This is a genomic window from Streptomyces sp. NRRL F-525, from assembly GCF_000716605.1.
Classification (GTDB): Bacteria; Actinomycetota; Actinomycetes; order Streptomycetales; family Streptomycetaceae; genus Streptomyces.
In genome coordinates this window covers 1-221,291 of sequence record NZ_JNXE01000009.1, presented here as the reverse complement: position 1 = coordinate 221,291, position 221,291 = coordinate 1, and the positions used below count along the sequence as shown (strand labels likewise).

Sequence of the window (221,291 nt, the reverse complement as noted above, 5' to 3'; positions counted from 1 at the left end):
GTCGAGCGTGTTGAGGAACTGCTCGACCAGGACGAGATCTACGACGCCATCACTCACGACACCACCGTACCGCGAAGCCGGTGTTGACGACATGTGACACCGGCTATACGTTTCAGAGGTGTCGAAAACATGGACGACCTCAACGACGGACACCACCCCCAGCCCCTTGCTGGAGGTCCCGGAAGCGGCCCTCGGCGACCTACGGGCCCGCCTGCGCGGCACGAGGTGGGCGGAACCGTGGCCCGTAACCGAGTGGCAGGCGGGCACGGACAGCAAAGAGCTGAGGCGACTGACGGAGTACTGGTCCGACGGCTACGACTGGCGCGCCCACGAGACGGAGATCAACGCCCTGCCGTCCCACTTCGCCGAGATCGAGGGCATGACGGTCCACTACCTACGCTTCGACGCCGAACGAGTCGGAACCCTGCCGCCCCTCGTCCTGACCAACGGCTGGCCGAGCACGTTCTACGAACTGGTGGAATTGGCCCGAAGGCTCTCGACACCGTCGAGCTACGGCGGCGACCCGCAGCACGCCTTCACGGTGATCGTGCCGTCCCTCCCGGGCTTCACGTTCTCGTCCCCGCCCCCGAGCCTGACGGCCCAGTCACCACCCACCCACGAACTGTGGCACCGCCTGATGCGCGACGAGTTGGGCTTCGAGCACTACGGCGCACACGGCGGCGACCTGGGTTCGGGAATCACGGCACGCCTCGGCCAGGCCCACCCCGAGAGCGTGGTCGGCATCCACCTGCTGGACATCCTGAGCACGCCCCCGGACCCCACCGCCGCCCAACTGACCGACGAGGAACGGGAGTACCTGACCACCTTCGGCGCCTGGTCCCAGGAAGAAGGCGCCTACGCCCACCAACAACGCACCCGCCCAATGACCTTGGCCCAGGGCCTGAGCGACTCCCCATCGGGCCTGCTGGGTTGGATGCTGGAGAAGTACCGTTCCTGGAGCGACTGCGAAGGGAACCTCTCGACCCGCTTCACGGACGACTTCCTTCTCACCCAGGCGTCGCTGTACTGGTTCACGAACACGATCGGGACGTCGTTCATCCCCTACTACGCGTCCGGCCAGGGCCTCATCCCAAAGCTGGACCGGGTGGAGGTACCAACCGCCCTGGCCCTGTTCCCCGCCAACCTCGGCGCCCCCGCCCCTCGCGGCTTCGTGGAACGCAAGTACCACCTCACCCGGTACACCACGATGCCGCGCGGTGGTCATTTCCCGGCCCACGAGGAACCGGAGTTGCTGGCCGGGGACATCACCGAGTTCTTCAGGTCGGTGAGTTGAGCTGATGTCGTACGGCTAGAGCGGGGGCTGCTCCCGGAAGCCGCGTCCAGGGGGCGGGACTTGGGACTCCCAGCGCCAGTGCAGGAGAGCGGCGAACAGGGCGAAGGCGCCGAGAGGAACGCAGACGAGCAGTAGCAGCGGCTCGGCGTCCCGGCCGGTCGCTATCCGCCACAGCGTGACCAGGAACATGGCCAGCAGGACGAACAGGGCGCCGCTGGTGGCCCGTTCCCAGGCCTTACGGTGACCGGCCTGCCGCCGGATCCGCTCCTCGACCTCGGGCCGCAGCTCACAGGCCATGCCGCGCTGCCGGGCGGCCGTCTCGCGCAGACCATCGATCTCGGCGCCGAATTCCGGGAGTTGACCGTCGTCGACGTGTGGGAGAAGCAGGCGCCGGCCGTCGTTGTCGTAGAGGAAGGTGAGCCACTGGGAGTCGCCGCTGCGCTGGTTGCGGCGGGGCTCGACACGGATGTCGTAGATGTCGTGCCAGGTCCGGCGCCGGATCCGTACGGCTCCGCGCACGGCGATCCCGTCCGCCGTGACGAAGGTGCGCTGGCGCCAACTGGTGAGCAGAGCCCAGACGAACAACCACAGCAGCAGGACGTCGGCGACCAGCCGGGCCCGCTCGCCGACGATATTGGGGTCCCGATTCATCTGGTAGACGGAGTTAGCGACGGCAACCCCCATCAAGGCGAACCACCCGAGGCGGATCCGTCTCCGTCGCCCGTACTCCCGCTCGATGCCGCGCTCGTGCACGTCCTGGCCCATGCCGACTCCCCCGTGTAGGACGGGTAGATGGTAGATCGGCAAACTGTGCTTGTCAGGAGGCGGCGGGGGCCGGTGCGCAGGGACGATGAAGGGCCCCGAGGTCAGCGGACGGGACCGGTCCGGGGTCACCGTTCGCACCCCGGGACGCGTTCGCCTCGGCTGACGGCGATGCGGAGTACGTCGCCGAGGGATTCCGACGCCCTGGTGAGCGCGAACCGTACGGCCCGTTCACCGGCCTTCGGGTCCGCGAGCACGGCCTTGGCTCCGGCCAACACCTGTTCCCCGGAGTCGAGTTGGGCCGCCTCGATGTCGTCGGCGAGGAGCGAGAGACGGCTGTCGTGGCTGTCGGCGCTGAGGTAGCAGGGCTTGCCGTCGGGGGTGGTCCAGGGGAGCAACCGGAGTTCGTTGCGGGTGGTGTTGGGAACGCTCATGCGCGTACCACCACTCGTTGGGCAAGCAGTAACTCCCGGATTCCTACGACGCGTTCACTCATTCCGCTGCGCTCCTCTCTCCTGCCGGGGTCCTGACGAGCGGTGATTACCGTTCGTGCCTCGATGGTCACCGGTGCGGCGTACGCTGCGGAAGAGGGTTGGCGTTGTCTGCGGGCCCAGGCAACGGGGAGGGGTGACGTGACCGAACAGGTTGACGCCGAGGGTGAGTCGGGGCGCGCGGTACTGGGCCGGACACTCCGGTATCTGCGGGAGAAGGCGGGGAAGTCACTCGGGCAGTTGGCGGAGGACACCGGCTACGACAAGAGCTACCTGAGCCGACTGGAGTCGGGGGAGCGGTTGTCCAAGGTGACGGTGATGGAGGACTTGGACGTCTATTACGAGGCCGGTGAGCTGCTCGTCAGTCACTGGAAGGCGGCTCGGCTGGACGCGTTCAAGGACCAGTACAAGCGGTTCATGGGGCTGGAGGCGACAGCGCGGGTCATGTGGAAGTTCGCGCTGGGTGTACCTGGACTGGTGCAGACCGAGGATTTCGCTCGGGAGGTGTTGTCCGGGGCCCAGACAACACCTGATCGTGCGGAACTGGTCGAGGAACAGGTGGCGCTACGGCTGGGCAGGCAGTACCTGTTGCAGCAGAATCCGGAGCCCAACGTGCGCATCATCATGGACGAGTTCGCGTTCCGGCGCCCTGCCGCGAGTGGGAAGACCTGGGCCGATCAGTTGCTGCGTCTTGAGGCTGTTGCGATGTGGCCCAACGTGGCGCTTCAAGTGCTGCCGTTCAGCGCCGGGGTACACCACCACATGAACGGCACCGTGACGCTGTTGTGGCAGCAGGACGGAAGTGCCGTTGCCTACACGGAGGGCAACAGCCGAGGCGAACTGATCGAGGAACCGGACGACGTTCTGCGACACCGACTGTCCTACGATCGGCTCAGGGATCTTGCGTTGTCCCCGTCGGACTCGCTCGCGTTCATCAGGGACGTACTGGAGGAACACAGATCATGAAGTCCACCCCCGACCTCAGCACAGCCGCCTGGCGCAAGTCGAGCTACAGCGACGGGGGAGACAACAACTGCGTCGAGGTCGCCGACGGCTACACCGGCCTGGTCCCCGTGCGGGACAGCAAGGCCCCGTCGGGCAGTCCGCTGATCTTCGGCTGGTCGCCCTGGGGATCATTCGTCGAGGCGGTCAAGAGTTCCTCGACTCTGTGAGCGCAGGGCGGATCTGCTGCCACCGGCCGGTGTCGGAACAGATCCGCCCACCACCTCAAGGTTGTGGTCCTTGATCCGTGATGGGTACGGCGGACCGGACACCTGTCACGCCCTGTACTGCGCCCTGCCGCAGGCCGAGTTCACTGGCACTGAGGGCGAATACGACGGGCAGATGCCGACACCCCCCCCACCCTCCCCTCCGCGAAGTGTGACACTTCCTGCCGAAGTGTCACACTTTTTCAACTTGCTTACTGAGGGGTGGAGCTTTCGGGCGGTGCAGTCGGTGTCCCCGGGATCCGTACCGTCGCCACCGTCCCGCCACCCGGCGCGTGTGCCAACGTCACCTCGCCGCCGGCCTGTTCGACCGTGCGGGCGACGATGGACAGGCCCAGGCCCGAGCCGGGGAGGGCGCGCGCCGACGGTGAGCGCCAGAAACGGTCGAAGACGTGGGGGAGTTCGTCGGCCGGGATGCCGGGGCCGTGGTCGCGGACGGTGAGGACGCCGCGGGTGAGCTGGACCTCGATCGTGCCGCCCTCGGGGCTGAACTTCACCGCGTTGTCGAGGATGTTGACGATCGCGCGTTCCAGGGCGGACGGCTCCGACTGCACGAACCACGGCTGTACGTCGGCCGTGATCGTCAACTCCGGGCCGCGCAGGCGGGCTCGGCGGAGCGCGGCCTCGACGGTGTCCTGGAGCGAGACCACCTGGACGCGCTCACCCCGCTGGCCCTCCGAGCGGGACAGCTCCTGCAAGTCGCCGATCAGAGACGCCAGTTCGGTCATCTGCGCCTTCACCGAGGCGAGGAGCGCCTTGCGGTCGGCCGGGGGGATCGGTCGGCCGGTCTCCTCGCTGCGGGTGAGGAGTTCGACGTTCGTACGGAGGGAGGTGAGGGGGGTACGGAGTTCGTGACCGGCATCCGCGATGAGTTGCTGTTGCAGCTCGCGGGAGTTGGCCAGGGAGGTCGTCATCGAGTTGAACGAGCGGGAGAGGCGGGCGATCTCGTCGTCGCTGTCCTCGTCCACGGGGATACGGATCGCCAAGTCCTCGGTACGGGCCACGTGTTCGACGGCCTCGGTGAGCTTGTCGACGGGACGGAGACCTGCACGTGCGACCGCGAGGCCTGCAGCGCCGGCGCCAACGACTCCGATGCCGGAGACGAGGAGGAGGATCAGGGCCAGTTCGTTGAGCGTGTTCTGGGTGCCGTTGAGGGGTACCGCGACCACGAGCCCGACGTTGGGCCCGACAGCCCCGGAGGTCGTGGTGGTGGGGGACACGAAGCGCGTCATCACGCGTACCTCGTTGCCGTTCGTGTCTGTGCCGTTGCGGTAGTAGACCCGGTTCTCGTCCCCCCTCTTGATCACGTCCTTGTCGGACTGGGTGACCTTGACCACTCCCGTGGAGTCGCCCTGGACGCAGACCTTGCCTTTCTCCGTGACCACTTGGGAGTAGGCGTTCCGGACGAAACTGTTGCCGCCCTGCGGAGTCGCCGAGCAGTTGAAGAGGGCGATCTGGACCGCCTGTCGGTTCTGGTCGGGTCCCCTCATCGCCGACCTCGCCAGGTCGTTGTTCAACTGCTCGTACAACTTCCCCTGCACGATGAACCAACAGGTCACCGAAACCGCCGCAACCCCGAACGCCACCGCCGCAGCGACCAGCATCGCCAGCCGGGACCGGATCGGCAGGGTCCGGAACCGGTGCAGGAACCGGTTGAGGACGTTCTTCACTCCGCTCCGCCCTGTCGCAGCACGTACCCCACGCCCCGCACCGTGTGCACAAGCCGAGGCTCGCCCCCGGCCTCCGTCTTGCGGCGCAGGTACATCACGTACACATCAAGGGAGTTGGAGGACGGCTCGAAGTCGAAGCCCCAGACCGCCTTCAGGATCTGCTCGCGGGTGAGGACCTGGCGGGGATGCGCCAGGAACATCTCCAGGAGGGTGAACTCCGTGCGGGTCAGCTCGACTTGGCGGCCGTTGCGGGTGACCTCACGCGTCGCGAGGTCCATGCGGAGGTCGGCGAAGGTGAGGGAGTCGTCCTCGGGGGCGGTCCCGGCCGCCGCGGCCGCCGCGTAGGAGCTGCGGCGGAGCAACGCCCGTACGCGGGCGAAGAGTTCGTCGAGTTCGAAGGGCTTGACCAGGTAGTCGTCGGCGCCCGCGTCCAGTCCCGTCACCCGGTCGCCGACCGTGTCGCGGGCCGTGAGCATCAGGATCGGGGTCGTCGTACCGGCACCCCGCATCCGGCGGGCCGCCGTCAGGCCGTCCATGCGCGGCATCTGGATGTCGAGGACGACCAGGTCGGGCTGGTACGCGGTCGCCTTCTCCAGCGCGTCCGCGCCGTCGACGGCGACCTCGGTGTCGTACCCCTCGAACGCGAGGCTGCGCTGGAGTGCTTCGCGCACAGCCGGCTCGTCGTCCACGATCAGGATGCGCTGGGTGTCACGGTCGCCTTCGGCGGGGCTCATGGGCTGGATTCCTCGGGTGCGGTGGGACGGGGAGACAACGATCGGCTGGTCGCAATCAGCCTCGCATGTTTCCCGGCCGGTGCGTGAAGAGGGGAGGAAGTGAGAAAAAGCGTGAGATCGCCTTCCCTCGGTCCCCGACTCAGCCTCGCATCGTCTGGAGGCGGTTCAGCGGCACCTTGCGGTGGTGCGGGCGGGCCGCGCTGGTGCGCAGGCCCATCAGCTCCGGGACGGGCGCCACTTCCGGTGCCCGCGCGGCCGGCGCGTGCAGTTCGTACGCCACCCCGAGGGCCAGGCCGAGACCGGCCGCTCCGGTGTCGGTCACCGTGTGCGAAACCTGCTTGATCATGACGTACTCCCTACTGATCGCTGGACTACGGACCTAGTTGTCGGAACCGCCCGCCCGCAGCGAAGCCAGGTCCGCCTTGACGGTGTTGATCGGGATGGCGAAGCCGATGCCGATGCTTCCGGCCTCGGAGGACGAGGACGAGGAGTCCGAACTGGACGAGTACATCGCGGAGTTGATGCCGATGATGTTGCCGTTCGCGTCGATCAGGGCACCGCCGGAGTTGCCGGGGTTGAGGGACGCGTCGGTCTGGATCGCCTTGTACGTCGTCGTGGACGAACCGGTGTCGCCGTTGAACTGCTGGCCGCCGAACTGGAACGGCCACTGGCCGCTGCCGCCCGAGCCCGAACCCTGGCTCTGACTCTGGCTCTCGTCGGTCGAGACGGTCACGTCACGGTTCAGGGCGGAGACGATGCCGCTGGTGACGGTGCCGGTCAGGCCCTCCGGGGAGCCGATCGCGACGACCGTGTCGCCGATCTGGACGCCGGCGGAGTTGCCGAGGGTGGCCGCCTTCAGGCCGGAGGCGCCCGACAGCTTGAGGAGCGCGAGGTCCTTCTTGCTGTCCGTGCCGACGACCGTCGCGGTGTACGTCTTGCCGTTGCTCGTCTTGACCTTGACGGACGTGGCGCCGGAGATGACGTGGTTGTTGGTGACGACCTCGCCGCCGGCGGTGATGATCACGCCGGCGCCGGTCGACGAACCGTTGCTCAGGGTGGCCTCGACCTCGACCACGCTCGGGCTGACGGTCGCGGCGATGGTGGCGACGTCGCCCCTCTTGCTGGAGGGCACGACGGCCGTAGTGGTGCTGGAGGTGGCGACGGTGTCCTTGCCGGTCAGCTCCTGGAAGGCGTACGCCGTACCGCCGCCGACGGCCGCGGCGACGATCGCCACGGCGGCGAGCAGCGCGAGCGGACCCCGGGTGCGCTTCTTCGGCTTGGGCGCCTCGCCCTGGACGTGGGTGAGGAGAGCGGTGTCACCGCCGCCACCGTGAGCGCCGCCGTCACCGCCGCCGTACGCTCCGCCGTCGGCGCCGAAGGCGGCCTGCGGGGCGGGCGAGGGGGCGGGAGCCTGGGCCGGCCACTCGGGCGCGGCCGGCTGCTGCGTCTGCTGCACGGGCTGAGGCTGCTGCACCGGAGGCTGGTAGGCCGGCGGGGGCGGCCACTCCGGGTTCACGGGAGAAGAGGCGTGCTGCTGCTGGGGGTACGCCTGCGGCTGGTCGCCCTGGGGGGTCTCGTACTCGCCGCTGCGGCGGAAGCTCTCGGTCATGGAACAGAGCCTGTCGCGCGATCATGAGAGGTACCTGAGTCCCCGCTGAGAAGCCCGACAGAACCTCGTATGCCCGATATAAAGACGCCGGAGCCCCGGAAACTCGGGGATTCCAGCGAACCCTGTGACCGCCGATACGAGTGGGCTCAGCCCTCGCACCCGCACGACTGCCGTATCACCAGCCGCGACGGAAACACCTTCAGCCGCTCACGCCGAGACCCCGCCACCCGAAGCCCGTCGTCGAGGACGAGGTCGACGGCCGCGCGGGCCATCGCCGGGCGGTCCGATGCGATCGTTGTCAGCTTCGGGTCGGCCAGAGCCGCTTCCTTGATGTCGTCGAAGCCGATGACACCCAGCTCGCGCGGCACGTCGATGCGCAGCTCGCGCGCGGCCCGCAGCAGGCCGATCGCCTGGTCGTCGGTGGAGCAGAAGATCGCGGGCGGACGGCGCGGGCCGGAGAGGATGCCGAGGGCGACCTGGTACGCGTCGTAGCGGTTGTACGGGGCTTCGAAGAGGCGCCCCTCGGTCGGCAGGCCGGCCTCGGTCATCGCGCGCCGCCAGCCCTCGACGTGGTCGGAGACCGGGTCACCGACGGACGGCGTCTCCGCCGTACCGCCCATACAGGCGACGTAGTCGTAGCCGTGCTCCAGGAGGTGGCGGACGGCGAGCTGGGCGCCGCCGAGGTCGTCGGTGACGACCGCCACGTCGTCGATCGCCTCGGGGCGTTCGTGGAGGAGGACGACGCGGGCGTCCCACGCCTCGATCTCCGCCGCCGCGTTGTCGTTCAGCGCGTGGCTGACGAGGATCAGGCCGGAGACCCGCATCCCCAGGAACGCGCGCAGGTAGTGGACCTCGCGCTCGCCCACGTAGTCGGAGTTGCCGACCAGCACCATCTTTCCGCGCTCGGACGCGGCCTGTTCGACCGCGTGCGCCATCTCCCCGAAGAAGGGCTGGCGCGCGTCCGGCACGATCAGGCCTATGAGGTCCGTACGCCGCGACGCCATGGCCTGGGCCACCCGGTCGGGTCGGTACCCCAGTTCCTTGATCGCGGCGAGGACACGCTCGCGCGTGGCCGGGGCAACCGGCCGGGGTCCGTTGTTGATGACATAGCTGACAACGGCGGTCGAAGTACCCGCCAGCCGCGCCACATCATCCCGAGTCACCTTGGCCACGCGCGGAGTCTACGCGGATGGACCGGCTCTGGGCAGGGCGTTTCGAAGCTTCTCTCAGCTTCCGCGCACCATCTCCGCGCGGAGGCGACACCGACAAGCGACGCCCTGCCCGGAACGGTTACGCCTCGGCCGGGATCTCGGCGGCGTCCAGCGCGGCCGAATCGGCCGTACCGTCCGCATCCTCCGGCTTTGCGTCGGCGATGGCAGCGCTTGCCTTGAGCTTGGCCTCCTCGCCGCCCCGGTCACCCTTCTCCGGGGTAACGAATCGATAACCGACGTTCCGGACGGTCCCGATCAGCGACTCGTGCTCGACTCCGAGCTTCGCGCGCAGCCGCCGTACGTGGACGTCGACCGTCCGCGTACCGCCGAAGTAGTCGTAGCCCCAGACCTCCTGCAGCAGCTGGGCGCGCGTGAAGACGCGGCCCGGGTGCTGGGCGAGGTACTTGAGGAGCTCGAACTCCTTGAAGGTCAGGTCGAGGACCCGGCCCTTGAGCTTGGCGGAGTACGTCGCCTCGTCGACCGACAGGTCGCCGTTGCGGATCTCCATGGGGGAGTCGTCGTTGACGATCTGCTGGCGGCCCATGGCCAGGCGCAGTCGCGCCTCGACCTCGGCGGGGCCCGCCGTGTCGAGCAGGACGTCGTCGATGCCCCAGTCGGCGGTGACGGCCGCGAGGCCGCCCTCGGTGACGACGAGGATGAGCGGGCACCCCGGGCCGGTGGACCGGAGGAGCTGACACAGGCTGCGCACCTGGGGCAGGTCACGGCGGCCGTCGATCAGGATGACGTCGGCACCGGGGGTGTCGACGAGTGCGGGGCCTTCCGCCGGTGCCACGCGCACGTTGTGCAGCAGCAGGCCAAGGGCCGGAAGCACCTCCGTCGACGGCTGGAGGGCATTGGTCAGGAGCAGCAGAGAACTCATATGTCTGGTTCCTCCTCGGTCCCTGCGAGGACGTATGCGGCACTGCGGCATTGCGGCGATGCTCTGTGCTGACGGGGGCCTTGTATCTCCGGCGGCCACCTGGGGTTTCCCGAGGTTTCCCGCTTCGTATACAACGCTCCCGAAAGCACAAAAGGACCCGGGGGCTTCGCTGCCCGAGTCCTCTGTCCAGCAGAATAGCCCACATGAGCGCTGGTACGGCAGGTCATGTGGCACGATCCACCGTTCGTCCGAACTCTGAGACGATCAGACGTACACCTTTGCGGACGTTTCTGCACACCGACGACGGGGTGACGATCGATTCCGTATACGAACCGGGGGTGCCCGTATACGACGCCTCCCGGTCACCTTCCGGTGATCCCGTGTTCGTCGTGGCGCACGGTTTCACGGGCGATGTGGACAAGCCCCATGTACGCCGGGTCGCCGAGGCGTTCCTCCAGTACGGGGCCGTGGTCACCTTCTCCTTCCGGGGCCACGGCGCCTCCGGCGGACGCTCCACCGTCGGCGACCGCGAGGTCCTCGATCTGGCCGCGGCGGTCGCCTGGGCGCGCGAACAGGGACACACGCGCGTGGTCACCGTCGGCTTCTCGATGGGCGGTTCGGTGGTGCTGCGGCACGCGGCGCTCTACGGCTCTCAGGCGCACGCCGACGGCCAGAGGCGCGAGGGGCGCACAGAAGCGCACACGGACGCGGTGGTTTCCGTGAGTGCGCCGGCCCGTTGGTACTACCGAGGCACGGCCCCCATGCGCAAGCTGCACTGGCTGGTGACCCGCCCCGAGGGCCGCCTGGTCGGCCGCTACGGCCTCAACACCCGTATCGAGCACAGGGGTTGGAACCCGGTCCCGCTCTCCCCGGTCGAGGCGGTCCCGCGCATCGCGCCCACCCCGCTCCTCATCGTGCACGGCGACCGCGACGGCTACTTCCCCGTCGACCACCCCCGCATGCTGGCCGACGCCGCCGGTGACCAGGCCGAACTCTGGCTGGAGCCCGGCATGGGCCACGCCGAGCACGCGGCCGCCGACGACCTGCTGGACCGCATCGGGCGCTGGGGCGGTTCACAGGGCGGTTAGCCTGACGGGTGTTGACGCCGAGTCCGTCGACACCGGTCTACCGAGGAAGCAAGCACATGCCAAAGGTCACGGTGCGCTACTGGGCCGCCGCGAAGGCAGCGGCCGGCATCGCTGAGGAGCCGTACGACGCGGTCACCCTCGCCGACGCCCTCGCCGCCGTCCGCGAGCGACACCCCGGGGAACTCGCCCGCGTACTGCTGCGATGCTCGTTCCTCGTCGACGGTGACCCCGTGGGCACCCGCGGACATGAGACGGTACGGCTGGCCGAGGGCGGCACGGTCGAGGTGCTCCCGCCGTTCGCAGGAGGATGAGCGAAGCGATGAGCAACCAGCCGTACGAGGGATATGGCGAGGGCTACGACCCCTACGCCCAGCAACAACAGCACCAGCAACAGCAGCCCCAGCAGGCACAGGCGCAGGCCTGGCCCGGGCAGCAGCAGGCGTACGACGACGCGCAGGCCGACCAGCAGTACACCCAGCAGTGGCAGGGCCAGACCTGGGACACCCAGGTCCAGCAGACCAGGCCCGCCGCGTCCGACCTGGCGTACTTCCCGCCGCAGAACTACCAGGCGGCACCGCAGAGTTACGACCCCTACGCGCAGGCCCAGCCCCCCAGACCCGAGGTCCCCGAGGTACAGACACCCGCCGGAGAGGGCTACGGCCCGCCCTCCCTCGCGGGCAACGCCCGGATCACCGACGCCCAGCGGGCCCGCCTCGAAGGCCGTTCGCCGATCATCGAACCCGGGATGCAGCCCGCCGGCCTCACCGCCGTCCTGGCGGTCCTGCTCTCCGTCACCGCGCAGGTCGGGTCGTACGCCCTCGTCGTACCGCTCGTGATCCTTCAGGCCGTGACGGCGGCGGGCTGGTTCCGGCTGAACGGGATGTGGCCGGCCCGGCAGGGCATCGCGCTCGCCTTCGCGGGCGCGCTCGTCGCGGACGTGGCGCTGCTCGCGGCCGGGCGGGAGAACGGCCCCGCCGCGATCCTCGGCACCCTGGGTGTCTGGGTTCTGCTCTCCCTCGTCATGCAGCTGCGCTCGCACGCCGACCCGGACACCCGGATCACCGGCCTGATGGCCACGGTCGCCTCGGCGGCGCTGGCCATCGTCGCGACCGGGCACCTCGCGGCCGACCCGGACGCGGTGACGGTCGGCGCGGCCGCGGTCGCCGTCGCGATCCTGGCCCGCGCGCTGCCGCTGCCGACCGTGGCGTCGGTCGTCGTCTCGCTGCTGGCGGCCGCCGGTGCGGGCATCGCCGTAGGAGGGATGACGGGCATGGGCGCGAAGGGCGCGCTGCTCGGCGCGGGCGCGGCGGTCTGCGCGCTGATCGGCCACCGGGTCGCGAGCTACGACTACCCGTCCCGCTTCGTCCACTTCACGGCCGGTGTGGTCCTCCCGCTCACCGCGGCGGCCCCGGTGGTGTACGTGCTGGGACGCGCGCTGGTGTAGCCCGGCGCCTGCCAAGTTCCGTGCCGTAGGCGGTAGTTGGTCGCGTAAGTGGTGTGTAGGCCGAAGTTAAGAGCACTGTCACAGGTGATCGACAATTTCCCGGTACACGCGTCTCGCAGGACTAACCTCGCGATCAGCGGCCACCCGGTCGTCGTACCGCTGTCGTCGATGACCGCCTAGGTGGGGAACACCGCATGCGCGCGCTGCGAATACTTCTGATCGTCGTCGTGATTCTGGGAGGGCTCTTCGTCGTCGCCGACCGGGTGGCGGTGCACTTCGCCGAGCAGGAGGTCGCGGACCGGGTGAAGTCGTCGGAGAACCTGGCCTCCACCCCCGACGTCTCCATCAAGGGCTTTCCCTTCCTCACCCAGGTCGCCTTCGGGGACCTGGACGACGTCGAGATCGGCATCCAGAGCTACGAGGCGCCCACGGGCAACACGACCGGCGGCGCCACCACGATCCGGATCGACGACCTCAAGGCCCGGATGAAGGGCGTCAAGCTCTCGCTCACCGGCAACACCGCGACCTCGGCGACCGCGACCAGCGCGACGGGCACCGCGAGCATCTCCTACGACCAGCTCCTCAAGGCCGCCAAGTCGCAGCCGACGGAGGTCTTCACCGGCGTCACGGCCCAGCTCGTCAGCCTCTCGGACGGCGGCGACGGCAAGATCAAGGCCGACATGAAGGTCACCGTCACCGGGATCGGGACGACGACGTATCCGGTGCTCAGCACGGTCACCGTCGAGGGCAACACGGTGAAGGTGCACGCGGACAACCTGCCCAAGCTGGTGGTCAACCTCGCCGACTCCCGCGTCCGCTCGATCACCGACTTCCAGCAGACGATCAATGAACTGCCGGGCGGGGTGAAGCTGGACAGTGTGCAGGCCGCGAAGGGCGGTGTGGACATCAAGGTGAAGGGTTCGAACGTCAACCTGGCCGGGTAGGACGGGTCGGGGCGCCGGTTGCGGACGGGCGGTGCGTGTCCGAGGGGCGAGACGGCGGTGTCCGTGCGGAGGCGGGGTTAACGGCCGCGAGGCCCTGGATTCCCCGCCGTAGGGCTGTCGGTGACCGTCTCGTCTCACATCGCGGACGATCGCGTCTCAAAATACGACACACCGGTGACATGTCCGGCGATCCGTCCCTACGATCGTCGTTATGAAGCGCCAGGCGGACGACCTCACGAAGCGGCGGGCAGTAGACCTGTGCCGCGTCGCCGCCATGCTCTGTCGCACTTTCTGAGCGGAAGCGCAGGCTTCCGTCTTTCCCCCCCGTGTCCCTGATCAGGACACCCGCGCGAGCGCGCACCCTTTCTCTCACGCACCGCACCGCCGTAACTGCCCCGGAGGAGAAAAGCATGAGCCGCAGTGACGTCCTGGTCGACGCCGACTGGGTCGAGGCCAACCTCGACAACCCGAGCGTGGCGATCGTCGAGGTCGACGAGGACACGTCCGCGTACGAGAAGAACCACATCAAGAACGCGATCCGGATCGACTGGACGAAGGACCTCCAGGACCCGGTACGCCGTGACTTCGTCGACCAGGAGGGCTTCGAGAAGCTCCTGTCCGGCAAGGGCATCGGCAACGACACGCTGGTGATCCTCTACGGCGGCAACAACAATTGGTTCGCGTCGTACGCCTACTGGTACTTCAAGCTCTACGGCCACGACAACGTCAAGCTCCTCGACGGTGGCCGCAAGAAGTGGGAGCTGGACGCCCGCGAGCTGGTGGAAGAGGTCCCCGCGCGTCCCGCCACGGACTACAAGGCGAAGCCGCAGAACAAGGCGATCCGCGCCTTCCGCGACGACGTCGTGGCGGCGATCGGTTCGCAGAACCTGGTCGACGTCCGTTCGCCCGACGAGTTCAGCGGCAAGCTGCTCGCGCCGGCGCACCTTCCGCAGGAGCAGTCGCAGCGTCCGGGCCACGTCCCGTCCGCACGCAACATCCCGTGGTCGAAGAACGCCAACGACGACGGCACGTTCAAGTCGGACGACGAGCTCAAGGAGCTCTACGCCGACGAGCAGGTCGACCTGGCCAAGGACACGATCGCGTACTGCCGTATCGGCGAGCGCTCGGCCCTGACCTGGTTCGTGCTGCACGAGCTGCTCGGTGTCGAGAACGTCAAGAACTACGACGGTTCCTGGACCGAGTACGGCTCCCTGGTCGGCGTTCCGATCGAGCTCGGCGCCAACAAGTAAGCAACCGCACCACCGCTGCGACCTGAAGGAAACAAGACATGTGTGGAGCGAAGGCCGGCGGCCCCGACGCCTCGACGATCAAGCCCGGTGAGACCACGATCCAGGGCCAGGTGACCCGCAACGGCGAGCCGGTCACGGGCTACGTCCGGCTCCTGGACTCGACCGGCGAGTTCACCGCGGAGGTCCCGACCTCCGCCACGGGCCAGTTCCGCTTCTACGCGGCCGAGGGCACCTGGACCGTCCGCGCCCTCGTCCCGGGCGCCACCGCCGACCGCACGGTGGTCGCCCAGACGGGCGGCCTGGCGGAGGTGGCGATCGCCGTCTGATCGCCGTACTGCTGGTCGAAGGGCCGCACCTGTTTCCGGGTGCGGCCCTTTGGCGTGCCCAGGCCTACCCTGGAAACATGCTGGCTCGCCGCCGTCGCACGTACTTCGTCATGATGGGCATCTGCATCGGGCTGTTCGTCCTGGCCTGGGGTGTGGTGCGGATCTGGTCGGTGCCCGTGGCCGTCGGGATGTGTGTGGTCGCGATGCTGATCCCGCCGGTCGCCGCGATGGTCGCGAACCGGCGCGGCCCCGACGACCGCTGGTGGGACGACCCGTCCGGCGATCCCAAGTCCGACGAGTGGTGGGACGAGCTGGACGGCAAGAAGCGCCGCCCGTAAGGCGCGCGGCGAGCGGGTAGAGGGCGGACATGTCGCCTACGAGACTCTCCACCGTGGTGCTGGACGCGCGGGACGCGCACGAACTGGCCGGCTTCTACGCCCGCCTGCTCGGTTACGTGATCCGGGCCGAGGAACCCGACTGGGTGCTGATCGGCCCGCCCGACGGCGGCACCGGCCTGTCCTTCCAGACCGAGCCGGAGTACGTCCCGCCGGTGTGGCCGACCCGCAACCCCGGCGAGCAGCAGATGATGCTGCACCTCGACATTGAGGTTGACGACCTGGAGACCGAGACGGCGAGGGCGGTGGCGGAGGGGGCCACGCTCGCCGATCACCAGCCCCAGGACCACGTACGGGTCTTCTTCGACCCGGCGGGACACCCGTTCTGCTTGTGGCGACGGGAGTAGCCGGGAGTAGGGGGTCGGTCAGAGTTCGTCCTTGGGGTTGGGGTTGGTGCCGTCGTTGAGGGCGATGGCCAGCAGGGAGGCCGCCTGGCGGGCGTCGGAGATGTCGGCCCCGGCGACGCTCGTGCTGGCGCCGTCGTCCGTGCCGTTGACGTGGCCGACGTAGACGTGGCTGACGTTGGCCCAGTTCCGGATCAGGGCGATCTGCTGGGAGCTGTAGGTGACCGAGTCCCCGCTGTCGAAGGAGGGCGCGACCCGGTCGGCCAGGGTACGGAAGCGGGCCGCCTCCGAGATGCCGAAGATGACGGTGAGCAGACCGCGGGCCTGGTTGAGTCGGGACGAGCTCGTGTTGGACAGGTCGAACAGGGCCTGCGAGAGGGGGCCGGGGCCGACGGTGACACTGGTCAGGGCCTGGTTGGCGACCCGGGAGAGGGCGTCGTAGCCCTCCCGGCCGACGAAGAAGTTGTCGTCGGTGCCCGACTCGTTGGGGACGTTCCGGATGAGGTTGAGGACGCGGTTGCTGGACCCGCCCACCGCGTAGACCCGCACCACGTACAGGTCGCTGAGGCGTACCACGGCGTGCACGGTGGGCGCGGAGTGTCCCGGGGAGCTGATGACGACGTCGGCGAAGTTGTTCGTCCTGCGGTTGTCCAGGACGGTGACGGTGACCCGGTTGCCCCGCGTGTTGACCACCGGACCGGTCAGCCGCGCGTTGGCCGTGCTGCGGGCCAGCGCGTCCAGGGCGCTGAGCATGGCGCGGTAGCCGTCGGCGCCGTCGTCGACGTTCCAGTGAACCTGCGGGAAGTTGGTCTGCGCCACCTCCTGCGCGTCGATCTTCACACTGTGGGGCGCGGGGGCGGTGGCGGCCGCCCCGAGGGAGGACATGCCGGAGGTGCCGGACACCACGACCGCTCCCGCGAGGACGCACGGAAGGGCTGCCGAGAGGCTGACACGTCGGACGAGGCTGGCACGCATGGGGGGCTCCGATCGGGAGGAGGAGGGGGAGGAAACAGAGCCATATGTCCGGCTCGGTCCCACCGAGACTCACATCGACGGAGTTGATTCACACCCCCTCCCACCAGGGAAATCAATCCTGCGGCCACAGCCACAGCCACAGCCACGGCCATGGCCATGAGCTGGGCCGCATCTCCTCGTCCGTCGGAGGTGCCTTCAGAGGCGACCGAGGGGCGTCACGCGGCCGGGTCGTCGTCGATCCGGAGTTCGTTCACCCACTGCTGCGCCGAGGCCAAGTCGTCGGCGGTGCCGACCGCTTGGTAGGTGAAGCCGTCCCACTCCTCCAGGACGCGCGGCTCGTCCGGCCGGAGGTGACCGGCGCCGCCGGGCACGGGCCGGTGGCGCCGGAAGACGTCCATCGGCGGTCGGCGCCGCTTGTCGTACGGCGCGAGCGGGTCGCCTGCGTCGACGCGCGGGACAGCGCGCGACGGCTGGTTCGGCGGGCCGGGTCGACTGTGCTTGCCCATGCGGTCGATGGTCTCAGGCCGCGATCGGCGTCGGTCTGGCGGCGGCGAGTTCCCTCGCCCGGGTCCGTACGTCGTCGACTGTGGTGGTCCCGTACGGGCGGGCGGCGTCCAGCAGTGTGTTGAGACGGGACGCGACGAGGGTGGAGTCGATGCGGGCGGCGGCGTCGAGTGCCTCGTGGGCCGCGGCTGCGCCCCGCTCGGCCTCGCCCTCGTCGAACAGCGCGGCGGCGAGGCCGACGCGGTCCATGACCTTCACGCGGTCGAAGCCGGACCTGCGCAGTCGTAGCGCGTCCTCGAAGTGGGTGCTCGCGGACAAGAAGCGCCGCGCGGCCGCCCCACGCCGCAGGTCAACCGGACGCGGGCCGCAGGTTGTTCATGAGCAGGCCGAGGGTGAACTCGAAGCGGTCGGGGCCGGTGCCGGAGATCAGTTCGGCGGCGTGGGCTCGGGTCTGTGGGAACTGCTCGGCCGGCAGGGCCGTGAAGCGGGCCAGCAACTCCTCCTGGCTGAGCACCCATTCCGGATCCTCGTGCCGCTGCCGTTGCCGGACCAGGGACTGTTCCAGGGCGTACGCGCTGACGTAGAGGGACAGCGCGTCGCGGGCCCAGCCGGCCGTTCTCGGTTCGATGCCGCCCGCGAGCAGGATCGCCAGGATTCCCTCGCCGACCCGCAGCGTCTCCAGGCTGGTCGGCACCATGGCCAGTGCGGCGCGTGAGACGCCGGGGTATTTCAGGTACAGGTCGCGGATCTGCGTGTACACCCCGAGCAGTTGCTCGCGCCAGGCGGCCGGGTCCGGTTCGGGGAGCGTGACCTCGGCGTAGAGCCTGCCGATCAGCAGGTCGTCGATGTCGTCCTTGTTGACGATGTGCGCGTACAGCGACGACGGGCCGGTGCCGAGCACGGCGGCGACCCGGCGGATGGTCAGCGCGTCGTACCCCTCGGTGGCTACGACTTCCAGGGCGGCGTCGGTGATCCGCTCGACGGTGATCGGCTTCTTGCGGGCCGCGCGGCGTTGGCGGGGATCACGGGGATCACTGGGATCACGGGGATCAGCGGGCATGCCGACCACCTTACCTTGACACGAACTAAGTTCGTTAAGTAGAACTTAGTTCGTCAGAACGAACTTAGTTCGTGCCGAGGCGCCGAAGCACCGAGGTGTCGAGGTACCGAGGTATCGAAATCCCGGAGGTACGTCATGCGCGTTTCCGTAGTCGGAGCCGGTCTGGGAGGCCTCGCTCTCGCCCAAGGCCTGCGCGGTGCCGGCATCGAGGCCGACGTGTTCGAGCGCGACCCGGGGATCGTCGCCCGGTTCCAGGGCTACCGGCTCGTGCTGAACCCGACCGGGTTCCAGGCGGTGCGCGACTGCCTGCCGACGCGCTGGCACCCGCTGCTGGACGAGATCGTCATGGACGCCTCCGCCGAGCAGCTCATCCTGGACCCCCAGCTGAACGAGATCGGCAGGCTCGGCGCGGGCCGCACCGGCATCGTGGTCGACCGCCAGGTGCTACGACACCTGCTCCTGACCGGCCTCACCGTGCACACCGACGCCGCGCTGACCGGCTACGAGGTGCAGCCCGACGGCACCGTCCAGGCCCGGTTCGCCCACCGCGCCCCGGCCACCGCCGACCTGCTCGTCGGCGCGGACGGCGTCACCTCGGCGGTTCGCGGGGTGCTGTCGCCGCGGACCACCCCGACCGACACCGGCGTCCGCTTCGTCATCGGCCGCACCCCGCTGACCGACGAGTTCGCCGGCCTGTCCAAGGCGTACGGCTCGAAGATCGCGGGCGACGGTGTCAGCCTGCTGCTCGGCGCGATGCGCTTCCGCACCCCGCCGAAGCAGGCCGCCGAGCAGCTGGCCCCCGACGTCACCCTGCCCGACATCGGCGACTACGTGCGCTGGGCCATGATCCTGCCCTCCAACGGCGGCTCGCTGGAGAACCTGACCGCGCAGGATGCCGTGCTGTCCAGGATGGACGGCTGGCACCCGGAGCTGCGCGCGCTGATCGAGCAGGCCGACCCGGACAACAGCACCCTGCTGTCCATCCGGGTGGTCAAGCCCGGTGAGCGCTGGGCGCCCGGCCCGGTCACACTGCTCGGCGACGCGATCCACGCCACCTCCCCGACCGGGGGCAACGGCGCGAACACCGCGCTGCGCGACGCGGACCTGCTGCGCCGCTGCCTGATCGAGGCGGACGGCGGCCGCCGGGATCTGCTCGACGCGGTCGGCGACTACGAGCGGCAGATGTTCGACTACGGCGCCGAGGCCGTGCGCAGCAGCCTCGAGAAGCTGCCCGCGTTCGCGCCCGAGGCGAAGCTGTCCTGAGGCCGGGATGCACCGTGCATGGTGGCGCGGTTGTGGGAGCGGATCGAGCGGGTCCTGGACGCCTACGGCGAAGCCGATCGCCTACGGCACCGGCGGCTGCCGAGCCTGTCGCTGTCCCGGCCCTGACCTACGAGACGGTCCAGACCGCAGGCCGGCGTTCGTCGCCGCTCCGGGTGGCACCGTCACCTTCACCAAGGCGGGCAGCCCCCAGGTGTGGAAGGTGCCGAACGGCGTCCACGGCATCGCCGTCGACCTGTGGGGTGCGGGCGGGGGCGGAGGCGCCGTGGGCATGCCCATCACCTGCAAGCTCGCGGTCCACCCCGGCCTGCCGGTGCAGATCATCGTCGGCAAGGGCGGCGAGTACGGCCTGGTCGTCGGTACCGGCGGCGGGGGCAAGCACACGGCACGGCCGGCAGGAACGGCAGGAACGGCAGCAACGGCGCGGTGATCATCAAGTACTGACCGCTACGGCTAGCCCGCTAGCCCGATAACTAGCTAGCTATCCCGCCCGCCCGGATACGGAAGTCTTCGGGCGGGCATCGTCATGTCCGGTGCGGGGAGCGGCAGTTACGCCGTCGTCGCGATGATCGCCATCAGCAGACCGCCGATGCACATCGCCGTGAGCGCGCCCATCCAGAACGCGTCCTCGCGCAGCGCCCGGGGTGCGCGGAACCGGCGTCGACGCCGGGCGGGTGGGGGTGTGGGGGCGGGTACGGGTACGGCGGGTGGTGGTGCCGGGGGCTCCGCCTGTCGTACGACGGGCAACGGCGCCGTCGGCATGAGCGGGGGCGGTAGCGTCCAGGCCGGGGGGACCTGGATCAGCTGGTGAGGGCGGGGACGGTTCATACGGGGTGGGCCTCGCTGCGGTGTTTGCGGAGCAGGACGTTCGCGTCGGTCTCGGCGCTGTAGTCGCGCGCGGTGCGGGCGGCGGCCCGGACCTCGGCCAGTTCCGCGCAGCCCGCGCAACCGGGGGCGGGTTGCGGCGGTACGGCGACCAGGAACGGGGCGTCGGTGCGTGCGCGGTGGTTCGCCGCGCGGACCCCGGCGCTGATGCGTTCCTGGTCCGTCGCCGGCCGCAACGACCCCGGGTCGGCCTGCCATTCGCGCCCGCCGCCGACCGGGCGCAACAGGGCGTAGGGGCCTGCCTTGTCCTGGTACTCGCCGACCGTGTCGGTTGCCGGGTCGTAGAGCAGCGTTCCGGGTTCCATCGGCGCATCCTCCTCTTCCTTTTTATGCAACTTCCGTACAGAATGCGACAGTTGCACTACTCTGTGCATTCCTGGGTGTGTTACGAGGATGGCCCAGGGCGGAGGCGAATGCAGCGCCAAAGGGCTCAACTTCCGCGCCTGGCGCGCCAAATTCCACAAATTCCACAGGAGGTTGTGATGCCGCAACGGGTTGCTGTGACGGCGCTGAGCCATGAACCCAGGAAGCGGTTTGCCGAAGAGGTGAAGAGGCTGAGGACTGAACGGGGCCTGAGTCTGCGGGACTTGTCGAAGGTGGTGGGCTGGGATCCGTCGCTGTTCGGCAAGATGGAGCGCGGGGGCACGTTGGGTGGGCCCGAGGTCGTGCAGGCGCTGGATCACTACTACGGCACGGGTCGGATGCTGCTCATCCTGTGGGAGTTGGCAGTTGGTGACCCGACTCAGTTCAAGGAGCAGTACCGGCGCTACATGATGTTGGAGGCCGAGGCGGTCAGCCTGTGGCACTACGCGGTGAGCGCTCCGCCGGGTTTGCTTCAGACGGACGGCTACGTGCGCGAAGCACTCGCGGTCGGCTGGATCAGCAGCCAGGAGTTGGACCAGCAGGTCGAAGCACGCGCAGGGCGACGGAAGTTGCTGGAAGGCGAGGACGCGCCCTCGTTCCGAACCGTCCTCTCCGAGGCGGTACTGCGCACGCCCCTCCGTGATGTGCTGGCGTGGCGGGAACAGTTGGAGCACCTGGCGGAGATGGCGCAGCGCCCGAACATCACCATCCAGGTGCTGCCGTTAAGCGTTGGCCCGCACGGCCTGATGAACACCGCCGTGAAGTTCCTGCGGCTGCTGGACGGTCGCACCATCGCCTACACCGAGAACGACCTGCGCGGTGAACTGATCCAAGAAAACGCCTCAGTTGAAGAGCTTCAACGTAGGTACGATTCGGTGCGTGACCTGGCGCTGTCTCCGACCGAGTCGCGAACGTTCATCTTGAGGATGTTGGAGGAAGTCCCTTGCGAGCCATCGACCTAAACGGTGTGACGTGGCGGAAAAGCAGCTACAGCAACACGAGTGGCGGCGACTGCATCGAGGTGTCCGACGACTTGCTGAGCGCCGCCGACTGGCACACGAGCAGCTATAGCAACACGGACGGCGGCGATTGCGTCGAGGTCGCCTCCAACCTCCCCCTCGTCCCCGTCCGGGACAGCAAGAACCCCACCCACGGCACCCTGTTCTTCGGTGTCGACGCGTGGGCGGAGTTCATCCAAGCTCAGTAGACGAGCGCCTGCGTACCGTCGGCCATAACCTCCTGCACGAACACCTGCGCCCCGGCGATCCGAACCCCCTCGATGACATCCTTCTCGGAGATGTCCCGGCGGGCCGCGCACTGTGTGCACAGGGTGACGCGGCCCGCGGCGAGGATCGAGTCGATCAGGTCGGGCAGTGGGGCCGCGTGCGGGAGTTCGAACTCGGCCGCGCGGCCCGGCAGGGCGAACCAGGCGGACTCGCCGGTCAGCCACAGGGAGACGTCCACTCCGCTGGCGACGGCGACCGCGGCCACCGTAAAGGCCTGTGAGCAGCGTTCGGGGGCGTCGGCCCCTGCGGTCACCTTGATCACGAGCTTCTTCGACATGGCCGAATCGTAATCAACTCCCTTACAACTCCTTGCGTTGGCCATGGGTCTCCTGTGCGCGCATATGGAATGCGCACGTCATGTTCCGTGGGGGACGTTTTGGAAGTACCGGAAGAATCCATCGAAGAAGTGCCCGAGCCTGAGCCGGAGTCGGGGCCCGCGCCCCGCCCGCGCCGCCGGGGTCGTACCACCCTCCTGATCGCCGTCGCCGCCGTACTCGGTGTCGTGGCCGGTACCTGTACGGGATTCCTCGTACAGGCGAACCGCGCACCCGACAAGCTGCCCTCGCTCGCGCAGAGCACCCTCACGCAGGCGAAGGGGCCGGCGCCCGAGCCGTTGTCCGCCGCGCAGGACCGCCAGGTCAAGGTCGACGGCGACCTGCGCAAGCTGCTGCTCAAGAAGCCGAGCGGGGCGAAGGACGCCGTCCTGCCCGACGGCATCGACGGCTGGCTGGACCTGGCCGACTATTCCGAGCGGTTCAACGGTCCGGACGAGGAGTTCGGCTACGAGGTCGACCAGGAGTTCCGGCGCGCCGCCATCGCCCAGTGGCGCGACGGCACGCGCGACGTCGACATCGTCCTGGCGCAGTACCGCCAGGTGGTCGGCCTCGGCGCCTCCCAGAACACCACCGACTCCTTCTACTGGGCCGAACGCGGGCCCCACACCAGCAGCTGGCCCATCCCCGGCACGGGCGACGGACGGGCGTACGTCCACGGTGCCGAGGACGGCGTGTACAGCGCCGAGGCCCTCGCCTGGCGCGGCGACGTCTTCGTGGACATCTGGATCTACGACGCGAAGCCGATCCCGAAGAAGAAGATCATGGATCTTGCCGAGCGGCAGATGGAGCGGTTGTGACCGAGAACCAGGTCGGCGAGGTGGGCCCGGTGGAGCCCGTGGAGTCAACTCCCTTGCCCAACGCCGAAGTTGCTCCAGGAGCTGAGGTCACTGCGAAGCCCGTGCGCCGGGGTCGTATCGCCGCGGTCGTCGGCTGTGCGGTGCTCGCCCTCGCCGTCGTCGGCGGGGTCGGCTACACCGTCGTGACCGTGAACGGTGCCGACCGGGACGCGGGCGCCCCCGTGTGGAAGTTCCCCAAGGCCGCGGCGGAGCGGAAGGCTGCGGCGGCCAAGGGGCTGAGCGCCGTGCTCCAGCCGTACACCGCCCACGGGTACGTCCGCGGGCCGGACATCGAGGAGTTCGGGTCCGAGGCCGAGCTCACCGGGCGCGAGGCCACCGCCCTGCGCAAGGAGGACTTCAGCGGCCTGCCGCGCATGCAGCGGCTCCTGGTGGAGAAGCAGATCGACCAGGAGCAGATCAAGGGCCTGGCCATGCGCAGCTACCTCTATCCCGCCGCGCAGGAGACCAACGCGTACACGGTCAAGGTCCAGCTGGTCCAGATGGACGCGAAGGCCGCGCGCAGCCTCGTGACGTACGAGAACGGACTCCTGGGCACGGTGAGCGCGTTCCGCGAAGGGCCCGCCGTCCCGGGCCACAAGGACGCGAAGTGCTTCCTGTCGAAGAAGGTGGCCGGGGAGAAGCTCACCGAGATGCTCTGCTTCGCGGCCGAGGCCGACGCCATGATCACGCTCAGCGCGTCCGGGACCAAGGCGATGGACACGAAGGAGATCGTGTCGTTCCTGAGCGGTCAGCTCGACCGGGTCAAGACAACGGGGGAAGCGGTATGACCGAGCAACAGCAGTCCGTGACCCCGGAGACCCCGGAGACCCCGGAGACCCCGGAGACCTTGGAGGTGACTCCGGAGGTGACCCCGGACGTGGTTCCGGCTGTGATTCCGCCCATGCCGGAAGCGCCCCCGCTGGTACCCCGGGTGCGCAAGGACCGCCGGGTGCTGCGCGCGGCCCTGCGCTGGACGGCCGCCGTCGTCGTGTTCGCGGCGGCCGGTGCGGGAACGGCGTACGGCGTCACGCAGATGAAGCGGACCGACGTACCCGGACTCGCGACCGCGTCCGACGGGCGCTGGGACTACCCGGAGATCACCCGGCCGCCCCTGCCCTCCGGCAGCCCGGGCCCCTTCGCCGTGGGCAACCTCACGAACGCCCACTACGCCGACCAGCGCGCACTGCTCCTCCCGGCGCCGAAGGGCGCGAAGGCCGACGCGTCGCTGCGCGGCACGGACGGCTGGCTGCCGACGAAGACGTTCCTCGCGCAGTACGCCGACACGGCCGAGCGCAAGGAACTCGCCCAGAAACTGACCGACGCCGGCCTCCGCCACATCGCCGCCCGCGGCTGGACCGCGCCGGACGGCACGCACACCCGGATCTACCTGCTCCAGTTCGGCACCGGGGTCGCCGCCGATGAACTGTTCTCCCCGGGCCTCATCTCGTACGACAGCCCGGTCTACGCCCTGGACGGCGCCCCGGCGACCTCCTACGACGACGCGGTCAAGTCCGAGATCCTCGACGATCACGTCAAGGCGTCGGCGTACGTCGAGGACAAGCCGGTCGGCCCGGAGGACGTCCGCCAGGCCTATCTCTCGGCCGGTGACACCCTCGGCCTGATCGTCCAGTCCCGCAAGGGCGTCGCGAAGGCGGTCCCGTTCCGGCAGACGGTGACCCTCCAGAGCCAGCTGCTGGGCTGATGCCCGCGTAGCCGTACCTCACCGTGAGCGCCGGGTCCCAGCCGCGTAAGCTGGGGCCCGGCCTGTGTACGTACCGCTCAAGGAGCACCCGTGTTGGAGATCTTCTTCGAAACCCTGCTGGTCCTGGTCTGCGTCGGCGTCCTCGCCTTCGCCGGACTGAGCGTGAAGAAGCTGTACCAGGGCCAGCGCTGACCCCCACCGAGGAACTGCTGACGTCATGATCGAGATCCCGTCCGACCTCCACAAGGACCTGGTCCCCCTCGTCTTCCTGCTCGGCGAGTGGGCCGGCGCGGGTGTGCACGACTTCCCCGGCTCCGAGAAGTGCAACTTCGGCCAGGAGGTCTCCTTCACGCACGACGGCCGCGACTTCCTGGAGTACCGCTCCCACACCTGGGTCCTGGACAACGACGGCAACAAGGTCCGCCCCCTGGAGACCGAGTCCGGCTTCTGGCGCATCGACGCGGACCGCAAGGTCGAGGTCACGATGACCCGCGACGACGGAGTCGTCGAGATCTGGTACGGCGAGCTGGCCAAGCAGAAGCCCCAGATCGACCTGGTCACGGACGCCGTCGCCCGCACGGCCGCCTCCGGCCCGTACACCGGCGGCAAGCGTCTCTACGGCTACGTCAAGAGCGACCTCATGTGGGTCGGCGAGAAGCAGACCCCCGAGGTCGAACTCCGCCCCTACATGTCCGCCCACCTGAAGAAGATCGTCACCCCGGACGACGTCGAACGCTGGGCGAAGGCCCTCCCGGACGACATGCCGGACGACGGGATCGCTTTCTTCAAGTAGTTCTAGACTCTGAGGTGTGGTGAGCACCCAAGGCACGGACCCAGGCACCGACTGGAAGACCGATCTGCGGCAGCGCGGCTACCGGCTGACCCCGCAGCGGCAGCTCGTGCTCGAAGCCGTGGACACCCTGGAGCACGCGACCCCCGACGACATCCTCATCGAGGTGAGGAAGACGGCGTCGGGGGTCAACATCTCCACCGTGTACAGAACCCTGGAGCTGCTCGAAGAGCTCCAGCTGGTCAGTCACGCGCATCTGGGGCACGGGGCGCCGACGTACCACCTCGCGGACCGGCACCATCACATCCATCTGGTCTGCCGGGACTGTGACAACGTCATCGAGACGGACGTGGCGGTGGCCGGCGAGTTCACGGCCAAGCTCCGCGAGACCTTCGGCTTCGAGACCGACATGAAGCATTTCGCCATCTTCGGCCGGTGCCGGGACTGCTCGCTCAAGACTTCAACTACCGAGTCGTAGGCTTACCGGTATGAAGAGCCCCCTGTTGTCCCTGCCCGGCGCCGTCCCCGCCGAAGGAGTGGACGAAGGCGTCGCCGCCCACTACGGCGACCTGTTCCGTGAGCAGCGCACCCTCGCCGACGGCACCGGTTTCGTCGACCTCTCGCACCGCGGCGTCGTCGCGGTCACCGGCGACGACCGCCTGAGCTGGCTGCACCTGCTGCTCACCCAGCACGTCAGCGACCTCCCCACCGGCGTCGCCACCGAGGCCCTGATCCTCTCCGCGCACGGCCACATCGAGCACGCCCTGTACCTCGTCGACGACGGCACGACGGTCTGGATGCACACCGAACCCGACACCCAGGAGGCGCTCATCGCCTACCTGGAGTCGATGAAGTTCTTCTACCGCGTCGAAGTCACCGACCGCACAAGCGAGTTCGCGGTCGTGTACGTCCCCGCCGGTTCCATCGCCGAGGTCCCGTCCGGTGCCGTCGTACGCGAGACGCCCTACGGCCGCGACCTCTTCCTCCCGCGCGAGGACCTGGAGTCGTACGCCGAGAAGTCGGGCCCCCCGGCCGGGATCCTGGCCTACGAGGCGTTGCGCGTCGAGCACCACCGCCCCCGCCTCGGCTTCGAGACCGACCACCGCACGATCCCGCACGAGCTGGGCTGGATCGGCACGGCGGTCCATCTCCAGAAGGGCTGCTACCGCGGCCAGGAGACGGTCGCCCGCGTCCAGAACCTGGGCAAGCCCCCGCGCCGCCTCGTCTTCCTCCACCTCGACGGCAGCGAGGTCCATCTCCCGGGCCACGGCACGGAGTTGAGGCTCGCGGAGGAGGGCGCGGAGGGCCGGAAGATCGGCTTCATCACGACGTCCGTACGGCACCACGAACTGGGCCCGATCGCCCTCGCACTGGTGAAGCGGAACGTGCCGTTGGACGCGCCGCTGCTGGCCGACAGTACGGCGGCCGCTCAGGAAGTGGTCGTAGAGCCCTAGGGCCGGCTTCCTAGAGGTCCACGACCACCGTGAACGGGCCGTCGTTCGTGAGGGAGACGCGCATCTGGGCGCCGAAGCGGCCCGTCGCCACGGTGGCGCCCAGCGAGCGGAGTTGGGCGACGACCTCGTCGACGAGGGGCTCCGCGACATCGCCGGGGGCGGCGGCGTTCCAGGTGGGCCGACGTCCCTTGCGGGCATCGCCGTACAGCGTGAACTGGCTGATGACGAGCAGCGGCGCATCGACATCGCTGCACGACTTCTCGTCGTGGAGCATGCGGATCGACCAGAGTTTGCGGGCCAGTTGGGCCGCCTTCTCCTTGGTGTCGTCGTGGGTGACGCCGACGAGGACGCACAGCCCCTCGCCGTCGATCGCCCCGACCGTCTCGCCTTCCACGACGACACTCGCGCCGTCCACCCTCTGCACCACAGCTCGCATGGACCCCATGATGCCGTGCGGGCGGGAAGGGCTCCGAGGCGGCCGTAGGAGGGCCTATTTTTGATCCTTAACCCCCCATCTGGGGCCGTTCGGGGGCACTCGGTCACATAGCGGCCAGTTGGGGTGGCACGATGCTGTCCACACGCCGGTCGAGGGGACGGGTAGAGGCACATGAGCACACCGAGTACCGGGCAGCCCCCTGGGCCTGTCTCGCTGATCCGCGCGGGAGGACCGGCCACGCGCCGCCCGCCCGTGCAGCGCGTGGACAGCCCGCTGCTGCCCGCCGAACCGCCCGCACCCGACCTGACCGCGCTACGGCTCCCGGAGCTGCGCGCGCTGCGCCGTGACGCCCAGCGCGACGAGGCGGACCTGAGTTACGTACGACGGCTGCTCCAGGGCCGGATCGACATCCTGCGCGCCGAACTGGCCCGGCGTTCCCCGGCAGGCGCGGCATCGGTGGTGGACCGTCTCTCGGAGATCCTCACCGACGCCCCCGCCCGCCACCGCTCCTCGGCCCGGCACGTCACGCTGGGCACCCCGCACAGCGAGGAGTACCGGCTGCTGGCCGCGGAGATGCTGGCCGAGGTCGAACTGTCCGACCTGGAGGCCCGCACCGACGTGGAACTGACCACGGCGATGGGCCGCCTGGTCCGGTACGAACAGCAGGTGTCCCGCCGCCGCCAGCTCCTCCAGCACACGGCCGACGGCTGTAGCGCGGAGATCGCCCGCAGGTACCGTGAGGGAGAGGCACAGGTGGACGACCTGCTGACGTGAGCGACGTGAGGGGCCCGATGTGACGGCTGAGGGTGCGGGGCATGCAGATGTGTCCCCTCCGGTGCTGGCGGAGGTGGTCCGCTCCGGCTTCGTCGAGAGCCGCCACCGGGGCAGCCTGGTGATCCTGGCGGCGGACGGTTCGGTGGAACTGGCCCTGGGTGACGTGACGACCCCCGTCTTCCCCCGCTCCTCCAACAAGCCGATGCAGGCGGCGGGCGTCCTGCGCGCGGGCCTCGACCTCACCGGCGAACGCCTCGCGATCGCCGCCGCGAGCCACTCCGGCGAACTCTTCCACCGCGATCTCGTACGCCGACTCCTCTCCGAACACGGCCTGGACGCGGGCCAGTTGCAGTGCCCGCCGGACCTCCCCCTCGACCCCGTCGAGCAGGAGACGTACCTGGCGTCGGGCGCCGTACGCGACCGCATCGCCATGAACTGCTCCGGCAAACACACGGCCATGCTGGCGGCGTCGGCACAACGGGGCTGGCCACTGGACTCCTACCTGGACCCCGAACACCCACTCCAGAAACTTATCCACAGGGTTGTGGAAGAAGTCTCGGGCGAGCGGGTGGCGGCCGTAGGCACAGACGGCTGCGGCGCCCCCCTCCTGGCCATCACCCTGACGGGCCTGGCCCGTGCGTACCGCACCTTCGTCCTGGCGGAGCCGGGTTCCCCGGAACGCCGAGTCGCCGACGCGATGCGAGCCCACCCCGAATACGTAGCCGGCACCCGCCGCCCGGACACCTGGCTGATGCGAGCGGTACCAGGCGCCCTGTCGAAGATGGGCGCGGAGGCGGTCCAGGCGCTAGCCCTCCCAGACGGCCGAGCCCTGGCGTTCAAGGTGGAGGACGGCGCGGGGCGAGCGCTGGGCCCGGTACTACGCCGAACACTGCACCTGATGGGCGTACCAACCGGGAAACTCGGAAAGGCGGCCGTACTGGGCGGTGGCCGTGAGGTGGGCGAGATCCGAGCGGTGTTCTAGAGGGCAGGGCTGGGCCACTCGCTTCTCAGCCAGCATCGGCCTCCGCCTTGCCGACCGGGTGTGGTGGGGCCGCACTCGCGCCTCGGGTGGTCCCCAGAAGCCGGGGTCTTTTCTAACTGCTCTCGCAAGCTCTGACTGGTTAGAAAAGACCCCAGCTTCTGCAGAGGGCAGGGTCGGGAGGCGACGGGGTGCGCTGGCGTCTCACCGTCCGCCCATTCCGCTACGTCGGCACCCCTCACCCCGTCCGCTCTTTCAGCTACGTCGGCATCACTCAGCCCGTCCGGCGTTTGAGGACGAGGCCGTTCAGGCCGATGGGGGGTCTGGGGGCGCAGCCCCCAGGGATGGGACGGGTAGGGGCGGCGGGGGCGAGGAAAATCCGCGAGACACCCGCCGGTCGTACACCTAGCGTGATCCCATGACCAGTCACCCCCAGGATCTCGCCGTCCGCCCCGTCACAGAGTCCGAGATCCCCGACTGGATCCGCGCCCTGAACACCGGTTTCCTGCGCACCCCGTACGTCCCGGACGACGAGATCGCCGACCGCAGCAGCTACATCGACCCGTCCCGCACCCTCGGCGCCTTCGACGGCACCCGCTGCGTGGCGACTTTCCGCTCGTTCCCGCAGGAGTTGACGGCGGTGGGTGGCAGAGCGGTCCCGGCCGACGCCATCTCCAACGTCACCGTCACGGTCACCCACCGCCGCCGAGGCCTCCTGACCCGCATGATGGCCCAGGACCTGGCGGCAGCGAAGGAGCGCGGCGACGTCGTGGCCACACTCATCGCCGCCGAGTACCGGATCTACGGCCGCTACGGCTTCGGCCCCGCCACCTCGGCGACCCAGTGGGAGATCGACGTAACGAGGGCAGGCCTGGCCCCCCGCTGGTCCGCCCCGGAGGACGGCGGCCGTATCGACCTGGTGGACGGCGAGGACGTACGCAAGCTCGGCCCCGAACTGCACGAGCGACTGCGCCGCGCGCAGCCCGGCGCGACCAACCGTGACGACCGCTGGTGGCAGATCACCACGGGTGCCGTGCGCCTCACCCGCTCGCCGTGGACCGAGCCCTTCTACGCCGTCTACCGCGCGGCCGACGGCGAGGTGGAGGGCCTGGCCGCGTACTCCTGCGACGACACCTGGACCGACGCCAAGCAGCCGTTCGACACGGCCACCGTGAGGGGGCTGATCGCCACCACCCCGGCCGCCGAACGCGCCCTGTGGCACCACCTCTGCTCGATCGACTGGGTGACGAAGGTGAAGTCGGGCTGGCGTGCCCCCGACGACCTGCTGCCCCTGCTGCTGCCGGACCCGCGCGCCGCCACGATCACGACACAGGCGGACTGGCTGTGGGTGCGGGTCCTGGACGTCGTACGGGCCATGGAGGCGCGGTCGTACGAGGGGGAGGGCACGTTGGTGTTCGAGGTCGTCGACGGGGCCGGACTGGCCGGTGGGCGCTACCGGTTGGAGGCTTCGGCGAAGGGCGCGTCCTGCACGCCTACGACGGAGAGCCCCGAACTCACCCTCGATGTGAGGGAGTTGGGGACGCTGTGGCTGGGGGACGAGTCGGCGGTGCGGCTGGCCGCGCTGGGGCGGGTCCGGGAAGAACGAGCGGGCGCCGCCCGTGTGGCCGACGCCCTGCTGCGTACGTCCAGGCGGCCATGGTGCCCGGACATCTTCTGAACCTGAACGACCTTTCCGCTGGTGCCTGTTGATGGACTGGACTCATCCGTAGCTGTTCAGTTGTGATGGTGGTGCTGTGATGGTGGTGCCGGCCGCCGGGCTCTCGGCTCCCCTCCAGGAGAGAGACCCAGGCGGCCAAGTTAGCCAAGTTGGTGACCAACTCTCTTCTAGTTATCTCCTCTTGGGTACGTCTCATAACCACCTTTCCTTGAACTGCCCAAAGATGGCGGGAAGTTGTAGTGTTTGGTCGTGGACCCGGAACACGCCACCGTCAATGGACGGACGAGGTCACCACGGCCACAGTGGTCACACCGCGAGCTGGCCGACGAGCTGCGCACCCGGATCAGGTCCGGTGTACTGCGGCCCGGCCAGCGCATGCCCACCCAGGCCAAGCTGGCGGACGAGTTCGGCGTCGAGCGCGGGGCCGTACGACAGGCGCTGCGCATCCTGCAGTCCGAGCGGCTGCTCACCAACGTGTCCAAGGGCAGCCCGGCGACCGTGGCCCCCGACCTCAACCTGGCGCTGACCGGCCCGGGAGCCCCGCCGCAGCCCACGATGGTGGGCCTGGGACCGCGCATATCGGAGGCCTTCGCGCAGCCGCACGTCGAGATCGAGGCGCTGTGCCTGACCGCCGTCTCGCTCACGCTGGCCATCGGCGAACCGCTGCGCCAGATCCACGCCGGACGTCTGAAACCGGCCAAGGTCGACGTCCGGGTGCTGCTGCCGAGCAGTGACATCGACCTCGCCTTCCCCTCCCGCGTGGACGCCCCGGCCGACAGCCGGCTGCAACGCCGCTGGCTGGCCCAACGCAACGCCCAGGGACAGGTGTTGAAGCACAACCTGCTCGCGTTACGCGCGACGCACGGCATCGACGTGCACATCACGTTCCGCGCGCTGCCCTTCACCCCGCCCGTGAAGCTGTACCTGCTCAACGGCTCGGAGGCGCTCTTCGCCTACTACACGCTGACCAAGGGCGAGGCGGAGATCGGCCACGAGCAGGTGGAGATGTACGACGCGGAGGGCACCCAGTCGATGCTGTTCGCCTTCGAGCAGGGCGCCGGCCTGCGGGACACGACGTTCGTGGAACAGTCGCACCTGTGGTTCAACGCACTGTGGGAGACGATCAGTTCGGAGCTCACACTGACACCCACGAGCTGATCGCCTCCCGCAGTGGCTGACCTGACGTGACCTTGGGGGCGGCCCTCGGGTCGTACGGTCACAGGGCCGGTCCGGTGACCAGCAGGGCCAGGACGACGGCCCCGATGGAACTGATGGCCGGGCTCTTGGCCTTGATGCCGATGGAGAGCAACAGCAGGCCGATGATCCCGGTGGCGCCGTACTTCCACTGGACGATCTGCTCGAAGCCGACGACGAAGACGGCGGAGAGGAGGGCTATGGCGGGCACGGTGGTTCCCCCTTCGGGCTGTGGAAGCAAAACTTCCACCAACTTGGAAAAGTTGGCAGCCAACTCTGCTTAAGTTGTTCCCGATTGGCACCTACTCACACCTACTTACAATCAGGTTCCAAACAACTCCCCTTAGATGGGGCAGAGTTATACCGTTTGGTCGTGACCCAGGAGAACGTGGCAGTGAACGGCAGCAGAAGCTTCTCGCCCCAGGAGATCGCCGACGCCCTACGCGACCGCATCCGCACCGGCGACCTCAAGGCGGGCGACCGCCTGCCCACCCAGGCCGACCTGGCGGAGGAGTTCGGGGTCGAACGGGGAGCCGTACGCCAGGCGCTGCGCCTCCTCCAGGAGGCGGGCCTCCTGACGAACGTGAGCAAGGGGAGCCCACCACGGATCGCGGAGCCGCCGACGTCGGCAGGAGGCGAGCCCCAGCCGACCATGGTCGGTCTGGCCCCGCGTCTGTCGGACGCGTTCGCGGCGTCGAACGTACGCATAGACGTCGTGTGCCACACGGCGGAGACGCTGATGCTGGCCCTGGGTGAACCCCTCCGCCAGATCCACGAGGGCCGCCTAAGCCCCCAGTCGATCGAGGTCCGCATCCTGGTTCCCTCCAAGGAGATCACCCTCGCGTTCCCCGTTCCGGCCGACGGCAGCGGCGAGGACGATTCGGTCCACCAGCGCTGGCTGTCGATGCGCAACGCCCAGGGCCAGGTGCTCCAGCACAACCTGCTGGCTCTGCGGGCCACCCACGGCATGGACGTCAAGGTCACGTTCCGGGCGCTCCCCTTCACCCCGCCGGTGAAGCTGTACCTCCTCAACGGGCAGGAGGCGCTGCTGGGTTACTACATGCTCACGAGACGCGAGGAGGAGTACGGGACCCAGACCCTGGACATGTACGACGTCCTCGGCTCGCAGTCCCTCCTCTTCTCCTTCCTCCGCCAGACCGGCGAGCGGGACGCGGCCTTCGTGGAGCAATCCCAGCTGTGGTTCAACGCCCTCTGGGAAACCATCACGACGGACCTGACACTCTCCTAGTGACTCCTGATACGGCGCAGACTGAACTGGTGGCAGCAGAGGCAGAGAAAGAGACCGAGAAGCTGCGGGAACTGATCATGCGTGCGCGCGTGGTGCTGTGGGACTTCGACGGGCCGATCTGTCGGCTCTTCGCGGGGCACAAGGCCGAGCTGGTGGCCCGCGAACTCGTGGAGTGGCTCGAGGGCCGCGGTCTCCACGGGCTGCTGACGGACACCGAACGGGAATCCCTGGACCCCCACATAGTGCTGCGCGCAGTGGACCGCCGGCGTTCCGGCAGCGACCTGGTGGCGGAGCTGGAGGAACGTCTCACCCAGGAAGAGATGAGAGCCACCGCCTCCGCGATGCCCACTGCCTACGCCGACCCGCTGATCCGCACCTGGAGAGCGGCGGGCTCCCGACTGGCGATCACCACGAACAACTCTCCCCGGGTGGTCCGCGAGTACCTTGTGAGCCGAGGTCTCGTCACCTGCTTCGCCCCGCACATCTACGGCCGCACCCAGGACCTCCACCGCCTCAAGCCCGACCCGCACTGCCTCAACCGGGCCCTGAGCGCCATGGGGGCCGCGCCGGCCGCCGCCTTGATGATCGGCGACTCCCCCACGGACTTCGACGCCGCGCGGGAGGCAGGGGTCCCGTTCCTCGGCTACGCGCGTAACGAACGTAAGGCGAAGCTTTTGAGGGCGGGCGGAGCAGAGCACGTTGTCGACTCCTTGGAGCCCTTGCTGCTGATGCTCCGAGGGTAGACCGGACGGTACGACTGTTCTGCTTGCCTGAGCGCTTGCCTCGCCTGCGGAGCCATGCCGCCAGGGAGGTGATCAGGCCTATGGTCCAGAACGTCAGCTGGGTCAGATCGTCGAACTGCACGGTGACCCCGAGCACTTGGATGCCGATGACACCCACCCCCTAGTGGCTCAACGAGGTAATCGGTCAAGTTGCCCTCTGGGACGGCAAGTTGACTGCTTGTAGCAGAAATGCCCGGTCAACTTGATCCAGTAACGTGTCAGTTGACTGACCTCTTGCCTGAATGAATGTGGTTTGTCGATCACCCGTCGACGGTACGTACCGTGTGTGACGGGGACAGGGAAGGACGAAGGCGGCGGCAAGGAGTTCCGTCGGGTCGCGGAGGAGCTCCGGGTCCGGATGGCGGACGGGGTGTATCCGCTGGGCTCCTATCTTCCGGCGCAGTCGGCGCTCGCGACGGAGTTCGGGGTCTCCCGGAACACGGTGCAGCGGGTCATCGAGGAGCTGCGCAACGAAGGCTGGATCGAGTCCCGGCAGGGCAAGGGTTCACGCGTCATCAAGAACCAGCGCATACAGTCCTGGTCACCCAGGGCCAGCCGGTCACGCCAGGCACTGACGCTCGGGCCCCTGATAGGAGAAGCCTTCGAACGGCCCGAAGTCACCCTGGACGTCTACACATTGACGTCCGAGTCCCTGGACGCGCACATCCGCATGCAGGCGGAGCGGATCCGCGCCAAGAACATCGCCCCTCGGCGCATCGCCCTGCGTGTGCTGCTGCCCACCGAGTCGATGACGCTGCCGTATCCGCGGGCCAAGGACGACAAGGACGATCCGCGGCTGCAGGACCGCCTGCACCACATCACCAAGCGGCACACGGAGTCCCTGCGTGAAGTGCTGATGGCTCTGGAGGCCGAAAACCTGGTCTCGTCCGTCGAGTTGGAGATCCGGCATACGCCCCTGACGCCGACCTTCAAGCTGTATGTGATCAATGGCGTGGAGGTGCTGCACGGCGTCTACACGCTCATCGAGCGTGCGGTGGTTCTGGACGACGGGAACAAGATCACGGCACTTGACGTGCTGGGGTATGGCGCCACCCTCACGCACCACGTGAAGGACGCCGACCCGACCTCGCCGGGGTCCGTCTTCGTGGAGGGCATGATGACCTGGTTCGAGTCCGTCTGGAAGCACCTGGCCGATTAGCGCTTACGGACATGCGTCGATACCATGCGCCAATCGTGTGAGCAACCGCTCCCGTTCGTGCGTAAGGGATGGCATACAGGCCAACCTTGGGCGACCTGGCACGGATGTCTGGCAAACCACACGTTTCAGCCAGTCGACCGTGAATCTAGTCATGTCGTGTATCGCTCGTGACTGGTGATCCGTGTCTCCCGTACCTGTTTTCCTGTCCCTGTATCTTCCGCGCGAGTACTCCGGAGCGGCCAGTGGGCGCACCGCCTGTCCCCAGGTTTGTGGCTGGGAGACGCCCCACCAGTGTTCGGTCCGACGCCGTCTACGAGGCGTTCAGGTGGCTTGCTGCGGAAGTAGGTCAGGCGAGCAGCGGTTTCCACAACCAGAACTATGTTCTGCCACTGACGGAACCCATGGCCGGTCTGGTGGGCCGAGAGGCCGGAACCTCGGTGACCGTGCGGATCAGACGCCGCGAGGCGCTGCCCGTGGTGATCAGGACCTGGGAGAACGAGGCGGAGATTCTCCGGGCCATCAAGGGCGTGCTGCCCAATGTGCCGGAGTGCTTGGTCGAAGGGGACGGCTTCGCTGTCCACAGCTATGTGGACGGTGTACCGCTTTCCAGCGTCTGTGGAAACGGAAAGCCGGTCGACACGCTGCTGATGAAGGCGCTGGCGGGTCTCCTCGCCCAGATGGCGCAAGTCCGCAGTGGGGCCCTGCCGGCCAGACCGTCGCTCTGGCCCAGCAATCACACGGACAGCCAAGGCTTTCTGCGGACGTTGGCCTCAATGGCGGACCGTCAGATCCGTAAGCCCAACTGGCCGTATTTCGGTGGGCTGTTCGCGGCCCTCGGTATCTCCGAGGACGCCCTGATCCGGTTGGCCGAGCGGGTACCCGCCATGGCGCGGCGACCGTACAGCCTGCTGCACGCGGATCTGCACCGCGACAACCTGATCATGTCGTACGCGGGTGATCCGCCCCTCATCTGCGTCGATTGGGAATTGGCGACCTACGGCGATCCCCTGCACGATCTCGCGACCCACCTCGTCCGCATGCAGTATCCGTCGTACCAGTGGGACGAGGTGGTCGACGCTTGGGCGGAAGCCATGCAGGTGGTCCGGCCCTCAGCGGTCAACGGTCTGGCGAGGGACCTGCGGCACTACGTGGCCTTCGAGCGTGCGCAGTCGGTCTATCCGGACGTCATGCGGGCCGCGAAGTCCCTGGAGGAATCGTTCGACCAGAAGAGCCTGGACGAGGCGACGGCATCCGTCCGCAGGGCTCTGGAGGCGGGAGCGGAGCCGCTCAGGCTCGGCAGTGTGCCGAGCGAGAGCGAGATCGAGCGGATCCTCTTCCGCTGGCGGGCATCCGCAGGGGCCGGCGGGACGGCACGGCGCGGTGCGGTCGGCAGAGCGATCGGCTGGCGGCCGGATCCGCGCGTACCGGAACACCTCGGCTTCCCCTACGACGCCGTCTGCGACGCGCTGTTCCTGGAGGGCGCGGCGCCCGCCAGCCGGGTGTTCAAAGGCACCGCGCACCTCAATACCGTGGTCCGCGTACCGGGCACCGCCTTCCCCGTCGTGGTGCGGCGCAAGGTCGCGAACGTCTGTCGGCGCGAGCGCAGCTTTCTCAGCGAGCACGCCGTGCTGCGGGCCATCGAGCTGTCGAATGCGCCGGTGGCGGCACCGAGGGTCCTGGCGTTGGGCGACAGCCACTCCCAAAGAGCCATCGACATCCAGACGTATTCCAAGGACCCCTTCGCCATCCACACCTACGAGGGTCCCGGCGACACCAGTCAGCAGCCGAATCATCCGGTCCATGGACTGCTGCCGCACGAGGCGGACGGGCTCGTTGCCCAGCTCGGCGCCTTGACGAAGGTGGATTACACCCAGGTCGACCCGCTGGCGGGAGGCGGTGGCTTCTTCAGCTGGCTGAGCGAACAACTCGTCATTCTGGTGCAGGATCTGCCGAAGGAGTCGCAGCAACTGGCCCGGTTCCTGGGACTCCCCGACGCTTCCAGACTCCGGGAGATCCTGTCCCGGTACAAGGTGAGCCACCGGACCTCCACCCTGCTGCACGGAGACCTCAACCCATGGAACCTGGTACGCCGTGAGGACAGCCTGGCACTGACGATCATCGACTGGGAGATGGCGGTGGTCGGCGATCCCCTCTACGACCTGGTCCGGCACATGCACCTCACGCCGACCCGGCCGGAGATCCGCGATCGGATGTTCCGCCGCTGGCAGCGTGACCTGCCCGCCGCGTACACCAAGGACTGGGAAAAGGACTGGCGTGTCTACCGGTGGATCGAGATCGTCCGATCCGCGTACGTGGATCTCGATCGTCTCGTCACCGGAGCGAGCCTGGACGCTCCCAACGTCCGGCGGGCCGTGGACTCGTACGCGATGACTCTGGCGGCGGCCACCGGTTCCCTCGGGCTCACCGTCCGCCGAAGGGCCAACCCCTATCTTGCCCGCGCATTGGCTTAGGGAGAGGATGGCCCGACCGGAGGTCGGTTTGGCCATGGGTCTGTGACGCCCTGTCGGACAACCGACCGGAGGAGGGCGGCATGTCCGAGCGGGGGAGCGGACCGGCCGATGCCGGTCCAGGGCGGAATCTGAAGCGGTATCAGGAACGTTTCGAGCCCATCGTGACACGCGTTCTCCTCCTCGGGATCTTCGTCACGGGACTGTCCGCCCAGTTCGTCAAACCGATCGGCGACGCCCTGGAGGGCAAGGCCTATCTGGGCGGCGCACTGCTCAGCCTGGTCGGCTACGTGCTGTACGACCAGGTGAAGGAGTTGGCCTCGTCGGTCAGGGCGCCGGTGCGCGCTCTCGTGAACTCCAGCCAGCTGGGCACCTTCGTGAGTGAGGCGTTCCAGGCCCGGAAAGTGGAGATCAGCTTCCTCGGCTACACGGGGGAAACCCTTTACAACACCCTGTACCACCGTCTCGAAGACCTCTTGGACAGCCCAGGACCGACCCGCCGCGTTTCGATTCGCATGCTGGTACCGGACTTCGGGCAGCCGATGACTGTGCCCTCCAGGGTGGGCGATGACGACGCGCCCATAGATGATTCCGACTTCCGCATGCGGGTGGAGCAGCGCTGCCGCGAGTACGACGGCATACTCTCGGACCTCGCGGAGCGGCTCACGGCCACCACCAGAGTGGCCGTGGAGTGTGAGTACCGCCTGTACCCGGGCATTCCACGCGACAAGATCTGCATCTTCAACCGAGAACGGGTGCTGCACGGCCTCTACGACCTGTCCGCGCGCATGCGCCTGAACCACCTGGGTCCTGAGTTCTACGACCCCAAGGGGTACCGGACCGACCTCATTGTCTGGTCCAAGGAGGGGACAGCGGCCGCGGAGGCGGCCATTTCCACGTGGAACAAGCACTTCGACGATCTGTGGCTGCTTGCACGACGGCCCCAGTGGCGGCAGGGAACAGCTGTCTGAGACAGCCGTTCTGCCCGCCGCACGCACGGCTTACCTCCACGGCATCGGCACGTGCGTGCAGTCTTCGGCCTGAGAGAGCGTCGAGGTCAGGCAGCGGCGTCGAACAGCGGCACCAACTCCTCCTCCTCGTACGTCAGATGGGCCTCCAGCGCCGCCGTCAACCGCTCCACCTCCGCCCGGACCACCGCCGGATCCGTGGTCGTCGCGAGCGTCCCGCGCAGCTCCTCCACCAGCACCGCGATCCGTTCGTGTTCCTCGCGAAGGCGGGTCAGGGCCGGGGTGGCGGTGGGGTGGTGTTCGGCGATGTGGGGGAACAGCATCGTGTCCTCGCCGGTGTGGTGGTTGTGGAGGCCGTGGCAGAACGTGAGGCAGTTGACGCGGAGTTGGGCGCCGAGGGTTGTTGTGCCTGCGGCCAACTCACCGCGTATCAGTGTCAGTTCGTGGCGGAACGCGTCGTGGACCACCTTGATGGCCTCGCCGAAGGATGTCGCGTTGATGGTTCCAGGGCCGCCCTGCGCCAGGCTGTGGAGGGCTACGACCGGGATGACCCGGGTGGTCTTCTCCTGGTACGTCGCCCAGCCCGCGTCCGCCTCCACCGCCCGGGCGAAGAGCCGGTCGCGTTCCTCGCCGGTGAGGAACGCGGCTCGGGCCTCGTAGGTGAACGTGCCGCTCTCGACGGTGACTTGGGGGCGGGCGACGAGGTTGCGGAACCAGTCCGGGTGGCGGTCGGAGCCGGCCGCCGAGGCGATGACGAGGACCCGGTCGCCGTCGGGGAGGTAGCCGACGGGGGTGGTGTGCGGGGTGCCGGTGCGGGCGCCGGTGGTGGTGAGGAGGAGCAGGCGGGCACCCTCGAAGTAGCCGGTCATCCGGCCCCGGTTGGCGCGGAACTCGTCGATGACCGGTTGGTTGAAGTCGTTGGGCATGAAGGGGTGGTCTCTTCTCTCTGTCGCTGCTGGTCCATGGATCGCGCTGTCGCGCTGAGGTGTTGACTCGACTTGGCTTGGACGCAGTGACAGACGGCGGGCCCCTGGCCCGCCTCGGCCTCACTCGGAGGCCGGGTACCCGACTCGCTCACGGCACAGGGCCGACCCGGCAGTCATGAGGGGGACGGTAGCGTCCGCCGTATGACTGATGCCACCGAATTCGAGGACATTCCTACGACCACCCTCGCCGATCTGCTCGGTCACGAGCAGGTGTTGGACCTCGGCGTCCGGGCGCTGTGGGGGCCGATGCCGCGGCTCGTCGGGCCGGCCTTCACCGTGCGGTGTCCGCCCGGCGACAACCTCATGCTGCACGCGGCCATCTACCGCGCCGAGCCCGGTTCGGTCGTCGTCGTGGAGTCGGGGGACCTGGAGTACGCGCTCGCCGGCGGGAACGTGTGTGCCGTCGCGCAGGGGCGTGGGATCGCCGGGTTCGTCGTCGACGGGGTGATCCGGGACGTGGGGGAGGTGCGGGCGGCCGGGTTCCCGGTGTTCGGGCGGGGGGTCGTGCCGATTCCGGGGGTCAAGAAGGCCGTACTGCCGTTGAACGAGCGGGTGCGGTGCGGGGGCGTCGCCGTCGACGCCGGGGATGTCGTGGTGGCGGATGAGGACGGGGTCGTGGTCGTGCCGGGTGCGCGGCGGGCCGAGGTGCTCGCGGGGGCGTTGGCTCGGTTGGTTCAGGAGGGCGACGAGAGCCTCGACGAGTGGGAGGCGGCGCATCGGGCCAAGGTCGACGAGTTGCTGCGCGCGGGCGGGTTCGAGGGGTGACGCGCGTGGCGTAGGGAGGGAGGAATGGCTGACAGGCGTGGCGTGGGAGAGGAATGTGTCCGATCCTGTTGGCGATGCTTCTTTTCCTCGATGTCGACGGGACGCTGCTGCCCTTCGGCGCGTCGCGGCCCTACCCGGTCTACGAACCGGGCTTCGCGCCGCCGGCCGCCGCCGCCCCTCCGCTCCTGACCCGGATCGACCCCTCGCTCGGGCCGCGGCTCGCCGCGTTGCGGTGCGAACTGGTGTGGGCGACGACCTGGATGGACGACGCGAACGTGTGCGTCGCGCCCTGGCTCGGGTTGCCCCAACTCCCCCTGGTTGACTGGCTCGACCCGGCGGAGGGGAATGAGAACACGACCGGCGGCCGCCTGCACTGGAAGACCCGTTCGCTCGTCGCCTGGGCCGCCGGCCGGCCTTTCGTCTGGGTCGACGACGAGATCCGGGACGCCGACCGCGACTGGGTCACCGCCCACCACCCCGAACGGGCCCTCCTCCAACGCGTCGACCATCGGTACGGGATCACGGGCGCGGACTTCGCCGCCATGGAGGCGTGGCTGGCCGCCAACCGGTAGGGGGGAGTGGGTAGTTGGGGTTCGTGTGGAGGCGGACCGTCAGAACGGCGGTTCTTCGTACGACAGTTGCCGCAGCCACCTCGCGCTCTCCGTCGCCCCCGCTGCCCGCGTCTCGTCGGACGCCCCGGGGAAGTGCCGGCCCCAGGAGACCGCGCGGCCGATGACACCGAGCCGTCCCGCGAGAGTCAGTGCTTGGCGAAGTTCCTTGCTGGTAAGGCCAGTTCCGGTCCAGGGCTCCAAGTAGGCGTCGCGCAGGCGGGGCAGCGCGTCAGGGCCGTAGCGTTCGGTGACACGGCCCGCCGGGACCAGGAAACTGCAGAAGGGGTGCGACACGGCCGCGTCGCCCCAGTCGAAGAAGGTGAAGCGGCCGGGCTCCGGGTTGAACAACTGGCCGTCGTGCAGATCGGAGTGGTCGAGGGTGTCGGGGATGCCCAAGTCGGCGAGTTCCTCGGACCAGTTGAGCAGGCGGGGGCGTAGGGCGTGCAGGGTGGCGGGGTCGGCGTCGGGGGCGGGTTGTCGTAGCGGCGCCGCTGTTCGCTCGGTGACCGAGCGGATGAACTCCACTGTCTCGTCGAAGACTTGGGGGAGGTCCGTCGTCCTTGCGCTGGGGACGCCGAGTTGTTCGAGGTCCTTGGCGTGGGGGACGAGGGCGCGCTGCATCGTGGCGTACTGGCGCAGGGGTTCTTCCCAGGCGCGGGGGTCGGCGGGGGTGCGGTCGAGGACCTGGTGGAAGAGTTCGCCGCCGTCGGGGAGCAGGGACCAGCCGCGGTCGGCGTCGACGGCGAGGGGGTCCAGGACGTGCTCCGGGACCCAGCGGGCGAGGGCGGCGGTGAGCGGGGCCTCGAAGGCGCTGGCCGGGGGATTGGCCTTCAGCCATACGGCGGCAGCGGTGCCGCTGCCCTCGACGGGGATGCGGACCAGGACGGACCAGGGGCGGAGGCGTACGCTCCGGCGGGCTGTGCCGCTCTCCCGCAGGCCCCTCGCCGCGAGTTCGCGGGCGGCCCAGGCGAGGATCTCGTTCCGCCAAGTCGGCTGATCCCAGGGCGTCTTGGCGTTCTCGTACTGGCCCCGGTCCGTGATCACGGGTGTGTCGTCGTGCATCGCGTCATTCCAGCAGCGGGGCCGCCCGGGTTCCATCGATTTCCGCGCGGTAGCGTGCTGATCATGGCGGACTGGGAGCTGCGGCCCGCGTCGGCGGCCGACGTCGAGGCGATCGCCGAGCTGCGTGCCGTCGTCTTGCGCGGTGATCTGGAACGGCTCGGGCGGTACGACGCGCGGCGGGTGCGGCAGCGGCTGCGGGACGGGTTCGAGCCGGGGTGCACCTGGGTGATCGAGGTGGGCGGGGCGTTCGCGGGGTGTGTGGCGCTACGGCCGGACGCGGACGGTCGTAGCCACTGGTTGGAGCATTTCTATGTGGGCGCGCAACACCAGGGGCGCGGGATCGGTTCCGGGGTGCTGGGGGAGCTGCTGGAGCGGTGCGACCGTGAGGGGGTCGGAGTCGGTGTCGGTGTCGTACGGCTGAATGTGCTGCGGGGGAGTCCGGCTCGGCGGTTGTACGAGCGGTACGGGTTCGTCGTCGAGGCCGAGGACGCGGTGGACGTTTTCATGGTGCGGGGGATGCCCACCTGACCTGCTGCTTTGCCCTACGCCGTGACATTCGTGGGGGCTGTGTCGTCGTATCGGTATGAACACAAGAATCCGGTACGTCAGTCTTGGTCTGCTGGCCGTGGTCAGTCTGTACACAGGGGTGTGGGCCTACTTCTCGCCCACGGGGTGGTACGCCGACTTCCCTGGGCTCGGGATGAGTTGGCTGCCCCAGCTGGGCCCCTACAACGAGCATCTCGTCAAGGACGCGGGGTCCATGTTCCTCGCGCTGGCCTGCCTGACGCTCATCGCGCTGCGGCAGGTGCGGAACACCCGGCTGGTGCAGACGACGGGTGCGGTGTGGCTGGTCTTCAACGTGCTGCACTTCAGCTATCACGTGCGGCACCTCGACATGTACGGGACGCGTGACCAGGTGCTGAATGTGGTGTCCCTGGGTGGGTTGCTGCTGTTGTCGGCGGTGCTGCTGGTGCCGGTGCCGGCGCGTTCCGAGCGGGAGGGTGACGAGCGATGAAGGTGGCGGTGGCGGGCGGTACCGGGCTGGTCGGGCGGTACGTGGTCGAGGAGTTGGCCGCGGCCGGGCACGAACCGGTGGTGCTGAGCCGGTCGCGGGGCGTCGACCTCGTCTCGGGCGGCGCGGGGCTCGATGCCGCGCTGGACGGGGTGGACACCGTCGTCGACGTGAGCAATGTGACGACCACCAGCGCGCGGAAGGCGGTCGCGTTCTTCGACGCGGTCGGGCGGAATCTGCTCGACGCGGGGGAGCGGGCCGGCGTACGGCATCACGTGGTGCTGTCGATCGTCGGCATCGACCGGGTCGGGCTCGGCTACTACCAGGGCAAGCTCCGCCAGGAGGACGTGGTGCGGGGCGGGCCGGTGCCGTGGACGGTGCTGCGCGCGACGCAGTTCCACGAGTTCGCGGAGCAGACCCTCGGACGGGTGCCGGGGCCGCTGGCGGTGGTGCCGCGGATGCGGACCCAGCCGATCGCCGCGCGCGAGGTCGCCCAGCACTTGGTGCGGCTTGTGGGCGGTTCCGCGCAGGGCATGGCGCCGGATCTCGCCGGGCCGCGTGTCGAGCAACTCGTCGACATGGTGCGGCAGTTGATGCGGGCCCGGGGGGAGCGGCGGGTGGTGGTGCCGGTGCGGATGCCGGGGGCGGTGGGGGCGGCGATGACGGGGGACGGGCAGTTGCCGCTCGACGACAGCGGGTCTCGGGGTGCGGAGACGTTCGACGAGTGGCTCACTCGGTGTGTGGTGCGGGGCGGTCCGTCGTCGGTACGGGGAGGCTGATCGCCGCTGTGTCCACGTCACCCGGATCGCCGCAGGACCAGAACCAGAATCCGGACCCGGACCCCACCCTCGGTTCCCTCATGGCCGAGCGGCGGCGGCTGCTCAATCTCGGTTACCGGATGCTCGGTTCGGTGCAGGACGCCGAGGACGTCGTACAGGAGACGTATGCCCGTTGGTACGCGCTGTCCGAGGACGCGCAGCGGGCGATCGACGCGCCGATGGCTTGGCTGACCCGGGTCGCCTCGCGGATCTGCCTCGACCAGTTGGGGTCGGCGCGGGCCCGGCGGGAGCGGTACACCGGGGAGTGGCTGCCGGAGCCGGTGCGGCACGGGGCCGGGTGGGCCAGTACGGGCGGTGGTGCGGGTGCCGACGATCCCGCCGACCGGATCACCCTGGACGAGTCGGTCAGCATGGGGATGCTGGTGCTGCTCGACTCGATGACTCCGGCGGAGCGCGTCGCCTTCGTCCTCCATGACGTCTTCGGGCTGCCGTTCACCGAGATCGCCGAGACGGTCGGCCGTACGCCGGCCGCCTGCCGCCAACTCGCCTCCTCCGCGCGCCGCCGCCTGGCCCACCGGCCGCCCGGCAGCGCCACGGCGGCGGAACACGGGCGCGTCGTCTCCGCGTTCCGCGAGGCCTGCGAGACCGGGGACCTCGACGCGCTGGTCGCGCTGCTCGACCCGGCGGTGGAGTCGCGCAGCGACGGGGGCGGCAAGGTGCGGGCGGCCCTGCGTCCGGTCGTCGGCCGCGACAAGGTGGCCCGCCTCTTCCTCGGGCTCATGCGGCGGGAGCCGGAGGTGGAGCTCGTCGAGGAGGACGTCAATGGGTTGCCGGGGGTGGCCGTGCGGATGGGCGGGACGACGATTGCCGTGCTCGCGGTGGGGGTGGGGGGCGGGCTGATCACCGATGTGTGGCTGGTCGTCAATCCGGACAAGTTGCGGGCTTGGAACGGGTACGGCGATGGCGACGGCGATGGGTGAAACGTCGGGGTTGATCAACTGCCCCGCACAACATGGTCGGTTCGCGGGGCGGCGCCCAGCAGCGCGGCGAACACGAGCGGGGCGGCCGTCTGGTAGCCGATCCACACCTCACCTCCGGCACCGCTGCCCTGCCGCGCCATCAGCAGGCCGGCGAGAGCCGTCAGTACCCAGCCGCTGTCGTAGGCGATCATGAGGCGGGTGTAGGTGCGCAGCGGTCGGCTGCGCACATAGCCGATCTCGATTCCGCCGCAGGTCAGCAGGGCCGCGCCGGAGGCGATCAGCAGCCAGGCCGGGGTGTCGAGCAACCGGCCGAGCGGGGCGGCGCCGGCGATGCAGACGGCGGCGAGCAGCAGCTTGAAGGCGCCGTCGGCGATGGGTCCGGCCGTCCGGCGGGACACCCGCGATGTCACAACTTCGGCCATGAGCAGCCTCCTTGGAGCTCGACCCGACTGGTTCCGTAATCAGATTACGGTAATAATAAAACTATGAGAATGACGAGGGCGGAGGCCCGGGAACGCAACCGCCGGGCCCTGCTGGACGCCGCGTTCCAGGTCGTGTCCCGGGACGGGTACCGGGCCCGGCTGGAGGAGATCGCGGAACGCGCCGACGTGACCACCGGCGCCATCTACTCGCTGTTCGGGAGCAAGAACGGCCTGGTGGTCGCCCTGGTCGCCGACTACCTGCGGCCGTACTACGAGGAGATCGAGCGGGTGGTGCCCGCCGGGCTCGATCTGCTCGAAGCGGTCGACGCCTTCGCCCGGCACTACCGGCGCGGCTGTGACGGTCCCGACGCGCTGCCGCGTCTGTCGCTCCAGATCACCCTGCTGGACATGGCTCTGCACGATCCGGACCTGGGGGCCCAACTCGCCACGTCCGTAAGGTCGCAGGAGAGCCATCTCATCGCGTTGTTCACCGGCAGGTCGCACAGCGGCGGCACCGTGACGGCACCTCAGGCCCAGCGCCTGACCACCGCGCTCAGGGCCCTGTTCGTCGGTCTCACCCAGGGCGTCACCCTCGGCCTCGCCCCCGACGCGGACGAGCAGTTCTTCGCCGACAGCGCGCGGGCTCTGGCGTCCGGTGTCGCGGGCGGGACGGACGTCGGCTGATCACCCGTTGCGGGAGCCGGGGGCGGGGGAGGGGCGTGCCGCCGGCCGGGGCGCGGTCATGTCGAGCAGGAGCATGGCGTCGTGGTCGGGGGTGCCGGGTTCGGCGGTGTAGACGACGATGCGCTGGCCGGGGGTGCCCTCCACGTGCAGGGACTGGGGGGTGAGGGTGAGCGTGCCGACCTGCGGGTGCTGGAACGTCTTCTGGGCCGGCTTGCGTCCCGTCACTTCGTAGCGCTCCCACAGGCCCGCGAAGTCCGGGCTCTTGAGGAGGAGTTCGCCGACGAGGTTGGTCAGGTCGGGGGCGTCCGGGGCCGTACCGGCGATGGCGCGCAGGCGGGCGACGCAGCCGGTGATCCGCCGCTCCCAGTCGGTGAAGAGGTCGCGGGCCGCGGGGTGCAGGAAGAGGTAGCGGGCGAGGTTGCGCTGCTTGACCGGCCAGTCGTCCAGGCCCGGGTAGAGGGCGAGGCCGCCGGGGTTGTAGGCGAGCATGTCCATGCTGCGGCTGATGACGTAGGCCGGGTTCGGGCGCAGCGAGTCGAGGAGCAGCTTCAGGTGCGGGCGCACCGTACGGCTGGGCGCGGGCGGTGGTTCGGAGACGTAACGGGCGGCGCGGGCGGCGAGTTCGCGCAGGTGCTGGTGCTCCTGGTCGTCCATGTGCAGGGCGCGGGCGAGCGCGTCGAGGACGGCGGGGCTGGGGCGGGTCTCCTTGCCGCGTTCCAGGCGTACGTAGTAGTCGATGCTGATGCCGGCGAGGGTGGCCAGCTCCTCGCGGCGCAGGCCGGGGGTGCGGCGGAGGCCGGTGCCGACGGCGAGGCCGACGTGCTGGGGGCTGGTCTGGGTGCGGCGGGCGCGGAGATAGCGGCCCAGCTCGGCGCCCTCGCTGTGCGCGCTCTCGGTTGCCATGACTCCAGTCTCACCCGTCCGGTCCGTACCGCGCGGGTGCGTGAGGGGCCCTGTCGTTACCCCTGAAGAGCCCGCCCTGCCACACCGGCGTGATCCGCGCGAAGGTGGGTGAGGAAGACGCCGGTACCCCCGGTCCCCGCGGGCACGATCCGCCGGGGAGATGCGTGTGGGTGCCCGGCGACGCCATGAATCGGAGAGGGCCCCATGCGCTACATCAAGCTGCGTGACGTGGAAGTTTCCCGGATCGGACTGGGCGCCATGGGCATGTCCCACGGCTACAGCGGCGCCGGCACCGACGACGCGGAGTCGGTCCGGACCGTGCACCGGGCGCTGGAGCTGGGCGTCACGCTCATCGACACCGCCGAGATCTACGGCCCTTACACCAACGAGGAGTTGGTGGGCCGGGCGCTGAAGGGGCGCCGGGACCAGGTGGTGCTGGCGACGAAGTTCGGCATGATCTCCCACGGCGGTGCGGGCACCTGGAACGCGGATTCCCGGCCGGCCAACATCCGTACCGCCGTCGAGGGCTCGCTGCGGCGGCTCGGTACCGATCACATCGACCTGTACTACCAGCACCGGGTGGACCCCAACACGCCGATCGAGGAGACCGCCGGCGCGGTCGCCGAGCTGATCGCCGAGGGCAAGGTGCGCGCCTTCGGGCTCTCCGAGGCCGGGCCGGACACGATCCGCCGCGCGCACGCCGTCCAGCCGGTCTCCGCGGTGCAGTCGGAGTACTCGCTGTGGACCCGGGGGATCGAGGAGCGCGTCCTGCCCGTGCTGCGGGAGCTGAACATCGGCCTGGTGCCGTTCTCCCCGCTCGGGCGCGGCTTCCTGACCGGCACCGTCCGCTCCACCGACCAGTTCGACGAGGACGACTTCCGGCGGGGCAACCCGCGCTTCTCCGGCGAGAACTTCCGGCGCAACCTCGCGATCGCCGACGAGGTGCAGGCCCTGGCCGCCGAGGTCGGCGCCACGCCTGCGCAGGTGGCCCTGGCCTGGCTGCTGGCCCAGGGCGACGACATCGCCCCGATCCCCGGCACCAAGCGCGTCGCCCGCGTCGAGGAGAACACCGCCGCCGACGCGCTCACGCTGACCCCCGGCCAACTCGCCCGGCTCGCCGCCCTGCCGCCGGCGTCCGGCGACACCCACAGCGAGGCCCAGGCCCGGCTGCTCGAACGCTGATCTCCCGGGCCGACCGGTACGGCCCCTCATCCCCGAACGACCCGCACGACCCCCTGTTTGGAGCAGACCCCTCATGCGCGCAGCAGTGATGTACGGAGCCGGAGACGTCCGCGTCGAGCACCGGCCCGACCCGAAGATCGTGCGGCCGGCCGACGCCGTCGTACGCACCCTCGCCGCGTGCGTGTGCGGCAGCGACCTGTGGCCCTACGCGTCGATGCCCGCCACCGACACCGGCCGCCCCATGGGCCACGAGTTCCTGGGCGTCGTGGAGGAGACCGGCGCGGACGTGACCGGGCTGACGGCGGGTGACCTGGTCGTCGCCCCGTTCACCTACAGCGACAACACCTGCGACTACTGCGCCAAGGGCCTGCACACCTCCTGCCGCAACGGCGGCCGCTACGGCTTCGACGGCGTCGACGGCGGGCAGGGCGAAGCCGTCCGCGTCCCGTACGCCGACGGCACCTTGGTCAAGCTGCCCGTGGCCGCCGACTCCGCGCTGCTGCCGTCGCTGCTGGCGCTGTCGGACGTGATGAGCACCGGCCACCACGGCGCGGTCACCGCCGGTGTCGGCCGGGGCGACGCGGTGCTGGTCGTCGGGGACGGCGCGGTCGGCCTGTGCGCGGTGATCGCCGCCAAGCGGTTCGGCGCCGAACGGATCGTGCTCGCCGGCCGCCACGAAGCGCGCACCGGCCTGGGCCGCGAGTTCGGCGCCACCGACGTCGTGGCCGAACGCGGCGCCGAAGGCATCGCCCGCATACGGGAGTTGACCGGCGGTGTGGACAAGGTGATCGAGGCGGTCGGCACCCGCCAGGCACTCGACACCGCCCTCGGCGCGGTCCTCGACGGCGGCACCATCAGCCGCCTGGGTGCCCCGCAGTACGAGCACGGACCGCTCGACCCGGCCGGGTTCAGGCGCAACCTCACCCTGACCGGCGGCATCAGTCCCGCCCGCGCCTACATCGAGCGGCTGCTGCCCGACGTCCTCGACGGCACGATCACCCCGGGCCGCGTCTTCGACCAGGAGTTCGCCCTCGACCGTACGCCGGACGCCTACCGGGCCATGGCCGACCGCCGGGTCCTCAAGGCCCTCGTCCGACCCTGATCCCCCACCCATAGACAGCGGCGAAGGGACGCCTGTGCTCGCGCCGGCTCCGGGGTGCCCGCGAACCGCGGCACGCTGTTGTCCGGCGCGTCGGTCCTCGTGGTCAGTCGGAGCTGGCGGCGGGCAGGAGCAGGAGTTTTCCGTGGGCGTGCCCGGTCAGGCTGATCTCCAGGGCCTCGCGCCAGTCCGTGAGGGGGAAGGTTCCGGCGACCGGGACGGTGAACCTGCCTTCCGCGGCCAGCCGCGCGAACTCGGGGAAGGCGCCGAAGCGGTCTTCGTCGGTCCGTATCGGGGGGTCTTCGTGAAAGCTGTCGCGGACCCCGAGTTCCGCCGCGGTGGCCAGGTCGGAGCAGGTCAGCACCCGCCGGGGGTCGCCGTCGACGATCTCGACGAGCTGGGGCAGGGCGCCGTTGGGCGGCGCGGTGTCGAAGGCGACGTCGACCCGGCCGACGCCGAGGGCCTCGACCCGTTCGGCCAGGCCGTCGCCGTAGCCGACCACCGTGGCGCCGAGGGCGCGCAACCGCTCGGCGTAGGTCTCTCCGGCGGTGGCTATCACCCGGGCTCCGCGGATGAGGGCGATCTGGACGGCCGCGTAGCCGACGGTGGTTCCGGCGCCGTTGACCAGGATCGTGGTGTCCTCGGTCAGGCCGAGTCGCGCGAGGTGCCAGGACGCGGTGCTCAGTGCCATCGGGAGCGTGGCGGCCCGGGTGAGGTCGAGCCCCTCGGGTACGGCGAACCAGCGGTCCAGCACGGCCCGGTCCGCCGCGCCCGCGCTCGGCTGGCCTGCGAAGTCGGCGGTGCCGAACACGCGGTCGCCGACGGCCACGTCCGTGACGCCCGCGCCGACGGCCTCGACGGTGCCCGAGACGTCGTAGCCGATGCCACGCGGCAGGGTCCTGGGGAAGAGTCCGCGGCACAGGGCCCAGTCGGCCGGGGCCAGTCCGCACGCGTGGACGGCGATGCGGATGCGGTCGGGCCCCGGCTCGGGCACGGGGGCGGTCTCCAGGCGGAGGACGTCGGCGGGCTCGCCGTTCTCGTGGAAGCGGACGGCGCGCATGGTGTCCGGCGTGGAAGCGGGTGTGGGCATGAGGTCTCCTTCGAGGCTAACCGGAACGTGTTCCGTTTGGCTCGGGGTCTAGGCTAACCCCATGACCGCCTCAAACGGAACGCGATCCGTTTAGAAATGACCGCCGACCCGACGGCAGCCGACCCGTCCCCGGCTGCCTCCCCCCAGCCGCGCGCCGACGCCGTACGCAACCGAGAGAGTGTGCTCGCGGCGGCCACCCGCGTCTTCGCCACCTCCGACACCGAGCCGTCGATGCGCGAGATCGCCCGGCAGGCGGGCGTCGGCGTCGCCACCGTCTACCGCCATTTCCCGACCCGGGAAGCGCTCGTCGACGCCGTCTACCAGGACCAGGTCGTCCGGCTGACGGCCGGGGCGCGGGAGTTGCTCGCCGGCCGTCAGCCCGCGCGGGCACTGCGGCTGTGGATGGACCTGTTCGGGGAGTGGCTGGCCACCAAGCACGGCATGACCGACACCCTGCTCGCCATGGTCGACACCGGCGCGATCTCCCTCGCGCACACCCGCCAGGAACTCCTCGCTGCCATCGCCACGATCCTCGAAGCCGGCGCCGCCGCCGGGGACATCCGCGCCGACGTCCGCCCCGAGGACGTCTCCGCCGGCGTCCTCGCCATGCTCGCCGTCGCCGCCAGGTCCGGAGACCCCGACCAGGCCCGCCGCCTGCTCGACCTCCTCATGGACGGCCTCAGGCCTCACCGGGGTGCCGCCGACGGACTCTCCCGCTGACACGGACTGCTGCCTGCGGAGACCCCGGTGGCGGGGGCGGCTGTCGCTATGCGACGCCCGACGCCTTGGTGAACCGGGTCACCAGGGAGACGAACCGGTCGGCGTCCTGGACGAGCATCGCGTGGCCGGCGTCGGGGAACATGACCCGCTCTGCGTGCCTGGCCCGGTGCGTGATGATGCTCGCGTTCCCGGGCTGGGTGATCTTGTCGAGGGAGCCGTTGGTGATCAGCATCGGGACGGTGCTGGCGGGGAGCTTGTCCCAGGTGCCCTCGAAGGACTCGTAGGCCTGACCGGCCTGGTACTGACGCAGCAGCGTCTCGTCGCCGACCTTCTCCGGCGGGATCAGACCGAGCTGCTCGATGTACGCGGCCCGCGCGGCGGTGGCGTCGGCGGGGAAGAGCAGGTCCATCAGCTGCGGGCCCGTGGTCCTGGGGCTGTTGAGCTCCTTGGCCACGGCGGCCGGCGTGTTGATGGCCTGGCTGCCGCCGAGGTCGCCGCCGGTGCTCACGAGCGCGCTGATCGCACCCGGGTGGAGCGCGGCGACCGTCAGGCCGATCTCGCCGCCCATCGACCAGCCGAGCAGCGCGGGGTGCCGTAGACCCAGTGCCTTGATCAGGCCGACGGTGTCGTCCGCCATGAGCGGGATGGTGTCGGGGACCGAGGTGTCGTCGGTCGTGTAGCCGACGCCGCGGTTGTCGAAGATCGTGACGTGGTAGTGCCGGCCGAGCCGGCTCAGCAGGTCGACCGTCCAGTCGCTCATGGTGCCGGTGTCGCCCATGACCATGACGAGGTCGGGGCCCGAGCCGAACTGGCGGTAGCCAATCTTGATGCCGTCGACCGGGATCTGACGCACCGGCCCGAGGAACGCGCCCTTCCCGCTCGGGGCGGAGTTCGGGACGGGGGCCGACGCTGCGGTGGTGGCGGTGGTGGTGGCGGTGGCGGTGGTGGCGGCGGTGGCGGTGATCGCCGTGGCCTGCGCGCTCGGCCTGCTGCTCGAAGCGCTCGAAGCGCCGGTCGCGTGCCCGCCGCCGGACGAACAGGCCACCGCCGCGAGGGCCACGGTGGCGGCGGTCACGGCCAGCCGGGGCAGGGTGCGGGCACGCGGCGTGCGGTGCGATGCGGGCATGAGGGACCTCCGGGCTGGTCAGGTGCGGGTGGGGTGTTGAGGGGGACGGGTGGGGTGCCGAGCGAGGTGAGTGGGGGTGTGGAGCGGGGCGCGCTGTGGGTGCGGTGCGTGGTGTGGGCGTCGTGCTGCGGGCTGTTGCGGGGGTTGGGCGGTGTGCCGCGGGTTGTTGCGCGGGTCGGGCGTCGTGGTGCGGGATGAGCGTCGTGCCAGGGGCTGTTGCGCGGGTCGGGCGGTGTGCCGCGGGTTGTCGCGGGGTCTGGCGTCGTGCCGCAGGCTGTTGCGGAGGCGGGCGTCGTGCTGCGGGACGACCGTCGTGCCAGGGGCTCTTCCGCGGGTCGGGCGGTGTGCTCGCGGTTGTTGCGCGGGGCGAGCGCCGTGCCGCGGGCCATTGCGAGGGTCGGGCGGAGCGCTGCGGGCCGTTCCCCGGGTCGAGCGGAGCGCTGCGGGCTGCCGCGCAGGATGAGCGTCGTACCCGGGCTGTCGCGCGGCCCAGGCTCAGGCGTAGGCGCCCGGCCGGGATGCCGTCCGCTTCGCCTCGCGGTCGACCCGTGCCTGCAGCAGCTGGCCGCGGACGATGATCGTGCCCAGGCGGACGACGACCTCGCCGACCGCCATCAGGAGCAGGGCTACGACCCAGGCCTGGCCGCTGGTGATGTCGTGCGCGGCGGAGAAGCTGGTCAGGTGCGCGGTGCCGGAGGCATGCGTGGACCACACCGCGAAGCCCAGGCGGAAACCCATGCTGATGATCCAGAGCGCGGCCGCGCTGCGGGTGGCCTTGATCAGCACGTGCCCGCCGGCGTGCCGGACGCGGGTGAGCAGACCGCCGGCGAGGCCGAGGACGACCCCGGTGACCGCGAAGATCACGGCCAGTAGTACGTCGTTGCCGGCGGTCGGGATGTCGGTCAGGTAGTTGCTCGCGGCCCAGGCGATCATGCCGAGCGGGAGCAGGATGGTGCGGGCGGTCAGCCGCTCCTCGCGCAGCTGGCGGAGGACGATGAGCAGGAGCGCGATGTCGATGAGCCAGTCGGTTGTCGTCATGTCCAAGAGCATTCGCCGACGCGCCCCGAACTCCTTCAACCCAGGGGTGTAACCCGGGTTGAGATCCCCGCCGTCACTGCTCGGTGTTGTCCACCAGGCCGAAGCGCCAGGCCCAGGCGATCAGCGCGCCGCGATCCTCCAGCGCCAGCTTGGCCAGGACGTGGTTGAGGTGCGTCTTCACCGTCGCCAGGCTGACGACCATCTCACGCGCCACCTGCCGGTTGTTCAGCCCCTTCGCGAGGAGCCGTACGACGTCGATCTCCCGCCTGGTCAGCCCCTCGGCCTCGGGAGGAAGCGCCGCCGGCGAGGACGCGGGCGCGGCGGCGGGCGCCTGCGGCTCCGTCACGACGAGCTGCACGAGCCGCCGCTGCACGGCCGGGTCGAGGACGGTCCGGCCGGCCGCCACCTCCCGGATCGCGGCCAGCACCGCCTCGCCGGTCGCGTCCTTGGTCAGGTAGCCGAGCGCGCCGGCCCGCAGCGCCGGCATCACCGCGTCGTCGTCGGCGAACGTCGTCAGGATCAGCACCCGTGTCCCGATGCCCGCCGCCAGTATCTCGGCCGTCACCTGCGCCCCGTCGAGCCCGGGCATCCGCAGGTCGACGAGGGCGACGTCGGGCCGCTCCGCCACGGCGAGCCGCACCGCCTCGTTCCCGTCACCGGCCTGCCCGACCACCTCGATGTCCGCCGCCGAGGTCAGCAGCAGCACGACCCCGTCCCGCACCACCGCCTGGTCGTCCGCGACCAGCACCCGAATCGTCACGCGCCCGCCTTCCCGTCTGTCGTCATGCCGCCGATGTCAGTGCTGCCTGCTACAGCGCCGCCTGCCGCGGCACCATCCTCGGAAGCGGTGACCACCCCGGCGCCGGAGCCCTCCTCCACGACCGGCACCCGCAGTGCGATCCGCCACCCCGGCCCCTCGGGCGCGGGTCCTGCGGTCACCGAGCCGCCGACGGCCTCGATCCGCTCGGCCATGCCGCGCAGCCCCGTGCCGCTGCCCTGCACTCCCGACGGGCCGCGACCGGCCGGCAGCCCATGGTCCCGTACGACGGCGCGCAGTTCGGCGCCCTCCCACACCAGGTCCACGTCGATGGCGCTGCCGGTCGCGTACCGCGCCGCGTTCGTCATGGCCTCCTGCACCGCCCGGTACACCGCGTGCCCGGCCTCCGGGGTGAGCCGACCGGCCCGGCCGCTGACGCGCAACCGCGCCTCGCCCGGGAAACCCCTGGTCAGGCCGTCGACATCGGCCACGCCCCGGAGCGGTACGGAACGCAGCGCACCCACCGCCGCGCGGGCCTCCTGCACTCCGTCGCGCGCGAGCTCGGCGGCGCTGTCCAGCGGCCCGGTCAGCGTCGCCGGAGCACCGTCACGCCGTGCGACCGCCCTGACCGCCTGCAGCTGCATGGACAGTCCGGCGAGGCTGTGCGCGAGCACGTCGTGCATCTCGTGGGCGATCCGCCTGCGCTCCTCGAGGGCCGCCGCCTCCTGCCGGGACGCGCGGGACGCCTCCACCTCGGCCAGCAGCGCGACCGCGCGGTCCCGCTCGGCCTGGAGCGCGGCGTGCTCGATCGAACGGTCGGCGAGCAGCCACACGCCGACGGCCGACAACAGGCCCGCCACGCTGCCGAAGATCACCATGACCGCGACGCCGAAGCCGGCCGCCAGCAGCGCGACACAGGCGTTGCGCACCGGCCCGGCCGGGACGCACATCGGCAGCACCGCGGCGGCGGCCAGCACGGGAACCTCGCCGAGCCCCTCGGGCACGAGAGCCATGATGGCGAAGCCGGTCCCGATGGTCAGCGCGACCCCGAACCAGGTCAGCGGCGTCGGCATGGCCCGGCCGCTGAGCACCATGCCCAGCTCCGCGCAGAGCCCGAGCACGGCGACGACGACCTTCAGCGCCACCCCGTCGGCCGCGATCACCGAGACCACCACACAGGCGACCAGCGCACTCGCGCCGATCACGTCACCACGCTCGAATACCCGGCGGCCGCGATCGGCCGCGGACCGGATCACGTCGGGCCCCATACCCACCATTCCCCGCGCTCCGTTCGCCCTCGGCCGACTCCCGCCGTCCGCGCACCGCGCGTCCCACACGCGCCTACGGCTGCGCCACGGCTGCGTCGAGCCCGACCGACGCGGCGCACGCACGGCCGGCGGCGCACGGCGGCGAGCTTATACGTGGCGTCGGCACGCGCCTCGCCGCGCTCGGAGCCCGGCCCGGCACGTGGCATGGCGCACTTTTGCAAGCAGGTGCTTGCAATAGTTAGCGGAGCTGGTGCAAGGTGGAGGCATGGCAACGCTCAACGTCGGCAATCTCGGGGAGTATCTGCGTGAGCAGCGGCGCAACGCGCAGCTGTCTCTGCGGCAGCTCGCCGATGCCGCCGGGGTGTCGAATCCGTATCTGAGCCAGATCGAGCGCGGGCTGCGCAAGCCGAGCGCGGAGGTGTTGCAGCAGGTCGCCAAGGCGCTGCGGATCTCCGCCGAGACGCTGTACGTGCGAGCCGGCATCCTCGACGCCGAGCGGGACCGGGACGAGGTCGAGACGCGTGCCGTCATCCTCGCCGATCCCACGCTCACCGAACGGCAGAAGCAGGTGCTGCTTCAGATCTACGAGTCCTTCCGCAAGGAGAACGGGTTCGAGATCGCCGACGGGGGCGAGGGCATCGACCCCGGTGTCGCCGACGGCGGCGACGGTGCCGCGCCGCACGAGACCGCCGGCTGACCCGCGGACGTACACAACACAAAACCCTCAGCTGATAGCAACCGGGAGGACCATCACCATGGCCATCACCGATGACCTGCGCAAGACCCTGAGCGACCCCACCCCCCTCTACTTCGCCGCCGGCACCGCCGACCTCGCGCTCCAGCAGGCCAAGAAGGTGCCCGGCCTGGTCGAGCAGCTGCGTGCCGAGGCGCCGGCCCGGATCGACGCCGTGCGCGGCACCGACCCGAAGGCCGTGCAGGAGAAGGCCGCCGCCCGTGCCAAGGAGGCCGGTGCCAAGGCCAAGGAGGCGCAGGAGACCTTCCAGACCAAGGTCAACGAGTTCATCACCAGCCTCGACGGTGACCTCAAGAAGCTCAGCAGCAACCTCGACGCCGACCTGAAGAAGTTCGGCGAGTCCGCCCAGGACTTCGCGCTGCGCGGTGTCGGCGTCGCCGCCGAGTACGCCGTCAAGGCCCGTGAGGCGTACGAGAAGGTCGCCGAGCACGGCGAGCAGGCCGTGAAGACCTGGCGCGGCGAGGCCGCCGACGAGATCGAGGAGCTGGCCGTCGCCGTCGAGCCCGACCCGACGCCGGCGCCCGTGGCCGAGCCCGTCGTGGTGAAGGCCGAGACCCCGGCCCCGGCCGCCCCGGCGAAGAAGCCCGCCGCCGCGAAGAAGGCCCCGGCCCGCAAGACCACCGCCGCGAAGAAGACCACCCCGCCCGCGAAGTGACACGTACGGGTGATCGGTGACGGGTCGGGCACTCCAGGAGTGCCCGACCCGTTGTCGGTGTAGCGGGTACGGTAATCGCGTAGGAACAAGCCGAGTCGGGTGGTGGACGTTGTGCTGATGCAGGGCTTCTCGAGTTTTCTGGGGCTGCTCTATCTCGCCATGCTGGTTCTGGCTGTGGTGGCGCTGGTCATGGCCCTGCTCTTCCGCGATGACGCGTACCGGGCGGCCAGTAAGCAGAACAAGGGCTTCTGGCTGATCATCCTCGGTATCGCGGTCGCGGTGAATCTGCTGATCCCGATGCTGTTCCTCCAGCTCGCGGGTCTGGTCGCCACCATCGTCTTCTTCGTCGACGTCCGCCCCGCCCTGCGCCAGGTCTCCGGTGGCGGCTTCGGCCGAAAGGGCGGCTCCAGCAGCGACGGCCCCTACGGCCCGTACAACGGCGGCCGCTGAAGCCCCGGCCGAGGCGTCGGAGCTACGGCGTCCGGTCCAGCATCAGTACCGCCACGTCGTCCGTGAGCTCGCCGCCGTTGAGGTCGCGGACCTCGTTGACCGCGGCCCGGAGCAGTTCCTCGCCCCGCAGGCCCTCGGCGAGCTGGCGGCGGACCATCGCCACCATGCCGTCCTGGCCGAGGCGTTCGCGGCGGCCTTCTCCGACCCGGCCCTCGATCAGGCCGTCGGTGTAGAGCATCAGGCTCCACTCGGCGCCCAGTTCGACCTGCATCCGGGGCCAGCGGGCGCCGGGGAGCAGGCCGAGGGCGGGGCCGTTGTTGTCGTAGGGGAGGAGTTCGGCCGGGCGGCCGGGGCGGGCCAGCAGCGGGGACGGGTGGCCGGCCAGGCAGAGGCCCGCGCGGCGGCCGTCGGGGGCGATGTCGACCGTGCAGAGCGTCGCGAAGATCTCGTCGTCGGCGCGCTCGTGCTCCAGGACCTGCTGCAGCGTGCCGAGCAACTGGTCGCCGCAGAGGCCCGCCAGGGTCAACGCGCGCCAGGCGATGCGGAGTTCCACGCCGAGCGCGGCCTCGTCGGGGCCGTGGCCGCAGACGTCGCCGATCATCGCGTGCACCGTGCCGTCGGGGGTGCGCACGGTGTCGTAGAAGTCGCCGCCGAGCAGCGCGCGGGAGCGGCCGGGGCGGTAGCGGGCGGCGAAGCGCAGCGGGGAGCCCTCCAGGAGGGGGGTGGGCAGCAGGCCGCGTTCGAGGCGGGCGTTCTCCTGGGCGCGCAGCTTGGACTCGGTGAGCTTGCGCTCGGCGCGGTCGGAGCGCTTCCGCTCCACGGCGTAGCGGATCGCGCGGCTCAGCAGCCGGCCGTCCAGCTCGTCGCGGAAGAGGTAGTCCTGGGCGCCCGCGAGGACCGCCTCGGCGCCGCGCCCGGTGTCGCCGGACGCGGTGAGGGCGAGGACGGCGTGGTGCGGGGCGAGACGTAGTACGTGCTTGAGTACGGCCAGCTCGTCGTCGGTGCCGTCCGCGGCCCGGGCGGGGGCGGGCAGCGCGAGGTCCAGCAGGATGCAGTGCACGTCGTCCGTGAGCAGCCGCTCGGCCTCGGTGAGGTTGCGGGCGGTGCGGACCCGGATCGGCTTGCCGGTCGGGTCGAGCAGCTCGGGTACGACGGGGGAGCCGCCGGGGTCGTCCTCGATCATCAGCAGGGTGAGGTGACCGGCGGGGGTGCCGTGGGCGTGGGCAGCGCGGGGCTCGGCGCCGGCCGGGCGGTCGTCCGCCTTGCCGTCGTCGGCCGTGTCCTGCGGGCGCGGAGCCTCCGTGGCTTCGGACACGGCTTCGGGCACGGCCGTGGAGGTGGCCGCGGAGCTGTCTCCGGTGCCGGCTCCGGAACTGTCTCCGGAGGGGCCGCCGATCGCGGGCCCGGTCTGCGCCTGACCACTTTCCGCGGCCGGGACCGCTCTCTGCCGCGGTATGGGTGCGGGCATCGTCCTGGTTCCTTCCCTCCCCCCGAGGGCACGGCGGGGCGAGGGACCTCGACCCACCGACGGGGACCATAGCGGTAGTGGGCGCCGTAAAGGAATGGTGTGAGACAGGTCGCCTGGCAGGCGGCCACTGTCATATGCCGTGATCCGTACGGCAGTTGGGCAGGGTGGCTCTTACCCGGGGATGACGAAGGTCACGCCGGGCGGGTGTTTGGCGCGGAGGGTGCGTGCGCCAGGTCACGTGGCCCGGGTCACCGGCTGCCCCCTGCTCATCAATCGGACGTATTACGCATCCGGTCGCACAACACCCAATATCGGCATCGAACCCGCCCCCGCGACCGTCACCGTCCGCCCCGGCCGCGGGGCGTGGATGATCGCGCCGTCGCCGATGTACATGGCGACATGGCTGGCGTCGTCGAAGTAGATGATGAGGTCGCCGGGGCGCATGTCCTTCACGGCGACGTGCGGGAGCTGCTTCCACTGCTCCTGCGAGGTGCGCGGGATCGGGTCGCCCGCGCTCGCCCAGGCCTGCGAGGTCAGCCCCGAGCAGTCGTACGTCGACGGGCCCTCGGCGCCCCACTCGTACGGCTTGCCGAGCTGGGCCGTCGCGTAGGCCACCGCGGCCTTGCCCGCCGCGGACGCCGTGCCGGTGGCGTCCTTGAGGGCGCCGGTGTCGAGCCAGGCGGTCTGCGCCTTCAGCGCGGCCTGCTGCTCCAGCTTGGCCAGCCGCTCCTTCTCCTGCTTCTCCAGCTGGGACTCGAGCTTCTCGGCCGCCGCGATCTGGGTCGTGACCTTCTTCTGGGCGGCGGCCTTGGCCTGGCGGTTCTTCTCCAACTGCTGCCACTGGGCGGAGGCGTCGGCGGTGTACTGCTTCAAGTCCTGCTGGGTGCGGGTCAGTTCGGCGATCAGGCCCTTGGTGGCGCGCTGGCCCTGGAGCACCCGGCCCGTACCGTCCAGGAACGCCTGCGGGTTGTCGCTCAGCAGCAGCTGCGCCTCGTCCGGGAGCCCGCCCGTACGGTACTGGGAGCGGGCCGCGGCACCGGCGCGGTCCTTCAACTCGTCCAGTTTCTCCTGGCCCTTGACGATCTTCTTGGCCAGCTCCACGATCTCCGCGGACTGCTTCTGGGACTTCTCCTCGGCCGCGTTGTACGCGTCCGTGGCGACGGCCGCGTCGTGGTAGAGCGCGTCCAGCTTCTCGCGTACGGCCTCAAGGTCCTTGTTGGTCACGGGGGTTGGGGACGCGGTCGTCGAAGGCGTCGCCGTCGGAGTCGGCGTCGGACTCGCGAACGCCGTGCCGGGTGCCGCGAGGACGGTGACCGCGCAGACGACCGTGATGGCCGTCGTGATCAGAGCTCGCCTGCCCGCTCCCATACCCCTGCCCCCAGATCTGATTGACCGTCAGTAACTTACGGATGCCTGGGGGATCGTGCCATGTCCCTACAGAAAACGACAGAGGTAGTACTTCCCGTACTTCTCTCCTTTCCTTCCAGGTCATGAGCTGTGACGAACGGCCGCCGGAGATCGTTCCCCGCAGGCCGAACCCGCAACCGGATTCACCCGCGCGGGGCCAACGCCCCCCAGGCCACGGTCACTTCGCCCTGCCGCCAGCGCGCCGGTCCGTCCGTCACCGGCCAGTCGGCGGTGAGATCCCGCACCGCGCGGATCCAGCGCTGGCGGGCGCCGTAGGAGGCGTAGGGCGCGGCGGCGGCCCACGCGCGGTCGAAGTCGCGGAGGAAGGCGTGCACCGGTTCGCCGGGGACGTTGCGGTGGATGAGGGCCTTCGGGAGCCGTTCGGCGAGGTCGGACGGCCGCTCCAGGGAGCCGAGCCGCGTCGCGAAGGTGACCGTGCGCGGTCCTTCCGGCCCGAGCGCGACCCACACGTGCCGCCGCCCGATCTCGTCACAGGTCCCCTCGACGAGCAGCCCGCCCCGGGAGCCCCCGCCGGCCGGCGCGAGCCGCCCGCACAGCCGCGCCCACACGTCGGCGACCTGCGCCTCGTCGTACTGCCGCAGCACGTTCGCCGCGCGGATCAGCAGCGGCCGTTGCGGCACCGGGATCTCGAACCCCCCGTGCCGGAACGCAAGCCCCTCCCGCTCGTACGGTTTCGCCGCCGCGACCCGCGCCGGTTCGATCTCGACACCGACCACGCGCGCGTGCGGGGCGACGGTACGGAGGCGTTCCAGCAGTTCTACGGCCGTCCAGGGCGCGGCGCCGTAGCCCAGGTCGACGGCGACGGGATCGGCGGCCCGCCGCAGCTCGGCGCCGTGCGTCGCCGCGATCCAGCGGTCCATGCGGCGCAGGCGGTTGGGGTTGGTGGTGCCGCGCGTCACCGTTCCTACGGGGCGGGTGGCTGCGCGGGCTGTCATGCCTACGAGGGTAGGCGGCGCGGGGCGAGGGGCGTCGGCCGCGGCTGTCCTCGGCCATGGCCCGGCCCGTTGTCAGTGCCGCCTGGCAGGATCGGAGATCAAGTCGATCGAGGGTGGGGCGGGACCGATGAAGGTGCTTGTCAGCGACGAAGTGCATGTCGACTACGGCCAGGTATTCGTGGCGAGCGGCGAGGCCGACTGCGACCTGCACGACGCCTTCGCCGGGCAGGAGGGCGTCGGGCTCTGCGGCGGCGGGACGGGCGGGGCGCTGTTGCTGCTGACCGGTCTGCGTATCGGCGGCGTCGACTTCACCGCCGAGCTGCACGACAGTCGGCCCGAGCCGGACGAGTCGTGGGAGGAGATCGTCGAGGTCCCGTTCCGGCCGGTGTCGCAGGAGACGGTGCTTCGGCAGTGGAACGGGAAGAAGCGGTGGGAGTTGGAGCTGGAGGAGCGCGACTACCGCGTGCGGTACTCCGCCGTCGGCATGGACGCGGGCCGGAGCAAGGACGTCCGGGAGGACGACGAGCCGCCGACCGACGAGCGGTACCTGCTCCAGATATGGCCCGCCGCGCCCGAACCGGCCCGGTTGCTCAAGCAGACCGGACGTGCGGCCGCGTACTGGCACGCCTTCGCGACGTCGCCGATGGGCTGACCGGCGGACGGGAGGCAACGCACGGAAGGGAGCCAACGCGTCGCACCCTCGAACGGTTGAGCGAAACCCGGCAATGGCTGGGTAAAATCCTCATGCGCCGGAATGAGAATCCGGCCCCCCGATGTTGGCCTCCTTGGAGGGAACCCCACACCCTCCCTCAGGCATGCCCGCAGCGAGGAGGAACGCCACGTGAGCCAGTACGGCAGCAGGCTCGGCCGGCGTTCTGCGGCCTCGTCCGCGCGGCTGCGGCTGCACCGCAAGCCCCGCCGGGTCGCCATGCTCTCCGTGCACACGTCACCGCTGCACCAGCCCGGCACGGGCGACGCCGGGGGCATGAACGTCTACATCGTGGAGCTCGCGCAGCGCCTCGCCGCGATCAACATCGAGGTGGAGATCTTCACGCGGGCCACCACGGCCGCCCTCCCCCCGACCGTCGAGCTGGCACCCGGCGTGCTCGTCCGGCACGTCGACGCGGGCCCGTACGAGGGCCTCGCCAAGGAGGAACTCCCCGCCCAGCTCTGCGCGTTCACGCACGGAGTGATGCAGGCGTGGGCCGGTCACCGCCCCGGGTACTACGACCTCGTCCACTCGCACTACTGGCTCTCCGGCCACGTCGGCTGGCTCGCCGCCCAGCGCTGGGGCGTCCCCCTCGTGCACGCCATGCACACCATGGCCAAGGTCAAGAACGCCAGCCTGGCCGACGGCGACACCCCCGAACCGGCCGCCCGCGTCATCGGCGAGACCCAGATCGTCGCCGCCGCCGACCGCCTCATCGCCAACACGGCGGAGGAGGCCGACGAACTCGTACGGCACTACGCGGCCGACCCCGCCAAGGTCGCCGTGGTCCACCCCGGCGTGAACCTCGAACGCTTCCGCCCGGCGGACGGCCGCGCCGCCGCCCGCGCCCGACTCGGCCTGCCCCAGGACGCGCTCATCCCGCTCTTCGCGGGCCGCATCCAGCCCCTGAAGGCGCCGGACGTGCTGCTTCGCGCGGTGGCGGTGCTGCTGGACGAGCGGCCCGAGCTGCGCTCGAACATCGTCGTGCCCGTCGTCGGCGGCCCCAGCGGCAGCGGCCTCGCCAAGCCGGAGGGCCTGCAGAAACTGGCCGCGCGGCTCGGCATCGCGGACGTCGTACGGTTCCGGCCGCCGGTCGGGCAGGAGCAGCTCGCGGACTGGTTCCGGGCCGCGTCCGTGCTGGTCATGCCGTCGTACAGCGAGTCGTTCGGGCTGGTCGCCATAGAGGCGCAGGCGGCCGGTACGCCGGTGCTCGCGGCCTCGGTCGGCGGCCTCCCGGTAGCCGTGCGCGACGGCGAGACCGGCTTCCTGGTCCAGGGCCACGACCCCGCCGCCTACGCGCGCGTGCTGCGCGATCTCGCCGACGACCCGCACCGCGCGACCCGCATGGGCGAGGCCGCCGCCCGGCACGCGCAGTGCTTCGGCTGGGACACCGCGGCCGCCGCCACGGCGGACGTCTACACGGCGGCGGCGCAGGCCCACCGCCGTCACGTACGCTCGCACCATGGGTGAGGCAGCAGCGGACCAGGAGCGGGCGGCGCAGGTCATCGAGGGTTTCCTCAAGGGCGCCGAACTCGCCTGGGAGCGCCCGGAGTCCGGCGCGTTCGTCGTCCAACTCCCCGGCACCCGCAAGCTGTCGACGACCCTCTCCCTCCTCGTCGGCCGTCACTCCCTCTCGCTCAACGCCTTCGTCATCCGCCACCCCGACGAGAACGAGACCGGCGTCCACCGCTGGCTCCTGGAGCGCAACCTCAAGCTGTACGGCGTGAGTTACGCCGTCGATCAGCTCGGCGACGTGTACGTCACCGGCCGGCTGCCGCTGGCCGCCGTCACCGAGGCCGAGATCGACCGCCTCCTCGGCCAGGTCCTGGAAGCCGCCGACGGCAGCTTCAACACCCTCCTGGAACTGGGCTTCGCCTCCGCGATCCGCAAGGAGTACGCGTGGCGGGTGTCGCGGGGCGAGTCGACGCGGAATCTGGACGCGTTCACGAATCTGACCCAGCGCCCGACCAACTGATCTCGTACTGACCCCTTTCGCTGCGCGAGGGCGTCGTGGCATGCTCACCGCCAGCACATTTCTGAACGTCGTTCACATCCATGAAGAGCCGCGTGGGAGGACGTACGTACATGAGCCGCACCCGTCTCACCAGACGAACCTTGCTCGGAAGCACGCTGGCCTTGGCGGTCCCCCTGCCGAAACGGGGGTCGAGCGGCCAAGTCCCCTCCCTCTGGCGGGAGTTCACCCGCACCCCCTTCACCCACCCGCAGATCCCGTACATCGGGAAGGCGGGCGCGCAGCGGCACCCCCGGCACCCGCGCGTGCTGGACGTCCGCGCGTACGGCGCCAGGGCGGACGGTATGACCGACTCCGCCCCCGCGATCAACCGTGCCATCGCTGCTGCCGGCCGGGCCGGCGGTGGCACGGTGCTCATCCCGCCCGGCACCTTCCGCGTCGACGACGTGATCCGCGTAGGCCACTCGAACGTGGTGGTCAGGGGTGCCGGCAGCGACCGTACGAAGCTCTACGCGACGAAGAACCTGACGGAACTGATCGGCGTCTACGGCTCCCGTTACGGCGGCGACAAGTCGTCCTGGTCCTGGGCGGGCGGCCTCATCTGGCTTGCCCCGACGGCCCGTTGGGACTCCCTGGTCGCCGCGATCAGGGCGAAGGCATGGCCCTTCGAGGGCTGGACCGGCAACAGGCGTGACGAATGGCGGCAGTTGACGACCGTCGAACCGGCCCGGCAGGGCGCGTGGACGGTGATGGTGGCGGACGCCTCCCAACTGCGGCCCGGCGAACTGGTGTTGCTCCGCCTCGCCGACGACCCCGCCCACACCCTCCTGGAGCACATGGCGGGCGGCGGCCCCGGCCCCGAGGCGTACTACTGGGACGACAAGACCAAGCTCCTGTCGTACGTCCCCTACGAATGGCCCGTCCGTATCGCGCACGTCCACGGCCGCAAGGTGATGCTCGAACGCCCGCTGCCCCTCGACCTCCGCCCCGAGTGGAACCCTCAACTCACCACCCACGTCGAGGAGTTGACGGGGTCCGGTGTCGAAGGCCTCACCCTGGAGGCGGTGGAGACCCCGCAGCAACCCCACCTCCTCGACAAGGGCTACAACGGCGTCGTCCTCCAGTGCGCCTACGGCTGCTGGCTCGACGACGTGACCGTCCGGCACGTCGACAACGGCTTCGGCCTGGTGGCGGCCTCGGCGTGCACGCTGCGCGGTACGACGGTGGCCGGCCGGGGCTCCCACCACCCCTACTTCTGCCGCGAGGGCTCGCACGACAACCTCATCGAGGACTTCACCATCGAGCAGCGCACGGTCCCGGCCCCGGCCAACACCCAGCTCCACGGCATCAACGTCGAGGGCCTGTCGTCGTACAACGTCTGGTCGCGCGGCGACATGCGCATGGGCACCTTCGACAGCCACCGCGGGCTGCCCTTCGCCAACGTCCGCACCGACATCACGGTGAACAACGACGGCCGCCACGGCGGCGACGCGAACGCCGGTCCGCTCTTCGGCGCCCGCTTCACCCACTGGAACATCCGCGTCACCAACGGCCGCGCCGGCCTGATGAAGATCGACCAACTCGCCCCGTACAGCGCCACGGTGGGCCTCAACACGGTCACCGAGTTCGACCAGATCGACGTCCCCGACTTCACCGGCGATCTGCACGCTCGGCTGGAGCTCTACGGCACGACGGGCGTCGTAAGGCCGCGGAACCTGTACGAGGCGCAGCGGAAGCTGTGACTCAGGCCTGTCGCAGGACGTCGTAGCCGATGAAGTCGAACATGCGGGTGGCGGTGGGGAGTTGGCGGGGTTCGCCGGTGAAGCGGTGGGCGCCGACGGACTGGGGGATCGAGGGGTCCGAGACCCACAGGCGTTCGAAGCCGCGCTCCTCCAGCCAGGCGCAGACCTGGGGGACGAGGTCGGGGAGCATGTCGCGGCTGCGCGTCCACACCAGCGTGCCGCCCGTCCGGCACAGGGCGGTGCAGTGGTCGAGGACGCGTTCGACGTCGGCGTCGGAGATGTTGCCGAGGAGGCCGCAGACCAGGACCAGGTCGGCGGGGGCGAGTTCGGCGTACTGGTCGGTCAACGCGGCGTCTCCGGCAATGACTTCGACGCCGGGGAGGTCGGCAGCGCGGGCCGCTCGTCTCGCTGCGTCCACGTTCCGTTCGTCCAACTCGACCAGCCGGGCGCGGACTTCGGGGCCGCGGGGGTGGTCGGCCAGGACGCCGATCAGGTCGCGGCCCTGTCCCGCGCAGAGGCTGATCGCGGTGAGCGGGCCCGGCGGGGCGGTGTCGAGGGCGGCGCGGATCCGTTCCTGGATGAGGGCCAGGCGGCGACTCAGGTAGGAGTCGGGGGAGTCGTAGGCGTCGTGCCACTCGTGCCAGTCCATGCGCGGAATCTAGCCGGGGTGCTAGTGCCTGTCGCGTGAATAACGTCCCGGCGTGACCCCCACCAACTTCCGGAAATGCCGGGTGAGATGGGACTGGTCGTAGAACCCGGTCACCGTCGCCACCTCGCCCGGCGGGCGGCCGTCGAGGAGGAGTCGGCGGGCGCGGTCGACGCGGCGGGACATCAGGTACTGGTGCGGTGCGATGCCGTACGCCCCGCTGAACGCCCGTACCAGATGGGCGGGATGGGCGTGCACGAGCCGGGCGGCCTCGTCGAGGGTGATGCCTTCGGTGACGTGCTCGTCGAGGAGTTCGCGGAGGTCGCGGGCGAGGGTGGGGGCGAAGGGGGTGAGTGCGGTGGACGGCCGTAGGTGCGCGTGCAGTCGTTCGGCGATGAGCGTGAGTCGGCTCTCCGCCTCCAGTTCGTCGCCGGGGTGGTCGAGGGCGGTGTGCAACTGGCCCACGCGCAGCCGGAGTTCGGGATCGCGGAGGTCCGGCCGGTCGACGGCGGAGCCGATCAGGTCGTCCGCGAGGTGCGTGCCGTCGAGATAGAGGACGCGCTTGCGGAAGCCGTGCGGGGTGGCGGGGGAGCCGTTGTGCGGGACGTGCGGCGGCAGCAGGGACACGGTGTCGTGCGGGGTGCCGTGCTCGTGCCGGTCGAGGTCGTACCGTACGGCTCCGTCGTCCACGATCAGCAGCGTCCACGCGTCGTGCACGTGCATCGGGTACGCGTACTCGGTGAAGTGCGCGTGGAAGACCTCGACGACACCGGGGATGCGGGGCCGCCACGCGGAGACTTCCTGTTCGGGGCGCTGCGGGGCCATGCAAAGAACGTACAAGACGGAGTCGTGGGGCGGTCGGCAGTCTCGACGTATGAGCACTGACACCACCGCCACGACTGCCATCACCGCCGAACCGGTCCGCTTCGACACCAAGATCGCCGTGCTGCTGCGGGAGGACCTGGAGCCCTGGCAGCGGCTGAATGTCACGTCGTTCCTGGTCAGCGGCCTGGGATCGCAGGTGCCCGAGGTGATCGGGGAGCCGTACGAGGACGCCGACGGGGTCGGCTACCTCCCGATGTTCCGGCAGCCGGTGATGGTCTTCGAGGCCACGAAGGAGGTCCTGGTGGCGGCGCACGGACGGGCGCTGTCCCGCGCCCTGCCGCGCGCCGTCTTCACGTCGGACCTCTTCACGACCGGCAACGACCGGGACAACCGGGCCGCGGTACGGGCCGTCGCCACGGCCGAGCTGGATGTGGTGGGGCTGGCCGTGTACGGGCCGCGGAACGGGGTGGACAAGGTGGTGAAGGGGGCGCGGATGCATCCGTGAGGTCGGCGAGGTGGGGGACCCTACTTCGCGAAAGCGTGACACTTCTGCGGAAAGTGACACACTTTCGCGCCCCACCCTCCCCCTCAGGCCGCGCTGGTCTCGGGTTCGGCCGCAGCCGGTGCTTCCACGGTCGCCGGTCCGCTCGTCGGCAGCCCCCGCATCAGCGCCCCGTACCCCACCGCCGCCCCCGTCCCCACGACCGCGCACAACCCCCACAGCCACTCCGCCCCGAACCGGTCGATGACGAAGCCCGACATCAGCGGGGCGACGAGCGCGGCGACCGCCCAGGACAGGGTGTACATGCCCTGGTAGCGGCCGCGGCCCTGGACCGGGGAGAGGCGGACGACCAGGCCCGTCTGGGTCGGGGCGTTGATCATCTCGCCGAGGGTCCACACGCACACCGTTAGGGCGAAGACGCCGACCGAACCGGCGAACGCGGTGAGCCCGAAGCCGTAGCCCGCGAGGATCGACGAGACCACCAACAGCCGCTTGGCGTCCCGGTGTTCGATGAGGCGGGTGACCGGGATCTGCAGGACGACGATGAGGAAACCGTTGACGGCGATCGCGGTGCCGTAGTCCGCGGGCGTGAACCCGGCCTCGCCCATCGCGACCGGCAGCCCGACCGAGCCCTGCTGGAAGACGAGCGCGACGAGGAAGGACAGCCCTACGACGCTCATGAACCGCCCGTCGCGCAGGACGGTCCCGAGGCCTACGGCGGGTTCCTTGCCGTCGGCACCGGTGGCCGCGACGGTGGGCCGGGACTCGGGCAGCCGTAGGAACACGACGACCGCGCAGACCGCAGTCATCCCCGCCTCCAGCAGGAACCCGGCGCGGTAGCTGACCTCGGCGATGAACCCGGCGGCCATCGAGGAGACGGCGAAACCGAGGTTGATGGCCCAGTAGTTGAGCGAGAACGCGCGGACCCGGTCCTCGGGGCGCACGATGTCGGCCATCATCGCCTGCACCGCCGGGCGGGACGCGTTGCTCGCCGCCCCGACGAGGCACGCCACGGCGGCGATGGCGACGGGGTCGTGCATGAAACCCAGCAGCGCCACGGACGCGGCGGTCGACGACTGCGCGATGAGGAGGGTGGGGCGGCGGCCGATCCGGTCGGTGAGCACGCCCGAGCCGATGGAGGAGGCGACGCCGCCGAGGCCGTAGAGGGAGGCGACGAGGCCGGCGTAGGTGGCGGAGTAGCCGCGGTCGAGGGTCAGGTACAGGGCCATGAACGTCGAGACGAACGCCCCGAGCCGGTTGACGAGGGTGCTGGTCCACAGCCACCAGAACTCGCGGGGCAGACCGGAGACGGTTTCCCGGGCGGCACGTCTCAGGGCGGCGAGTGACATGGATCGTTCCCCCACGGTCGGACAACTGTGTAAGTGGCTCATGCGCTGGGCACAACTTACGAACGGGACAACCCGGGGGACCACTCAATTAACAGAAGCCGTCAACTGTGGGGCTGGGAGGCGGGCGCCAGGCGGTGGCCCGAATGCGTGGATTACGCTCTGGGGCATGGCCGACGCACCGTACAAGCTGATCCTCCTCCGCCACGGCGAGAGCGAGTGGAACGCGAAGAACCTGTTCACCGGCTGGGTGGACGTCAACCTGAACGAGAAGGGCGAGAAGGAGGCGGTCCGCGGCGGTGAGCTGCTCAAGGACGCCGGCCTGCTCCCCGACGTGGTCCACACGTCCCTCCAGAAGCGCGCGATCCGTACGGCGCAGCTGTCGCTGGAGGCCGCGGACCGCCACTGGATCCCGGTCCACCGCAGCTGGCGCCTGAACGAGCGCCACTACGGCGCCCTCCAGGGCAAGGACAAGGCGCAGACCCTCGCGGAGTTCGGCGAGGAGCAGTTCATGCTGTGGCGCCGTTCCTACGACACCCCGCCGCCGCCCCTCGAGGACGGCACGGAGTTCTCCCAGTCGGACGACCCGCGCTACGCGACGATCCCGCCGGAGCTGCGCCCCCGCACGGAGTGCCTCAAGGACGTCGTCGTCCGCATGCTCCCGTACTGGTACGACGGCATCGTCCCCGACCTCCTCGCGGGCCGCACGGTCCTGGTCGCCGCCCACGGCAACTCCCTCCGCGCCCTGGTCAAGCACCTCGACGGCATCTCCGACGCCGACATCGCGGGCCTGAACATCCCGACGGGCATCCCGCTGGCATACGAGTTGGACGCGTCCTTCAAGCCGGTCAAGCCGGGGGGGACGTACCTCGACCCGGACGCGGCCGCGGCGGCGATCGAGGCGGTCAAGAACCAGGGCAAGAAGAAGTAACGCGACACCAGCAAGCCCCCGACCTGCGAGTTCTTCGCAGGTCGGGGGCTTTTTGGTAGGGCTGGGCCGTCCCTGGGCCGTCAGGTGCGGCGACGCCAGCGGCGGATGCGGATGTCGAGGACGATCAGTAGCGCCACGGGGACGGCGATCTCGGCTGGGGTGTCGGCCCAGAGGGCGAGTGCGCCGCCGGCCGTGCCGATGAGCGCGATGGGCACGTCGCGAGGACAGATGTCGACGGTGACACCTGTGCGTGGGAGCATGGATCTCCTCCTGATGGTCCGTTGCTAGATCGATGGAGACAGGGCCGTTCCCATGCCGGGGAACGGCCCTGAATTTTGCGTGAATCCTATTCAGGTGATTCGCCCTTCGGCAAATCTCCAGGTGAGGGCATTCAGGTATTGTGCGGGTGGTGCTTCTAACTCGACTCGCGAGCTCTCTTACGTGGACTCCGGGGCCCCAGCGTTCACCTAGTTGATCTTGGTTACATGTGCATGCGTGCACTTGAGTGTGCATGCGTGCACACCTGGCAAGTGATCGATGTATTGGGAGTGATTAAGCTTCCCTTCGCCTTGTAAGTCGCAAGGCAAGTCATTAAGAGACTCCCCTTGTTAAAGCGGACTACTAACGGTTGTATCTGATCTGGATGGCTAATGCCCTCCTCTAGTTACGTTCCTTGCCTTTATAGGAGTCGCTGCTTTATCTCTGTCTCTTGTCTGTGCTGAAGACTTGTGAGACAGCGTTTCGAGTGCGCTCCCGGCTGGACGGCATCAGGTGCGCGTACACCCGCAGCGTTAGCCCCGGGTCCGAGTGGCCCAGGTACTCGGCGAGGGCCTTGATGTTCTCTCCCGCGTCCAGCAGCACTGAGGCGTAGAAGTGCCGCAGCGCGTGCATGCCGTTCTCGCGCGACTCGACGTACGGCTTGCCCGGCTTCCGCTTGGGGATCACCCCGGCTGAGGCCAGCGCCCGCTTCCACACCTCCTCGTTGAGCGACGTTCGCCAGACGTGACCACCGCGCGGCCCGGTGAAGAGCAGCCGCTTGGTCACCGGAGGCCCGTCTGCCACCTTCCACGGCAACGTGATCTCGACCGGCGGGAACTGCTTCATGTGCGCCCGGAGTGCATCGGCGACCGGCCCGGGAAGCGGCACGTCCCGGAGCTTGCCGCCCTTGGGCGGGGCGAAGACGGCCTTGCTGCGGCTCAGTTTGAGCTGCTGGACCACGTGAAGCGTGTCCGAGGTGAAGTCGATCGCGTCGACAGCGACGCCGAGGATCTCGCCCTGACGAAGCCCGCAGCCGCCGCCCAGGTCGGCCATGGCCTGGAAGCGCTCGGGCATGCCGGCCCGGACGGCGAAGAGCCGTTCCGGCGTCCAGGGGACGATGCGCTTCGTGTCCACGGTCGGCGGCCGGACCGAGCGAGCCGCACACGGGTTGCGTGGAAGGTGCCCGTCATCCACGGCCGCGCTCAGAGCGGCACGAACGTTGGAGTAGATGGTCCGGGCGTACGAGCCTCGCACCCCGTTCTCCTGGAGCTTCTGTACCCAGTGACGGATATGGGCAGGCTGGAAGGAGCCCAGCGGACGCGATCCGAGGTACGGGAAGGCATGCAGCCGGAGTTGCGATTCCATCGAGGCCTGAGTGTTGGGGTCCGAGCCCTGCGTCGCCACCCAGGTTTCCGTGTACTGCTGGAAGGTGATCCGGGCCGCACGCGGGTCGATGTACTGGCCGCGCGCCATGTCCGCCTCGATGTGCGCGAGCCACTGTTCAGCCAGTCGCTTCTGTCTGCCGGCGAAGCTCTTGGACTTCTCCGTGCCGTCCGGACCGACGTAGCGGGCGCGGTATCGCATGCCTGAGCCGTAACGCTCGGTCTTGACCTTGCGCGTCTTACCGTCCGGGCCGAACTCGGTCTTGTACCAGCGGTCTTGGATGTGTCCGGCCATCAGGCAGCCACTCCCTTGCGCTGCGCTTCGACCCAGGTGCGCACGTCCTCAGGGTCGAAGCGCAGGTGCCGGCCGACTCGGAAGCCGCGCGGACCAGTGCGCTTCCGACGCCATTGGTAGACCGTCTCGACGCTGGGCAGCTCGAACATCTCCACCAGGTCCTCGGGCGTCAGATACCGCGCGGGCAGGGCACGCGGTTCGGTGGCCACGTCGGCCAGGGCGAGACGCCGGCTCAGCCACGGGTGGGTTCTCCTTCGGTGCCGGGGGCGGGTTCGAGGGATTCGGCGAGCCAGGCTTCGGTGGAGTAAGTGGCCGCAGAAGCCGAGCATGTGGGCCCAGGCGCGTAGGTGGAGGTGTTCGAGGTCCTTGCGGGCTGGTGCTTCCATCCCGACCACCGTCGACTCAGGCGGAGCCGAGCAGACGCGGCCCCTGGCGTCCAGGTCGTTCCTACAGTGGCGCGCTCCGCCTAGACGCCAGGAACCACGCCCGCTTCACGGTGTGTGGGGGCGACGGCGGACGGGATGGAAGCTGGGGCATGTGCGGGTGGCTACCAAGACTAGGGCGAAGTGCCGGCGGGAGGGTCCCCAGCGGGCGGATGGAGAGCCCTGTCGAAGCCTGCGACCGTCATAGCGAGAAGGAAGATCAAAAGAGTCCAGTACAGAACCCATGACCACCACTGGTCAACTTGATAGAGGAGCCACAGCAAAGGGGCGCCGATCAGATACAGGAAGGCGACCACGAGTAGGGCGCTCCATTCGCGCCTCCTGTCCAGCTCGGCCGCATCACCGACCTTGATCCGAGCGATCTGTCTCCGCAACAGTTGCTCAACATCGTGAGTCTCCTGTTGCCAGTCCGAGCCGCGCTCCCGTAGCTTGTCGACAAGATCAAAGTTTGCGGCGACCTGCGCCCGAAGGCGATCACCAGTACGCACCTGCATGATGCCGCTTACAAGCGGAGTAGCGACAGCCGCCGCGACGACGGAACCAGCAGTCAAGATTGGCACTAGGACGGCTGCCAAATTGCCCCCCTCCTCGTGTAACGCTGTCGAGCTGAGCGGATTCGTGGCGACTCGCCACGTGTGCCCGACACCCTGGACGCTCGCCTGAGGGCCGAGAGGCCCAGTGCTTGGGGGCCTACACCCGCTCCAAGGGCCACGGAGCGGCGGGGAAAAAACGCTACGGGGAACAGCGGGTAGTCACAGGGGCCAGACCAAGAGGGCGCAGGCCAGCCCATTGCCAGGTCAGACGGCTTCTGTATACGCGATCCTCCATACTGGCGACCCTGCGCGAATTTCAGGGCGGTCTGTCGCCCTCATGCAGCTCGGTAGGAGAAGCGGGAGGGGCTGTGGTCGGCGATATGTCGGGTGCATGATGATCCAATGACGTCTTGGCTGAGTACCCGGAGTACACGGTTGCTCGTTGCTCTTATGGGCGATCGCACTGACAGCCGCCCTGATCGGAACTACGTTCGACCGAGCCGTCCTTGAACATCATCCCCCTCTGAGGCCCTTCACCTCTTACCTCCCTATGACGCGATAGGCGGCACTTTCTTCGTCGCCGTAGCCAGTGCCGGGGGGTTGCGCCGCAGGCGACGGCAGTAGGACCGATGAGGTGGAGCCTGTTGCCGTACAGCGGCGAAGTTCAGCAACCGGTGCGACCGCAGCTGGCCATCACTGCACGTTCGCGTCTGGCTGCCCAGCCCAGTGAGGCTCAGCGACCGCCGCGCCCGTAGTTCGCATCCAGGAGCAGCTTTAGACGCAAGGGCTGCATGGGCGCCGTTCTCAACCGATGGACAGCGCCCTGCCTGCTTGACTCTGTCATTGAGGATTTGGCCGGACTACCCCTCATGTAACCCGCCGGTCCGGCAAACTACTCGTGTGCCATCACACCACTAACAAGCAGGAGAACCGATGTCGGACAGTCAGGAACGAGTCAAGATCAGCGTCCTCGAGTCCGACAACAACAAAAAGGGCGATCTATTCGGTCGGGCGATCCAGGACTTGTTTCACGCTCTCGGATATGAGGATTTCTCTTTGAACGTCCACAAGGCGGGAAGAGAAATCGACATTAGTGGAAAGCATAGAACCGAGCAGCGCACACTGATCGCAGAATGCAAGGCGACTAAAGGTGCCACAGGCGGGAGTGATGTCAATAAATTCGCCGGAGCGGTACAGGTTGAACGTTCCAGAAAAAGCGAACTGGAGCTGACTCCCTACTTTGTATCACTCGGAGGTTTTACAGCACCTGCGCGCGAACAGGAAGAGGATGCAGGGAAACGCCTCATCCTGATGGATGCCCCAAAGATTGTCGATGAGCTAGTTAGAGGTCGCGTAATTGTTAGCCGTGAGCAGGCCGCGATTGTCGCATCGACGTGCACGGACCTGCCGGAACGAGCAATGCTAGGACAGCGCTGCTCTCTTGTCATTCACGAAATCGGATGGGTTTGGGCCTTCTATTTTAAAACAGGAGGCCGGTACACGCTTTATACCCTGATTCACGCCGACGGATATGGACTGGATGATGGCCTGGTCGCCAACATCGTCGAGGCTGACGCAAACTCCGCGAGAAACTTCACCGGTCTAACGTATGTTGCGCCACGTGACGTTCCAGATTCATCGCCGAGACAGGATCAGGCAACAGTATCCTACTTTGCATACTTGGAGCGCGAATGTGGGGGAGTCACACTCGAGGGACTCCCTGCGGATCAAGAAGTTGGCGGCAAAAGAATCCGACTCGAATCCATATATGTGCCACTACATCTTTCGACTATCCCAAAGGGGGAAGCGGAGAAGAATAGCAATCCGTCATCGAGTAAGGCAAAAACATCCAGGATTACCGTAAGTGAGACGATTAAATCGCATAAGCATGTAGCAATCCTCGGCGCGCCCGGGGCGGGGAAAACTATGCTGCTCAAGCGATTGGCCGTGGCATACGCTGCAACAGAACGGCGCGATGAAGTGGGCGATGAGCTTCCAGAGACCGATTGGTTCCCGCTTTTTATTCGATGCCGACAACTGGGCGAACAGGTAAGAAAGCCGGTTACAGAGCTAATCCAAGATCTCCCTCGCTTTGCTGAGCTTCCCCATCTCAGGGAGGCTTTTTCCCGTCGTGTCTCAGACGCTCTAAAGCATGGGCAAGCACTCCTTTTGGTTGACGGCCTTGACGAGATCAGCGACCCTGGTGACCGAGCAGCATTCGCAGCACAACTACGAACCTTCATAGGGACTTATCCCGCTGTACGGGTAATTATCACATGCAGGGAAGCCGGTTTCAGGGCTGTTTCAGGGGCAATGTCCTCTGTCTGTTCCCTTTTCCGCATCGCAGATCTCTCGGTGGGAGATATCTTCACTCTTTGCCGGGCGTGGCAGCACGAAGTAGTCGGGGGAACGACGGAATCTGCTAACAAGATCGCTCAGTCGATTATTAGCCAGCCCAGAGTGCTTGACCTGGCTATCAACCCGCTCCTTCTGACCACCCTGCTTCTTGTGCAGAGATGGCTTGGTGAACTTCCGCCAAAGCGTAGTGTGCTGTATGACAAGGCGATCGAAGTGCTGCTGATGACCTGGAACACCGAAGGACATACGCCAATTGACCAAGACGAAGCGCTTCCTCAACTAGCGTACGCAGCCTTCTCCATGATGACTTCTAATCGGCAAAGCATCAGCGCCAAGGGGCTGAGAGACCTATTCGAAGAATCTCGTACCCAAATGCCGGAAGTTCTTGGGTATGCCCGGATGTCTGCCACGGAGCTGATCGAAAGGGTGGAGGACCGAAGTAGCCTGCTCGTGCAGAGCGGCCACATTATCGAGGATGGCCAACTACGCCCGTTGTACGAATTCAAGCACCTAACCTTCCAAGAGTACCTAGCAGCCCGCGCCTGCGTTGAGTCCTGGAACCCTCTGCGTGAAGAAAAGGACGATTACACTCAGATCCTCTTCCCCTATTTGGAGGATGAATCCTGGTCTGAGGTAATTCCGCTGGCCACCGTTCTTTCAGGCAGCCGCGGAGCCAAGCTGATGATTGACATGCTTATCGATTTTCTGGATTCCCCTGAAACGCGCGGCACAGTTGACTCCACTGACAGGGACGAAGAGGCAGAAACGCTGGTCGGTGAAACATTGCTGCAGTGCCTTGTTGATGAGGTGCAAATTTCTCCTCAGCAGGTGCGTAATGCGCTAGACTCCTTGATTCGTAACGTCAACCTGCATGAAATAAATGTAGTTGAGGGTATTATTCAGTCGAAGTTTGCAGCCGAGATTCCTGAGGTTATCTGGTCTGGGTACTTCGCGCACAATGAGCATGTTATGCAGTACGGGTCCGCAATTTCCAGCCTGGCCATTCTGACGGTGCTTAGCGGCGAGGGCTTCTCGCAAGAAGTAGTCTCCCTACTTCGATCCACTTCGCAGAAGGATGTGATCTCGGGTATTGCTTGTGTAATGATTCTCGCTTACTCGAACCAGCAACACGCTGACCGCCCTGAGGGACTGAACGCTGATGATCAGCCGGAGGTTGTTCCCGAAGAGAAGATGCCTTCAGCTGAAATGTTCGCTGAGTACAAGTCATTTGTGCTCGATGTACTGGAGAATAGCGGAGGCGACCCAAGTGTCGCAGCTATGTCTTTCTGGGCGCTTGCCTGGCTAGGCGAGCAAGTTCCGTGGACTGTCAGCGAGCTCCAGAAGGTACTGACTGCGTGCCTTTCGGTTTGGCGTAATAGCGAATATGAGGAGTTCAAGAGAACTGCCGCATGGTGCATCTGGCGGCTCCCCATTACCTTGCATAGGGAAGAAATCTCTGTGCCGCAAGACGGCGAGTTGAGAGAATTCTTGTCCGAGGAGGCCGCAAGATCCACAAAGCGCAACTTCGCAAAGGATTTTGCACGTGCGGCGCTGGTTATTTCATACTACGGAAACTGGGAATTTCCTTATGTTGAGAACACGCTATCTCTAGACGAGGGTGGGAAGTCATCGAAGCAGTGGTCCGAAAAACTGGAAAAGGCTGTTGACGCTGGCTTAAATCCATGATGGGTGGTATGACAAGAGCGCGTCCGTCAGTTTCCGTCTCATCGGACTCCTGCATGGCGACCCCGTGGAGGGCAGAACTCAAGCCCGGAGCAGCAAGAAGGCAGTTGGGGGGCGTTTCTGCGAGCAGCTTCAGAGCCGCCAAGCGACTTCTTTGTCTATGACGTGCACACCCGCTGAACGACGGCATCCATAGCCCATTTATCGAGCGAGACACCACACTGCGACCACAGAGTTATATGTCGTGCCAGAACCATGCCAGATACTGCGGGGAACTATGGGGAACAGCGGTCACCAACCCAGAGACACCCTCAGGTCATGGCGTCGCTCAGCAGCAGGTCGGCGGGACTGTTAACCCGTAGAACCCAAGATTCCCAAGCTGATGCTCTCGGCGCGGTCCTCGCCCTGGTGTCTCTGTCCTCACCGCTACGGGGAGATCGTTCAGGGTGGTGTTGTTCTGACGCGGCCCTGGGGAAGAACTCTGGCGCCCCATCAAAGGTCGGCTGAGGAGATAGGCCCGTGACAGAGCACGACCGAGCGCAGACATCAAAGCTGACAACCGGCTACGCCCAGAAGGCACTGAGTTCTCAGCGCCTTCTCGATGCCCCTCTACCTGAGCTTCTCGCAGAGTTGGACGTCATGTTGGATGAGTCTTCGATCACCGACCCAAGCTTCACGGGTGCCGCTGTCGTCACCCGAGACCGTGTGATCCTTTCGATGAGACCAGGCCAGCAGGACTCGGAGCGCGACGCGGTTGCGCGAGCACTGTTGGGTCACGTACTCGACGTGCCGTTGTCGCCGTTGCCTGAGCCGTACCGCATTAGCGAGGTCTGAAGCAGTCGGCCGTCTGGGCCGTCCCTGGGCCGTCCGAAGTCGCTCAACGTTGGCCAAGGACGACCACCAGGCGCACGAACCCACCGTCCCCGACCAGCAAAACCCAGCTCACCAAGATCCCCGACAACACCCAGGGCAAGAAGAAGTAGCCCCTCTTCTCCACAGAGTCACCCTTCCCGGCAAAGCCCCTCACCTGCGGATTCCCTCCGGTGGGGGGCTTTGTGCTGCGCGGGGGAGGGGACGGGAGGTGCCCCGGCGAAGCCCCCGGGACCCCCCGGAAGCGCATCGGAAGCGGATCGGTCCTGGTGGCGGAAGCGGAGGCGCTGGTGGCATGCAAGGGGTCAATCAGCCTTTTGTGCGGGTTTTCCCGCCGACCCCTTCCCACCGCCCACCTCGTCGGAGCGTCCCATGAACGACCTCGGACCACCACCACCGTCCACCCCCGCCGCACCCAGCCCCCCGGCGCCCTACCGGGCCGGCGGGCTGATACCGCCCGCCGGAGCCGCCCGGACCTGGGGGCTCACCGTGATCGGGGCGCCCCTGCTGGCCGTCCTGCTGCTGGGGCTGGTCGACGGTTCCTTCTCGAGCGGCGGCGGAGCGCAGGCCCAGCCCTGGACCCCGCCCACCGCGTCGTACGCGTACACCCAGTCCGCGACGCAGGACCCGTACAGCGCCTCCGACCCGGCCACCGAGCCCAGCACGACGACGACGGCTGAGGGAGCGAGCGGGTTCGGCGAACCGACGGACGGGACTGCGCCGACGGCCACCGCGTCGTCGGCCGCGGAGCCGGAAGCGGTCGTCACCGCCTACTTCGACGCGGTCAACAACCGTGACTACTCGACCGCTTGGGCCCTCGGCGGCAAGAACCTGGGCGACGCCGACTACGACGCGTTCGTGAAGGGCTACGCCGACACCCAGCGGGACGGCATCAGTCAGGTGTCCGTGCAGGGGACCTTCGTGCAGCTGGTCCTCAACGCCCTTCAGACGGACGGCAGTTCGCGCTCGTACAACGTCACCTACACCGTCGAGGACGGTGTGATCACCCATGGCACGGCAACCCCGATCGGCTGACATCCCCGCACGAGTGGAGCGCTGAACCATCGTGAGCACACAGGCACCGCACCGCTATCCGCCCGGCACTCCGCCCGGAGCGCCGCAGATCCCCCGCGTGTACGCGCGGACCAAGGCCACCCGCCTGCTGTCCGCGGGCACCTACCTCGATCCCGTCTACCGCCGGGCCGTCATCAGAGAGCTGCTCAAGAACCGCTTCAGAGTGGTCGCGCCCTCGTACGGCTACGACGCCGTCTCGGTCCTCGCCCACGCGCTCGCGGCCCGCCGACTGCGCCGTGTCCAATGGGGAGTTGTGGCCGGTTCGGCGGTCGCGCTCCTGCTGCTGGCGATCGGCCCGCTGAGCTTCTTCATCGCCGCCCAGCTCATGTTCTGGGTGCTGTGGGGCGCCGCCTACCTGCGCCGGGTCGTCACCCTGCACATCCTGATGACCCGCCTCAAGGAGACCGGCCCCGCCGGCGGCTTCGACGGCTCCTACCCCGTCGCAGGCAGACTCACCGACGCCCTGATCGGCAAGATAGACCGCGAACAGGCCGGCCAGACCGGCCTCGTCTTCTACGGCGGTTTCCGGCCCTTCGTCGGAGCCGGCGAGCCGCTGCGCGACTGGGCGAACGCCCAACTCCTGCTCGGCGCACCGAAGAACCGCCTCGCCGCCCGCAAGCAGTTCGAGGCCTCCGGGGGCGACCTCGACGAGGTGGAGCGCAAGCCCGTCCTGCCGTTCACCGTCCACGAGATCACCTCGTACGTCGCCGGGAGGATGGGCGCGGAACTGCGCGACGAGGCCCGCTGGGACGAACGGATCGAGGGGCTGACCGTCGAGCAGCGCCGCTACACGACGGCGATCCGCACCAACGACCGTACGGCGGGCACCGGTTGGTCCCAGCTGCCCGGCATGGACGATCTCCCGCCCATCCACTGGCGGGAGGACTACGACTCGGCCCGCGAGTACCTGTGCATCCGCGTCGGCTCCTGGAACGAGGAGCTGGTGACCTCGATCTTCGTCGGCTTCGACCTCAAGGGCGACACCCTGCACACCGAGTTCTACACCTACGTACTCGGGCCGCTGGTAAGGGAGTTCCACCTCGTCGACCGGCTGCCCGACGCGTTCGACGCACGGCTGGCGGTGCGGGTCGCGTGGGACATGGTCAAGGCCCTACCGCGCTGGTGCCTGGCGCTGGCGCTGTGGCCGCTGCGGCTGGTTCCCCGGCGCTTCCTGCCGGGCCGGGTACGACGGTTCGTACGGCCCGCGCGGGGCGGGTGGAGCACCGTCACGTTCACCGGAGGTAGCGCGGAGATCGACACCAGCGAGTTCCAACTCGCGCGCTACGCCAAGCAGTCGGTGGACTGCGGCGCGCTCACCAGCGTCCGGGAGATGGCCACCAGCGACACCTACCACCACTTCTTCCAGAAGACCGACGCCCTCAAGTACACCCAGATCGTCGAGCGCCGGCTGCTGCACACCATCCGCCAGTTCCTGAGCGACCACCACGTGGATCTCGCCGACCACGACCGCGCGCAGACCAACATCCTCGTCGGGGACAACTCCCAGGCGATCCTCGGCGGCCACAACGAGAACTTCGGGTACAACTACCAGCCGCCGGGCCCGAGTTCGCCCGACAACCAAGGAGTTTAGTAGTCATGAGCGAGGGCCATACGTTCGGGGACAACAACCAGATCATCACCGGCGGGAAGAACAGGGGCTTCGGCTACAACTACCATGCGGCGCCCGAGACTTCGGCCGCCGAGCCGGGGACCTCCGCGCAGGCGTCCGGGCAGCCGTCCGCACCGCCGCCCGCCGGGCACGACCGCAGCCGTAGCGTCTTCGTCGTGCACGGCCGGGACGAGGAGGTGCGCGCGGCGATGTTCGGACTGCTGCGCCGGCTCGACCTACGGCCCCTGGAATGGGAGGAGTTGGTGCGGGCCACCGGCAAGACCTCGCCCTTCCTCGGCGAGGTCGTCATGAACGCACCGGCGCAGGCACAGGCGGCCCTGGTGCTGCTCACCCCCGACGACGTCGCCAAGCTCCACCCGCACCTCCTCGGCAACCGCGAGCGGGACGACGAGACCCAACTCACCGGCCAGCCGCGGCAGAACGTCCTGATCGAGCTGGGCATGGTGCTGATGGCCTACCCCGAGCGGACCGTCATCGTCGAGGTCGGCCGGCTGCGGCACGTCGCCGACACCGCGGGCATCAACGTCATCCGGTTCGACGGCACGGAGGCCTCCCTCGCGAAGATCGCCGCCCGGCTGCGGCTGGCCGGCTGCCAACTCGACGACACCCGGCCGGAATGGCGCGAGACCCGGCACTTCCAGAATCTCTCCGCGTATCGCAGGCTCGCCTGAACCGCAAACGAACCGGAAGGGAACCGGGGAGAAAAGGGGACGGGCGCGGGAGCCGTCCCCTTTTTTCGCATGCCGACCGTCCCCCTTTTTTTTATACGCGGTCCAGTCCCGACTTCTATACGCGGTCCAGTCCCGACGCCAGAACCCTCAGGAACGCCCCCACCTCCCGCAGATCGATCCGCTCCAGATCGGCGGGCCGCACCACCACCCGCAACTCCCGGCAGACCGCGCCCTCCCGGGACCGCGCGACGAACGACATCAGGATCAGCCGCAGCAGACTGTCCTGGTCGAGATGGTCCAGCCGGGACAGCCCCGATCCGACCAACGGCATGGCCACCGCCTCCAGTTGGGCATGCCGGTGCAGCGCGTCCCACAGCCGGCCGAGCCCGAGCCAGAGGTCCTCCACACTGGACGCGGCCACGCAGTCGTTGCCGATACGGCTGTACGCGACGCCGAACACCAGCCTCGGCCGGGCGCCCAGGACCGCCACCGTGCCGAGCGGATACCGGTCCAGCTTGCCCAGCGGCTTGCGCTCCCGCTCCTCCCGCCCGACCGGCGCCACGCCGGCGAGCGCCGCGGCCAGTTCCGCGTCCAGCCGCCGTACGTCACCCTCGTACCGGCGGAGCAGCAACTGCCCTTGCACACTGGCCGCGTTGATGACCTCGCCGGCGGCCGACGCGGTGTCGAAGGTGTCGCAGAACCCGACGACGAGATGCGCCGGCTGGTCGAACACGTCGCCCGCCTCGACGACCACCGTGAGGTCGGGGCGCCGGAACACCTGCTCCACCCGCGGCACCGGACGCGCCTGGCCCAGCCCCCACAGCAGGCAGGCGGTCACGGACACCACCGTGACCGTGCCGGGATCGGGAAAGCTGCGGGGGAAGAACTGCCCGACGAACTGAAGGACCGCGGATATTCCGCCGAAAGCCACCATCGTGCTGCGCGCGAAAATCCTGCGTGCACGTCCGGTGCCGTAGAACCGCAGAAATCGAGAAAACACGGTTCCTCCAGGACATCATGATAATCTGCTGGTCACTTCTCGGTGACGCAGAGTGATGAAGCAGGGCGACACAGCGACACAGGAACGCGGCGGGGGCGACGCGGGTGGCCGATGGACGAGTGCGCATTCAGGTCAGAGTGCTGGGGCCGGTCCGGCTCGACGTCGACGGGATCCCGGTCCGGCTGACACCGCTGACCACCCGGCTGCTGGTCCGCCTGGTGGCCGCCGAGGGCGAGGCCGTGCCGGTGCGTCAACTGCGCCGGGACGTATGGGGGTTGGCGGACGGCCCGCGCCATCTGGACCAGCGCAATCGCAACGAGGTGCAGAAGCGCGTCCTGGAACTGCGGCGCGCGCTCGACCCCGTCCAGGACGGCACCGCCGCCCGCGTCCTGCGCACCGAGCAGCAGGTCACCGTGCACGGCCCGGAGACCGCCTACCGCCTGGTGCTGCGGCCCGAGGAGCTGGACAGCGCGCGGTTCACGGCGGTCGTCGGCAGCGCGCTGCTCGCCCCGCCCGCGACCGCCGCCCATGAGCTGGCCGAGGCGCTGGCCCTGGTCCGGGGCAGACCGCTGGCCGAGGTCAACGGCGAGAACTTCGCGGACCCCTTCATCCGCCGCCTCACCGCCCTGCTGGACTCCGCCCGGCGCGAACTGGTGCGCGTGCAGGCCGACTTGGGCCGCCCCGACCTCGCGCTGCCGGTCGCCGAGCTGATCGTCCGCGACCACCCCGACGACCTCGACGCCGCCCGCGTCCTGGACACCCTGCGCGCCGCGCTCCGCGCCCGCCACGGTGCCGAACTGCTGCGCCACAGAGTCCCGTTGGCCGGCCAGCGGGCCGATGTCGTCCTGGTCCGGGGCGACTTGTTCGAGCAGACGGACTGCAATCTGGTGGTCGGCTTCACCGACACGTTCGACACGGAGACCGACCAGGACATCGTCATCAGCCGCGACAGTGTGCAGAGCCAGCTGGTCGACCGGCTCTTCGGCGGCCGGCGCCGGCTGCTGGACGAGAAGCTGAAGGCCGGGCTGCGTACGGTGCGGGCCGTCGGCACGGAGAGCGCACGGGCCAAGCCCCGTGGCCGGCGGGTCCGTTACCCGGTGGGGACGACCGTCGCCGTACCCGTCGACGGCCGCCGGATCTTCGCGGTCGCCTACTCGCGGCTCGGCAACGACCTGGTGGCCAGGTCCGGGAACGAGGATCTGCGCGCGAGCCTGGACCAGCTCTGGGCCTCGGTGGCCGTGCACGGCCTGTTCAGACCGGTCGCCGTCCCGCTCGTCGGCTCCGGGCTGGCCCGGGTGACGGACCTCGACCGCGGCCAGCTCGTGGGCCTGATCGTCGACTCGTTCATCGCCGCGTGCCGGCTGCACCCCGCGCTCACACCCGAACTCCGCATAGTCATCCGCCCGGAGGACCTGGCCAGCACCGATCTCTCCCCGGTCGAACGGCGCTTCCACGAACTGGTCCCGGACCTGGACGACCGGGCGGAGTGACCAACTCCGAGGTGAGACCGGGCAGTTGTGGGCGTCCAGCCCCCGCGCCGACAGGTTCCTCCGCATCTCCGGCTCCCCCATGCGGCCTCGCCCACCGGTTCCTGGCCCGCCACCGCCACCCGGCCTCACCGGACCCCAGTGCACCGCTCCCGCCGCTTCCGCGGGTAGCCACCATCCGCTTCCGATCCGATTCCGACGCCACACGGACGCCGAGCGCCGAGGTGGCCGTCGGCCGCCGGTCCCGCCAACCCATGGCCAAGCCGGGATGAAGTGATGGGGTCGCCCGGTCGTCAAGGGCAACCTCCCCCGCACCTCCTCTGTCTGATGCGGATGAAGTCACCACTCGACGCATCACCCGTGGGGGGAAACCACACCATGCGCAGACGTACCGCTGTGACCGCCGTGACCGCCGCCGCACTCAGCGCGGGCCTGGCCGTCACCGCTCTCGCACTTCCGGCCGCCGGGGCCGCCCAGGACGAGTCGGCCACGACGTTCGTGAACATCGACGTCAACCACAACCTCGACTACACCGTCGGCGTCGAGGCCGCCAAGAAGCGGGTGTTCTCGGTCTCCGCGACGGTCAGTGACCCGTCCGGCGTCAAGAGTGTGTCGTTCGAGCTGTGGCACGGGGAGGAGCGGGCGAAGGCCGACGGGGTCATCGTCGGGTCCGCCCAGTGCCACGAGATCAACGAACTCACCTCCTACTGCGAGGCCCTCGTGACCGCCGACCCGAACGTCAACCTCCGCAGCAACGCCCTCGCCGGGCTCTGGTACATGACCCCCGTGGCCGTCGACGGCGCCGGAAACGTCACCCACGGGGAGGGCGCCTACTTCGCGCGCATCAAGCGCCAGACGTACCTGTCCCAGACCGTCGTCACGCCGGACCCGGTGAAGAAGGGCGCGAACATCACGGTCAAGGCCCGCGCGACGGTGGCCAGTTGGGAGCTGAGGAAGAACGCGCCCCTCATCGGGCACCAGGTACTGCTCCAGTACCGCAAGGGCACGACCGGCCCCTTCGTCACCCTGAAGAAGCTCAAGACCAACCGGAACGGCTGGGCCACGTCCACCGTGAGGGCGACGGCGGACGGCGCGTACCGCTACGACTTCGCGGGCACGAGCCTCACCCCGCCGACGACCGCCTCGGCCGACTACATCGACGTGAAGTGACCCCGGCCCGGTTATTTCTTGTCATTACGTAGATACGGGACGTGACCGGGCGGGAGGATGAACGTCCACACGCACTCTCGGGGGGAAGAGCACCCATGGCGAACCAGTACCCCGGCCCACCTCCGGAACAGCCGCCCGGAAAGCCCGGCCAGAACCCCTACTCCACCCCGGGTCCCGTCTACGGATACCCGCAGGCCGTGCCGCAGCCGTACGGGCAGCAGCCACAACCGGCCTTCGCCGCCCCGCTGTTGACCCTCGGCGACATCGCGGTCAACGGTGACACCATCGTGAGCCCGGCCGGGTCGATGCCGCTCAGGGGCGCGGTGTGGACGGCCACGGACATGTCCCGTACGGAGGAGCGGATTCCGCCGCACGCGATCGTGCTGGCGGTCGTGTTCTTCCTGCTCTGTTTCGTCGGGCTGCTGTTCCTCCTGATGAAGGAACGCGTCACCACCGGTTTCGTACAGGTCAGTGTCAACAGTGGCGGTCGGCACCACGCCACGATGATCCCGGTGCAGTCCCGCGACCAGGTCGTGTACGTCCTCAACCAGGTCGGCTACGCCCAGTCCATCAGCGTCTGAAGCAGCTGAAGCGTGTGAACAGGCGGACGGCCCAGGTGTGTTGCACCTGGGCCGTCTCACGATGGGATGGGATGGGTCAGCGTCGGCTCGCCCGCGCCAGCGCCGGGACGAAGCGCAGCGCGTCCACCGTGCCGACGCCCGTCGCCATGTCGTAGCCGTCGACCGCCGTGTAACCGGTCACGCCCGCGTACGTGTTGTTCGTGCCGTCGTTCACGTCGACGATGCCGTTGCCCTTGGCGCCGTGCTTCGCGAGCGCGTACAGCGCCGAGTTGATGTTGCCGACCCGGTGCCCCGCCGCCTGGTCCGCGAGGGCGATGATGCCCGAGAAGAGCGGGCTGGCCTCGCTCGTGCCGCCGTAGACGTCCCAGCCGACGGCCGTCGGGTCGTAGCTGGAGTAGACCCAGGCGCCGCCGTTGACCGCGGCGGCCATCGACACGTCGGGGGTGGCGCGCTGGGTGCCGACGATGCTCTTCACGCCGTTCTGGAAGGACGGGCGGGCGAACACGTGGGACTGGCCGCCGCCGCCCGCGCCGTAGTCGTTGTAGACGCTGTCCGGCGTGACGCGGTCGCCCTTGGCGTCCAGGTGCAGCTGCGTGCCGCCGATCGACGTGACCAACGGGTCCGAAGAGGGCCAGGAGTTGACGGGCTTGTCGTAGAAGGCCGAGCCGTCCGCGTTGTAGTCGGTGGCGCCGCCGTCGCCGGAGGAGGCGAGGACGGTCACGTGCTTGCGGTTGGCGGCCTCGAAGGCGTAGCGCAGCTTCTTGATGCTGGAGAAGTCGCCCTGGTCGAAGCCGGGGAAGGTGTTCTCGGTGGCGCCGAAGCTCTGCGTGATGACGTCGCCGACACCGTGGTCGATCAGGTACTTCTCGGCGTCCATCATCTCCGGCAGCCCGGTGACGCCCTCGGTCTCGGCCACCGCCGTCTCCACCAGCACGATCTTCGCGTCGGGCGCGACCGCGTGCGCCATCTCGACGTCCAGGGTCGTCTCACCGGCCCAGCCGGTCATGTCGGCGTTCGTCGGGTCGAAGACCGGGACCTTGCCCCACTTGACGACGTTCACCTTGGCGCTGTGGATGCCGAACTGCTTGCTGTACGTGTCGAGATCGTGCTGGATCGTCGGCGAACCGAACGAGTCCACGATGACGATCGTCCGTCCCTTGCCCGTAATGCCCTTCTTGTAAAGGGAGTTGAGGTTGTACGCGGTGCGGTACTGCAGCGGGTTGTAACAGGCGATCTGCCACTTGGCCTCGCACTCCGCGCTGGTGAGCGGGGTGGGCACGTCGCGCGCGAGGGTGTGTCCGGTGATCGCGGGGATCGCCTTCGTCTGCGGTACGGCGGCGGGCGCGGCGCCGGCGACACCGGCCACCGGCGCGGTCGCCAGCGCGGCGACGGCGAGGCCGGCGGAGGCGGCCGTGGCAGCGGCGATGTTCAGTCTCGTGCGGGCTATGCGCATGAATCCCCCCTGAGTGCTGCGGAGTTCGCCCGGCCGTCAGCCGGGCGAATAGGTCTCCGCGCATCTCATCGAGTGAGACATGCACAGGACAAGACTGTTGAACTGTCGATGCCGAACCCTTTGCCCAAACAGCACCAAGGACTCGGACGGTCCTGCCGGTTCAGATCGAGTACGGCACCGCGTGCACCTCGTCCGCCCGGTGCCCCGCGCGCTCGTGGACGCGCTGGACCGCTTCGGGCGACGGCGCCTCCGACAGGCAGTAGACGGTCCCGCTCTCCGGATCCGCCCAGGCCCGCTCGAAGTGGACACCCTCGTCCTTCTCCACGGCGAGGTCCGCCTTGTGGGCCTCCATCAACTGGTCGGCCGTGATGCCCTTCATCCCGTGGTGTACGTCCATGTACTGAGCCATGACCGCGCACCTCCTTCCGTTCCCTCCATGCTGCGCCCGTACGCCGCTCGCGGCACGACGAAGGGGCCCCGGCGCCGTAGCACCGGGGCCCCTCCTGGAATGGGCGGCGGTCAGCCGCACTGGCACGGATTGCCGGACTGGCACCCGCAGCCGCAGCCCGAACCGCAGCCGCAGGCGCCGAAGAGCGGGAGGCTCTTGATCTCGGCGGGCTGCTGCGTCTCGCGCTCCTGCGTCGGGTCCGGCGTCGTGGCGGGGGATTCGGCCATGGGTCCTCCTAGAGGCTGGTGCCTGTGCCCATTGGATGCCCGCTTCGCCGGGCGCATCAACGGCGCATTGAGGCTTCCCCCGCAAGCCCCCGGGTACCTTCCGCAGGCCGGGGTCATTTCTAACCAGTCTCAGACCGAGACAGTGGTTAGAAATGACCCCGGCTTCCGGAGACCCCCGGGCCTACGCGCCCTCGGCCCCCGTGACCGGCTGGATGTCCGGCTGCAGCTCGTCCGCGTGCTCGCCCGTCACCAGGAACACCACGCGCTTCGCGACCGACACCGCGTGGTCGGCGAAGCGCTCGTAGTAGCGGCCGAGCAGCGTCACGTCGACCGCGGTCTCGATGCCGTGCTTCCACTTGTCGTCCAGCAGGTGCTGGAAGAGCGTGCGGTGGAGGAGGTCCATCGCGTCGTCGTCCTGCTCCAGCTGGAGCGCGAGGTCGACGTCCTTCGTGATGATGACCTCGGCCGCCTTGGCCATCAGGCGCTGGGCGAGCTGGCCCATCTCCAGGATGGTCGCGTGCAGGTCGTGCGGTACGGCCCGGTCGGGGAAGCGCAGCCGGGCGAGCTTCGCCACGTGCTGGGCGAGGTCGCCGGAGCGCTCCAGGTCGGCCGACATGCGCAGCGACGTGACGACGATCCGCAGATCCGTCGCCACCGGCTGCTGCCGGGCCAGCAGGGCTATGGCCCGGGCTTCGAGGTCGTGCTGGAGATCGTCGACCTTCTTGTCGGCCTCGATGACGCTCTCGGCCAGCTTCAGGTCGGAGTCCAGGATGGCCGTCGTGGCGCGTCCGATCGCCGACCCGGTCAGCCGGGCCATCTCCACCAGACCGTCACCGATCGAGTCAAGTTCCTCGTGGTACGCGTCCCGCATCAGGGTTCCCTCTCCTACGTTGCTTCGGGGGCTCAGGGGCCCTGGGCCTGTCGGTGTGACTAAAAACCGGCCCTTCCACCCCACGCTCCCACGTTCCCGCTCCTACGCGACGGTTTACGCCACCCCAAATGAATCAATACTGGCTCCAAGGTGAACTCTGGGCGACGAGTGTTCGAGGTCGCACTCCGATGGCTGTGGCCAGGAGGTATCCCATGCCTAACCTGGGGGCATGGACGTGAACGCGGCGGTCGCCGCAGCGGCAGCGATCGCCGGGGTACTCACCGGTGTCATCGCCATGCTGGCGTTCCGCTGGAGCGAACGCGACCAGAAGCGACCGACCAGGACCTCCCTGCATACGGACCCGGTGCTTCCGCCGGGTGTGGACACCGTGCTCTCGGTGCTCCGCTCCTCTGCCGTCGTCCTCGACGAGGCGGACGCCGTGGTCAAGGCCAGCTCGGCGGCGTACGCCCTCGGACTGGTCCGCGGCGGGAAACTCTCCGTCGACCCCATGCTCCAGATGGCCCGGGACACCCGGCGCGACGGCGAGATACGCCAGGTCGAGCTGGATCTGCCCCGGCGCGGCACCGGCCGCGGGGAGGCCCTCGCGGTCTCCGCCCGGGTGGCGCCGCTCGGCTCCCGACTCGTCCTGCTCCTCGTGGAGGACCTCACCGAGGCCCGCCGTATCGAGGCCGTACGACGTGACTTCGTGGCGAATGTCAGCCACGAACTGAAGACCCCGGTCGGCGCGCTCTCCCTCCTCTCGGAGGCGGTCATGGACGCCTCCGACGATCCTGAGGCGGTGGAGCGTTTCGCCGGACGGATGCAGATCGAGGCCACGCGCCTGACCAACCTCGTGCAGGAGCTCATCGACCTGTCGCGGGTCCAGAACGACGACCCCCTCGAAGACGCCGAACCCGTCCGCGTCGACGAACTCGTCGCCGAGGCCATCGACCGCTGCCGGCACCAGGCCGGCACCAAGCAGATCACCATGGCCGCCGGCGGCACCGCCGACCTGCACGTCTACGGGAACCGGGGCCAGCTGGCCGCCGCCCTCGGAAACCTGGTCGAGAACGCCGTCAACTACTCGCCCGCCCGCACCCGCGTCGGCATAGCCGCACGCCGGGTCTCCGCGGGCGGCGGCGACCACATCGAGGTCGCCGTCACCGACCAGGGCATCGGCATCTCCGAGAAGGACAAGGAGCGCGTGTTCGAGCGCTTCTACCGTGTCGACCCGGCCCGCTCGCGGGCCACCGGCGGCACGGGTCTCGGACTGGCGATCGTCAAGCACGTGGCCGCCTCGCACGGCGGGGAGGTCACGGTGTGGAGCTCCGAGGGACAGGGCTCCACGTTCACCCTGAGGCTGCCGGAGGCGGGTGCGGCCCGCGACCGTGCCCACCAGCACCCCGACCTCGACGACGAGGTCGAGGGGTCCCCTGAACCATCCCCGTACGAACCGCTTCCCGCCCCGGAGGTCCTTCCGTGACCCGAGTGCTCGTCGTCGAGGACGAGGAGTCCTTCTCCGACGCCCTGTCCTACATGCTTCGCAAAGAGGGCTTCGAGGTCGCCATCGCGACCACCGGGCCCGACGGACTCGACGAGTTCGAGCGCAACGGCGCCGACCTCGTCCTGCTCGACCTGATGCTGCCGGGGCTCCCCGGCACGGAGGTCTGCCGCCAGCTGCGCGGCCGCTCCAACGTCCCCGTCATCATGGTGACGGCCAAGGACAGTGAGATCGACAAGGTCGTAGGCCTGGAAATAGGAGCCGATGACTACGTCACCAAGCCCTTCTCGTCCCGCGAACTGGTCGCCCGTATCCGGGCCGTCCTGCGCCGCCGCGGCGAGCCCGAGGAGGTCACCCCGGCCGCCCTCGAGGCAGGTCCGGTCCGCATGGACGTGGATCGCCACGTGGTCACGGTCTCCGGCTCCAAGGTCGACCTGCCCCTCAAGGAGTTCGACCTGCTGGAGATGCTCCTGCGCAACGCGGGCCGCGTACTGACCCGCATGCAGCTCATCGACCGCGTCTGGGGCGCCGACTACGTGGGCGACACCAAGACCCTCGACGTCCACGTCAAGCGCCTCCGCGCCAAGATCGAGCCGGACCCGGGCGCGCCGCGCTACCTGGTGACGGTCCGCGGCCTCGGCTACAAGTTTGAGCCGTAAACCGACTACCGGGCCTTAAGCACTGCCTGCGTACGACGAAGGGCGGGACCTCTGTGCGAGGTCCCGCCCTTCGTCGTGTCGTACTACGGCCGCTCAGCCGGTGGTCGTGGCCGACTCCGTGGCCGTCGCACTCGCGGAGGCCGCGTCGGTCGGGGTGGCCGACGTGCTCTTGCCCGGCTTCGGCGAGCCGGAGCCGGTCGCGGTGGCGCCCGCGGCCGGCGTCGAGGGGATGGAGCTGGGGCCCCACTTGGTGAAGTAGCTGTCGGCCGGGACGACGAACGCGCTCAGGCTCACGCCACCGGTCGTGCTGAAGGTGAAGGTGACCTTCTGGGCGTTGCCGTCCGTGATGCCCGAGGGGTCGGTCAGCGCCGCGGAGGCGTTGCCCTTGCCGCCCAGGACGAGCGAGCCGAAGGCCGGGACGACCAGCTTGCCCTTGCCCTTGGCGGGGGTCAGCGTGACCGCGCCGGCGCCGTCGACGCTGACGGAGTCCAGGGTCTGGGGGTCCTTGCTGGTGTTGAACACCGTCGCGGAGATCACCGCCGGGCCCGTGGCCTCGGTGCCGGACTCGGTGAGGGGCTGGGTGATGACGAGCGCGTTCTGCACCTTGATGACGCCCACGGAGACGGCCGCGTTGTCCGGCTTGACCTCCAGCGTCTGTGCGTCGTTGCCGGCACCGCACGCGGCGAGCGAGGCGATCGAGAACGCGATGGTGGCGGCGGCGAGGGCGCCGCGTCGAAGGCTGCTGCTCACGGCGGCGGCTACTCCTTGAACGTGGGCGGAGCAGGGCGGCTCCCGAATAAAGCCGCCCTAAGTGTCTGTCAGCGGCCTTAGGTTACCGAGCCGTTCCCGCACCACCGCACCCGACCCTCCCTCAACCGGGTACCCGTGTGCCTCAAGTGACTCGCGGGTCACTTGCGACCGACACTCGTCCGGCATTCACATAACCAGCTCAGACGTCTGCCGACGGATTTTCGGTGAAGAATGCACGGCACCCCGGATAATTGATCACCGGCAACTCGACGGCCTTCGGTGATCAATTCCGGATTCGTCTCGTACCGGGCTCCGGCCACCGAACGGAGTAGCGGAAGTCGAGCACTTGGAACCAGACATTTAGGGACGTTCGTCCGCTTGGAGGCGCCTCCGGATGTGTGTAACGTACGCGTTTCACCTCGCCCGGAGAGCCGCTCCGACCTGCGAATACCCTCTTCCGCTCGGCCTCCGCAGCACGTTCCTGTTGCTGTTGTCAAGCCCCGAGATGCGCTCTGACCTGCGAAAACGCCATTCAGAACCCGCAGTTTCCGTGTTACCCTGGATAGCCACGGAAGGGGTACCTGTCACATGACGTTCAAGGTTGGCGACACCGTGGTCTATCCCCATCACGGGGCCGCGCTGATCGAGGCTATCGAAACTCGCCAGATCAAAGGCGTGGACAAGACCTATTTGGTGCTGAAGGTCGCTCAGGGTGACCTGACGGTGCGTGTGCCAGCGGACAATGCGGAGTTCGTCGGCGTACGTGATGTGGTCGGTCAGGACGGGCTGGACCGGGTCTTCGAGGTGCTGCGCGCTCCGTATGCCGAGGAGCCCACGAACTGGTCGCGTCGTTACAAGGCAAATCTGGAGAAGCTCGCCTCCGGCGATGTCATCAAGGTCGCGGAAGTCGTCCGTGACCTGTGGCGTCGTGAGCGCGAGCGCGGACTCTCCGCAGGTGAGAAGCGCATGCTCGCCAAGGCTCGCCAGATCCTGGTGAGTGAGCTCGCGCTCGCGGAGAACACGAACGAGGACAAGGCCGAGGCCCTGCTCGACGAGGTTCTCGCGTCCTGACGCAGGCGACTGGTACGCCCTGCTCAGCACACTGAAATGCCGTGGTGCCCGATGACAGCTCCCTTGTCGCCGGGCGCTTCGGCATGTTCGGGGAAATTTTCCGACGCCGACTGCGAGCGACTCCGTCGAGGTCAGGGACTCCGACTCGCTGACTCTGTCGAACGCCGGAGAGACATCCCCCGATAATGGTGTGCCGGGCCCGGGCAGCAGGCTCGACCGGTGTCACGGAAGGGTCCGGTCAAGGCGTCGCGCCCGGCACTCCTGAGGCCATACCCACGTAGGTCGAGCACACAAACCTGACAGGAACCGATGTCTGACGATTCGCGCTCTTCGCAGGCGCAGTCCTCCGTCGCCGCCGTGATCCCGGCCGCCGGACGGGGCGTACGCCTAGGCCCGGGCGCCCCCAAAGCGCTCCGCGCGCTGAACGGCACCCCCATGCTGATCCACGCGATCCGCGCCCTGGCCGCGTCCCGCGCGGTCTCTCTGGTCGTCGTAGTGGCCCCGCCCGACGGCGCGGCCGAGGTCAAGACCCTCCTGGACGCACACGCCCTCCCGGACCGCACCGACTTCCTCGTCGTCCCCGGCGGCGAGACCCGCCAGGAGTCCGTGAAACTCGGCCTGGACGCCCTGCCCCCCGGTCACGACATCGTCCTGGTCCACGACGCGGCCCGCCCGCTCGTCCCGGTGGACACGGTCGACGCGGTCATCGAGGCCGTACGCGACGGAGCCCCCGCCGTGGTCCCGGCCCTGCCCCTCGCGGACACGGTCAAGGAAGTCGAGCCGGCCGCGCACCCCGGCGACCCGGAGCCCGTCGTAGCCACTCCGGAACGCGCCCGCCTCCGCGCCGTACAGACACCGCAGGGCTTCGACCGCGCGACCCTGGTCCACGCCCACGAAACGGTCACCGACAACGTCACCGACGACGCGAGCATGGTCGAGCAGCTCGGCCTCACGGTCGTGGTCGTCCCCGGCCACGAGGAGGCCTTCAAGGTGACCCGCCCCCTGGACCTGGTCCTCGCGGAGGCGGTCCTGACCCGCAGGAGGCTGAACGATGGCTTCTGAGACGTACCCCCTTCCGCAGGTGGGCATCGGCACCGACATCCACGCCTTCGAGGAGGGCCGCGACCTCTGGTGCGCCGGCCTGAAGTGGGAGAACGAGGGCCCGGGCCTGGCCGGCCACTCCGACGCGGACGTCGTGGCCCACGCGGCCTGCAACGCCCTCTTCTCGGCAGCGGGCCTGGGCGACCTGGGCCAACACTTCGGCACCGGCCGCCCCGAGTGGTCGGGCGCGTCCGGCGTCACCCTCCTGACAGAGGCGGCCCGCATCGTCCGCGAGGCCGGCTTCACGATCGGCAACGTGGCGGTACAGGTCGTAGGACCACGCCCGAAGATCGGCAAGAGGCGGGACGAGGCCCAGAAGCTGCTGTCGGAGGCGGCAGGGGCTCCCGTCTCGGTATCGGGAGCAACAACGGACGGTCTCGGCTTCCCGGGCAGGGGCGAGGGCCTCATGGCAGTGGCAACCGCCCTGGTGGTCAAACACGCTTAACCGGGCCGGCGTTTTTAGGGGCGCGGGGAACTGCGCGACCAGCCCCCACCGACCCGCAGCTAACAATCGACCCAACCGTCTGAGGCACAAGGAAACGCCCACTACCCTTGTACCGTGACCATTCGCCTGTACGACACCAGCGCCCGGCAGATTCGCGACTTCACCCCGCTCACAGCGGGCTGTGTCTCGATCTACCTCTGTGGCGCCACCGTGCAGGCCGCCCCCCACATCGGCCACATCCGCTCGGGCCTGAACTTCGACATCCTCCGCCGCTGGTTCGAACACCGCGGCTACGACGTCACGTTCATCCGCAACGTCACGGACATCGACGACAAGATCATCACCAAGTCCCGTGAACAGGGCCGCCCTTGGTGGGCGATCGGCTACGAGAACGAGCGCGCGTTCAACGACGGTTACACGGCACTCGGCTGCCTCCCCCCGACGTACGAACCACGCGCGACCGGCCACGTCCCCGAGATGATCGAGATGATGCGCGGCCTGATCGAGCGCGGTCACGCGTACGAGGCCGACGGCAGCGTCTACTTCGACGTGCGCTCGTACCCGGACTACCTGGAGCTGTCGAACCAGGACATCGACGACCTCCGCCAGCCCCCCGAGGACGGCATCACCGGCAAACGCGACCCGCGCGACTTCGCGATGTGGAAGGCGACCAAGCCGGGCGAGCCCGACTGGGAGACCCCGTGGGGCCGCGGCCGCCCCGGCTGGCACCTGGAGTGCTCGGCGATGGCGCACAAGTACCTGGGCCCCGCCTTCGACATCCACGGCGGCGGCCTCGACCTGATCTTCCCGCACCACGAGAACGAGATCGCCCAGGCCAAGGGCTACGGCGACGACTTCGCGCAGTACTGGGTGCACAACGCCTGGGTCACCATGAGCGGCGAGAAGATGTCGAAGTCGCTCGGGAACTCCGTCCTCGTGTCCGAGATGGTCAAGCGGTGGCGCCCCATCGTCCTGCGCTACTACCTCGGCACCCCGCACTACCGCTCGATGATCGAGTACAGCGAGGAGGCCCTGCGCGAGGCGGAGTCCGCGTTCGCGCGGATCGAGGGCTTCGTGCAGCGGGTCGTCGAGAAGGCCGGGGGAGTCGTCGAGCCCGCCGCCGAGGTGCCGCCGGCCTTCGCCGAGGCGATGGACGACGACCTGGGCGTCCCGCAGGCACTCGCTGTGGTCCACACCACGGTCCGGCAGGGCAACTCCGCCCTCGCCGCCGACGACAAGGAAGCCGCCGTAGCGCGTCTCGCCGAGGTGCGCGCCATGCTCGGCGTCCTCGGTCTCGACCCGCTGGACCCGCACTGGGTCGGCGAGGGCGGCGACCGCGGCGAAGACCTGCACGGGGTCGTCGACACCCTGGTCCGCATGGTCCTCGACCAGCGCGAGGCCGCCCGGGGCCGCAAGGACTGGGCCACCGCCGACGGCATCCGCGACCAGCTCAACCAGTCCGGACTCAACATCGAGGACGGCCCACAGGGCCCGCGCTGGACCCTCGGCCCCCGCTGAACCCACCCCGATCGCACCCGGTCAACGAAGATCGACTGTGCCGCCCGGCCTCCCGGGCGGCACACTGCATAGACGTACGTATTCACCGCACTCCACGACGGATCACACAGACAGGTAGGTCATGGCAGCCAACAACCGCCGCATGTCCGGCAAGAAGGGCGCGCAGGTCGGCAGTGGCGGCCAGCGGCGCAGGGGCCTCGAAGGCAAGGGCCCCACCCCGCCCGCCGAGGCGCGCAAGGGCCACAAGAAGAACCGCATCGCCAACTCCAAGGCCAAGCAGGTCCAGCGCCGTCCCGCGCCGCGCGGGCGTGGCGGCAAGGGCACGTCCGAGATGGTCGTCGGCCGCAACCCGGTCGTGGAGGCGCTGCGCGAGGGCGTCCCGGCGGTCACGCTCTACGTCCAGCAGTTCATCGACAACGACGAGCGGGTGCGCGAGGCGCTCCAGCTCGTCGCCGAGCGCGGTGGCGTCCACCTCATGGAGGCCCCGCGCCCCGAGCTCGACCGCATGACGAACGGCCTCAACCACCAGGGCATGGTCCTCCAGGTCCCGCCGTACGAGTACGCGCACGCCGAGGACCTCGCCAACGCGGCCTACGACAAGGGCGAGGACCCGCTGATCGTCGCCCTCGACGGGGTGACCGACCCGCGCAACCTCGGCGCGATCGTCCGCTCCGTCGCCGCGTTCGGCGGCCACGGCGTGCTCGTCCCCGAGCGGCGCGCGGCCGGCATGACCGCCGGTGCGTGGAAGACGTCCGCCGGTACGGCCGCCCGTACGCCCGTAGCCCGTGCCACGAACCTGACGCGCGCGCTGGAGGCGTACAAGAAGGCGGGTCTCGCGATCGTCGGTCTGGCGGCCGACGGTGACCACGAGGTCGGTGAACTCGCCGCGCTGCAGGGCCCGGTGGTCATCGTCGTCGGCAGCGAGGGCAAGGGCCTGTCCCGACTCGTGGGCGAGACCTGCGACTTCAGGGTCCGCATCCCGATGCCCGGTGGCGCGGAGTCCCTGAACGCCGGTGTGGCGGCCGGAGTTGTGCTCTACGAGGCGGCACGCAAGCGCTCCTGAACGGACGTTCGGCACCGTCCCCCACTCGGGGCAATCTGGGCGCCGGGCACACGCTTGACGCGGTCCGGACACTTCCGGCGAGTCAAAGCAGTGTCCTAAACACACGTCACTCGGTTAGATGAGTGTGGACACCAGAACACCCCGCACACCCACGGGGGACGGCCCGTCGGGCTTCGACGACGCTCCCGCGCTGAGCATGGTGAAGGTGCCGAGCGATCCGGCGCAGATCATCGTCAATCATGCGAGCTTCCGCGTGCAGTTGGGCGCCTCGTCGCGTCCCCCGTCGCCGCGGATCGCACGGCACCTGAGCGCCACCGAGGCCCCCGGCCGGATCCCCGCCGCCGGCGCGCGTCGCCGGCCCGTCGTCTGGAGCGGCAAGTCCGCCCCGGACGACACCGGCGCTCACCGGCTGCTCCAGGCCGTGCGCGGCACGGGCGTCCGCCACGGCGACGAACCGGCCGGCGACGCCGGAGCCACGCAGGTCATCCCCCGTATCGACAGCGGCGGTTACGACGACGACCTGACCGCGCGGACCATCGAGACCCCGGTCGTCGGCGCCCAGCGCGGCGGCGACCACGACACCGGCGAGAACCGACTCCTGCCGCCCATGCGGACGGTGGGCAGCGCCTACGACGAACCCGCCTACGGTGACGGGGAGTTCGAGGACTTCGACGGCACGGAACGCGAGCGTCGCACCCGCCGCAACCCCAACGAGCCCGTACGGCACGCCTATTACCCCGGCCGCCGGATGAACCTCGGGGTCGTCCTCCTCCCGCTGCGCATCTTCCTCGGCTTCATCACCATCTACGCCGGCATGGGCAAACTGTGCGACCCCGTCTACTTCGACGGCGGCAAGCGCGGCTCCATGGTGAAGTGGCTCAACACCCTCCACCCGTGGGAAGTCGCCGAGCCGCTACGGCAGTTCGCGCTCCAGCACCCGGTCGGCTCCGGGCTCGTCATCGCCTTCGCGCAGGTCATCGTGGGCGTCCTGACGATCCTCGGCCTGTGGCAGCGGGTCGCCGCGGTCTTCGGCGCGCTGCTCTCCGCGGCACTGATCGTCACGGTCAGCTGGAAGACCGTCCCGGCCTACGACGCCCCCGACATCATCTATCTCGCCGCCTGGTCCCCGCTGATCATCGCGGGCGCCCCCGTCTACTCCGTCGACGGCCGCCTCGCGGGCAGCGCCTGGCGCCGCCTCGGACCCCGCGCCGACATCTGGGAGTTGCGGCGCTACGTCCTGCGCCGCGGCGCCCTCGTCACGGCCGTCTCCATCGGCCTCACCCTGCTGGTGGGCTCCCTGCTCGGCGGCGCGGTCCGCGACTCCAGCCGCGTGGTCGTCCCCGGCCCCGGCGAGGCCCCGCGCAACGAACTGCCCGGCGCCCCGCTCCCCGGCGAACCGACCAAGAGCCACAGCAGCAGCCCCAGGGCGTCCAAGTCCCCGTCCCGGCCCGCGACTTCGGCCAAGCCGTCGGGCGCCGCGACGACCCCGGGCGCGACCCACTCCTCCTCCGGTACGGCCACCAGCGGCGCCCCCAGCCAGACCCAGGGCACCGCGGGCCGCACCCAGCCCCAGCAGTCCTCCCCGGCCGGCCAGGCCCCCAGCACCACCTCAGGACCCACGTCCACCGGTGGCACCAGCGGCGGCGGCACCGGCTCCAACGGCGGCTCCAACACCGGAGGTTCATCCTCCTCCGGCCAGCCGGGCCTGGTGGGCGGCCTGTTGGGGTAACTGGGCCGGTGGGGGGCTTGCTGACCCGGTCCCCTACCGGCTGACCACCAGTAATGTGAGAGGGCCCGCACTTTTCCAGTGCGGGCCCTCTGCGGTTTTGCTTTTAGGGGCGCGGGGAACTGCGCGACCAGCCACAGCGGACCGGCACTCAAAACACAACCTGACTGACCGTCAACGCCCTAGCGCAGCAAGCTCCTTGGCGGCTTCCCGGAGATCCTTCGCGGTATCGATGGCCCGCCAGTAAGCCCCCTGCGGAATCGGGAACCCGGCCAACCGCCGCTCACGCGCGAGGTGAGGGAACGTCGTCCGCTCGTGATCCCCCCGCTCCGGCAACAACCCGGCGAACTCGGGCGAGAAGACGTACACCCCCGCATTGATCGCGTACTGCGTAGGCGGCGACTCGATGAAGTCAGTGACCCGCCCGAACCCGTCGGTCTGTACGGCCCCCCAGGGAATCCGCGGCCGAGCCAACGCAATCGTGGCGACCGCATCCCGCTCGGTGTGGAAGTCGGCCATGTCGCGCAGCGAGAACCGGGTCCAGATGTCCCCGTTCGTGGCGTACCACGCGCTGTCAGGCCGCGGCAGATGCGCGGCGGCGTACTTGAGCCCACCTCCACGCCCCAGCGGCTCCGTCTCGACGACCGTGGTCACCTCGACCGGCAGATCGGCCGACTTCAGCCAGTCCTGCAGCACCTCGGCGAGATGCCCGCAGCTGACGACGACGTCGGTCACGCCCTCCTCGGCGAGCCAGACGAGCTGATGGCCGATGATCGGAGTCCCCGTGCCGGGGATCTCGACCATCGGCTTGGGCCGGTCGTCGGTGTACGGGCGCAGCCGGGATCCCTGGCCACCGGCCAGGATCACGGCTTGGGTGGGGCGCGACGCGGCGTTCGGATCGGTCATGACCCGAACTGTACGTGGCGGCCCCACCGCATCTTTCGGCTGCAACCGTTCCTTAATCAGCCGTTACCGACCTCCTACTCCGGGCACCGGCTCCGGTCAGCTGTGCGCGGCCATGACCCCGGAGGCGAACGAGGTGTCGCACACGGGGCGGGCGTAGGACTGGGCGCGGGCGGCGCCGTAGATACGGACCGCGGCGCGGCCCAGTGCGCGGGCGATGGAGGTGCAGTGCGTGGCGAGCGACGGGTGGCCGTTCACCGCCTCCTGGAGGTGCGTCAGGACGACGCCGGGGTTCTTGTCCTGGAGCTCGGTCATGAGCTGGTCGCGCAGGATGTCCTGCGGGGCGCGTGCGGCGGCCCGCGAGGAGGCTCCGGCCGCCGTGACGTCCGTCGCGGTGAGCATCGAGCTGGAGGGGCTCCCCGACCAGTTGACCCGGGTGACCGCGAGGGTCCCGGAGAGCACCATGACGACGGGCAGGACGAGGGCGAGCGTGCGGCCGACCCGGCGGGCGGGGCCCCGGCCGCGTCGCGGCTGTTGGTTATTGGAGTGCTTCACGCGTGTGAGGGTAGCGTCCGGTAATGATTTGGCGACATTTAGTCACCAATTCGGGGGATGGATTGGTGCCTCGGATTGGGTAGGGGGTTGACGAACGCTGCTCGAAATGACCGCTCTGCCGGGGTATTTGTCGACACGGTCGGGCGTCCGCGGGCAACGGGAAGGGCCCCGCGGCGATCCGCGGGGCCCTTCCTGGGAACGTTTGATCAGTCGGTGAGACCTGATCAGCCGGTGATGCCCGGTCAGTCGGTGAGGCGCTCGCCCGTGGAGGTCGAGAACACGTGGATCTCACCCGGACGCGGCACCACGTGGAGCGTGGCGCCCTTCTCCGGCACCGAGCGGCCGCTGACGCGGACGACGAGGTCCGTGAGGTTGTCGTCGACCTTGGCGCTGCCGTAGACGTAACCGTCGGCGCCCAGCTCCTCGACGACGTTCACGGAGACGGCGAGACCGGCCGGGGCGTCCTCGGTGTCCTTGGTGAGGGTCTTCGCGGCCTCGCCGTTGTGCTCGTCGATGTCGAAGTGCTCGGGGCGCACGCCGACGGTGACCGTGCGGTCACCCTTGTCGGTGGCGGCCTTGAGCGCCTCGCGGTTGACGGGGACGACCGAGTTGCCGAACTTCACGCCGCCGTCGGTGATCGGGACCTCGATCAGGTTCATGGCGGGGGAGCCGATGAAGCCGGCGACGAAGAGGTTCTTGGGGCGGTCGTACATGTTGCGCGGCGAGTCGACCTGCTGGAGCAGACCGTCCTTCAGTACGGCCACGCGGTCGCCCATCGTCATGGCCTCGACCTGGTCGTGGGTGACGTAGACGGTGGTGATGCCGAGGCGGCGCTGCAGCGAGGCGATCTGCGTACGGGTGGAGACGCGGAGCTTGGCGTCGAGGTTCGACAGCGGCTCGTCCATGAGGAAGACCTGGGGCTCACGCACGATGGCGCGGCCCATCGCGACGCGCTGGCGCTGACCGCCGGAGAGGGCCTTCGGCTTGCGGCCGAGGTAGTCCGTGAGGTCGAGGATCTTCGCCGCGTCCTCCACCTTCTGGCGGATCTCGGCCTTGTTGACGCCGGCGATCTTGAGCGCGAAGCCCATGTTGTCGGCGACGGTCATGTGCGGGTACAGCGCGTAGTTCTGGAACACCATGGCGATGTCCCGGTCCTTCGGCGGCAGGTGCGTGACGTCGCGGTCACCGATGCGGATGGCGCCGGCGTTGACGTCCTCGAGCCCCGCGAGCATGCGGAGCGAGGTGGACTTGCCACAGCCGGAGGGACCGACCAGAACGAGGAACTCCCCGTCCTCGATCTCGATCTCGAGTCCGTCTACGGCGGGCTTCTCGGAACCCGGGTAGATCCGGGTCGCCTTGTCGAACGAAACAGTGGCCATGGTGAAGGGCCCCCTTCTACCGGCAGGAACGTGCCGGACGATCCGTTGTAGGAAGGTGGTGGTGTAGTCCACGCGAGTGAACTGGGTCAGGACAGTACCTGGCGTTTGCCTGGTCTGTCAGTACCTGGACCCATGTGAACTTCGAGGAAATTTTCGACAGGGGGGTGCGGGGACCTGGGTACACTGCACGGGCACGTGATCGCGCGCGCCGCCGCGCACACGCAGGCCTCCTTAGCTCAGTTGGCCAGAGCAACGCACTTGTAATGCGTAGGTCGTCGGTTCGAATCCGACAGGGGGCTCAGTCAAGGTCCAGGTCGGACACCCATCTGACCTGGACCTTTTGCATGCCGTGACCTTGTTTCTGCTGGCGCGTCAGGCCAGAGGTTCTGCCGTGTGCCTGCCTTCCCCTGCGGCGTGAGAGCGCGTCACCCGGGCACGGTCGTCTGCTCGCCCGGGCCCCTTGTGTCACCCCCTTCGCCTGATCTATCGTTTATCGATAGCATCGAAAATCGATAACATCGACAAACGATAAGCGAGGTGCGTGACATGCCCGAGGACCGGAAGATGCTCGAACCCATGGCCACGGTCGTGTCCGTCGTCCTGCGTGTTCTGCTGGCGCTGCTGACGGCGGGGGTGGTCTTCAGTGTGGTTCGGGGCAGTTGGGGAGGCGTCAGTGTCTGTGTCACCGATGATTCCGGCAGCAGCTCGACCGTCCCCGGCGGCTTTCTTCCCGAGAGTGGTGTGCGGGTCGGCTCCGTGCCCCGCTACTGCGCCGAGAACCCGGACGCACAGCTCCGTCTCCTCGACGCGCTCGGGACGCTGCCCTCGACGCTGTTGCTGATCAGCGGTCTCTTCCTGCTGCACCGGCTGCTGCAGGGAGCGGCGCGGGACGGCATCCACACCGTTCGGACCGCGGCCCGGTTCCGTCGGCTGGGCTGGTGGCTGCTGCTGGGGAGCCTGGTCGTCGAGATCGTCGAGGCCAACGCCAGAGCGGCCCTGCTCGCGGAACTCGCCAAGTCCGCGGAGTTCACGGCCGGTGCCTGGCTGGGCCTGTGGTCGACCCCTTATCTGGCCGTACTGACCGGTCTCGGCCTGCTCACCTTCGCCCGGATCACCCTCGCGGGCGCGTCCATGCGCGAGGACCTCGAAGGGGTCGTCTGATGGCCGCGGACGACGATCACGAGGGCCACGAGGGGCACGACATCGAGGTGCACCTCGACCGGCTCCTCAGCGAGCGCGGTATGACCCTCACCGAACTCGCCCACCGCGTCGGCGTGACCAACGTCAACCTGTCCGTCCTCAAGAACGGACGCGCCAAGGCGATCCGGTTCACCACCCTCACCCGGATCTGCGAAGTCCTCCAGTGCCAGCCGGGGGACCTGCTCAGCCACCGCCCCGGACCGCCCTGATCACCCTGGTGACAGGGGCTTTCGTACGGCGTCCGGGAGTTCCCTCAGCGTCGGGTCCGTGATGCGGGACGTGAGGGCCTTGGTGAAGCGGTCGGCGTGGAGGACCCGGAAGGGTCTGGAGTGGTACGGGCGGGTGGTGGGGTCCACGCGGTCGGTCAGGTTCAGTTGGTTGTGGATGCCGGCCACCGCTTCGTAGGCGTAGGCGAGGTGTTTCTCCCTCGTGTGCCAGTCCGTCGCCGCGAGGGCGGCCGTCAGGACCGGGATCAGGCGGTGGCCGGCCGTCGTGCGGGCGAAGGCCGTGCCCAGCCATTTGTTGTACGGGGGGTAGCGGCGGTCCATCAGGAGGCACAGGCGCATCAGGGTCTGGGTCAGGCCCGCGGCGATTGTCGCCGAGCCGAGTTCGTCGCCGACCTCGCCGCAGCGGCCCACGAAGGCCTCCTCCTGGGAGATGTGGTTCCACTGGCGGGCCAGGACGTGGAGCCAGACGTCCCGGGGGTACCAGCCGAGGGTGTGGCGCAGGGGGCCCAGTTCGTGCAGGCCGTCGTGGAAGACCGCGCCGCCCGTGACCTCGGCCAGGAGCTGGGTGGGGGGCGTCAGCCAGTCCGCCGTGGTGATGTCGTGCGTCGGGTCGAAGCCGAGCGTCGCCTCGAACCACGCCGTGGTGTGGGTTACTTCGACCCTGTGGTGGACCGGGCCGGTGGTGGTGCGCATGACGCGGACTTCGCCGTCCGTCGTCGGGGCGAAGTTCGTCGGGTAGCCGTGGAAGGTCTTCGGGAGGTGCTCGGCGAGGTGGTGTCTGATGCGGCCCGCGTGGCGGGGGACGTCCCGGGGACGGAGGAAGAGCTGGAGACGCGGGCCCCATTCGTGGTCCGTCGAGCGGGGGGTGTCGTAGCCGAGGACCTCGGAGCCGCTGCCGATGCGGGCGGCGGAGTGCGGGATGTCGGGGGCCGCGTCCTCCAGGAGGGGGCGGACGGCTTCTGTGTAGAAACGGCGGGAGAGTTCGAGGCCCGGTAAAAAAGTTGGCATATTTGTGAAGCTCATGCCCCGACCCTGCCCAGTCTCCCCATGATCGTGCGCCCCAATTTTCGCCGTCGGCCCTCAACTCCCGGCCACAGACGCCCAGTCGGGCAGGTGGGCAGGTGGACCGCCGGTCACTCGCGCCCGCCCAGCTGTCTCAACGCCCCGTCCGTCAGCCGGTACACCGTCCACTCGTCCTGCGGGCGGGCGCCCAGCGCCTCGTAGAAGTCGATCGAGGGGCGGTTCCAGTCGAGGACGGACCACTCCAGGCGTTCGTAGCCGCGGGCGACGCAGATGCGGGCGAGTTCCGTGAGGAGGGCCTTGCCGTGGCCGGTGCCGCGGGCGGTGGGGCGGACGTAGAGGTCCTCCAGGTAGATGCCGTGGACGCCACGCCAGGTCGAGAAGTTGAGAAACCACAGCGCGAAGCCGATCGGTTCGCCGGTGGTGTCGTCGGTCGCGATGTGGGCGTAGGCGCCGGGGTGTTCGCCGAAGAGGGCCTCGTGCAGCTGTTCCGGGGTCGCCCTCGCCTCCTGGGGTTCCTTTTCGTAGGCGGCGAGTTCGCGGATCAGGGCGTGGATGACGGGGATGTCGGTGGGGGTCGCGGTGCGAATCATGCGGAGAGGGTAGACGGGCTCGGGTCCCTGCCCTGCTCGGCGTGTTCCCTGCGCGGCAGCAGCAGCGGGCTCGCCAGCAGCAGCACCCCCGCGATCGCGATCGCCGTACGGGGGCCGGTGGCCGCCGCCAGCACACCCCACGCCGCCGTCGTCGCCGCGATCGCCGTACTCGTGCTGATCGACCAGGCGGTCAGGGTGCGGGCGACCCGGTCGGGGGCCGTGTGTTCGAGGCGGGCGGTGGCCAGGAGGGGGTTGAAGACGCCGATGCAGGTCACCAGGCCGAGTTGGACGCCCGTGACGAGGAGCATCCCGGGGACTCCGGGGCGGACGAACGCCAGGCCGATCGGCCAGCACGCGCGCAGTGTCCCGGAGACCAGCATCACCCTGCGCTGCCCGAACCGGGCCGCCAGCGGGCGCGCGAGGCGGGAGCCGACGAAGCCCCCGGCGCCGGAGGAGGCCGCGAGCGCGAGGGCGTACTGCCACGGGGAGAAGCCGAGATGACCCAGCAGGAGTACGGCGAGCAGCGGCTCGGCGGCCATGATCAGGCCGTTGACCGTCATCGCGTTGAGGAGCAGCGGGCGCAGGGTGGGGTGGGCGAGGATGTAGCGCCAGCCGTCGAGCAGGTCGCCCGCGCGCAGCCGGGGCCCGCCGCTGCGCTCGGGGCGCGGTTCCGTCCCGCCGATGGCACGGATGCCGAGCGCCGAGAGCAGATGGCTGACCGCGTCGGCCACCACCGTCGTCACCGGGCCGAACAGTCCGATCGCGACCCCGCCGAGCGGCGGCCCGAGCATCGTCGACGTCCAAGTCGTCGACTCGAAGCGGGAGTTCGCGACCAGCAGGTCCTCCCGCGGCACCAGCGCCTTCAGGTACGAGCCGCTCGCCGCGTTGAACGCGATGTTCGCCGCGGCGACGACGACCGAGACCACGAGGAGCTGGGCGAAGGTGAGCAGCCCGAGCGCGAACGCGACGGGGACGGTCAGCAGCGCCCCGAACCGGGTCAGGTCCATCGCGATCATCACCGGCCGCTTGCGGCGGAACTCCACCCACGGCCCCAGCGGTACGGCGACCAGGGCGCCCACCGCCCGCCCCGACGCGGCGAGCACCGCGACCTGGGTCGGCCCGGAGTGCAGCACGAGGATCGCCATGAAGGAGAACGCGCCGAACCCGAGCCCGGTGCCGTACGAGCTGACCGCGAACGACGCCCACAGCCACCCGAACCGGCGCCCCAGCGCGCGTCTCCCCGCCATCCCCGCCCCACCCTCTCCGGAAAAGTGTGACACTTTCCGCGAAACTGACACACTTTTTCCGGGACACCTACCCGCCGGCCGCGGTCACGACGTCGGCCACCGGCATCCAAGCGAGTGCCGCACGCCGAGATCAAACAACCGACTCGCCGGGGAGCGACAACCCCTGGTTGTCCCCGCTGATGAACGGCGATTGTCAGTGGCCGCCAGTATCGTCGCCGACGTGGATCTCGACGCTGTGCGCACCTTCGTGGCCATCGCGGACGCGGGCCGTTTCCAGCATGCGGCCACGGAGTTGTCGGTCACCCAGCAGGCCGTCTCCAAGCGGGTCGCCGCGCTGGAGCGGTCCGTAGGCGTACGGCTCTTCGCGCGGACCCCGCGCGGGGCCGAACTGACCGTCGACGGGCGGGCGTTCCTGCCGTACGCCCGCGAGCTGCTGCGCGCCGAGGCGCGGGCCTTCGCCTCCGTCCGGCCCGGCCACCGCGCCCTGCGCGTCGACGTGATCGGCCGCGGACTCGCCCCGGCCGCGCTGCTACGGGACTTCCACCGCGCCCACCCCGAGGTCGAGCTGGACGTCGTGACCCTCTTCGACGCCGACGCGGCCGTGGACGCCATCCGCTCCGGCACGGTCGACGTGTCCTTCCGCGCCGTCATGGCGACCGGCGCACGGCTCCGCGACGACCTCGAGGTCAGCCGGGCCTTCGACGAACCCGTCCAGCTCCTCACCGGCCCGGCCCACCCGCTCGCCGCCGCCCGCACGGTCACCCCGGCCGACCTCGTCGGGCACCGGATCTGGATGCCCGGCCTCGTGCCCGGCACCGAGTGGGCCGCGTACTACGACGCGCTCGCGGCCGCGTTCGGGCTCACCATCGAGAGCAACGGCCCCGACTTCGGGGTGGAGCCGCTGCTGGACACCATCGCCGGTTCGGCTTCGCTGGCGACCCTCGTCGGCGAGCAGACCCGCCTGGTCTGGCCCGCCGGCCACGACCTGCGCCGTATCGCCGTACGGCATCCGACGCCCGTCTACCCGCACTCGCTGCTCCGGCACCGCGACAACCGGCACCCCGCGTTGGCCGCTCTCGGCGATCACCTCCGCGACGCCGGCGGGTCCGGTCACTCCGACGACACGGAGACCTGGACACCGGCCTGGGCGTAGGCGCCCCGGGTCAGTCGCGCAGGCGCCGCGCGATCTCCAGGTGATCCGGCGCGGGCGGGCTGCCGTCCTCGATCGCCCACAGCGCGTTCTGCAGCACCCGGCCGAGCGTCCAGGCCCGCGCCCGTGCCCGGTCGAGACCCATCACGTCCGTCATCGCGTCGAAGCGCCAACGGATTTCGTCGGCGTCGAAACGGTTGCCCAGCGCGGGGAAGAGCTCGAACCCGGGGTCGCCCGCCAGCGGCTTCGGGTCGATGGCCAGCCAGCGCTCACGGTCGGCGGCGAGGACGTTGTCGTAGTGCAGGTCCCAGTGCAGCAGCCGGTCGCCGGGCTCGGCCGCGACCTCGCGCACCGCCGTCGCGCAGTCCTCGATCAGACGTCGGTCGGCCGGGTCGGAGAGGCGGGGGAGGGCCGCGGGCACCCGTTCCAGCATGGCCGCAGCCAGTGTGCCGAGGTCCTGGCGCAGCTCCGGCGGTGCGGATACCGCCGTCAGGCGCGCGAGCAGGCGGGCGATCACGACGGCTGCGGCGCGGGAGTCCGGTTCGTGCGTGAGGGCGCGGGACGCGTCGAGGCGTTCCAGGAGCAGGGTGCCGGTCCCGTCGTCGTACTCCAGAAGTCGTACGGCACCGTCGCCGGACCAGGTGCGCAGGGCGATCGGCTCGCCCGCCGTCTCCTCGTCGAGGTACTGGAGTTTCAGCGCGGCCCGGGTGCCGTCGGTGCGCAGGACGGGCAGGACCAGGGCGCAATTGCCGTACATCGAGGGGCCGTCGAGCCGTAGTGACCAGCGGTCGAGGAAGCCGGCCGCCCGCTGCGGAAGTTCTGCGACGAAGGCGCGTCCGGCCGCCCCGTTGAACCTCGCCTGGGAGGCGGCCAGCGCGGCCGGGATGTCGATCACGCCTCCGACGATACTTGCGTGCGTGAATCGGCTCATGCGAATTACCCGGGGCCTCCACAGGGTGTGGGCGTATGTGCGTAGTGCCCCCGGCACGTATGTCTGGCTGGGGATCCTGTTCGTCACCACGGTCGCCATGCATCACATGTCACCGGAGTTCGAGCAGGAGTTCCTGCGGCAGCGGTCCACCAACATCCACGAGCTGTCGAACAACCCGGTGCGGGTGCTGTTCGCGAGCGCGATGTGGATGGACGGGGGGCGCTGGCTGCCGTACGCGGCGCTGTACACGGTGTTCCACGCGCAGGCGGAACGGTGGCTCGGGACGGCGCGGTGGCTGATGGTGGTTGTGGCCGCGCATGTGCTGGCCACGCTGATCAGCGAGGGCGCGCTGCTGGAGGCGATCAGGAGGGGCGTGGCACCGCAGTCCGCGGTCAACACCCTTGACATCGGGGTGAGTTACGCGCTGGCGGGGGTGGTGGGCGTGTTGGTGTACCGGATCGCGGTGCCGTGGCGGTACCCGTATCTGGTGGTCGTACTGGCCGTCTACGGGGTGCCGTTGGCGACCGGCCGGACCTTCACCGATCTCGGGCATTTCACCTCCGTGGTGATCGGTCTTGCGTGTTATCCGCTGGTCAGGGGCTGTGGAAAAGCATGGAATCCGAAGGAGACAGTGGCCGCGCTCAGGGGTTAGCGTCCGGATATGAGCAGCTCGGTGGGCGGTGGCATGAGCGGTGTCGTGAACGGCGGCATCTCCTTCTGGTACGCGGACGACGGCCTCCCGGCGCGACGGGAGCCCCTCGCGGGGGACGCCTCCGCCGATGTCGTGATCGTCGGCGGCGGGTACACGGGGCTGTGGACCGCGTACTACCTGAAGAAGGCGGCGCCCTTCCTCCGGGTCACCGTCCTGGAGCAGAAGTTCTGCGGGTACGGCGCCTCGGGGCGGAACGGCGGGTGGCTGTACAACGGGATCGCGGGGCGCGACCGGTACGCGAAACTCCATGGGCGGGAAGCCGCCGTACGTCTGCAGAAGGCCATGAACGACACCGTCGGCGAGGTCGTCAGGGTTGCGGAGGCGGAGGGGATCGAGGCCGACATCCATCGTGGGGGCGTGCTCGAAGTCGCTTGTACGCCCGCTCAGTTGGCGCGGCTGAAGGCTTTTCATGAGCACGAGCTGTCGTACGGCGAGACGGACCGTGAGCTGTACGGCGCGCGGGAGACCGGTGAGCGGATCCGGGTCGCGGACGCGGTCGGGTCCACGTGGACTCCGCATGGCGCTCGGCTGCATCCGGTGAAGCTGGTGAAGGGGCTCGCGGCGGTGGTGGAGGCGCTGGGCGTCACGATTCACGAGTCGACGCCGGTGACGGAGATTCGGCCCAAGCACGCGGTGACGCCGTACGGGACCGTTCGCGCACCCTATGTGCTGCGCTGTACCGAGGGGTTCACCGCGAATCTGAAGGGGCAGCGGCGGACCTGGCTGCCGATGAACTCCTCGATGATCGCTACCGAGCCGCTGACCGATGCGCAGTGGGAGTCGGTGGGGTGGGGCGGGCTCGAGACGCTCGGGGACATGGCGCACGCGTACATGTACGCGCAGCGGACCGGTGACGGGCGGATCGCGTTGGGCGGGCGGGGGGTGCCGTACCGGTTCGGGTCGCGGACCGACCACGACGGGCGGACGCAGGTGGCGACCGTCGAGGCGTTGCGGGAGATTCTTGTGCGGTTCTTTCCGTCGCTCGCGGGGGTGCGGGTCGAGCATGCGTGGTCGGGGGTTCTGGGGGTGCCGCGGGACTGGTGTGCGACGGTGACGCTGGATCGTTCTACGGGGCTGGGGTGGGCCGGGGGGTACGTCGGGTCGGGGGTGGCCACGACGAATCTCGCCGGGCGGACGTTGCGGGATCTGGTGCAGCTGGACTCTGGGCAGGCGGGGGCGACTGAACTGACCGGGCTGCCGTGGGTCGGGCACAAGGTGCGGAAGTGGGAGCCGGAGCCGTTTCGGTGGTTGGGGGTTCAGGGGATGTACGCGACGTATCGGGCGGCGGATCGGCGTGAACTGGGCGGGTTCAGTGGGGAGTCGTCGCGGTTGGCCCGGGTGGCGGATCGGGTGGCTGGGCGGCACTGAGGCCTGAGGCTTGGGCGGTTCGTTGTCGGGTGCGGGTCCCGCGCCCCTGGGTGGGTTGGGGTGCGGGTGCGTTGCGGGCTCAGGTCAGCGACTCGGATGCCGACTCCGGGGTGGGTGACTGTGCCGTCGCCCCGTGCTTGGGCGCCCGTGCCGTCACCATCAACCCCGCGACCAGTCCCGCCATCAGCATCACGGCTACGGCCCACCAGATGGCGACCGTGTAGCCGTGGACGATGCCCTTGCTGGTGATGAGGGCCTTCTGGGCCGGGTTGTGGAGGTGGGCGGCGATGTAGGCCGCGCTGCTGGTGGTGGCGATCGTGTTGAGAAGGGCCGTACCGATCGAACCGCCCACCTGCTGGGCGGTGTTGACGGTCGCGGAGGTCACGCCCGAGTCCTGCGGGGCGACTCCGGCCGTGGCGGTGGCGAAGACCGGCATGAAGATCAGGCCCATGCCGAGGCCCATCAGGATCAGGCCGGGGAGCAGTTCGGTGGTGTAGTCCGAGTTGACCGTCAGGCGGGTGAAGAAGGACATGCCCGCCGCGGCCAGTACCGCGCCCGGGACCATCAGGGTGCGCGGCGGGACGTGGTGCATCAGGCGGGCCGAGATCTGGGTCGAGCCGATGATGATCGCGACCGTGAGGGGGAGGAACGCCAGGCCGGTCTTCACGGGGGAGTAGTCGAGGATGACCTGGAGGTAGTAGGTCATGAACAGGAACATGCCGAACATGCCGATGACCGCGAGGCCCATGGTCAGGAAGCAGCCGGCGCGGTTGCGGTCCTTGACGATGTGGAGGGGGAGGAGGGGGCTGGGGGCCCTCGTCTGCCACCACACGAATGTCGTGAGGAGTACGACTCCTGCCGCGAACAGGCCCAGGACCAGGGAGTCCGTCCAGCCGCGCGGCTCCGCCTCGCTGAAGCCGTAGACGATCGCGACCAGGCCGCCGCAGCCGAGCAGTACGCCGGGTACGTCGAGGCGGGCGCCGCTGTGGCCCGGGCGGTCGTGGAGGAGGGCGAGGGCGCCGAAGACCGCGATGATCGCGATGGGGATGTTGACGTAGAGGCACCAGCGCCAGTTCAGGTACTCGGTGAGCAGGCCGCCCGCGATGAAGCCGATCGCCGAACCGCTGCCCGCGAGTGCGCCGTAGATCCCGAAGGCCTTTCCGCGTTCCTTCGGGTCGGTGAAGGTCGTGGTCAGGAGGGAGAGGGCGGAGGGGGCCAGTACGGCGGCGAAGACGCCCTGGAGGGCGCGGGCGCCGAAGAGCATGCCCGAGGTCGTGGCCGCGCCGCCGAGCGCGGAGGCGCCCGCGAAGCCGATCAGGCCGATGATGAACGTCCGTTTGCGGCCCACCAGGTCGGCGATCCGGCCGCCCAGCAGGAGCAGGCCGCCGAAGGCGAGTGTGTACGCGGTGATGACCCACTGCCGGTTGCCGTCGGACATGCCCAGGTCGCGCTGTGCGGAGGGGAGCGCGATGTTCACGATCGTCGCGTCGAGGACGACCATGAGCTGCGCGAGAGCGATGATCACCAGGCCCCACCAGCGGCGGGGATCGGGGCCGGCAGTCGTCGTTCCGGGTCCACCTGATTCACCTGATTGGGTGACGCTCATCTGCTCAGAAGACCATGAATCGGTAGGTATCGCATCCGCGGTCGTATTCGTGCGTGCGTTCGATGACGGGTTGGGCGATGTGTTCGGTGTGGTCATGGCTCCAGGACCACCTTTCCGGTTGTCCCGCGGTTCTCCAGCGCGCGGTGGGCGGCGGCCGCCCCGGCCAGGGGGAAGCGTTCTACGGCCGGTACGAGTCGGCCCGCGGTGGCCTCGGTGAGCGCGCGCAACTCCAGGGTTCGGATGGGGCTGGGGCCGTCGGCCTTTCGCGTCATCACGGGGCCGAGCACCTGTTCGGACAGGCCTGTGGCGGTGTACGGCTCGCCGCTCGACCAACCGAAGACGAGGTGCTGTCCGCCGTGCCCGAGCAGGCCGACGGTCTGCCGTGCTACGGCCCCGCCCACCCCGTCGAGCACGACCGTCGCGTGCCGCCCGTCCAGCCAGGTCCGTACCGTCCGCGGCCACTCCGGGTCCGTGTAGTCGACGGCTAGATCGGCGCCGTTCGCCTGCGCCAGGGCGACCTTCTCCGGGCCGCCCGCGAGGCCGATGACCGTGGCGCCGGCGTGCTTGGCGTACTGGACGAGCAGGGTGCCGAGACCTCCGGCGGCGGCCGGAACGACGACCAGGGAGTCGCCGTCCAGCTCGGTGAACTGCACGATCCCCATGGCCGTACGCCCTGTCCCGATCATCGCGACGGCCTGTGCGAAGTCCAGGTTCGCCGGGATCTCGTGCACCCGGTCGACATCGGTCACGGCCAGCTCGGCGTACCCGCCCGGCGCGAACCCGAGATGGGCGACCACCCGTTTCCCGAGCCACAGGCCGGCGACGCCGTCCCCGAGCGACTCGACGACTCCGGCGACCTCGCGGCCGGGGATGGTGGGCAGGGCGGGGAGTTCGGGGAGGGGGCCGCGCTCTCCCTTCCGTAGAACGGTGTCCAGGAGGTGGACTCCCGCCGCGGCTACGGCGATACGGACCTGGCCGGGGCCGGGGGAGGGGTCGTCGACGGGTTCGTGGGCGAGGTTTTCGGCGGGGCCGAAGGTGTGGAGTCGTATGGCGTGCATGCGCTCACTCTTCGACCTCAAGCGCGCTTGAGGTCAAGGGCGGGCCGTCCTCGATGTCAGTGGTGGGGTGCAGGATGGGGGGCATGGCGAGAAGAGCGGCGGGCGGGGTCAAGGGGGCGCGGCGGCCGGAGGTGCGGTTGCCGGCTCTGGAGGCTTACGGGGGTGGGGAGTTGGAGCCGGACGGGGACTACGACGGGCTGCAGTTCCGGGACGAGGACTTCGTCGGGCAGGACGGCGGGGGCGCCCGTTTCATGGACTGCGCGCTGACGGACTGCGCGCTGGACGAGACGCGGTTGCATCACGCGCGTGTGCTGGATTCCGTCCTCACCGGCATACGGGGTGTCGGCACGGATCTGGCCGAGTCGACCCTGCGTGACGTCGAGGTGGTCGACGCGCGGATGGGCGGGGTGCAGTTGCACGGCGCGGTTCTGGAGCGGGTGGTGATTCGCGGGGGCAAGATCGACTATCTGAACCTGCGCAAGGCGAAGCTCCGGGATGTCGTCTTTGAGGGCTGTGTCCTTGTCGAGCCGGATTTTCTGGATGCCCGGCTGGAGCGCGTCGAGTTCGTGGACTGCGCGCTGAAGGGGGCGGACTTCACGGGGGTGACGTTCACGGATGTCGATCTGCGGGGGGCCGTGCAGTTGGAGATCGCGCGGGGGGTGGAGCGGTTGTCCGGGGCGGTGATCAGCATGGGGCAACTGCTGGATCTGGCGCCGGTGTTGGCCGTGCAGATGGGGATTCGGGTGGAGGGGTGAGGGGCCCTTTTCAGAGGCAGGAAGCTCAGGGCAACCGGGTGGCTCAGGGCACCCGGGGGAATCTCGCCTGCAACGTCCAGATCGCCGGGTTCTCGCCGAGCGCATCGTGCAGATCGACCAGGTCGGCGATCAGATCGTGCAGGAAGTCCCGCGCCTCGCGCCGGAGTTCGGCGTGCGAGAAGGTCAACGCCTCCTCGTCCCGCCGCATCCAGTCCGCCTCGACCTCCACCCACCCGAACCGCCGTGAGAACAGCATCCGGTCGGTCGACTCCGTGAAGTCCAGTTCCGCCCGCTGCGGCTTGGACGCCCGCGACCCCGCCGGGTCCTGGTCGATCCGCTCCACGATGTCGCACAGTGCCCACGCGAAGTCGAGCACCGGCACCCACCCCCACGCCGTGGACACTTCCCGGTCCGCCTTGGTGTCGGCGAGATACACGTCACCGCAGAACAGGTCGTGCCGCAGCGCGTGGACGTCCGCGCGCCGGTAGTCGGTCTGCGGGGGGTCGGGGAAGCGGTTGGAGAGGGCGTAGCCGATGTCGAGCACGTAGGAGATGGTGTCACGGCTGGAGAGAGCGCTGACGGCGGCCGGAGCGACCATGTACAGCTGAGAAAGTGTGACACTTTCGCGAGAAGTGTCACGCTTTTTGGGAAGGGTGCCCCGGAGCTTCCCTTTCACAGGCCCCCGGTGTGCCCGGCGGCGGCCACCTCCAGCAGGGCCCAGCCGTCGACCTCCGCGGCCCGCGTCTCTCCCGGCCCCGGCACCCACCCACGGTCCGACGCCGCGTCGAGCAGGGCGCGGACGGCGCCGGGTTCGTGGAGATTGAGGGAGGCGCCGCGGACGTACCCCACATCCCCGGAACCGAAGGGGGCTCCGCCCGGGACGAACCGCCCCGGCCCCGCGACGAAGACGATCCGCAGTGCCCCACCAGTGCCGGCCGGCCGGGGATTCAGGGTGAGGGTGTGGACACAGCCCACGGAGCCACTGCCGCCGTGACGGTGACTGTGACGCAGCGACCACATGTACACGCGCCCATCGGCGACAAGCCGGCGGGATTTCTTGGCTGAGCGGGGCATGGAGGTGAGCGTACGAGGGTCGCCGTACTCCGGGGCGAGGAGCCCCGGACTCGTAGGATCGCGCACGTGTCCCGATCCGTACCGCTTGTTCCCACGGCCACCGCGTGCGCGCTGGCCCTCGTCCTGACGGCGTGCGGTGGAACGGGAGGCGTACACGGCACCCCCGGCGGCGCGGGCGTGGCCGACCCGTACTTCCCGAAGGCGGGCAACGGCGGCTACGACGTGACCCATTACGCGCTGACCTTGGCGTACACCCCGGACACTCACGACCTGACCGGCACCGCGGAGATCACCGCCCGGGCCACCCACAACCTCTCCGCCTACGACCTCGACCTCAAGGGCATGAAGGTCGACGCGCTGACGGTGGACGGCAAGACCGCCCCCTGGACCCGCACCGGCCAGGAACTGACGGTCCGCCCACCCTCGACTCTCCCCAAGGGCAAGACGTTCAGGACGACGGTCCGCTACTCCGGCACCCCCGAGACGATCACCGACCCCGACGGCTCGGAGGAGGGCTGGCTGCGCACGGCCGACGGCGCGCTGGCCCTCGGCGAACCGACCGGCGCGATGGCCTGGTTCCCAGCCGACGACCACCCCTCCGACAAGGCGACGTACGACATCACGATCACCGTCCCGAAGGGCCTGCAGGCGGTCTCCAACGGCGAGTTGAGGACGGAGCCGACGACACGGGCGGGCCGTACGACCTACAGCTGGCGCACCACCCACCCGATGGCGACCTACCTCGCCACGGTCGCGATCGGCCACTACGACATCACCCGCACCACCATGAAGAACGGCCTCCCCGTGTACGTGGCGGTCGACCCGCAGGAGGCCGCGGCGAGCCGCAAGGTGCTGGCGAGGATCCCCGAGATCATGGAGTGGGAGGAGTACAACTTCGGCCCGTACCCCTTCTCCTCCACCGGCGCGATCGTCGACCGCCGCGGCGACGCGGGCTACGCCCTGGAGACCCAGAACCGCCCGTTCTTCCCCGGCGCCCCCGACACCGCCACCCTCGTCCACGAACTCGCCCACCAGTGGTACGGCGACTCCGTCACCCCGAAGACCTGGCGCGACATGTGGCTCAACGAGGGCTTCGCGACCTACGCGGAATGGCTCTGGAGCGAGGACCACGACGGCGACACCGCCCAGCAGACCTTCGACGCGCTCTACGACGGCACCTACTACGACGACCCGTCCGACAACGAGGCGATCTGGGCCTTCCCGCCGGCCCGCCCCACCTCCGCCGCCCACATCTCCGACAGCCCCGTCTACGAACGCGGCGCGATGGTCCTCCACAAGATCCGCCGGGCGGTCGGCGACGCGCGCTTCTACGACATCATCCAGGGCTGGGCGGCCGCACACCGCTACGGCAACGCGAACACGGCGGACTTCACCGCGTACGTGGAGAAGATGGCACCGGGCAAGGACTTCAGCGGGATCTGGAAGGCATGGCTGTACGGCGACGGGAAGCCGGCCCGGCCCTGAGTTCCCGGAGGGCTCGTTCGCCCGGACGGGCGGTGGAGAGGCGGATCCGACCGGCCCCTATTCCGCCCTCTCCTCCAACTCGTCGAGCAGTCCGGCGAGTTCGGGCAGCCAGGCGCTGTCGGTCGCCCCGCGCAACTCCTCCCGCGTCCACCACCGCCAGGCGAGGATGCCGTCCTCGGCGTGGGCGGTGGCGAGGTCGGGGCCGGCGGGTTCGCGGTGGGGGCCGTGGACGGCGTAGACGTGCTCGTGCTGCCGGATGTGGTTGCCGACGCGGGTGAAGTCGCGTTCCCTGGTGCAGAGGAGGGGGCCCATGGTCAGGTCGGTCCAGCCGGTCTCCTCCCGCAACTCCCGCAGGGCGCCCTCGCGCGGGGTCTCGTCTCCCTCGATGCCACCGCCGGGCAGCTCCCAGAAGGTGCCGTTCGCGGAGTCGTCGTGCTGGAAGAGGAAGACGGCGCCGGAGGGGTCGAGTACGGCGACGCGCGCGGCACGGCGGAGTTTGCGGAGCTGCTTGCGCAACACGGCGCAGGGGCGGCCGAGTTGGCGGTCCTTGCGGTGGTCGACGACGTCGTATCCGAGGGCGGTCCAGAAGGCGAGGCCGTCGGGGTTGTTGTCAAGGACGGCCAGGCGTACGGCGGTTCGGCCGGACTCGCGGAGACGGTCCTCGACGAGGGTCGCCAACTGCCGCCCGTGCCCCTGCTGTTGCCGCGTGGCGTCGATCATCAGCAGCCCGATCCAGGGGTCTTCGTCGTCCGGGTCGGGATGCGTCCCGAGGGTGATCGCGATCCCGACCAGCCGCCCGGCACTGCGCGCGAGCAGGACTTCGGTGTCCGGGTCGGCCAGTTCGTCGGCCAGCGCGGTCGCCACCTGCTCCGGCCGGATGTCCTCCGGGTCCGGGAAGTCACCGCTCAGGGCGTGGAACGCGTGGTTCGAGGCGTAGAGGGCGGTCAGCTCGGTGAGCAGCTCGCCGGGGAGCGCGCCGGCCTCGGTCGGCGTGAGCGGTTCGAGGAACATGGGGGCACGCTAGCGGCTGGGGGTTCCGGTTCCGGCTCCGCCGAGACGGAAACCCCGGGACCGGTGAGACAGGCGAGGATCTCAGGCTCCGGGCCCCTGGATCCGGTCGAACCCCGCTCGATGGGCCTCGGACCACTCGACGGGGCGCATCGTCTCCCCGCTCAGATTCACGATGGTCCGCGTCCCATGGGCGTACGTGGTGCTGCCGTCAGGGCTGCACACGCGGAAGCCGGCCGTTGCCGATGTCCGGCCCACCCGCTCGGTCCAGAGGTGGACGGCGATCTCCCCGTTGCCCATCACCGGGAGGTCGAACACGATGGTGACCGCCTTAACGACGTAGTGGGTCGGCCTGGCCTCGTCGGAGGCGCCGAATCCCAGACTGATCGCGTAGGTGTTCCAAGCACGTTCGACCATCACGGTGTAACGGCTGTTGTGCAGCATTCCGTAGGGGTCGAGGTCGTCGAAATAGACGTCCAGGGGGATCAGGACGCCGTGGTCGACCGACTCGGACACGAGAAGGGGTGCAGTCCTGTCAGCCATCGTGATTCCTCTTTGCGTCGCTGCTGTTGATCAGGTTCGACTCCACCGTGCGACCTGATCGCCGGTCCCGTCCAATACCTGTTCCGCGCTCTGTGGTGCCCGCGGGGCATGAGCCGTCGCCGGCCCCGCTCCTCCTACCGGAACGGAATGTTCAGCCAGGGACTCCCCGCCTCCGACATGAGGATCCGGTGCGCCGAGACCATGTCCTGGTACCAGTCGCCGAACTCCTCCTCGTCGAAGTGCAGGCAGCGGCCGAGGATGTAGCCGGCGGAGAAGTCGGGCCAGGAGCGGTAGGCGAGGGACGCGGCGCGGCCGGTGCGGATGACGGCGGACTCTGTTTCCGGGAGGGTGGCGAAGCGGGCGCCCAGGCCCCAGCGGGCCATCTTCGAGGCGCGGCCCAGGTCCCAGGCCTCGACCGAGGTGACGTAGCGGTTCTCGTCGAGGATGCCGTCGGCCCGCATGCGGGCCTCGTAGCGGGTGATGCGGCCGATCAGGCGTTGGACGCCCGTGATGCGCGCCTCGGTCTCCGATTCGGGGCGCGGGTCCGTCTTTGTCACGCCGTCCTCCGTGATCACCGTGGCGCCCTCGGAGTTGGCGCGGATCACCGTGGCCACGGCCTGGCGCCAGTAGCCCGTGTCCACGTGGCCGCCGAAGTCGCGGGCGATCGTGCGGCGCAGGCTCAGCGCGAACTCCCATACGGAGCTGGACGCTTCGCAGGCGAGCAGGTTGCGCAGGTGGTGCTGCCACTCGGCGCGGGTGGTGATGCCCCACCACTCGCGCAGCCGCCGGCGCTCGCCGTCGTAGCCGCTGCCGTGCCAGGCCAGCGCGTTCCAGAGGGAGCCGTTGCTCACGCAGAGGAGGGCTCCGCAGGCCAGGCCGTGGGCCACCGGGCCGTGCAGCGGGCCGCCCACGTGGAGTGCGCGCAGGCGCATCGAGGTGTCGGGCGTGCCGACGCCTTCCGCCGCGCGTGACCAGTCCGTCGTGCCCGGGGGGCCGTAGGGGAGGGGCAGTTCGCAGGGGGTGCCGGGGTTGATGAGGATGGCCGGTGGGCAGCGCGGGTTCCAGGCGTCCGCTATCCAGTGCAGGGAGGCGCGGGAGTACACCAGGTCGGGGCGTGGTGCGGGCAGCATGCCCTCGGTGAAGAGTTCCCAGCGTTCCGCGCCGGTGCGGGGGTCGCGGGTGAACGTGCGGTGGACACGGTCGGGTTGGGCGTCGTAGGCCTCGCGCGACATCGCGTAGTAGAGGCGGACCCGGGCCAGTACGTCGTAGTACGCGGGCCAGTCGCCGCGCGCCCGCGCCTCGGCCAGTGCGCGCTCCGTCTCGGTCGGCGGGGTCCAGGCGGGAGGTGGGGGAGGCCCGAAACCGGTGGGGGACGGTCCGAACGACATAGGGCTCGCTGTCCTTCCAGGGGCCAACGGCTGTTGATCCCGGCGCATTCGCGTGCGGGGATCCCGGCACATTCTCATACGGGACTGAGATCCCCCTGTGGACCCCCCCCGCCTTGTTCCGCGGTCCGCACACGCCGAGGCCCCCGGCCGCAAACGCGGCCGGGGGCCTCACACACGGCACTGCACAACGGCACTACATGCGCGGCTTGCGTCAGACGTTGACGCCGAAGTCCTGCGCGATGCCGACCAGGCCCGAGGCGTAACCCTGGCCCACGGCGCGGAACTTCCACTCCGCACCGTTGCGGTAGAGCTCGCCGAAGACCATCGCCGTCTCCGTCGCCGCGTCCTCGGAGAGGTCGTAGCGGGCGATCTCGGCGCCGCCGGCCTGGTTCACGATGCGGATGTACGCGTTGCGGACCTGGCCGAAGTTCTGCGAGCGGGTCTCCGCGTCGTAGATCGAGACCGGGAAGACGATCTTCTCGACGTCGGCCGGGAGGCCGGCCAGGTTGACGTTGATCGCCTCGTCGTCGCCCGCGCCCTCGCCCGTGCGGTTGTCGCCGGTGTGGACGATCGTCTGGTCCGGGGTCGACTTGTTGTTGAAGAAGATGAAGTGACCGTCCGAGTAGACCTTGCCCTCGGGGTTGACCGCGATCGCCGAGGCGTCGAGGTCGAAGTCCGTGCCGGTGGTGGTGCGGACGTCCCAGCCGAGGCCTACGGTGACGGCGGTCAGGCCCGGGGCCTCCTTGGTGAGCGAGACGTTGCCACCCTTGGACAGGCTTACAGCCATTGTTGGGAGTCCTTCCCTCGTTGCGGTGCGGGCTTCGTACTGAGGACGAAGCTACCGGTACCTGTATGAACGCCAAGAGGGGTACCGAAGGTTCCAGGTGACTTTACTTTCTTTACCCGGAACCTCCGGAGTAAATGGCGTGACGTGGACCGGACAGACACGCGACCATGGGGACATGTCCGGTCCCTATCCCGTCCGCGGCTCCGTCTCCCTGCCCGAGGCCGAGCTCATGTGGCGTTTCTCGCGGTCGTCAGGGCCGGGTGGGCAGCACGTCAACACCAGCGACTCCCAGGTGGAGCTGCGGTTCGACCTGGCCAAGACCGAGGCGCTGCCCCCGGTGTGGAAGCAGCGCGCGCTGGAACGGCTGGCCTCGCGGCTCGTCGACGGCGTCGTCACCGTACGGTCCTCCGAGCACCGCTCCCAGTGGCGCAACCGGGAGACCGCCGCCGTGCGCCTCGCGGCGCTGCTCGCGGAGGCCACCGCGCCGCCGCCGAAGCCGCGCCGGGCGACCCGTATTCCGCGCGGTATCAATGAGCGCCGGTTGCGGGAGAAGAAGCAGCGGTCCGACACGAAGCGGGGGCGGAACGGGCGGGACTGGGGGTAGTTCCGGCACCGGCTTGTCACATCCTCGGCCCATGCGTCGTCGAACCAGTGAGGACGACGGATCGCGACGAGGAGCGTTTACCCATGGGCGACGTCGAATTCCCCCGACAAACGGACGGTGAATTCCTCGCCGCCCGTTTCGCATTCCACCGCCCGCGCCTCCGCGCCGTCGCCCACCGCATGCCCGGCTCCTCCGCCGAGGCCGCCGACGCCGCCGACGCCGTGCAGGAGGCCTGGTTCCGGCTGAGCCGAACCGACGCGTTCCTCGCCGGGTGACGGCCGGCGCGCACGCCAACTGCCTTCACCGGCCAGGGAAACCGTCCCCCACCTACCCCAACTGCCGATACCTCCCCCGGAAATACGACAACGGACCCCCCTCCGCACTCCCCACCTCCGCCGTAAGCACCCGCCCGATGACCAACGTGTGATCCCCCGCCAGCACCCGCTGCTCAGTCCGGCACTCCAACGTCGCCAGAGCCCCCCGCACCAACGGCGCCCCGGACGCCTCCCCATGGACGTACGGGATGTCGTCGAAGAGCAACCGGTCGCTGATCCGCCCCTTCATCGCGAAGCGGCCCGCGATGTGGCGCTGGCTCTCGGAGAGGACGGAGACGGCCCACAGGGGCTGTTCGTCGAGGAGGTCGTCCATGCGGGAGCCGTTGCGGAGGCTGACCAGGACCAGGGGCGGGTCCAGGGAGACGGACATGAAGGCGGTGGCCGTCATGCCCACGTCCTCGCCGACCGGGGCCTGGGGGTCGTCCGGGTCGTAGGGCTCCTCGTGCGCGGTCACCAGGACCACGCCCGCGGCCAGTCGCGCGAGGGCGGCGCGGAACTCGTCGTTGCTCACCCCCACAGCATGCCCGGAGGGAACGGTCTCGGTGATCGACGCGGTGTTCAGCACGCCCGAAACGCTAGCCTCGTAGGTCCGCGCACCACATCGGACCTGCGGCCCACCCGGGTCCTAGGACCAATGGCCGACGCGACGGAACATCGTCGTGCATCATGTCCACACACCCGCACAGTTTGCGTTCAGTTAACGCACAGGGAAAATGCAGAAACTCCACTCAATTGTTCATCTTCTGCTGTGACTTGAGTCACAAGGGGTAGTAATTGTTGACCCTGTGTACCGAGTGGGCAGCGCGCTGTGATTCAGTGGCGGGGAAGATGACCCTTGATTCACTGCGAGGTCTCGGGGGGAGGGCGAGTATGGAGACCGAGTCGGAACCCTACGTCCGTCTTGCGACCCTGCGGCAACTGCACACGGTCATGGCGGACATGAACACCGCCCGCAGCCTGGCGGACACCCTGCAGACCGTCGCCGACGGCGTCGTCAACGGTCTCGGGTACGAGCTGGCGTGCGTCAACCTCGTACGCCCCGACGGCGACCTCGTGGTCGCCGCCTTCGCGGGCAACTCCGCCGCCGAGGCCCTCATCACCGGCCGCGTCGGATCGCGCACCTCCTGGGAGCGCCGCCTCGGCATGGGCGAGTCCTGGGGCGACCTGCGGTTCATCCCGCACACCGAGGGCTGGGTCCTCGACGAGGACGACGTACCGCAGTGGTACACCGACGGCCCCGCACCCCGCTTCGAGGACGAGTGGCACCCGTCCGACCGGCTCTTCGCGCCCATGTACACCCCCGGCGTCTCCGGCGGCTCGTGCGGCGAGCTGATCGGCGTGCTGTCCGTGGACCGCCCGCGCAACGGCCGGCGGCCGGGCGCGTGGGGGCGCGAGGCGCTCCAGATGTACGCGTTCCAGGCGGCCATAGCGATCAGCAACGCCCGGCTGCGCGCCAACATGCAGCGCGCCCTGGTCCGCCTGGAGCGCGAGCAACAGGCCCTGCGGGCGAGCGAGGAGAGCTTCCGGCAGGCCTTCGAGTACGCCCCCTCCGGCATGGCGATAGCCGAGATGGGCGGCGACCAGCACGGCCGAATACTCCGCAGCAACGACGCCCTGTGCCGCCTGCTGGGCCGCCCGGCGTCCGCGATGCGCCGCTACTCCTTCTCGGACCTCGTCCACCCCGAGGACATAGGCACGCTCCTCAGAACCTCGGCGGAGGGCGGACGCGCGGAGCTCCGCCTGGGCCGCCGGGACGGCACGTACGTCTGGGTATCGCTCCGCAACTCCGTCGTCGCGGACGCCGCCGACGGACCGCGCTTCCTCCTCTCGCACGTCGAGGACATAGAGGACCGCAAGCGCCGCGAGCTGCAGCTCGCCCACCGCGCCGCGCACGACGCGCTGACCGGCCTGCCGAACTCGGCGGAGCTGCGCACCCGCCTCTCCGCCCGCCTCTGCCAGCGCCCGCAGGCCACCCACCCCGGCGAGATCGAGTCGATCGACGCCGCGTACGGACACGCCGCCTACGACGCGAACGGCCACGGCTTCGACTTCCGCCCCGGCGCCGACCTCCTCGACGCCTACGACCACCACGTCCACACCATCGCCCCCGAGGGCGAGCGGGACGACGGCACGAAGGGGCTCGCGGTCCTCTTCTGCGACCTCGACGGCTTCAAGTCGATCAACGACCGGTTCGGGCACAACGCGGGCGACGCGGTCCTCATCGAGGTCGCCCGGCGGCTCGGCCGGGCGGTGCGCGACGGCGACACGGTGGCCCGGCTCGGCGGCGACGAGTTCGTCGTCCTGGCCGACGGCCTCGGCAAGGCCGACGCCGCCGACCTCGCCGTACGCCTGCGGAACGAGATCATCCAGCCCATCCGGGTCGACGGCCGGGGCATGCGGGTCGGGGCCAGTTTCGGTATCGGGTGGGCCCACTGCGGCATGACGGCGGACGAGGTCCTGAAGTCCGCTGACGAACGGATGTACATCGAGAAACGATCTCGTCCCAAACAGCACAGACGCGCGGGATGATCTCCAGGTCAGCGGTGTGATGCGGTCCGAGTCACCCGTTTGGACGACGTGGAGCGGGTAGGCTCGCAGTTCTCCAGACGTGAACCAGACGTGTCTGAAGCTGACGTATCTGAACCCGCACCTGTTGAGGAGTACCTAGGGATGACGCCCGGCAACAACGGCGCGAGCACGCCCGAGGACGACGACCCGTTCGGCTACCTGTACGAGGACGGCCAGGCTGCCGGCGCCCAGCCGCCGTCCGGTGGTGGCTACGGCTACCCGGGTTCGGTCAACCGAGTGCGCCCGGTGGGCGAGCGCCAGTACGGCGGCCAGCAGGCCGCCGCCCCCACCGCCCAGTACCAGCAGCAGCCGTACGGCCAGACCGTCCCGCAACAGCAGCCCTACGGCGCCCAGCCGAACGCGCACTACCAGGCCCCGGAGACCTTCCCCGGCGGCCCCCCGGCCGGCCAGCAGCCCCCGTCCTACAACAACGGCGGCGGCAACGGCCGAGGCCGGGGCCCCAACACCAAGGGCCTCCTGATCGGCGCGATCGCGGTCGTCGCCGCGGTCGTCATAGGCATCAGCGTCGCCATGATGAACGGCAACGACGACAACAAGACGAACGACCAGGCGGGCTCGACCCCGTCGGCTTCGTCGAGCGCCTCGTCGAGCCCGTCGCCGAGCAGCAGCACGGGGGACGAGGCGGCACTGCCGAAGATCGACGCCAAGGCCCTTCTGCTGGGCGGCGGCGCCACCACGGCGTCCGACGTCGACGGCGCCGAAGCCGCCGGCGGCGTCTATGTGTCGGGGTTCAACGCGGTCGGCTCGTCCGTGACATGGAACATGAGCGGCCTCGCGAAGAGCGGCAACTACCGCCTGTACGTCAACTACGGCGTACCCGGCAAGGACGCCACCGCCACGCTCACGATCAACGGCACGGCCCAGTCCCGCCCTCTCAACCTGGGCAACTTCGCGAAGGCCTCCGAGGGCGACTACGAGAAGGGCTGGACGGAGACCTGGGCGTCCGTCCAGCTGAACAAGGGCTCCAACACCATCAAGATCTCCTGCGAGCAGGGCAACCAGTGCGACGTCAACTTCGACCAGCTGTACCTGGTGAAGGCCTGACCTAGGCCGCGGTGGCGTCCCCCGTCACCGCGACCCGCCCGACCAGTTCCTCGTACGCCGCCCGGTCGAACTCGCCCGCCACCGGAGCCAGTACGGTCGCCGCCGACAGTGCCACGGCCCGTGCCAGCCGGTCCGGCCAGGGCAGCCGCTCCACCAGTCCCGACAGCAGGCCCGCGACCGTCGAGTCGCCCGCGCCGGTCGGGTTGCCGTGGACGCGGGACGGGGGTGTCGCGTGCCAGGTGCCTTCCGGGGTCGCTGCCAGGAGGCCCTTCGCGCCGAGTGAGGCGACCACCGCTCGCGCACCCCGGCGGCGCGCGTCCTGGGTCGCGCGCGACGGGTCGTGGGAGCCGGTGAGTTCGGCCAGTTCGTCGGTGTTGGGCTTGAGGATGTCGGGGCGGGCGGCGACGCCCCGGCGCAGGGGTTCGCCGCTGGTGTCGAGGAGGACGGGGACGCCTGCGGTTCGCGCGGTGCGGATCAGGCCCGCGTACGCGCCCACCGGTAGTCCTGGCGGGAGGCTTCCGCACAGGGCCACCGCCGAGATCCCGTCGGCCAGCAGGGCCTCGTACGCCTCCTGGAAGGCCGTCCACTCCGCCGAAGTGACCGTCGGGCCGGGCTCGTTGAGTTGAGTCGTGTCACCGGTGCGGTCGTCCACCACCGCTATCGTGCGGCGGGTCGCGCCGGAGACCGGGACGAGTGCGTCCAACACGCCTGGGGTGCCCGCGAGTTGGTCCTGGACGATACGTCCGGTCGCGCTGCCCGTGAAGCCCGTCACCGTCACCTCGTGGCCCAGGGCGGCCAGGACCCGGGCCACGTTCAGGCCTTTGCCGCCGGGGCGTTCCGTCACCTCGGACACGCGGTGCGAAGCGTGCGGTCGCAACTCCCGTACCCGGTAAGTGATGTCGAGAGCGGTGTTCAGCGTGACCGTGAGGATCACCGGGCCGACCTCCCCCGAAGTGTGTGTGTCCGCCGTCCGGTTCGGGCTCGATCATGCCAAAGAGGCGGCTGTCGGCCCAGTGTCCCGGGACGATCGCCGCCTCAACAGCAGTACATTTCACCCCAGTTGGGGATCGACCACCCAAGTGCCGCGCCGCATCACGCCCTTGAGGTCGAACGCGGAGTCCAGCAGCACCAGGTCCGCGTACTTGCCCGGCTCCAGCGAGCCGATCTCGTCGTAACTCCCCAGCAGCCGCGCCGGGTTGGCCGAGATCGCGGCGACCACGTCCTCGACCGGCAGCCGGTCGACCGTCACCGCGCGCTTGAAGGCCCGGTCCAGGGTGAGGGTCGAGCCCGCGATCGAACCGCCCTCCACCAGCCGCGCCACGCCCTCGCTCACCTCGACCTCCAGCGGGCCGAGCATGTAACGGCCGTCACCGAAGCCCGCCGCGTCCATCGCGTCCGTGATGAACGCGACCCGGTCCGCCCGCGCGTGGTGGAACGCCAACTCCAGTGCCGCCGGGTGCAGATGCGTGCCGTCGTTGATCAACTCGACCGTGATGCGCTCGTCCTCCAGCAGCGCCGCGATCGGACCGGGGTCGCGGTGACCGAGCGGCGGCATCGCGTTGAACAGGTGCGTGGCGACCGTCGCGCCCGCGTCGATCGCCTCCACCGTCTGCTCGTACGACGCGTCGGTGTGGCCGATCGCCGCGATGACGCCGTGTTCGGCGAGGAGGCGTACGGAGTCGAGGCCGCCGGGGAGTTCGGTCGCGAGGGTGACCATCTTCGCGTGGCCGCGGGCCGCGTCGACCAGTTTGCGGACGTCCGCGGGGTCGGGGTCGCGGAGCAGCGCCTCGGAGTGGGCGCCCTTGCGGCACGGGGAGATGAACGGGCCCTCGAAGTGGATGCCGGCGAGGTCGCCCTGCTCGGCCAGCTCGGAGAGGAGGCCCGCGCGGTGGGCCAGGAAGTCCATGTCGCCGGTGACTGTCGAGGCTACGACCGTTGTGGTGCCGTGGAGGCGGTGGGTGTGGATGCCGTTGAGGACGTCCTCGGGGGTGCCGGAGGTGAACGAGGCGCCGCCGCCTCCGTGGTTGTGGATGTCTACGAATCCCGGTACCAGCCAGTGGCCGGTGACGTCGATGACCTGGGCGTTCTCGGGGGCGGCGCCGGTGATGCGGGTGCCGTCGATGATGAGGCGGCCGTCGCGCACGATTCCGGTCGGGAGGACCACGTTGGCGCCGGACAGGATGAGGGGCGCCTTGCCGGATGCGGAGTGCGCGTCGAGTGTGGCTGGTCGCGCAGTTCCCCGCGCCCCTGGGGGGGTTGCCATCAGCGTGCTACCTCCGTGCGGTCGGTTGAGTTGAGGAGATCCCAAGCCAGTAGGCCTGCGCCCAGGCATCCCGCTGTGTCGCCCAGGGCCGCCGGGACGATCGTCGGCAGCTTCTGGAAAGTGATCCGGTGTTGGACCGCGTCCCGCAGTGGTGTGAACAAGACTTCCCCCGCCTCTGCCAGGCCGCCACCGATGATGATGGTGCGGGGGTCCAGGAGGGTGAGGGCGGTGACGAGGCCGTCGGCCAGGGCGTCCACGGCTTCCTGCCAGACCTTTTCCGCGCGGGGGTCCCCGGAGGCGACCGCCTGCGCGCAGTCCGCCGCGTCGGCGTCCGGGGCGCCGGAGACGGTCGCCCACGCCTCCGTCACCGCCGCCGCCGAGGCGTAGCGCTCCAGACAGCCGACCTGGCCGCAGGGACACGGCGTGCCGCCCGGTCGTACGACGATGTGGCCGATCTCGCCCGCGAAGCCGTGCGCGCCCGCCTCCACCCGGCCGTCGATGCCGATCGCGCCCGCTATGCCGGTGCCGAGCGGGACGAACAGGAAGCGGTCGGCGCCCTTGCCCGCGCCGATGCGGCCCTCGGCGAGGCCGCCGGTGCGGACGTCGTGGCCGAGGGCTACCGGGGCACCCAGCTCCGCCGCCAGGAGGTCGCGCAGGGGTACGTCGCGCCAGCCGAGGTTGGCCGAGTAGGCGGCGATGCCGCGCTCGGCGTCGACGATGCCGGGGACGGCGACGCCGGCCGCCGACGCGGGCTCGCCGTAGTGCTCCTCGCCGTACGCGCGCAGCTCGGCGGCGAAGCCGAGGATGTGCTCGACGACCGCGTCCGGACCGCGCTCGCGGCCGGTCGCCCGGCGGGCCCGGTGGAGCAGCTCGCCCTCCGCCCCTACGAGGGCGGCCTTCATCCCGGTGCCGCCCACGTCGAGGGCGATGACATGTCTCACGGGGGACAGTGTGGCCCGTACACCCGCGAGAGGTCTAGTCCACTCACGTGGTGTAGACCTTATGGGTTCGCGGAGCGAACGTCACGACAGCAAAGGTTGGGGATTCAGCGGTGCAGCGGCGTAGGACAGGAATGATCGCGGTGGTGTCCGCACTGGGCATGACGGCGGTCCTCGGTGGCTGTGGCCTCGGCGGGGACTCGGGTGATGTCACCCTGCGACTCGTCGCGGCGGACTACGGCGACTCCGCGTCCAACAGTTCGCAGAAATACTGGGACGGGCTCGTCAAGGCGTACGAGGCGAAGCACGCGAACGTCAAGGTCGAGGTCAGCGTCTACTCCTGGAACGACGTCGACCGCAAGGTCAAGGAGATGGTCGCGGCCGGCAAGGCGCCCGACATGGCGCAGATCGGCGCGTACGCGGACTACGCGGCCGCGGGCAAGCTGTACTCCACCGCCGACCTGCTCTCCATCCCCGTGGAGGCCGATTTCATGGAGCCGCTGCTGGACGCGGGGCAGGTGAAGCACATCCAGTACGGCATACCGTTCGCCGCGTCCACGCGCGTCCTCTTCTACAACAAGACCCTCTTCACCAAGGCCGGCCTGACCCCGCCGAAGGACTGGAGTGAACTGGGCGCCGACGCCGAGGTGTTGAAGGAACACGGCGTGAAGTACCCGTTCGCGCTGCCGCTCGGGTCCGAGGAGGCGCAGGCCGAGACGATGCAGTGGCTGCTCGGCGGGGGCGGCGGCTACACCGACGACATCGGTACGTACACCCTCGACTCCACGGCGAACATCTCCACCTTCACCTGGCTGCGCGACAACCTGGTCGCCAAGGGCCTGACCGGTCCCGTCGCGCCCGCCAAGCTCAACCGCGCGGACGCGTTCGCGGCCTTCGCCAACGGTGACGTCGGCATGCTCAACGGGCACCCCACCCTCATGCAGCAGGCCGCCAAGAAGGGCGTCAAGTTCGGCACGGTCGCGATGCCCGGCCGTACCGGCAAGGCCAAGACCACGATGGGCGTCGCGGACTGGATGGCCGCGTTCAAGCAGAACGGCCACCGCGAGCAGATCGGCGACTTCCTCGACTTCGTCTACAGCGAGAAGAACGTCCTCGCCTTCTCCCGCGAGTACGACCTCCTCCCGGTGACCAACTCCGCGTCCGAGGCGATGCAGGCGTCGAAGCAGGACCAGGACCTGCGGCCCTTCCTGGAGGAGCTCCCGCTGTCCACGCTCTACCCGGTCGGCAACACCTCCTGGTCCGCGGTCAGCGCGGACATCAAGACGCGGATAGGGCAGGCGGTGGCGGCGAACGGCAGCCCGGGGGCGGTGCTGGGGCAGTTGCAGGCGGCGGCGACGCTGGCGGAGAGCGGGAAGTAGGAGCCGGGCGGCGTCCGAGGGCGTTGTCGGTGGCGGGGGCTACGGTGCAGGGCATGGACGACGACCGGCCCCCGCGGCTTTCCCCGCTGAACCGGAGGGAACAGGACATCCTCGCGCTGGAGCGCCGCGGCTTCCCCGGCCCCGGTGTGAAGGAGCGCGCGATCCGCGAGGAGCTGGGCCTGGCCCCCGTGCGCTACTACCAGCTGCTCAACGCCCTGCTGGACGACGAGCGGGCCCTGGCCCACGACCCGGTGACGGTGAACAGGCTGCGGCGGGTCCGCGAAACGAGGCGTACGGAGAGGTAGCAGCAGGTGTGGGTCCCGGCCCCGCCCGGATAGGGTCGTCGGCATGGGCAGCCCTCAGGACTCCACCGATCCCCTGCACGCACTGCCGACCCCCGTCACCCGCGCCGGACGCGAGGCGCTGGAGGCCATCCTCGCCAAACCGGCCGCCGCGGTGATCGGCCTCGACTTCGACGGCACACTCGCCCCGATCGTCCCGGACCCCGAGCAGGCCCGCGCCCACCCCGGCGCGGTACCGGCGCTCGCCGCACTCGCCCCGAAGGTCGCCTCCGTGGCCGTGATCACCGGCCGCCCGGCCGGCGTCGCGGTCCGCAACGGCGGCTTCGCGGGCGTCCCCGGCCTGGAACACCTGGTCGTGCTGGGCCACTACGGCACGGAGCGCTGGGACGCGGTGAGCAGCACGGTCAGCGCCCCCGCCCCGCACCCCGGGGTCGCGGCGGTCCGCGCCGAACTCCCTGGCTTCCTGGACGCGATCGGCGCCTGGCAGGGCACCTGGATCGAGGAGAAGGGCCGCGCCCTCGCGGTCCACACCCGCCGGGCGACCGACCCCCAGGCGGCCTTCGAAGCCCTCCGCGCCCCCCTCACCGACCTCGCCACCCGCAACGGCCTGATCGTCGAACCGGGCCGCATGGTCCTGGAGTTGAGGCCGCCCGGCATGGACAAGGGCGTCGCGCTCACCGAGTACCTCCGCGAGACCGGCGCCGAGTCCGTCCTCTACGCCGGCGACGACCTCGGAGACCTCCCCGCCTTCGCCGCCGTCGAGAAACTCCGCTCGGACGGCGTCCCCGGGCTGCTGGTGTGCAGCGGCAGCGACGAGGTCACGGAGCTGCGGGAACGCGCGGACCTGGTGGTGGACGGCGCGGCAGGGGTCGTAGAACTGCTGTCGGCGCTCGCGGCTCGACTGGGCTGAGGGGGACGGGGGCTGTTCTGAAAAAGTGTGACGCTTTCGCCGAAAGTGTCACACTTTTTCAGAGAAGGTCCCCCGGCGCTCAGCCCTGGAGCGCGTTCAGCTGTTCCAGGAACCACTGGGCCGGCGGGAGCGCCGTGGCCGCGGCGGTGAGTCGCTTCGTGCGCTCGGCCCGTTCACCGGCCGGCATGGTCAACGCCTCGTGCAGGGCCGCGGCCGTGCCGATCACGTCGTACGGGTTGACCGGGATCGCGTCCTCGCCCAACTCCTCGTAGGCGCCCGCCTCCCGGGACAGGACCAGCACGCAGCCCTCGTCGGAGACGACCGGGACCTCCTTGGCGACGAGGTTCATGCCGTCGCGGATGGGGTTCACCAGGGCTACGTCGGCCAGGCGGTACGCGGCGAGCGAGCGGGCGAAGTCGTCCTTGACGTGCAGGACCACCGGGGTCCAACCCGCCGTCCCGTACCGGGAGTTGATCTCGTCCGCGACCCGCTGCACCTCGGCCGTGTAGTCACGGTAGACGGCCAGGTCCTGCCGGGACGGGTAGGCGAACGCCACGTGGACGACCTTCTCCAGCAACTCCGGGTGGTCGTCGAGGAGTTGGCGGTACGCCAGCAGTCCGCGCACGATGTTCTTGGAGAGTTCGGTGCGGTCGACGCGGACGATGGTCCTGCGGCCCTCGCCGATCTCCTCCCGGAGCGCCACGATCCGCTCCTCCACGTCCGGCTCGTGCGAGCGGGCGCGCAGGAAGTCGGCGTCGGCGCCCAGGCCGTGGACGCCGATCCGGGTGTCACCCGGGCCGCCCGTGAACTCCGTACAACAGGCCGTGAAGGCGTCCGCCCAGCGGTGGGTGAGGAAGCCGAGGCGGTCCGCGCCGAGCATGCCTGTCAGCAGTTGCTCGCGGATGTCGTCCGGCAGCATGCGGAAGTAGTCCGCCGGTGCCCACGGGGTGTGCGAGAAGTGGCCGATGCGGAGGTCCGGGCGCAGCTCGCGCAGCATCCCGGGGACCAGGCACAGGTGGTAGTCCTGCACGATCGCGACGGCGCCCTCCGCCGCCTCCTCCGCCAGTGCCTGGGCGAACGCGCGGTTGTAGGCCTCGTACGACGCCCACTGGCGCCGGAACTCCGCGTCGAAGACCGGCTCCAGCGGGGTCTGGTACAGCATGTGGTGGACGAACCACAGCACGGAGTTGGCGATGCCGTTGTACGCGTCGGCGTGCACGTCGGCCGGGATGTCCAGCATCCGTACGCCGTCCTCGCCGACCCCGCGCCGTACGGCCTCGCGGTCGCCGTCGGACAGCGCCGAGCACACCCACAGCGCACCCGCGTCCGGGCCGATCGCCGACAGTCCGGACACCAGCCCGCCGCCACCTCGTTTGGCGCGCAGCGAACCGTCGTCGACCACCTCGTACGAGACCGGGCCGCGATTGGACGCGACGAGCACCTGAGCGGCACCGGACGCGGGCGAGGAGGACGACGTAGAAGCCATACGGCACAACCTAGCCCGGGCCGGAAACGCTCAAACGTACGGACGGCCGTCGGCGGACTGTACGAGTCCGTATACGACCGTCCGTGAGCGTCCGTAACCGTGCGGTTATGCGACCTTGCGTGACTGGTACTCGGTGATGTCCGCCATCGGCGGGCGTTCCTCCGTGTCCACGGAGTACGTGCGCGGCTCGAAACCGTCCGGGCCCCGCTCGAACTGGGTGAGCGACGGCCGGATCAGATGCCCGCGGGCCAGCCGCAGCTGGGCCGTGCGGTAGATCTGCGCGGCCATCCGGCCCAGGGCCTGGCCGTCCTGGTGGCGGTGCTTGCGCACGCCCACGTCGACCTGGGCGAGGGCGTCGAGGCCCACCAGGTGCAGCGCGTCGACCAGCATGCCCAGTTCGACGCCGTAGCCGACCGGGAACGGCAGCTGCTCCAGCAGCGAGCGGCGGGCCGCGTACTCGCCGCCGAGCGGCTGCACGAAACCGGCCAGCTGCGGCCAGTGCATGTTCAGCAGCGGGCGGGCCATCAGTTCGGTGACGCGTCCGCCCTGGCCGGCCGCGCCGCCGAGCGGGCGGTCGTACATCGCCTTGACGAGGTCGACCCCGGGGTCGGTGAGCAGCGGGCCCACGATCCCGGTGACGAAGTCCGAGGAGAACTCCTTCAGGTCCGCGTCGATGAACGCGACGATGTCACCGCTCGTCACCAGCAGCGAGCGCCACAGCACCTCGCCCTTGCCGGGCACGGCGGGGATGCGGGGCAGGATGTCGTCACGGTGCACGACCCGGGCGCCCGCCGCGGCGGCCACCTCGGAGGTGCGGTCGGTGGACCCGGAGTCGACGACGACGATCTCGTCGACGAGCGGGACCTGCTGCATGAGGTCGTGACGGATGATCGCGACGATCTCGCCGACCGTCGCTTCCTCGTTCAGCGCGGGCAGCACGACGGAGACCGACTGGCCCGTGCGGTGCTTCGCGGCCAGGATCTTGTGGAGCGGCCGGTCGGTCATGGACCAGGAGCGGGTGCTCAGCCAGTGCTCGACTTCCTTCAGCACGTTGCGCGGCTCCTCTGCGTTCTCTCGGCGAGTCGTGGTCACCGTGTGTAGGTGATCCATCTCGCGGTTCGGACGGCTCACTCAACTGTCCTGGCCTTCGGTTACAGTCTTGAACAACGCTGATGACCATCGCATGTCGGGGGTCGGCGGCGTACACAATCGAATACCGCTCATCCAGAGGGGCAGAGGGATACGGCCCGATGAAGCCCCGGCAACCCTCCAGCTGGTTCTTGTCACGTTGACGTGGTGAGGCTCCCGGCTCGGGAAGGTGCCAAATCCGTCTCACGGCGAGATGCGTCGTGAGGAAGATGAGGAGAAAGGGCCTCCCCTCCATGTCTGCGCAGACTGTCGCAAGCACCACGAACCCCGTCAACAGCGTCGATCTCGGCCCCGCCGTCGCGCTGTCCTGCCGCGAGTGCGGCCACCGCGTCCCGCTCGGTCCGGTCTTCGCCTGCGAGGAGTGTTTCGGCCCGCTGGAGATCGCCTACGACTTCTCGGCCTACGACACCGAAGAGCTCCGCAAGCAGATCGAAGCGGGCCCCGCGAACATCTGGCGGTACGCGCCCCTGCTGCCCGTCCCCGCCGACGTGGCCGACAAGCCGAACATCAACCCCGGCTGGACCAAGCTCGTCCAGGCCGACAACCTCGCCCGCGAACTGGGCGTCGACGCGGGCAAGTTGTTCGTCAAGGACGACTCCGGCAACCCGACGCACTCCTTCAAGGACCGGGTCGTGGCCCAGGCCATCGAGGCCGCCCGCGCGTTCGACTTCACCACCCTCTCCTGCTCCTCCACCGGCAACCTCGCGGGCGCGGTCGGCGCCGCCGCCGCGCGGGCCGGCTTCCGCTCCTGCGTGTTCATCCCGCACGACCTGGAGCAGGGCAAGGTCGTCATGGCCGCGATCTACGGCGGCGAGCTCGTCGGCATCGAGGGCAACTACGACGACGTGAACCGTTTCTGCTCCGAGCTGATCGGTGACCCGGCGGGCGAGGGCTGGGGGTTCGTCAACGTCAACCTCCGGCCGTACTACGCGGAGGGCTCCAAGACCCTCGCCTACGAGATCTGCGAGCAGCTGGGGTGGCAGCTGCCGGACCAGCTCGTGGTTCCCATCGCCTCGGGGTCGCAGCTCACGAAGATCGACAAGGGCTTGCAGGAGCTGATCAAGCTCGGGCTCGTCGAGGACAAGCCGTACAAGATCTTCGGGGCGCAGGCGGAAGGGTGTTCGCCGGTTTCCGTCGCCTACAAGGCGGGGCATGACGTCGTGCGACCGCAGAAGCCGAACACGATCGCGAAGTCGCTGGCCATCGGGAACCCGGCGGACGGGCCGTATGTCCTCGACATCGCTCGGCGGACCGGTGGGGCGGTGGAGGACGTCAACGATGAGCAGGTCGTCGACGCGATCAAGTTGCTGGCGCGGACCGAGGGGATCTTTGCGGAGACCGCCGGTGGGGTGACCGTCGGTGTCGCGAAGAAGCTGATCGAGAACGGATTGCTGGATCCGACGCTGACCACTGTCGTGTTGAACACCGGTGACGGCCTCAAGACGCTGGATGCGGTTGCCGGGACCGGGCTCACCGCGACGATTCGCCCGAGTCTTGAGTCGTTCAGGGAAGCTGGACTCGCGTCCTGAGCGTCGTTCTTTGACTGCGGGCCCGTGGGGGCTGGTCGCGCAGTTCCCCGCGGCCCTGAGGGCATCATCTGACCGGAGGTTTTATCGTGAGCGTTAGTGTCCGCATCCCTACCATTCTCCGCACCTACACCGGCGGGCAGGCCGAAGTCTCCGCCGAAGGTGCCACCCTCGCCGAGGTCATCAGCGACCTTGAGAAGAACCACGCCGGGATCTCCGCCCGGGTGCTCGACGATCAGGGGAAGCTGCGGCGGTTCGTCAACGTGTATGTGAACGATGACGACGTGCGGTTCGAGCAGGGGCTGGAGACGGCCACTCCGGACGGGGCCGGGGTGTCGATCATTCCCGCCGTCGCCGGCGGCTGATAATTACCCTCGGTAACGCCGATTACCAAGAGTTCATCGAATTGCCCCCTCCGTGAGAGAAGCGGAGGGGGCAATTCTGTAGGGTTGAGCGGGGTACAGTTGGGGAACCCGCTCCACTCCGCATGCCGGACGCATATGAGTACCCGCTCCGCGTGCGATGAGAAGTAGCCAAAGTGTGCAGACCTTTTGCGCGTTATGTTCCCTTTATCGGGCCCGACTTGCCCTGAAGTCGGACGAATTCTCCGTAAATTCCCGACCGGTCCTGCCCGGAATTCTCGTCGGATTGACCTGTTGCAGACGGCAGTTGGACGGATACATTCGGCCGCGGTCGACGCGTTCCGGCGCACGCCCCCAATCCTGTGGGGGGTGAGGTCTGACCCGGATCCGCGAAGTGCGGGTCCGTGCAAGGGCCAGTAATAGGGGAGTTAGGCATGGCTCAGGGCACCGTCAAATGGTTCAACGCGGAGAAGGGGTACGGCTTCATCGCGGTCGACGGTGGTGCGGATGTTTTCGTCCACTACAGCGCGATTCAGATGGACGGCTACCGCACCCTGGAAGAGGGTCAGCGGGTCGATTTCGAGATCTCGCAGGGTCAGAAGGGGCCGCAGGCGGACATGGTCCGGCTCGCGACCGGCTGAAGCACGCGCCGACGAACAGCAGCGACGTTCTTCGTTCCTCACCGAAGGGCTCGTACTCCTGGGGGGTCACCTCCTGGGGTACGGGCCCTTCGGCATGCCCGGGAGCGGGGCCGGGGTGAGGGCCGGGGTGAGGGCCGGGGTGAGGGCCGGAGTGGGTGCCAGAACCTGGGAGCCGCTTGCACTCGACCATGCCGAGTGCTAATCATTGGCGTTAGCACTCTGAAGGTGAGAGTGATAACGAAGGACCGGGTCGGTGAGGCCCGCAGGCCAGGTGGTGCAAGGAACCACGGGGCAGGCAGGCCGTCCGTCGCGGGCGCCAGCGCGGTCCGGAGCAATCCACCCCAGTCCGGGAGGACCACTTCACATGGCCAAGATCATCGCGTTCGACGAGGAGGCACGGCGCGGTCTCGAGCGCGGGATGAACCAGCTCGCCGACGCCGTCAAGGTCACCCTTGGCCCCAAGGGCCGCAACGTCGTCCTCGAGAAGAAGTGGGGCGCCCCCACGATCACCAACGATGGTGTTTCCATCGCCAAGGAGATCGAGCTCGAGGACCCGTACGAGAAGATCGGCGCCGAGCTGGTCAAGGAAGTCGCCAAGAAGACGGACGACGTCGCCGGTGACGGTACGACCACCGCGACCGTCCTCGCCCAGGCCCTCGTCAAGGAGGGTCTGCGCAACGTAGCCGCGGGCGCCAACCCGATGGCCCTCAAGCGCGGTATCGAGAAGGCCGTCGAGGCCGTCTCCGGTGCCCTGCTGGAGCAGGCCAAGGACGTGGAGACCAAGGAGCAGATCGCTTCGACGGCCTCCATCTCCGCCGCCGACACCCAGATCGGCGAGCTCATCGCCGAGGCGATGGACAAGGTCGGCAAGGAAGGCGTCATCACCGTCGAGGAGTCCCAGACCTTCGGGCTCGAGCTCGAGCTCACCGAGGGTATGCGCTTCGACAAGGGCTACATCTCGGCGTACTTCGCCACCGACATGGAGCGTATGGAGGCCGTCCTCGACGACCCGTACATCCTGATCGCCAACTCGAAGATCGCCAACGTCAAGGACCTGCTCCCGCTCCTGGAGAAGGTCATGCAGTCGGGCAAGCCGCTGCTGATCATCGCCGAGGACGTCGAGGGCGAGGCCCTGTCCACGCTGGTCGTCAACAAGATCCGCGGCACCTTCAAGTCCGTCGCCGTCAAGGCTCCGGGCTTCGGTGACCGCCGCAAGGCCATGCTCGGCGACATCGCCATCCTCACGGGCGGCGAGGTCATCTCCGAGGAGGTCGGCCTCAAGCTGGAGAACGCGACCGTGGATCTCCTCGGCCGCGCCCGCAAGGTCGTCATCACCAAGGACGAGACGACGATCGTCGACGGCTCGGGCTCGGCGGACCAGGTTGCCGGTCGCGTCAACCAGATCCGCGCCGAGATCGAGAACAGCGACTCGGACTACGACCGCGAGAAGCTCCAGGAGCGCCTCGCCAAGCTCGCCGGCGGCGTCGCCGTCATCAAGGCGGGCGCGGCCACCGAGGTCGAGCTCAAGGAGCGCAAGCACCGCATCGAGGACGCCGTTCGCAACGCGAAGGCGGCCGTCGAGGAGGGCATCGTCGCCGGTGGCGGCGTCGCGCTCATCCAGGCGGGCCACGTCTTCGAGAAGCTCGAGCTCGAGGGTGACGAGGCCACCGGTGCCGCGATCGTCAAGCTGGCGCTCGAGGCCCCGCTGAAGCAGATCGCCGTCAACGGTGGTCTCGAAGGCGGAGTCGTCGTCGAGAAGGTCCGCAACCTGCCCATCGGTCACGGCCTCAACGCCGCGTCCGGTGAGTACGTGGACATGATCGCCGAGGGCATCATCGACCCGGCGAAGGTCACGCGCTCTGCCCTGCAGAACGCCGCGTCCATCGCCGCGCTGTTCCTCACCACCGAGGCCGTCATCGCCGACAAGCCCGAGAAGGCCGGTGCCGGCGCGGGCGCCGGTGGCGGCATGCCGGGCGGTGACATGGACTTCTGATCGACCTCTGGTTGATCAACGGTCTTACCGAGGGCGGCACTTCCTGTTCCGGCAGGGGGTGCCGCCCTCGGGCGTGTTCGGGATCACAGGCCGAGGCGTGGTGCTCTCGGAATGAAGGTCTTGGCCGGAAGGTTGTCGTTGACGCATGATCGATGCATACGCACATACCATCCGGTACCCGAGGAGCCCCCACACGTGTCTACGACCGCCCCCGCCTCCCGAGCGGCCGACATCCTCGGCCGTCCGATCACCCTCAACGGCCTGACCGTCCCGAACCGGATCGTGATGGCGCCGATGACCCGGCAGTTCTCGCCGGGCGGCATCCCCGGTGAGGACGTGGTCGGCTACTACTCCCGCCGTGCCGCCGCGGGCGTGGGCCTCATCGTCACCGAGGGCACCTACGTCGGTCACGACTCGGCCGGCCAGAGCGACGACATCCCGCGCTTCCACGGCGCGGAGCAGCTCGCGGGCTGGGCGAAGGTCGCCGAGGGCGTGCACGCGGCGGGCGGCACGATCGTGCCGCAGCTGTGGCACATCGGCATGGTCCGCGAGCAGGGCCAGCCGCCGTACGCGGACGCGCCCGCCGTCGGCCCGTCCGGGCTGCGGATCGGCAGCGACGAGGTCACCGGTACGGCGATGACGCAGCGGGACCTGGACGACGTCATCGGCGCGTTCGCCGAGGCGGCGGCAGCGGCCGAGCGGATCGGCTTCGACGGCGTCGAGCTGCACGGCGCGCACGGCTACCTGCTCGACCAGTTCCTGTACGCGGGCACGAACCGTCGTACGGACGCCTACGGCGGTGACGCGGTCGCCCGTACGAAGTTCGCGGCGGAGATCGTGGCGGCGGTCCGGGAGACGGTGTCCCCGGAGTTCCCGATCATCTTCCGTTACTCGCAGTGGAAGCAGGACGTCTACGGCGCCCGTCTCGCCGAGACCCCGGAGGAGCTGGAGGCGATCCTGACCCCGCTCGCGGCGGCGGGAGTCGACGTCTTCCACGCGTCCACCCGCCGTTACTGGCTCCCGGAGTTCGAGGACACCGGCTCCGACCTCAACCTCGCGGGCTGGACCAAGAAGCTCACCGGCAAGCAGACCATCACCGTCGGCTCGGTCGGCCTCGACGGCGACTTCCTCAAGGGCTTCCGGGGCGAGGGCGCGCCGGTCAAGGGCATCGACGACCTCCTCGACAGCCTGGAGCGGGACGAGTTCGACATGGTGGCGGTGGGGCGGGCGCTGCTGCAGGACCCGGAGTGGGCTGCGAAGGTCCTTGCGGGGCGGGTGGAGGAGCTGGCTCCTTATGACGCGGCGGCGCTGCGCTCGCTGAGCTGACCTTTGGGTGCGGGTGGGTGGGGGTGGCCGTCCCTGGGGGCTGCGCCCCCAGACCCCCATCGGCCCTGAAGGGGCCTCGTCCTCAAACGCCGGACGGGCTGGATATAGCTGGCCTGCGCTGGAAGGCGGACGGGCTGGGTGGAGCGGGCCCGTGTTTCGAGTTGCGGGCGACGGGCTGGATGGTGTCGGCCGGGATTCGGTGACGCCGGAGTGGGCCGACCGGTGAGACCCGTCCCCCGTCCCCTGTTCGGCCACCCCAACTCGGGCTAGCGTTCCCGAACATGAGGATCCTGCACCTGTCCGACACCCACCTGGAACGCACCGACACCCCCAACCGGCACGGGTTCAGCGCGACCGACTCCCTCCGGATGATGCTCGCCGAACTGCGGCACCAGCGCGGGGTGGACGCGATCGTCGTCACCGGGGACCTCGCCAACGACGGGGCGGTGGAGGCGTATGCGGCCGTGCGGGAGCTGGTGGGTGGGTTCGCGCGGTCGATGGGCGGGGTGCCGGTCTTCTACACGACCGGGAACCATGACGAACGCGAGGCGTTCGGGAAGGTGTTGGGGAGCGGGCACCTGGCGGCCGACGGCACGGACCGGGTCGTGTCCGCCGTGTTTCCGGTGGAGTTCGCTTGCGCGGCCGTGAGTGACGTGGGCGGGTACCGGTTCATCACGCTCGACTCGCTGGTGCCGGGGAAGGTGTACGGGCGGCTGAGCGGGGCCCAACTGGACTGGCTGAGGGAGGAGTTGAGCACGCCGTTCGGGAACGGGACCGTGCTCGCCTTCCATCATCCGCCGATCGCCCTCGACGTACCGACCCAACAGGCCTTCGGGCTGCGGAATCCCGGGGAGCTGGCGGACGCGATCCGGGGGAGTGACGTACGGGTCGTCCTCACCGGGCACTTCCACCTCCAGCTCTTCGGCTTCCTGGAGGCGGCGCCGGTGTGGGTCACGCCCGGTGTCGTCAACCGGATCGACCTGACCACCGCGCCCGGTACGGAGCGGGCGGTGCGGGGCGCCTCGGCCTCGCGGGTCGAACTGGGCGGGGAGACCGGGCCGATGTTCCACACGTTCCACGCGCGGGACCCACGGGCACACGAGACGGTGTACCAACTGGGCGTGGAGCAGACCCGGTTGGTCGTAGAAAGGGAACGCGAGCGGGAACAGGAACGGGAACAGCCGGACGGCTAGCGGGACTTGAACCAGGCTACCGAGACGATCAGGGTCGCGCCGATCGCGGCGCCGGCGAGCTCATAGGCCGCGTGGAAGGCCAGGTCGGAGCGGTCGGTGACGGCCCAGTCCGGGCCGGCGTAGAGCCGTATGCCCGTCACCTGTTCTTCGGCGTACTCGAAGGCCAGACCCGTTATCTCACCGTGCCCGCGCTGGCCGCCGGGCAGGCTCCACGTGCCCTCGCACCGGTCGTTCGACGCGCAGTGGACGTACCCTTCCGTGCTCGTCCAGTCGCCGTCGACGAACCGGTGGACGTTCCTCGCGGCGAACCACAACGGCAGCGCGAGCGCGCACAGGCAGACGGCCAGGACCACCCGCTGCCACCACTTGAGCCCGCTCACCACATCCGTGGTCCAGGCCGACGGGCCCACGTCAGAGGTTCCCGAGCGGCTCGATGTCCACGTGCACCGGGGTGCCCCAGACCCGCAGCACCTCGTAGTCCGTGAACTCGTGCACGAGGCGGTACGCCATCGCCGGGCGGGAGCCTCGGCGCGCGGCGTTGATGTACAGCTCGGCCTCGTGGCGGTCGCGGCGCGGGGTGCCGCAGAGCTGCCAGGCCTGGCCGTTCCACAGTTCGGGGAGCCAGCGCTGCTGGGCCTGCGGGCGGTCCTCGCGGACGCCGTAGCGGGAGGGGGTGGTGTCGGTGGGCCGGGTCACGGCGGGGCCGTTGAACTCGGAGCGGCGGGCCGAGCGGCGGCGGGTCTCGCAGAGGAGACACAGGTCGGGGGCGCTCTCGTCGACCGGGCCGTTCGGGTGTTCCGGGCAGCGGGTGGTCGGCGCGGCGCCGCTGACGCTGTCGTCCAGCAGGTCCAGGGCGCGCTTGAGGTCGGCCTTGACCTCGTGGAGCTTGCCGTCGGGGGTGTCGGACGTCAGCGCCTCGCCGTGCTCGCCGAGGAGGCGGAGGGCGCGGCCTAGGGCGGTCTGCTGGGCGTGGTTCATGGTTCTTTCGACCATAGTCGAGCGGGCGGCGGTCCGGTTGTCCTGGTGCGGGTCAGGTGGCCGGGTGTGCCTCCCCTGCCCGGAGCCGGTGGGCGAGATGGCCGAGCAGTACGGCGTTGGCCAGGCCGCACAGGGCCGTGGCGGCGGCGAAGGCCAGTGGGCTCGACGTCGGCAGGAGGAAGGCGAGGAAGCCGGCCGGTGCGGTGGCCATCAGCGGCCAGATCGCGGCGAATGTCGGGTCCGTCAGGATGAAGTCGGCGCAGAGGAAGAACACCAGCGAGGCCGCGACCACGGCGAGGTAGGCACGCGCGGGCCAGTTGTCCACGGCGGGGGCGAGCAGGGTGCGTAGGCGGGCGTGGGCGTGGGTGCGGGTGCTGGTGCGGGTGGGGGGTGCCGTGGTTGTTGTCGTCGTGGATCTCTTCGCGAGGGCGCCGAGTACGGCGGCGTTCACGAGGGCGCAGAGCAGGAGCCATACCGTCCAGGAGCCGACCGCCAGCGCTTGCAGTGACCCCTCGGTGCCGGGGCCGAAGGGCAGGATCACGCTCAGGAGGGAGAGGGGCGCCGTGAGGATCAACGGGCCTGCGGCGACGGGGCTTTCCGGGGCGACGAACATCGCCGCGACCGAGACGCCCACGGCGGCCAGGTAGGCCCGGGCCGGCCAGTTGTCCGTGGCGAGGGCGAGGAGTCGGCGCGGGCGGGAGGTCTGCGGCATCGAGGTGTCGTCCTTCGCGTCGGTCGGTCCGGGTCGGTGAGGACAACGGTGGACCGGGGGGCGCGTTAGGACATGAGTACCGGTACTCAGCGGGAGGGGCGGAAGGACTCACCTCCCGCCGTCCCTCAAGCTGCCGGGTGGGCGGTGAACGTGACTTCCTCGTGGTTGTCGTCGAGGGCGATGTTCAGTGAGGCGTTCAGGGCCAGGGTCAGGCGGCGCAGCAACGGGAGGGTCGGTACGGTGTCGGCGCCCTCGACGCGGGAGATCTTCGCCTGCGTGAGCCCGGACTGCTCCGCGAGCTGTGCCTGGGTCAGCCCCAGTTCCACCCGGCGGTCGTACACGGCCTTGGCGAAGGCCATGGCCAGCCGGATCTCCGCGCGCTCGGCGGCGACCTCGGGGGATTCGGTGTAGTCCTCGGCCGGCCTCCAGCGGGCATGGCTCATCGCGTGTCTCCTCCAGCGGTACGCAGCCGGTGATATTGGTGTCAGGCGTGCTTGAGGTCTTCGATGAACGTGGACCATGTGGCGGTCCGGAACACGAGTTTCGGGCCGAGGGGGTTCTTGGAGTCCCGGACGGGGACGAGGGCGGGGTGGCCGTCGGCGACTTCCAGGCAGTTGCCGCCGCCTCCGCCGCTGTGCGTCGACTTACGCCAGCGGGCTACTTCGAGGCAGTTGTCGCCGCTGCCGCCGCTGTAGCTGGACTTGTGCCAAGTGGCCGTGCTCAGGTCGAGTTCAGGGTTGTTCCTCATGGGCGCCCTCTCCGCGGGGGTGTTGGGAAACGGTCACCGCATGGAGTGATGCGCCGGGGTCAGGCGTGCTTGAGGTCTTCGACGAACGTGGACCATGCGGCGGTCTGGAAGACGAGTTTCGGGCCGAGGGGGTTCTTGGAGTCCCGGACGGGGACGAGGGCGGGGTGGCCGTCAGCGACTTCGAGGCAGTTGCCGCCGCCTCCGCCGCTGTGCGTCGACTTACGCCAGCGGGCTACTTCGAGGCAGTCCCCGCCACTGCCGCCGCTGTAGCTGGACTTGTGCCAAGTGGCCGTGCTCAGGTCGAGCTCAGGGTTGTTCCTCATGCGCGTAATCCTGCGCCATCGCTTCGATCAAGGCCAGAGAGTTCTCCGGGGAGAGCGCACAGGCCGCGAGGAATTCATAGTTGCGCCGATGCAGCCTGACGGTGGTCGGGTCGTCCTCCAGGCGGCCGGTGCCGACTCCCTCGAAGTAGACCAGAGGAGGGGCGTCGTCGAAGTCCATCAGCTTGAGGGAGCCTTCCATCGCCGGGTGCGCTCCGACCTCGAACGGCAGCACCTGCACGATGACCCGGCTTCGGCGGATCAGGCCGACGATGTGGCTCAACGCTGCCGCCATCACGTCGCGTCCACCTGTCACTCGGCGAAGCGCCGCTTCGTCGACGATCGCCCACAACAGCGGTTGTGTTGGGTCGTCGAGGATGCGGGTCCGTTCGATGCGGGCCGTCACCAACTCCTCGATCACCTCATCCGGAGCCGTTGGCTGATAGGCGCGGCACACCGCCCGTGCGTAGGCCGCTGTTTGAAGCAACCCCGGGATCAGGAGGGGTGCGTACTGCCTGATCTCCGTCGCCGAGGCTTCCGCCTCCGCAGCCTCCGCGAAGTGCTCGGGGTACTTGGACTTGGCCGCCGCTCCACAGTTCCGGGTGAAGAAGTCCCCCGTGCCCAACTCCAGGTCCAGCATCCGCGCATACTCCGGCACCATCCGCCGCGTCCCCGCCTCCAACTGCCCGATGAACGACCCGCTCACGAACAACCGCTGCCCCAACTCGTCCTGGCTGAGCCCCGCTTTCTCGCGGGCGTGCCGGAGTTCGGCGCCGAGCAGGGCTCGCGGTGACGACGACGGGTCGAGATCTTTCGGTCCTGCCACAGCAACTCCCTGTCCTAACACCGGAATTTGTTGGGACTCCCCGTATGGCCAGGTTAGACACGTTGCCGCCACGCTGTGTTGCGAACAGTAAACTCTGTGTGGAGGTGTAGGAATGCTGCGGTCGACGGAAGAAATCGTCGCTTCGCTCCGGGACGCGCTCACCGGTGTCGGTGTCGTCCTGCCGTCCCTGTGCGTGGACCCGGTGACGGGTGCGAGCGACGAGAAGTTCGCGCTGGTCATGCTGGGGCGCTGCAACGTCCGTACCGCCGAGAAGCTGGCCTCCGTACTGCGCGGCGAACGGCCCCCGGTCGGGGCGTACGCCGTGGACGTACGGGACGGGCGGGTCGGCGAGGTGATGGGACACGTGGGCGGCAACGTGCAGTTGAGGCCGGTCGCCGGCGGCCGGGAGTGGGACTGCCCACCGGAGTCGACGGGCCCCGCCGGGCAGGAGGAGGTACTACGGGCAAGGGTCCGGGAGCGGAACCGCGAAGCCCGCCTACCCTGAGCCGCCCGCCGTGATCGACTGCCCCCATGCCCCTGATCCCGCCCCGCCTCCTCCGGGCCCTGGAGTCCTTCAACTCGGCCCACCCCTGGAGCCACAACGCCCACTACCACCCTTGGCTGCTACGGCAGTTGCCCCGCAGGTTCGGGCGAGCCCTGGACGTGGGTTGTGGAAGTGGTGACCTGGTGCGGCTGCTTGCCGCGAGGGCGACGGGCCGCGTGGAGGGCATCGACTCCGACCCGCAAATCATCGCCCGGGCAAGGGAGTTGACACCACCCGGTGTCTCCGGCGCCCCCGCGGTCTTCACCGTCGTCGACGCCCGGGCCGGAATCCCCGTCGGCCCCTACGACGTCATCACCTGCGTCGCCGCCCTCCACCACCTCCCGTTCACCGAGACGCTGACCCGTTTCCGGGACCAACTCGCCCCGGGCGGAACCCTGGTGGTCGTCGGCTGTGCCCGCGAGGAGGATCTCGTCGACCATTTCCTGGCCGCCCTCTCGATCCCCCTGAACCTCGCCATGGGCTGGCTGAAGAACCGGGGTCGTAGGGCGGAGTCCCGGCCGGTCGCCATGACCGCCGTGACCCGGCCTCCGGCGATGACCTTCGCCGAGGTCCGCCGCGAGGCGATCCGGGTCCTGCCTCGGGTCCGGCCGCGGCGGTGGCTGTTCTGGCGGTACACGCTGGTGTGGCGGGCGCCCCTGGCATGATTCCGTCCACCCGATGCGCCACCTCGTCGAGAAGGTCAACGGCAGCCGCTCCAGGCGCTGGTGGGCCCGGCGGGGTGCCATCGCTATGCGCCCACGAGCGCGGGTGCCAGCTCTCGCCACGGCTCCGTCGGCACCTCGAACGGGGACTCCATCAGGGCCTGCACGCAGACATGGTCGGCGCCCGCGGCGAGATGCTCGCGCACCCGGGCGAGGATCGCCGTCTCGTCGCCCCACGCGACCAGCGCCTCGGCCAGCCGGTCGGAGCCGCCGCGGACCAGGTCCGTCTCGTCGAAGCCGGCCCGCAGCCAGTTGTTGCGGTAGTTGGGCAGGCCGGTGTAGATGTCCAGGTGGGCGTGGGCCCGGCGCAGCGCGGTCTCGCGGTCCTTCGTGAGTACGGCGCCCATCTCTACGGCCACGATCTTGTCCGGGCCGAGGGCTGCCCGTACCTCGGCGGTCTGGGCCGGTGTCACCAGGTAGGGGTGGCTGCCGTCGGCGAGTTCGCGGGCCGTCTCCAGCATCCGGGGGCCGAGCGCCGCGATCAGGACGGGCGGGCGGGGTGCGTCGGCCTCGGCGGCGTAGAAGGTCGCGCCCGCCATCGCCGTCAGGTACTCGCGCATCGCGGCGACCGGCTTGCCGTAGCTGCCGCCGCGCACCCGCTCCACCAACGGCCGGTGGCTGACCCCGAGTCCGAGCACGAACCGGCCGCCGTACGCCGAAGACAGCGTCCGGGAGGCCGCGTTGGCCGCGACCGCGTCCCGCGCCCAGATGTTCGCGATGCCGGTCGCCACGCGCATGCGGGAGGTCGCGGCGAGCAGCGGCCCCGCCTGGCTGAACGCCTCCCGGCCGTACGCCTCGCCGAACCACAGGGTGCCCCAGCCCTGTTCCTCCAGCTCGGCCGCGATCTCCCCGCCCGCCGCCGGGGCCACGGCGTCCAGGCTCGCGGTCCAGATGCCCACGCGGCCGAGCCCTGCTTCTTCCACCACTGTCATACCGGGACGGTAGGGGGTGGGGGTGGGCGGTTGCCGTGACCGTGCCGCTCAAGGTCCTTGACCCGGGCGTTCGTGGAAGGGGGGTCGCTCAGTCGCCGGGCTGGTAGGAGCGGGGCGCGGAACCCGTCCAGCGTTTGAACGCGCGGTGGAAGGCGCTCGGCTCGGAGAAGCCCAGCCGCCGCGAGATGTCCTCGATGGAGACCGTGCCCGTGGCCAGCGCCGCGATGGCCACATCGCGCCGCAGCTGATCGCGGATCCGCTGGAACGAGGTCCCCTCCGCCGCCAGCCGCCGCCGCAGCGTCTGCGCGCTCACGGCCAGCCGGACCGCGATGTCCTCGGGGTCCGGCATCCGGTCCGGCAGCGACTGCCCGAGCAGTCGGCGGACCTGGGCGGCGGCGGTGCTGCCGTAGTCCAGGCGGGCGAGTACGTCGCCGGGGGCGCGGCGGAGGAAGGCCTGAAGTCCCAATTCGTCCTGGAGTACGGGGAGTTCGAGCAGGGCGCGGTCGAAGACGAGGGCGGTGCGCGGGGCCCGGAAGGTGCACGGGGCGCCGTAGAGGAGGTCGTACTCGAGCGCGTGGGGTGGGGCCGGGTGGCCGAACTCGACCCGGGTGAGGGTGATCCGGCGGCGGATCAGCCAGCCGGCGAAGCGGTGGGCCACGACGGTGGCGGACTCGGCGAGGTAGTGGTCGGGGTCGTCGAAGCCGGTGAGGTCGAAGACGAGCGCCGCCTGCTGTTCCAACTCGCCTGGCCCCTCCTCCAGTTGGAAGCGGGGGCCGCCGGGGAAGAGGCCGTAGAAGGTGCTGCCGCGGTTGATCGCGGTCCGTAGGTCGGGGCTGCAGTGCACCACCGCGTGGCACATCATCGCGAAGGTGCCCACCTTGAGGGGGTGCGGACCGAGGCCCTGGAACTCGTCGTCGAGTGCCTGCCAGACGGCCTGCGTGAGGCGGGCGAACTGCCGCGGTGACACCCGGGCGAGCGGGACCTCCAGCAACTCCGGTGGTACGGCGGCCCGTTCGAGGAGCGCGGTGATGTCCAGGCCGTGCCGCTCGGCTCCGCGCAGCGCGGCCCGTACGTGGTGGATGGCGACCGAGCGGGTGGGCGCGCCGTACGCGTCGCTCTCCAGAGGTGCGGGCATGGCCGCCGATCGTACGGGACACGGAGGTCAACGGCGGTGAGCGCTGCGGTCATGACGGCCCGGCGTGCCGCGCGCCTACCGTCGGGGCGTGATCAGAAACGGATATTTCGACGAGGCCCATGAGGCGTACCGGACGGCCTGGCGCGGCTTCGTCGAGCACGAGATCGTGCCGAGGCAGGACGGGTGGGAGCGCGAGGGGATCGTAGGAAAGGACGTCTGGCGGCTCGCGGGCGCGCGGAACCTGCTCTGCCCGTGGGCCGATCCCGCCTACGGCGGTCTGGGCCTGGCCGATCTGCGGTACGAGCAGATCGCGATCGAGGAACTGGCCGACGCCGCCGAGTCCGGCTTCGCGGTTCCGCTGCACTCCGGCATCGTCGCCCCGTATCTGGCCGAGTTCGGCACCGACGACCAGAAGACCCGGTACCTCACCCGGGCGGTCTCCGGCGAGACGCTGGTCGCCATCGCGATCACCGAGCCCGGGACCGGTTCGGACGTGGCCGCCATCCGTACCCACGCGGTACGGGCCCCGGGTGGGGACGGCTGGCTGCTCAACGGGGCCAAGACGTTCATCTCCAGCGGTGTCAACGCCGACCTCGTCATCGTCGCGGCCCGCACCGGCGAGGGCCATGCGATCGGCCTGTTCCTCGTGACCGCGGGCGCCCCTGGTTTCACGCGGGGCCGCAAGCTGGAGAAGCTCGGCCTGCGGACCTCGGACACCGCCGAGCTGTTCTTCGACGACGTCCACGTCCCGGACGCCGACGTGCTCGGCGATCCGGAGCAGGGATTCGCCCTGCTGATGCGGCAGTTCGCTCTGGAACGGCTGGTCGTCGCCATGGGTGCGGTGGCCCATGCCGGGGCCGCGCTGCGGGAGACGGTCGCCTACACCAAGCAACGCACCGCGTTCGGGCGGCCGTTGGCGCGATTCCAGGACACCCGCTTCCGGCTGGCCGAGATGCGGGCCGGGATCACCTCCGCCCAGGCCTTCGTCGACGCCTGCGTCCTCGCGTACAACCGGGGCACCCTCACCGCCGACGAGGCCGCCGAGGCGAAGCTCGTCACCACCGAACTCCAGGGCCGGGTCGTCGACGACTGCCTGCAGATGTTCGGCGGATACGGCTACCTGTGGGAGTCCGTGATCTGCCGCCGGTACGCCGACGCCCGCGTCCAGCGGATCTACGGCGGGACGTCCGAGATCATGAAGGAGATCATCAGCCGGGCGATGGATCTGTGACCAACTCGCGGCTGTTCCGGGCGACTTGGTCCCGGTGGGGGAAGCCGAAGGCGTACGTCGCCAGGAAGCCGACCAGGTAGCCGGTGAGCAGGCCGCCGCCGTAGATCGCCGCCGTCGTCCCCAGCCCCCGGTTCCCTGCCAGCAAGGGGAACAGTGCCCATCCCGACGGTCCGATCGCCGTCGCCCCCACCTTGTCGCCCAGCATCGCGAAGAATCCGACGAACGCGCCGCCCGCCGCCCCGCCCGCGCAGGCGGTCAGGAACGGGCGGCCGAGGGGGAGCGAGACGCCGTAGATGAGGGGTTCGCCGACGCCCAACAGGCCTGCGGGGAGCGCCGACTTGATGGTCGTACGGAGTGAAGTGTCGTGGTGCATACGGAAGTACACCGCCACCGCCGCGCCGACCTGGCCCGCGCCCGCCATCGCCAGGAGGGGCAACAGGACGGTGTAGCCCTGCTGTTGGATGAGGGTGGTGTGGATGGGGATGAGGGCCTGGTGCAGGCCGAGCATCACCAGGGGGAGGAAGAGGCCGCCGAGGATCAGGCCCGCGAAGGGGCCGGTGGTGGACAGGAGCCAGTTCGCTGCCGTGCCGATCGCCGTGGAGATCTCACCGGCCGCGTACATGAGGCCGTAGAGCGTCGCGAGGCCCGCGGTCAGGACCGTCAGGGTGGGGGTGACCAGGACGTCGAGGGTTGCGGGGACCCAGGTGCGGCACCACTTCTCGACGTACGTGCCGAGGAGTGCGGCGGCTAGTGCGCCGAGTACTCCGCCCTGGCCGGGGGAGAGGGCGACGCCGAAGGCCGTGACCTTCGCGACCCCGGGGTAGACGACGACCGCCGCCACCGCCCCGCCCAGCACCGGTGTCCCACCGAACTCCTGTGCCGTGTTGTAACCGACGAAGACCGCGAGGAGGGTTAGAAACGCGGAGGGGATGACGGCGAGGGTACCCGTGAGTCCCGGGAGCCAGCCCATGTTGATCAGCAGCCCGTTGAGGCCCGCCAGCACTCCGCAGCCGACGAGGGCGGGGATGAGGGGGACGAAGATGTTGGCGACCCGGCGGAGGAGCAGCTTGCCGGGGGTGGCGTTGCGGGCCCGCTGTCCCGCCTTCAACTCGGCGCCGCGCGCGGCCAGTTCGCCCGCGGCACCGCTCACCAGCTTCTCGAACTCCGGGGTCACCCGTGCCACCACCCCCGGCCCCAGCACGATCTGGTACGTGTCGTCGTCCACGACCCCGAGCACGCCGGGCAGCGCCCGCAGAGCCTCCTCGTCCACCAGCGAACGGTCGGCCAGGCCGAGCCGGAGGCGGGTCATGCAGTGGGCGACGGAGGTGACGTTCGCGGGGCCGCCGACGAGGGGGAGGAGGGCGGCGGCGGTGTCGTACGGAGTATCCACCCCCTGAGCGTGCTGGTCAGTCGGCCGCCGCGGTCAGCGCCGCGCGCAGTCGGCCCCCGGACTCCTCCAGAAGGCGGGCGGCCGTCGGGCCGTCGACCCCGGCGAGGACCACGAGGATCGCGTTCTTCACCTCGCCGTCGGTGGCGGCGAGGGCCTGCTCGATCTCCGCGTCGTCCGCGCCGGTCGCCAGCGCGACGATCCGCCGGGAGCGGGCGCGCAGCTTCTCGTTCGACGCCCGTACGTCGACCATCAGGTTCCCGTAGGTCTTCCCCAGCCGGATCATCGTGATCGTCGACAGCATGTTCAGCACGAGTTTCTGCGCCGTTCCCGCCTTCAACCTCGTTGATCCGGTGAGGAGTTCGGGGCCTACGACGACCTCGATGCCGTGCTCTGCGGCTGCGGCGAGCGCGCTGTGCTCGTTGCAGGACAGGCCGATGGTCAAGGCGCCCTTGTCGCGGGCGTGTTCTACGGCTGCGATCGCGTACGGGGTGCGGCCGGAGGCGGAGATGCCGACCACCGTGTCGTCGGGGGTGAGCGCGAGCGCGTCGAGGTCCGCCTGCGCCAACTCCCTTGAGTCCTCGGCGCCTTCGATGGACGTGACGAGGGCGTCCGGGCCGCCGGCGATCAGGCCGACCACCTGGTTTGGATCGGTGTTGAAGGTCGGCGGGCACTCGGACGCGTCCAGCACGCCGAGCCGTCCGGCGGTTCCCGCGCCCATGTAGATGAGCCGGCCGCCGCGTCCCATCCGGTCGGCTACGGCGTCGATCGCGGCGGAGATCTCGGGGAGGCGGTGGGCTACGGCGGCGGCGACCGTGGCGTCCTCGGTGTTCATCAGGCGGGCGATGTCGAGGGTGGGGAGTTGGTCGATACCGGCGAGTTCCGGGCGGAAGGCTTCGGTGGTGAGTGTCTCCAACTCGGCGCGGAGATCACGGGGGTTGGACGTCGAGGTCATTGAGAAGCGGCTCTTTCCGTTCGTTCTTGTCTGCCGGCCGGTGGGGGCTGGTCGCGCAGTTCCCCGCGCCCCTGGGGAGCTGGCGTTCAGGTTGGCTTTTAGGGGCGCGGGGAACTGCGCGACCAACCCCCACCGGGCCCGCGGACGACCACGAAACCGTCAGCGCCTATGCCGATGCGCCAGCGCCTCATAAGACGCCGACAACGCGGGCGCAGCCTGTTCATACGTCCGTTGCGCCACCCCGATGAACAGACAGTCCACCACCAGCAACTGACTCGTCCGGGACGACATCGCCGCGGGCCGAAGCTCGCTCTCCCGAGCCGTGGACGTCGTGAGTATGTGATCGGCGTACTGCGTGACCGCCCCGTCCGGCCGCCCGGTGATCGCAACGGTCGTAGCCCCATGCTCGAAGGCCACCCGCAACGGCTCGATGACGTCGCCGGTGGAGCCGGAGTGGGTGATCGCTATCGCCACATCCCCCGCCTTCAACTGCACGGCGTTCGTGACGGCGAGGTGCGGGTCGCTGTGGGCGTGGGCTATGAGGCCTATCCGGAGCAGCTTCTGGGTGAGGTCCTGGGCGACGAGGCCGGACGCCCCGACGCCGTAGATGTCCGTACGGCGGGCGGACGCGAGCGCGGTGACGGCCGCGCCGAGCTGGACGGTGTCGAGACCGGCCGCCGTGTCCGCGAGGGTCTGCTGCTCGTCGTAGGCGAGTTTCGCGACCACGTCGGCGATCGGGTCGTCGACGGCGATGTCGGTGGTGAGGGCGGGCGCGCGGCCGGACTGCTGCTGGGCCGCGAGCCCGGCGAGGGCGAGGCGCAGGTCGCGGTAGCCGGGGTAGCCGAGGATGCGGGCGGTGCGGACGACCGTGGCCTCGCTGGTGCCGGTGAGTTCGGCGAGGCCGGTGACCGTGAGGGCCGCGCAGCCGGCCGGGTCGGCGGCGACGGTCTCGGCGACGCGCTGCATGGAGCGCGTCATGGAGGGGGCGAGGGTGCGCACCTTGGCGGCCAGTGCGGCGGGTGGCGTACTCCCGGAGGCGCTTCCGAAAATTTCCTTCACTTCCTGGGTCACCTCTGAAAGATATTTTCGCGGCGGTGGTCGGGTCAAGGGTGCGCACAATGGGTGCATGGCATCATCCGACAGCACCCCCGACGACGACCCCATCGCCGAGCCCGTCCCCATAAGCCCCCTGGAGCAGGCGCTGCACGCCGCCCGTGCCCTCGTACTGGCCGATCTGGCCGCGCGCGAGGTCGTCGCGGCGGACGTGGTGTCCATGGTGGAGGAGTCCGTCGTGGAGCGCCGATGGTGGGTGGAGCAGTGGCCGGAGGGCGTCGAGTACGTCGCCGGGCTGGTCGCGCAGGACGTGCAGGACGCGCTGCTGGAGGCGTACGGACGCTGGCCGCTCTGCCCGGTCTGCGCGTCCGGCGACCCGCACGCCCTGGAGGTCGAACCGGAGCTCGGACCCGACCCGCACTGGGTCTGCCACCAGGCGGGCGTGAAGGTCGCGGCCGTGGGGAACCTGGGCTCCCTGTGACCGTCTACATCGACCCGCCGACCTGGCCGGGACACGGCCGCCTGTGGTCCCACCTCGTCAGCGATGTCTCGTACGACGAACTCCACCTGTTCGCCGCCGAGTTGGGCGTACCGCGCCGGGCCTTCGAGCGCGATCACTACGACATCCCGTCGCATCGTTACGCCGACGCGGTGGCCGCCGGGGCGGTGGAGGTCAGGAGCCGGGAGGTGGTGCGGCTGCTGACGGCGGCGGGGCTGCGGCGGCCCAAGGGGCGGGAGCGGTAGGAGGCTCAAGGGGCGGTAGCGGTAACGGAGTTACTCCTTGCGCCCGAGTTCGTAGGCGAACTCCTCGTCCTCCTCGCTCACCTTCCTGAACCCGGCCCGGGTGACGACGGCCTGGGACGCGAGATTGTCGCGTTCGATCGTCGCGAAGACCGTGCGGACGTCGTCGCGGGCCAGCGCCCATGCCGAGAGCGTGCGGAGCGCCTCCGTCGCGTAGCCCTGGCCGCGGGCGGCCGCCGCGAGGTCGTAGCCGATCTCCACGCGGCCCTCCTCGTCGGGGACGCCGTGGAAGCCCAGGCCGCCGACCGCGCGGCCGTCCTCGTGGCGGACGAGGACGAACACGCCGAACTCCGGGCGGTGGACGCCCGATACATAGGCCTTGAGCAGGAAGGTCGCGGCCTCGCGGGTGCCCTCGTACGGGCCGCCCTCGATCCACTCGAACCCGCCGTCGCCGCCCGCGACCAGGTCACCGGCGGCCGCGGGGGTGATGCCCTGGAGGGTGAGGCGGTCGCTGGTGTGGACGAGGTTGTTGGTCCACTTCCAGTCGGTGACGGGGGCGCGGCCGGGGAGGTCGGCGCGGCCGGTCGCCCACAGCAGGGTGCGCCAGAGGTCGGCGGCGGGGCGGACGTGCGGGAAGATCCGGCCGAGGACGAACTCGCTGAGTTCCGGGGCGGGTTGGTAGGTCAGGCCCAGGCCCTCGGCGATGTCGTGCGTGTGCAGCAGCACTTCGGCGGTGCCCATCGCGGCGAAGCCCTCGCGGTTCGCGCTGCGGAACGGGTACGGGTGGAAGGCGCGGGTCTCGCGGGGGGTGGTGCGGATCGCGGCGGCGAGCAGGGCGCCGGTCGTCGAAATCACCTCCAGGGCACCGGAGTTGTCGGTGCCGTCGTCGAAGGTGATGTCGAAGGGGACGTACGCGTGCTGGGCGCGGCCGGCCAACTGGCCCGCGTACGAGATGAGATCACCGGCGATGTGCTCGGCGGTGTCCCGGCAACTCCACTCCAGCCGGCCCGCCTTCGTCCCGTCCCAGTCCCGGTCCGTCGCCGTCCTCAGTACGGCGAGGCAGCTCGCGACGGCCTCTTCCAGCTGGTGTGCGCCTGTGTTCCCCATGCCGGGGAGCATAGGGGCCGATGGCCGGGACCCCGCATTGATTAAAGCATTCACCAACGGCGCATGACGGTGATTTGATCATTCACTCGCCCTGGCTTGGGGTTGGCCTGCTGGGTGGTACCGGCAAAACGCGCATAGTGGGTGATCCGAGTGCACTCTCAATGTCTCCTGAAATGTAACTGACAGGTAGGAATGGAATCCCCTTTGCATTCCTCTCCGTTATTCCAGGGATGGAGAAAGGGGATGCTTGCCGAAATCGTCATTTGCGGGTGATCATTTCGTTGTCGCCGGGCAACCGGGGGCGGAAATGCACATCACCGAAATCCAGGAGGTTCCCCATGGAGAACACCGTCGCGGCCCAGGACATCACGGTCGAGATCGAAGAGGTCGAGTCCTACGAGCCCATGCTGCTTCAGGGCCCGAACGTCGACTAATTCTGTGCCCGCTCCGGTGGCCCGGGGAATTCGCTTCCCCGGGCCGTCGGGGCCCCAGTCCAGGGGTGACCGTGTCTGTACAAGCGAGTGAGTTCATCCGGCTGACGCCCCGACCGGGCGCGGCCGGACAGTGGATCGCCGACGACCTGCTGACCAGGCGATCCTTCAAGCTGGGCGCGCAGGAGGCGGCCGTGCTCGTCCTCGCGGGCCGGCCGCGGGAACGGCGGCTGCTGGCGAAGGAGGCCGCCGTCGAACTCGGTGTGCCGCCCGAGCGGGCCGAGGCGGTCGTCGCCTCGATGGAGAAGGCCGGCCTGATCGTCGGCGACGAATATCTCGACACCCCGCGCTACAAATGGGGGCAGGAGGTATTTCGGCGGTGGGACGAGAAAGGCTGGCGCATGGCGGCCGAATACCATATCGCCGCGCATGATTTCCCCGGCGTCGATTACAGCAAGGGAATCGCGGTCGACCGGGAGCGAATTCACCGGTATCGCGACGAGGAAATCGACGACGACCGTTTCAAGGAGCCCGCGTCGGCGGAACGGATACCGCTCCCCGCACTCTCCCCGGATCTCGCGCCGATGCCCGTCGGTACGGACGCGGGCCGCACCCGGCACCTCGACCGGCCCGGACTCCTCACGATCGCCGCGCTGGCCCTCGGCATCGTGGAGACGACCCGCAGCCGCGCGCCCGGCTCCGCCGACTACCTCACCCGCACCAGCCCCTCCGGCGGCCGACGCCATCCCACCGAGGGCTATCTCGCCGTCCTCGACGTCGACGGCGTCGAACCGGGCTGGTACCACGTGCACGGCGGACTGCACGCGCTGGTCAAACTCCCGGTCCCCGCGCCGGACCCGGACTCCGAGGAGTTCCGCCGCGTCTTCCGCGCCAGCACCACCCGGCCCGCCTTCGACGTGCGCTGCCTGCTCGTCCTGACCTCGGTGTTCCGCCGCAACATGTGGCGCTACCGCGAGCCCCGCACCTACCGCAGCATCCACATGGACGCCGGCCACATCGCCTCCACCGTGACCCAACTCGCCGAGGGTTTCGGCATCCCGGCGTTCCCCGCGTACGGCGATCTGGAGTCCGGGGTCGAGCGGATGATCGGCGTGGACGGGCTGACGGAGGGGCTGATCGCGACGGTGGCGCTCGGTTAAGTCGCCATCCGTACAGCCGAGTTGACCTCAGCCCCTGAAGGACCTGAAAGGAGCAGCCCCATGTCCGATCCGTCCGCCCTCCCACCCCTGCTGCGTATCGGCGGTGGGCTCAGTCCGCGGGACGGTGTGCACGTCCAGGATCTGGCCGGCCGTCGCCGCGGGTACGTCGACCGGCGCACGCTGGCCCGTACGATCGCCGCGGGTGCCCCGCCGGACGGCTCCGGGGCTTTTGCCTCCTGGCTGGCCGGGGCCGAGGCCGCGCCCCAACCTCCGGAGGAACTGGTCGAGTTCTGGCACCGGCGGCGCTGGCGCCCCTCCCTCGAATACCACCTCCTCTCCCGCGATCTGCCGTACGCCGACTCCGGCGCCGACGCCGTGGACACCCGCCGCGAGGTGCTGTCCGGATACGGCGGCGGTGCTCAACTCCCGCCCCGGATACGCCCGGAGGGCCGCCGCGTGCCGCTGCCCGAGCCGGTACCGGGCGACCCCGGCCGCAGCCTCGGCACGGCCCTGCTGACCCGCCGCTCGGTGCGCAGCTATCTGCCCCGGCCGACCCCGGGCGGCGCCCTCTCCCACATCCTCCGCACCGGCCTCGCCACGGTCGCCGCCAACCAGCGCCGCACCGGCGAGGACGACCCCTGGGAACTGCTCCGGTCCTTCGGCACGGCCTTCGACTTCTACGTCCTGACGTACGACGTCGACGGCATCGACCCTGGCGCCTGGCACCTCGATCTCGCCCCCGCCGAACCGGAGTTGACCGAGATCCGCCCCGGTGACCTCCGGGGCGCCATGCGGGAGGTGTTCTACGGTTCGCCCTGGCCGCTGACCGCCGGGTTCACGCTGGTGATGGTCGCGGACTTCGAGCAGTACCAGTTCCGGTACCGGCACGAACGCGCCCTGCGCAACCTGTACATCGAGTCCGGGCATCTGGCGCAGCGGCTGCTGCTGCTCGCCGACACGCACGGGCTGGGCACGCTGGTCACTCCGGCGGTACGGGACGGGCTGATCGAGGAGTTGCTGGGCCTGGACCCCGTCCGCCAGGCGACGATCTACACGCTGACCATGGGACCCGATCCGCGGCACGGCACCCGGACGCGGGTGAAATGAGCGCCGCACCGGACACGGTTGCGCCCGTCTCCCGGGGCGGGCGTCTCCGCCAACAGGCCCGCCCGCTCCTGGAGTTGGCGCTGCCCGCCGTCCTCGCGACCTCCGTGTCCCGGGCCGGTGACCTCATCAGCCTCGCGCTCACCGGGCACTACAGCTCGACGGCGCTGGCGGGGGTCGCCGGGGCGATCGTGGTCGTAGAGCTGGCGCTTGGGGTGTTGCTGGCGGGGGTGACGGGTTATCAGGTGCTGTGTGCCCGGCATCTCGGGGCGGGTGAACGGGACGCCGCCGTAAGGGCGTTGCACGCCTCGCTGCGGCCGGTGGGTGCGCTGGCGGTGGTGGTTGCCTTGGTGTTGGTCTTCGCGGCGCGGCCCTTGGTCGCCCTTACGGTGCACGAGCCTGCGGCGGTCGCGGCCGGTGCGGCCTATCTCCGGGCCCGGGCACTCAGCCTGCCGTTCGCGGTGCTTTCCGCCCTCGGCACGATCACCCTCCAGGCGGCGAAACGGACCCGGCTCACGCTCCTCACCAACTGCGTAGCCATGCCGGTCAATTTGGTCGCGAGCTGGGCCCTGATCTACGGCGTCGGTCCGTTCCCCGCGCTGGGCGCCGCCGGAAATGGCCTCGGGGTCACTCTCTCCCTGCTCTGTGCGGGCGCGCTCCAGGTGGTCCTGCTGCGGCGGGCGGGTCTGTGGGACTGGCTGGGTACCTGGCGCGCGACTCCTTGGGACTGTCAATCGGCGCGGGAGAGCTGGGAGTTGGCGTGGCCGGCGATGGTGTCGATGGCGGTGGACTACCTGGCGTCCTTCGCCTTCTTCGCCGCGATAGGACTCCTGTCACTCACCGAACTGGCCGCGTCCCGTGTGGTGTTCCAGCTCGTTCTCCTGGTCTTCATGCTGTCCAACGCGTTCTCGGGGGCGGCGGGTGTTCTCATGTCCCGGGCGGCGGGAGGGGGTTGCGTGGACGCGGTCCGCACCCACTGGCGGACCAACAGGGTGCTCGTCACGGGCGCGCTCACCCTGACGGGGGTCGGGTTGGCAGTCGCCGTACGCCCAGTGCTGGGTTTGTTCACCGACGACCCGGCGGTCGTGTCGGCCGCCGTGGGCGCGACCTTGCTGGTAGCCGCGAGCCTCCCCCTCGTCGCCGTGACCGTGAGCAACACGGCCGCGCTGCGCGCCCTGCGCGACACCCGGGCCGACATGGTCGCCAACACGGTCGCGTCCTGGGTGGTCCAACTGCCGCTGGCCTGGGCGGCGGTGCGGGCTGGGTGGGGGCTGACGGGGGCGTTCGGTGGGGTGTTGGGGTACTGGGCGATCCGGGCGGCGGTCACGGAGTGGGCGGTTCGGCGGATGATGGGAGTAGGGGCATGAGTACGCCGGGTTGCCGTGTTCGCCCAGGAGGTCGGGGGTTCTGTCCCGGGGCGGCTGCGGGCAGTCCGTGGCTGGTCGCGCAGTTCCCCGCGCCCCTGAAACTGGCCCCGCGTTCCAAAGCCACCGGAACAACGGCAACGAACCCACGACCCCCCGAATCGCACCCCCCAAGGGGCGCAAGCACCCGCAGCTACCCGGATACGGAACCCCCCCCCAAGGGGCGCGGGGAACTGCGCGACCAGCCACAACCCACCCGCAGCTGTCCAGATACGGACCCCCTCCAGGGGCGCGGGGAACTGCGCGACCAGCCACAACGCACCCGCAGCCGCCCCGAAACAGCACCCCCCGAGCTCCTAGGCGGCGGACATGATCACCCCCACCCTCTCCCCGGACGGGCAAGCCGTGGCCTACGTCGACGCGGACGGCACCGTCACCGTGACCGAGGTCGCCACAGCCACCGTACGCACCCTGCACCCCCTACCCCCCGGCGCCGTCCACGCCCTCCAATGGGCCCCGGACAACGAACACTTGCTGCTCATCACGGAGACAAACGGCCGAGAGCGCTTCACCCCGCACGCCCTGCGCGTAGCAGACCGCAAGCTGCTCCCCCTCGCCCCCGCCAACACCCTCCAGGTACGCGGCCTATGGACCTCGCCCACCCACCCGCACGCGATGGTCACAGCCATCCGCCGCCAAGGCGACCCCACACTCCACCCCTGGTACCTCCCCCTGGACCGGACCACCCCCGCCCGCCAACTCGCCCACTGCACCCCCGGCACCCGGGACTGGGCCTTCGACCCCCAACTCACCTGCCGCGCAAGCCTCCTGGGCCTCCCAGACGGAACCCTGCGCCTGCTCACCACGGCGGACGGTCACGACTGGCGGCCGCTCCTCGACCTCCCCCTCGCCGACGCCCCGGACACCCGCCTCCTCGGCATCCACCCCACCTCCGGCGAGATCCTGCTGCTCACCGCGTACGACGCGGACGCCGTCCGACTCGCCGCCGTCGACCCCCGCACCGCCCACCCCCGCACCCTCCTCGCCGCACCACCCCCGTACGACATCACCACCGCCTGGCTCGCCCCGGACGGCACACCCCGCGCCGCCCTCCACCACGCGGCCCGCCGCCATCACACCTGCGCCGACCCCGCCTACGCCCGCGACCTCGCCCGCGCCGCCACCCACATCCCCGGCGACCTCGAACTCCTCGGCCACGACACCGCCGACACCCGCTGGCTCCTCGCCGCCCACGACCCGGCCCGCCCACCACGCCACCACGTCTACGACCGGGAGCAGGGGACGGCCGTAGCACTGCCCCCGGAACCCCAACACCCGGACAGCGAGCCCCCGTTCACCACCGCCCTCACCCTCACCACCTCCGACGGCCACCCCCTCACCGCCTACCTCACCCTGCCCCCGAACACGGTGATTTCGCCGCCCCTCATCCTCCGTGTCCACGGCGGACCGTGGGCCCGCGACCGGTGGCGTCACGACCCCGAGGCCGCCTGGCTCGCCGCCGCCGGGATGGCCGTCCTGCGCGTCAACTACCGCGGCTCCAGCGGCTATGGGCGCGCCTTCCGCGACCTCGGCGACGGCGAGTGGGGCGCCCGCATGCAGCAGGATCTCTACGACGCCGTCGACGCCGTGGCCGGGCGGGGACTGTGTGATCCGGAGCGGGTAGCCGCGTACGGCGGTTCCTACGGCGGCTACGCCTCCCTGCTCGCCCTCACCGACCCCCGTTTCCGCTGCGCCGTCGCCGTGAACCCCCTCGTCGACCTCGCCTCCTCCGACTGGGCGGACGGGCCGTACTGGCGCCGGATGCGGGCCCTGTGGGACAAGCAGATCGGCTGGAGCCGGTTGCCGGAGGGGGAGTTGAGGCGTCGGTCGCCGGTGCATCGGGTCGCGGACATGCGCGGGCCGGCGTTGGTCGTACGCGGTGCGCATGATCCACGCGTCGACGCGGCCGGTATCGAGGCGTTCGTACGGGACCGCCGCGCGGCGGGCGGGGAGGTGGAGGAGCTGATCCTCCCCGACGACGGTCACGCCGTGCGCAGTTCAGAGGGGCAGGACGCCCTCCGCCGCGCCCTCTCCGCCTTCCTCACTCGCCACTTGGACCTGCCGACGCCAGCAACTCCAGCTCCGCCGCCAGGTTGTAGCGAGCCGTGGCCTCCCATTCCGCGGCCCCGTACGGCGTCCTGAAAAGCCTTGGCAGAGAGAGGAGTTGGCGCAGGATCGCCGAACGGCCCTCCCTGAAAGCCTCGTTGGGGACGAAGTGGTACTCCTCGCGGACCGCCGCCGTGTACGCCGCGTACGCCGACGGCGGTGCGGCCAGGATCGCCAGGTCCGCGTCGCACAGCACCTGGCCGTCGTGGTCGTCGTCGGCGGGATCGTGCGTGACGGTGAGCCGGACGAGGCGGGCGACTTCCGCGACCCGGCCCTCCGGCACCCCGGCCTCCGCCAGCGCCCGCTCGGCCAGCCGTGCCGACCGCTCCTCGTTCTCGGAACGGTCGGGGAGGTACACCGCGTCGTGGAACCAGGCCGCCAGCCGTACGACGTCCGGGTCGTCGGCGTGCTTCTCCAGCACGTCGATGTGGTCGAGGACCGAGGTGAGGTGGGTGAGCGTGTGGTAGTGGCGCTGGGGTTCCTGCCAGCGGGTGAGGAGGTTCTCGGCGTAGGGCGACGGGTCTGGGCCGTCGGTGGATGTGCGGGCGCCTTCGAGGGCGCGGGTCCAGCGGGCGCGGAGGGCGTCGAGATCGGGCATGCCCCGTATTTTCCTCCCGCGGCCGTGCCCCTAGCGTGGAACGCATGACTTACGCCGACACAGCACACGACGTACGTGATCCCGAACTGCCCGGACGGCTCCTCGTCACCGAGCGCGACGCGCTGATTCCGTTGCTCCGTTCGCGGCCCGACGAGGACTTCGCGCTGGCGACCCTCGCGTGTCCGGGGTGGACCGTGCGGGATGTGCTCGCGCACTGTTCGGCCGCGCTGACGCGGGTGGTGGAGCGGCGGTTCGAGGAGGGCGTGTTCTCGCCTGAGGCCAACGACCGGGACATCGCGGAGCGGGCCGACTGGACGAACGCGCGGGTCGTGGACGAGCTGGAGCGGGGCATGTCCGAGGCGGGCGCGGTGATCGCCCGCGCGGGCGGCGCGCTGGACGCCGTAGCGCTCGGCGAGTGGGTGCACGCCGGTGACGTACGGGACGTCCTCAGCGTGCCCGGCGCCTATGGTGGCCAGGGGCTGGGGTCCGCTCTAACCCTTCTCGGCCTCGTGACCCGTCAGAAAAACCACCGGCCTCTGCACGCCGACCTCGACGACCTGGACGATCCGCTGCGCCTGGGCGACCTGTCGGGCGAGCTGACCCCGGCGCGCTACATCGGCGACGCGCCCACGCTCGTACGGCTGTACTCGGGGCGGCCGGTGCCGGCCGGCACGGGCTACGAGCTGGCCGGTGCGGAACCGGCGGAGCTGAACATCTTCGGCGGGTGACAGCTGCCCTGTGCCGGGGGCGATCTCGCGGCCCCCTGACCTCCCGCGTACCCTGGATATTGGACTAGACCTGTAGCCGCTCCAGGGAACACGACGGAAGGGGTCCTATGAGCACGCGTGCAGTCCTGGAGGTGATCGCCCTCGGCGCCGAGGACGCGATCGCCGCCCAGGCCGGAGGCGCGGACCGTCTCGAACTGGTCACCGACATGGCGGCCGACGGACTCACCCCGCCGGTGGAGACCTTCGCCGCGATCCGGGCCGCCGTCGACATCGACCTGCGCGTGATGCTGCGCCTCGCGGACGGGTTCGCCGCGGGCGACGTGGACCGGCTCGTCCGGGTCGCCGGGGAGCTGCGGACCGCCGGTGCCGACCAGTTCGTGCTCGGGTTCCTCGACCCGGACGGCCGTGTCGACCTCGACGCGGTGGAGCGGGTCGTCGCCGAACTGGACGGCTGCGCCTGGACGTTCCACCGCGCGATCGACCGCGCCGCCGACCGCGACGCCCTGCGCAAGCAGCTCGCCGACCTGCCGGGCCTGGACGCCTACCTCACCGCCGGTTCCGCGGACGGCGTCGACGACGGCCTTCCCACGCTGCTCCGCGAGGCCGCGCTGCACGGCGAACCCGGCTACGAGCAGCGCATCCTCGTCGGCGGCGGCCTGCGCCTCGACCATGTACCGACCCTGCTCGCCGCCGGAGTCGACGCCTTCCACATCGGCGGGGCCGCCCGGCCCGACGGCTGGGAGCGGCCGGTGTCGGCGACGGCCGTGGCCGAGTGGCGGGCGGTCCTCGACGGAGCCTGAACCGCCCTTGCCCGTCAGGCGAGTTGGGACGGCAGCGGAGCCGTGTGCGTGACGATCAGACCCGACACCGCCCGGGTCAGGGCCACGTACAGGCGCCGCAGCCCGGTGCGTTCGTCCGGTTCACCGTCGACCACGGCCTGCGGCTCGTCGAGCACTACGTAGTCGTACTCCAGACCCTTCGCGAGCGACGCCGGGACGAGCGTCAGACGCGTGTCCACGGTGGTCTCCTCACCCGGGTCGATGTAGCCGATGCCCGCCGCGGTGAGGGCTTCCGCCAGCGCCGGGATCCTGGCGTCGGCGGCGATCAGACCCGTCGACCCCTCGTTGCCCAGCAACTCCTCGCAGGCGGCGACCACTTCGGCCGTACCGGCGACGGAGCGGAGGTCGAAGAAGCCCGGGTTCTCACGCACCGAGGCGACGGGCGTGAGCCCCGGGGCGATGTGGGGGAGGAGCCGGGAGGCGTACGTGATGACGTCCGTCGGCACGCGGAAACCGGCCGTCAACTCCTCGATCACGCCATCCGATTTGCCGAGGTGGGCCAGCGCCTCGTCCCAACTTCGCGTCGCCCAGGGCGTGGTGCCCTGCGCCAGGTCGCCGAGGACGGTAGCGGAACCGGTGGTGCAGCGGCGGCCGACCGCCCGGTACTGCATGGGGGAGAGGTCCTGTGCCTCGTCGAGCACCACATGCCCGAGCGAGTGCGTCCGCTGCACGAGGTCGGTCGCCTCGTCGATCAACACGGCGTCCGGCGCTGACCACTTGGCGGCCTTCACGCTCCGGACGGGCTTCGCCCAGAGGATCGTCTTCTGCTCGTCCTCGTCGAGGATCCCGTCCGCGTGCGCGGCGAGGAAGTCCGCGTCGCTGAGCAGCCGCAGCACGAGTTTCGCCGGCTCGACCGGCGGCCACACCGCTTTGACGGCCGCCTTCACCGCGGCGTTGCGGGCCACGGCGTCCTGCACCCGGTCGTCCGGCGCCTCCCCGGACCGCTCCATCTGCACCAGCACGGCATGCGCGATGCGCTGCGGAAGGGCCTCGCGGGCGGCGCCGTAGCGGATGTCGCGGTCGAGCAACTCCCGCACGATCGCTTCGAGTTCGTACGCCGGGACCCGCCAGCGGCGTGAGCCGCGCACGACCATCACCGGTTCGGTGGGCAGGGTGACGTGCGAGTAGATGGCCTTCCGCAGCACCTCGGCCATGCGGGCGTCGCCCTTGATGACGGCGGCCGGTGCCTCGTCCGTGCCGCGCACCTCGACGCGGGCGACCAGGTCGTCGACCGTGCCCTGGCGGACCGCCAACTCGCCCAGGGCGGGGAGGACTTGCTCGATGTAGTGCAGGAAGGACTTGTTCGGCCCGATGACGAGGGTGCCGGTACGGGCGAGCCGCTCGCGGTGGGCGTAGAGGAGGTAGGCGACCCGGTGCAGGCCGACGGCCGTCTTTCCGGTCCCCGGGCCTCCCTGCACACAGACCGTCCCGCCGAGTCCGGACCGTACGATCTCGTCCTGCTCGGGCTGGATGGTCGCGACGATGTCGCGCATCGGGCCCACGCGCGGGCGCTCGATCTCCTGCTGGAGCAGCTTGCTGGTGGCGGCCGCCTCGGCCGGGTCCATGAGGTGCTCGTCCTCGTACGCCGTGAGCTCGCCGCCCGTGTAACCGAAGCGGCGGCGCAGCGAGACGTCCAGCGGGTCCTTCTTGGACGCCCGGTAGAACGGCTGCGAGACCGGCGCGCGCCAGTCGATGACCATCGGGTCGCCGTCGCCGTCGTGCACATGACGGCGTCCGATGTAGAACTGCTCGCCCTCCGCGCCCTCGGCCTGCTCGACGCCCGGCGCGTGCAGGTAGGTGAGGCGGCCGAAGAACAGCGGGGTGTCGCTCAGGTCGGCCAGCGCCTTGATGCGGTCGCCGATCTGGCGGGCGAGGATCTCGGCGTTGACCCAGTTCGCCGTGACGTCCTTGATGTCGAGCGACTGGACGTCCTCGCGCATGGCGCGCAGCGCGGAACGGGAGGAGGCCAGGTGCGAGCGTTCGCGGGCGAGGGGGTCGTCGAGGGGGTCGGCGGCGGGCGTGGACAAGGGGGTGCCTCCGGAAGACCTGCTGAAGCGGCTGCTGGGTGGGATACCGACCGGTTTCCGTCCGGGCGGTGGCACTCCCTGCGGGGAGGCGGGCAAGAGCGGAGATTCTAGGTCAGGGGGAGCGGAGGAGGCGAATGGTTTTACGGCCGCGCCGACGCGGGCTACCCCTAGGGGACACCCCCTCCACCCAGGAGGGGAACGGGTCAGCCCGGAGGCGTAGAAAGGCGGCCCGGAGGTTGGCTCTCTGGACCGATGCCGACCTTATGTCCCAAGACGCACCATGGAGACATGAGCGCAGCAACCATCACCCCGGTCCCCGTCCGCCCGACCGGCGCCACACCGGCCACCGGCGGCAGCCACCCCCATCGCCTCGGCAATGCCCTGCGCGCGATAAAAGTGTTCGCGGGCGCCGCGTTCAGCGTGGTCGTCCTCGGCGAGTACGGCGAGGAAGCGGGCGTTCGCCGTAAGTGACCGCCCGCTCCGCCCGCTTCACCCGCCGCACCGTGATGCTCAGTTCTCCGCGAGGATCTCGTCCGCGTCCATGATCCGGTAGGCGTACCCCTGTTCGGCGAGGAAGCGCTGGCGGTGGGCGGCGAAGTCCTGGTCGATCGTGTCGCGCGCGACGACCGAGTAGAAGTGGGCCTGGTGCCCGTCGGCCTTCGGCCGCAGTACGCGCCCGAGCCGCTGAGCCTCCTCCTGGCGGGAGCCGAACGTACCCGACACCTGGATGGCTACGGTCGCCTCCGGCAGGTCGATCGAGAAGTTCGCGACCTTCGACACCACGAGGACGCTGATCTCCCCCTCGCGGAAGGCCCCGAAGAGCTTCTCGCGCTGCGCGTTGGAGGTCTCACCCTTGATCACGGGCGCGTTCAAGTGCTCGCCCAGCTCGTCGAGTTGGTCGATGTACTGCCCGATGACGAGGATCTGCTGACCCGCGAACCGCCGCACGATCGCCTCGGTGACCTTCCGCTTCGTGGCGGTCGTCGCACAGAAGCGGTACTTCTCCTCGGCCTCGGCGGTGGCGTACGCGAGCCGCTCGGACTCGGTGAGATTGACGCGGACCTCGACACAGTCGGCGGGCGCGATGTACCCCTGCGCCTCGATCTCCTTCCAGGGCGCGTCGAACCGCTTCGGCCCGATGAGCGAGAACACGTCCGACTCCCGGCCGTCCTCACGCACGAGCGTCGCGGTCAGCCCGAGCCGCCGCCGCGCCTGCAGATCCGCCGTGAACTTGAAGACGGGCGCGGGCAGCAGGTGCACCTCGTCGTAGAGGATGAGCCCCCAGTCCCGGGAGTCGAAGAGCTCCAGGTGCGGGTAGACACCCTTCCGCCGCGTCGTCAGCACCTGGTACGTGGCGATGGTGACGGGCCGGATCTCCTTGCGCGTCCCGCTGTACTCCCCGATCTCCTCCTCGGTCAGCGAGGTCCGCTTGATCAGCTCGTGCTTCCACTGCCGGGCGGAGACGGTGTTGGTGACGAGGATGAGCGTGGTCGACTTGGCCTGCGCCATCGCCCCCGCGCCGACCAGGGTCTTCCCGGCGCCACAGGGCAGCACGACCACACCACTGCCCCCGTGCCAGAAGTTCTCCACGGCCTGCTTCTGATACGGCCGCAGCGCCCAACCGTCCTCGTCCAGCTCGATCGGGTGCGCCTCGCCGTCGACGTACCCGGCGAGGTCCTCGGCCGGCCAGCCCAGCTTCAGCAGCACCTGCTTGATCTGCCCGCGCTCGGAGGGGTGCACGGCCACGGTGTCGGGGTCGAGCCGGTTGCCGACCAGCGGGGCGACCCGCTTCGACCGCAGGATCTCCTCCAGCACGGGCCGGTCGGTGGTGGTGAGGACGAGCCCGTGCGCGGGGTGCTTGCTCAGGGTCAGGCGGCCGTAGCGGTCCATGGTCTCGGCGATGTCGACCAGCAGCGCGTGCGGCACGGGATACCGGCTGTACTCCACGAGCGCGTCCACGACCTGCTCGGCGTCGTGCCCGGCGGCCCGCGCGTTCCACAGTCCCAGCGGTGTCACCCGGTACGTGTGGATGTGCTCGGGCGCCCGCTCCAGCTCGGCGAACGGCGCGATGGCGCGCCGGCAGTCGTCGGCTCGCTCGTGATCGACCTCGAGGAGAAGGGTCTTGTCGGACTGGACGATGAGGGGGCCATTCACGCGCGACTGCCTTTCTGCGGGCCTCGGCCGGGCCTGGAGGACTCGGGACGGCCAAACGTCCAGTGTGCACTACCGGCCGATGATCACGGCGGCGCTCTGCGAGGCTGTGGCCATGGGCGAGCTGAAGGCGGAGGTCATGGGAGAACTGGTGGACCGGGTCGACGAGCAGGACCGGGTGCTCGGGGTCGTGGACCGGGGTGAGGCCATCACGCACCACTGGCTGCACCGCGTCGCGACGATCGTCTGCCGGGACGGGGAGGGCCGCGTCCTGGTGCATCGGCGGGCGGCGGACATGTCCCGCTTCCCGGGGCAGTACAACTTCATGGTCGGCGGCGCCGCGGAGGCCGGGGAGTCCTACGAGGAGGCGGCGGCCCGCGAACTCACCGAGGAACTCGGGGTGCGGGTGCCGGTCCGGTTCGCCTTCAAGTTCCTGTGCCGGGGCGAGATCAGCCCGTACTGGCTGGGCCTTCACGAAGCGGTGGTCGGCGAGGACATCACCCCCGACCCGGACGAGATCGCCTGGCACGCGTGGGTCACGGAGGACGAGCTGCGGGAGATGGCCCGGCGCCCGACGTTCGTGGCGGACTCCGTGGACGTGCTGGCCCGCTATCTGAACCGAGGCGAGGCGGCCCGGGCCGACCCTCTTCCCTGAAAAGTGTGACACTTCTGGCGAAAGTGACACACTTTTTGGGACCTACCCCTCCGCCAGCTCCGCGACCCCGGTCACCCGGTGCAGCGGATACGTCCGTACCTCGTCCGCCGTGTGGTCGTACGCCGTGACGAAGCCGCCCTCCACGCGGATGGGGGCGATCACGCGCTGGCTCGCGGCGCCCTCGGCGTTGACGTAGCCGATCCAGAGGGTGTCGCCGGTGAGGACGGCGGCCTGCATGGTGGCGAGGGTCTCGGCGGAACTGGTGCGGGGGAGGTCACCGGTGGGCGAAGGGGTCGTCTTGAGAGGCGTCGTGGAGGCGCGGTCGCCCGCCCTGATCGCGCGGATCGCCGCCGACAGGAGGGTCGTGTCCGGGGTCGGCGGGCCGTCCGGTACCGGTTCGGGGGCCGTGCGGGGCGGGGTGCGGCGGGCGTGGGCCCGGGTGATGACGACATCGCCGTCGGCGGACTCGGCGGCCGGTGCGAAGCCCATCGCGCGCAGCCCGTCGAGGAGCGCGGCCGGGTCGGCCTGGGCCGCCAGCACGGTCGGCGCGAGGCGGCGCAGGCGCAGGCCCGCGGACCGTTTGTCGGCCAGGATCTCGCTGAGCACCGCGTCGTCGTCGCAGCGGACGTACGCCGAGGCCGCGCCGATCCGCAGATGCCCGTGCCTGCGGGCCACGTCGTCGATCAGGTAGGCGAGGGGCTGCGGGACCGGTGTACGGGAGTGCGCGGTGAGGAAGTCGTGCAGGTCGGAGGCGGACCGCCCCGCGTCCAGCGCCCGGCGCACCGACCCCGGCGTGAACCGGTACACCGTCGCCCCGCCCTTCGACTCCACATCCGCGAGCACGTCCAGCATGTCCGCCAACGGCCGCTCCAACGGGCCCGGTGCCACCGCCGTCAGGTCCGCCTGGAGGAGGACGTGGTCCAACGGTTCGGGCAGGAGCGGGGCAAGCAGCCGAGCGGCGGCGGCACTTGCGGCGGCCTGCTCGGCGGGGGAGAGGGGGTCGGGGGGAGTGGGCGGGCGGTGGTGGTGATGGACGGGGAGCTTGTCGCCGGGGCTGGAGGGGCCGGAGGGAGCGGAGACACCGGGGGAGGAGTCGGCCGCTGCGACACCCCGAGGCCCCAACAACGCCCGCCCCTGCGCCGACAGGGCCCCCCGCCCCGTCACCCCCAGCATCTCCGCCTCGCTCAACGTCCACCGGGCAAGCCGGCTCCGCAGATCGTCGCCCTCTTGAGGACCTGGCTGCGCACCGCCCGCCCCCCGAACCGGCCGCTCCCACCGCAACCGCGCCAACACGGACTCGGCGGACGGCGAGGCGCCCTCCGGCAACCCGGCGAGCAGACCCAGCACCCGGTGCCGTACCTCCGGAGCCGCCGACCGGTCCAGCCCCGGCCCCAGCGCGGACAACGTCCGCTCCTTCGCGTCCCGCCCGCCCACCAGCCCCGACGTCCGGGTCGCCGTCAGCCACGCCTCCGCGAGCCGCGCCCAGCGCTGCGCGGCGGGCAGCTCCAGCCACTCGTCGTGGGCCGGGGTGGCCGCGTACCGTTCGTCGGCGTCACCGTCGGAGGCCAACAGCCCCGCCGCATAAGCGAGTTCGACCCAGAAGGCCGCGACGGGCTCGGCCACGTCCAGCGCGACCGCCGTCCGCTTCAGATCACGGACGCTGAGACCCCCCGCCCGCATCACGGTCGGCCCGCCCTCGTCCCAGTCCTTCAGCAGCTCCTCGACCGTCGCGAGCGCGGTGTACGCCTGCCCGGCCGCCGTGGTGTCCACAACCTGTGGACGGTGCGTCGCCTTCGCCTCGACCGCCGGCGCCACCGGCTCCGTCTCACGGTGCGCGCGCCCGGCCCGCAGATGCAGGGCCACTTCACGCGGGAGTACGACCGTGCCGGGCGCGGTGGGCAGCAGCAGCCCCCGGTCGATGAGCCAGCGCAGATGGGACGCCGGTTCGGCGGTCACCTGGCCGTACGGCGGCCCCCAGACCAGCCGGTTCAGCACCTCCAGGGACTCCTCGGGGGCGCGGCCGAGGAGCGCCTTCATCCGCCGCCTGGCGGTGAACAGCTTGGTCAGTGCCGCCACCGCGGACACGGAGTCATGCGTGGAGGGCAGCCCGGCGGCCGTCACGATCTCCTGGATCCGCCCCGGCGACATCCCCGCCGTGGCCTCCGCGACCGTAGGCCCGAGGCCGGTCGGCGACGGGTGCTGCGGCGAGGGCGCCAGCAGCTCACGCGCTGTCCGCACCAGCCGCAGCCGGTCGTCCGCGCCCCACACCAGCGCCTGCTCGCGCAGCGTCGCGAGGGCGCGCGGCAGCGCGTGCACGACGGCGGCGTCGCGCGCGTCCCCCGCCATCAGCCCGGCCAGCTCGTCGTACGACGCCGGGTCCCCCGCCACGGCCAGCGCCTCCGCCGTCTGCAGCGCGAACCGGTCCAGCCGCTCCAGCGCCCGCACGACCGACCCGCGTGTACCGGCCCGGGTCGCGAGCTGCGTCAGGTCGGTGGGCACAGGCGTGATGAGGTCGGGCCGGCTGCGCAACAGCGCGGCAAGGGAGGCGTCGTCCCTGTTTCGGAGTGCCTCCGCGAGCGAACGGGGCGGCGTGGCCGGGGTGCTCATCCGACCCACGGTAGCGGGTACCGGGGCCGGGCCGGTGTCGCCCGCCCTCACCCCGGCCCCGCCCACCCCCCGATGCGCGGGCCGACACGACGCCCGACCTGCGCTACGGTCGTTCCGGCGGGGTATCCAACGCACCCGCCCCGGAGGGGACTTCGTGGGTATCGAGAGCGACCAGGTCGTCTACGAGTATCTGAGCCGCGTCGGTGACGTGGCGCAGCAACGGCAGCTGCCCTCGGTCACGCGCATGCGGCTCGTGTCCGAGCTGCGGAACGAGATCGACCGGCGGCGGGCCGGTTCCACCGCCGACACCCCGGCCGCCGTCCAGCGCATCCTCAAGGGCCTCGGCACCCCGGACGAGATCGTCGCCGCGGCCGGCACCGGCACCGGTGTCCCGCAGATGCCGACCGCCTCCGTCCCCGTACAACGCGACCACGAGGACGATCTACGGCCGAAGGGCCTGCGCCGGGTCGTACCGCTGCCGCGCACCCGCCTCACCAAATCCGCGCCCGCCCCCGACCCCGCGCCCGACAACTCCGCCTCCTCGCCGCACCTCGCGAGCGCGTCCGACCTCGGCGCGAGCGTGATGCAGCCGGACTGGTGGCGGGTGGAGAACGGCAACGGGTTCGCGCTCGGCGACAGCGTGCCCGGGTTCACGGGCGGGGTGGAGATCCCCGAACTCCTCAAGCCCCCGCCGCCGAAGGAGACCCCGAAGGAGCCGGAGAAGGAGGCGGCCAAGGCGCCGGTACCCGTCGCCGCACCGGTGATCGAGCAGGCGCCGGAAACCCCCGTCCGCCGGCGCCGCCTGGTCCCGCGCCTCCCGGCCGGACGCTGGTCCAACCCCCTCCTCCTGATCGCCGCCGCGCTGCTCGTCGCGGGCGCCGTACTCGGCAACTGGTTCGCCCTGCTGCTGGGTTGGCTCATCGCGTACGCGTCCCGTCGGCTGTCCGACGCCGAGACCAAGGCGGCGGTGATCGGTCTGCCGACGGCGGCCGTCGCGGCCGGCATCGTCTGGCTGTGGGGCCGGAACGACGGCCGCTGGGGCACCCCCATCGCGCAGGGCCACATGAACGACGCGATCTCCGAGACCTGGCCGTGGGTGGTGCGGGGCGCGGCGGTGGCGTCGGCGCTGTTTCTGGTGTGGCGGTCGCAGCGGCGGAGGTAGGGGAAGGGCCGCGCCGGTGGGATTGTCGTAGCGACTGGGCACAATGGCCCATATGACCTCGCGCGCCCAGAACTCCGCCTCGCCCGCACTGACCGTCGGTTTCGACCTCGACATGACCCTCATCGACTCCCGGCCCGGTATCCACGCCTGCTATGTGGCGCTGGCGGAGCGGACGGGGACGTACATCGACGCCGATCTGGCGGTCACCCGGCTCGGGCCGCCGCTCGCGGACGAGTTGATCAACTGGTTCCCGGCGGACGAACTGCCCGCCATGGCCGACCTGTACCGCGAGATGTACCCGTCGATCGCCATCGCCGCGACCCCCGCGATGCCCGGCGCCCCCGAGGCGATCGCGGCCGTGCGCGCGGCCGGCGGGCGGGCGATCGTCGTCACCGCGAAGTACGAGCCGAACGCGAAGCTGCACCTCACGCACCTCGGCATCGACGCCGACGCCGTGATCGGCAACCTGTGGGCCGAGCAGAAGGCGGAGGCCCTGCGCGAGGAGGGCGCGAGCGTCTACGTCGGCGACCACGTCGGGGACGTGCGCGGCGCCCGTACCGCCGAGGCCCTCGCGGTCGCGGTCGCGACCGGACCGTGCGACGCCGATGAACTGCGGGCGGCCGGGGCGGACGTGGTCCTCGGCGACCTCACCGAGTTCCCGCGATGGCTTTCGGACTACCTTCCGGCGCGCGCCTGACGCCGGCCCGCGGCGACCGACTGGAGCACGCCTCCGGCGGCCAGCAGGAATCCGACGCCCATGAGCATGCTCAAGAGGTACATGTACGTCGGAAAAGGCGTCGTGTGGAGCAGCAGCGGTACCACGGTGACGAGTGTGGCCACCGCACCGATGAAAAAGACGATGGCACCGGCACGGATCAGTCGGTCACCGGCCGCGGCGGAATTCGTTTGGGTTTTGTCGCGCACTGGACCAGGGTAGTTCCCTGCGCAAAGGAACAACCCGGCGACGTCTTGTCACCGGCCTGAAGACCATTAGCCTTGGTACCGGCGGGCCCCGACGCCCCGCCGGTCTGCTATCCGAAGCAGTTTTCCGACGAGTACGAGGACGAGGACAGACGTGCCTACCGGCAAGGTCAAGTGGTTCAACAGCGAGAAGGGCTTCGGCTTTCTCTCCCGTGACGACGGCGGTGACGTCTTCGTCCATTCCTCGGTTCTGCCCGCCGGAGTTGATGCCCTGAAGCCCGGACAGCGCGTGGAGTTCGGGGTCGTCGCCGGTCAGCGCGGCGACCAGGCCCTCTCGGTGACCCTGCTCGACCCGACCCCGTCGGTCGCGGCGGCCCAGCGCAAGAAGCCGGACGAACTGGCCTCCATCGTCCAGGACTTGACGACCCTGCTCGAGAACATCACGCCCATGCTGGAACGCGGCCGCTATCCCGACAAGCCCGCGGGTGCGAAGATCGCGGGCCTGCTGCGGGCGGTCGCCGACCAGTTGGACGTGTAGAAGTCCGGGAGATTCAGCGGATCTTCAGGCGCTGGGGAAATTCGAGCGAGTTCGGGCCGAGGGGAGGAACCAGCCCCTCGGCCGCCGCACGGGTGAGCAACCCCCGGATCGCCGCGTAGCCGTCCTCGCCGAGGTCCGCCGTGAACTCGTTGACGTACAGGCCGATGTGCTGGTCGGCGACGCCCGGGTCCATCTCCTGCGCGTGCTCCATGACGTACGGCCGGGAGACCTCGGGGTCGTCCCAGGCGGCGCGGACCGACGCCCGGATCGAGTCGGCGAGCAGGTTCAACCGCTCGGCGCCCAGCGACCGCTTCGCGATGATCGCGCCCAGCGGGATCGGCAGCCCGGTCGTCGCCTCCCAGTGCTCACCCATGTCCGCGAGCTTGTGCAGCCCGTAGTTCTGGTACGTGAACCGCGCCTCGTGGATGACGAGCCCCGCGTCGACCTTCCCGTCCCGCACGGCCGGCATGATCTCGTGGAACGGCATGACCACGATCTCCCCGACCCCACCCGGAATCGTGTCCGCGGCCCAGAGCCGGAAGAGCAGATACGCGGTCGACCGCTCACTCGGCACGGCGACGGTACGACCGGTGAGATCCACGTCCGCCCCCCGGGTGAGGACGAGCGGCCCGCACCCCCGCCCCAGCGCACCCCCGCACGGCAGCAGCGCGTACTCGTCGAGAACGTACGGCAGCACGGCGTACGACACCTTCAGCACATCCAACTCACCGCGTTCGGCCATGCCGTTGGTGATGTCGATGTCCGCGAAGGTCACGTCGAGCGCGGGCGCACCCGGCACCCGGCCGTGGGCCCACGCGTCGAAGACGAACGTGTCGTTGGGGCAGGGGGAGAAGGCGATCTGCAGCGGCTGCTCACTGGTTGTCATACGGGTTCCAACTCTCCAGTACGGGCGCGCACTTCCCGAATCCCTCGGTCAGGGCCGCGAGCGCGTCGCCGATCCGCCAGGCGGCGCGGTCGCGCGGGCCGACGGGGTTGGAGACCGCGCGCAGTTCCAGGACGGGGATGCCGTGGGCGGCGGCGGCCTCGGCCACCCCGAAGCCCTCCATCGCCTCCGCGAGGGCCCGGGGGTGGCGGGCGCGAAGTTCCGTGGCGCGGGCGGCGGTTCCGGTCACCGTGGAGACGGTGAGTACGGCTCCGGTGCGGGCGCCGGTGGCCGCCGCGAGATCTCGTACGAGTGCATTCGGCGGACGGTGGGTGACGGCGCCGAAGCCGAGTTCGGTGACCGGGACGAACCCGTCCGGGGTCTCCGCGCCCAGGTCGGCCGCGGTGATCTCGTCGGCGATCACGAGCGAGCCGACGGGCGCCTCGGGCTGGAAGCCACCGGCGATCCCGGCGGAGACGACGAGGTCGTACGGGGCACCGGCGAGCGCGACGGCCGTAGCGGCGGCGGCTGCGGCGGGACCCACCCCGGCGGCGATGACATCGACCGCGCTGTCGCCGGTGAACGCCCGTGCCACCGCGTCCCGTTCGGCGGGGACGGCGGTGGCGACGAGGATACGGAAGGAGGCCGTGGTCAGGAGTCCTTCTTGAACTTGAAGGACCACAGGCCCTTGACCGTCTTGTCGCCCTCCTTGATGGAGACGACGGTCGAGTTGCCGGTCGCGCCGTACTGGGTGTTGAAGAACACGCTGCCGGGGATCGTGCGGTACGTCTTCTTGCTGGAGTCGGTCAGCGGCTGACCGTTCATCAGGATCGTCCAGCCGTTGTCGGCGATCTTCGGGTCGACACCGAAGCGCACGGTGTCGTCCGGGTCCACCGAGATCGACGTGGAGGCCTTCAGGCACTTCGCCAGGTCCGCGGTCTTCACCGCGTCGCCGTCGTTGTAGCAGGTGGCCTCGGTGTGGACCGAGTTCCTCCCGACGGTGATCGTCGAGATCGGCGTCGGCTTGTCGCACGCCGACAGGACGAGCAGTCCGGCGGAAACGGCGCCGGCGGCGGCGACGGCGCGGCGGCGTCGCACAGCGGATTGCATGGTCATGGGGCGAAGGCTATCGGGCCCGTCCAGTACTCCCCCCACGTGGGGTGCGGCGCGGCGGGCCGGGTGGTCCGGGTTAGGCCACTCGCGGGCGTCCGCCGGCCCCGTGGCGGGCCGAGGCGAGCAGGCCGCGCAGGGTGGTCAGCCAGCCCAGGGCGATGACCGCGGCGGCGAGGGTGAAGCCGAGGGCGCCGTTCAGCGGCATGACGATGCCGATCGCGCCGCCGAGCACCCAGGCCATCTGGAGCATCGTCTCCGAGCGCGCGAACGCCGAGGTGCGCACCAGCTCGGGCACGTCCCGCTGGATCAGCGCGTCCAGGGACAGCTTGGCCAGCGCCTGGCAGAACCCGGCGGCGGCGGCGAGACAGGCCACCAGGGCCGCGCCGAAGAAGATCGCCGCCGTGACCGCCGCGCCCAGCACGACCGCCATCACGGTCACGATGATGAGTTCCGGGGCCCGTTGCCGCAGCCAGGACCCGACCGCCGTACCGAGCGCGTTGCCCACGCCCGCCGAGACCGCGACTATGCCCAGCGACACGGCCGCGCTCTGCCCGGTCATCGGATGCTCGCGCAGCAGGAACGCGAGGAAGAAGGTCAGGAACCCGGAGAGCCAGCGCAGCGCCGCGTTGGCGCCCAGCGCGTGGGTGACGGCGATGCCGACCGTGCGCAGCCCCGGCCGCTTGACCTCCTTGGGATGCGGGCCGTGCAGATGGTCCGCGTCGGCCGCGAGCAGCGCCGTGTCCTCGCCCTTGGCCGAGTCGACCTTGGGGTCCAGGAAGAAACACAGGACCGTACCCGCGACGAAGATCACGAAGGCGCCGTAGAGCGGCCAGGGGTCGCCGATGGCGTGCAGGCCGCCCGCGATCGGGGCGGCGACGCCGGTGGCGAGGAGCCCGGCGAGGGTGACTCTGGAGTTCGCCTTCACCAGCGAGATACGGGGTGGCAGCAGCCGGGGCACCACGGCGCTTCTGACGACGCCGTACGCCTTCGAGGCGACCAGGGCGCCCAGGGCCGCCGGATACAGCTCCAGGCTGCCGCTGGCGACCGCGCCGGAGATGATCAGCGCGAGGAGGGCACGGGCCAGCATCGCGGCGGCCATGGCGGCACGGCGCCCGTGCGGAAGCTTGTCGAGCAGGGGCCCGATCACCGGCGCGAGAACAGTGAAGGGCGCCATCGTGATCGCGAGATACAGAGCGACCCGCCCCCGCGCTTCATCGGTCGGCACGGAGAAGAAGACGGTCGAGGCGAGGGCGACCGTGATCATCACGTCACCCGCGCCGTTCACCGCGTGCAGTTCGATCAGCCGGCCGAGGCCCGACTCGCCCGCGCCGTGGGCGTGCGTGGCCTTGCGGATGCCGCGGGCGGTACCGGTGACGGGGAAGTGCAGGGCACGGCCCATCGCACGGACGGAACCGCTCACCCGGCCCGAACCGCCACCTCGGATGTTCCCCTTCGTGCCACCGATCCCGGTGGCACCTTGGGGCGACCTCGCGGCTGCCACCCCGTCATAGTGCCCCGAGAACGGCCCTAGTAGTGCGGTTACCGCACGTATGGAGGCGTACGGAAGTGGATTCTGGGCCGTTCCACAGGTCCCCGGCCGACCGTTCCACGTGTCTCCGGGTGACCGCCGCGCATCGCCCAAGAGGCCGTCGGTGTGGGCGCATGGCGCGGGAGAAGGTAGCGTGCGTAGCGCGCCGTGGCGATTGTTCTCGGCCGCGCGCCTCTCGGCCATCCCGCAGAATGGATGGCGTAGGCGTGCCCGAGCGCGATCGGGCGCGGACGTCGAAGCGGTAGTCCACCAGTGCCCCCAGGGCCTGGTACATGTCTTTCAGCCGCTCCGTCCGCTCCCTTCGCCACACCAGGCGCACCCGTGAGACGGCGTAGGAGAGAAGCGATACCTGTGAGCGCAGCGACCACGCGAAGCCGCACCCCTGACCGCCTGTGCGCCGAGGCCGTCGACCTCGCCCGTGCCGCAGCCGAGGAGGCCGCCGCGCCCGGCGTGGTCGGCGAGCACGCCGGCGTCGAATCCGACGGCGACCGGGTGGTCACGCACTTCTTCGAATGCAAGGAGTTCGGCTACCGCGGCTGGCGCTGGGCGGTGACGGTCGCGAGGGCGTCCCGCGCGAAGCTGGTGACTCTCGACGAGGTCGTCCTGCTCCCCGGCCCGGACTCCCTCCTGGCCCCCGAATGGGTCCCGTGGAGCGAACGCCTCCGCCCCGGCGACATGGGCCCCGGCGACCTCCTCCCCACCGACGCGGAGGACCTCCGCCTGGAGCCCGGCTACACGGGCGAGGACGAGCCCCCGCCGAACTCCGCGGTCTCCGAGGAGATGGCGGAACTGGTCGAGTCGGAGGACGCGGAGGTGACGGCGGGAGCGCCGTCTGCCCTGCCTGTGGCCCCGACCCGGGGCTCGATCGCCGCGGTGGCCGAGGAACTGGGCATCCGCCGCGCCCGAGTCCTCTCCCGCTACGGCCTCCACGTCGCCGCCGACCGCTGGGAGGACGGCTTCGGCCCGAAGACCCCGATGGCCCAGGCGGCCCCCGCGGCCTGCGTCAGCTGCGGCTTCCTGGTCGCGATCGGCGGCTCCCTGGGCCAGGCCTTCGGCGTCTGCGCCAACGAGTTCTCCCCGGCGGACGGCCACGTCGTCTCCCTGGCCTACGGCTGCGGCGGCCACTCGGAAGCAGCCATCATGCCCAAACCGCCCCAGCCCCCGGCCCCGGTGATCGACGAGACGATGGTGGACCCGTTCCCGCTGCGGCCTTCGGCGGACTCGGGCTCGGTGTCGGTGGGGGCGGACGAGGAAACGGCGGAGCTGGGGCACTCGTAGCCGCTGCGGCGGGGCGGCTGCTCGGCTACGGCGGACTCCCGCAGGCCGGGGTCTTTTCTAACCGGTCATCAGGTCGGACACCGGTTAGATTCACCCCCGGCTTCCGGCGACCCCTCGCCCCCGCGCACCGGACACCCTCCCCGGCAACCCCACCCCTCGCCGCGCGGTACCTTCATCGCGACGCCGATGAGGAGAGTGAACGTACGTGAGTAAGTTCGTGCGGCCCGCCGCCGAGGGTGCCGACCCGTTCGGCACCGCCCGACTGCGGCGTGGGGTGCTCGACGCCTGGGCGACCAGCCCGGCCCGGTTCCGCGAGGACGCCAACGCCGAGGAGGACCTCGTCCTCGGCGGGTACCGCGACCGGCTCGTCGTCGAGCTCGCGCAGAACGCCGCCGACGCCGCCGCCCGCGCGGGCGTGGCCGGCCGGCTGCGGCTCACCCTCCGCGACGGCGTGCTGTGCGCCGCCAACACCGGCGCCCCCCTCGACGCCACCGGTGTCGAGTCCCTCGCCACCCTCCGCGCCTCGGCGAAGCGCGACGCCGGTGACAGCGCCGTCGGACGGTTCGGTGTCGGCTTCGCCGCCGTCGTCGCCGTCACCGACGAACCCGCCGTCCTCGGACGGCACGGCGGCGTCCGCTGGTCCCTCGCCGAGGCCCGCGCCCTCGCCGACGACACCGCCCGCCACAGCCCCGGCCTCGGCACCGAGATCCGCCGCCGCGACGGCCACATCCCGCTGCTGCGCCTCCCGTTCGCCGCCGAGGGCACCGCCCCCGACTCCTACGACACGGTCGTCATCCTCCCCCTCCGCGACACCGCCGCCGAGGACCTCGCCGAGCGCCTCCTCGGCGCCGTGGACGACGCGCTCCTCCTCGCCCTCCCGGGGCTGACCGAGGTCGTGGTCGAGGTCGGCGACCAGGCCCCCCGCACCCTCACCCGCCGCACCGACCGCGCCGACACCGTCGTGGACGACAGCCGCGACGGAACCACCCGCTGGCGTACGACCGCCGCGCACGGGGAGCTGGCCAAGGAACTCCTCGCCGACCGCCCCGTCGAGGAGCGGCTGCGCCCCTACTGGTCCGTGACCTGGGCCGTACCCGTCGACGAGGACGGAACCCCGGCCCGCCCCCGCACCAGCCCCGTCGTCCACGCCCCCACCCCGAGCGACGAACCCCTGGGCGTACCCGCCCTGTTGATCGCCTCGCTCCCCCTCGACACCACCCGCCGCCACGCCGCCCCCGGCCCCCTCACCGACTTCGTCGTGGAGCGCGCGGCCGACGCCTACGTCGAACTCCTCGCCGCCTGGCGCCCGGTGACCACCGGCATCATCGACCTCGTCCCCGGCCCCCTGGGCAAGGGGGAGCTGGACGGCACCCTCCGCCAGGCGATCCTCCAGCGCCTCCCGCGCACGGCCTTCCTCCCGCCCGCCCTCGAACCCCCCACCGACGAACCGGAGTTGCCCGAGGCGCTACGCCCCCGGGACGCCGAGGTCGTCGAGGGCGCGGGCGCCGACACCGTGCGCGTCCTCGCCGAGGTACTGCCCACGATCCTCCCCGCCGGACTCGAACGCCGCGTGGAACTACGGACGTTGGGCGTCGCCCGCGTCCCCCTCACCGACGCCGTCGACCGCCTGGCAGGCCTGGAGAAGGGCCCCGACTGGTGGCGTCGGCTCTACGACAGCCTCGCGGGCGTGGACCCCGACCGCCTCACCGGCCTGCCCGTGCCGCTCGCCGACGGCAGGACGACGATCGGCCCGCGCCAAGTCCTCCTCCCCACCGCCGACTCGGCCCAGGTGGAGCCCGAAGTCCTGGCCCGCCTCGGCCTCAAGGTCGCCCACCCGGACGCCGCGCACCCCCTCCTGGAGAAGCTCGGCGCGCTGCCCGCGACCCCCCGAGCCGTCCTCACGACACCCCAGGTACGGGCCGCCGTGGCCGCCTCCCTCGACGAGGAGGGCGGGGCCATGTGGGACGAAGTCGCCCCGGACAGCGACGAGTTGGCGGAGACCGTCCTCGCCCTCGTCCGGGACGCGGGCCTCGAACCCGGTGACGAACCCTGGCTCGGCGCCCTCGCCCTGCCCGACGAGGACGGCGAACTCGCCCCCGCCGGCGAACTGGTCCTCCCCGGCAGCCCGTTCGCCCAGGTGATGCGGGACGACGAACTGCCCTTCGTCGAGGCCGACTTGGCCGACCGATGGGGCGAACAGCCCCTCGCCGCCTGCGGAGTCCTCGCCACCTTCGCCCTCGTCCGCGCCACCGACGTCGTCCTCGACCCGGACGAACTGGAGCCCCGCGACAGCGACTTCGCGGAACCCGACGACCCCGGCCTGCTGGACTCCGTGGACGTGTGGTCGGAGGACGTCCTCGACCGCTTCCCCGACAGCCCCGTACCCCCGGTCGCCACCGAACTGGTCGCCGTACGCGACCTGGACCTGGTCGACGAGGACCGCTGGCCCCAGGCCCTCGCCCTCCTCGCCCGGCCCCCGCTCCGCGACGCGATCACCCAGCAGGTCCGCGTCCTCCTGCCCGACGGCACCCACGAGCTCGTACGGCCGTACACCGCTTGGTGGTTGCGCGGCCACCCGGTCCTCGACGGCCGCCGCCCGGCAGGCCTGCTGGCGGCCGGCGGAGACCCGCTCCTGCGTGGCCTCTACGACGAGGCCGACGCGACCGGCTTCGACGACGAACAGGTCCTCCGCGCACTCGGCGTCCGCACCTCCGTCGCCGCCCTCCTCGACGAGCCTGGCGGCGCCGCCGAACTCCTCGACCGCCTCGCCGACCCGGACCGCGAGGTCACCGGCACCCAACTGCACGCCCTCTACAGCGCGTTGGCCGACCTCGACCCGGAACAGGTCACCCTCCCGGACGACCTGCGCGCCGTGGTCGACGGCGAGGTGACGGTCGTGGACGCCGCCGACGCGGTGGTCGTCGACTCACCCGACCTGCTCCCCTTCACCTCCGGCACCCCGCTCCTCCCCGTACGCCCTTCCAGGGCGGCCGAGTTGGCCGAACTCTTCCAGGTCCGCCGCCTGAGCGAGTCGGTCACCGGCGAGGTCACCTCCGAGGGCGCCGAGCACGACGTACCGGAATCCGTCCGGACCCTCCTCGGCCCGCTCACCCCCGCGACCTACGTCGAACACGACGAACTCGTCGTGGACGGCGTCGAGATCGACTGGCGCCGGACCCGCGACGGGGTGCTGCACGCGTCGACCCTGGAGGGCGTGGCGGCCGGCCTCGCCTGGGCGGCCGGGCAGTGGCCGCGCCGCTTCGAGGTGGCGGCACTGCTGGAGGACCCGTCGCGGACGGAGGAACTGGCTCGGGACCGGTGGTTCGACTGAGCGGGCCGACGATCTTCACGGCCGTTCCGAGAAAAGTTCACTACTCGTACAACCATTCCCTTTCGTCGCGAATCTGATCAGCTGAGCCAACAGGCTCCACGATCACTTCTCTACCTGGGGAACCCATGCGTATGCGTGTCACCCTCGGCGTCCTCACCGGCGCCCTGGCCCTCTCCGCTCTCGCCGTGCCTGCCGCGCAGGCCGACGAAGGGAGGGGGGACACCGCGATCTCGGCCGTCGTGGTGAACGGCGGCAAGCCGGCCGTCGTGGGCGCGACCGCGAAGAAGACCATCACCGTCAGTTTCACGGTCAAGGACGCCTCGGGCGTCGACTGGGCGCAGGCGATCCTGTACCACGGCGCCGACATCGACTCGTCCGACAGCGGCGCCGTCGCCAACAGCAGCGACGGTCGCGCCACCTGCACCAAGGTCAACGCCACGACGTCGACCTGCAAGTCGACCTTCGACCTGACGCCGCGCTCCAACCTGATCAACTCCGTGGCCGGCGGCTGGAAGGTCTGGGCGGTCGCCAGGGGCAAGGACGGCGACTACGTCCAGAAGGACAACGCGAAGACCTTCCAGGTCCAGCGCCTGTCGAAGCTCACGGTCAACGCCGCCCCGGAGCCCGTCAAGAAGGGCAAGACCATCACGGTCACCGGCAAGCTGACCCGCGCGAACTGGGACGCCGCCACGTACTCCGGTTACTCGACCCAGCCGGTGAAGCTCCAGTTCCGCAAGAAGAGCGCCAGCACCTACACCACCGTCAAGACCATCAAGACGAACTCGGCGGGCAACCTGAGCACCACCGTCAAGGCGACCGTCGACGGCTACTTCCGCTACAGCTTCGCCGGCACCTCGACCACCCCGGCCGTCAACGCCGCGGGTGACTTCATCGACGTGAAGTAAGGCCTGGCGAGGCCGCGCCGACCTGCGGATTCTCCGCACTTCACCATCAGTTCGCAATCCCCGCACAAAATCTGGTTCCGGCGTACAACCCTCACCGGTGGTCGCGAATCAGAACACGTGAGCCAACAGGCTCCGCCATCACTTGGGCCCCGGCGCCGACGACGAGCCGTTCGGAACGACCAGCGCGTCGGGGCCCCCTTTCCCACTTGGGGAACGCATGCGCATAAGCGCCACCGTGGCCGCCGTCTCCGGCGCCCTGGTCCTCTCCGCCTTCGCCGTACCGGCCGCGCAGGCCGCGGGCTCCGACGCCGGCTCGTACCGCTCGGACGTCGCGAAGATCCGTGAGGCCGCCCACACCTCCGGCAGGGCCACCCTCTCCGGCTCCACCGTCGCCACCCCGGCCGACGCCACGCCGTACGCCCTGAACGTCACCTTCGCCAACGTCAAGGTGAACAACGGCAAGCCGATCGTGGCCGGTACCTCCGGGCACCTCTCCGTGCCGGTCACCTACACGCTGACGCACGGCGCCGACGTCGACATCACCGCGTCCGACTTCCTCAGCGGCCCGTACATCTACAAGGGCACCTTCGCCGACCCGTCCAACATGCTGTTCGGCGAGGACGCGGGCACCTGCACGGTCACCTCGGCGACCGCCGCCTCCTGCAAGGCCACGCTCGACATCTACCCGGGCGAGGGCGACCTCTCGAACGTCGACGCCGGTGCCTGGAAGGCCGGTGCCGAGGCCATCGCGCTGAACGGCCAGGACCCGACCAGCGCCAGCTTCGACATCACCAAGGTCGGCCTCGCCGACCAGGGCAACTTCGCCTCCCCGAACGTCACGCGCCTGGCCAAGCTCACGGTCAACGCCGCCCCGGAGCCCGTCAAGAAGGGCAAGACCATCACGGTCACCGGCAAGCTGACCCGCGCGAACTGGGACGGCGCCAACTACACCGGCTACTCCACCCAGCCGGTCAAGCTCCAGTTCCGCAAGAAGAACTCCAGCACGTACACCACGGTCAAGACCATCAAGACCACCTCGACAGGCGCCCTGAAGACCACCCTCAAGGCCACGGTCGACGGCTACTTCCGCTACAGCTTCGCGGGCACGTCCACCACGGCCCCGATCAACGCGACGGGCGACTACGTCGACGTGAAGTAGCACCACCAGCCCCTGAAAAGCAGCTGCCCGCGCCCCAAACCAGGGGCGCGGGCAGCTGCTTTTCAGGGGCGCGGGCTTAAGAGCAGGTACGTGGCGAGCTGCTTTTCAGGGCCGCGCCCTCAAGAACAGGGCCACGCCAGCCGCCTTTAAGGGGCGCGGGGAACTGCGCGACCAGCCACGACGCACCCGCAGACGAACTACAAGCCCTCAAACCGCCCCCCGCCGATCAACCACCCTCCACACCAGCTCCAGCACAACCCCCGCCACCCCCGCAATCCCCACAGCGATCCACGGCATGGTCACCCCCACCAACTTCAGCGCAAAGAAATGCTGAAGCCAAGGCACAACCAGCACAACCACAAACGCCGCCCCCATCGAGGCAACCAGCGTCACCCGCCACCACGTATACGGCCGCGCAATAATCGCCAGCACCCACATCGAGATCAGAAACAGCGTCAACGTAGCCGCACTGGTCTCCGCCCCCAACGCCCCCTTCCCCGCGTACTGGTGACGAGCAATCAGATACGTAACAAAGGTCGCGGCCCCGGCGATAACACCCCCCGGAATCGAATACCGCATCACCCGCCGCACAAAATGAGGCTTCGCCCGCTCCGTGTTCGGCGCCAACGCAAGAAAGAACGCCGGAATCCCGATCGTCAACGTGGACAACAGCGTCAAGTGCCGCGGCAGGAACGGATATTCAACCCGCCAGCACACCACCAGCACAGCCAGCAGCACCGAGTACACGGTCTTCACCAGGAACAGCGTCGCCACCCGGGTGATGTTCCCGATCACCCGCCGCCCCTCCGCAACGACCGAAGGCAACGTGGCGAAGCTGTTGTTGAGCAACACGATCTGCGCGACGGCTCGCGTGGCTTCGGACCCGGAACCCATCGAGACCCCGATGTCGGCATCCTTCAGGGCGAGTACGTCATTGACGCCATCCCCGGTCATCGCGACGGTGTGCCCGCGAGACTGCAACGCCCCCACCATGTCCCGCTTCTGCTGCGGAGTAACCCGCCCGAACACAGTCCCCTCGTCAAGGGACTTGGCCATCTCCCCCTGATCAGAAGGCAGTTGACGGGCATCGACAACCTGCCCACTGAGCCCCAGCTTCCCCGCCACCGCCCCCACGGACACCGCGTTGTCCCCGGAGATGACCTTCGCGTGCACATCCTGCTCAGCGAAATAGGCCAGCGTCTCGGCCGCGTCGGGCCGCAACCGCTGCTCCAGCACCACCAGCGCCGTGGCCGAGGCCTCCCGCACGACCCCGGGATCGTCCAGCTCACCGGAGACCCGGGCCAGCAACAGCACCCGCAGCCCCTCCTCATTGAGCCGCCCGGTCTCCTCAAGGGCGGGATCATCATCGGCGAGCAGCACATCAGGCGCCCCGAGCAACCACGTACTCGACTCCCCGTTCCCCTCACTGAACGACGCCCCGCTGTACTTCCGCGCCGACGAGAACGGCAGCGACTCCACGCACCGCCACTCCCCGCTGTCCGGATAGGCCGTGATGATCGCCTGCAGCGACGCGTTCGGCCGCGGATCCGACTCGCCCAACGCACCCAGGACTTTGCGTACGTACGTTTCGTCGGCCCCGCCGAGCGGACGCAACTCGGTGACGTCCATCCCGCCCTCGGTCAGCGTGCCCGTCTTGTCGAGGCACACCGTGTCGACGCGGGCGAGGCCCTCGATGGCCGGGAGTTCCTGGACGAGGCACTGTTTCCGGCCAAGCCGGATGACACCGATCGCGAAGGCCACCGAGGTGAGGAGGACCAGACCCTCCGGGACCATCGGGACGATCCCGCCGACCGTCCGGGCGATCGAGTCCTTGAACCCGTGCTGTTTGACGACCAGTTGGCTGATCACCAGGCCGATCGCGGTCGGGATCATCATCCACGTCACGTACTTGAGGATCGTGGAGATACCGGTCCGCAGCTCGGAGTGGACGAGCGTGAACCGCGAGGCCTCCTCGGCGAGTTGGGCCGCGTACGCCTCCCGCCCCACCTTGGTCGCCTCGAACGCGCCCCCGCCGGCGACCACGAAACTCCCCGACATGACCGCGTCCCCCGGCCGCTTGACCACCGGATCCGCCTCACCGGTGAGCAGCGACTCGTCGATCTCAAGACCGTCGGCCTCGACGCACTCCCCGTCGACGACGACCTTGTCACCGGGCCCGATCTCGATCAGATCACCCAGCACGATCTCGGAGGTGCTCACCGCCACCGCGGCCCCGTCGCGCCGTACCGTCGGCTTCGACTCGCCGATCACCGCGAGGGAGTCCAGGGTCTTCTTCGCCCGCCACTCCTGGAAGACCCCGATCCCGGTGTTGGCGATGATCACGTACCCGAACAGGCTGTCCTGGACCGGCGCGACGAACAGCATGATCAGCCAGAGCACACCGATGATCGCGTTGAACCGGGTGAAGACGTTCGCGCGCACGATCTCGCCCAGCGACCGGCTGCTGCGCACCGGGACGTCGTTGACCTCCCCGCGCGCCACCCGCTCGGCGACCTCGGCGGTGCTGAGTCCATGGGCCCGCCGCGCCGGGATGGGCACGGGGTGCACAGGATCGAGTTCGGCGCCCGCGTCGGTGTGCGTCATGCATTCGACGGTACGTGCGGTTTTACGGCTTCACCCGCCGAGTGCCCGGAAGATCCGACCAGGGGAGGACGGTTGGCGGGGCGGGGTGATGCCAGGGGTGTAGGGGAAGCTCCTCACTCCGCAGCAGGGGAGGGGGTCTCCGTGGCCGGAGCGGCCGCCTCGGCCGCCATGCGCTTGAGCGCCGCGTCGCGCCCCCGGACGTACCAGATGCCGATCAGCCCGAGTCCGGCCCCGGCCAGGCAGGTCCACACCCACCACAGGTGGCCGTGGTCGTCGAACCAGCCGTAGAAGGGGAGCTGTACCAGGAAAAGGACGAACCAGAGGATCGTGAGGCCGATGATCGTCGGGACGATCGGGCCCTCAAGGGGCTCGGGTGCCTCGTGTGTCGGTGTCCACTTCGCCATGCCCCCAGCTTACGAGGCGGCACAAGGCTCAAGGATCTCGGCGTGTCTACGCGCGGAGATAGCGCCTGACGTCTTCATATGTTCATACTGAAACGGTTTCCGTCTGTCCACTTCTGCTCGTAGGAACATCCAATGCCGACCGCGCTCGACCGTTACTTCAAGATCTCCGAGCGTGGCAGCTCGCTCCCCCGCGAGATCCGCGGCGGCTTCGCCACCTTCTTCGCGATGGCGTACATCATCGTGCTCAACCCGATCATCCTGGGCAGCGCGAAGGACATGTACGGGCACCACCTGGACAACGGCCAGCTGGTCACCGCGACGGCCGTGACGGCCGCGTTCACCACCCTCCTCATGGGTGTCATCGGCAACGTCCCGATCGCGCTGGCCGCCGGACTCGGCGTGAACTCCGTCGTCGCCCTCCAGCTCGCGCCGCGCATGACCTGGCCGGACGCGATGGGCATGGTCGTGCTGGCCGGTCTGGTCGTGATGCTGCTGGTCGCCACCGGGCTGCGCGAGCGCGTGATGAACGCGGTGCCGTACGGACTGCGCAAGGCCATCTCGATCGGTATCGGCCTGTTCATCATGCTGATCGGGCTCGTGGACTCCGGGTTCATCTCCCGCATCCCGGACGCCGCCCAGACCACCGTTCCGCTCCAGCTCGGCGCCGACGGTCACCTCAACGGCTGGCCGGTCCTCATCTTCATCCTGGGCGTCCTGCTCACCCTCGCGCTGATCGTCCGCAAGGTCTCCGGCGCGATCCTGATCTCCATCGTCACGATGACCGTCCTCGCGGTGATCGTGAACGCGGTCGCGACGATCCCCTCCTGGGGCCTGACCACCCCGAAGTGGCCCGGAAACCCGGTCGCCACCCCGGACTTCGGCCTGATCGGCAAGTTCAGCCTGTTCGGCGGCTTCTCCAAGGTCGGCGTGCTGACCGGCGTCCTCTTCGTCTTCACGGTCCTGCTGTCGTGCTTCTTCGACGCGATGGGCACGATCATGGGCATCAGCGACGAGGCGAAGCTGACCGACGGCGAGGGCAACATGCCCGGCATCAACAAGGTGCTCTTCGTCGACGGCATCGCGGTCGCGGCCGGCGGTGTCAGCTCGTCCTCCGCGACCACCTGCTTCGTGGAGTCGACGGCCGGTGTCGGCGAGGGCGCCCGCACGGGCTTCGCGAACGTCGTCACGGGCGCGCTCTTCGCCGTAGCGCTGTTCCTCACGCCGATCGCCACGATGGTCCCGTCCCAGGCGGCCACCCCCGCGCTGCTCGCGGTGGGCTTCCTGATCCTGGCGGGCTCCGTCAAGGAGATCGACTGGGCCGACTACACGATCGCGATCCCGGCCTTCATCACGATGGTGATGATGCCGTTCACCTACTCGATCACCAACGGCATCGGCATGGGCTTCATCACCTTCGTGGTGCTGCGACTGGTGGCGGGCCGGGGCCGGGAGGTCCCGGTGCCGATGTACGTCGTAGCGGCGGTGTTCGGCTTCTACTACCTGATGCCGGCGCTGGGTCTCACGTGACCCGCGCTTCTGCGGGCCCTCACGTGACCCCGTAGAACTTCTCGGTCTCTTCTACGGCGGTCTGGAACCGCTCGTCGAAATCGTCCCGGATGAGCGTCTGGACCACATAGTCCTGGACGCTCATTCCCCTTTTCGAGGCATGGTCGCGGAGCCGTTCGAGCAGCTCCCCGTCTATCCGCAGGCTGAGCACGCTGGTCCCCATGTAGACGAGGGTCCGGGGCGGTTCCGGGCGGTGGGTGACGTTCCGCGCCGGGATCACTCATATGGGTGACGGAAGGGTTCAGTGGCCAGGGTCACGGGCATCTCGGCGTGTCCCCATTGGTCTTTAGCGAGAGTAATGAGTTACGCTAAAGAACATGCCGGACCTTACGCATGGCGACGACGCTGCCGCCGTGAACTCCCTGCGATCAGCCGTGATGCGGTTGTCCCGCCGACTCAAGCACCAGCGGGTCGACGAGTCACTCAGCCCCACCGAGATGTCGGTGCTGGGCACTCTGTCCACCTGCGGCAGCGCGACCCCTGGCGAGCTCGCTCGCAAGGAGCACGTGCAGCCGCCCTCGATGACCCGCATCGTCGCGCTGCTCGAGGCGAAGGGTCTGGTCCAGCTGGAGCCGCACCCCGAGGATCGGCGCCAGAAGGTCGTCACCAAGACCCCCCAGGCCGAGGCGATGCTCGAAGAGAGCCGCCGCAAGCGCAACGCGTTCCTGGCCGGCCTGGTCGACGGCCTCGACGAGGACGAGTGGGCGAAGATCGTCGCCGCCGCCCCCGTGCTGGAGAAACTCGCACACCTGTAAGTCTGTCTATGTAGGAGGCGACCTTTTGAGTTCGGGACCCGGAGCAGACTCCGCCCCCGCGCCAGCCACCCCCGACTCCCCGCCCACCCCTGATCCCGTCGGCAAGTCCTCGATGTTCAGCTCGCTGAAGATCCGGAACTACCGGCTGTTCTTCATCGGCCAGGTCGTCTCCAACACCGGCACCTGGATGCAGCGAATAGCCCAGGACTGGCTGGTCCTCAGCCTCACCGGCTCCTCCGCCGCCGTAGGCATCACGACCGCCCTCCAGTTCCTGCCGATGCTGCTTTTCGGGCTCTACGGCGGTGTCCTCGTCGACCGGCTGCCCAAGCGCCCCACCCTGCTCGTCACGCAGTCCGCGATGGCCCTCACCGGCCTCGCCCTCGCCTTCCTCACGCTTTCCGGCCACGTCCAGGTCTGGCACGTCTACGTCGCCGCCTTCGCTGTCGGCCTCGCCACGGTCGTCGACAACCCGGCCCGCCAGTCCTTCGTCTCCGAGATGGTCGGCCCCGAGCAGCTGCAGAACGCGGTCAGCCTGAACTCGGCGAACTTCCAGTCCGCCCGCCTGGTCGGCCCCGCCGTCGCGGGCGTCATGATCACCGGCGTCGGCACCGGCTGGGCGTTCCTCTTCAACGGCCTGTCGTTCGTGGCCCCGCTGGCGAGCCTGCTCCTCATGCGCAACCGCGACCTGCACTCCGTCAAGCGCGCCCCGCGCGGCAAGGGCCAGCTCCGCGAGGGCCTGCGCTACGTCGCCGGCCGCCCCGACCTGATCTGGCCGATCGTCCTCGTCGGCTTCATCGGCACGTTCGGCTTCAACTTCCCGGTGTGGCTGTCGGCCTACGCGGACGACATCTTCCACGCGGGCGCCGGCGCGTACAGCCTCTTCAACACCCTGATGGCGGTGGGCTCCCTGATCGGCGCCCTGCTCGCCGCCCGCCGCGGCACCACCCGCCTCCGCGTCCTGATCGCGGCGGCGGCAGCGTTCGGCATCCTGGAGGTCGTAGCCGCGGTGGCCCCTTCCTACTGGCTCTTCGCCCTGCTCATGATCCCGATCGGCGTCGCCGGCCTGACGGTCAACGTCACGGCCAACACCGCCGTCCAGATGGGCACCGACCCGGCCATGCGCGGCCGCGTCATGGCCCTGTTCATGATGGTCTTCATGGGCGGTACGCCGGTGGGCGCACCGATCGTCGGCTGGATCACCGACGCCTACGGCCCCCGGGTGAGCTTCGCCCTCGGCGGCGTCATCGCGGCCGTCGCCGCGGCCACGATCGGCGTGATCCTGGCCCGCATCGGCGACCTGCGCCTGTCGTTCGACTGGAACCACGGCCACCCGAGCGTGGCCTTCGTCCCGCGCGAGCGCGAGCAACTGGCCACGGCGGCCTGAGAGTTGAGAGCGCGGCCCGGGGGGTGACGGCTACACCCTCCGGGCCAGCACCTGTCCCGGCCACCGGTCCTCACCGACGACGAACGCCTCGGTCGCGGTGAACCCGTTGCTCTCGTAGTAGGCGACGAGCTTGCGGTCGTCCCCCGCGTAACAGTCCACCCGCAGCAGGGAGACCCCGGCCCGCCGCGTCACCTCCGCCGCGTGCGCGAGCAGCGCGCCGCCGACGCCGTAGCCCTTGAACCGGCGGTCGGAGGCGAGGAGATGGACGTACCGCTCGGGCTCGTCGACGGCTTCGATGTACGGCCCGGGGGAGTCGGTGAGGGTGAGCGTGCCGACGGGGACGCCGTCGACCTCGGCGATGTAGGGCGAGCCCTGCGCCACATACCGCTCCACCATCGCCACGGCCTTCGGGTTCTCCGACCACGGCGTGCTGCCCCACTGCCCGGTCCGCCCCTGCGCGACGAGCCAGGCCACGGCACTGTCGAACATGCCGAGTATCGCGGGGATGTCGTCGGGCCCGCCGTCCCTGATGCTGATGCTGGTGTCGGTCTCCATGGCAGCAGGCTAGGGGTCCGAAAAGGCTGTGCCCTGGACTAACCGTCTTGGGCCCGTCAGACCGGTTAGTCCAGGGCACACAGCTTGTGCGGTGGTGGGAGGCTGCCCCCATGAGACTCTTCGCGGCCCTGCTGCCGCCGGAGCGCGCACTGGCCGAACTCGGCTCGACGGTCGACGAGTTGAGGCGGCTGCCGGGCGCGGACACCCTGCGCTGGACCGGCCGCCCCGGTTGGCACTTCACCCTCGCCTTCTACGGCGAGGTCGACGAGGACGCCGTACCCGGACTGTCGGCCGCCCTGGAGCGGACCGCGCGCCGGACCGAACCGTTCGGGCTCGCGGTGCGCGGAGGTGGGCAGTTCGGGGACGGGCGGGCGCTGTGGGCGGGCGTGGAGGGGGATGTGGCGGCCCTGCGACGGCTCGCGGAGCGCTGCGAGGAGGCCGCGCCGACGGGCGAACACCGGCGGTACCGCGCCCACCTCACCGTGGCGCGCAGCCGGGACGCCATCGACGTACAGCCGTATCTCGACCGCCTCGACGACTTCGCGGGCCGGGCGTGGACGGTGGACGAACTGGTGCTGGTCCGCAGCAACCTGCCGAGGTCGGGCGTCCCGGGGGAGCAGCCGCGGTACGAGGCGGTCGCTCGCTGGGCGCTCGGGGTGGCCGGTTAGGCTCGGGTACGTGGACCCGAAATTCCGGAACCGGATCATGGCCGGTGCGCTTGTGCTGTTGTTCGTTGTCGTGGGGCTGGCGGCTGCGCTCGGTAAGTGAGGGCGGGGCGGGGCGTGGGGGACTGCGCGATCGTTGCCGGGTGCGGGCCGGATGTGGCTGGTCGCGCAGTTCCCCGCGCCCCTGAAGACGGGCGCTTGCCCTAACCGTGCTTACCAGGCGAAGGCCTCCGGAGAGGGGCCCGGGCCCGGGAAGATCTCGTCCAGCGAGGTCAGGATCTCCTCGCTCAACTCCAGTTCCACGGCGCGCAGCGCGGACTCCAACTGCTCGGCGGTGCGCGGGCCCACGATCGGGCCGGTGACGCCGGGGCGGGTCAGCAGCCAGGCCAGGGCGGCCTCGCCGGGCTCGATGCCGTGCTTGTCGAGGAGGTCCTCGTAGGCCTGGATCTGGGCGCGTGAGGTCGGGTTGGCGAGGGTGTCGGCTGCCCGGCCGCTCGCCCGGCGCCCGCCCGAGACCTCCTTCTTGATGACCCCGCCGAGGAGCCCGCCCTGGAGCGGGGACCAGGGGATGACCCCGAGGCCGTACTCCTGCGCGGCCGGGATGACCTCCATCTCGGCGCGGCGCTCGGCGAGGTTGTAGAGGCACTGCTCGCTGACGAGCCCGATGGTGCCACCGCGCCGCGCGGCGATCTCGTTGGCCTGGGCGATCTTGTAACCGGGGAAGTTCGAGGAACCGACGTAGAGGATCTTGCCCTGCTGGATCAGGGTGTCGATCGCCTGCCAGATCTCCTCGAAGGGGGTGGCCCGGTCGACGTGGTGGAACTGGTAGATGTCGATGTAGTCGGTCTGCAGCCGCTTCAGGCTGGCGTCCACGGCCCGCCGGATGTTCACCGCGGAGAGCTTGTCGTGGTTGGGCCAGGCGTCGCCCTCGGGGGCCATGTTGCCGTAGACCTTGGTGGCGAGGACCGTCTTGTCGCGGTGGACGGGGCTCTTGGCGAACCAGTTGCCGATGATCTCCTCGGTCCGGCCCTTGTTCTCACCCCACCCGTACACATTGGCGGTGTCGAAGTAGTTGATGCCCGCGTCCAGCGCCGCGTCCATGATCGCGTGGCTGTCCGGCTCATTCGTCTGCGGTCCGAAGTTCATCGTGCCGAGGACCAGTCGGCTGACCTTGAGGCCTGTGCGTCCGAGCTGCGTGTACTTCATGAGTGTCTAGCCAACGACTTCGAGTGCGCTCTACGCAAGGGGAATCGGTCGCAGGAGAAGCCGCCGGAGGTCAGCGCCGGGCCGATCGCCTCGACGAGGAGTGAGGCGGCCAGTGTTGAGGGCTGTCCGCGGCCGGGTCGTCCTCGCCGTACTCCCCGCCCACCCCCCACGCCTGATGCATCGCCCCCGCGAACGCCCCCGCGATCCGGTGCTCGCCGGCCGCGTTCGGATGCGTGCCGTCGTACGTGTCGTGGTCGACGTCGTACGACTCCGGGAGGGAGGCCAGGAGGAGCGGGGAGCGCGGGTCGTCGAGGTCGGCGACCGCCTTCGCCTGGAGTTCGTTGAAGAGGGCGACCTCGGTGGCGAAGGGGGCGTCCGTGCGGGCGCGGACGTTCGGGATGACCGGGAGGAACACCATGCGGACGGAGGGTTTCGAGGCGCGGGCCTCCGCCACGAACGTGCGCATGTTCTCGGCCGTCTGGGGCGCGTTCGTGTAGAAGCCCAGGTCGATCAGGCCGAGGGAGACGAGGAGCACGTCCGCCCGGTGCGCGCGCACCGCCCCGCCGATCAGCGGGGCCATGTGCAGCCAGCCCTCGCCCCAGCCGGCCAGGTGGAAGTGCGGGAAGTCGGGGTCGGCGTACTCGTACGACGTGGGCGAGTCCGTCGCCTTGTCGTACAGCGTCTCGCGCGGGCCGACCACGGCGAACGGGCCGCCGTAGGTCGCGCGCAGGTGCTGCCACATCCGGTAACGCCATGTGTGTTCGCCCGCGCTCCCGATCGTCATGGAGTCGCCTACGGGCATGAACCTGAGCATCCGCTCATGATGGACGATCAACGGCCGTTCACTGGAGCCGATGGGATGTGAGGCCCGCCACGATGGCAGGCTGGGGGCATGCGTCGCTTCCTCGCGTTCCTCGGCGCCGGCCTCCTCGTCGGCGCGCTCGCCCTGCCCGCAGCCGCAGCACCCTCCGACGACGGTGACGGCAAGGGCGACAAGGGGTTCACGATCACGGACTCCCGGATCACGGAGTCCAGCGGGCTCGCCGCCTCACACCTCCACCCCGGCATCTACTGGACGCACAACGACAGCAACGACGGCCCGTACATCTACGCCGTCGACAGCAGCACCGGCAGGACGGTCGCCACCGTCACCTTCAGCGGCGTCGGCAAGCCGCGTGACGTCGAGGCCATCTCCATCGGCCCGCACAACGAGATCTACGTCGGCGACATCGGCGACAACCTCGACGGGACCTGGCCGTACGTCTGGATCTACAAGCTGCCCGAGCCGAAGGTCCTCAAGAACCAGACGATCCGGGCCACGCAGTACGTCGTGAAGTACTCGGACGGCGCCCGCAACGCCGAGTCGCTGATCGTGCACCCCAAGACCGGACGCGTGTACATCATCGACAAGAAGGAGGACGGCGGCCATCTCTTCGAAGGCCCCGCCACGCTCTCCTCCTCCGGCACCAACTACTTCAAGCCGATCGCCGCGATCGACCTCTGGGCCACCGACGCCGCCTTCTCGCCCAACGGCCAACAGCTCGCCGTACGCGGCTACTTGGGCGGTATCTACTACGACTGGAACGGCGGGAAGATCAAGCGCGAGGGGCGCCTCGACGTGCCGTTGCAGGGGCAGGGCGAGTCCGTCAGCTACTCGGCGGACGGCACCAAGCTCATGTACGGGAGCGAGGGCACCGACAGTCCGGTACAGGCGGAGGACGCTCCCGGGGGCGGTTCGGACTCCTCCAAGTCGCCCTCGGGCGGCGGGAGTTCGGCGAGCGGCGACGACGGCGGCTCGGGGAGCAACGTGAAGATCGGTGCGGTGGCCGTCGTGGTCGTCCTGGGCGCGCTCTTCGGGCTACGGCGCCTCACGCGCCGCCGCTGAACTCCCCTGCCGCCCACCGCTGTCGGACCACGACCTCAAGACCGTCCAGGATCCGCCCGAGCCCGAACTCGAAGTGGTCGAAACCGGCGGTGAACGTGTCGGGGGAGAGGGACGCGAGCGTCGGGTACGCGCCGGTCGCCATCGCCTTCTCCAGCGCCGGGACTTGAGCACCGTAGAACTCCGCGTCGGTCAGGCCGGTGCTGCGGGCCGCCTCCTCCTGGTGGACCTGGGTGCGCGCGGCCCCGACGACGTACCCGTCGATCATGACGACCGTCGAGACGAGCTCCGGGTCGGTCAGGCCCATCGGGCGGATGCGGCCGAGCAGGTGCTCCAGGGTGGCGAGGGCGCGGGGCCCCAGCAGCGGGCGGGACTGGTTCACGCGCAGCAGCCAGGGGTGTCGGCGGTGCACGGCGAGCGCGTCGCGGGCGGCCGCCTCCAGCGCCGCGCGCCAACTGTCGCCGCCCGCACCGTCGTTGGGCCGGTCCGGGAAGCGGACCCGGTCCAGCATCAGGTCGAGGAGCTCGGCCTTGCCGGGCACGTACCGGTACAGGGACATCGCGCCGGTGCCGAGGTCGGTGGCGACCCGCCGCATGGATACGGAGTCCAGCCCCTCCTCGTCCGCGATGCGGACGGCCGCGTCCACGATCCGGTCGACGGACAGCCCCGGTTTCGGCCCGCGGCTGGGGCGGGGGCCGGTGTCCCACAGCAGTTCGAGGGTGCGGCCGATGTCACCACTGCCGCTGGACTCCGTCGAGGTCATGCGGGGGAGTCTAGGTCGCCGGGCGAAAACCGAGTACACCGTACGCGCCATCGGATACGGTGCACGCAGTTCGAACGCCCGGTACAGGAGGGAGGGATGAGGACCCATGAGCGGTGACACCCACGTGGTGGAGGCCGAAGGGCTCGAGAAGCGCTACGGCGACAAACACGCCCTCGACGGCTTCGACCTGGCCGTCCGCGAGGGCACCGTGCACGGTCTGCTCGGCCCGAACGGCGCCGGCAAGACCACCGCCGTCCGCATCCTCTCCACGCTGGTCCGCCTCGACGGCGGCCGGGCGACCGTCGCCGGTCTGGACGTGGCCCGGCAGCCGCGCAAGGTGCGTTCGCGGATCGGGCTGACCGGCCAGTACGCGGCGATCGACGAGATCCTCACCGGCCGGCAGAACCTGGAGATGTTCGGCCGCCTCTTCCATCTCGGCCGCAGGCGGGCCAAGTTGAGGGCGGCCCAACTCCTGCGCCAGTTCGACCTGGAGGCCGCCGCCGACAAGGGCGCGGGCGGCTACAGCGGAGGCATGCGCCGCCGCCTGGACCTCGCCGCGTCGATGATCCTGGCCCCGGCCGTCCTCTTCCTCGACGAACCGACCACCGGCCTGGACCCGCGCAGCCGGGGCGAAGTCTGGGAAGCGGTACGGCAGTTGGTGGCGGAGGGCACCACAGTCCTCCTGACCACTCAATACCTGGAGGAGGCCGACCGCCTGGCCTCCCGCATCACCGTCATCGACCAGGGCCGCGCCATCGCCGACGACACCCTCGACGGCCTCAAGAACCGCGTCGGCGGCGACCGCATCGAGGTCGTACTGCGCGAACCGGCCCACATCCCCTACGCGTTGCAGGCGGTCGCGAGGGTCGCCCACGGCGGTCAACCCGAGGCGGACATGGGCGAGTTGCGGGTGCACGCGCCGGTCGCCGACCGGGTGGGCTCGCTGACCGAGGTCGCCCGCTACCTCCACCACTACGGCATCCCGGTCGAGGACATCGGCCTGCGCCGCCCGAGCCTGGACGACGTGTTCCTACGGCTGACGGGCCGCCGTACGGAAGAGGAACCGCCCACCCAGGAGCCGGAGTTCGAGGCTCCGGAGACCGAGGGGGCGGCGGCGTGAGCGGCAACGTCTCGACGGCATCCGAGGGCACCGGCCGCACGTACCGCAGACGCCCCCAACACGGCCGCCTCTTCTGGACGATCGCCGACTGCTGGAACGTCGTCCGCCGCGGCCTGACCCACTACCGCCGCCAACCGGTCAGCATCCTCTGGCAGTTGGGCTTCCCGATCCTCTCAGTGCTGCTGTACGGCTACGTCTTCGGCAAGGCGATGCGGGTACCGGGCGGCGGCGACTACAAGGCGTTCCTGATGCCGGGCATGTTCGTGATGACGGTGGCCATGGGCTTCGTCTCCACGGCCACGATCTTCGTGAACGACGCGAAGAAGGGCGTCATCGACCGGTTCCGTTCTATGCCGATGGCGCCGTCGGCGGTGGTCGCGGGGCGCGGCGCGACCGATCTCATCGTCGCCTGCGCGGAGTTGGGCATCATGATGGCCACGGCGTACGGCATGGGCTGGCGCCCGGAGTTCGGCGCGGGCCCCGACCTGGGCGCGGGCCTGGGCGTCGACATCGGCCTCGGCCTGGACTTCGTGAAGGCGGTGGCCCTGCTCCTGGCCCTCCGCTTCGCGCTGATCTGGGTCGGCGTCTGGCTCGGACTCCTGCTCCCGGGCCCCGAACAGGTCGGCGGCCTCTTCGCGATCGTCTTCCCCCTGACGATGATCTCCAGCATCTACGTCTCCCCGACCCAGATGCCCCACTGGCTCGGCCAGGCCGCGCTCTGGAACCCGCTCTCGTCCACGGCGGGCGCGACACGGGCGCTCTTCGGGGCGCCGACCGGGCAGGGCACGTCCTGGCCGGAACAGCACGCGTTGCTGCTGGCGGGGGCGTGGCCGGCGGCGCTGACCTTGCTGTTCCTTCCGCTGGCGGTGCGAAGGTTCCGCAGGCTGAGCCGGTAGCCGTGGACGACTGTCGTTGCCCATTGCCTTGACGTGTCCACGTGACATGGCTTCCATGGAGGGTGCCGGGTGATGGGAGCGCTCCCACGAGTTCCGGACCCGCGCCTCCCGAGAGGAAGCAGCGACATGTTCCGCAGCTTGAGAAGAGCGCTGGGGGTTGTTGCCGCGGTGCTCGTGCTGCCGCTGGCCGGTGTGCACCCGGCGCAGGCGGCTGGTCCGGCGGGCGTGGCGGGTGCGAAGGAGGTGGCCGCCGACGCACCCGGAGCGGGCTACTGGCACACCAGCGGCCGCCAGATCCTCGACGCGGCCGGGCAGCCGGTCCGTATCGCCGGGATCAACTGGTTCGGCTTCGAGACCGCCAACTACGTTGTGCACGGCCTCTGGTCACGCGACTACAAGAGCATGATCGACCAGATGAAGTCGCTGGGCTACAACACCATCCGCCTCCCCTACAGCGATGACATCTTCAAGTCCGGCACGGTCCCCAACAGCATCGACTTCTCCAGCGGCAAGAACGCGGACCTCCAGGGCCTCAACTCGCTCCAGATCATGGACAAACTCGTCGCCTACGCGGGCCAGGACGGCCTGAAGGTCATCCTCGACCGGCACCGTCCGGACGCCTCGGCCCAGTCGGCGCTCTGGTACACCTCATCGGTACCGGAGTCGACGTGGATCGCCAACCTCCGTTCCCTGGCGACCCGTTACGCGGGCCAGTCGACGGTCATCGGCATCGACCTCCACAACGAGCCGCACGATCCGGCGTGTTGGGGCTGCGGCGACATCGCGACGGACTGGCGCCTGGCGGCGGAGCGGGCGGGCAACGCGGTGCTGTCGGTCAACCCGGACCTGCTGATCTTCGTGGAGGGCGTGCAGACGTACGCCGGTGTATCGGGTTGGTGGGGCGGCAACTTGATGGGCGCGGGCCAGTATCCGGTGGAGTTGAACGTCCCGAACCGGGTCGTGTACTCGGCCCACGACTACGCGACGAGCGTGGCCCAACAGCCCTGGTTCACCGACCCGACCTTCCCGGCGAACATGCCCGGGGTGTGGGACAAGTACTGGGGCTACCTCTTCCGGCAGAACATCGCGCCGGTGTGGGTGGGCGAGTTCGGCACGACGCTGGCGTCGACGGTGGACCAGAAGTGGCTTGCGGCGCTGGTGAGTTACCTCCGCCCGACCGCGACGTACGGTGCCGACTCCTTCTCCTGGACCTTCTGGTCGTGGAACCCCAACTCCGGTGACACGGGCGGGATCCTGAAGGACGACTGGGTGACGGTGGACACGGTGAAGGACGGATACCTGGCGAGCATCAAGGCGGCGGGGTTTCCGGGCACGGGGACGGGTGGGGGCGGCGGAGGAGGAGGCGGTACGGCCACCTGTGCCGCCACGTACACCGTCACCAGCGACTGGGGTACCGGCTTCAACGCCGACGTGACGGTGGCGAACACGGGCACCTCGGCCCTCAAGTCCTGGCAGGTGAAGTGGACTTGGTCCGGCACCCAGCAGATCACGAACATGTGGAACGCGACGTACACACAGACCGGGACGAGCGTCACCGCGGTGAACGCGGATCACAACGGGAGTGTGGGGGTTGGGGGTTCGGCGAGTTTCGGGTTCGGGGGAGCTCCGGGGGGTGGGAGCGCGCCGAGTTTGAGCTGCACGGCGACGTGAGGGACTGAGGGCGCCGGGCCGGGTTGCCGCTCAGGCCGACGGCCCGGTCTGTCCGGCGTGTGTCGTCAACGGGTGGACGGCGTTCATCGCCTCGTCGAGGAGCGTGGGCAGCGGGAGGCGGCCCTCCTCCTGTACCCACGCCTCGATGGCGGCGTCCAGGCAGCTCAGGGCGCTGGCGATCAGGGCGGAGGCGGCGGGGTCGGGGCGGGACGTGACGGCTGGTGTGATGCGGCGGGCGACTTCGGGGAGGAGCAGTTCCCGCCAGCGCCGGTTCCGTTCCTGGAGGCGGGCCCGGACGGACGGGGACTCCACGATCACCCGGGCCGTCTGGAGGGCGGCGTCCAGGTCCTTGGCGTGCTCGCGGACGGGGGGTTCGAGCGCGTGCCGCAGCGCCGTCCACACCGGTTCGTCCGCCGGGCGCCGGATCAGAGCCTCCCGGGTCTGTTCGGCGAGGTCCTCGACCAGCGTGAGGACGACGTCCTCCTTGGTGGGGAAGTACCGGAAGAACGTGGCGCGGGACATGCCCGCAGCCTTGGCGATCTGGTCGGTCGTCGTCCGCTCGAAGCCGTCGGTCAGGAACAACTCCAGCCCGATCTCGGCCACTTGAGCCTTCACGGCCTGACGGGCGCGGGAGCGCACGCTCGGCGGCTGGTCCTTGACGCCCTCGGTGTCCTTGGCGTCCTCGGTGGAAATCCCCATGGCTTCACGATAGCTTGCCTCGCGACTGAGACTTAGTCTCAACAGTGAGATGTGCTATCAATAATGAGGTCAGGCCTCGCATCGGTGAGGCGAGAGCGGAAGGTGTGCACCATGACGAATGGACTGGACGGGAAGGTGGCCGTCGTCACCGGCGCCGCGAGCGGGATCGGCGCGGCCACGGCACGCGTCTTCGTGCGCGAGGGAGCCCGGGTGGTCCTGGGCGACATCAACGACGAGGCCCTGGGCGAACTGGTCGCGGACCTGGGCGACAGCGCGATCGGGCTGCACGCCGACATCACGCAGGAGGAAGGCGTACGGAGTCTGGTGCAGGCGGCGCTGGACACCTTCGGGCGCCTGGACGTCCTGGACAACAACGCCGCCGCCGAGGTGCCCGAGGACACCGGCACGTCCACTTCCGGCGACGAGGCGTGGCGGCGGACCTTCGACCTCAACGTCATGGCCGCGGTCTGGGGCGCGCGGCACGCGATCCCGGCGATGCTGGCAAGCGACGGCGGCGGCTCGATCATCAACATCTCGTCCGGCGCCGTACGTCACCCCACCGCGACGAAGGCGGCCTACGGCGCCTGCAAGTCCGCGCTGGAGACCTTCTCCCTGTACGTCGGCGCCCAGCACGGCGCGGACGGCATCCGCAGCAACGTCGTACGACCCGGGTTCGTCCTCACCGAGGGTGTCCGGGAGATCTTCGATGAGGAGCAACAGCAGCGGTTCGCGGACATGCTGGCGCTCGGCCGTGTCTGCGAACCCCGGGACATCGCCGAGACGGTCGCCTTCCTGGCGTCACCGGCGGCCGGTTACGTCAACTGCGCGGTCCTCGACGTCGATGGGGGCGGGGCGAAGCCGATGGTCTCCTGGTGATGTCCCCGACGAGAGTCAGGCGCCGGCTTCAGGGATCCCGGCGATGACGTCGATCTCCACCGCGGCGCCCAGGGCCAGTTCGGTGACGCCGACCGTGGTCCGGCTCGGCAACGGGCCGCGGAACCAGGTCCGGTACGCCTTGTTGAAGCTGTCGAACTCCTCGAAGGAGGTGAGGTAGACGCGCAGCATCAGCACGTCGTCGAGGGTCAGTCCGAACTGCCCCAACACCGCTTCGAGGTTGCGCCGCACCTGCTCCGCCTCGGCCACCAGGTCACCGCCGCCGACCAGTTCACCAGTCGCGGGATCGGTGGCCAACTGTCCCGAGAGGAACACGTTGGAGCCCCACCGCGTCGCATGCGAGTACGCCCCCGCCGGCGGCGGAACGGCATCCCCGGTGAAGGAAAAGGTCTCCTTCCGAACCGGCTTGCCCGGTTGAACCGGCGGTACTGGGTGGGGGCTTGAAGGCGTCATACGTCAACCTCTCCAAAGCTGTCGACCATGGACCTGAGCTGTCGACCACGGACTTGCGCACGCTATCCGAACGCCGAGCACTTGATCCACAAAAAGCACGGAGGATCTCAACCGTCCAAGGGACAGGGCAGGTTGGGCCTGGCGCGGTTCGGCGCGCAGGTGACGAGCGCGAGGGACAGATAGGCCGGCCGTTCGAGATAGAAGCCGTACGACGAGTCGACGCCGGAGGTCAGCCGTTCGGCGGCGGAGCGGACGAGGGCGTCGAGGTGACCGGCGTCGCGGTGTGCGTCGGATGCGAACCGGGCCTGGTGTGCGGCGAGTTGCTCACTGAGCCAGGCTGCTGCGGCGGCTGGGGTCGGCCATGTCCCGCGTACGAGTTCACGCGGCTTGATGAGCCAGTACGCCGTTTCCAGCGGGGGCAGGTCGGAGACCGGGAACTCGGCGGCGACTTCGCGATATCGCTGGATCAACTCGGGGCGGCTGCCGGGTGGGGGTGGTTCGGGGTGGGGTGGTCTGCGTAACGCCTCTTGGTCGAAGCGGGCTTTGGGTCCGGTCCACAGGTAGGCGTGGTGGTGCACCGGTGGGGGTCCTGTTCGGGGTGGGCTTGGTCTTGGCGGTGGTGAAATCCCGGCCGGAGAGGGCGAGCTGGGGTCACGCGCCTGGTCCCGGCCGGGATGGGGGTCTGGCTGGGACTCTCAGATGGTCAGGCCGAACCGTGCCGGGTCGATGCCGGCCACGCTCAGTTCCTCCGTGCTGAACCGCAACGGCTCCTTGTCCGGCCGCTTGCTGTCGCCGAGGGCCCAGGAGTCGTCGCCGATCCGGGCGAGGGTGACGCAACCCTCGGTGCAGGGTCCGCCGCAGGCCTGCGTGAACGAGGCGGCGGTGATGTCGAGTTCGTAGAGGTCGGTGCCGTTGAGCATGGGGGTGCCTTCCTGTCAGTTGGAGGGGCTTGCTTGCAGATGGCGAGCCGTGCCACGGGAGGGTTCGCCGCCTCGCCGGGGTGGTGTCGTCGGTCTTGACGCTAGGGCCCTGGTGGTCGCCGTCTCCAGCGATGTTCATGAATGTTCACACCAGTACATTGGCCCTGCTCATGGCTGAATTTTCTTCTTGACCAGGCTTCTTTGAATCGTCAATGTGGTGCACATCTGCGGACGACCAGCATGCCGGAGGCGGCCATGGCGTTACGGTTCATCGGGATCGACCCGAACACTGACACGGGCGAGAGCCCCACCGTTTGGGTCGACGAGGGCAAGAACGAACTGGTCATCCAAGGGTGGAAGCCGGACAGTGAACTCGAAGCGCAATGCGCCGCGTTCGAGGCGCCCGGCCATGCGGTGGGAATCCCCGACCACGAGAGTGTTGTCCGCGTCCCAGCCCGTATGGTGCCGATCCTGAGGAAGGCGTGCGATGTCGCGGAACGTGCCCAGCTTCACTGAACTCCTGGACGGCGCACGGCACTCGGCTGTCCACCTGGAGATGCGAGACGCATACGGAGTCGCCGGTGAGGCCGACGACTTCGGCCACTGGCAGCGGACGGGAGAACGGGACAACGACCCGGAGTCGCCGCACTGGGGCCCTTGGACGAGCCTCATCCGCCGTACGGTTGCTCGTGGAGTGGTCGTGCGCCGTGCCCGTATCGTGTCGGAGCCGGTCAGCGACTACATCCGCTACGAGCACGCGGGCACGCGGGTCAACATCGAGGCAGGCGAACAGGTGCGGTGGCTTCCGCGTCGGCAGGCCTCCGACATCGCACTGCCGGGCAACGACTTCTGGCTCCTGGACGACCGGTTGATCCGCTGGAATCACTTCACCGGGGACGGCGTGTCCGGCGGCGGAGAGATCAGCGAGGATCCCGCAGCGGCGAAACTGTGCGCCGAGGCGTTCGAGGCGGTGTGGGAGCGAGCGATCCCGCACGAGGACTACAGGATCGGCTAGCGCGCAAGGATACGGTCAGCTCGTGCCCAATTCCCCCTCCTCCTCGGCCCAGGCCGCGCGTGAACGTGTCGCGCAGCGTCTGCGGGATCTGCGCGCGGACGCGGGTATCACCGGGAGTGAGCTGGCCGAGCGCTGTGGCTGGACCCACCCGAAGACCTCCCGCCTGGAGAACGCCCGCACACCGCCCACGCCCGACGACATACGCCGTTGGTGCGCCGCGTGCGGTGCGGACGACCAGGCCGCGGACATCATCGTCGAGTCCAGGGAAGCCGAGTCGCAGTACAGCGAATGGCGACGCAAGGCCCGCGCGGGCCTGAAGCGCCTTCAGAACAGCTACGTGGAGCTCTTCCGGTCCACCGAGCTGTTCCGGATCTACTCGTCCACCCTGGTCCCCGGTCTTCTCCAGACCGAGGGGTACGCCCGTGCCCTGCTCTCTGCCAATGCCCGGCTGCTCGGCATCCCCGATGACTCCGATGCGGCAGCGGCGGCACGAGTCGAGCGGTCGAAGATCATCCACGAGCGCGGGCACCGTTTCGTCATGGTGATCGAAGAGGGCGTTCTGCGTCACCAGTTGGGCGACGCGGACGCGATGGCGGCGCAGCTCGGATACCTGCTGACGGCCGGGGCCCTGCCTTCGGTGTCGCTGGGCATCATCCCCAGTTCGACCCCGGAACGGGTCCTGCGGCCACAGGAGTTGTTCCACATGTACGACGACACACTCGTCTCGGTGGAACTGCTGTCGGCCCGGGTCCGCGTCACCCAGCCCTCCGAGATCGCCCTCTACCTGAGCGCCTTCGAGCAACTACGGAGCATGGCGGTGTACGGGGCGGAAGCCCGGACCCTGATCGTGAAGGCCATCGAGGCGCTGCGCTGATCCGGGCGCGGCGTCTGGCAGACCGACCGCACGGCGCGCACCGCCTACTCCTGCAGCGCCCTGTGTCGCCACGCCAGCAGATCAACGCACTCACGCAGGTCGGGCCGCGGCGGGTCGGCGTGTTCCAGCATCGCCATGATGGCCGGGATGGTGCGGCCGGCGGCGACGAGGCCGTCCACCTCTGCTCGCGCCTCCGCCGACAGCCTGTTCCACACCGCGTTGTCCACGTGTGGATCCAATCAGGCGAACGGCCGTGGCTCGCGAGCCGGTTGATGCAACTCCTCGTCCTGTTGCCGTGCGGGGGGAGAAAGCCGCCGACCCGCTCCCTGCCGGCCAACTACTCTGCGGACGCGCCGCGTTACCCAGTGCGGTCGGTGGAGGAGGAATCCTGTGTCAGCGTCCTGTGACCCCGCGTACGCCCCCGTCGGTGATGTGGGTGCCGCGCTCATGATGGTCGACTCGCGGCTCAAGGCCGTTCATGCCGGGAAGTTCGCGTCGGATCGCGAACAGCAGGAGTTGATGGAGCAGTTCCTCGCGTCGCTCGGGCCCAGCGGGCTGGACGACCTGGTGGACGGCGCGTGCACGCTCATCTATATGTTCATGACGTGGCTGAGGAAGGCCCACGAGAGCGAGGGCAAGGACGTCGTCGAGTACGTGGTGCCCACCCTTGTCGCCACGATGCGGATGATGCCCAGGAGTTGTCCCCCCGAGGTCATCCCCATGATGGTCGGCCTGGTGATCGCCGCCGGTACCGAACTGAGCCCCAACCTGTGGCGTCAGCGGTACGGCGACTGGACCAAGGAGGAGATGACTCCGCTGGAGGCCACGGCGTTCCTGCTCGCGGAACACATCAACCGCATCGCCGACAACCCCGACTTCGCCACCCGCATGATCCTGGACGCGCTGACCAATGCCCGTGGGGGAGGAGAGGGCTAGAAGTCGCGGCGTGGGAAGGGGAGTTCAGGGTGTGCGTGCGCAGCCAGTGGCGGGCCCCCGCAAGGAGTTGGCGGTCACGCGGTGGAGGAGCGGGCGCGGTCGAGGTAGGCGGTCAGGTCGTGCCAGGCGTCGGCCGGGGCCGTCGGGTCGCCGGACATCGCGGCCGGCTCGTGCCGCCAGGCGGAGCGCACCGCGGCCGAGACACCGCTGTCACCCCCGGTGAACAGCGAACTCAGCTCGTCCATGCGTTCCACCAGCTTCCTCACCCGGGGTGCCGTCGGCTCCACCCCGGCGGTCCGCAGCGCCTCGGCCCTGCGGTACAGCTCCGGCCACTCGACCTCCAGGAGGTAATGGGCGGCGGGGCCGAGTACCGTCGCCCGGTCGTGCAGCGTGTGTATCTGGTCGTCGTCGAGATGGCGCCGCAGCGCCTGCCCGCTCTCCGGTCCCGCGCTGACCATCGTCCGGAGCGCGCCGATCAACGCGGAGACGTCCGGCGCCCGGTCGGAGGCCAACTCGTCGTGGACGTAGGCCAGTTGTCGCCTCAGGGATTCCAGGGACGCGATGGAGGCCTCTACGGCGGCCAGGTGCTCGTTCACCAGCCGGACCGGGTCTACCCCGACGTCCAGGCAGGTGGCGATGGTCTCCAGTCCCAGCCCGAGTCGGCGCAGCGCGAGAACCTGATACAGGCGGATCACATCCTGCTCGGTGTACTCGCGGTGCCCGGCGGCCGTACGCCTGGACGGGCCGAGCAGCCCGATCCGGTCCCAGTGATGCAACGTACGAACAGTCAGCCCACTCGCCTCGGCGAGCGCTCCGACCTTCCATGTCTGGTCGATGCCCATGCGTCAACGATGCTCCCTGACGCCGTGTGAGGTGCAAGCCCGCGGGATCGGCCTCTCGCCTCTCAAGGGGCGCCGAGTTCGCCTCGGTCATGCCTCCATGGACGCGCTGTCGGCCCGAGTCGTCACCGTGCCGGGCTCGGGCACGTCACCCGAGTCACCCATGTCACCCACGCCGCCGTCCCGCCTCGCCCCCACGCACAACCACACATAGACCAGGTCGAGCACGCTGCACATGATGCCCAGGCCGAGCAGGAACCCGTCGTGCTGGAGGGCGCCGAACAGGATCGTGGGCGCGAGTGTGCCGAGCCACTTGGCCACGGCGATCGTCACCGACTGCCCGCGCAGGCCGCGTCGCGCGACGAACATCGCGATGAACAGGGCGGACATCAGCAGGTTCTGGAGGAACGCCGAGTAGCCGGCCCCGTCCTCCGCGCCGAACTTCGCCAGGAACAGCCACTGCACGGCGAACGACATCCCGAACAGCAGCACGCTCAGCCCGGCGAACATCCGGGGCGTGACGAACGAGGGGAAGTCGGCGCGGCCGTAGCGGAAGAACGTGTAGACGATGACCGCGTCGGCGATGCCCCACACCAGGTTGATGCCGCCCTGCACGGACGGGTCGAAGACCAGGTTGTGCACCGCGTACGTCCACTCCCAGGCGAAGTTGAGACCCAGGGCTACGGCGGGCATGGCGTAGGTGCGTTCGCGGAACCCGATGCGGATCGCTTCGATGTACACGATCGTCCAGGCGATGCCGCTCGCGAGGATGAGGGCGATGTGCATCTGCGTCTCCTGTCGCGGATCTTCGAGGTGCGGATCTTCGAGGGGTCGCGCGGACGCTAACAGACAGGTTCGGGGGTGTGGGAGATGGCCGTCTTACGGAAGTGTGACGGGCGGGAGCCGCCATACGTAGGGGCAGGCGTCCGGACTTCTTGGGCAAGTTCCGTAGTCGGCTGCCAGACCTGGCAGTGGGTCACCGCGTTGGTGTCCGCGACAGCAAGCGCCCGGAAGACGGCGCCCCCCACCCGGCCCCCTACCCCACCCTCCCCGCAAAAGTGTGACACTTCACCGCGAAGTGTCACACTTCCACGGCCCACCCCTCCGGAGGCTGCGTCGGGAGGCTACTTGCGGGGCAACGACGTGTTGGTGATCGGGAGCTTCTGGACCGCCCCCGCCACGTACAGGTCCGTGGGAGCCGTGCGCAGCGTGAACGTGTCGTCGTAGGACGAGACACGGACCGACATGACGAAGAAGCCGTCGTCCTCCGCGGTCACCTTCACGTGGGACTGCTGCTCCCAGTACGTCTGCAGGAAGACCTCCGTGCCCTGGGGCTCGACGCCCTGGGGGAGGGTGACCTTGCCCTGGACGGTGAGGATGTCGCCGGCCTTCACCTTCTTCTTGTTGACCGAGTAACTGACCGAGCTGGAGCGGGCCTTGGTGGCGACCGTGGTCTCCGCGAAGTAGCCGTCCTGCGGGGTGTTGAGGTCGCCGTCCTCGTCGTAGAGGGCGGTGATGTGCACATCGCGCTGGACGTTGAGCAGGCTGCTGCCGCCCGTGCGGTCGATGTCGACGTCCGGGACCGTGAACTTCCCGTTGGCGTCGGTGACCGGCTTGCCCAGGTCGCGGGGCTCGTAGTAGTTGGGGTCGATCGGGTCGCCCCACGGGTTCCAGGTCGTGAACTGGACGACTTCCTGCAGGGTGACGGGGATGTTCGCCGCGGGGGTGCCGTCCGCCTTGGTGACGGTGCCGGTGACGTCGACGTGCCGTTCCTGGTAGTTGGTGCTGGTCGGGTTCGTCGTCACGGTCAGCACGTACGCGTCGCCGGGCGCGGCGTCCGAGGGGGCCGCGGAGGCGGCCGGTGCGGACAGGGCGCCGGTGGCGAGCAGCAGCGCGGCGGTGGCGGCGAGCCGCGTCGGCAGGGACTTCCTGGGCATGGGGGCAACTCCAACTTCGGTCGGGAATCGAGGAGTTGCGCCGCAGGTGTGCGACGCATCGGGTTCGACCGGCGGGGTGGGGTGGGAGTTGTCCCCTGTGTGTTCGCTGTTACGCGGCTGTGGTGTGCGGGGGGTTTGTCCGGGTTCCGGGTTCACCTGGACTTCGGACGCAGGCTGCCCCGCATTGCCCAACGCACCAAAAAGCGCCCCGCAGTTGACCCGCGGGGCGCCCTTCGTCGTCGTAGAACTGAGTGCTACTGGACGGCGACTACAGCTTCTCGATCACATAGTCGATGCACTTCGTCAGCGCCTCGACGTCCGCCGGGTCGATCGCCGGGAACATCGCCACGCGGAGCTGGTTGCGGCCGAGCTTGCGGTACGGCTCGGTGTCGACGATGCCGTTCGCGCGGAGGACCTTGGCGACGGCCGCCGCGTCGATCTCGTCGGCGAAGTCGATCGTGCCGATGACCTGCGAGCGCTTGGTGGCGTCGGACACGAACGGGGTCGCGTACTTCGACTCCTCCGCCCAGCTGTACAGGCGGCTCGACGAGTCCTTCGTGCGGGCCGTCGACCAGGACAGGCCGCCCTGGCCGTTGATCCACTCGAGCTGCTCGTTGAGGAGGAACAGGGTGGACAGGGCAGGGGTGTTGTACGTCTGGTTCTTGCGGGAGTTGTCGATCGCCGTGGGGAGCGAGAAGAACTCCGGGACGTGGCGGCCGGACGCGTGGATGCGCTCGGCGCGCTCGATCGCGGCGGGGGAGAAGACACCGATCCACAGGCCGCCGTCGGAGGCGAAGGACTTCTGCGGGGCGAAGTAGTAGACGTCCGTCTCGGCGATGTCGACCGGGAGGCCGCCCGCGCCCGACGTCGCGTCCACGAGGACCAGCGCGCCCTCGTCGGCTCCCGCGACCCGCTTGATGGGGGCCGCGACGCCCGTCGACGTCTCGTTGTGCGTGTACGCGTACACGTCCACGCCCGCCTCGGCGGCCGGCTCGGGGTGCGTGCCGGGGTCGGAGGAGATGACCGTCGGCTCGGCCAGCCACGGCGCCAGCTTGGCCGCCTTCGCGAACTTCGAGCTGAACTCGCCGAAGGTCAGGTGCTGCGACTTGTTGTCGATGAGCCCGTGGGTCGCGACGTCCCAGAAGGCCGTCGAACCGCCGTTGCCGAGGACGACCTCGTAGCCCTCGGGCAGCGAGAACAGCGCGGAGACGCCCTCACGCACCTTGCCGACCAGGTTCTTGACCGGGGCCTGGCGGTGGGACGTACCCAGCAGAGACGTACCGGTGGCGGCCAGCGCGTCCAGCGCCTCCGTCCGCACCTTGGAGGGGCCAGCGCCGAAACGTCCGTCGGCGGGCTTGATGTCAGCGGGAATCTGGATATCAGCCACGAGCCGGAGCGTATCCCCTCGGTGAAACCGGACGGAAACGCGTCCGTTCGATGAGACGACCGCTCCGGCCTGTGGACAGACGGTGATCTACGGCGATCTACGGAGCGAGCCGCACCGGCAGTTCGAAGATGTCGTTCTGCGTCACCACCGGCTTGTTGCGGAGCTCGCTCGCCGGGACCGCCAGGTCCAGGTGCGGGTAGCGCTCGTAGAGGGCCGGGAGCGCCACGTCCGCCTCCAGGCGGGAGAGGGCCGCGCCGGGGCAGACGTGCGGGCCGTGGCCGAAGGAGATGTGGCGGTTCTCGCTGGTGCGGGTGATGTCGAACTCGCCCGCCGTCGGGCCGTGGGCCTCCTCGTCGCGGCCGATCGCGGCGTACGACACGATCAGCGCGTCCCCGGCCGGGAGGATCTTGTCGCCGACCTGGACGTCCTCCGTGGCGAAGCGGATCAGAACGTGCGAGGTGGGCGTCGAGTGGCGCAGGGTCTCCTCGACCACCGAGGACCAGTCGGCCTCGCCGGCCAGGACGAGGGCGCGCTGGACGGGGTGCGTCGAGAGGTTGACGACCGCGTTGACGATCAGCGAGATGGTCGTCTCGTGGCCGGCCGCGACCATCAGCTGGAGCGTGGAGACGATCTCCTCGTCGGTGAGGTGGTCGCCGTTCTCGGACGCCGCGATCAGCGCCGACGTCAGGTCGTCGCCCGGCTCCGCCCGCTTCGCCGCGACCGTCTGCGCCATGATGCCGGCGAGCTCCGTCAGCGTCGCGATGACCTCCGCCGGCGGCGTCTGCGTCGAGAAGAACTTCTCGAACAGCTCCTTCAGGCGCGGGAGTTGGTCCTCCGCTATGCCCATCAGGTCGGCGATGACGTACATGGGGAGCGGGTACGCGAACGCCGCCTTCAGATCGACCTCGTCCGCGTCCCCGTCCAGGCCGTCGAGCAGGCTCTGCGTCCGCTTCGCGATCCGCTCCCGCATCTGCTCCACCCGGCGCGGGGTGAGCGCCTGCGCGACCAGCGTGCGCATCCGGCGGTGGTCCGCGCCGTCCACGGTCAGCATCGAACGGCCCGGGTTCGCCAGCCCGATCAGCGGCCAGTCCGCGGGGATCTCACCGCGCTGCCAGGCGCCCCAGACGTTGATGTCCTTCACCAGCCGCGGATCCGTGAGCAGCTGTTTCGCCTCGGCGTGCCGCGTCACCGCCCACACGGGCACGCCACCGGGCAGCTCTACGGCGGCCAGCGGACCGGCCGCGCGCAGCCTGGCGCTCTCGCCGTCCAGGTCGCCGACGAAGGGGTCGAGGACGATACGGGTCTCTTCGGTACCGGTGCTCATACGGGAGTTCCTCCAAGGGCAGGGGTGGGGTACCGCGTCCTTCCGGGGGTCGGGGTCAACTCCCGGGCGCCCGGCGGGCGTTGTGGTGCCGCCGGGGTGACGCAGGATCGGTGCTGGAAGCTCAGAGCGCGGGCACGGGCGTGAACCGCACCGGCAGTTCGGTCAGGCCCCGCAGCCACGGCGAGGGCCGGCGCGTGAGGGACTCGGCCGGTACCGCCAGGTCGATGTCCGGGAGGCGGTCCAGGACGACCTCGATGCCCGTCCGCGCGATCACCTCGGCCACCTCCTGCGCCGGGAACGGACACCGGTGCTCCCCGTGCCCGAAGGAGAAGTGCGCGTTGTTGCCGCCGGTGAGCGCGGAGCCGTCGGTGCGGACCTGGGGGTCGGAGTTGGCGCCCTGGAGACCGAGGAGGAGCAGGTCGCCGGCGCGGATGCGGCGGCCGCCGAGCTGGGTGTCGCGGGAGGCCCAGCGCCCGGCCACGTTCTGGGTCGGGGTGTCCTCCCAGAGGACCTCGTTCATCGCCTCGGCGACACTGTTGCGGCCGCCGAACAGCGAGGCCGCGAAACGGTCGTCGGTCAGCATCAGCCGCAGCGAGTTGCCGATCCAGTCGGCGGTCGGCTGGTGACCGGCCGCCATCATCACCATCAAGTCCTGGGCGATCTCGATGTCGTTGAAGCCGGACTCGTGCGTCAGCATCCTCGATACGACGTCGTCGGCCGGCGCTTCCTTCCGGTCGGCCAGCAACTGCCCCATGGACGTGGCCAGATGGGTCTGCCCGGCGATCGCGCGCTCGCGCCCGTCGATCATGTCGTTGAGCGCGGTCACCAGCCCCGGACCCTGCTCGTCCCGGAAGCCGTAGAGCCGGGCCAGGACCCGTACCGGCAGCAGCATCGCGTAGTCGCCGACGATGTCCGTCTCGCCCTTGGCGCAGATCCCGTCGATCAGCTCGTCCGCGAACTTCTCGGTGTACGACCTGAGTTCGGACGGGTCGACGGCCTCCAGCGCGTCGCTGATCATGCCGACGCGCTCGCGGTGCCGCTCGCCGACCGTGTAGAGGATCGACGGCTGCCTACGGCCGATCATCGGCAGCAGCGGCCAGTCGTCCGGGATGCCGTCCCACTGGTTCCACAGGTCGGAGTCACGGCTGAACAGCACCGGATCGCCGGTGACTTGGTGCAGCTCGCGGTAGCCGAGCACCAGCCAGGCCGGGATGTCGCCGTCCAGCACCACGGGGGTCACGGCGCCGTGCTCGCGCCGCATCTCCCGGTACAGCCGCGCCGGTTCGGTCTGGAACCTGGGTCCACTCAGCGGTACGGGCGCGGTCACAGGGCCAACTCCTGGTGGGGGGAGGGGACTTCGAGGCGGGCGGCGCCCTGACCGTCGTAACGGCCCCTGGTCTGTTCGTTCTTGACGTGCTCGACCAGGGTGATCAGCACCTGTTTCGCGGACGCGCGGGAGCGGGCGTCGCAGTCCAGGAGGGGGACGTGCGGGTCGAGGTCGAGGGCCTCGCGGATCTGCTGCGGGGCGTAGGTCGGGCCGCCGAAGTCGTTGCAGGCCACGATGAAGGGGGTGCCGTGGTGTTCGAGGCGGTCGATCGCGTACCAGGAGTCGCCGATCCGACGGGTGTCGACGAGGACCACCGCGCCGAGCGTCCCGGAGAAGAGCCGGTCCCAGAGGAACCAGAACCTCTCCTGGCCGGGGGCGCCGAACAGGTACAGCACATTGCGGGCGTCGAGCGTGATGCGGCCGAAGTCGAAGGCGACGGTGGTCGCGGACTTGCCGCGCACCTCGCTGATGTCGTCGACGGCCTCGCCGGCCTTCGTCATCGTCTCCTCGGTGTTGAGGGGACGTATCTCGCTGACCGAGCGGACCAGCGTGGTCTTGCCGACGCCGAAGCCGCCGACGACCACGATCTTCAGGCCGTTGTCGGCGGAGGCACCCAAGGGGGTGCGCGCGTCAGAGGTTGCGGAGTCCAACGAGCACCTGTTCCAGGACGTCGGGATCGAGATCGGCCTTGCGCGGATGGCGGGCGCTGACCCGGCCGGCCGCGAGAAGGTCGGAGAGGAGGATCTTGGTGATGCTCACCGGGAGCTTCAGCTCGGCCGCCAACTCGACGACGGCCGTGGGGTGTTCGGTGATCCGCAGGATCGCCGCGTGCTCCGACTGCATCCCGGCCGCCGGATCGCACTCGGCGACCACGAGGGTCACCAGGTCGAACGGGCTGTCCGGGCCGGAACGGGCGCGGCCTCCGGTGAGCGTGTAGAGGCGGTCGGGTGAGTCGTCCCTGCCGGGGCGGCTCATGACGAGCGGGGTTCCGCGCGCAGGTGCTCGCCGAGCTGTTCGACCAGCTCGCTCATGTTGTGCCCGATCAGCCCCGCGTCCGCGTCCTCGGTGGTGACCAGGGCCAGGTGCGCGCCCTCGCCCGCCTCGACGATGAACAGCACGCCGCCGTAGAACTCCGTCATCGCGGAGCGCACGCCCCCGCTGCCGTCCCCGAACTCCACCGACGCGCCGTGCGACAGCGACTGGATCCCGGCGGCGATCGCGGCGAGCTGGTCGGCCTGGTCGACGGAGAGTTCGGGCGTCCGGCACAGCTTCAGGCCGTCCCGCGACAGCACGAGCGCGTGCCGCGCGCCCGGGGTGCGCTCCAGGAGGCCCTCGATGAGCCAGGTGAGCTTCTCGTCGGCGGTCGTCGTGCCGGTCATGAGGTGGGGTTGCCTTCCGAGTGGGAGAGGGAGGGGGTGGGCTCTGCTGGTACGGGGCTGTCCGCGTCGGTGCCGGACGCGCGCGTGCCCCCCTGGTCGGTCGCCGCCTCGCGTACGGCCTGGCGGAAGCTGTTGAAGCGGGCGGTGCGGGCGAGGGTGTCGTCTGCGGAGGGGGCGGGGCGCGGTGTCTCGGGGGCCGCGGACTCGGCACGCGCGCGTGAGCGTTCGGCCTCCGCGAGTGCCTGACCCCGGCGACGCTTGGGCAGGCCTTCGGGCAACGTGTTCGCTACGTCCGTCACCGCGTCGGCGAGGACACCGCGCTCCGGCGACTCGTGCGTGGGCACCGGGTCCGGGTCCAGGTCGGCGAGGGTGCGGCCGGCGGCGTAGGACATCCACGGATGGTCGCGGACGGAGGTCGCGGGCTCGGCAACCTCCTCCGGATCCAAGGGTGTCGAGGGCGACGCCGACGCCTCGGGGAGGTCCGGGGAGACCTGCGGTGCCGGCGCGTCCTGGGGCACCAGGATGTCCTGCGGTACGAGCATCAGGACGCCGGTGCCGCCCCGCGCGGAAGGCCGGTACGACACCTTCAGGCCGTACTTGCGGGCCAGCCGCCCGACGACCGCGAGGCCGAGCCGGGTGCCGGTGAGACCGCCCAGTTCGGCCGAGTCACCGGAGACGGCGCGTTCGGCGCGGCGCAGCTGGATGTCGCCCATGACCAGGCCGCTGTCCTCCACCGAGAGGATGACCCCGGCGGGCACCTCTTCTACGTAGACATGCACTTCGGCGCTCGGCGGCGAGAAGTTCGCGGCGTTGTCGAGGAGTTCGGCGAGCGCGTGCATCACGCCCTCGGCCGCGTGCCCGGCGACGGCGGTGTCGCTCGCGGAGTGCACCCGCACGCGCTGGTAGCCGCTGATTCGGCCCATCGCGCCCCGCAGGATCGACTCCATGGCGATCGGGCGGGCCCAACGGCGCCCGGAGCGCGCGCCCGTGAGGACGGCGACGGAGTCGGCGAGCCGGCCCGCCTGCGCGGTGCGGTGGTCGAGGTGGAGCAGGTCGGCGAGGACGTCCTCGTCCGAGTGCCGCTCCTCCATGGCGCGCAGGTCGGCGAGCATGCCGGTGGCCAGCGCCTGCATCCGGCCCGCCGCGTTGGCGGTCGCGGAGAGCGCGGCGGCCCGCTCGTGGGAGTCCCGGCGGGCGCGCTCGGCCAACTGCTTGTTCTCGGCGGCGAGTCGGGCGCGCTCCAGCTCGCTCTCCTCCGTGAGGCGGCCGCGCTCCTCCGCGAAGGAGGTGGTGAGCCGCATCCGCTCCTGGGAGAAGTCGGAGGTCAACCGGGCGCGTTCCTGCGAGAGTTCGGCGGTCAGCCGGGCCCGCTCGTGGGTCAGCTCCTCGGTCAGCTGCACGCGCTCCCGGTCGAAGTCCGTGCTCAGCCGGGCCCGTTCCTGCAGCAGGCGTCCCGCGTCCAGGGTGACGGCCTCCAGGCGGCGGCGGGTGATCCGGGCCGTCTGGTACGCGTGCGTGGCGAGCGCGACGGCCGCGCACAGCAGGAGCGCGCCGGCCCCGGCACCGCAGGCGACCGCGAGGCGCTTCGAGCCGGGTGTCACATAGACCGCGCCGGCGACCGCGAGCCCGGCCAGCACGGCGGTGAACAGGGGGACGGGGGCGACGGTGCGGAAGGTGGGTCGTTCGCCGGGAAGTATGGGGGCGGTCATGAAGGGGGTCCTCGGTCGGGTCCTCGGGCGTCTTTGGTCGTGGTCCTCAGTCGTCCTCGGTCGTGTCCTCGGGGGGTGCTCGTCGGGTTCCTGGGCGAGAAGCGACTCCGGGTGCTCAACTGTCGGTCACTATATGAGAATTAGTGATCGAACTGGGTGGGTTCTGGATGCGTTTACGGAATCGGTGCCCCGTGGGCGCGAAGCATCCCGGAACGATTCGCCCGATGCCGGACGGTCACTGTCAGTGGTCGGGTGCATGCTGGGGGCATGGCGGATCTTCAACCGGGCCTGGTGGATGTCCAGGCGGAACTGCGCAGGACCGTCCGGGGCGAGGTCGGTTTCGACGTCACGTCCCGGGCGCTGACGACCATGGACGCGTCCAACTACCGACGCGTCCCCCTGGGTGTCGTAGCGCCCCGTGACGCCGACGACGTTGCGGCGACGCTCGCGGCCTGCCGGGCGCACGGGGTGCCGGTGGTGGCTCGCGGCGGCGGCACGTCGATCGCCGGCCAGGCGACGGGCACGGGCGTGGTCCTGGACTTCACCCGCCACATGAACGGCCTGGTGTCCCTGGACCCCGCGTCCCGTACGGCGGTCGTGCAGCCCGGCCTGGTCCTGGACCGCCTCCAACAGGCCGCCGCGCCCCACGGGTTGCGCTTCGGCCCCGACCCCTCGACCCACAGCCGCTGCACCCTCGGCGGCATGATCGGCAACAACTCGTGCGGCTCCCACTCGGTCGCCTGGGGCACGACGGCGGACAGTGTGAGCGGGCTGTCGGTGATCACCGCGCGGGGGGATCTCTTGCACCCCGGCCGCGACTGGAGGGGCGCCCCGGAAGGCCTGCGCCCGCTGGTGGAAGCCGAGTTGGCCCGCCTGCGCACCGGCTTCCCGGACCTCCCCCGCCGTATCTCGGGGTACGCGCTGGACGCCCTGCTCCCCGAGAACGGCGCGGATGTCGCCCGCTCCTTCTGCGGCAGCGAGGGCACCCTGGGCATCCTCACGGAGGCGGTCGTACGCCTCGTCGAGGCACCCCGCGCGCGTGCGCTGGCGATACTCGGTTACACCGACGAGAGCGGGGCGGCGGAGGCGGCGGCAGGCCTGCTGGTCCACGGCCCGCTGACGGTGGAGGGCATGGCGGCCGACCTGGTCCGCTCCACCGCCGACCTCCCCCGGGGCGGCGCCTGGCTGTTCGTCGAGACCGGCGGCGACACGGAGGCGGAGGCACGCGCGCGTGCGGAGACGATCGTCCGCGCGGCCGACGTCGTCGACTCCCTGGTGGTGACGGACCCTTCGGCTCAACGGGCCCTGTGGCGCGTCCGCGAGGACGCGAGCGGTACGGCGACGCGCATGCCGGACGGCTCGGAGGCGTGGCCGGGCTGGGAGGACTGCGCGGTGCCGCCGGCTCAACTGGGCCCGTATCTACGGGACTTCAGGAGCTTGCTCGGAACACACGGCCTACGGGGCACGCCGTACGGCCACTTCGGGGACGGCTGCATCCATGTCCGCATCGACTTCGACCTGCTGACGGAGCCGGGGGTGGCCCGCTTCCGCCGCTTCTCGGAGGAGCTGGCGGAGTTGGTGGCGGCACACGGCGGCTCGCTCTCCGGCGAACACGGGGACGGCCAGGCACGCGCGGAACTCCTCCCGAAGATGTACGGCGCCGAGATGGTGACCCTGTTCGAGCGCGCGAAGGGAGTCTGGGACCCGGACGACCTCCTCAACCCCGGGATGCTCGTGCGGCCCGCCCCGCTGGACACGAACCTCCGCTTCTCGGTGCTCCCGCGCGAGCCGGTGGACGTGGTGTTCGGTTACCCGGCCGACGGCGGCGACTTCTCGGCGGCGGTCCGACGCTGCGTCGGGGTGGCCAAGTGCCGTACGACAGAGGTGAATGGCTCCGCCGTGATGTGCCCGTCGTTCCGGGCGACGGGCGAGGAGGCGCACTCCACGCGCGGGCGTGCCCGCCTCCTCCACGAGATGCTCGCGGGCGAACTGGTCACCGACGGCTGGCAGTCGACGGAGGTCCGTGACGCGCTGGACCTCTGCCTGTCCTGCAAGGGCTGCCGCACGGACTGCCCGGTCGGGGTCGACATGGCCACGTACAAGGCGGAGTTCCTGCACCACCACTACGAGGGGCGGCGCAGGCCCGCGGCCCACTACGCGATGGGCTGGCTGCCGCGCTGGCTACGGCTGGTGGCGCGCACGCGCACGGCGTGGCTGGTCAACTCCCTAGCCTCCGTAGGGCCGTTGGCGGCGCTGGCGAAGAGGCTCGGCGGGATCGCGACCGAGCGGAGGATTCCGCGGGTGGCGGGGGTGACGTTCACGAGGGCGTGGCGGCGGCAGGCCAGAGCGGAGGCGCGGCGGAGCATGCGGGCGGGGGCGGAGTACGAGGAGACTCCCACCCGGGGCCGTGTCCATCTGTGGCCGGACACCTTCACGGAGCACCTGTCACCGTCGGTCGGCCACGCGGCCGTGCGGGTGCTGGAGGCGGCAGGCCTGGGCGTACTCCCGGTCCTGCCGGTGATGAGGGGGAAGCAGGTCTGCTGCGGCCTGACCTACGTCTCGACGGGCCAACTGGACCGCGCCCGTGCGGTGTTGCTCCGGACGCTGGACGAGATGGACAAGCTCCCGGGCATGGGTGACGTGCCCATTGTCGTCCTGGAACCGAGCTGCGCGGCGGCCCTCCGCACGGACCTCCCGGAGCTGCTGCCAAACGACCCGAGGGCAGCCCGCCTCTCCGCCTCGATCCTCACCTTCGCCGAAGCCCTGGAGCAGCTCGCCCCCGACTGGACCCCGCCCGGCGTCGACCGCCCCGCGATCGGCCAGACCCACTGCCACCAGCACGCGGTCCTGGGCGACGCCCCCGACCGTCGCCTCCGCACAGCAGCGGGCCTGACGGGCGAACTGGCGGGCGGCTGCTGCGGGTTGGCAGGCAACTTCGGCTTCGAGAAGGGCCACTACGAGGTGTCGACGACATGCGCGGAGGAACAACTCCTCCCGGCGGTACGCGAGGCACCGGAGGACGCGCTGATCCTGGCGGACGGCTTCTCGTGCCGCACACAGCTGGAGCAGCTGGCAGGCGTACGGGGCCGACACCTGGCGGAGATCCTGGCGGACGCGCTGGAGGGAGAAGAGAAGTGACCGACGAACCGGCCCGGGTCGCCGTCCTCTCCGACATCCACGGCGTACTCCCCGCCCTGGAAGCGGTCCTCGCCGAACCGGAGGTGGCCGCCGCCGACCGCGTCGTCCTCACCGGCGACATCACGGCGGGCCCCCAACCGGCGGAAGTGGTGGACCTGTTGAGAGCCGAGGCCGACCGGGTCCTGTGGATCTCGGGCAACGCCGACCGCGAACTGGTCGAGTACCGCAGAGGCGAACGCACCGAGATCCCCGACCCCATCGCCCCCTACGCGGCGACCGCCCTCCGCCCCGACCAGATCGACTTCCTGGCCACCCTCCCCAAGACGCTCACCCTTCCGATCCGTGGCCTGGGCAGGGTCCTGTTCTGCCACGCGACTCCCCGCGACGACGAGGAAGTCGTCCTGGTCGACTCCCGCCCCGCCCGCTGGACGGAGGTCCTCACCGGCCTCGACGACGACATCCGCACGATCGTCTGCGGCCACACCCACATGCCGTACATCCGCCTCGCGCACGGCCGCCTGATCGTCAACCCCGGCAGCGTCGGCATGCCGTACGGCCGCCCCGGCGCCCACTGGTGCCTGCTCGGCCCCGGCACGGACCTGCGGGTGACGCCGTACGACATTCCGGCGGCGATCGCCCGCCTCACTCGCGAGTCCGGCTACCCGGAGATCGCCCAGTGGGCGGACTACTTCCTCAACGCGCGGGCGTCGGACACGGAGGCGCTGGAGGTGTTCGGACCCCGGGACGGGCGCGGGTGACTGCCTAGGCTGGCCGTTCGACCACGCTTTCGATCCGTCAGGGAGCCCGCGTATGACCAGCCTCCGTCTCCGCCCCATCACCCCCGCCGAACACCTCGCGTTCATCGCCGCGCGCCCCTCCGCCAGCCATATGCAGGTGCCGTCGTGGGGTGCGGTGAAGCCCGACTGGCGGGCGGAGAGCCTGGGGTGGTTCGAGGAGACGAGCGGGCAACTGGTCGGTGTGGGGCTGGTGTTGTACCGGCCCGTGCCCAAACTCAAGAAGTACCTCGCGTACCTGCCCGAGGGCCCGGTGATCGACTGGCACGCCGCCGATCTCGACCGCTGGCTCGACCCGATGCTCGCGCACCTCAAGTCGCAGGGCGCGTTCACGGTGAAGATGGGCCCGCCCGTCGTCGTACGCCGCTGGAGCGCGGACGCGGTGAAGGCGGCGATCGCCGACCCCGACGCGCGCCGGCTGAAGGACGCCGCGCCCACGTCGTACGAACCCCGCGCCTACGAGGTCGCCGACCGCCTGCGCCGCGCGGGCTGGCAGCAGACGGAAGCCGGGGGAGAGGAGGGCTTCGCGGCCGGCCAGCCCCGGTACGTGTTCCAAGTACCGTTCGCGGGCCGCTCGTTGGACGACATCCACCGCGGCCTCAACCAACAATGGCGGCGCAACATCAAGAAGGCCGAGAAGGCCGGCGTGAAGGTGGTCCAGGGCGGCTACGACGACCTCCCCGCCTTCTACGAGCTGTACGCCGAGACCGCCGAGCGCGACCGCTTCATCCCGCGCCCGCTGCCCTACTTCCAGCGCATGTGGACCGCCCTCACCGCCGAACACCCCGACCGCATGCGCCTCTACCTCGCCCACCACGACGGCGAGATCCTCGCCGCGGCCACGATGCTGACGGTCGGCCGGCACGTCTGGTACTCCTACGGCGCCTCCACCAGCCGCCGCCGCGAGGTGCAGCCCAACAACGCGATGCAGTGGCGCATGATGACCGACGCTCACCAACTCGGCGCGGCCGTATACGACTTCAGGGGCATCACCGACACCCTGGAGGAGTCCAACCACCTGCTGGGGCTGCTGCGTTTCAAGGCCGGCGCGGGCGGAGAGGCCGTCGAGTACCTGGGGGAGTGGGACTTCCCCCTCAACCGGCTGCTGCACAAGGCGCTGGACCTCTACATGGCGCGCCGCTGAGGGCTCCGTCTGAGGGCGGAAGCACAGGTTCATTAAGGCTGCTCTCAGCTTTATCAGAGAACTCTCAGGTTGGCGGCCGTAACTCAGGATTCACAAAGGTATTCACAGCCCATGTTTGCCGATCGCTCGACGACTTTGCTGCGACTTGGCTACAGGGCCGTGTAAGTTTCTGGGTGTCGGGAATTCCCCGGGCGGTAAAACGCTCGACTTTGACGCACAAATTCCACTGCACAACCTAGGAGTTCGGAATGGGCCTCAACAAGCTCGCCCCGCTGCCCAAGCCCAAGAAGCAGCAGCTGCCGCCCCCGCCCCCGAAGCCGCGCAAGAAGCACGAGCCCAAGCCGCTGCCGAAGCCGCTGCCCGGCCAGGACAGCTGAACCGGCAGTAGAAGAGGGCCGACCCACGCAGTCGGCCCTCTTTTCTTTCCCGAATTCGAAAATCCAAAGAATTCTGATGACGGAAAGCGAAGGGGACAGTGGACATGGATACGGACGAGGAAGACCTCGAATACGACGAGGACTACGGAACTCCCACCATTCCCGCCCGCACCGCTTTCCGTCGTTTCTGGCCGCTGACCCGCGGTCTCAGACGCTGGCTGGTCCTCGTCTGGGTGTGCACGGTGATCGGCGCGCTCGCCGAGACCGAGGCCATCCTCCTCTTCGCCGACCTCACCGACCGCGCCCTCGCGAAGGGCTCACTGAGCGCGTTCTGGAGCCCCGCCGTGAAGTGGCTGGGCGTCGCGCTCGTCGGCGCGCTCGTCTCGTACGCCGGCAACTCCCTCGCCGCCTGGGCCACCGAACGCTTCGTCATGAGACTGCGCGAGCATGTCTTCGACCACGTACAGCAGTTGCCCCCGCACTTCTTCCAACGGCACCGCCAGGGCGACCTGTTGTCCCGCCTCACCAGCGACGTCGAGGCGATCGAGACCCTCGTCGTCTCCGGCGTCATAGGCACCGCCTCCGCGCTCTTCTCCGCCCTCTTCTACGCGGCAGCCGCGTTCTGGCTCCGCTGGGACCTCGCGGCCGCCACCTTCGTCCTCGCCCCCCTCTTCTGGGTCGCGGCCCGCCGCTTCTCCGGCTCCATCAAGGACGTCTCGCGCGAGGGCCGGGTCGCCGACGGCGCGATCACCTCGGTCGTCGAGGAGTCCCTCGGCAACATCGTCCTCACCCAGGCCTACGGCCGCCGCGACGCCGAACGCCGCCGCCTGAACGAGGAGGCCGGCGCCTGGTTCCGCGCCTCCGTCCGCTCGACCCGGCTCAACGAGGCGTACGAGCAACTCGTCTCCGTCATCGAGACCGTGTGCGTGCTCGCCGTCATCGGCATCGGCGCGTGGGAGATCTCGACGGGCCGCATGACCCTCGGCCAACTCCTCGCGTTCTCGGCCTTCTTGGGCTACCTCTACCCGCCCGTCCGCGGCCTGGCCCAACTCGGCCTCACCATCACCGCCGCCACCGCGGGCGCCGAACGCCTCATCGAGATCCTCGACGTCCGCCCCTCCGTCACCGACCCCGCCCGCGACTCCGAGACCGGCCGCCCCGACGGCACGGTCGAACTCCGCGACGTCACCTTCAGTTACCCGGGAGCCGACCGAGCGGCCCTTGAGGGCCTCTCCTTCACCGTCAACCCCGGCGAACTGGTGATCGTCACCGGCCCCAGCGGCGCCGGCAAGTCCACCGTCTCCAAAATGCTGCTCCGCTTCTACGACCCCGATGCCGGCGATGTCCTGCTCGACGGCGTCCCCCTGCGGGACCTCCCCCTCGCCCGCCTGCGCGAGTACGTCACCCTGCTCCCCCAGGAGACCCTGGTCCTGCACGACACCGTCCGCGCGAACATCGCCTGCGGCCGCCCCGGCGCGAGCGAGCAGGCGATCATGGACGCGGCTGTCGCTGCCGACGCCCACGAGTTCATCCTCCGCCTCCCCGACGGCTACGACACGAAGGTCGACCCCAACTCGGCCCGCCTGTCCGGCGGTCAGCTCCAGCGCCTGGCGATCGCCCGCGCGATCCTGCGCGACGCCCCGGTCCTGGTCCTCGACGAACCGACCACCGGCTTGGACTCGATGGCCGCCCGCCGGGTCGTGAAGCCTTTGCGCCGACTGATGGCGGGCCGTACGACCATCATGATCACCCACGACCTCAACCTCGCCCCCGACGCCGACCGCATCCTGGTCGTGGACCGGGGCCGGATCGTGGAGACGGGCCGGCACGCCGAGCTGATGGCGCTGGGCGGGGCGTACTCGCGGCTGCACCGGTCGCAGAACAACGCGGTGATGGACACCGGGGAGCTGAGGCTGCCGTCGTTCGCGGAGGCGGGCGTGGGTTACGGCTACCCCGCGGCGCCGGTCTTCGTCGAGAGCTGGGCGCCGCAGACGTACGAGCCGCCGTACGGGTCGACGTATCAACCGGCCTACCCGCAGCCCGAGTACCCGGAGTACTCCGATCCCCTGTACTCCGATCCTCTCTTCGGGCCCATGCCCACCACCCTCCCCGACGGTAGGCCCCTGTTCCGGGACTAGCCTCAATGACAGTTGCATAAAGGGTTCGCACACCTGTCGAAGTCCATTACCATGGACCGAGCAGTGCATCGTGATGGACGAATGCGCGCTGAACCGAGCCCTGGAAGCCCCCGTGAGCATCCCCAGTACGACGACCCCCGTCCCCGTGGCCACTCCGACCAACGCCCCGCGCCGCAGGGGCTCGCTCGGGCCGGTGGGTCTGGTGCTGGCCGGGGGTGTCTCGGTGCAGTTCGGCGGTGCGCTGGCGGTGACGCTGATGCCCAGGGTGGGGGCGCTGGGTGTGGTGACGCTGCGGCTGCTGGTGGCCGCGGTGGTTCTCCTCGTGATCTGTCGGCCGAGCCTGCGGGGCCACTCGCGGGCCGACTGGGGCACGGTCGTCATCTTCGGCATCACCATGGCCGCGATGAACGGCCTCTTCTACCAGTCGCTGGCCCGCATCCCCCTGGGACCGGCGGTGACGCTGGAGGTACTGGGCCCGCTCGCCCTCTCGGTCCTGACGTCCCGGCGTGCGCTGAACGCGGTCTGGGCTGGACTTGCCCTGGCCGGCGTCTTCCTCCTCGGCGGCGGAGGCTTCAGCAGCCTGGACCCTGTAGGCGTGGCCTTCGCCCTAGGGGCCGGAGCCATGTGGGCCACGTACATAGTCTTCAGCGCTCGTACGGGACGCCGCTTCCCGCAGGCCGATGGGTTGGCGTTGGCGATGGTTGTGGCGGCGGTGGTTTTTCTTCCGCTCGGCGTCGTGGAGTCAGGCACGAAGCTCCTGAACCCGGCGACGATCGCCCTCGGATCCGCGGTGGCGATCCTGTCTTCGGTCCTTCCCTACACACTTGAACTCCTGGCGTTGCGCCGCCTCCCCTCCTCGACCTTCGCCATCCTGATGAGCCTGGAACCGGCTGTGGCGGCAACCGCGGGCTTCCTGATCCTTCATCAGGCGCTGTCTGTTCCTGAGGCCATGGCTATCGCGCTGGTTATTGCGGCGAGCATGGGGGCGGTGCGGACACAGGTGGGGCGGGGGAAGGCGAACGTAGAGGTGTAGGTGAACGTTGGGCCACTCGCTTCTTGGCCAGTGTCGGGCTTCCGCGGCCCGAGTAAAGGGCGCTCCCTGCGGTCGCGTCGCCTTCGGCGATTCCGCTTCGCTCCACCCTTGACTAGGGCCGCTCCAGCCCGTTTGAGAAGCGAGCGAGTGGCCCGGAGGGATGGGTGGCCAGGCAGACATCCCCCTGTCTGAACTGAGTTGCCGGCCGGTGTGGAGGGGCCGCGTCCGCGTCTCGCCTGCACGCCGGGTGGGCTTAGCGGCTATCTGCCGGTGGGGTGTGGGGGTACGAGCGTGCGCGCTGCCGTCTCGCCAGCACGCCGCCTCGGCTCAGCGGCCAGCCCCCGGTGGGTGGTTGCTGGAAGCCGGGGGAAAATCTAACCACCCTCGCAGGCTTTTACTGGTTAGGAATGGCCCCGGCTTCCAGAGAGCGCGGGGGGGCGGGGCCGGGGGTGGGTGGGGCTGGGGAGGGGGGA

233 protein-coding genes, 1 tRNA gene, 1 pseudogene and 1 riboswitch (1 of these 236 running past the window's edge) are annotated in these 221,291 nt (G+C 69.8%); of the genes and pseudogenes, 126 read left to right on the top strand and 109 right to left on the bottom strand.

The features are described 5' to 3' along the window. Window positions 1-57, bottom strand: partial view of a CGNR zinc finger domain-containing protein gene (locus OO69_RS16315; RefSeq protein ID WP_033281333.1) — the start only. It extends 504 nt beyond the left edge of the window; 57 of the gene's 561 nt are visible here — the first part of the coding sequence; its start codon is at window positions 55-57; its stop codon lies beyond the left edge, outside the window. A 61-nt stretch (window positions 58-118) separates the two neighbouring features. Here OO69_RS16315 and OO69_RS16310 point away from each other — a divergent pair, with 61 nt between their 5' ends. After that, a complete protein-coding gene (locus OO69_RS16310) occupies window positions 119-1,294 on the top strand; it encodes an epoxide hydrolase family protein (RefSeq protein WP_199810958.1) in 1,176 nt (391 codons plus the stop codon). 15 nt (window positions 1,295-1,309) lie between these two features. Here OO69_RS16310 and OO69_RS49440 read toward each other — a convergent pair whose 3' ends face one another. Both OO69_RS49440 and OO69_RS16300 read right to left on the bottom strand, forming a co-directional pair. After that, window positions 1,310-2,059 carry a PH domain-containing protein gene (locus OO69_RS49440; RefSeq protein ID WP_051801054.1) on the bottom strand — a complete coding sequence of 250 codons (750 nt, stop codon included), beginning with the start codon at window positions 2,057-2,059 and terminating at the stop codon, window positions 1,310-1,312. 125 nt (window positions 2,060-2,184) lie between these two features. Next, window positions 2,185-2,490 carry a hypothetical protein gene (locus tag OO69_RS16300; RefSeq protein WP_033281331.1) on the bottom strand — a complete coding sequence of 102 codons (306 nt, stop codon included), beginning with the start codon at window positions 2,488-2,490 and terminating at the stop codon, window positions 2,185-2,187. 198 nt (window positions 2,491-2,688) lie between these two features. Between OO69_RS16300 and OO69_RS16295 the strand changes: the two genes are divergently transcribed. Then, complete coding sequence (locus OO69_RS16295; RefSeq protein WP_033281330.1) at window positions 2,689-3,513, top strand: helix-turn-helix domain-containing protein; 825 nt, start codon at window positions 2,689-2,691, stop codon at window positions 3,511-3,513. Continuing rightward, entirely contained in the window at window positions 3,510-3,719 is a 210-nt protein-coding gene (locus tag OO69_RS16290) for a DUF397 domain-containing protein (RefSeq protein WP_033281329.1), read from the top strand. Before OO69_RS16295 ends, OO69_RS16290 begins: the two co-directional genes overlap by 4 nt. A gap of 248 nt (window positions 3,720-3,967) precedes the next feature. On the opposite strand, the gene OO69_RS16285 is transcribed toward OO69_RS16290, so the two are convergent. From OO69_RS16285 to OO69_RS16260, 6 genes are all read right to left on the bottom strand, one after another. Next, a complete protein-coding gene (locus OO69_RS16285; protein ID WP_033281328.1) occupies window positions 3,968-5,443 on the bottom strand; it encodes an ATP-binding protein in 1,476 nt (491 codons plus the stop codon). After that, entirely contained in the window at window positions 5,440-6,177 is a 738-nt protein-coding gene (locus OO69_RS16280; RefSeq protein ID WP_019073726.1) for a response regulator transcription factor, read from the bottom strand. The genes OO69_RS16285 and OO69_RS16280 overlap by 4 nt, the downstream gene beginning before the upstream one ends. A 139-nt stretch (window positions 6,178-6,316) precedes the next feature. Then, entirely contained in the window at window positions 6,317-6,523 is a 207-nt protein-coding gene (locus tag OO69_RS16275) for a hypothetical protein (protein ID WP_033281327.1), read from the bottom strand. Between the two features lie 33 nt (window positions 6,524-6,556). Then, window positions 6,557-7,786, bottom strand: a complete 1,230-nt coding sequence (locus OO69_RS16270) for a S1C family serine protease (protein ID WP_033281326.1) — start codon at window positions 7,784-7,786, stop codon at window positions 6,557-6,559. 146 nt (window positions 7,787-7,932) lie between these two features. Continuing rightward, window positions 7,933-8,958 carry a LacI family DNA-binding transcriptional regulator gene (locus tag OO69_RS16265; RefSeq protein ID WP_078652459.1) on the bottom strand — a complete coding sequence of 342 codons (1,026 nt, stop codon included), beginning with the start codon at window positions 8,956-8,958 and terminating at the stop codon, window positions 7,933-7,935. 118 nt (window positions 8,959-9,076) lie between these two features. Further along, window positions 9,077-9,877 (bottom strand): winged helix-turn-helix transcriptional regulator, encoded by an 801-nt coding sequence (locus tag OO69_RS16260; RefSeq protein WP_033281324.1) that lies wholly within the window; start codon window positions 9,875-9,877, stop codon window positions 9,077-9,079. A gap of 203 nt (window positions 9,878-10,080) precedes the next feature. On the opposite strand from OO69_RS16260, the gene OO69_RS16255 reads away from it, so the two are divergent. The 9 genes from OO69_RS16255 to OO69_RS16220 all read left to right on the top strand — a co-directional run bounded on the left by OO69_RS16255 (window position 10,081) and on the right by OO69_RS16220 (window position 15,671). Beyond that, window positions 10,081-10,965, top strand: a complete 885-nt coding sequence (locus OO69_RS16255; RefSeq protein ID WP_033281323.1) for an alpha/beta hydrolase — start codon at window positions 10,081-10,083, stop codon at window positions 10,963-10,965. A 56-nt stretch (window positions 10,966-11,021) separates the two neighbouring features. After that, window positions 11,022-11,276, top strand: a complete 255-nt coding sequence (locus tag OO69_RS16250; RefSeq protein WP_033281322.1) for a MoaD/ThiS family protein — start codon at window positions 11,022-11,024, stop codon at window positions 11,274-11,276. 8 nt (window positions 11,277-11,284) lie between these two features. Then, on the top strand, window positions 11,285-12,409 hold the full coding sequence (locus OO69_RS16245; protein ID WP_033281321.1) for a hypothetical protein: 1,125 nt from the start codon (window positions 11,285-11,287) through the stop codon (window positions 12,407-12,409). A gap of 194 nt (window positions 12,410-12,603) precedes the next feature. After that, a complete protein-coding gene (locus OO69_RS16240; RefSeq protein ID WP_033281320.1) occupies window positions 12,604-13,353 on the top strand; it encodes a DUF2993 domain-containing protein in 750 nt (249 codons plus the stop codon). A 211-nt stretch (window positions 13,354-13,564) separates the two neighbouring features. Then, window positions 13,565-13,648: a putative leader peptide gene (locus OO69_RS53860; RefSeq protein WP_366433785.1), complete on the top strand. Its 84-nt coding sequence runs from the start codon at window positions 13,565-13,567 to the stop codon at window positions 13,646-13,648. A 115-nt stretch (window positions 13,649-13,763) separates the two neighbouring features. Continuing rightward, a complete protein-coding gene (locus tag OO69_RS16235) occupies window positions 13,764-14,603 on the top strand; it encodes a sulfurtransferase (protein ID WP_033281319.1) in 840 nt (279 codons plus the stop codon). Between the two features lie 38 nt (window positions 14,604-14,641). Further along, window positions 14,642-14,929, top strand: a complete 288-nt coding sequence (locus OO69_RS16230) for a DUF1416 domain-containing protein (RefSeq protein WP_019064558.1) — start codon at window positions 14,642-14,644, stop codon at window positions 14,927-14,929. A 77-nt stretch (window positions 14,930-15,006) separates the two neighbouring features. Then, window positions 15,007-15,267: a DUF3099 domain-containing protein gene (locus OO69_RS16225; protein ID WP_033281318.1), complete on the top strand. Its 261-nt coding sequence runs from the start codon at window positions 15,007-15,009 to the stop codon at window positions 15,265-15,267. Between the two features lie 29 nt (window positions 15,268-15,296). Continuing rightward, window positions 15,297-15,671, top strand: coding sequence for a VOC family protein (locus tag OO69_RS16220; protein WP_033281317.1), 375 nt, complete (start codon window positions 15,297-15,299; stop codon window positions 15,669-15,671). 18 nt (window positions 15,672-15,689) lie between these two features. Here OO69_RS16220 and OO69_RS16215 read toward each other — a convergent pair whose 3' ends face one another. The 4 genes from OO69_RS16215 to OO69_RS16200 form a co-directional block, all read right to left on the bottom strand. Next, window positions 15,690-16,643 (bottom strand): ribosome-inactivating family protein, encoded by a 954-nt coding sequence (locus tag OO69_RS16215; RefSeq protein ID WP_078652458.1) that lies wholly within the window; start codon window positions 16,641-16,643, stop codon window positions 15,690-15,692. A 215-nt stretch (window positions 16,644-16,858) separates the two neighbouring features. Continuing rightward, window positions 16,859-17,149, bottom strand: coding sequence for a DUF6087 family protein (locus OO69_RS16210; RefSeq protein WP_033281316.1), 291 nt, complete (start codon window positions 17,147-17,149; stop codon window positions 16,859-16,861). A 13-nt stretch (window positions 17,150-17,162) separates the two neighbouring features. Then, window positions 17,163-17,465: a hypothetical protein gene (locus tag OO69_RS16205; protein WP_033281315.1), complete on the bottom strand. Its 303-nt coding sequence runs from the start codon at window positions 17,463-17,465 to the stop codon at window positions 17,163-17,165. A gap of 31 nt (window positions 17,466-17,496) precedes the next feature. Then, complete coding sequence (locus OO69_RS16200) at window positions 17,497-18,207, bottom strand: TetR/AcrR family transcriptional regulator (RefSeq protein WP_051801052.1); 711 nt, start codon at window positions 18,205-18,207, stop codon at window positions 17,497-17,499. Window positions 18,208-18,342: 135 nt separating this feature from the next. On the opposite strand from OO69_RS16200, the gene OO69_RS16195 reads away from it, so the two are divergent. Then, window positions 18,343-19,470 (top strand): FAD-dependent oxidoreductase, encoded by a 1,128-nt coding sequence (locus tag OO69_RS16195; RefSeq protein WP_033281313.1) that lies wholly within the window; start codon window positions 18,343-18,345, stop codon window positions 19,468-19,470. A gap of 220 nt (window positions 19,471-19,690) precedes the next feature. Next, complete coding sequence (locus tag OO69_RS16190) at window positions 19,691-19,918, top strand: hypothetical protein (RefSeq protein ID WP_033281312.1); 228 nt, start codon at window positions 19,691-19,693, stop codon at window positions 19,916-19,918. Between the two features lie 119 nt (window positions 19,919-20,037). On the opposite strand, the gene OO69_RS50150 is transcribed toward OO69_RS16190, so the two are convergent. Together OO69_RS50150 and OO69_RS16185 are read right to left on the bottom strand one after the other, a co-directional pair. Then, window positions 20,038-20,250, bottom strand: a complete 213-nt coding sequence (locus OO69_RS50150) for a hypothetical protein (protein ID WP_234444454.1) — start codon at window positions 20,248-20,250, stop codon at window positions 20,038-20,040. A 62-nt stretch (window positions 20,251-20,312) separates the two neighbouring features. After that, window positions 20,313-20,678 carry a hypothetical protein gene (locus OO69_RS16185; protein WP_033281311.1) on the bottom strand — a complete coding sequence of 122 codons (366 nt, stop codon included), beginning with the start codon at window positions 20,676-20,678 and terminating at the stop codon, window positions 20,313-20,315. Between the two features lie 177 nt (window positions 20,679-20,855). On the opposite strand from OO69_RS16185, the gene OO69_RS16180 reads away from it, so the two are divergent. Further along, window positions 20,856-21,698, top strand: a complete 843-nt coding sequence (locus OO69_RS16180) for a helix-turn-helix domain-containing protein (RefSeq protein ID WP_033281310.1) — start codon at window positions 20,856-20,858, stop codon at window positions 21,696-21,698. After that, window positions 21,680-21,943, top strand: a complete 264-nt coding sequence (locus tag OO69_RS16175; protein WP_033281309.1) for a DUF397 domain-containing protein — start codon at window positions 21,680-21,682, stop codon at window positions 21,941-21,943. Before OO69_RS16180 ends, OO69_RS16175 begins: the two co-directional genes overlap by 19 nt. Here OO69_RS16175 and OO69_RS16170 read toward each other — a convergent pair. Then, window positions 21,937-22,299 carry a DsrE family protein gene (locus OO69_RS16170; protein ID WP_033281308.1) on the bottom strand — a complete coding sequence of 121 codons (363 nt, stop codon included), beginning with the start codon at window positions 22,297-22,299 and terminating at the stop codon, window positions 21,937-21,939. The genes OO69_RS16175 and OO69_RS16170 overlap by 7 nt on opposite strands. Before the next feature lie 87 nt (window positions 22,300-22,386). On the opposite strand from OO69_RS16170, the gene OO69_RS16165 reads away from it, so the two are divergent. The 6 genes from OO69_RS16165 (at window position 22,387) to OO69_RS16135 (ending at window position 27,139) form a co-directional block, all read left to right on the top strand. Then, window positions 22,387-23,154: a hypothetical protein gene (locus OO69_RS16165; RefSeq protein ID WP_033281307.1), complete on the top strand. Its 768-nt coding sequence runs from the start codon at window positions 22,387-22,389 to the stop codon at window positions 23,152-23,154. Then, window positions 23,151-23,981 (top strand): hypothetical protein, encoded by an 831-nt coding sequence (locus OO69_RS16160; protein ID WP_033281306.1) that lies wholly within the window; start codon window positions 23,151-23,153, stop codon window positions 23,979-23,981. The genes OO69_RS16165 and OO69_RS16160 overlap by 4 nt, the downstream gene beginning before the upstream one ends. Then, complete coding sequence (locus OO69_RS16155) at window positions 23,978-24,895, top strand: hypothetical protein (protein ID WP_420707878.1); 918 nt, start codon at window positions 23,978-23,980, stop codon at window positions 24,893-24,895. Before OO69_RS16160 ends, OO69_RS16155 begins: the two co-directional genes overlap by 4 nt. Before the next feature lie 217 nt (window positions 24,896-25,112). Then, window positions 25,113-25,688: an FABP family protein gene (locus OO69_RS16145; protein WP_019062576.1), complete on the top strand. Its 576-nt coding sequence runs from the start codon at window positions 25,113-25,115 to the stop codon at window positions 25,686-25,688. A 16-nt stretch (window positions 25,689-25,704) separates the two neighbouring features. Next, window positions 25,705-26,163, top strand: coding sequence for a Fur family transcriptional regulator (locus tag OO69_RS16140; protein ID WP_051801050.1), 459 nt, complete (start codon window positions 25,705-25,707; stop codon window positions 26,161-26,163). A gap of 10 nt (window positions 26,164-26,173) precedes the next feature. Beyond that, entirely contained in the window at window positions 26,174-27,139 is a 966-nt protein-coding gene (locus tag OO69_RS16135) for a YgfZ/GcvT domain-containing protein (RefSeq protein WP_033281305.1), read from the top strand. Between the two features lie 10 nt (window positions 27,140-27,149). On the opposite strand, the gene dtd is transcribed toward OO69_RS16135, so the two are convergent. Further along, window positions 27,150-27,575, bottom strand: a complete 426-nt coding sequence (gene dtd, locus OO69_RS16130; protein ID WP_033281304.1) for a D-aminoacyl-tRNA deacylase — start codon at window positions 27,573-27,575, stop codon at window positions 27,150-27,152. A 171-nt stretch (window positions 27,576-27,746) separates the two neighbouring features. On the opposite strand from dtd, the gene OO69_RS16125 reads away from it, so the two are divergent. The 4 genes from OO69_RS16125 to OO69_RS16110 all read left to right on the top strand — a co-directional run bounded on the left by OO69_RS16125 (window position 27,747) and on the right by OO69_RS16110 (window position 32,164). Beyond that, window positions 27,747-28,349, top strand: a complete 603-nt coding sequence (locus tag OO69_RS16125) for a hypothetical protein (RefSeq protein ID WP_033281303.1) — start codon at window positions 27,747-27,749, stop codon at window positions 28,347-28,349. Between the two features lie 19 nt (window positions 28,350-28,368). Then, window positions 28,369-29,331, top strand: coding sequence for an asparaginase (locus OO69_RS16120; RefSeq protein WP_051801049.1), 963 nt, complete (start codon window positions 28,369-28,371; stop codon window positions 29,329-29,331). Window positions 29,332-29,746: 415 nt separating this feature from the next. Continuing rightward, window positions 29,747-31,006 carry a GNAT family N-acetyltransferase gene (locus OO69_RS16115; RefSeq protein ID WP_033281301.1) on the top strand — a complete coding sequence of 420 codons (1,260 nt, stop codon included), beginning with the start codon at window positions 29,747-29,749 and terminating at the stop codon, window positions 31,004-31,006. Between the two features lie 243 nt (window positions 31,007-31,249). Next, complete coding sequence (locus OO69_RS16110; RefSeq protein ID WP_033281300.1) at window positions 31,250-32,164, top strand: winged helix-turn-helix domain-containing protein; 915 nt, start codon at window positions 31,250-31,252, stop codon at window positions 32,162-32,164. A gap of 58 nt (window positions 32,165-32,222) precedes the next feature. On the opposite strand, the gene OO69_RS16105 is transcribed toward OO69_RS16110, so the two are convergent. Continuing rightward, complete coding sequence (locus tag OO69_RS16105) at window positions 32,223-32,411, bottom strand: hypothetical protein (RefSeq protein ID WP_019062567.1); 189 nt, start codon at window positions 32,409-32,411, stop codon at window positions 32,223-32,225. Between the two features lie 156 nt (window positions 32,412-32,567). Between OO69_RS16105 and OO69_RS16100 the strand changes: the two genes are divergently transcribed. From OO69_RS16100 to OO69_RS16080, 5 genes are all read left to right on the top strand, one after another. Continuing rightward, the gene (locus OO69_RS16100; protein ID WP_033281299.1) at window positions 32,568-33,449 is read left to right on the top strand and encodes a FadR/GntR family transcriptional regulator; all 882 of its coding nucleotides are present in this window, start codon (window positions 32,568-32,570) and stop codon (window positions 33,447-33,449) included. Beyond that, window positions 33,398-34,192, top strand: coding sequence for an HAD family hydrolase (locus OO69_RS16095; RefSeq protein ID WP_199810957.1), 795 nt, complete (start codon window positions 33,398-33,400; stop codon window positions 34,190-34,192). Before OO69_RS16100 ends, OO69_RS16095 begins: the two co-directional genes overlap by 52 nt. 325 nt (window positions 34,193-34,517) lie before the next feature. After that, the gene (locus tag OO69_RS16090) at window positions 34,518-35,390 is read left to right on the top strand and encodes a GntR family transcriptional regulator (RefSeq protein ID WP_033281298.1); all 873 of its coding nucleotides are present in this window, start codon (window positions 34,518-34,520) and stop codon (window positions 35,388-35,390) included. 242 nt (window positions 35,391-35,632) lie between these two features. Beyond that, window positions 35,633-37,861, top strand: a complete 2,229-nt coding sequence (locus tag OO69_RS16085) for an aminoglycoside phosphotransferase family protein (RefSeq protein WP_033281297.1) — start codon at window positions 35,633-35,635, stop codon at window positions 37,859-37,861. Between the two features lie 80 nt (window positions 37,862-37,941). After that, window positions 37,942-38,829 carry a hypothetical protein gene (locus OO69_RS16080; RefSeq protein ID WP_033281296.1) on the top strand — a complete coding sequence of 296 codons (888 nt, stop codon included), beginning with the start codon at window positions 37,942-37,944 and terminating at the stop codon, window positions 38,827-38,829. Window positions 38,830-38,915: 86 nt separating this feature from the next. Here the strand turns inward: OO69_RS16080 and OO69_RS16075 are convergent, their stop codons facing one another. Beyond that, complete coding sequence (locus OO69_RS16075) at window positions 38,916-39,752, bottom strand: nitroreductase/quinone reductase family protein (protein WP_033281295.1); 837 nt, start codon at window positions 39,750-39,752, stop codon at window positions 38,916-38,918. 201 nt (window positions 39,753-39,953) lie between these two features. On the opposite strand from OO69_RS16075, the gene OO69_RS16070 reads away from it, so the two are divergent. Together OO69_RS16070 and OO69_RS16065 are read left to right on the top strand one after the other, a co-directional pair. Then, window positions 39,954-40,577, top strand: coding sequence for an RraA family protein (locus OO69_RS16070; protein ID WP_033281294.1), 624 nt, complete (start codon window positions 39,954-39,956; stop codon window positions 40,575-40,577). Window positions 40,578-40,651: 74 nt separating this feature from the next. Next, on the top strand, window positions 40,652-41,149 hold the full coding sequence (locus tag OO69_RS16065; protein WP_033281410.1) for an HAD domain-containing protein: 498 nt from the start codon (window positions 40,652-40,654) through the stop codon (window positions 41,147-41,149). Window positions 41,150-41,188: 39 nt separating this feature from the next. Here the strand turns inward: OO69_RS16065 and OO69_RS16060 are convergent, their stop codons facing one another. Then, on the bottom strand, window positions 41,189-42,250 hold the full coding sequence (locus tag OO69_RS16060; protein WP_106971048.1) for a phosphotransferase: 1,062 nt from the start codon (window positions 42,248-42,250) through the stop codon (window positions 41,189-41,191). A gap of 63 nt (window positions 42,251-42,313) precedes the next feature. Between OO69_RS16060 and OO69_RS16055 the strand changes: the two genes are divergently transcribed. Genes OO69_RS16055 through sigJ form a run of 4 tightly spaced genes read left to right on the top strand, consistent with a single transcriptional unit; the run spans window position 42,314 to window position 45,021 of the window. Continuing rightward, window positions 42,314-42,778 carry a GNAT family N-acetyltransferase gene (locus OO69_RS16055; protein WP_033281408.1) on the top strand — a complete coding sequence of 155 codons (465 nt, stop codon included), beginning with the start codon at window positions 42,314-42,316 and terminating at the stop codon, window positions 42,776-42,778. A gap of 55 nt (window positions 42,779-42,833) precedes the next feature. After that, on the top strand, window positions 42,834-43,265 hold the full coding sequence (locus tag OO69_RS16050) for a hypothetical protein (protein ID WP_078652455.1): 432 nt from the start codon (window positions 42,834-42,836) through the stop codon (window positions 43,263-43,265). Then, window positions 43,262-44,041, top strand: a complete 780-nt coding sequence (locus tag OO69_RS16045) for an SDR family oxidoreductase (protein WP_033281293.1) — start codon at window positions 43,262-43,264, stop codon at window positions 44,039-44,041. Before OO69_RS16050 ends, OO69_RS16045 begins: the two co-directional genes overlap by 4 nt. Window positions 44,042-44,049: 8 nt before the next feature. Beyond that, window positions 44,050-45,021 (top strand): RNA polymerase sigma factor SigJ, encoded by a 972-nt coding sequence (gene sigJ, locus OO69_RS16040; RefSeq protein ID WP_420707877.1) that lies wholly within the window; start codon window positions 44,050-44,052, stop codon window positions 45,019-45,021. A gap of 14 nt (window positions 45,022-45,035) precedes the next feature. Here sigJ and OO69_RS16035 read toward each other — a convergent pair whose 3' ends face one another. Next, window positions 45,036-45,443 carry a hypothetical protein gene (locus tag OO69_RS16035; RefSeq protein ID WP_051801048.1) on the bottom strand — a complete coding sequence of 136 codons (408 nt, stop codon included), beginning with the start codon at window positions 45,441-45,443 and terminating at the stop codon, window positions 45,036-45,038. Between the two features lie 69 nt (window positions 45,444-45,512). Here OO69_RS16035 and OO69_RS16030 point away from each other — a divergent pair, with 69 nt between their 5' ends. Next, window positions 45,513-46,127 carry a TetR/AcrR family transcriptional regulator gene (locus tag OO69_RS16030; protein ID WP_033281292.1) on the top strand — a complete coding sequence of 205 codons (615 nt, stop codon included), beginning with the start codon at window positions 45,513-45,515 and terminating at the stop codon, window positions 46,125-46,127. On the opposite strand, the gene OO69_RS16025 is transcribed toward OO69_RS16030, so the two are convergent. Then, window positions 46,128-47,030, bottom strand: coding sequence for a helix-turn-helix transcriptional regulator (locus OO69_RS16025; RefSeq protein ID WP_033281291.1), 903 nt, complete (start codon window positions 47,028-47,030; stop codon window positions 46,128-46,130). It abuts the gene before it with no gap. A gap of 204 nt (window positions 47,031-47,234) precedes the next feature. Here OO69_RS16025 and OO69_RS16020 point away from each other — a divergent pair, with 204 nt between their 5' ends. Together OO69_RS16020 and OO69_RS16015 are read left to right on the top strand one after the other, a co-directional pair. Then, window positions 47,235-48,212 (top strand): aldo/keto reductase, encoded by a 978-nt coding sequence (locus OO69_RS16020; protein ID WP_033281290.1) that lies wholly within the window; start codon window positions 47,235-47,237, stop codon window positions 48,210-48,212. A 73-nt stretch (window positions 48,213-48,285) separates the two neighbouring features. After that, window positions 48,286-49,314 carry a zinc-binding dehydrogenase gene (locus OO69_RS16015; RefSeq protein WP_199810956.1) on the top strand — a complete coding sequence of 343 codons (1,029 nt, stop codon included), beginning with the start codon at window positions 48,286-48,288 and terminating at the stop codon, window positions 49,312-49,314. 103 nt (window positions 49,315-49,417) lie between these two features. On the opposite strand, the gene OO69_RS16010 is transcribed toward OO69_RS16015, so the two are convergent. Beyond that, window positions 49,418-50,371 (bottom strand): NADP-dependent oxidoreductase, encoded by a 954-nt coding sequence (locus tag OO69_RS16010; RefSeq protein ID WP_033281404.1) that lies wholly within the window; start codon window positions 50,369-50,371, stop codon window positions 49,418-49,420. A 126-nt stretch (window positions 50,372-50,497) separates the two neighbouring features. On the opposite strand from OO69_RS16010, the gene OO69_RS16005 reads away from it, so the two are divergent. Continuing rightward, window positions 50,498-51,121, top strand: a complete 624-nt coding sequence (locus tag OO69_RS16005; RefSeq protein WP_033281288.1) for a TetR/AcrR family transcriptional regulator — start codon at window positions 50,498-50,500, stop codon at window positions 51,119-51,121. A gap of 46 nt (window positions 51,122-51,167) precedes the next feature. Here OO69_RS16005 and OO69_RS49435 read toward each other — a convergent pair whose 3' ends face one another. The 4 genes from OO69_RS49435 to OO69_RS49430 all read right to left on the bottom strand — a co-directional run bounded on the left by OO69_RS49435 (window position 51,168) and on the right by OO69_RS49430 (window position 55,310). Then, complete coding sequence (locus tag OO69_RS49435) at window positions 51,168-52,247, bottom strand: alpha/beta fold hydrolase (protein ID WP_051801047.1); 1,080 nt, start codon at window positions 52,245-52,247, stop codon at window positions 51,168-51,170. A 495-nt stretch (window positions 52,248-52,742) separates the two neighbouring features. After that, entirely contained in the window at window positions 52,743-53,285 is a 543-nt protein-coding gene (locus OO69_RS15995) for a hypothetical protein (protein WP_033281402.1), read from the bottom strand. Between the two features lie 73 nt (window positions 53,286-53,358). Continuing rightward, a complete protein-coding gene (locus OO69_RS15990; RefSeq protein ID WP_033281287.1) occupies window positions 53,359-54,045 on the bottom strand; it encodes a response regulator in 687 nt (228 codons plus the stop codon). Continuing rightward, the gene (locus tag OO69_RS49430) at window positions 54,042-55,310 is read right to left on the bottom strand and encodes a sensor histidine kinase (protein WP_158713397.1); all 1,269 of its coding nucleotides are present in this window, start codon (window positions 55,308-55,310) and stop codon (window positions 54,042-54,044) included. The genes OO69_RS15990 and OO69_RS49430 overlap by 4 nt, the downstream gene beginning before the upstream one ends. Before the next feature lie 265 nt (window positions 55,311-55,575). Here OO69_RS49430 and OO69_RS15980 point away from each other — a divergent pair, with 265 nt between their 5' ends. The 3 genes from OO69_RS15980 to OO69_RS15970 all read left to right on the top strand — a co-directional run bounded on the left by OO69_RS15980 (window position 55,576) and on the right by OO69_RS15970 (window position 57,169). Beyond that, window positions 55,576-56,007 (top strand): helix-turn-helix domain-containing protein, encoded by a 432-nt coding sequence (locus OO69_RS15980; RefSeq protein ID WP_033281286.1) that lies wholly within the window; start codon window positions 55,576-55,578, stop codon window positions 56,005-56,007. A gap of 58 nt (window positions 56,008-56,065) precedes the next feature. Beyond that, a complete protein-coding gene (locus OO69_RS15975) occupies window positions 56,066-56,719 on the top strand; it encodes a hypothetical protein (RefSeq protein ID WP_033281285.1) in 654 nt (217 codons plus the stop codon). Between the two features lie 117 nt (window positions 56,720-56,836). After that, a complete protein-coding gene (locus OO69_RS15970) occupies window positions 56,837-57,169 on the top strand; it encodes a DUF2516 family protein (protein WP_420707876.1) in 333 nt (110 codons plus the stop codon). Between the two features lie 22 nt (window positions 57,170-57,191). Here the strand turns inward: OO69_RS15970 and OO69_RS15965 are convergent, their stop codons facing one another. The 3 genes from OO69_RS15965 to OO69_RS15955 all read right to left on the bottom strand — a co-directional run bounded on the left by OO69_RS15965 (window position 57,192) and on the right by OO69_RS15955 (window position 61,000). Next, the gene (locus OO69_RS15965; protein ID WP_033281284.1) at window positions 57,192-58,637 is read right to left on the bottom strand and encodes a PP2C family protein-serine/threonine phosphatase; all 1,446 of its coding nucleotides are present in this window, start codon (window positions 58,635-58,637) and stop codon (window positions 57,192-57,194) included. A gap of 282 nt (window positions 58,638-58,919) precedes the next feature. After that, on the bottom strand, window positions 58,920-60,005 hold the full coding sequence (locus OO69_RS15960) for a C40 family peptidase (protein WP_033281283.1): 1,086 nt from the start codon (window positions 60,003-60,005) through the stop codon (window positions 58,920-58,922). 182 nt (window positions 60,006-60,187) lie between these two features. Then, the gene (locus tag OO69_RS15955; protein ID WP_078652454.1) at window positions 60,188-61,000 is read right to left on the bottom strand and encodes an SAM-dependent methyltransferase; all 813 of its coding nucleotides are present in this window, start codon (window positions 60,998-61,000) and stop codon (window positions 60,188-60,190) included. Window positions 61,001-61,127: 127 nt separating this feature from the next. Between OO69_RS15955 and OO69_RS15950 the strand changes: the two genes are divergently transcribed. The 4 genes from OO69_RS15950 to OO69_RS15935 all read left to right on the top strand — a co-directional run bounded on the left by OO69_RS15950 (window position 61,128) and on the right by OO69_RS15935 (window position 65,423). Next, window positions 61,128-61,652 (top strand): hypothetical protein, encoded by a 525-nt coding sequence (locus OO69_RS15950; RefSeq protein WP_033281281.1) that lies wholly within the window; start codon window positions 61,128-61,130, stop codon window positions 61,650-61,652. A 189-nt stretch (window positions 61,653-61,841) separates the two neighbouring features. Further along, window positions 61,842-63,179: a D-inositol-3-phosphate glycosyltransferase gene (gene mshA / locus OO69_RS15945; protein ID WP_033281280.1), complete on the top strand. Its 1,338-nt coding sequence runs from the start codon at window positions 61,842-61,844 to the stop codon at window positions 63,177-63,179. After that, window positions 63,172-63,684 carry a YbjN domain-containing protein gene (locus tag OO69_RS15940; RefSeq protein WP_033281279.1) on the top strand — a complete coding sequence of 171 codons (513 nt, stop codon included), beginning with the start codon at window positions 63,172-63,174 and terminating at the stop codon, window positions 63,682-63,684. Before mshA ends, OO69_RS15940 begins: the two co-directional genes overlap by 8 nt. Window positions 63,685-63,794: 110 nt before the next feature. Next, the gene (locus tag OO69_RS15935) at window positions 63,795-65,423 is read left to right on the top strand and encodes a glycosyl hydrolase family 28-related protein (RefSeq protein WP_033281278.1); all 1,629 of its coding nucleotides are present in this window, start codon (window positions 63,795-63,797) and stop codon (window positions 65,421-65,423) included. Between the two features lies 1 nt (window position 65,424). Here the strand turns inward: OO69_RS15935 and OO69_RS15930 are convergent, their stop codons facing one another. Beyond that, the gene (locus tag OO69_RS15930; protein WP_033281277.1) at window positions 65,425-66,072 is read right to left on the bottom strand and encodes a class I SAM-dependent methyltransferase; all 648 of its coding nucleotides are present in this window, start codon (window positions 66,070-66,072) and stop codon (window positions 65,425-65,427) included. Between the two features lie 21 nt (window positions 66,073-66,093). After that, a complete protein-coding gene (locus OO69_RS15925) occupies window positions 66,094-66,894 on the bottom strand; it encodes a helix-turn-helix transcriptional regulator (protein WP_033281276.1) in 801 nt (266 codons plus the stop codon). A 49-nt stretch (window positions 66,895-66,943) separates the two neighbouring features. Here OO69_RS15925 and OO69_RS15920 point away from each other — a divergent pair, with 49 nt between their 5' ends. Further along, on the top strand, window positions 66,944-67,399 hold the full coding sequence (locus OO69_RS15920) for a DUF2000 domain-containing protein (RefSeq protein WP_033281275.1): 456 nt from the start codon (window positions 66,944-66,946) through the stop codon (window positions 67,397-67,399). An 83-nt stretch (window positions 67,400-67,482) separates the two neighbouring features. Here OO69_RS15920 and OO69_RS15915 read toward each other — a convergent pair whose 3' ends face one another. After that, window positions 67,483-68,745, bottom strand: coding sequence for an MDR family MFS transporter (locus OO69_RS15915; RefSeq protein WP_033281274.1), 1,263 nt, complete (start codon window positions 68,743-68,745; stop codon window positions 67,483-67,485). Between the two features lie 166 nt (window positions 68,746-68,911). Between OO69_RS15915 and OO69_RS15910 the strand changes: the two genes are divergently transcribed. Continuing rightward, on the top strand, window positions 68,912-69,673 hold the full coding sequence (locus OO69_RS15910) for a phosphoglyceromutase (RefSeq protein ID WP_033281273.1): 762 nt from the start codon (window positions 68,912-68,914) through the stop codon (window positions 69,671-69,673). Window positions 69,674-69,753: 80 nt separating this feature from the next. Here OO69_RS15910 and OO69_RS15905 read toward each other — a convergent pair whose 3' ends face one another. From OO69_RS15905 to OO69_RS15890, 5 genes and pseudogenes are all read right to left on the bottom strand, one after another. Continuing rightward, entirely contained in the window at window positions 69,754-69,933 is a 180-nt protein-coding gene (locus tag OO69_RS15905; protein ID WP_033281272.1) for a hypothetical protein, read from the bottom strand. Between the two features lie 436 nt (window positions 69,934-70,369). Next, window positions 70,370-71,608 (bottom strand): tyrosine-type recombinase/integrase, encoded by a 1,239-nt coding sequence (locus OO69_RS15900; RefSeq protein ID WP_033281271.1) that lies wholly within the window; start codon window positions 71,606-71,608, stop codon window positions 70,370-70,372. After that, window positions 71,608-71,817, bottom strand: coding sequence for a helix-turn-helix domain-containing protein (locus tag OO69_RS15895; protein ID WP_199810955.1), 210 nt, complete (start codon window positions 71,815-71,817; stop codon window positions 71,608-71,610). Before OO69_RS15895 ends, OO69_RS15900 begins: the two co-directional genes overlap by 1 nt. A 23-nt stretch (window positions 71,818-71,840) precedes the next feature. Continuing rightward, window positions 71,841-71,982, bottom strand: a pseudogene (locus tag OO69_RS52985) (replication initiation protein); the annotation flags it as partial. Between the two features lie 182 nt (window positions 71,983-72,164). Continuing rightward, on the bottom strand, window positions 72,165-72,602 hold the full coding sequence (locus OO69_RS15890) for a hypothetical protein (protein ID WP_158713396.1): 438 nt from the start codon (window positions 72,600-72,602) through the stop codon (window positions 72,165-72,167). A gap of 915 nt (window positions 72,603-73,517) precedes the next feature. On the opposite strand from OO69_RS15890, the gene OO69_RS50140 reads away from it, so the two are divergent. The 5 genes from OO69_RS50140 to OO69_RS15870 all read left to right on the top strand — a co-directional run bounded on the left by OO69_RS50140 (window position 73,518) and on the right by OO69_RS15870 (window position 80,870). Beyond that, the gene (locus OO69_RS50140; RefSeq protein WP_078652453.1) at window positions 73,518-76,628 is read left to right on the top strand and encodes an NACHT domain-containing protein; all 3,111 of its coding nucleotides are present in this window, start codon (window positions 73,518-73,520) and stop codon (window positions 76,626-76,628) included. 516 nt (window positions 76,629-77,144) lie between these two features. After that, window positions 77,145-77,459 carry a hypothetical protein gene (locus tag OO69_RS15885; protein WP_033281269.1) on the top strand — a complete coding sequence of 105 codons (315 nt, stop codon included), beginning with the start codon at window positions 77,145-77,147 and terminating at the stop codon, window positions 77,457-77,459. Between the two features lie 408 nt (window positions 77,460-77,867). Beyond that, window positions 77,868-78,530 (top strand): hypothetical protein, encoded by a 663-nt coding sequence (locus OO69_RS49425; RefSeq protein ID WP_051801045.1) that lies wholly within the window; start codon window positions 77,868-77,870, stop codon window positions 78,528-78,530. 31 nt (window positions 78,531-78,561) lie between these two features. Further along, window positions 78,562-80,160 (top strand): hypothetical protein, encoded by a 1,599-nt coding sequence (locus OO69_RS15875; RefSeq protein WP_234444452.1) that lies wholly within the window; start codon window positions 78,562-78,564, stop codon window positions 80,158-80,160. Window positions 80,161-80,165: 5 nt separating this feature from the next. Next, entirely contained in the window at window positions 80,166-80,870 is a 705-nt protein-coding gene (locus OO69_RS15870; protein ID WP_033281268.1) for a TIR domain-containing protein, read from the top strand. Between the two features lie 115 nt (window positions 80,871-80,985). On the opposite strand, the gene OO69_RS15865 is transcribed toward OO69_RS15870, so the two are convergent. Further along, window positions 80,986-81,870, bottom strand: a complete 885-nt coding sequence (locus tag OO69_RS15865) for a macro domain-containing protein (protein WP_234444451.1) — start codon at window positions 81,868-81,870, stop codon at window positions 80,986-80,988. A gap of 104 nt (window positions 81,871-81,974) precedes the next feature. Between OO69_RS15865 and OO69_RS15860 the strand changes: the two genes are divergently transcribed. The 3 genes from OO69_RS15860 to OO69_RS15850 all read left to right on the top strand — a co-directional run bounded on the left by OO69_RS15860 (window position 81,975) and on the right by OO69_RS15850 (window position 85,108). Further along, on the top strand, window positions 81,975-83,360 hold the full coding sequence (locus tag OO69_RS15860; protein WP_078652451.1) for a macro domain-containing protein: 1,386 nt from the start codon (window positions 81,975-81,977) through the stop codon (window positions 83,358-83,360). A 375-nt stretch (window positions 83,361-83,735) separates the two neighbouring features. Further along, a complete protein-coding gene (locus tag OO69_RS15855) occupies window positions 83,736-84,527 on the top strand; it encodes a hypothetical protein (RefSeq protein WP_158713395.1) in 792 nt (263 codons plus the stop codon). 95 nt (window positions 84,528-84,622) lie between these two features. Next, entirely contained in the window at window positions 84,623-85,108 is a 486-nt protein-coding gene (locus OO69_RS15850) for a hypothetical protein (protein WP_033281266.1), read from the top strand. A gap of 76 nt (window positions 85,109-85,184) precedes the next feature. Here OO69_RS15850 and OO69_RS15845 read toward each other — a convergent pair whose 3' ends face one another. The 4 genes from OO69_RS15845 to phoU form a co-directional block, all read right to left on the bottom strand. Next, window positions 85,185-86,561, bottom strand: a complete 1,377-nt coding sequence (locus OO69_RS15845) for a S53 family peptidase (protein WP_033281265.1) — start codon at window positions 86,559-86,561, stop codon at window positions 85,185-85,187. A gap of 160 nt (window positions 86,562-86,721) precedes the next feature. Continuing rightward, window positions 86,722-86,970 (bottom strand): SCO4226 family nickel-binding protein, encoded by a 249-nt coding sequence (locus OO69_RS15840; RefSeq protein ID WP_033281264.1) that lies wholly within the window; start codon window positions 86,968-86,970, stop codon window positions 86,722-86,724. 110 nt (window positions 86,971-87,080) lie between these two features. Continuing rightward, a complete protein-coding gene (locus tag OO69_RS52495; protein ID WP_019062518.1) occupies window positions 87,081-87,236 on the bottom strand; it encodes a hypothetical protein in 156 nt (51 codons plus the stop codon). A 181-nt stretch (window positions 87,237-87,417) separates the two neighbouring features. Then, window positions 87,418-88,107, bottom strand: a complete 690-nt coding sequence (gene phoU / locus OO69_RS15835; RefSeq protein WP_019062517.1) for a phosphate signaling complex protein PhoU — start codon at window positions 88,105-88,107, stop codon at window positions 87,418-87,420. 229 nt (window positions 88,108-88,336) lie between these two features. Between phoU and OO69_RS15830 the strand changes: the two genes are divergently transcribed. Continuing rightward, window positions 88,337-89,590, top strand: a complete 1,254-nt coding sequence (locus OO69_RS15830; RefSeq protein ID WP_033281263.1) for a sensor histidine kinase — start codon at window positions 88,337-88,339, stop codon at window positions 89,588-89,590. After that, window positions 89,587-90,267, top strand: a complete 681-nt coding sequence (locus OO69_RS15825) for a response regulator transcription factor (RefSeq protein ID WP_009340348.1) — start codon at window positions 89,587-89,589, stop codon at window positions 90,265-90,267. Before OO69_RS15830 ends, OO69_RS15825 begins: the two co-directional genes overlap by 4 nt. 93 nt (window positions 90,268-90,360) lie before the next feature. Here OO69_RS15825 and OO69_RS15820 read toward each other — a convergent pair whose 3' ends face one another. After that, complete coding sequence (locus OO69_RS15820) at window positions 90,361-91,017, bottom strand: hypothetical protein (RefSeq protein WP_033281262.1); 657 nt, start codon at window positions 91,015-91,017, stop codon at window positions 90,361-90,363. A gap of 588 nt (window positions 91,018-91,605) precedes the next feature. On the opposite strand from OO69_RS15820, the gene OO69_RS15815 reads away from it, so the two are divergent. From OO69_RS15815 to OO69_RS15790, 6 genes are all read left to right on the top strand, one after another. Further along, on the top strand, window positions 91,606-92,088 hold the full coding sequence (locus OO69_RS15815; protein ID WP_003953493.1) for a CarD family transcriptional regulator: 483 nt from the start codon (window positions 91,606-91,608) through the stop codon (window positions 92,086-92,088). A gap of 309 nt (window positions 92,089-92,397) precedes the next feature. Further along, the gene (gene ispD, locus OO69_RS15810; RefSeq protein WP_033281261.1) at window positions 92,398-93,150 is read left to right on the top strand and encodes a 2-C-methyl-D-erythritol 4-phosphate cytidylyltransferase; all 753 of its coding nucleotides are present in this window, start codon (window positions 92,398-92,400) and stop codon (window positions 93,148-93,150) included. Next, window positions 93,140-93,634, top strand: coding sequence for a 2-C-methyl-D-erythritol 2,4-cyclodiphosphate synthase (gene ispF / locus OO69_RS15805; RefSeq protein WP_033281260.1), 495 nt, complete (start codon window positions 93,140-93,142; stop codon window positions 93,632-93,634). Before ispD ends, ispF begins: the two co-directional genes overlap by 11 nt. 114 nt (window positions 93,635-93,748) lie before the next feature. Further along, a complete protein-coding gene (gene cysS, locus OO69_RS15800) occupies window positions 93,749-95,152 on the top strand; it encodes a cysteine--tRNA ligase (protein ID WP_033281259.1) in 1,404 nt (467 codons plus the stop codon). 121 nt (window positions 95,153-95,273) lie between these two features. Beyond that, window positions 95,274-96,215: a 23S rRNA (guanosine(2251)-2'-O)-methyltransferase RlmB gene (gene rlmB, locus OO69_RS15795; RefSeq protein ID WP_033281258.1), complete on the top strand. Its 942-nt coding sequence runs from the start codon at window positions 95,274-95,276 to the stop codon at window positions 96,213-96,215. 118 nt (window positions 96,216-96,333) lie between these two features. Then, window positions 96,334-97,944: a DoxX family protein gene (locus tag OO69_RS15790; RefSeq protein ID WP_033281257.1), complete on the top strand. Its 1,611-nt coding sequence runs from the start codon at window positions 96,334-96,336 to the stop codon at window positions 97,942-97,944. Between the two features lie 171 nt (window positions 97,945-98,115). Here OO69_RS15790 and OO69_RS15785 read toward each other — a convergent pair whose 3' ends face one another. From OO69_RS15785 to OO69_RS15775, 3 genes are all read right to left on the bottom strand, one after another. After that, a complete protein-coding gene (locus tag OO69_RS15785; RefSeq protein WP_033281256.1) occupies window positions 98,116-98,847 on the bottom strand; it encodes a nucleotidyltransferase family protein in 732 nt (243 codons plus the stop codon). Between the two features lie 96 nt (window positions 98,848-98,943). Continuing rightward, on the bottom strand, window positions 98,944-99,399 hold the full coding sequence (locus OO69_RS15780; protein WP_033281255.1) for a hypothetical protein: 456 nt from the start codon (window positions 99,397-99,399) through the stop codon (window positions 98,944-98,946). Between the two features lie 242 nt (window positions 99,400-99,641). Continuing rightward, window positions 99,642-100,778, bottom strand: a complete 1,137-nt coding sequence (locus tag OO69_RS15775) for an ABC transporter ATP-binding protein (protein WP_033281254.1) — start codon at window positions 100,776-100,778, stop codon at window positions 99,642-99,644. 225 nt (window positions 100,779-101,003) lie between these two features. On the opposite strand from OO69_RS15775, the gene OO69_RS15770 reads away from it, so the two are divergent. From OO69_RS15770 to OO69_RS15760, 3 genes are all read left to right on the top strand, one after another. Further along, a tRNA-Thr gene (locus OO69_RS15770) sits at window positions 101,004-101,077 on the top strand. A 247-nt stretch (window positions 101,078-101,324) separates the two neighbouring features. Beyond that, window positions 101,325-101,939 carry a hypothetical protein gene (locus tag OO69_RS15765; protein ID WP_033281253.1) on the top strand — a complete coding sequence of 205 codons (615 nt, stop codon included), beginning with the start codon at window positions 101,325-101,327 and terminating at the stop codon, window positions 101,937-101,939. Beyond that, a complete protein-coding gene (locus OO69_RS15760) occupies window positions 101,939-102,187 on the top strand; it encodes a helix-turn-helix domain-containing protein (RefSeq protein ID WP_033281252.1) in 249 nt (82 codons plus the stop codon). Before OO69_RS15765 ends, OO69_RS15760 begins: the two co-directional genes overlap by 1 nt. On the opposite strand, the gene OO69_RS15755 is transcribed toward OO69_RS15760, so the two are convergent. The 3 genes from OO69_RS15755 to OO69_RS15745 all read right to left on the bottom strand — a co-directional run bounded on the left by OO69_RS15755 (window position 102,188) and on the right by OO69_RS15745 (window position 105,065). Continuing rightward, complete coding sequence (locus tag OO69_RS15755; RefSeq protein WP_033281251.1) at window positions 102,188-103,213, bottom strand: DUF4037 domain-containing protein; 1,026 nt, start codon at window positions 103,211-103,213, stop codon at window positions 102,188-102,190. Window positions 103,214-103,338: 125 nt separating this feature from the next. Then, window positions 103,339-103,818, bottom strand: coding sequence for a GNAT family N-acetyltransferase (locus tag OO69_RS15750; protein WP_033281250.1), 480 nt, complete (start codon window positions 103,816-103,818; stop codon window positions 103,339-103,341). Next, the gene (locus tag OO69_RS15745) at window positions 103,815-105,065 is read right to left on the bottom strand and encodes an MFS transporter (protein WP_033281249.1); all 1,251 of its coding nucleotides are present in this window, start codon (window positions 105,063-105,065) and stop codon (window positions 103,815-103,817) included. The genes OO69_RS15750 and OO69_RS15745 overlap by 4 nt, the downstream gene beginning before the upstream one ends. 220 nt (window positions 105,066-105,285) lie before the next feature. On the opposite strand from OO69_RS15745, the gene OO69_RS15740 reads away from it, so the two are divergent. Continuing rightward, entirely contained in the window at window positions 105,286-106,218 is a 933-nt protein-coding gene (locus tag OO69_RS15740) for a LysR family transcriptional regulator (protein WP_033281394.1), read from the top strand. Between the two features lie 10 nt (window positions 106,219-106,228). On the opposite strand, the gene OO69_RS15735 is transcribed toward OO69_RS15740, so the two are convergent. Next, window positions 106,229-107,146, bottom strand: a complete 918-nt coding sequence (locus OO69_RS15735) for an aminoglycoside phosphotransferase family protein (RefSeq protein WP_063744444.1) — start codon at window positions 107,144-107,146, stop codon at window positions 106,229-106,231. Here OO69_RS15735 and OO69_RS15730 point away from each other — a divergent pair. Both OO69_RS15730 and OO69_RS15725 read left to right on the top strand, forming a co-directional pair. Next, the gene (locus OO69_RS15730) at window positions 107,145-107,798 is read left to right on the top strand and encodes a rhomboid-like protein (protein WP_199810954.1); all 654 of its coding nucleotides are present in this window, start codon (window positions 107,145-107,147) and stop codon (window positions 107,796-107,798) included. The genes OO69_RS15735 and OO69_RS15730 overlap by 2 nt on opposite strands. A gap of 9 nt (window positions 107,799-107,807) precedes the next feature. Then, the gene (locus OO69_RS15725) at window positions 107,808-109,226 is read left to right on the top strand and encodes an NAD(P)/FAD-dependent oxidoreductase (RefSeq protein WP_199810953.1); all 1,419 of its coding nucleotides are present in this window, start codon (window positions 107,808-107,810) and stop codon (window positions 109,224-109,226) included. A 79-nt stretch (window positions 109,227-109,305) separates the two neighbouring features. On the opposite strand, the gene OO69_RS15720 is transcribed toward OO69_RS15725, so the two are convergent. After that, the gene (locus OO69_RS15720; protein WP_078652449.1) at window positions 109,306-110,832 is read right to left on the bottom strand and encodes an MFS transporter; all 1,527 of its coding nucleotides are present in this window, start codon (window positions 110,830-110,832) and stop codon (window positions 109,306-109,308) included. 92 nt (window positions 110,833-110,924) lie between these two features. Further along, window positions 110,925-111,890, bottom strand: coding sequence for a zinc-binding dehydrogenase (locus OO69_RS15715; RefSeq protein ID WP_033281245.1), 966 nt, complete (start codon window positions 111,888-111,890; stop codon window positions 110,925-110,927). An 83-nt stretch (window positions 111,891-111,973) separates the two neighbouring features. Here OO69_RS15715 and OO69_RS15710 point away from each other — a divergent pair, with 83 nt between their 5' ends. Continuing rightward, a complete protein-coding gene (locus OO69_RS15710; RefSeq protein WP_033281392.1) occupies window positions 111,974-112,645 on the top strand; it encodes a pentapeptide repeat-containing protein in 672 nt (223 codons plus the stop codon). Between the two features lie 43 nt (window positions 112,646-112,688). On the opposite strand, the gene OO69_RS15705 is transcribed toward OO69_RS15710, so the two are convergent. Both OO69_RS15705 and OO69_RS15700 read right to left on the bottom strand, forming a co-directional pair. Further along, entirely contained in the window at window positions 112,689-113,189 is a 501-nt protein-coding gene (locus OO69_RS15705) for a hypothetical protein (RefSeq protein ID WP_033281391.1), read from the bottom strand. A 128-nt stretch (window positions 113,190-113,317) separates the two neighbouring features. Then, window positions 113,318-113,719 carry a hypothetical protein gene (locus OO69_RS15700; protein WP_033281390.1) on the bottom strand — a complete coding sequence of 134 codons (402 nt, stop codon included), beginning with the start codon at window positions 113,717-113,719 and terminating at the stop codon, window positions 113,318-113,320. Between the two features lie 66 nt (window positions 113,720-113,785). On the opposite strand from OO69_RS15700, the gene OO69_RS15695 reads away from it, so the two are divergent. Next, window positions 113,786-115,204: a M1 family metallopeptidase gene (locus tag OO69_RS15695; protein ID WP_033281244.1), complete on the top strand. Its 1,419-nt coding sequence runs from the start codon at window positions 113,786-113,788 to the stop codon at window positions 115,202-115,204. Between the two features lie 57 nt (window positions 115,205-115,261). Here the strand turns inward: OO69_RS15695 and OO69_RS15690 are convergent, their stop codons facing one another. The 4 genes from OO69_RS15690 to OO69_RS15675 form a co-directional block, all read right to left on the bottom strand. Beyond that, window positions 115,262-116,215, bottom strand: a complete 954-nt coding sequence (locus OO69_RS15690; RefSeq protein ID WP_033281243.1) for a bifunctional GNAT family N-acetyltransferase/NUDIX hydrolase — start codon at window positions 116,213-116,215, stop codon at window positions 115,262-115,264. 81 nt (window positions 116,216-116,296) lie between these two features. Next, window positions 116,297-116,755 (bottom strand): acyl-CoA thioesterase, encoded by a 459-nt coding sequence (locus OO69_RS15685; protein WP_033281242.1) that lies wholly within the window; start codon window positions 116,753-116,755, stop codon window positions 116,297-116,299. Between the two features lie 134 nt (window positions 116,756-116,889). Next, the gene (locus OO69_RS15680) at window positions 116,890-118,143 is read right to left on the bottom strand and encodes a DUF1266 domain-containing protein (RefSeq protein WP_033281241.1); all 1,254 of its coding nucleotides are present in this window, start codon (window positions 118,141-118,143) and stop codon (window positions 116,890-116,892) included. Window positions 118,144-118,354: 211 nt separating this feature from the next. Next, window positions 118,355-118,930 carry a TerD family protein gene (locus tag OO69_RS15675; RefSeq protein ID WP_019057183.1) on the bottom strand — a complete coding sequence of 192 codons (576 nt, stop codon included), beginning with the start codon at window positions 118,928-118,930 and terminating at the stop codon, window positions 118,355-118,357. 175 nt (window positions 118,931-119,105) lie between these two features. Between OO69_RS15675 and arfB the strand changes: the two genes are divergently transcribed. Together arfB and OO69_RS15665 are read left to right on the top strand one after the other, a co-directional pair. Then, window positions 119,106-119,534, top strand: coding sequence for an alternative ribosome rescue aminoacyl-tRNA hydrolase ArfB (gene arfB / locus OO69_RS15670; RefSeq protein WP_033281389.1), 429 nt, complete (start codon window positions 119,106-119,108; stop codon window positions 119,532-119,534). Window positions 119,535-119,617: 83 nt separating this feature from the next. Beyond that, window positions 119,618-119,809, top strand: a complete 192-nt coding sequence (locus OO69_RS15665; RefSeq protein WP_033281240.1) for a sigma factor — start codon at window positions 119,618-119,620, stop codon at window positions 119,807-119,809. A gap of 52 nt (window positions 119,810-119,861) precedes the next feature. On the opposite strand, the gene OO69_RS15660 is transcribed toward OO69_RS15665, so the two are convergent. After that, entirely contained in the window at window positions 119,862-120,434 is a 573-nt protein-coding gene (locus OO69_RS15660) for a flavin reductase family protein (protein ID WP_033281239.1), read from the bottom strand. Between the two features lie 305 nt (window positions 120,435-120,739). Here OO69_RS15660 and cdgB point away from each other — a divergent pair, with 305 nt between their 5' ends. Beyond that, complete coding sequence (gene cdgB / locus OO69_RS15655) at window positions 120,740-122,398, top strand: diguanylate cyclase CdgB (RefSeq protein ID WP_033281238.1); 1,659 nt, start codon at window positions 120,740-120,742, stop codon at window positions 122,396-122,398. A 141-nt stretch (window positions 122,399-122,539) separates the two neighbouring features. Then, window positions 122,540-123,502, top strand: coding sequence for a CBM35 domain-containing protein (locus tag OO69_RS15650; protein ID WP_033281237.1), 963 nt, complete (start codon window positions 122,540-122,542; stop codon window positions 123,500-123,502). 1 nt (window position 123,503) lies between these two features. Here OO69_RS15650 and OO69_RS15645 read toward each other — a convergent pair whose 3' ends face one another. From OO69_RS15645 to OO69_RS15635, 3 genes are all read right to left on the bottom strand, one after another. Continuing rightward, window positions 123,504-124,436, bottom strand: coding sequence for a 1-phosphofructokinase family hexose kinase (locus OO69_RS15645; RefSeq protein ID WP_033281236.1), 933 nt, complete (start codon window positions 124,434-124,436; stop codon window positions 123,504-123,506). A 117-nt stretch (window positions 124,437-124,553) separates the two neighbouring features. After that, window positions 124,554-125,765, bottom strand: a complete 1,212-nt coding sequence (gene nagA, locus OO69_RS15640; RefSeq protein WP_199810952.1) for an N-acetylglucosamine-6-phosphate deacetylase — start codon at window positions 125,763-125,765, stop codon at window positions 124,554-124,556. Next, window positions 125,765-126,706, bottom strand: a complete 942-nt coding sequence (locus OO69_RS15635; RefSeq protein ID WP_033281235.1) for an ROK family protein — start codon at window positions 126,704-126,706, stop codon at window positions 125,765-125,767. Before OO69_RS15635 ends, nagA begins: the two co-directional genes overlap by 1 nt. Before the next feature lie 131 nt (window positions 126,707-126,837). Between OO69_RS15635 and OO69_RS15630 the strand changes: the two genes are divergently transcribed. From OO69_RS15630 to otsB, 3 genes are read left to right on the top strand one after another with little or no spacing between them, the layout of a single operon-like run. Continuing rightward, window positions 126,838-128,082, top strand: coding sequence for an extracellular solute-binding protein (locus OO69_RS15630; RefSeq protein ID WP_199810951.1), 1,245 nt, complete (start codon window positions 126,838-126,840; stop codon window positions 128,080-128,082). Window positions 128,083-128,135: 53 nt separating this feature from the next. Continuing rightward, window positions 128,136-128,387: a DUF3263 domain-containing protein gene (locus tag OO69_RS15625; RefSeq protein WP_033281234.1), complete on the top strand. Its 252-nt coding sequence runs from the start codon at window positions 128,136-128,138 to the stop codon at window positions 128,385-128,387. A gap of 43 nt (window positions 128,388-128,430) precedes the next feature. Continuing rightward, complete coding sequence (otsB, locus tag OO69_RS15620) at window positions 128,431-129,294, top strand: trehalose-phosphatase (protein WP_033281233.1); 864 nt, start codon at window positions 128,431-128,433, stop codon at window positions 129,292-129,294. Window positions 129,295-129,373: 79 nt separating this feature from the next. On the opposite strand, the gene OO69_RS15615 is transcribed toward otsB, so the two are convergent. Together OO69_RS15615 and OO69_RS15610 are read right to left on the bottom strand one after the other, a co-directional pair. Then, complete coding sequence (locus OO69_RS15615) at window positions 129,374-130,780, bottom strand: alpha,alpha-trehalose-phosphate synthase (UDP-forming) (protein WP_051801042.1); 1,407 nt, start codon at window positions 130,778-130,780, stop codon at window positions 129,374-129,376. A 105-nt stretch (window positions 130,781-130,885) separates the two neighbouring features. Further along, the gene (locus tag OO69_RS15610; protein ID WP_033281231.1) at window positions 130,886-131,830 is read right to left on the bottom strand and encodes a glucosyl-3-phosphoglycerate synthase; all 945 of its coding nucleotides are present in this window, start codon (window positions 131,828-131,830) and stop codon (window positions 130,886-130,888) included. A gap of 167 nt (window positions 131,831-131,997) precedes the next feature. Next, a riboswitch (SAM riboswitch) is annotated at window positions 131,998-132,145 on the top strand. Between the two features lie 17 nt (window positions 132,146-132,162). Between OO69_RS15610 and thrC the strand changes: the two genes are divergently transcribed. The 6 genes from thrC (at window position 132,163) to OO69_RS15580 (ending at window position 138,970) form a co-directional block, all read left to right on the top strand. Next, window positions 132,163-133,458 (top strand): threonine synthase, encoded by a 1,296-nt coding sequence (gene thrC / locus OO69_RS15605; RefSeq protein WP_033281230.1) that lies wholly within the window; start codon window positions 132,163-132,165, stop codon window positions 133,456-133,458. 86 nt (window positions 133,459-133,544) lie between these two features. Next, window positions 133,545-133,820, top strand: a complete 276-nt coding sequence (locus OO69_RS15600; RefSeq protein ID WP_033281229.1) for a MoaD/ThiS family protein — start codon at window positions 133,545-133,547, stop codon at window positions 133,818-133,820. A gap of 431 nt (window positions 133,821-134,251) precedes the next feature. Further along, window positions 134,252-134,458 (top strand): cold-shock protein, encoded by a 207-nt coding sequence (locus tag OO69_RS15595; RefSeq protein WP_007493268.1) that lies wholly within the window; start codon window positions 134,252-134,254, stop codon window positions 134,456-134,458. Between the two features lie 364 nt (window positions 134,459-134,822). Next, on the top strand, window positions 134,823-136,451 hold the full coding sequence (groL, locus tag OO69_RS15590) for a chaperonin GroEL (protein WP_033281228.1): 1,629 nt from the start codon (window positions 134,823-134,825) through the stop codon (window positions 136,449-136,451). A gap of 195 nt (window positions 136,452-136,646) precedes the next feature. Continuing rightward, a complete protein-coding gene (locus OO69_RS15585) occupies window positions 136,647-137,777 on the top strand; it encodes an NADH:flavin oxidoreductase (protein WP_033281227.1) in 1,131 nt (376 codons plus the stop codon). A 281-nt stretch (window positions 137,778-138,058) separates the two neighbouring features. Then, window positions 138,059-138,970, top strand: coding sequence for a metallophosphoesterase family protein (locus tag OO69_RS15580; RefSeq protein ID WP_033281226.1), 912 nt, complete (start codon window positions 138,059-138,061; stop codon window positions 138,968-138,970). Here OO69_RS15580 and OO69_RS15575 read toward each other — a convergent pair. The 7 genes from OO69_RS15575 to OO69_RS15545 all read right to left on the bottom strand — a co-directional run bounded on the left by OO69_RS15575 (window position 138,967) and on the right by OO69_RS15545 (window position 142,554). Beyond that, window positions 138,967-139,380: a hypothetical protein gene (locus OO69_RS15575; RefSeq protein ID WP_051801041.1), complete on the bottom strand. Its 414-nt coding sequence runs from the start codon at window positions 139,378-139,380 to the stop codon at window positions 138,967-138,969. The genes OO69_RS15580 and OO69_RS15575 overlap by 4 nt on opposite strands. 1 nt (window position 139,381) lies before the next feature. Beyond that, the gene (locus tag OO69_RS15570; protein WP_033281385.1) at window positions 139,382-139,948 is read right to left on the bottom strand and encodes a hypothetical protein; all 567 of its coding nucleotides are present in this window, start codon (window positions 139,946-139,948) and stop codon (window positions 139,382-139,384) included. A gap of 52 nt (window positions 139,949-140,000) precedes the next feature. Beyond that, window positions 140,001-140,660, bottom strand: a complete 660-nt coding sequence (locus OO69_RS15565; RefSeq protein ID WP_033281225.1) for an SCO4225 family membrane protein — start codon at window positions 140,658-140,660, stop codon at window positions 140,001-140,003. A 125-nt stretch (window positions 140,661-140,785) separates the two neighbouring features. After that, window positions 140,786-141,103: a helix-turn-helix domain-containing protein gene (locus tag OO69_RS15560; protein WP_033281224.1), complete on the bottom strand. Its 318-nt coding sequence runs from the start codon at window positions 141,101-141,103 to the stop codon at window positions 140,786-140,788. A gap of 41 nt (window positions 141,104-141,144) precedes the next feature. Continuing rightward, on the bottom strand, window positions 141,145-141,408 hold the full coding sequence (locus OO69_RS15555) for a DUF397 domain-containing protein (protein ID WP_033281223.1): 264 nt from the start codon (window positions 141,406-141,408) through the stop codon (window positions 141,145-141,147). 59 nt (window positions 141,409-141,467) lie between these two features. Next, a complete protein-coding gene (locus tag OO69_RS15550) occupies window positions 141,468-141,731 on the bottom strand; it encodes a DUF397 domain-containing protein (protein WP_033281222.1) in 264 nt (87 codons plus the stop codon). Then, entirely contained in the window at window positions 141,715-142,554 is an 840-nt protein-coding gene (locus OO69_RS15545; RefSeq protein WP_033281221.1) for a helix-turn-helix domain-containing protein, read from the bottom strand. The genes OO69_RS15550 and OO69_RS15545 overlap by 17 nt, the downstream gene beginning before the upstream one ends. A gap of 112 nt (window positions 142,555-142,666) precedes the next feature. Here OO69_RS15545 and OO69_RS15540 point away from each other — a divergent pair, with 112 nt between their 5' ends. Together OO69_RS15540 and OO69_RS15535 are read left to right on the top strand one after the other, a co-directional pair. Continuing rightward, window positions 142,667-143,059, top strand: a complete 393-nt coding sequence (locus OO69_RS15540; protein WP_033281220.1) for a hypothetical protein — start codon at window positions 142,667-142,669, stop codon at window positions 143,057-143,059. A gap of 26 nt (window positions 143,060-143,085) precedes the next feature. Next, complete coding sequence (locus OO69_RS15535; protein ID WP_033281219.1) at window positions 143,086-143,763, top strand: class I SAM-dependent methyltransferase; 678 nt, start codon at window positions 143,086-143,088, stop codon at window positions 143,761-143,763. Between the two features lie 83 nt (window positions 143,764-143,846). Here the strand turns inward: OO69_RS15535 and OO69_RS15530 are convergent, their stop codons facing one another. Both OO69_RS15530 and OO69_RS15525 read right to left on the bottom strand, forming a co-directional pair. Beyond that, complete coding sequence (locus tag OO69_RS15530; RefSeq protein ID WP_033281218.1) at window positions 143,847-144,752, bottom strand: TIGR03620 family F420-dependent LLM class oxidoreductase; 906 nt, start codon at window positions 144,750-144,752, stop codon at window positions 143,847-143,849. A gap of 88 nt (window positions 144,753-144,840) precedes the next feature. Then, window positions 144,841-145,887 (bottom strand): AraC family transcriptional regulator, encoded by a 1,047-nt coding sequence (locus tag OO69_RS15525; protein ID WP_051801040.1) that lies wholly within the window; start codon window positions 145,885-145,887, stop codon window positions 144,841-144,843. Window positions 145,888-145,975: 88 nt separating this feature from the next. Here OO69_RS15525 and OO69_RS15520 point away from each other — a divergent pair, with 88 nt between their 5' ends. Further along, window positions 145,976-147,118, top strand: a complete 1,143-nt coding sequence (locus OO69_RS15520; RefSeq protein WP_106971053.1) for an acyl-CoA dehydrogenase family protein — start codon at window positions 145,976-145,978, stop codon at window positions 147,116-147,118. On the opposite strand, the gene OO69_RS15515 is transcribed toward OO69_RS15520, so the two are convergent. The 3 genes from OO69_RS15515 to OO69_RS15505 form a co-directional block, all read right to left on the bottom strand. Then, a complete protein-coding gene (locus OO69_RS15515) occupies window positions 147,096-148,508 on the bottom strand; it encodes a PTS transporter subunit EIIC (RefSeq protein WP_051801039.1) in 1,413 nt (470 codons plus the stop codon). The two genes, OO69_RS15520 and OO69_RS15515, sit on opposite strands and share 23 nt — an antisense overlap. A 16-nt stretch (window positions 148,509-148,524) precedes the next feature. Beyond that, the gene (murQ, locus tag OO69_RS15510) at window positions 148,525-149,460 is read right to left on the bottom strand and encodes an N-acetylmuramic acid 6-phosphate etherase (protein ID WP_033281217.1); all 936 of its coding nucleotides are present in this window, start codon (window positions 149,458-149,460) and stop codon (window positions 148,525-148,527) included. 159 nt (window positions 149,461-149,619) lie between these two features. Continuing rightward, window positions 149,620-150,531, bottom strand: coding sequence for a MurR/RpiR family transcriptional regulator (locus OO69_RS15505; RefSeq protein ID WP_033281216.1), 912 nt, complete (start codon window positions 150,529-150,531; stop codon window positions 149,620-149,622). 55 nt (window positions 150,532-150,586) lie between these two features. Here OO69_RS15505 and OO69_RS15500 point away from each other — a divergent pair, with 55 nt between their 5' ends. Continuing rightward, entirely contained in the window at window positions 150,587-150,994 is a 408-nt protein-coding gene (locus OO69_RS15500; protein WP_051801038.1) for a hypothetical protein, read from the top strand. Beyond that, window positions 150,991-151,257 (top strand): DUF4031 domain-containing protein, encoded by a 267-nt coding sequence (locus OO69_RS15495; RefSeq protein WP_033281215.1) that lies wholly within the window; start codon window positions 150,991-150,993, stop codon window positions 151,255-151,257. The genes OO69_RS15500 and OO69_RS15495 overlap by 4 nt, the downstream gene beginning before the upstream one ends. Window positions 151,258-151,287: 30 nt before the next feature. Here the strand turns inward: OO69_RS15495 and OO69_RS15490 are convergent, their stop codons facing one another. Continuing rightward, entirely contained in the window at window positions 151,288-152,337 is a 1,050-nt protein-coding gene (locus tag OO69_RS15490; RefSeq protein WP_033281380.1) for a GNAT family N-acetyltransferase, read from the bottom strand. A gap of 529 nt (window positions 152,338-152,866) precedes the next feature. On the opposite strand from OO69_RS15490, the gene OO69_RS15485 reads away from it, so the two are divergent. The 4 genes from OO69_RS15485 (at window position 152,867) to OO69_RS15470 (ending at window position 158,622) form a co-directional block, all read left to right on the top strand. Then, window positions 152,867-153,952, top strand: a complete 1,086-nt coding sequence (locus OO69_RS15485; RefSeq protein WP_033281214.1) for a SagB/ThcOx family dehydrogenase — start codon at window positions 152,867-152,869, stop codon at window positions 153,950-153,952. Between the two features lie 60 nt (window positions 153,953-154,012). After that, window positions 154,013-155,059: a SagB/ThcOx family dehydrogenase gene (locus tag OO69_RS15480; protein WP_033281213.1), complete on the top strand. Its 1,047-nt coding sequence runs from the start codon at window positions 154,013-154,015 to the stop codon at window positions 155,057-155,059. After that, entirely contained in the window at window positions 155,056-156,423 is a 1,368-nt protein-coding gene (locus tag OO69_RS15475) for an MATE family efflux transporter (RefSeq protein ID WP_033281212.1), read from the top strand. The genes OO69_RS15480 and OO69_RS15475 overlap by 4 nt, the downstream gene beginning before the upstream one ends. Window positions 156,424-156,789: 366 nt before the next feature. After that, entirely contained in the window at window positions 156,790-158,622 is a 1,833-nt protein-coding gene (locus OO69_RS15470) for a prolyl oligopeptidase family serine peptidase (RefSeq protein ID WP_033281211.1), read from the top strand. On the opposite strand, the gene OO69_RS50130 is transcribed toward OO69_RS15470, so the two are convergent. Continuing rightward, window positions 158,522-159,184 carry a hypothetical protein gene (locus OO69_RS50130; RefSeq protein WP_078652448.1) on the bottom strand — a complete coding sequence of 221 codons (663 nt, stop codon included), beginning with the start codon at window positions 159,182-159,184 and terminating at the stop codon, window positions 158,522-158,524. The genes OO69_RS15470 and OO69_RS50130 overlap by 101 nt on opposite strands. 44 nt (window positions 159,185-159,228) lie before the next feature. Between OO69_RS50130 and OO69_RS15460 the strand changes: the two genes are divergently transcribed. Next, window positions 159,229-159,912, top strand: coding sequence for a maleylpyruvate isomerase family mycothiol-dependent enzyme (locus tag OO69_RS15460; RefSeq protein WP_033281209.1), 684 nt, complete (start codon window positions 159,229-159,231; stop codon window positions 159,910-159,912). Window positions 159,913-160,019: 107 nt separating this feature from the next. After that, complete coding sequence (locus tag OO69_RS15455; RefSeq protein ID WP_033281208.1) at window positions 160,020-160,712, top strand: copper homeostasis protein CutC; 693 nt, start codon at window positions 160,020-160,022, stop codon at window positions 160,710-160,712. A gap of 14 nt (window positions 160,713-160,726) precedes the next feature. Here the strand turns inward: OO69_RS15455 and OO69_RS15450 are convergent, their stop codons facing one another. Then, window positions 160,727-162,778, bottom strand: a complete 2,052-nt coding sequence (locus OO69_RS15450; RefSeq protein ID WP_033281207.1) for a HelD family protein — start codon at window positions 162,776-162,778, stop codon at window positions 160,727-160,729. Between the two features lie 288 nt (window positions 162,779-163,066). Here OO69_RS15450 and OO69_RS15445 point away from each other — a divergent pair, with 288 nt between their 5' ends. Further along, window positions 163,067-163,249, top strand: coding sequence for a hypothetical protein (locus OO69_RS15445; protein ID WP_033281206.1), 183 nt, complete (start codon window positions 163,067-163,069; stop codon window positions 163,247-163,249). Window positions 163,250-163,288: 39 nt separating this feature from the next. Here OO69_RS15445 and OO69_RS15440 read toward each other — a convergent pair whose 3' ends face one another. After that, a complete protein-coding gene (locus OO69_RS15440) occupies window positions 163,289-164,932 on the bottom strand; it encodes a DNA repair helicase XPB (RefSeq protein WP_033281205.1) in 1,644 nt (547 codons plus the stop codon). A 136-nt stretch (window positions 164,933-165,068) separates the two neighbouring features. Here OO69_RS15440 and OO69_RS15435 point away from each other — a divergent pair, with 136 nt between their 5' ends. Beyond that, the gene (locus tag OO69_RS15435; RefSeq protein WP_051801059.1) at window positions 165,069-165,584 is read left to right on the top strand and encodes an NUDIX hydrolase; all 516 of its coding nucleotides are present in this window, start codon (window positions 165,069-165,071) and stop codon (window positions 165,582-165,584) included. 42 nt (window positions 165,585-165,626) lie between these two features. On the opposite strand, the gene OO69_RS15430 is transcribed toward OO69_RS15435, so the two are convergent. Next, window positions 165,627-168,191, bottom strand: a complete 2,565-nt coding sequence (locus tag OO69_RS15430) for a helicase-associated domain-containing protein (RefSeq protein ID WP_033281204.1) — start codon at window positions 168,189-168,191, stop codon at window positions 165,627-165,629. Window positions 168,192-168,345: 154 nt separating this feature from the next. On the opposite strand from OO69_RS15430, the gene OO69_RS15425 reads away from it, so the two are divergent. After that, complete coding sequence (locus tag OO69_RS15425) at window positions 168,346-169,353, top strand: hypothetical protein (RefSeq protein WP_033281203.1); 1,008 nt, start codon at window positions 168,346-168,348, stop codon at window positions 169,351-169,353. Between the two features lie 43 nt (window positions 169,354-169,396). Then, window positions 169,397-170,050: an HAD family hydrolase gene (locus tag OO69_RS15420; RefSeq protein WP_078652446.1), complete on the top strand. Its 654-nt coding sequence runs from the start codon at window positions 169,397-169,399 to the stop codon at window positions 170,048-170,050. Here OO69_RS15420 and OO69_RS15415 read toward each other — a convergent pair. Continuing rightward, window positions 170,029-170,277: a hypothetical protein gene (locus OO69_RS15415; RefSeq protein WP_033281201.1), complete on the bottom strand. Its 249-nt coding sequence runs from the start codon at window positions 170,275-170,277 to the stop codon at window positions 170,029-170,031. The genes OO69_RS15420 and OO69_RS15415 overlap by 22 nt on opposite strands. Before the next feature lie 151 nt (window positions 170,278-170,428). Here OO69_RS15415 and OO69_RS53715 point away from each other — a divergent pair, with 151 nt between their 5' ends. After that, window positions 170,429-170,812: a cold-shock protein gene (locus OO69_RS53715; RefSeq protein WP_019057239.1), complete on the top strand. Its 384-nt coding sequence runs from the start codon at window positions 170,429-170,431 to the stop codon at window positions 170,810-170,812. A 13-nt stretch (window positions 170,813-170,825) separates the two neighbouring features. Here OO69_RS53715 and OO69_RS15405 read toward each other — a convergent pair whose 3' ends face one another. From OO69_RS15405 to OO69_RS15390, 4 genes are all read right to left on the bottom strand, one after another. Beyond that, complete coding sequence (locus OO69_RS15405) at window positions 170,826-171,698, bottom strand: 1,4-dihydroxy-6-naphthoate synthase (protein ID WP_033281200.1); 873 nt, start codon at window positions 171,696-171,698, stop codon at window positions 170,826-170,828. Continuing rightward, window positions 171,685-172,377 (bottom strand): futalosine hydrolase, encoded by a 693-nt coding sequence (locus OO69_RS15400; RefSeq protein ID WP_199810950.1) that lies wholly within the window; start codon window positions 172,375-172,377, stop codon window positions 171,685-171,687. The genes OO69_RS15405 and OO69_RS15400 overlap by 14 nt, the downstream gene beginning before the upstream one ends. Next, window positions 172,347-172,811, bottom strand: a complete 465-nt coding sequence (locus OO69_RS15395; RefSeq protein WP_033281199.1) for a hypothetical protein — start codon at window positions 172,809-172,811, stop codon at window positions 172,347-172,349. The genes OO69_RS15400 and OO69_RS15395 overlap by 31 nt, the downstream gene beginning before the upstream one ends. A 73-nt stretch (window positions 172,812-172,884) precedes the next feature. Then, window positions 172,885-174,309 carry an MFS transporter gene (locus tag OO69_RS15390; RefSeq protein WP_078652445.1) on the bottom strand — a complete coding sequence of 475 codons (1,425 nt, stop codon included), beginning with the start codon at window positions 174,307-174,309 and terminating at the stop codon, window positions 172,885-172,887. A gap of 399 nt (window positions 174,310-174,708) precedes the next feature. On the opposite strand from OO69_RS15390, the gene OO69_RS15385 reads away from it, so the two are divergent. The 4 genes from OO69_RS15385 (at window position 174,709) to OO69_RS15370 (ending at window position 181,030) form a co-directional block, all read left to right on the top strand. Continuing rightward, window positions 174,709-175,635, top strand: a complete 927-nt coding sequence (locus OO69_RS15385; RefSeq protein ID WP_033281197.1) for a DUF3027 domain-containing protein — start codon at window positions 174,709-174,711, stop codon at window positions 175,633-175,635. Window positions 175,636-175,840: 205 nt separating this feature from the next. After that, the gene (locus tag OO69_RS15380) at window positions 175,841-178,966 is read left to right on the top strand and encodes a sacsin N-terminal ATP-binding-like domain-containing protein (protein WP_033281196.1); all 3,126 of its coding nucleotides are present in this window, start codon (window positions 175,841-175,843) and stop codon (window positions 178,964-178,966) included. 125 nt (window positions 178,967-179,091) lie between these two features. Continuing rightward, window positions 179,092-179,871, top strand: a complete 780-nt coding sequence (locus tag OO69_RS15375; protein WP_033281195.1) for a hypothetical protein — start codon at window positions 179,092-179,094, stop codon at window positions 179,869-179,871. A 217-nt stretch (window positions 179,872-180,088) separates the two neighbouring features. Next, a complete protein-coding gene (locus OO69_RS15370) occupies window positions 180,089-181,030 on the top strand; it encodes a hypothetical protein (protein WP_033281194.1) in 942 nt (313 codons plus the stop codon). A gap of 207 nt (window positions 181,031-181,237) precedes the next feature. Here the strand turns inward: OO69_RS15370 and OO69_RS15365 are convergent, their stop codons facing one another. Then, complete coding sequence (locus OO69_RS15365; RefSeq protein ID WP_033281193.1) at window positions 181,238-183,634, bottom strand: cation-translocating P-type ATPase; 2,397 nt, start codon at window positions 183,632-183,634, stop codon at window positions 181,238-181,240. 113 nt (window positions 183,635-183,747) lie between these two features. After that, window positions 183,748-184,038: a DUF2530 domain-containing protein gene (locus OO69_RS15360; protein ID WP_033281192.1), complete on the bottom strand. Its 291-nt coding sequence runs from the start codon at window positions 184,036-184,038 to the stop codon at window positions 183,748-183,750. A 132-nt stretch (window positions 184,039-184,170) separates the two neighbouring features. Between OO69_RS15360 and OO69_RS15355 the strand changes: the two genes are divergently transcribed. Beyond that, window positions 184,171-185,565: an NCS2 family permease gene (locus tag OO69_RS15355; protein WP_033281191.1), complete on the top strand. Its 1,395-nt coding sequence runs from the start codon at window positions 184,171-184,173 to the stop codon at window positions 185,563-185,565. Between the two features lie 19 nt (window positions 185,566-185,584). Here the strand turns inward: OO69_RS15355 and OO69_RS15350 are convergent, their stop codons facing one another. Continuing rightward, entirely contained in the window at window positions 185,585-185,767 is a 183-nt protein-coding gene (locus OO69_RS15350; protein ID WP_033281377.1) for a hypothetical protein, read from the bottom strand. Between the two features lie 154 nt (window positions 185,768-185,921). On the opposite strand from OO69_RS15350, the gene OO69_RS15345 reads away from it, so the two are divergent. Together OO69_RS15345 and OO69_RS15340 are read left to right on the top strand one after the other, a co-directional pair. Beyond that, window positions 185,922-186,359: a MarR family winged helix-turn-helix transcriptional regulator gene (locus OO69_RS15345; protein ID WP_026150457.1), complete on the top strand. Its 438-nt coding sequence runs from the start codon at window positions 185,922-185,924 to the stop codon at window positions 186,357-186,359. Between the two features lie 112 nt (window positions 186,360-186,471). Continuing rightward, on the top strand, window positions 186,472-187,743 hold the full coding sequence (locus OO69_RS15340; RefSeq protein ID WP_033281190.1) for an MFS transporter: 1,272 nt from the start codon (window positions 186,472-186,474) through the stop codon (window positions 187,741-187,743). A gap of 30 nt (window positions 187,744-187,773) precedes the next feature. On the opposite strand, the gene OO69_RS15335 is transcribed toward OO69_RS15340, so the two are convergent. Continuing rightward, window positions 187,774-188,298 (bottom strand): GNAT family N-acetyltransferase, encoded by a 525-nt coding sequence (locus OO69_RS15335; RefSeq protein WP_033281189.1) that lies wholly within the window; start codon window positions 188,296-188,298, stop codon window positions 187,774-187,776. Between the two features lie 110 nt (window positions 188,299-188,408). On the opposite strand from OO69_RS15335, the gene thpR reads away from it, so the two are divergent. Next, window positions 188,409-188,966: an RNA 2',3'-cyclic phosphodiesterase gene (gene thpR / locus OO69_RS15330; RefSeq protein WP_033281188.1), complete on the top strand. Its 558-nt coding sequence runs from the start codon at window positions 188,409-188,411 to the stop codon at window positions 188,964-188,966. Between the two features lie 210 nt (window positions 188,967-189,176). Here the strand turns inward: thpR and OO69_RS15325 are convergent, their stop codons facing one another. Together OO69_RS15325 and OO69_RS15320 are read right to left on the bottom strand one after the other, a co-directional pair. After that, complete coding sequence (locus OO69_RS15325) at window positions 189,177-190,169, bottom strand: aldo/keto reductase (protein WP_033281187.1); 993 nt, start codon at window positions 190,167-190,169, stop codon at window positions 189,177-189,179. Window positions 190,170-190,239: 70 nt separating this feature from the next. Continuing rightward, window positions 190,240-190,983: an SGNH/GDSL hydrolase family protein gene (locus OO69_RS15320; protein ID WP_033281186.1), complete on the bottom strand. Its 744-nt coding sequence runs from the start codon at window positions 190,981-190,983 to the stop codon at window positions 190,240-190,242. A gap of 78 nt (window positions 190,984-191,061) precedes the next feature. Here OO69_RS15320 and OO69_RS15315 point away from each other — a divergent pair, with 78 nt between their 5' ends. Beyond that, window positions 191,062-192,054, top strand: a complete 993-nt coding sequence (locus tag OO69_RS15315; RefSeq protein ID WP_033281185.1) for a hypothetical protein — start codon at window positions 191,062-191,064, stop codon at window positions 192,052-192,054. On the opposite strand, the gene OO69_RS15310 is transcribed toward OO69_RS15315, so the two are convergent. Next, complete coding sequence (locus OO69_RS15310) at window positions 192,038-192,814, bottom strand: TetR/AcrR family transcriptional regulator (protein WP_033281184.1); 777 nt, start codon at window positions 192,812-192,814, stop codon at window positions 192,038-192,040. The two genes, OO69_RS15315 and OO69_RS15310, sit on opposite strands and share 17 nt — an antisense overlap. 106 nt (window positions 192,815-192,920) lie before the next feature. Between OO69_RS15310 and OO69_RS15305 the strand changes: the two genes are divergently transcribed. The 3 genes from OO69_RS15305 to OO69_RS15295 all read left to right on the top strand — a co-directional run bounded on the left by OO69_RS15305 (window position 192,921) and on the right by OO69_RS15295 (window position 196,501). Next, window positions 192,921-193,934: a daunorubicin resistance protein DrrA family ABC transporter ATP-binding protein gene (locus OO69_RS15305; protein ID WP_033281183.1), complete on the top strand. Its 1,014-nt coding sequence runs from the start codon at window positions 192,921-192,923 to the stop codon at window positions 193,932-193,934. Beyond that, window positions 193,931-194,830, top strand: coding sequence for an ABC transporter permease (locus OO69_RS15300; RefSeq protein ID WP_033281182.1), 900 nt, complete (start codon window positions 193,931-193,933; stop codon window positions 194,828-194,830). The genes OO69_RS15305 and OO69_RS15300 overlap by 4 nt, the downstream gene beginning before the upstream one ends. Before the next feature lie 126 nt (window positions 194,831-194,956). Further along, window positions 194,957-196,501, top strand: a complete 1,545-nt coding sequence (locus OO69_RS15295) for a cellulase family glycosylhydrolase (RefSeq protein WP_033281181.1) — start codon at window positions 194,957-194,959, stop codon at window positions 196,499-196,501. A gap of 30 nt (window positions 196,502-196,531) precedes the next feature. On the opposite strand, the gene OO69_RS15290 is transcribed toward OO69_RS15295, so the two are convergent. Next, on the bottom strand, window positions 196,532-197,200 hold the full coding sequence (locus OO69_RS15290; RefSeq protein ID WP_051801037.1) for a TetR family transcriptional regulator: 669 nt from the start codon (window positions 197,198-197,200) through the stop codon (window positions 196,532-196,534). 111 nt (window positions 197,201-197,311) lie between these two features. On the opposite strand from OO69_RS15290, the gene OO69_RS15285 reads away from it, so the two are divergent. After that, window positions 197,312-198,076 carry an SDR family NAD(P)-dependent oxidoreductase gene (locus OO69_RS15285; protein ID WP_033281180.1) on the top strand — a complete coding sequence of 255 codons (765 nt, stop codon included), beginning with the start codon at window positions 197,312-197,314 and terminating at the stop codon, window positions 198,074-198,076. 15 nt (window positions 198,077-198,091) lie between these two features. On the opposite strand, the gene OO69_RS15280 is transcribed toward OO69_RS15285, so the two are convergent. The 3 genes from OO69_RS15280 to OO69_RS15270 all read right to left on the bottom strand — a co-directional run bounded on the left by OO69_RS15280 (window position 198,092) and on the right by OO69_RS15270 (window position 199,467). Then, window positions 198,092-198,547 (bottom strand): RidA family protein, encoded by a 456-nt coding sequence (locus OO69_RS15280; RefSeq protein ID WP_051801036.1) that lies wholly within the window; start codon window positions 198,545-198,547, stop codon window positions 198,092-198,094. 107 nt (window positions 198,548-198,654) lie between these two features. Beyond that, window positions 198,655-199,125 carry a hypothetical protein gene (locus tag OO69_RS15275; RefSeq protein ID WP_033281179.1) on the bottom strand — a complete coding sequence of 157 codons (471 nt, stop codon included), beginning with the start codon at window positions 199,123-199,125 and terminating at the stop codon, window positions 198,655-198,657. Between the two features lie 117 nt (window positions 199,126-199,242). Continuing rightward, complete coding sequence (locus tag OO69_RS15270; RefSeq protein ID WP_033281178.1) at window positions 199,243-199,467, bottom strand: hypothetical protein; 225 nt, start codon at window positions 199,465-199,467, stop codon at window positions 199,243-199,245. 255 nt (window positions 199,468-199,722) lie between these two features. Here OO69_RS15270 and OO69_RS15265 point away from each other — a divergent pair, with 255 nt between their 5' ends. Genes OO69_RS15265 through OO69_RS15255 form a run of 3 tightly spaced genes read left to right on the top strand, consistent with a single transcriptional unit; the run spans window position 199,723 to window position 201,356 of the window. Continuing rightward, window positions 199,723-199,983: a hypothetical protein gene (locus OO69_RS15265; protein ID WP_033281374.1), complete on the top strand. Its 261-nt coding sequence runs from the start codon at window positions 199,723-199,725 to the stop codon at window positions 199,981-199,983. Further along, window positions 199,955-200,482 (top strand): DUF6879 family protein, encoded by a 528-nt coding sequence (locus OO69_RS15260; protein WP_033281177.1) that lies wholly within the window; start codon window positions 199,955-199,957, stop codon window positions 200,480-200,482. The genes OO69_RS15265 and OO69_RS15260 overlap by 29 nt, the downstream gene beginning before the upstream one ends. Before the next feature lie 22 nt (window positions 200,483-200,504). Further along, window positions 200,505-201,356, top strand: coding sequence for a helix-turn-helix domain-containing protein (locus tag OO69_RS15255; RefSeq protein ID WP_033281176.1), 852 nt, complete (start codon window positions 200,505-200,507; stop codon window positions 201,354-201,356). Between the two features lie 44 nt (window positions 201,357-201,400). Here the strand turns inward: OO69_RS15255 and OO69_RS15250 are convergent, their stop codons facing one another. Beyond that, the gene (locus tag OO69_RS15250; RefSeq protein WP_033281175.1) at window positions 201,401-201,583 is read right to left on the bottom strand and encodes a hypothetical protein; all 183 of its coding nucleotides are present in this window, start codon (window positions 201,581-201,583) and stop codon (window positions 201,401-201,403) included. Between the two features lie 163 nt (window positions 201,584-201,746). Here OO69_RS15250 and OO69_RS15245 point away from each other — a divergent pair, with 163 nt between their 5' ends. After that, entirely contained in the window at window positions 201,747-202,292 is a 546-nt protein-coding gene (locus OO69_RS15245) for a hypothetical protein (RefSeq protein ID WP_033281174.1), read from the top strand. A gap of 74 nt (window positions 202,293-202,366) precedes the next feature. Here OO69_RS15245 and OO69_RS15240 read toward each other — a convergent pair whose 3' ends face one another. From OO69_RS15240 to OO69_RS15195, 10 genes are all read right to left on the bottom strand, one after another. Continuing rightward, window positions 202,367-203,134 carry a MerR family transcriptional regulator gene (locus OO69_RS15240; RefSeq protein ID WP_033281173.1) on the bottom strand — a complete coding sequence of 256 codons (768 nt, stop codon included), beginning with the start codon at window positions 203,132-203,134 and terminating at the stop codon, window positions 202,367-202,369. An 87-nt stretch (window positions 203,135-203,221) separates the two neighbouring features. Continuing rightward, the gene (locus tag OO69_RS15235) at window positions 203,222-203,917 is read right to left on the bottom strand and encodes a hypothetical protein (RefSeq protein WP_033281172.1); all 696 of its coding nucleotides are present in this window, start codon (window positions 203,915-203,917) and stop codon (window positions 203,222-203,224) included. Between the two features lie 338 nt (window positions 203,918-204,255). After that, on the bottom strand, window positions 204,256-205,068 hold the full coding sequence (locus tag OO69_RS15230; protein ID WP_033281171.1) for a hypothetical protein: 813 nt from the start codon (window positions 205,066-205,068) through the stop codon (window positions 204,256-204,258). A 268-nt stretch (window positions 205,069-205,336) separates the two neighbouring features. Continuing rightward, a complete protein-coding gene (gene serC, locus OO69_RS15225; protein ID WP_033281170.1) occupies window positions 205,337-206,455 on the bottom strand; it encodes a phosphoserine transaminase in 1,119 nt (372 codons plus the stop codon). A 97-nt stretch (window positions 206,456-206,552) separates the two neighbouring features. After that, window positions 206,553-207,779: a cytochrome P450 family protein gene (locus OO69_RS15220; RefSeq protein WP_033281169.1), complete on the bottom strand. Its 1,227-nt coding sequence runs from the start codon at window positions 207,777-207,779 to the stop codon at window positions 206,553-206,555. Window positions 207,780-207,900: 121 nt separating this feature from the next. Continuing rightward, on the bottom strand, window positions 207,901-209,106 hold the full coding sequence (locus OO69_RS15215) for a cytochrome P450 (protein WP_033281168.1): 1,206 nt from the start codon (window positions 209,104-209,106) through the stop codon (window positions 207,901-207,903). Next, window positions 209,103-209,756 (bottom strand): GTP-binding protein, encoded by a 654-nt coding sequence (locus OO69_RS15210; protein WP_234444449.1) that lies wholly within the window; start codon window positions 209,754-209,756, stop codon window positions 209,103-209,105. The genes OO69_RS15215 and OO69_RS15210 overlap by 4 nt, the downstream gene beginning before the upstream one ends. Further along, complete coding sequence (locus OO69_RS15205; RefSeq protein WP_033281166.1) at window positions 209,737-210,081, bottom strand: DUF742 domain-containing protein; 345 nt, start codon at window positions 210,079-210,081, stop codon at window positions 209,737-209,739. Before OO69_RS15205 ends, OO69_RS15210 begins: the two co-directional genes overlap by 20 nt. After that, complete coding sequence (locus tag OO69_RS15200) at window positions 210,078-210,485, bottom strand: roadblock/LC7 domain-containing protein (RefSeq protein ID WP_033281165.1); 408 nt, start codon at window positions 210,483-210,485, stop codon at window positions 210,078-210,080. The genes OO69_RS15205 and OO69_RS15200 overlap by 4 nt, the downstream gene beginning before the upstream one ends. Continuing rightward, window positions 210,482-212,194, bottom strand: coding sequence for a sensor histidine kinase (locus OO69_RS15195; RefSeq protein ID WP_033281164.1), 1,713 nt, complete (start codon window positions 212,192-212,194; stop codon window positions 210,482-210,484). The genes OO69_RS15200 and OO69_RS15195 overlap by 4 nt, the downstream gene beginning before the upstream one ends. Window positions 212,195-212,461: 267 nt before the next feature. Here OO69_RS15195 and OO69_RS15190 point away from each other — a divergent pair, with 267 nt between their 5' ends. The 6 genes from OO69_RS15190 (at window position 212,462) to OO69_RS15170 (ending at window position 220,818) form a co-directional block, all read left to right on the top strand. Beyond that, a complete protein-coding gene (locus tag OO69_RS15190) occupies window positions 212,462-215,332 on the top strand; it encodes an FAD-binding and (Fe-S)-binding domain-containing protein (RefSeq protein ID WP_234444448.1) in 2,871 nt (956 codons plus the stop codon). Next, window positions 215,329-216,090, top strand: coding sequence for a metallophosphoesterase family protein (locus OO69_RS15185; RefSeq protein WP_033281163.1), 762 nt, complete (start codon window positions 215,329-215,331; stop codon window positions 216,088-216,090). The genes OO69_RS15190 and OO69_RS15185 overlap by 4 nt, the downstream gene beginning before the upstream one ends. 52 nt (window positions 216,091-216,142) lie before the next feature. After that, complete coding sequence (locus tag OO69_RS15180) at window positions 216,143-217,270, top strand: lipid II:glycine glycyltransferase FemX (protein ID WP_033281162.1); 1,128 nt, start codon at window positions 216,143-216,145, stop codon at window positions 217,268-217,270. Between the two features lie 248 nt (window positions 217,271-217,518). Next, the gene (locus OO69_RS53545; protein ID WP_267885203.1) at window positions 217,519-217,647 is read left to right on the top strand and encodes a hypothetical protein; all 129 of its coding nucleotides are present in this window, start codon (window positions 217,519-217,521) and stop codon (window positions 217,645-217,647) included. A 104-nt stretch (window positions 217,648-217,751) separates the two neighbouring features. Continuing rightward, window positions 217,752-219,785 carry an ABC transporter ATP-binding protein gene (locus tag OO69_RS15175; protein WP_033281372.1) on the top strand — a complete coding sequence of 678 codons (2,034 nt, stop codon included), beginning with the start codon at window positions 217,752-217,754 and terminating at the stop codon, window positions 219,783-219,785. A 112-nt stretch (window positions 219,786-219,897) separates the two neighbouring features. Continuing rightward, window positions 219,898-220,818 carry an EamA family transporter gene (locus OO69_RS15170; RefSeq protein WP_033281161.1) on the top strand — a complete coding sequence of 307 codons (921 nt, stop codon included), beginning with the start codon at window positions 219,898-219,900 and terminating at the stop codon, window positions 220,816-220,818. Window positions 220,819-221,291: the final 473 nt, after the last annotated feature.

Coding starts and splice junctions, on each gene's coding strand:
- OO69_RS49440 (WP_051801054.1), bottom strand. CDS start 2,059: ATGGGCCAGGACGTGCACGAGCGCGGCATCGAGCGGGAGTACGGGCGA.
- OO69_RS16300 (WP_033281331.1), bottom strand. CDS start 2,490: ATGAGCGTTCCCAACACCACCCGCAACGAACTCCGGTTGCTCCCCTGG.
- OO69_RS16290 (WP_033281329.1), top strand. CDS start 3,510: ATGAAGTCCACCCCCGACCTCAGCACAGCCGCCTGGCGCAAGTCGAGC.
- OO69_RS16280 (WP_019073726.1), bottom strand. CDS start 6,177: ATGAGCCCCGCCGAAGGCGACCGTGACACCCAGCGCATCCTGATCGTG.
- OO69_RS16275 (WP_033281327.1), bottom strand. CDS start 6,523: ATGATCAAGCAGGTTTCGCACACGGTGACCGACACCGGAGCGGCCGGT.
- OO69_RS16270 (WP_033281326.1), bottom strand. CDS start 7,786: ATGACCGAGAGCTTCCGCCGCAGCGGCGAGTACGAGACCCCCCAGGGC.
- OO69_RS16260 (WP_033281324.1), bottom strand. CDS start 9,877: ATGAGTTCTCTGCTGCTCCTGACCAATGCCCTCCAGCCGTCGACGGAG.
- OO69_RS16255 (WP_033281323.1), top strand. CDS start 10,081: ATGAGCGCTGGTACGGCAGGTCATGTGGCACGATCCACCGTTCGTCCG.
- OO69_RS16250 (WP_033281322.1), top strand. CDS start 11,022: ATGCCAAAGGTCACGGTGCGCTACTGGGCCGCCGCGAAGGCAGCGGCC.
- OO69_RS16245 (WP_033281321.1), top strand. CDS start 11,285: ATGAGCAACCAGCCGTACGAGGGATATGGCGAGGGCTACGACCCCTAC.
- OO69_RS16240 (WP_033281320.1), top strand. CDS start 12,604: ATGCGCGCGCTGCGAATACTTCTGATCGTCGTCGTGATTCTGGGAGGG.
- OO69_RS53860 (WP_366433785.1), top strand. CDS start 13,565: ATGAAGCGCCAGGCGGACGACCTCACGAAGCGGCGGGCAGTAGACCTG.
- OO69_RS16235 (WP_033281319.1), top strand. CDS start 13,764: ATGAGCCGCAGTGACGTCCTGGTCGACGCCGACTGGGTCGAGGCCAAC.
- OO69_RS16230 (WP_019064558.1), top strand. CDS start 14,642: ATGTGTGGAGCGAAGGCCGGCGGCCCCGACGCCTCGACGATCAAGCCC.
- OO69_RS16225 (WP_033281318.1), top strand. CDS start 15,007: ATGCTGGCTCGCCGCCGTCGCACGTACTTCGTCATGATGGGCATCTGC.
- OO69_RS16220 (WP_033281317.1), top strand. CDS start 15,297: ATGTCGCCTACGAGACTCTCCACCGTGGTGCTGGACGCGCGGGACGCG.
- OO69_RS16215 (WP_078652458.1), bottom strand. CDS start 16,643: ATGCGTGCCAGCCTCGTCCGACGTGTCAGCCTCTCGGCAGCCCTTCCG.
- OO69_RS16210 (WP_033281316.1), bottom strand. CDS start 17,149: ATGGGCAAGCACAGTCGACCCGGCCCGCCGAACCAGCCGTCGCGCGCT.
- OO69_RS16200 (WP_051801052.1), bottom strand. CDS start 18,207: ATGCCCGCTGATCCCCGTGATCCCAGTGATCCCCGTGATCCCCGCCAA.
- OO69_RS16195 (WP_033281313.1), top strand. CDS start 18,343: ATGCGCGTTTCCGTAGTCGGAGCCGGTCTGGGAGGCCTCGCTCTCGCC.
- OO69_RS50150 (WP_234444454.1), bottom strand. CDS start 20,250: ATGCCGACGGCGCCGTTGCCCGTCGTACGACAGGCGGAGCCCCCGGCA.
- OO69_RS16185 (WP_033281311.1), bottom strand. CDS start 20,678: ATGGAACCCGGAACGCTGCTCTACGACCCGGCAACCGACACGGTCGGC.
- OO69_RS16180 (WP_033281310.1), top strand. CDS start 20,856: ATGCCGCAACGGGTTGCTGTGACGGCGCTGAGCCATGAACCCAGGAAG.
- OO69_RS16170 (WP_033281308.1), bottom strand. CDS start 22,299: ATGTCGAAGAAGCTCGTGATCAAGGTGACCGCAGGGGCCGACGCCCCC.
- OO69_RS16155 (WP_420707878.1), top strand. CDS start 23,978: ATGACCGAGCAACAGCAGTCCGTGACCCCGGAGACCCCGGAGACCCCG.
- OO69_RS16145 (WP_019062576.1), top strand. CDS start 25,113: ATGATCGAGATCCCGTCCGACCTCCACAAGGACCTGGTCCCCCTCGTC.
- OO69_RS16135 (WP_033281305.1), top strand. CDS start 26,174: ATGAAGAGCCCCCTGTTGTCCCTGCCCGGCGCCGTCCCCGCCGAAGGA.
- dtd (WP_033281304.1), bottom strand. CDS start 27,575: ATGCGAGCTGTGGTGCAGAGGGTGGACGGCGCGAGTGTCGTCGTGGAA.
- OO69_RS16125 (WP_033281303.1), top strand. CDS start 27,747: ATGAGCACACCGAGTACCGGGCAGCCCCCTGGGCCTGTCTCGCTGATC.
- OO69_RS16115 (WP_033281301.1), top strand. CDS start 29,747: ATGACCAGTCACCCCCAGGATCTCGCCGTCCGCCCCGTCACAGAGTCC.
- OO69_RS16080 (WP_033281296.1), top strand. CDS start 37,942: ATGTCCGAGCGGGGGAGCGGACCGGCCGATGCCGGTCCAGGGCGGAAT.
- OO69_RS16075 (WP_033281295.1), bottom strand. CDS start 39,752: ATGCCCAACGACTTCAACCAACCGGTCATCGACGAGTTCCGCGCCAAC.
- OO69_RS16070 (WP_033281294.1), top strand. CDS start 39,954: ATGACTGATGCCACCGAATTCGAGGACATTCCTACGACCACCCTCGCC.
- OO69_RS16065 (WP_033281410.1), top strand. CDS start 40,652: ATGCTTCTTTTCCTCGATGTCGACGGGACGCTGCTGCCCTTCGGCGCG.
- OO69_RS16060 (WP_106971048.1), bottom strand. CDS start 42,250: ATGCACGACGACACACCCGTGATCACGGACCGGGGCCAGTACGAGAAC.
- OO69_RS16055 (WP_033281408.1), top strand. CDS start 42,314: ATGGCGGACTGGGAGCTGCGGCCCGCGTCGGCGGCCGACGTCGAGGCG.
- OO69_RS16050 (WP_078652455.1), top strand. CDS start 42,834: ATGAACACAAGAATCCGGTACGTCAGTCTTGGTCTGCTGGCCGTGGTC.
- OO69_RS16045 (WP_033281293.1), top strand. CDS start 43,262: ATGAAGGTGGCGGTGGCGGGCGGTACCGGGCTGGTCGGGCGGTACGTG.
- OO69_RS16035 (WP_051801048.1), bottom strand. CDS start 45,443: ATGGCCGAAGTTGTGACATCGCGGGTGTCCCGCCGGACGGCCGGACCC.
- OO69_RS16030 (WP_033281292.1), top strand. CDS start 45,513: ATGACGAGGGCGGAGGCCCGGGAACGCAACCGCCGGGCCCTGCTGGAC.
- OO69_RS16025 (WP_033281291.1), bottom strand. CDS start 47,030: ATGGCAACCGAGAGCGCGCACAGCGAGGGCGCCGAGCTGGGCCGCTAT.
- OO69_RS16020 (WP_033281290.1), top strand. CDS start 47,235: ATGCGCTACATCAAGCTGCGTGACGTGGAAGTTTCCCGGATCGGACTG.
- OO69_RS16015 (WP_199810956.1), top strand. CDS start 48,286: ATGCGCGCAGCAGTGATGTACGGAGCCGGAGACGTCCGCGTCGAGCAC.
- OO69_RS16010 (WP_033281404.1), bottom strand. CDS start 50,371: ATGCGCGCCGTCCGCTTCCACGAGAACGGCGAGCCCGCCGACGTCCTC.
- OO69_RS16005 (WP_033281288.1), top strand. CDS start 50,498: ATGACCGCCGACCCGACGGCAGCCGACCCGTCCCCGGCTGCCTCCCCC.
- OO69_RS49435 (WP_051801047.1), bottom strand. CDS start 52,247: ATGCCCGCATCGCACCGCACGCCGCGTGCCCGCACCCTGCCCCGGCTG.
- OO69_RS15995 (WP_033281402.1), bottom strand. CDS start 53,285: ATGACGACAACCGACTGGCTCATCGACATCGCGCTCCTGCTCATCGTC.
- OO69_RS49430 (WP_158713397.1), bottom strand. CDS start 55,310: ATGGGGCCCGACGTGATCCGGTCCGCGGCCGATCGCGGCCGCCGGGTA.
- OO69_RS15980 (WP_033281286.1), top strand. CDS start 55,576: ATGGCAACGCTCAACGTCGGCAATCTCGGGGAGTATCTGCGTGAGCAG.
- OO69_RS15975 (WP_033281285.1), top strand. CDS start 56,066: ATGGCCATCACCGATGACCTGCGCAAGACCCTGAGCGACCCCACCCCC.
- OO69_RS15970 (WP_420707876.1), top strand. CDS start 56,837: ATGCAGGGCTTCTCGAGTTTTCTGGGGCTGCTCTATCTCGCCATGCTG.
- OO69_RS15965 (WP_033281284.1), bottom strand. CDS start 58,637: ATGCCCGCACCCATACCGCGGCAGAGAGCGGTCCCGGCCGCGGAAAGT.
- OO69_RS15960 (WP_033281283.1), bottom strand. CDS start 60,005: ATGGGAGCGGGCAGGCGAGCTCTGATCACGACGGCCATCACGGTCGTC.
- OO69_RS15955 (WP_078652454.1), bottom strand. CDS start 61,000: ATGACAGCCCGCGCAGCCACCCGCCCCGTAGGAACGGTGACGCGCGGC.
- OO69_RS15950 (WP_033281281.1), top strand. CDS start 61,128: ATGAAGGTGCTTGTCAGCGACGAAGTGCATGTCGACTACGGCCAGGTA.
- OO69_RS15940 (WP_033281279.1), top strand. CDS start 63,172: ATGGGTGAGGCAGCAGCGGACCAGGAGCGGGCGGCGCAGGTCATCGAG.
- OO69_RS15935 (WP_033281278.1), top strand. CDS start 63,795: ATGAGCCGCACCCGTCTCACCAGACGAACCTTGCTCGGAAGCACGCTG.
- OO69_RS15930 (WP_033281277.1), bottom strand. CDS start 66,072: ATGGACTGGCACGAGTGGCACGACGCCTACGACTCCCCCGACTCCTAC.
- OO69_RS15925 (WP_033281276.1), bottom strand. CDS start 66,894: ATGGCCCCGCAGCGCCCCGAACAGGAAGTCTCCGCGTGGCGGCCCCGC.
- OO69_RS15920 (WP_033281275.1), top strand. CDS start 66,944: ATGAGCACTGACACCACCGCCACGACTGCCATCACCGCCGAACCGGTC.
- OO69_RS15915 (WP_033281274.1), bottom strand. CDS start 68,745: ATGTCACTCGCCGCCCTGAGACGTGCCGCCCGGGAAACCGTCTCCGGT.
- OO69_RS15910 (WP_033281273.1), top strand. CDS start 68,912: ATGGCCGACGCACCGTACAAGCTGATCCTCCTCCGCCACGGCGAGAGC.
- OO69_RS15905 (WP_033281272.1), bottom strand. CDS start 69,933: ATGCTCCCACGCACAGGTGTCACCGTCGACATCTGTCCTCGCGACGTG.
- OO69_RS15900 (WP_033281271.1), bottom strand. CDS start 71,608: ATGGCCGGACACATCCAAGACCGCTGGTACAAGACCGAGTTCGGCCCG.
- OO69_RS50140 (WP_078652453.1), top strand. CDS start 73,518: ATGTCGGACAGTCAGGAACGAGTCAAGATCAGCGTCCTCGAGTCCGAC.
- OO69_RS49425 (WP_051801045.1), top strand. CDS start 77,868: ATGAACGACCTCGGACCACCACCACCGTCCACCCCCGCCGCACCCAGC.
- OO69_RS15870 (WP_033281268.1), top strand. CDS start 80,166: ATGAGCGAGGGCCATACGTTCGGGGACAACAACCAGATCATCACCGGC.
- OO69_RS15855 (WP_158713395.1), top strand. CDS start 83,736: ATGCGCAGACGTACCGCTGTGACCGCCGTGACCGCCGCCGCACTCAGC.
- OO69_RS15850 (WP_033281266.1), top strand. CDS start 84,623: ATGGCGAACCAGTACCCCGGCCCACCTCCGGAACAGCCGCCCGGAAAG.
- OO69_RS15845 (WP_033281265.1), bottom strand. CDS start 86,561: ATGCGCATAGCCCGCACGAGACTGAACATCGCCGCTGCCACGGCCGCC.
- OO69_RS15840 (WP_033281264.1), bottom strand. CDS start 86,970: ATGGCTCAGTACATGGACGTACACCACGGGATGAAGGGCATCACGGCC.
- OO69_RS52495 (WP_019062518.1), bottom strand. CDS start 87,236: ATGGCCGAATCCCCCGCCACGACGCCGGACCCGACGCAGGAGCGCGAG.
- phoU (WP_019062517.1), bottom strand. CDS start 88,107: ATGCGGGACGCGTACCACGAGGAACTTGACTCGATCGGTGACGGTCTG.
- OO69_RS15830 (WP_033281263.1), top strand. CDS start 88,337: ATGGACGTGAACGCGGCGGTCGCCGCAGCGGCAGCGATCGCCGGGGTA.
- OO69_RS15815 (WP_003953493.1), top strand. CDS start 91,606: ATGACGTTCAAGGTTGGCGACACCGTGGTCTATCCCCATCACGGGGCC.
- ispD (WP_033281261.1), top strand. CDS start 92,398: ATGTCTGACGATTCGCGCTCTTCGCAGGCGCAGTCCTCCGTCGCCGCC.
- ispF (WP_033281260.1), top strand. CDS start 93,140: ATGGCTTCTGAGACGTACCCCCTTCCGCAGGTGGGCATCGGCACCGAC.
- rlmB (WP_033281258.1), top strand. CDS start 95,274: ATGGCAGCCAACAACCGCCGCATGTCCGGCAAGAAGGGCGCGCAGGTC.
- OO69_RS15790 (WP_033281257.1), top strand. CDS start 96,334: ATGAGTGTGGACACCAGAACACCCCGCACACCCACGGGGGACGGCCCG.
- OO69_RS15785 (WP_033281256.1), bottom strand. CDS start 98,847: ATGACCGATCCGAACGCCGCGTCGCGCCCCACCCAAGCCGTGATCCTG.
- OO69_RS15775 (WP_033281254.1), bottom strand. CDS start 100,778: ATGGCCACTGTTTCGTTCGACAAGGCGACCCGGATCTACCCGGGTTCC.
- OO69_RS15765 (WP_033281253.1), top strand. CDS start 101,325: ATGCCCGAGGACCGGAAGATGCTCGAACCCATGGCCACGGTCGTGTCC.
- OO69_RS15760 (WP_033281252.1), top strand. CDS start 101,939: ATGGCCGCGGACGACGATCACGAGGGCCACGAGGGGCACGACATCGAG.
- OO69_RS15755 (WP_033281251.1), bottom strand. CDS start 103,213: ATGCCAACTTTTTTACCGGGCCTCGAACTCTCCCGCCGTTTCTACACA.
- OO69_RS15750 (WP_033281250.1), bottom strand. CDS start 103,818: ATGATTCGCACCGCGACCCCCACCGACATCCCCGTCATCCACGCCCTG.
- OO69_RS15745 (WP_033281249.1), bottom strand. CDS start 105,065: ATGGCGGGGAGACGCGCGCTGGGGCGCCGGTTCGGGTGGCTGTGGGCG.
- OO69_RS15730 (WP_199810954.1), top strand. CDS start 107,145: ATGCGAATTACCCGGGGCCTCCACAGGGTGTGGGCGTATGTGCGTAGT.
- OO69_RS15735 (WP_063744444.1), bottom strand. CDS start 107,146: ATGAGCCGATTCACGCACGCAAGTATCGTCGGAGGCGTGATCGACATC.
- OO69_RS15725 (WP_199810953.1), top strand. CDS start 107,808: ATGAGCAGCTCGGTGGGCGGTGGCATGAGCGGTGTCGTGAACGGCGGC.
- OO69_RS15720 (WP_078652449.1), bottom strand. CDS start 110,832: ATGAGCGTCACCCAATCAGGTGAATCAGGTGGACCCGGAACGACGACT.
- OO69_RS15715 (WP_033281245.1), bottom strand. CDS start 111,890: ATGCACGCCATACGACTCCACACCTTCGGCCCCGCCGAAAACCTCGCC.
- OO69_RS15710 (WP_033281392.1), top strand. CDS start 111,974: ATGGCGAGAAGAGCGGCGGGCGGGGTCAAGGGGGCGCGGCGGCCGGAG.
- OO69_RS15700 (WP_033281390.1), bottom strand. CDS start 113,719: ATGCCCCGCTCAGCCAAGAAATCCCGCCGGCTTGTCGCCGATGGGCGC.
- OO69_RS15690 (WP_033281243.1), bottom strand. CDS start 116,215: ATGTTCCTCGAACCGCTCACGCCGACCGAGGCCGGCGCGCTCCCCGGC.
- OO69_RS15685 (WP_033281242.1), bottom strand. CDS start 116,755: ATGGCTGACAGGACTGCACCCCTTCTCGTGTCCGAGTCGGTCGACCAC.
- OO69_RS15680 (WP_033281241.1), bottom strand. CDS start 118,143: ATGTCGTTCGGACCGTCCCCCACCGGTTTCGGGCCTCCCCCACCTCCC.
- OO69_RS15675 (WP_019057183.1), bottom strand. CDS start 118,930: ATGGCTGTAAGCCTGTCCAAGGGTGGCAACGTCTCGCTCACCAAGGAG.
- arfB (WP_033281389.1), top strand. CDS start 119,106: ATGTCCGGTCCCTATCCCGTCCGCGGCTCCGTCTCCCTGCCCGAGGCC.
- OO69_RS15665 (WP_033281240.1), top strand. CDS start 119,618: ATGGGCGACGTCGAATTCCCCCGACAAACGGACGGTGAATTCCTCGCC.
- cdgB (WP_033281238.1), top strand. CDS start 120,740: ATGGAGACCGAGTCGGAACCCTACGTCCGTCTTGCGACCCTGCGGCAA.
- OO69_RS15650 (WP_033281237.1), top strand. CDS start 122,540: ATGACGCCCGGCAACAACGGCGCGAGCACGCCCGAGGACGACGACCCG.
- nagA (WP_199810952.1), bottom strand. CDS start 125,765: ATGGCAACCCCCCCAGGGGCGCGGGGAACTGCGCGACCAGCCACACTC.
- OO69_RS15630 (WP_199810951.1), top strand. CDS start 126,838: ATGATCGCGGTGGTGTCCGCACTGGGCATGACGGCGGTCCTCGGTGGC.
- OO69_RS15625 (WP_033281234.1), top strand. CDS start 128,136: ATGGACGACGACCGGCCCCCGCGGCTTTCCCCGCTGAACCGGAGGGAA.
- otsB (WP_033281233.1), top strand. CDS start 128,431: ATGGGCAGCCCTCAGGACTCCACCGATCCCCTGCACGCACTGCCGACC.
- OO69_RS15615 (WP_051801042.1), bottom strand. CDS start 130,780: ATGGCTTCTACGTCGTCCTCCTCGCCCGCGTCCGGTGCCGCTCAGGTG.
- thrC (WP_033281230.1), top strand. CDS start 132,163: ATGTCTGCGCAGACTGTCGCAAGCACCACGAACCCCGTCAACAGCGTC.
- OO69_RS15595 (WP_007493268.1), top strand. CDS start 134,252: ATGGCTCAGGGCACCGTCAAATGGTTCAACGCGGAGAAGGGGTACGGC.
- groL (WP_033281228.1), top strand. CDS start 134,823: ATGGCCAAGATCATCGCGTTCGACGAGGAGGCACGGCGCGGTCTCGAG.
- OO69_RS15580 (WP_033281226.1), top strand. CDS start 138,059: ATGAGGATCCTGCACCTGTCCGACACCCACCTGGAACGCACCGACACC.
- OO69_RS15570 (WP_033281385.1), bottom strand. CDS start 139,948: ATGAACCACGCCCAGCAGACCGCCCTAGGCCGCGCCCTCCGCCTCCTC.
- OO69_RS15565 (WP_033281225.1), bottom strand. CDS start 140,660: ATGCCGCAGACCTCCCGCCCGCGCCGACTCCTCGCCCTCGCCACGGAC.
- OO69_RS15560 (WP_033281224.1), bottom strand. CDS start 141,103: ATGAGCCATGCCCGCTGGAGGCCGGCCGAGGACTACACCGAATCCCCC.
- OO69_RS15555 (WP_033281223.1), bottom strand. CDS start 141,408: ATGAGGAACAACCCTGAACTCGACCTGAGCACGGCCACTTGGCACAAG.
- OO69_RS15550 (WP_033281222.1), bottom strand. CDS start 141,731: ATGAGGAACAACCCTGAGCTCGACCTGAGCACGGCCACTTGGCACAAG.
- OO69_RS15540 (WP_033281220.1), top strand. CDS start 142,667: ATGCTGCGGTCGACGGAAGAAATCGTCGCTTCGCTCCGGGACGCGCTC.
- OO69_RS15535 (WP_033281219.1), top strand. CDS start 143,086: ATGCCCCTGATCCCGCCCCGCCTCCTCCGGGCCCTGGAGTCCTTCAAC.
- OO69_RS15530 (WP_033281218.1), bottom strand. CDS start 144,752: ATGACAGTGGTGGAAGAAGCAGGGCTCGGCCGCGTGGGCATCTGGACC.
- OO69_RS15525 (WP_051801040.1), bottom strand. CDS start 145,887: ATGCCCGCACCTCTGGAGAGCGACGCGTACGGCGCGCCCACCCGCTCG.
- murQ (WP_033281217.1), bottom strand. CDS start 149,460: ATGACCTCGACGTCCAACCCCCGTGATCTCCGCGCCGAGTTGGAGACA.
- OO69_RS15500 (WP_051801038.1), top strand. CDS start 150,587: ATGGCATCATCCGACAGCACCCCCGACGACGACCCCATCGCCGAGCCC.
- OO69_RS15480 (WP_033281213.1), top strand. CDS start 154,013: ATGTCCGATCCGTCCGCCCTCCCACCCCTGCTGCGTATCGGCGGTGGG.
- OO69_RS15475 (WP_033281212.1), top strand. CDS start 155,056: ATGAGCGCCGCACCGGACACGGTTGCGCCCGTCTCCCGGGGCGGGCGT.
- OO69_RS15470 (WP_033281211.1), top strand. CDS start 156,790: ATGATCACCCCCACCCTCTCCCCGGACGGGCAAGCCGTGGCCTACGTC.
- OO69_RS50130 (WP_078652448.1), bottom strand. CDS start 159,184: ATGCCCGATCTCGACGCCCTCCGCGCCCGCTGGACCCGCGCCCTCGAA.
- OO69_RS15460 (WP_033281209.1), top strand. CDS start 159,229: ATGACTTACGCCGACACAGCACACGACGTACGTGATCCCGAACTGCCC.
- OO69_RS15455 (WP_033281208.1), top strand. CDS start 160,020: ATGAGCACGCGTGCAGTCCTGGAGGTGATCGCCCTCGGCGCCGAGGAC.
- OO69_RS15445 (WP_033281206.1), top strand. CDS start 163,067: ATGAGCGCAGCAACCATCACCCCGGTCCCCGTCCGCCCGACCGGCGCC.
- OO69_RS15435 (WP_051801059.1), top strand. CDS start 165,069: ATGGGAGAACTGGTGGACCGGGTCGACGAGCAGGACCGGGTGCTCGGG.
- OO69_RS15430 (WP_033281204.1), bottom strand. CDS start 168,191: ATGAGCACCCCGGCCACGCCGCCCCGTTCGCTCGCGGAGGCACTCCGA.
- OO69_RS15420 (WP_078652446.1), top strand. CDS start 169,397: ATGGCCCATATGACCTCGCGCGCCCAGAACTCCGCCTCGCCCGCACTG.
- OO69_RS15405 (WP_033281200.1), bottom strand. CDS start 171,698: ATGACAACCAGTGAGCAGCCGCTGCAGATCGCCTTCTCCCCCTGCCCC.
- OO69_RS15395 (WP_033281199.1), bottom strand. CDS start 172,811: ATGACCATGCAATCCGCTGTGCGACGCCGCCGCGCCGTCGCCGCCGCC.
- OO69_RS15375 (WP_033281195.1), top strand. CDS start 179,092: ATGCGTATGCGTGTCACCCTCGGCGTCCTCACCGGCGCCCTGGCCCTC.
- OO69_RS15370 (WP_033281194.1), top strand. CDS start 180,089: ATGCGCATAAGCGCCACCGTGGCCGCCGTCTCCGGCGCCCTGGTCCTC.
- OO69_RS15365 (WP_033281193.1), bottom strand. CDS start 183,634: ATGACGCACACCGACGCGGGCGCCGAACTCGATCCTGTGCACCCCGTG.
- OO69_RS15360 (WP_033281192.1), bottom strand. CDS start 184,038: ATGGCGAAGTGGACACCGACACACGAGGCACCCGAGCCCCTTGAGGGC.
- OO69_RS15355 (WP_033281191.1), top strand. CDS start 184,171: ATGCCGACCGCGCTCGACCGTTACTTCAAGATCTCCGAGCGTGGCAGC.
- OO69_RS15350 (WP_033281377.1), bottom strand. CDS start 185,767: ATGGGGACCAGCGTGCTCAGCCTGCGGATAGACGGGGAGCTGCTCGAA.
- OO69_RS15345 (WP_026150457.1), top strand. CDS start 185,922: ATGCCGGACCTTACGCATGGCGACGACGCTGCCGCCGTGAACTCCCTG.
- OO69_RS15340 (WP_033281190.1), top strand. CDS start 186,472: ATGTTCAGCTCGCTGAAGATCCGGAACTACCGGCTGTTCTTCATCGGC.
- OO69_RS15335 (WP_033281189.1), bottom strand. CDS start 188,298: ATGGAGACCGACACCAGCATCAGCATCAGGGACGGCGGGCCCGACGAC.
- thpR (WP_033281188.1), top strand. CDS start 188,409: ATGAGACTCTTCGCGGCCCTGCTGCCGCCGGAGCGCGCACTGGCCGAA.
- OO69_RS15325 (WP_033281187.1), bottom strand. CDS start 190,169: ATGAAGTACACGCAGCTCGGACGCACAGGCCTCAAGGTCAGCCGACTG.
- OO69_RS15320 (WP_033281186.1), bottom strand. CDS start 190,983: ATGCTCAGGTTCATGCCCGTAGGCGACTCCATGACGATCGGGAGCGCG.
- OO69_RS15315 (WP_033281185.1), top strand. CDS start 191,062: ATGCGTCGCTTCCTCGCGTTCCTCGGCGCCGGCCTCCTCGTCGGCGCG.
- OO69_RS15310 (WP_033281184.1), bottom strand. CDS start 192,814: ATGACCTCGACGGAGTCCAGCGGCAGTGGTGACATCGGCCGCACCCTC.
- OO69_RS15305 (WP_033281183.1), top strand. CDS start 192,921: ATGAGCGGTGACACCCACGTGGTGGAGGCCGAAGGGCTCGAGAAGCGC.
- OO69_RS15295 (WP_033281181.1), top strand. CDS start 194,957: ATGTTCCGCAGCTTGAGAAGAGCGCTGGGGGTTGTTGCCGCGGTGCTC.
- OO69_RS15290 (WP_051801037.1), bottom strand. CDS start 197,200: ATGGGGATTTCCACCGAGGACGCCAAGGACACCGAGGGCGTCAAGGAC.
- OO69_RS15285 (WP_033281180.1), top strand. CDS start 197,312: ATGACGAATGGACTGGACGGGAAGGTGGCCGTCGTCACCGGCGCCGCG.
- OO69_RS15280 (WP_051801036.1), bottom strand. CDS start 198,547: ATGACGCCTTCAAGCCCCCACCCAGTACCGCCGGTTCAACCGGGCAAG.
- OO69_RS15270 (WP_033281178.1), bottom strand. CDS start 199,467: ATGCTCAACGGCACCGACCTCTACGAACTCGACATCACCGCCGCCTCG.
- OO69_RS15265 (WP_033281374.1), top strand. CDS start 199,723: ATGGCGTTACGGTTCATCGGGATCGACCCGAACACTGACACGGGCGAG.
- OO69_RS15260 (WP_033281177.1), top strand. CDS start 199,955: ATGTCGCGGAACGTGCCCAGCTTCACTGAACTCCTGGACGGCGCACGG.
- OO69_RS15240 (WP_033281173.1), bottom strand. CDS start 203,134: ATGGGCATCGACCAGACATGGAAGGTCGGAGCGCTCGCCGAGGCGAGT.
- OO69_RS15235 (WP_033281172.1), bottom strand. CDS start 203,917: ATGCACATCGCCCTCATCCTCGCGAGCGGCATCGCCTGGACGATCGTG.
- OO69_RS15230 (WP_033281171.1), bottom strand. CDS start 205,068: ATGCCCAGGAAGTCCCTGCCGACGCGGCTCGCCGCCACCGCCGCGCTG.
- OO69_RS15220 (WP_033281169.1), bottom strand. CDS start 207,779: ATGAGCACCGGTACCGAAGAGACCCGTATCGTCCTCGACCCCTTCGTC.
- OO69_RS15205 (WP_033281166.1), bottom strand. CDS start 210,081: ATGAGCCGCCCCGGCAGGGACGACTCACCCGACCGCCTCTACACGCTC.
- OO69_RS15200 (WP_033281165.1), bottom strand. CDS start 210,485: ATGACCGGCACGACGACCGCCGACGAGAAGCTCACCTGGCTCATCGAG.
- OO69_RS15195 (WP_033281164.1), bottom strand. CDS start 212,194: ATGACCGCCCCCATACTTCCCGGCGAACGACCCACCTTCCGCACCGTC.
- OO69_RS15190 (WP_234444448.1), top strand. CDS start 212,462: ATGGCGGATCTTCAACCGGGCCTGGTGGATGTCCAGGCGGAACTGCGC.
- OO69_RS15180 (WP_033281162.1), top strand. CDS start 216,143: ATGACCAGCCTCCGTCTCCGCCCCATCACCCCCGCCGAACACCTCGCG.
- OO69_RS53545 (WP_267885203.1), top strand. CDS start 217,519: ATGGGCCTCAACAAGCTCGCCCCGCTGCCCAAGCCCAAGAAGCAGCAG.
- OO69_RS15175 (WP_033281372.1), top strand. CDS start 217,752: ATGGATACGGACGAGGAAGACCTCGAATACGACGAGGACTACGGAACT.